Origin of the sequence: Leucobacter sp. USHLN153 (genome assembly GCF_037145615.1) — a bacterium.
Lineage (GTDB): Bacteria > Actinomycetota > Actinomycetes > Actinomycetales > Microbacteriaceae > Leucobacter.
In genome coordinates this window covers 1-229,126 of record NZ_JBBCXE010000004.1, presented here as the reverse complement: position 1 = coordinate 229,126, position 229,126 = coordinate 1, and the positions used below count along the sequence as shown (strand labels likewise).

The following is a 229,126-nucleotide window of genomic DNA, read 5'->3' as shown; positions in this document are numbered from 1 at the left end:
CGAATGTCGTGCAGGATCAGCTCGAGGCCGGTGACTCCCCAGACGTAGCGAGCCCGGTGAAACTCACCACGGTGCAGACCGCACTCGTTCCCCGTGACCCTTTCAGCCCGCGTCTCGAGCTGAACCTCGCGGTCGGCCTCCTCCTCGGCATGATCGCCGGCATCACCATCGCCGCCCTGCGCACTCTGCTCGACACTCGGGTGCGGACGCTGCAAGACATCGAGCAGATCACCGACGCACCGATGCTCGGTGGCATTCCCTTCGATGACACCGTCAAGTCGCGGCCGCTGATCGTGCAAGCCGATTCGCGTCACCCTCGCGCCGAATCGTTCCGTAAGCTCCGCACGAATCTGAGCTTCATCGCCGCGAACGAGAACAGCGACTCGCGCGGTCGCAGCTTCGTCATCTCCTCCGCTACCCCCGGCGAGGGCAAGAGCACCACGACATCGAACCTCGCGATCGCACTTGCCGAGACCGGTGCGCGAGTCGCCCTCATCGACGCCGACCTCCGTCTTCCGAAGATCGCCGAATACATGGGCATCGAAGGCGGGGCCGGGCTCAGCGAGGTACTTATCGGCCGCGCCAGCGCGTCAGACGTGCTGCAGCGCTGGGGCGCCAACCAGCTCTTCGTGATGCCGGCCGGGCGCATACCCCCGAACCCCAGCGAGCTCCTCGGATCCGGTGCAATGGCCGCCCTCCTCGACCTGCTGCATACGCACTTCGACTATGTTCTGATCGACACACCTCCGCTCCTACTCGTCACGGACGCCACCGTCGCGGCTCAGCACACGAACGGCGTGATCCTCGTGGTCGCTTCAGGCGCTACTCGCAGACCTGAGTTCGACATGGCCGTGAAGACGTTGAACGCCGCTGGCGGCGCACTGCGCGGCTTCATCGTGACGAAACTGCCGACCAAGGGGCCCGACAGCGAAGCGTACGGCTTCGGGCACGGCACCTACTACGGCGCCGCCTCTTCTCGGCCCGATGCAGCTCCGACCGCGGACCCTGTCGCGACCAGGCGAGCGCGCCGTGCTGAAGACAGGAGGCATAGACCCAGGCGCCAGAGGGAAACGCAGGATCCGCACCCCCTCGATACGCCTGCTCCCTCATACTCCGAACCTGCCATGCCCCCGCACGATGACGCGACGACTACCGCTGCACTCACGCTGCGCGACCCCGCCGCTGACACCCCGGCCCGCACGCCACGAGAGCAAGTATCAGACACCGTTGCTCCCACGCTGCTCGATCAGGTGACGGTCACCGCACCATCCACTCAGTCCGTGCAGATCGCCCTGCCGGCGCAGCTGAAGCCGCTGCAGCGACGTGAACTGCGACGAGAAAATCGCGAACGATCCCGTGATCATCGCGAGCAGCCCCTGACGCAGGCCCCGAAGCAGCGCCCGAGGGCCTCGGATCGGCGCGGCGGCTCACGACACGGACGCGCAATGGCCGAAATTGAGGCTCCACAGTGACCTCATCAGGGCTCTTCGAGGACTCTGTACCCGGCGGGCCACTTCGTGTGCTCTTCGTGTGCACCGGCAACGTGAGTAGGTCCCCGCTCGCAGAGGTACTGCTCCGATACTCGCTCAGTGGGCTCCCCGTCGCGATAGCGAGCGCCGGCACCGCCGCGCTGGTTCACGAGTCGATGGCGTCCGAGAGTCAGCAGATCGCCCGGGACCTGGGCGTCCCGTTCATCTCCGACCGCCGCGGCCAGCAGCTGACGAGCTCCATGCTCGAGGAGGCGGATCTCGTGCTCGCCCTCGCCCGTGCACATCGACGCACGGTTGCGGAGCTCCATCCGCGCGCGGCCAGAAAGGCGTTCACGCTCCGCGAATTCGCGCGTCTCGCCGAGATCCGGGAATCACTCTCCGTCTCACGCCCTGCGGCGGACCTCAGCACTGCCATGCGCGAGGCGGTCGCTGAAGTGAGCGCGCTGCGCGGCACCTTGCCACCGCCGATCGACCCCGCTGATGACGACGTCATCGACCCCTACCAGCAGTCGAAAGAGGTCTATCGTGCGGCGCGAGCTCAGATTGTTCCTGCGGTCGCAGCAACAGCCGCCGCGTTGCGCCGAGCAGCCTCGCTTTACGTCGCCGCGCCGCAATGAACCGGCCGCTCCACCCCGCATATAGTCGTGCGCCTCAGCTCCTCAATGCGCCCGCGCCTCAGGGAGCCGCTGAAGCCTCCCTCCGAGTGACGCCCGCACGCCCGAACGACCGCGCCATCGGTGCTCGCACATGGGTCGCCCGGTACCGACGCCGGCTCGTCGCGGGCGACGCAGTCGTCGTTATCGTGAGCGTGTTCATGGCCCAATTCGCGCAATTCGGGTTCACCGAGCAGGAGCTCTTGATTGCCCTGGCCAGCGGCCTCGGCTTCACCGTGCCCTACACGGTGGTCTCGGTACTGCTCGTCGCCGCGTGGCTGTTCGCCCTCGCCGTCGGTGACTCCCGCGACCCGCGAATTCTCGGCGCCGGCCCTCTCGAGTATCGGCGCATCGTCAATCTCACGTTCCTCACCTTCGGGTTCTGCGCGATCGGTGCGTACGTCACCCGCGCTGAGCTCGGGCGCGGGTACCTCATCGTCGCGCTCCCCCTCGGGCTCGCGCTGCTCCTCATTTCGCGCTGGTTCGGGCGGGCGCGGCTGCGGCGCGAGCGAGCCCGTGGCAAGCACCTGTATCGCACGCTCATCGTCGGCGATCGGCAGAAAACGGCGCACGTCGCCAGGCAGATCATTCGGGATCAGCACACCGGGTTTCAGTTGGTCGGGGCGGTCACTTCGTGCGCGGGCTTCACGGACCCCGTTCCCGGGCTCGCGTTCGTTGCCGGGTACGAGGATCTACTCGATGCCGTCGACCGTATGCGGATCGACGCGGTCATCATGACGAGCGCTGACGAGATCGACCCGGCCAGGAAGCGAGAGATCGGTTGGGCTCTCGAGTCCCGATCCGTCGACCTCGTCGTCGCCGCGGCACTCACCGACGTCGCCGGTCCCCGCATGCATGTTCGCCCGGTCGCCGGCCTCCCGCTTCTGCACATCGATCACCCGAAGTTCGCAGGAGGCCACCTCTTCGCGAAACGTCTCTTCGACATCGTCGTCGCGACCGCACTCCTCGTCGTGACGTTCCCGCTGTTTCTCGCGACCGCGCTCGCGGTCAAGCTTTCGAGCCCGGGGCCCGTCTTCTACGCGCAGGAGCGCATCGGCCGCGGCGGCCAGGCGTTCCCTATGTTCAAGTTTCGCTCGATGGTGCAGGGCGCGGATGATCAACTGGAATCCCTCCTTGATCTCCAGGGAACCGCTCACGAGCCGCTCCACAAGATCGCGAACGATCCGCGCATCACCCCCGTCGGCAGGTTCATCCGCCGGTACTCGATCGACGAGCTCCCCCAGTTGGTCAACGTATTGCTCGGCACGATGAGCCTGGTCGGGCCGCGACCTCACCGAGAAGCAGAGGTCGCGCTGTACACCGAACACGAACTCCGTCGGCTGCTGGTGCGGCCCGGCATGTCCGGCCTCTGGCAGGTGAGCGGTCGCAGCAACCTCAATTGGGCTGACGCGGTTCGGCTCGACCTCGCATACGTCGAGAACTGGTCGATGGTCGGCGATCTCATCCTGCTGATGCGCACAGTGAGAGCCGTGGTCCGACCCGATGGCGCCCGCTGAGCATGCGGATCCTGCACGTCACCGAGTGCTTCGAGGGCGGAGTGAGCCGCGCCATCACCTCCCGCGTCGAAGCTTCCCCCGCCCACGAACACCACCTGCTCTACGCGGGTCCGGATGAACCGCACGAACGCCTCTGGGCGAGCACCACCCCAATGAGGAAGCACCCCCTGAGGGCGTTCCGTGATCTGCGACGAGCGGCGGCGGCAGCGCGGCCGCATGTCATACACGCGCATTCCAGTTGGGCCGGTGTGCTCACCCGGCTGTGGCCGAGGCCGCCCGCCCCGATCGTGTACGAGCCCCACTGCTTCAAGTTCGATGACCCCGCACTGTCGCCCGCGGGCCACTTCATGGTCCGCTCGGCGGAGGCGATCCTGGCGCGGCGCACCGCGGTGTTCGGCGTGCTGTCGTCGCACGAGGGCCACCTCGCTCGCTCCCTGCGCAGTTCCGCGCGCACGGTCTTCATTCCCAACCTCCCCACCGTCACACGATCGAACGCTCAGCCACCGCCCGAAGCAGGCGCGGCGCTCAGCAAGATCGTGATGGTCGGGCGCCTCAGCCCCGAGAAGGAACCCGCATTCTTCATGGACGTGGTGAACGCGCTTCGCCAGCGCGGTGTGCCCCTCGAGGCCGTGTGGGCGGGTGATGGTGATGCCGCGCTCCGCGACGTTCTCGTGAGCGGCGGGGTCCGCGTCACCGGCTGGCTCTCCCCCGCCGAGCTTGCGGAGTTGTTGCGGGGCGCCGTCTACGTGCACTCCTCGAGATACGAGGGGATGCCGCTGAGCTTGCTCGATGCCGCCGCGTGCGATTGCCCGATCGTGGCGCGGCGGATCCCGGCGCTGCAGGGGCTCCCGGTCTTGCAGTCTGCCGACGCCGACCGCATTGCGGAGCACATCGAACGCCTCACGAAGAGTGCTGAGATGCGGCAGGAGGCAAGCGAGAGCAACGCGGCACTACTGCGCCGATTCGCGCCGGCACGGCTGAGTGAGCAGCTCGAGGTGCTCTACCGAAGTGCGCTCACGGCGGATCGCGGTCGCGGGCGGCGCGGCTGAGGTCGAAGCGGGCACTGAGGTCTGAGTTGGCACTGAGGTCGAAGCGGGCGCGGTTCACTCCCTGCGGGCGGACACTGCGAGCAGCCCCGTGCGCAGCAGCGCGCCGACGAGCGCGACGATCGCTCCGGCGAGGGTCGCCGCGAGGTTCGGCGCCCAGTGCAGTACCAGAGCGCACCCGAACGCCCCGATCACAGCCGTCGCCGAGACCAGCGCCTGCCTCACATATCGGTTCATCACGAGGAGCCCCGCGGCCGCGACGAACCCGAGCGCGCCCACCACGGCGGCGAGCGCGACCCCGACGAGCACGGCGCGCGACACCGCGAACGCCGGCCCGAACACCGCCGCGAGCACCTCCGAACCCCACGCTCCGACGAGCAGCACGCCAACGGTCCCGCCCACGAGCAGCACCACCGTCGGGCGCCAAAGGGCGGCGCGAAGGCCCGCTGAACCGTGCGCCTGGAACGCGCCGCGGATCCGTACGATCTCAAGGTTCGCGATCGCCGAGCCCACGAGGTTGCCGAAGGTCAGCAGATAGGCGGCGGCCGCGAACGCCCCCGCCTCAGCCGACGTTCCGAGCGCCGAAACCACGAGCACCGGCGCGTTGAAGAGCACCGAACTGAGCAGCTGCGCGCCCGAGAGCGGCAGGCCGCGCCGCGCCAGCAGCAGCACGGCACGGCGGCTGACCGGCTCTGACGCTTCGAGGGGGGCGGATCGGCGGCAGCGCAGCAGGGCGACGGCCGCACAGGCGAGTGACACCCCGCCCGACACCGCGAGCATCAAGCCCAGCCCACCACCCAGCACGGCGACGACGAGCACGCCTCCCACGCTGAGGACCGAGTTCGCGACGGAGAGACCGCCCCAGGCGAGCCAATCCTCGGCGAGCTGCAGCCGGCCGTAGACGAGGTCGCAAGCGCTGTCGGCGCACTTGAGCAGGGTCAGCGCGAGCAGCACCTCGCGCGGCCAGCCGAGGAGGAGGCCGACCACCGCGAAGCAGAGAGCGCTCGCCGCGAGGCCCAGCACCCGGGTGCGCACGAATGCCGCCCACGCGGGGCGGTCGCTGAGCGAGACGAAGAGCTCGCGCAGGGCGAGGGATCCCGCGACGAAGAGGGGCGTCGCCGTCGCCAGGGCCTCCGCGTACACCCCTACCTCGCCCGCCCCGAGAGTGCGCGCGATGATCAGCACGGTGACCCACTGCGCGATCGCACCGCCGAAGGTGCCCGCGGCCACGAGCGCCTTGCCGAGCTTCATCGCTTGTCTGTCTCTGGTGCGCGCTTGCGGGCGGAGCGTGCGGTCTGCGGTGCTGGTGGCAGTGCTGGTGCTGGTATGCGCAGCTTGCTGATCGCGCGCGTTGCACGGTGCGCGTAATGCTTCGCGAGCCGGCGCGAGCCGCGGAGCGTCAGCACCGCCCACGCGAACATCGTCTGCCGAGCCGTGAGCACTCCCGCTCGGCGCAGGCGCTCGAAGATCGAGAACTCAGACGCGAGCATGCGCCAGACGTGGCCCGACAGCCCCGACTCCCCCACGGGTCGCTTGAACCCCGCCGCCACCGGTGCCTCCACCCACGCGATCGCGCCCTCCCGCGAAAGCTCCAGCCACAGGTGGTGGTCCTCGGCGAAGCGCACGCGTTCCGGAAACCGGCTCCTAGCCCGCGCCCGCACGAGCACCGTCGGCGTCGCCATCGAGTTGCGGATCAGCAGGTGCGACGTCGGCACGTCCCGGTGCGCGGCGCGCGCCGGGAGATCCGCCATCGCCTCACCCGTTTGCAGCCGCCCGTACGCGCCAGACACCGCGATCAGCTCGGGACGCTCCCGCAGCAATTGCAGTTGTCGCTCGGTCTTCTCGCGCTGCCACACGTCGTCGGAGTCGAGAAACGCGACGAGCTCCCCCGTCGCCGCCTCCCAGCCGACATTGCGACAGCGGGCCGGGCCCGAGTTGGACGGACGTTCGATCAGCCGAGCGCCGGGTACGCCGCGCAGCAGGCAGCGCGCTCGGTCGAGGTGCGCCGGTTCTGACGCATCGTCGACGACGATGATCTCGTGCGGGGCGACGGTCTGCGCGAGCGCGCTTTCCACCGCGCGCTCCAGCGAACTCGAGTCGTTGAAGTGGGGAATGACGACCGACACGCGCTCGCCGCCGCGCGTCTCGAAGCCGCCGCTCTGCGTAGCCTCACCCGGCCACACGGAGGTACCGCTCTTTCGTCTGTCGCGCGTAGAGTTCCGGGTCGACCGTCCATCCGCGGAACCCGCGCAACGTCTCACGGGCCGCGCTCACGTGGTGAGCTCGCGGCTCAACCCCGGCGAGCACGAACTCATCGCGCAAACCGATGTCAGCCGAGAAGTCGTCGAGCTTCGCGTGGTGCGTCATGACGAACACCGGCACATCGCAGAGGTACGCCGCGATCAGGCCGTGCAGGCGCTGCGACCACACCGCGCGCGAATGGGCGATACGGCGGAGCACTTGCTCGATCGTCGTGAAGTGTTCCACCCTCGACACGATGCCCGAAGCGGCGAGCGCGCGGCGCACCTCCTCGCAGAAGCGCACATCACCGCCGTTCCGTCGCGAGTTCAGCGCGAGGAGCGTGATCGACCCCGCATGCCGCTCGGGCAAGAGGGTGCGGATCGCGCTCGCCACCTCATTCGGGCTCTCGCCGGCGTCGACCGACGGGCAGATCGTGAGGCCCGCGCGTTGCGACTCCTCGATTCGCGGCATCGGGTGCAGCGCCGCGAGATCGCCTGCCAGGTGCACCGGCACGGGGCTGCGCTCGACCGACTTCGCGTCGCGCACGACGACGCTGCGCATCGAGCCCAGCAGGGCAGCGACCTCGTGAGCCGCGTCACCATCGCGGAACGGGCCGACCGAGACGCCCCAGGCCTCAAGGGCGTCGCGTTTGCCGAACCAGCGGAGGCGCAGGGCCGCAGTACCCGACACCGCCGAGAGCACGGAACCCCCGCAGAAGGCAACGCGATCCGCCCACAACCCGCCGATGATCGCCTCGCCGGCCCGCACCGCCCTGCCCACGATGCCCGCGCTCGTGCGGAGCGCGATCGAAGGGAAGACGAACGTGCGCACGATGGCGCCCTCGCCCCAGAACCGCTCGGCGTGCGACGTGACGACCGCGCGAAACAGCTCGTCACCGAAGTTGCCCCAGCCGTAGTACCCCACCGCGTTGACACGCACGCGCGCCGTGTTACTCATGATCACCCCTCACTCGGCATCGTCGAAGTCGTCGCTGCTGCAAGCCCTGCCGTCGCTGCAGAACCGGCGGCCGCTGCAAGACCTGCCGCCGCTCATCCCGGAACGTGAATTCTCACGTCGCTCCGGTCGAAGAGTCCGAACACATCGGCGTACGGAATGAGGCCTCCGTAGTTCAGCAGGTAGACCAAGCAGTACAGATATCCGAAGCACATGGTGAGCACGGCCACGCGTCGCCACCTGAGCTTCGGCGCATGAAGCAGCGCGGGAACGAGCAGAATCAGCGCCCACGAGAAGAAATTCGCCATGCGCGACAGCTCGACAGCTGCGGTGCCGATCACCATGAAGGGCACCGCGAGCGCGTACACCTTCACCAACCAGGCGTACTGCGGAGCGTCGCGTAGGGCGGCGATGCTCACGGCGACCAACACCGCGTGCACCGTCAGCACGAGGTACGAACCGAGGCCCGCGCTCGTCGACGCGGCGATGTACTCCGCGTACCGCGGGTTAATGCGCGACGCCAGATCGCTGACGAGCGGCATCGACATCGCAAATCTCGCGGCGAAGGAGACCGGCAGGATGCCGAGCGCGTACGCGCGAAGCGTGAGCGGCCGGCGACGGAGCAGCAGGAATGCCACGGCGATCGCGAGCGCCACGAACGCGCTGGAGTGCATGAGACCGGCGAGCACCGCGGCGAGCGCGGTCAGCACGCGATGCGACCGCCGCCACAGGCCGACCGCGAGAAACACGATGGCGATCGCGAGGCCCTGCCGCACCGCGTTGAACGCGAAGAAATACTGCGCGAAGAGCACGAACACGAGCAGCGAGACCGTCGCGTTCTCGGAGAGCAGGCGGATCGCGGCGTACGTGATGGCGATCGTCAGCGCGCTGACCGTGGCGAACAGCCAGGCGGGGTTGTCGGTCGCGGTCTTCACGAGGAGCGACAGGATCGTGAAGCCGGCCTCGTGCGGGGAGCTCGCGAACGTGGCGGACCAATCGCGCGCGTCCACCTGCTCGAAGACCAGCGAGTAGAGGAGGTAATCCGTGCCGACGAACCAACGCGCCCCCGAGAAGAGGCAGAGGATCCCGACGATGAGGAGGTCGAAAAGGGTGCGCGCTGCGCGGATGCCGCGGACGTTCGCGGCGGGTGCGGTCGTGCGGGACGCGACCGCTGGGGATCCGCTCGTGCGGCGCAGGAGTGCGAGCGCCACGAGAAACGCGACGATCAGAAGCAGCAGTGCGTAGGGAGCCATCAGCCGGTTTGCGGTGCTCAGCGCGGGATCAGATCGAACACGACGCCCGAGACGTTGAACACCGCGTGAATGGCGAACGCCGGCCCCACGCGGCCCGCCACCAGGGCCGCATCCCCGCAGACCAGGCTAACGAGCACGAGCACGACCACGGACGCGGCGCCCCCAGACGAGTTCAGCAGGAGATGGCATGCAACAAAGCACACCGTCGTGACGCTGATACCGATCACGTTCGCCGCACGCGGTTTCCCACCGAGCGACTCAGCCAGTCGAATGCACGCCGGTTGTATCAGCCCGCGAAAAAGAGACTCCTCGAGCGCCGCAGCCCCGAGCGTGATCGCGATCGGCATGATCCAGTAAGTCAGCGGCAGCGAGCCGCTCGACACCGAGAATCCCGCGCCACCGAAGGGCGATCGCCCCGAGATCAACGAGGTAAGCGCGATGCCGAGCACGGCGAGCGCGACCCCGCAGCACAGGCCCGTTACCGCATCGACCGCCTTCCAACGCAACCCGAGGTCATGCACGAAGCTGCCACTCCCCTCGCGGCGCACCGACCAGACGAGGGCGACGAGGATCGCCACCCAGATCGGCAGCACCGACCACAGTGGCGAATTCGCGCCGGGAACCATGCGAACCGCCCACACCGCTACGCCAATTCCCGCCGCAATGATGCAGACGCTGCGCGCAATTACCCATTCGTTCCATGACGGGGATTCTCGCGTTTCAGCCTCGCTAATCTTTTCTGGCGCCATAGCGCAACTGTAGATCGACTATGAGAGAAAAATAGGGAGACCGATGCGCGAGCGCCACGGACGCCGACCAACTCAGCGACAACGCGCACTCCGTGCAGTGCTGTTCGGCGCAACCGCACTGGTTGCGGTGGTGCTTATTGCGGGGGCATGGGTCGGAAGCCGCGCCTGGTTGGCGTACGGTGAGCTGCAGGAGGCGCGCAGCGGGGCTACGAAACTGCAGGAGAAGTTCGCCGAGAACCCCGCAAGCATCATCGGCGACATTGAGGACCTCGGAGAGCACACCGCCCGGGCGGCCGACCTCACCTCCGATCCCATCTGGCGCGCCGCCGAGATCATCCCCTGGGCGGGCCCCAATCTCGAAGCCTTCCGAGTCACCGCAGACTCCCTCGATACGGTCGTGCGAGCCGTGGGCGCACCGCTCGTCGAGCACGTCGATGCAATGCAGTCCTCACTCGCTCTCACCGACGGGCGCGTAGCTCTCGAGCCGCTGGTCGAGATGCGGAGCGCGAGCGCGAACGCGAACACGCAGATGAAGAAGGTCGTCGCTGACATGCACGGCATCAAGCGCGAGAAGCTCGTGCCGCAGCTCGCTGACGCCGTCGCCGAATTCACCGAGCTCCTGCAACCGGTCTCAGTCGGCGTCTCCGCCGTGAGCGACACCACCGCCCTATTGCCCGGCATGCTCGGCCTCGGCGGATCCCGCGACACTCTGCTGCTCTTTCTCAACAACGCCGAAGTTAGATCCACCATGGGCATTCCCGGCGCGCTTGCACTGCTCAACGCGAACGACGGCCGCATCGCGCTCACGCAGCAGGCGTCGACACTCGACTTCCCGGTATACCCGGAACCCGTGGCACGCCTCTCCCCGGATCTCCGCGGCACCTACGGTGACAAGCCCGCTCTCTGGGTGCAAAACGTCACGATGCTCCCCGAGTTCCCGCTCACGGGCGAACTCGCCGTCACCATGTGGGAGCGCAATTTCGGCGTGCGGCCGCAGGCGGTCGTCGCCGTCGATCCGGTGACGCTCTCCTACATCCTCGAGGCGACCGGGCCCATCTCGCTCGAGAGCGGCGAATCACTGTCGAGCGACAACGCGGTCGACCTGCTCATGCACGAGGTCTATGTGCGTTACGAAGATCCTGCGGACCAGGATGCTTTCTTCGCCGACGCTTCCGCTCGCGTCTTCACCGCTGTCAGCAGCGGCGATTTCGAAGTGCAGAAGTTCGTGAAGGCGCTGACCCGCGGGGCTGCAGAGGATCGCATCAAGCTGTGGAGCAGTGTGAGCGATGAGCAGTCCGTGATCGACGGCACCTCGCTCGCCGGCACACTTACGACCGCGCGGTCGACCACGCCGAAGTTCACCATGCAACTCAACGACGGCACGGGCGCGAAAATGGATTACTTCCTTACTACCAAAGCGACGCTGACGGGGGACCTCGGGCCCAATTCGGAATCCGACGAGATCGTCGTGAGGTACACGATGTCGAACACCGCGCCCGCTGACGCAGGGATTTCACTTCCCGGCTACATCACCGGGGGCGGCAACTATGGGGTGGAGCCCGGGAGCATTGCCACCGTCGCTCGGCTCTTCGCACCCGGAGGCTTCAACCTGCTGAGTCAGCAGGTTGACGGCTCCTCGGAGAACGCCGGCGAATCGCTGCAGCTCCTCGACCGATCGGTCGCGCAGTGGAACCCGACGCTCGCCCCCGGGGAGTCGCGCACCATCGAACTGCGGTACCGCGTAGAGATCCCGAACGTTCACGCGGTCGAATGGCGGCAAACCCCCACGTTTAGCAATGACATTTCGAATGCTATTACCTACTAACTCTATGGAGTTGCTATGTTGAACTCTGGACTTCGGCGCTTCGTGCTTCGAAGCCCATTTGTCATGACAACGAACGAAAAGGAACACTTCTCATGAAGAGCACCTTCACGAAGATCTCCGCTGGCGCAGCACTCGCGTGCGCGGCTCTCCTCACCATGCCTGCGCTTGCTCAAGCAACTGAGGTCTACCCCGACCAGCCGACCTCGTCGGTCTCGAAGACTGCTGAGCTCGCCGGTGGCGACAGCGTCACCTTCTCGGTGGACGGTCTCGTCGCGAACGGCGACGTCGAGGTTGCCTTCACCGGTTCGAACGCGCAGGACGGTGCGATCACCCAGGCGAAGCTCGGTGCAAACTCGAACACCCTCACCAAGACGCTCAAGGCTGACGCCAACGGCAAGCTCTCGTTCAGCGTCACGCTGCCCGAGAACGCTGCGTGCGACTACACCGTTTCGGGCGCACAGGGCGACTGGGCCAAGACCTGGACCCTGAGCACCCCCTGCGCCGACGGTGCAGGCAGCGCTGCTGCTGCTGGCGCGAAGGGCCTCGCGAACACCGGTGGCGCGAGCCTCGCGTGGGCGGGCGCTGGCGCGGGTGCGCTCGTGCTCGTCGGCGGCGCCGTTGCTGCTGCTGCGGTTGCACGCAAGAAGCGGGCGACGGCCTAAGCTTCTCGCTCACGTTCGAACGGCCCCTGCGGCGCCTCTCCGGAGCAGCGGGGGCCGTTCCGCGCTTCCACGCGCCCCATTGCACGCCTGGGGAGCCGCCGCATCCCCTTGTCAGAGTGCGCAAACCCGGTACACCATGGGGACATGCGGAAAAACATTGACGACCCCATGTCCGGCGATGACACCGTAGCGGCAGGGGGGCTCGATCCGCTTGCCGCGCTCGACAGCACTGGCGACGATCTCAGCGACGGCACCGCACCCTTCTCTCTCCTCGCGGCGTTCCGCGTGAGCTCCTCGCACCCGGTGACGCTCGACGGACGGGATGTGCCGGGCTCAGTGCGCGAGCTCGAAGACGTCACGCTTGAGGTCCTCGACGAGGGTGTGCGCGTGCGGGGCTGGTACGACGTCAGCGGCTTCCGCGCCGACGCCGACCTGCTCGTCTGGCTGCAGGGCGAAGCCGCTGAGGATCTGCAGTGGTCGTTGCGGCAGCTGCGCCGCACCGCGCTAATGCTCCCCCTGATTCGCACCTGGAGCGTGCTCGGCGTTGCCCAGGAAGCAGTGGTCGGCGAAGGCGATCCGAAGCTTTGGGCGAGCGTCGCGTCCGCGTCTCCCGTGGGTGTGAGCTCGGCGGGTGCCGGCCTCGGCCTCGCTGAGAGCAGCCTCGGCGTCACGTCGACGTCGCTCCTGCTCGCGGGCGATCAGGCGGTGCGGGTGAGCGAGGCCGATGACCTCGAGCTACTGCTCGAGCCGGGCGGTTTCACCCCGTCCTCCCCCGACTTCGCGCCCTTCACGGGCCGCTCGATCACGACCGCCGAAATTATCGAGGTGCTCCAGTAACCATCCGCGGGGCCGCACCGCGGGCGCGGGCGACGCGGAGCGCGACGACCGCGAGGGCGGCGCCGATCCACCCGCCGATACTGTTCGCGACGACGTCATCGAAAGTCGCGAAGCGCCCGGGAAGCAGCATCAGCTGCGCTCCTTCGATGAGCAACGATGCGAGCGGCATGAGCAGTAGGGTGAGCGGCCGCCACCGGCGGGAAAGTAGCAGCGCGACGCAGAAGCCGAGCGGCATGAACATGACAACGTTCGCGAGCGATTCCAACTCGTGGTAACCGAACCACGTCGCGATCCCGCGCTCGTGCAGGTCGTCGAATGCGGCATGCAACGCATCACGCACGTTGCGGTCGACCGGCGTCGGCCACATCGTGATGATGAGCGTCGCCGCACCGCAGAGCCCGAGCCCCCAGAGCGCGACGCGCGCCCTCAGCGGCATCGCCGTGCGCGCCACCGACTTACAGCCCCGAGTACGCGTGCAGTCCCTTGAAGAAGACGTTCACGATGGTGAAGTTGAAGATGACCGCGGTGTAGGCGATGATCGACAGCCAAGCCGAACGGGTGCCGCGCCAGCCGCGAGTCGCGCGCGCGTGGATGTAACCGGCGTAGAGCACCCAGATCACGAAGGTCCAGACCTCCTTCGTGTCCCAGCCCCAGTAGCGGCTCCAAGCGGCCTCGGCCCAGATGGAGCCCGCGATGAGCGTGAAGGTCCAGAACACGAAGCCGATGATCGCGAGGCGGTACGACAGGTCCTCGAGGCGCACGGCCTTCGGGAACGTCGCGAGGAAGCGCATCGTCGGCTCGCCGCCCTGCATCTCGCGCTGCTCGCGGCGGGTCTGCAGCAGCTGCAGCACCGACAGGCCGAACGAGAGCGTCAGGAAGCCGACGCCCATGACCGCCACGAGAATGTGGATGACGAGCCAGTAGGAGTCGAGGGCCGGCTGCAGCGGCACGATCGCGACGTAGAAGTTGACCTTGGTGACCCCGAGGAAGAGGATCGTCATGCCCGTCACGAGCGCGCCGAGGAAGCGCAGATCGACGAAGAACTGCGTCACCAGGAAGATCAGGATGATCGCGCACGTCGCCGTGAGCGCGAATTCGTACATGTTGGCCCACGGCACGCGCTCGGCCCCGATGCCCCGGAGCACGGTCGCGCCGAGGTGCAGCACGAACGCGAGCACGGTGAGCGAGAAACCGATGCGGAGGGAGCGGGATCGACGCGGCTTCGCCGCGGATCCACCGTCGCTACCTGCGGTGCTCGCTGCCGGGCGTGCCAGGGTCGCGACGGAGCCGGTGGCGCCGGCTGCGGTCGATGTGCTCGCGGACGCTGCGGTCGCGGCTGCGCTTGCGCTTGTTGCTGCCGCGGCGCCGCGCGCCTCTCGCTCAGCCAGCGCGGCATCGCCGCTGCGGTTCGCAAGATCGACCGCGTAGAACACGAAGGCGATCGCGTAGACGATCATCGCTGAGTACAGGGCGATCGTTGAATAGTGTTCCAGCTCGGGGGTCAGCACAGTCCCTCAGGGTAGCCGATCATGCTGTGAAACCGGGGGTCAGCGATCCGCAACCACCGCATCAATCTGCCCCATCGCGAGCTGCATCCCCTGCTCCATCCCCATCTGCTGCAGTTGCTCGAGTTCCTCGCGCGAATTGAAGTGGGTGGTCGTCGTGAGGCGCGATCCGCCCCCCGTCTCCTCGAACTCGAACACCATGCGCATGCTCGGCAGCTCGGTGTTCGGGGTGCCGTCTTCGCTCGCGAAGCCGTCGCGCACCTCGAAGGATCGCGGGGCGTCGACCGACTGCCACTCCCAGTAGCCAGCACTCCGGTCACCATCCGGGCCGACCATCACGTAGTTGCTGACGCCGCCCGGCTCGGCGTCGTGACGGGTGAAGGTCGCGGGGTATTCGGGCGGGCCCCAGAAACGCTCGATCTGGCGCGCGTCCGTGTAGGCGTCCCAGAGGCGCTGCACCGGGACGTTGAAATCAGCGACGACGGTCAGCGTGAGCTGCTCGGGGTCGGTGTTGACGGAGGTGATCGACATGGGCCCGGCCTTTCCTCGGGCGCGGTCGGCGACGGTGCCGGCTGCGCGGTGCACGGTGATGAGTTGCACCGTGATGCTGCTCGAGCAAAGCGCTCTTGCATCGATGGTGCGCTCAGCGGCGCGAGGCGTCAAGACCTCTCGTTCAGGACGCGCGCTTGCGCCGCGCGTTCCGCACGAGTCGCGCGACCACGAACCACAGCAGCAGCGCGATCACGATCACGATGATCGCGTCGGAGAGCACGTCGCTCCATTGCTCAAGCACCGGGCGGATCGCGGGGCCGAAGGCGAAGCCGAGGCCGATCCAGATCGCGTTCCAGACGCCGGAACCGAGCAGCGTGTAGAGCGTGAACTTCACGAAGGACATGCGCTCGATACCCGCGGGAATCGAGATGAAGGAGCGCACGAGCGGCACGCACCTGCCGAGCAGCACTGCGGCACCGCCCCAGCGGCCGAAGAACGCCTCGGCCCGGTCGAAGTCCTCGTGCTCCATCAGCGGGATCTTGCCGACCACCCACCGCGTGCGGTCTCGGCCGAACGCCGCGCCGATCGCGTACCAGAGCCACGCGCCGGCGAGCGCGCCGAGCGTCGCCATGAGCCACGCGAGCCAAAAGTTCAGGCGCCCCTCGTAGGCGAGAAAGCCAGCGCCCGGGAGGAGCGCTTCGGAGGGGATCGGCGGGATGAACGTCTCGAGCAGCACAGCGATGCCCACACCGAGCTCGCCGATCTGCTCCATCAAGTTCAGAACCCAGCCAACAAGGCCCTCGTATTCGGCGGCAGAGTGCATGATCATCCGGAGCAGACTAGCAGCCGGAGGCATGACCCAGCTGAAGCGCTCAGGCGCGCTCCGCCATCTCCACGACGTTCTGCAGCAGCAGCGCGCGCGTCATCGGGCCGACCCCGCCGGGGTTCGGCGAGATCCACCCCGCGATCGCGGCCACGTCGGGGTCGACATCGCCGACCACGCGGCTCTTGCCGGTCTCGGGGTCGACCGTGCGCGATACCCCGACGTCGAGCACGATCGCGCCGGGGCGCACGTGCTCCGCGCGCACGATCCCGGCGACACCGGCCGCGGCGACGATCACGTCAGCCTGGCTCAGCAGCGTCGGCAGGTCGCGGGTTCCGGTGTGCGTCAGCGTCACCGTCGCGTTGATCGCGCGGCGCGTGAGCAGCGGCCCGATCGGGCGACCGACCGTCACACCGCGACCGATGACCACCACGTGCTTACCGGCCCAGGAGATCCCGTTGCGCTCGACCAGCTCGATCACGCCGCGCGGCGTGCAGGGCAGGGGCGACTCGATCGGGCCGTTGGCCTTGAGCACGAGGCGACCGAGGTTCGTCGGGTGCAGCCCGTCGGCATCCTTGTCGGGGTCGATCCGCTCGAGGATCCGGTCGGTGTCGATCTGCTCGGGCAGCGGAAGCTGCACGATGTAGCCGGTGCACTCCGGGTTCGCATTGAGCTCGTCGATCACCGCCTCGAGTTCCTCCTGCGTCACCGTCTCCGGCAGCTCGCGCTTGATCGACGCGATGCCGACCTCCGCGCAGTCGCGGTGCTTGCCCGCGACGTACCACTGCGAACCCGGATCGGAACCGACGAGCACCGTCGCGAGGCCGGGCACGATCCCGCGCTCACGCAGCGCCGCGACTCGCACCGCAAGCTCCTGCTTAATCGCTGATGCGGCGGCCTTACCGTCGAGCAGCTGTGCGCCCAAGGCTTACCACTCCTCGAGGCCGGGGTACAGCGGGAACGCGTCGGCGAGAGCCACGACGCGCGCCTTGAGCGCCTCGACGTCGTTCGCCTGCTGCAGCGTCTGCGCGATAATGTCGGCGACCTCGGCAAACTCGGCGTCGCCGAACCCGCGCGTTGCGAGAGCGGGCGTGCCGATCCGCAGCCCCGAAGTAACCATCGGGGGGCGCGGATCGAACGGAACCGAGTTGCGGTTCACGGTGATGCCGACTGCGTGCAGTGCGTCCTCGGCCTGCTGACCGTCGAGCGCCGAGTTGCGGAGGTCCGCGAGCACGAGGTGCACGTCGGTGCCGCCGGTGAGCACGTCGACGCCTGCCGCCTTCGAGGCGTCAGTGGTCAGCGCATCGGCGAGCAGCTTCGCGCCGGAGAGCGTGCGCACCTGGCGCTCCTTGAACTCGTCGGTCGCGGCGAGCTTGAAGGCGGTCGCCTTCGCAGCGATGACGTGCATGAGCGGGCCGCCCTGGTGGCCGGGGAAGACGTTCGAGTTCAGCCGCTTGTGCATCTCGAGGTCGTTGGTGAGGATGAAGCCCGAGCGGGGGCCGCCGATGGTTTTGTGCACCGTCGACGAGACGACGTGGGCGTGGGGCACCGGGTTCGGGTGGAGTCCCGCAGCGACGAGGCCCGCGAAGTGCGCCATATCGACCCAGAGCGTCGCGCCCACCTCGTCGGCGATCTCGCGGAACTTCGCGAAGTCGAGCGTGCGCGGGTATGCCGACCAGCCGGCGATGATGACCTTCGGCTTGTGCTCGAGCGCCTGCTTGCGCACGACGTCCATGTCGATGAGGAAGGTCTCGGGGTCCACGCCGTACGACACGACGTTGTAGAGCTTGCCCGAGAAGTTGAGCTTCATGCCGTGGGTGAGGTGCCCGCCGTGCGCGAGCTCGAGGCCGAGGATCGTGTCGCCCGGCTCCGCGATTGCGCTGAGCACCGCCGCGTTGCCGCTAGCGCCGGAGTGGGGCTGCACGTTCGCGTACTTCGCGCCGAAGAGCGACTTGGCGCGCTCGCGGGCGAGCTCCTCAGCGACGTCGACGAACTCGCAGCCGCCGTAGTAACGACGGCCGGGGTAACCCTCGGCGTACTTGTTGGTGAGCACGGAACCCTGGGCCTCGAGCACAGCGCGGGGCACGAAGTTCTCGCTGGCGATCATCTCGAGCGTCGAGCGCTGGCGGCCGAGCTCGTTCTTGAGGACCTCGGCGATCTCGGGGTCGACGACCTCGAGCGGCTCGTTGAAGAAAGCGGACTGGGTGGACATGCAGGCTCCTCGGTAGTCATCGGCGCGCTCGCGCACCGTCGTTCTCCGGATACGACCCAGGCGAGCGGCCGTCCCTTGCAAGCAGTGTGTCGTTTCCCGATGGTGACCATCTGTACGCCAGTCACGACCTCACCAGCTTACCAAGCGGGGGCGACACTCACAGCGGCGATTCCGCGAACGCGAACCCAGTACCCTAAAGACCGTGACTACGAACCTCGACACCGCCGCGACCGCCGAGACTCAGTGGGTGCTCACCCTCTCCTGCATCGACGGACCGGGCATCGTGCACGCGATCAGCGGGGCGATCGTCGCCGCCGGCGGCAACATTGCGGAGAGCCAGCAGTTCGCCTCCGCCGACACGGGTCGCTTCTTCATGCGGCTCCAGGTCGAGGCCGTCGCGCAGCCGGAGACCTTCGACGGTCGGTTCGCCGACGCACTCGCCCCCGTGACCGAGCGCTACCACATGACGTGGCGCTTGGAGCGTGCGGATCGGCCGGTGCGCACGCTGATCCTCGCCTCGACCGCGACGCACTGTATCAACGACCTGCTCTACCGCCGACGTGCCGGGCAGCTCGCGATCGACGTGCCGCTCGTGCTGTCGAACCACGAGACCGTGCGCGACATCGCCGAGTTCTACGACGTGCCGTTCGAGCACCGAGCGATCGCGGAGCCCGCGGACAAGGCCGCGTTCGAGGCGCGCGTGCTCGAGGTCGTCGAGGAGCTCGACATCGAACTCGTGGTGCTCGCGCGCTACATGCAGATCCTTTCGCCCGAGCTCTGCGCCGCGCTCGAGGGCCGCGCGATCAACATCCACCACTCGTTCCTGCCGGGCTTCAAGGGCGCGAACCCATACAAGCAGGCGCATCAGCGCGGCGTGAAGCTGATCGGCGCGACCGCGCACTTCGTGACGACCGACCTCGACGAGGGACCGATCATCGAGCAGGACACGGTGCGCGTCGACCACGGGTACACGGTGCGAGGCCTGACGCAGCTCGGGCAGGACGTGGAGGCGCGCGTGCTGCGGCAGGCCGTGCGCTCGTACACCGAGAACCGCATCCTCGTCGACGGGGACCGCACGATCATTTTCTGAGTGCGGCGTTTTCGCGGGGATCGGCCTCTCCCGCGCGTCCCCGCGTCAGGTGCATTCATTCAGCACCTGATTCGGCATCAACAGCCCTGTTCGGGTGCGGATCGGTGTGCTGACGGCGGATACGCTGCTGACGGAAGACGGAATGGGTGCAGTAAGCGAAACCGGTGGAGCAACAGTCAGGTGAGCGCAGCGAATTCCGCGCGGAGTCCCACGAGGATCGCTCGGAGCCCGAGCTCGAACGCGTCATCGGCGTTGCGTCGGCCAGCGGCGGCGAGCGCGCGAGCGCGGGCCCGGAAGACGCCCGAGAAACTCGGCACGTCGCTGCGCGGCCCGGGATCGAGCATGTCGTTGTCCGCAGCGAGGTCGAGGGCTGCCCCCAGCACGAAGCACTCGACGGCAACGATCAGCGAGAGCGCGCGCTCCTCCGGCCAACCGGCCGACACGAGGGCGGCGGCGACTGCGTCGTACATGCGCGCGGTGCCCGAGTCCGAGGCGAGCGACTGAGTCGCAAGGAGCGCGATCGTGGGCGGGTGCGAGGCGAAGGCGAGCCGATACCCGAGCGCCCACTGTTCGAGCGCGGCGTCCCACGGGAGCGTCTCGAACGGCTCGACCGGGATCCGCTCGCTGATCAAGTCACGGATTCCGGCGATGAGTTCCGTCTGCCCGCCCACGTGGTTGTAGAGCGACGACGGGCGCACGCCGAGCTCCTTCGCGATTGCCCGCATGCCGGCGCCTTCAACGCCGTGCTCGTCGATGAGCGCGAGTGCGGTCTCGAGGATCAGGCGCCGCGAGAGTATTCGCTGTTTCGGGCGACCGGCTCGTCGATTCCCACTGCGGGCACGCGCCGAAGCGGAAGCCACAGCCGAAACAGCGCCCGAAGCAGCGCCCGAAGCAGCGTCGCTCGCAGCAATCGTCGCGTCGTTCGCTTTCATGGCACTCCTTCGTAAGCCTCGCGCCGTCACAGAATGACATTTTTCGGCCGAACGGGGGTGCTCGCTCGCGTCCAGAGCCAATCCGTACTATTCTCAACCCGCCGGTAAACGAACCCCGTTCGTTTACAAGGGTAACCGCAATCCGTTTTCGGAGCCCAGCCCCGTAAGACACACGAGTCAGCCCAGACACACGAGTCAGCATCGAGCAGCAAGGACGCAGCATGAGCGACAGCACCCCCTCCCCCATCACGATCTTCGTGAATGGCACCGTGATCGTCGAGCCGGACGGGCCCTCGGGCACCGTCGCGAGCACCGCGCTCGCCGTTTCCGACGGGCGGGTCACGGCGCTGGGCGAGGACGCTGAGCAGTTGGCGGCGGATCGCGCGGAAGGCACCACCATCATCGACCTCCAGGGCGGCTCGCTCGCCCCCGGCATCGGCGACGGTCACGCGCACCCCGTGCTCGGCGGGTCGGAGGCGCTGGGTCCCCAGGTGCGCGCGGCGAGTGACCTGCAGGGGATCCTGACCGCCGTTGCCGAGTGGAAAGCGGCGAACCCCGATGCGGAGTGGATCGTGGGCGCGAGCTACGACGCGACCTTCGCCGAGGGCGGCCTCTTCGACGCGCGCTGGCTCGACGAGGTGACGGGCGACACCCCGACAATCCTCCGAGCCTGGGACTACCACACGGCGTGGGTCAACAGCGCGGCGCTCGCGGCCGCCGGCATCACCGCGGACACCCCGGACCCCGCGCTCGGCCGCATCGTGCGGCGCGCCGACGGCTCACCAATGGGCACGCTGCAGGAGGCAGCGGCGAACGACTTCCTCGCCGACGTCGCCCCGGCGTTCACCGAAGACCGACGGCTCGAGGCCATCGAGCGGGCGACGCGAGGCTACGCCGAGCTCGGCACCACGTGGATTCAGGACGCGTGGGTCGAGCCCGCCGACCTCGAGCTCTACCTGCGCGCAGCGAGCGAGGAGCGCCTCCACACGCGCGTCAATCTCGCGTTCCGTGCCGACCCCGCGCGCTGGCGCGAGCAACTCGACGAGTTCATCGCCGGCCGCGAGCGCGTCCGCACCCTGGCGAAGCCGCGCCTCACCGCCGAGACCGTCAAGTTCTTCGTCGACGGCGTCATCGAGAATCACACGGCGGCGCTCATCGATCCCTACGCGGATCGCGCCGACGACCGAGGCCTGCCCAACTGGAGCGACGCCGAACTCACGGAGGCCGTGCAGCGGTTCGAGGCCGCCGGGTTCCAGCTCCACCTCCACGCGATCGGCGACGCCGCGAACCGCAGTGCCCTCAACGCGCTCGAGGCGGCGCGCGCCACGAACGGCCCGCAGCAGCGCCCGCACGTGATCGCGCACGTCGCCGTGCTCGATCCTGCCGACATCGCCCGCTTCGCCGAGCTCGACGTGATCGCGAACTTCGAGCCGTACTGGGCGCAGTGCGACGCCGTGATGCAGGCCCTCACGATCCCGCACATCGGCCACCCGCGGGAGGACTGGCAGTACCTCATCGGCTCGGTGCATCGCAGCGGCGCCACCGTCACCTTCGGCAGCGATTGGCCCGTCACCACCCGCGACTGGCGCCCCGCGCTCTCGACTGCCGTGACCCGCCACAGCCACCTCGAGCCGGGCGCCGAATCATGGCTCCCCGACGAGCGCATCAGCGCCAGCGCGGCACTCGCGGCGTACACGACCGGCATCGCGCGCCAGGCGCTCGCGGCGGATCGCGGCACGCTCGAAGTGGGGCAAGTCGCAGACGCCGTGTGGCTCTCTGCCGATCCGCTCGCCGTCGCACCGGAGGCGATCGCGGATATCGCGGTTCGGGGCACCTGGATCGCCGGGGAACCGACGTACTCCGGAGCGTCGAACGCCGACGCGGTCGCCGGCGCGGCTCGATCCGCCGCCAACTCAACCGCCTGATACCCGCAAGCGCCGTGCCCGCAAGCATGCGGCCTGCCCGGCCCCAACACCACACTTCCCCCGCTCCACATCACGACTCAAAGGAGACCCCGTGAGCGACACGACCCAACGCCCCCACCTCAAGAGGGAGCTCGGCCTCACCGGCCTGACCCTGTTCGGGGTGACCTACATGACGGTCATCACCGTCTTCACCACCTACGGCATCGTCAACCAGGTCACTGACGGCCACCTGCCCGCGAGCTACATCGTCGCGGTCATTACCATGCTGTTCACCGCGGCGAGCTACGGCGCGATGGTGAAGCGCTACCCCGTCGCGGGATCCGCCTATACGTACACGCAGCAGTCGTTCGGCGGCGCGGCCGGCTTCTTGACCGGCTGGGTGATGCTGCTCGACTACCTCTTCATCCCGATGATCAACTTCATGCTCATCGGCATCTACCTCAACACCCAGTTCCCCGCGGTGCCCGTGTGGGTGTTCACCCTCGTCGCGCTGCTGCTCGTACTGGTCTTCAACATCCTCGGCATCAACCTGGTGAACAAGGTCAACTTCGTCATCATCGCGCTGTCGGTGGTGCTCGTCGTGGTCTTCGTCGCGCTCGCGTTCAAGGAGTACCTGGGCGGCGACCAGACCGTCGGCATCATCGAGCCATTCACGTTCGGTGAGGGCGGCATCGGCGCGATCGCGTCGGGTGCGGCGATCCTCGCCCTCTCGTTCCTCGGCTTCGATGCGGTCTCGACCCTCTCCGAGGAAGCGAAGAAGCCGCGCCGCGATATTCCGCGCGCGATCATCCTCTCCACGCTCGTCGGCGGGTTCTTCTTCATCCTCGTGTCGTGGGCTGGTGGCCTCGCCTTCAACCCCGACTGGAGCACCCTCAGCGCCGAGCAGATCGACGCCGCCGGCACGACGGTCATGGACACGTTCGGCGTCGACTGGATCACCTCGTTCTTCGTCGCGGTGTATGTCGTGGGCGCGTTCGGCTCGGGCATGACCGGGCAGGTCTCGGTCTCGCGCATTCTCTACGCGATGGGCCGCGACGGCATGCTGCCCCGGCCGCTCTCGCGCCTGCACCACCGCTTCGGCACGCCGATCGTCGCGGCGATCGTGGTGTCGGTCTTCGCGCTCTCCTCACTGTTCCTGTCGCTCGACACAGTCGCGTTCATGATCAGCTTCGGCGCGCTCGCGGCGTTCGCGATGGTGAACCTCTCGGTGATCCGTACGTACCTGTTCCCGAAGGACGGGCGTCGACCTGAGGGCGCCGGCGCGTGGATCCGCTACGGGCTCGTGCCGCTTATCGGGTTCGCGTTGACGATCTGGCTGTGGACCTCGCTCCAGGCGCTCACCTGGCTCGTCGGCGCGATCTGGCTCGTCGTGGGCGTCATCATCATCGCGATCGTGACCGGCGGGTTCCGCCGCCCCGTGCCGAAGATGGACTTCTCCGAGCGCGATCCGAGCACCGAGCAGATCGATCAGCTCGCCGAGGAGTACCCGCTCGAGGGCGGGCGCGCGTAACTCGCTGCGCTTGTACCTCGAGAAGGGCCCCAGTCGCTTGATGGCGCTGGGGCCCTTTTTCTGTGCGGATCGCGGGGCGCTGGGGGAGGGTCCACGTTTCCCGGCGGTGCTCTGCCGGTTCCGGATGCGCGCGATTCACAGATACGCGCAGTGCTCCTTTGCGTCCGTCAGACAGTGGATCACCCGCCGTTCGGGCCGACACGCCGAGAGCGGGTCCGCGCGATCAGCTTTCCACTGCCTGATGGGCACGGCCAGAGAGCTGCGTGCGCTGCCCGAGGCCGCCCTCGCGATCGCGCTGTTCGGAGCGAAGCCCCCGCAGCAGCAGCTCGAGACCGGCCGCGAACGCCTGGTCTGCTGGTGAATCGCCAGTACTTGCTTCGCGCTGCCGGCGATCCTCGTACGCAGCAGTGAAGTTCGGGACATCGTCGCGCTCGCGCGCGTCCATCATGTCGGGAGCAGCGGCCGCGTCGAGCGCGGAGCCGAGAATGAAGGATTCGAGCGCGACAAGGATGTTGAGGGCGTCAGCTCGTCTCCACCCTTCAGCGACGAGCAGACTCACGATGCGTTCGTAAACCGCGAATACGCGTGAGCTCGGGTCGAACGGCATGACAGCGAGCAGGGCGATCGTCGGCGGGTGCGCCGCGAACGCAGCTCGGTAGGAGCGCGCCCAGGCGGCGAGCGCCGAATCCCAGGGCTCGGCGTCAAGTTCTCGCGTCGAAACTCTCCCAGCGATCAGCTCGCGAATACCGCGGAATACGTCTTCCTTGTTTTCGACGTGGTTGTACAGCGCGGATGGTCGCACCCCGAGCTCGCGTGCCAGGTCGCGCATGCCGAACGCCTCGCCGTGTTCGTCGAGGAGGTCGAGTGCGGTCTCCACGATTCGCTCCCGCGTGAGCACTCCTTCGCTCGGCCGGCCCACGCGCCGCGATCCTCGTTCACCCACCAGCATCACTCCCTTGTTGAAACCGATCAGGGACGATTCGCGCGACTGAACTCGCGAACCCGACGATCTGCGTCTAGTCTAATCGTGTCAAAAAGAACGTTGTTCATTTTGGTCGCCGTTCCGCAGACGGAACCGGCGCGAGACACCGGCACCAGCCGCCACATCACAGGAGATTCAGTGAGCGAAGCATCCGGGGCGCACCTCAAGCGCACTCTTGGCCCCATTACACTCACGCTATTCGGGCTGTCGTACATGGCCATCGGCACGGTGTTCACGACGTACGGAATCGTGAACCAGCTGACCGAGGGGCACCTCGTCGACTCGTACATCGTCGCGCTCGTCGTCATGCTGTTCACCGCGGCAAGCTATGCAGCAATGGTGCGCCGCTACCCCGTAGCGGGATCGGCGTACACCTACTCGCAGCAGGCCTTCGGCGGTGCCACCGGTTTCCTCACCGGCTGGGTGCTCATGCTCGATTACCTCTTCATTCCGATGATCAACTTCCTGATCCTCGGGCTCTACGTCGGCACCCAGTTCCCGAGCGTTCCGAGCTGGATCTTCACGTTCGCGGCACTGCTCGCCGTGTTCATCTTCAACGTCCTCGGCATCTCGCTCGTCGGCAAGATCAACACCGTGATCGTCGTCGTGTCTCTCGCCGCCGTCATCGTTTTCGCGATCCTCGCGGTCAAGGCCACGATCAACGACCCTAACGCCCCCTCGCTCCTCGATCCCTTTATCCCGGGTTCTGTCGGGTACAGCCCGATCTTCACGGGTGCTGCGGTGCTCGCGCTCTCGTTCCTCGGGTTCGATGCGGTCTCGACGCTCTCTGAAGAGGCGAAGAACCCCCGTCGCGACATCCCTCGCGCCATCATGCTCACCACCATCATCGGCGGGTTCATCTTCATCGCGATTGCGTACGTCGGCGCGCGCGCCTACTACCTCAGCGATTGGAGCACCGCGTCCGACGATCTACTCAATGCGGCGGGCGCGGTGCTGTTCAGCCACGTCGGCGGTGATCTGCTCGCAGCCATCTTCGTGATCATCACCGTCGCGGGCTGCTTTGGTTCGGGTTTGGCGGGACAGGTCGCGGTCTCGCGCATCCTCTACTCGATGGGACGCGACGGCATTCTGCCGAGGCCGCTCGGCATCCTCTCGAAGCGGTTCGGCACCCCGATCGTCGCCGCGACCACCGTCTCGGTCGTCGCCCTCGCGAGCCTCTTCGTGAGCCTCGACCAGGCGGCGTTCATGATCAGCTTCGGTGCGCTCGCGGCGTTCGCGATGGTCAATCTCTCCGTCATCCGCACATACCTCTTCCCGAAGGGCGGCCGCACCCAAACCGTCTCGGCGTGGGGTTGGTTCCGGTACGGCGTGATCCCTCTGATCGGCTTCGTGCTCACGATCTGGCTGTGGACCTCGCTCGAGGGCATTACCTGGGTCATCGGCGGTATTTGGATCGTGATCGGCGTCGCGATCCTCGCGATGAAAACCGGGTTCTTCCGCAAGCCGGTGCCGAAGCTCAATTTCTCAGAGGAAGTCCCGTCGACTGAGGCGATCGATGCGCTCTCGGCGGAGCACCCACTTAACGCCTCGGAGTCCCGCTCAGCACGATAGTTCCTTCCCCGGGGGCGCCGAATCACGGTGTCCCCGTACGCCCCCACCGCCCCGCGCCCCACCCTCGGAGATCACAATGACGACCACCCTGTACCGCAATGCCGTCGTATTCACGGCCGACGCAATGCCCGAGCAGCCGAGCCCCATCGCTGAGGCTTTCGCTGTCGAGCACGGTCGGTTCATTGCCGTCGGTTCAATCGAAGAGGTACGCGCGGCCGTGGGTGGGGTTTCGAGCGGGGCAGGATCGCGAGAGGTCGTCGAGCTCGACCTCAAGGGGCGGTTCGTTGCGCCCGGTTTCATCGACTCGCACACGCACCTTGTCGGCTTCGGAGAGTCGCTCGGACGGGTGCAGCTCCGCGACTGCGCCTCGCTCGCCGAAATGCAGGAGCGCCTCGTCGCGGCGCGCGGTGCCGACCCGGAGGCCGCACGTGTGCTCGGGAGCGGTTGGCTCTTCGACGCGGTCGGGGGTGCGCAGCCGACTGCGGCGATGCTCGACGAGGTTTTGCCCGACGTGCCCGTGTACCTCGACGCGAACGACTTCCACTCGACCTGGGTGAACAGCGCCGCGCTACGGGAACTCGGCATCAACCGAGACACCCCCGATCCAGTCGGCGGCGAGGTTGTTCGCGACGCCGACGGCAACGCGACCGGCCTGCTGCTCGAGACCGCTGGAACCCAGTACGCGTGGGCGTTCCTCCGCTCGCAGAGCACCGAAGAAGACGTCATCGCCGCGCTCGATCGGGCGTTCGCGACTTACCTCGAGGCCGGGGTGACCGGCGCAACTGAGATGTCGCTCAACAGCGCCGAGGTCGAAGGGCTGCGCGCGATCGTCGCCCGCGACGGGCGGCTTCCATTTCCGATCACGGCGCACTGGATTCTCGAGCCGACTGGCGACACGGCTCGCGATGTCGAAGGCGCCGAGGGCATCGCCGAGCTGCGCGAGGAGATCGCTGCGGGCCCGGCAGCTGACTGGCTGCGCATCGCGGGAGTGAAGTTCATCATGGACGGCGTCATCGACGCATGCACGGCCACGATGATCGAGCCGTACGCGAACGGGAGCAACGCCGAACCGATCTGGACGTTCGAGCGGCTCCTTCCCGTCGCCGAGACTGCTGACCATGCCGGCTTGCAGATCGCAATGCATGCGATCGGCGACCGCACGAGCCAGATCGCCCTCGACGTCATCGAGCACTGCGTGCGGGTCAACGGACCGCGCAACCGTCGCCACCGTATCGAACATTTGGAGAGCGTTGCCGACGACACCATCATCCGCATGGCGGAACTCGGCGTGATCGCCTCGATGCAGCCCGTCCACTGCGATCCCGCCGTGCTCGACAATTGGAAGGCGCAGCTCGGCGACGAGCGACAGGAGCTCGGGTTCCCCTGGCACAAGTTCCGCGACGCGGGCGTCGCAGTGACGCTCGGCACCGACGCTCCGACCGCGCCGCACGAGGCCATACCGAACCTCTACATCGCGCTGACCGGAGCTTCCGTGCTCGCCCCCGAACGCGCCCCCTATCACCCCGAGCGCGCGTTCACGCCCGCCGAGGCACTCGCCGCGCTCACCGCCGGTGGGGCGTTCGCCGGGGAAATGGACGGTACGACGGGCCGAATTCGAGCGGGTCTCAACGCCAACTTCGTCGTGCTCGACGTGAACCCGCTCGAAACCGCCCCCGCGGCGCTGCTGGAGACGCGCGTGCACAGTACGACCGTGCTGGGCGAGGAACTGCACCGGGCGCGGTGATCGCGCAGGTCGACTAGCGGAGGTGCTCGATGTCTCCCGCTGAGACAGTGAGATCGCCGCCGGTCGGCAGGTCGACGACGAGGGATCCGTCCTCCGCGAGACGTGCCGCGCGCCCGTCCACGATCTCGTCGCCGGGGAGGTGCACACGCACCTCCGTGCCCAGCGTGAGCGAGTGCCGGGCCACCCGCGCCCGAGCAGCGGCAGGGTTGGCGGCGGCGAGCGCAGCGAGGCGCAAGAGCTCGGCGACGTAGTCGGCGAGCACGCGATCCGCCAGCTCCTGCCCCACAGGGTCCGCAAGAGTCTCAGCCCCGCCGACGTCGGCGCCTTCGGAGAGCAGCGAACCTGCCCGCTCGGTCGGCAGATCCCACTCCGGGATGAGGAGGTTGATGCCCGCGCCCACGATGATGGTGCGGCCGGCTTCGGCAGCAGCGCCGGCAGCCGCGCCGGTGCTTACATGCGCGGCACCGCTTGCGCGTACGCCATCGCTCGGCAGCATCTCGCACAGCAGACCGCACAGCTTCTTCCCGGGACGCCCGGCGATCGCGTCCTCCTCGTCGCGGACGTGCACGTCGTTCGGCCATTTCACGCCGACCCGCTTCGCTTCGCCCGCCATCGCGCTGTCACCGAACTCGGCGCCCGCCGATCCGCCGCCGGACTCGCTGATGGCGCCAGCAGCCGCCGTGAAGTGCGGTTGCAGTGCTGTCGCGAGTGCGGACCCCGCGAGCAACGGCAACCAGCTCGGAGCGAGCCCGCCCGCGCCGAATCCACGCACGAGCACCGATGTCGCGAGCGAAGTGTCGGGCGGCATGGCCCAGCCGCGGTCGAGGCGGCCCCTGCCGGCGGTCTGGTCGCTCGTCACGAGGAGCGTGCCGTTCGGCAGGTCGGGGCGCGACCGCACGAGCTCGCGGAGCTCTGCGTTCGTGGAGGGCGAGGAGTCGCGCCAAATCACCTCGGGGAGGCGCGCGCGGGAGCGGGGCAGGTGCATGCGGATCACGCTACCGCGTGCCTCCGACACTGATGCCTCGCAGCGAGGCACCAGCCCGAGGCGATCCGCGCAAGCCGTGGACCGTGTCGGTGGTGCGCAATACACTCCGAGTGTGGATCACACGACTTTCGGACTCCGTCGTCTCGGCTCGGGCCGGGGCTCCCGCCGCGCCAGAGCGCTGATCGCGGCTGCGTGCATCGCGATCCTGACCGCTGCTTGGTTTCTTGCGAACGCGGCGGTCGCATCGGGGCCGCTGGGGGCAACTCCCGCGCTCGCTGCCGGCCCGCGTCAGGCTACCGCAACCGCACTCGCTCCCGCCGTCGCGCCGGTCACGCTCAGCGACACCTTCGTGACCGATGATTCGGACGCGCTCACCGACGCCGAGGAGAACGACGCGAACGCGCGTCTGGCGGCAGCGAGCGAGGAGACCGGCCTCGACCTGTATGTGGTGTTCGTCGACGAGTTCACGAACCCGAACGACCGCATCGCCTGGGCGAACCAGACGGCCGACTTGAATGGCCTGGGCGATTCGCAGTACCTGCTCGCGGTCTCGACCGAGGGGCGGCAGTACTACATCTCGTCGCCGCTCAGCGGCACGCTGAGTGATAACGCGCTCGGGCGCATCGAGGAGCGGGTGCTCCCGGGCTTGCGAGAAGGCGACTACGCCGACGCGATCACCGCAGCGGCTGAGGGGCTCGAGGAGGAGCAGGCTGCTCCCGGGCGCAACACCGCGATCGGGGTCGGCATCGGGGCGGGTGTGCTCGGGATCGGCGCGGCCGCCTTCGGGCTCACGCGTGCCGCTCGGAAACGCCGTGAGAAGCAGGCGGTCGAGCAGGATCTCGCCGAGCTCTCGCGCACCGCGGGTTCCGCGCTCGTCGCCGCCGACGACGCCGTGAAGTCGAGCTCACAGGAGCTCGAGTTCGCGCGGGCGGAGTTCGGGGACGACGCGGTGAGCGAGTTCGCAGATGCGCTTGAGAAAGCCCGGGCGCAGTTGCTCGAGGCGTTCTCGCTGCAGCAGCAGCTCGACGACGCGGTTCCCGACACGGAGGCGCAAAGTCGCGAATGGCTGCAGCGGATCATCGAGCTTTGCGGTGGTGTCGACGAGACACTCGACGCCCAAGCCGAAGCGTTCGTGCAGTTGCGAGCGATCGAGCAGAACGCTCCGGCTGCGCTCGCGACGCTGAGCCAGCGCCGAGGCCGTGCCGACACCGCGCGGGCCGCGTCCGAGGCCGAGGTCACTCGGCTCTCGTCGAGCTATGCGCCGGAAGAACTCGCAGCGCTCGCAGGCGCAACGGAGCAGGCCGCATCGCTCCTCTCGTTCGCCGCCGAGCGCGAGACCGCGGCCTCTGCGGCACTTGGCGCAACGCCTCCCGACAATGGTGCGGCCGCTCTCGCGATCCGCGAGGCCGAGGCGTCGGTCGCGAGCGCCGAATCGCTCCAGCAGTCCATCACGACGCTCGGCACCGAGCTCGTGGGCCTCGAAACGCGGTGCCAAGAGCTCATCGCAGAACTCGAGTCCGACATCGCGTCCGCACGCTCTCTCCCGGATCCGGACGGGTCCGTTGCCGCAGCGATCGCCGAAACCGAGCAGCAGGTGGCCCGCGCGCGCGAAAACCTCTCGAGCGCCGCGCGCCGCCCCTCGCAAGCGGTGCAAGCGCTCGATGCCGCCAACACTCGCATAGACGGGGTCGTGCACGCGGCGCAGGAGACCGCGCGGGCGCGCGGTCTCCTCGAAGCCCAGTTCGCGCAGGCGGCCGAGCAGGTGCGGCAGGCCGAGACCTTCATCGACGCGCGGCGAGGGGCCATTGGCGCGACCGCGCGCACCCGGGCAAGCGAGGCGCGCGCCGCGCTCTCGCGGGCGGATGCGGCACGCGTCGCAGACCCTCGGGGTGCCCTCGGCGAAGCCCAGCGTGCTTCCGCCCTCGCGGCCGAATCGCTTTCGTACGCGCAGGCCGACCTATCCGGCTACGGCGGGTACGGAGGCGGCTACGGCAGCGGCTACAACGGAGGCTATCGCCAGGGCGGTCCGTCGGGCGGCGACCTCGGAGCGGTGCTCGGAGGCATCCTCGGCAGCGGCGGCTTCGGCGGATACGGCGGGTCCGGCGGCGGCTTCTGGGGCAGCGGCTCGGGAGGCTCGTGGGGTGGCGGATCCGCCCGCCGCTCTGGGGGCTCTTCGTGGGGCGGCTCGTCACGCCGGTCCGGTGGCTCGTCGCGCCGCTCGAGCGGCCGCTCGAGTCGCCGTGGGGGTGGTCGGTTCTAGCCTGATGATGATCGCCTCCCGCTGAACTCGCATTCGCCATCAAGGCTCGGTGCTTCCCCAGCACTTTTCCCTACACTCGATCCAAACCGCTCCGTCTTTACCTCGATCCACATCGCTCCGCCGAAAGGAATCTCTCATGTCGAAGCAGTCCATCCTCGGGCGCATCACTACGCTCGTTCGCGCAAACATCAACTCGATCCTCGACTCCGCCGAGGATCCGCAGAAGATGATTGACCAGCTCGTGCGCGACTACTCGAACAACATCTCTGATGCGGAGCAGGCGATCGCGGAGACGATCGGCAACCTGCGCCTGCTCGAGCAGGACTATGAGGAGGACGTGCGCACCGCCGCCGAGTGGAACCGCAAGGCGATCGCGGCGAGCGCGAAGGCTGACGAGATGCGAGCAGCGGGCAACACCGTCGACGCCGACAAGTTCGACAACCTGGCGAAGGTCGCGCTGCAGCGCCAGATCACCGAGGAGAACGAGGCACGCGCCGCCGAGCCCACGATCGCGTCGCAGCGCGAGGTCACCGAGAAGCTCAAGGCCGGGCTCAACGGCATGAAGGAGAAGCTGCAGCAGTTGCAGTCGAAGCGCGCGGAACTCATCGCGCGCGCCAAGACCGCCGAGGCTCAGAATCGCGTGGCCGATGCGGTGAAGTCGATCGACGTGCTCGATCCGACGAGCGACCTCGGCCGCTTCGAGGAGAAGATTCGTCGGCAGGAGGCGCTCGCGCGGGGCAAGCAGGAGATCGCCGCATCGACGCTCGATTCGCAGTTCAACGAGCTCGAGAATTTCGAGGCCGTCACCGAGGTCGAGGCGCGGCTCGCCGCGCTCAAGGCGGGCAACCCGCAGCAGGCGATCGGGCAGTAGCGGACGCTGAGGTCGCCGAGGCAGCAGCGGCCTCGGTAACCGCTCGGGCGACGGGGCTGAGGGCTCCGTCGCCCACGACGTATCAGTGCAGTACGAAGGAGCACCGTGGGATTCTGGGGACGCCGCGATCGCGAGGCGCAGGCGCAGCAGAGCGCGAATGACGAGAACCAGTCGCGCCGAGCGCGCAGCGCGCTTGTCGCCGCTGACGAGCGGATCCGCGCGACGAGCGACGAGCTCGCCTTTGCGACGGCCGAGTTAGGCGACGAGGCCACGACCGAGCTCCGCGTCGGGCTGGAATCCGTGCGTGAACACCTCGGCGAGGCGTTCCAGCTGCACCAGCTGAACCACGACCACATCCCCGACACCCCGGAAGAGCTCCGCACCCGCAATGCTCGCATCCTGCAGCTCTGCGAGTGGGCGGAGTCCGTGCTCGACGAGCGCACCGCGGCACTGCAGGCCCGCGTCGAGCGTGCGCGCCGTGCGCCCGAGATGGTGCAGCGCGTGCGCCAAGACGTCGCGGCGCTCCAGGCCCGGGTACCCGAGGCCCAAGAGGCGACCGCTCGCCTCGCCGCACGCTACAGCCCGTCCGCACTCCAGCGCGTGCGGCTCAGTTCCGAGGATGTTGAGCAGCTCCTGGACTTCGCGCTGCACTCGGCCGACCTCTCGGATCGGCGCCGCGCCGCCGGGGCGCTCGCCGATGCGAACCTCGCGCTCGAGACCGCCATCGAGACGGTGCGACGCGCAACATCGATCCTCGACAGCGTCGACACCTTCGAAATCGAGGCGCTGCGCGCGCAGAACACGCTCGCCGACGTCATCGAGGACTCGCGCGGCGACATCTCGGAAGCCCGAACCGAACCGCGCAATAACGCCGTCGAAGCGGCCGTGGAACGGCTCGAGGCGGCGCTCGCGGAGGTGAGCTCGGGCCGCCAGCGCGATCCGTTCGCGGATCTCGCGCTCGTCTCGAACGCGAACGCGGCGCTCGACGCAGCCCGGGCACGCGCCGCAAAGCCGATCCCGAGCGCGGAGCAGGTGCAGCACAGCATTTCTGCCGCGGATCACGCGATCGGTGTGGCCTCGAGCCTCATCGAGGGACACCGCGGATGGATCGGTGCCGATGCACGCACGCGCCTTGCCGAGGCGCGGCGGATCCGCACCGAAATCGCCGGAACTCCGGCGACCGAGGACAGCCGCGAAGAGGTCATGCGCCTCTCCCGCCGCTCGTCAGAGCTCGCCGACGAGGCGCTTCGGCTCGCCCAGCGCGACATCGATTCGTCCCGCCCCGACGGAGACGATTGGGGCGGCATGGGCGGAGGCGGCGGCTGGGGCGGACCCGGCGGCATGGGCGGCGGCTGGGGCGGTTCGCGCGGCGGGCAGGGCGGCGCGGGCGGCGTGCTCGGGCCGGTGATCGGGGGCGTGTTGCTCGGCGGTCTCCTCGGCGACATCTTCGATTAGAACGCCGCGGATCCCCTTCGTAGACATCCGACCAAGGAATCTTGATTCCGTTGGAGAGGTTGTTGGGGTTCACGGGAACCCCCCGCGCTAGGCTGGCATGCGTGACTGCAGAGAACATCGCGCCCGCGACGACCGCCGACCGCATCGCCGATCATCGCCGCAAGTATCAGGAGGCCGTGGGCGATCGCGACGCCTCCGCCGCCGCGAAGCAGCACCCGCGCGGAAAGATGACCGCGCGCGAGCGCATCGCGGCCCTCCTCGACGCCGGCTCCTTCGTCGAGTTCGACAAGTACGTCAAGCACCGCTCGCACGGCTTCGGCATGGAGAAGAGCCACCCCTTCGGCGACTCGGTCGTCACGGGTGCCGGCACGATCCACGGCCGCCAGGTGGTCGTGTACGCGCAGGACTTCACCACGTTCGGCGGCTCGCTCGGCGAGGTCGCGGGCGAGAAGATCGTGAAGGCGATGGAGTTCGCGCTGAAGACCGGCGCGCCCGTGCTCGGCATCCTCGACTCCGGCGGAGCGCGCATCCAGGAGGGCGTGGTCGCGCTCTCGAAGTACGCGAACATCTTCCGACTCAACACGATGTGCTCGGGTGTGATCCCCCAGATCTCGATCGTGATGGGCCCGTCCGCTGGCGGCGCCGTGTACTCCCCCGCGCTCACCGACTTCGTGATCATGGTCGACAAGACCAGCCACATGTTCGTCACCGGCCCGGACGTCATCAAGACGGTCACGGGCGAGGAGGTCGGCTTCGAGGAGCTCGGCGGCGCGCTCACGCACAATAAGACGAGCGGCGTTTCGCACTACCTCGCGAGCGACGAGCTCGACGCGCTCGACTACGCCCGCGCGCTCATCAGCTACCTCCCGGACAACAACCTTGCCGAGGCGCCGATCTACGACACGGACACCGCGCTCGAGATCACGGATGCCGACCGCCGGCTCAACACGCTGATCCCGGACAGCCCGAATCAGCCGTACGACATGCAGACGGTCATCGAGGCGATCCTCGACGGCGGCGACTTCCTCGAGGTGCAGCCGCTCTTCGCGCCGAACATGCTCATCGGCTTCGGCCGGGTCGAGGGCCGCACCGTCGGCATCGTCGCGAATCAGCCGAACCAAATGGCGGGCACGCTCAACATCGACGCCAGCGAGAAGGCCGCGCGCTTCGTGCGGTTCTGCGACGCGTTCTCGATCCCGATCCTCACCCTCGTCGACGTGCCCGGCTACCTGCCCGGCACCGACCAGGAGTTCCAGGGCGTGATCCGCCGCGGCGCGAAGCTGCTCTACGCATACGCCGAGGCCACCGTGCCGCTCGTCACGATCATCACGCGCAAGGCCTACGGCGGAGCGTACATCGTGATGGGCTCGAAGCAGATGGGCGCCGACTTCAACATCGCCTGGCCGACCGCCGAGATCGCGGTGATGGGCGGCGCGGGCGCCGTTAACATCTTGTACCGCAAGGAACTGGCCGCCGCTGCCGAGCGCGGGGACGACGTCGAGGCGCTGCGCGCAGAGCTCACGGCGAAGTACACCGCAGACGTCACCTCACCGTTCCTCGCGGCGGAGCGCGGCGAGCTCGATAACGTGCTCGAGCCGGCAGGATCGCGCCTCGCCGTGATCAAGGCCCTCCGTGGTCTCCGCGGCAAGCGCACCGAGCAGCCCGCCAAGAAGCACGGGAACATCCCCCTCTAGGGGCCGAGCATGGCGAAGCACGCAGCACAGAACGGCGACACCGGCGCAGAGCTGTCGAAGAGCGCAGCGGCCGCAGAGGTCGCAGCGCCCGACAGCTCGGCGATCCCGACCGCGCCGAACGATGCCCAGAGCGCCCTGCCGCCCGATGCCGCGGCCCGAGACGCCGCCAAGCGCGACGAGCTCGCGACCGACGAGGTGCTGCACGGCTCCGACATCCGCTTCATCACGCGCAACGTGAGCGATGCCGAGCGCGCTGCGGTCGTCGCCGTGCTCACCCAGGTGCGCGCGGAGGAGTCGCAGCAGGTGAAGCGCGTCGCCCGGCGCGATCGGGAGCCATGGGCGCGGTCGCAGCGGGTGCCCGAGGGCATCTTCGATCTGCTCGCGGAGGGCTAGTCGGCCGGTTGTAGGGTGACCGTATGCCCCGAACAGCCGCAGATGCCGAGCGCGAACTGCGCGAACTGCTCCGTCGATGCACCCGGGTCGCGTACCAGCCGCAGGGCGTGGAGGGTGCGAGGAGTCTCCGGCGAGCGGCGGTGCTGATCCTCTTCGGTGCGCTCGATCGCAGGCCAGCCGTGCAGGGCGTCGACACAGTCGCGCCCGAGCTGGACGTGCTGCTCACGCGGCGCGCGGACAGCATGCGGCATCACGCCGGTCAGATCGCGTTCCCGGGTGGGGGTGCAGAGGCGCAGGATCGCGACGCCGCCGACACAGCCCTGCGCGAGGCCGCCGAGGAGACCGGGGTCGACCCGGAGGGCGTCGAAGTGCTCGGCGAGCTGCCGCCGGTGCACATCCCGGTCAGCAACAACCTGGTCACCCCCGTGATCGGGTGGTGGTGCCGCCCGAGCGCGGTCGCCGCCGACCACGCGGAATCGGTGGAGGTGTTCCGCGCGCCCGTCGCGGAACTGCTCGACCCGGCCGCCCGCGGCACCTCCGTGTTGCGCGCCGGCGCCATGACCTACCGCGGGGCGGCATTCACGCTCGGCCCGCACCTGGGCGGCCACCTCGTGTGGGGCTTCACCGGCATGACGCTCGCGAGCCTCTTCGACGAGCTCGGCTGGGCCGTCCCCTGGGACACGTCACGCGAGCTCCCCGTCACGCGCTAGCCGCGCCTCTGGAAGGCTCCGATGCTCCCTCGCACCAAGCCCGTCAGACAGTGGATAACCCGTCAAGCGGGGCGACACGCCGCGAATCGACCCGCGCGAGCAGTTATCCACTGTCTGACGAGCGTGTGGCAGCGCAACGCAACGCAGCGTCCAGCAGAGCCCAGCCCCTACGCGTGGGTCGCGGCGTCGTCGGGGAAGACCGTAGTCGCGTCCCCGAGCTGCAGCGCCAGCGCGGTCGCCTGCGCGGCGTCCTCGAGGTTCAGCGCGCGGCGATACGCCATCTCCACGTTCCCCGCGACCACCGAGCAGCCGTGGTGCTGCATCACCACGCAGTCGTGGTCGCGCAGCGCCTCCGCGGCGGAGTCCGCGAGCTCGTCGGTGCCGTTGTGATAGAACGGCGTCACCGCGATCTCGCCGAGATAATACGCATGGTCGAGCGTGAGCCGGCGGATCGGCTTCCCGAGGCTCGCGAGCACCACGGCCGTGCGCGGGTGCAGGTGCAGCACGCATTCCGCGTCGGGTCGCGCGCGGTAGGCACGGTGGTGCAGTCGCCACTCGCTCGACGGCACCGGGCCCACGTCCACCGGGTCGCCGGTCTCATCAGCGTCCAGCGTGAGCAGCGCGAAGTCGTCGGGGGTGAGGCGATCCAGCCAGGTGCCCTTCGCCGTCACCAAGAACTCGCGCTCCGACACCCGCACGGAGAAATTACCGGCGCTCGCGAGCACGAGCCCACGCCCCACGGCGTCGCGCCCCACCTCGATCAGCTCGGCGACCAGACGCTCCCGGTCGCGGTGGTTCTCAGTCATGGGTCACTCCTCAGTTCGGGTACGGCGGCACATCAGGCCGATCAGGCGGCGGATCGCGGCCGCTCGACACTCCGCGCGCCCTGGGCCTCGCGGCGCACACTCACTGCACGGCTCCACCCTACGCTCGCAGTCATTGCTCGACGCCCGTCAGTGCGCGGTGCGTGGTCACGGCCTGCTGGTCGCTGAGCGAGGCGACATAGTCGAGGATCGCGCGCGTTCGGCCCTGTCGGCGCATGCCCGCCTCGCTCGTGTCACCCATCAGGAGTTCCGGGCGTTCGCGTCGCACGGCGAAGCCTTCCTCGGTCGCGGACTCGGCCCACTCGAGCAGGCGTCGCGGCGCGCGTCCTGCGTCATCGGGGTCCGCGAGCCACGCGTCGAAGCCGAGCACCAGCTCCTCCACCACTCGGGCCCGACCTCGCTGCGGCTGCCCGAGCTCCGGCCGCTCGAGCACGAAGTGGGCGTGCACGAACTTCAGCACCATCACCTCGTGCCACGCCTGCGTTCCGAGACGCACGTAACCGCTACGCACGTGCGGGCGCTCCTCGACGACGATCGAGGTGCGGAGATGATCGATCCAGCGGCGGGTGAAGTCGGAGACGCGGCGCTCACTCTCAATGCCGCCGTCATAAGGTGCGGCAAGCAGCGCCTCCCCCACTTCTTCGCTGACCCGGCTCACTGCGGCGCGGAAGGCGTCACGATCCGCGATCCACCCGTCTTTCGCATGCAGTCGGCGCCACAGCAGCTCGAGTGAGCGACCCGGCGTGCGCCACGTGGCCTCGAGCGCCTCGTCGGGCTCGGTGGCGAGCGCCCCGGAGCGGTCGAGCCAGGCGCGGAACTCGCCCGCGACCGAGGACTGCTGCAGCACCCCGGCGCGGGTGAAGTCGTCGAGGTCGTGCACGGCGTACGCGATGTCGTCGGCGAGGTCCATGACCGCGCACTCGACCGTCTGCATTCCCTGCGCGACGGCCGCGAACGGCGCGAGCGCGCTCTCCATCTCGGCGTAGTCGAGCGCGTAGACGGAGAACTTCTCGGCGCCGGCGTCCGCGTCGATGCCCACACCCCGCGGGCGATCGGGCGCGGGCACTGCTGCCTCCGAGACGCCCACCCAGGCTCCTCGCGTCCACGGATACTTGAGCGTCGCGGCTCGCGTGGCCGCCGTGAGGTTGAGCCCCGGGAAGTCGCGCCCGAGCGTGTCCAGCTGCGTGAGAATGCGGAAGCTCTGGGCGTTGCCCTCGAAGCCCTCGGCGAGCCCCAGCTGCTCGCGCGCGACCCGGTCGAGCACGCGCTCACCGAGGTGGCCGAACGGCGGGTGCCCGAGGTCGTGCGCGTGCGCGGCGGCCTGCGCGACGATCGTGTCGCAGCCCCCGAGTCGCGTGATGCTCGCCCCGACGGCGTCGTCCTCGACACGCTCTCCGCGCGCGAACGCCGCGTGCTGGGCCGCGCGCCCCGCCAGTTGCGCCGCGATCACGCGCGCGACCGCGCTCACCTTGAGCGAGTGGGTCAGGCGGTTGTGCATGACGGGCCCGACGCCCGACTGCGGCACGACCTGCGTCACGTCGGAGAGGCGCGCGAAGTACGAGGAGAAGCGGATCCGCTCGAGATCGACGCGGTACTCCTGCGGCTCGACCGCGGTCGCCGCGCCGGGGAGACCCTCGATCTCCGCGGGCCACTGCGAGTCGGAGATACCAGCAGGCCGGTGCTGCGACGAGACATGCTCGACGAAGCTCCGAGCCTCCCGGCCCGCGGCCGATCCGCCGGCGACGCCTGTATCTCGCGCGCCGCCACCGCGCTCGCTCGCGCGCGCGACGCCCAGCGCCTCACCGACCTCGGCCCCGACCCCAACCCCGGCGTCAACCTCGGCCTCGAGCCCACCCTCCCTGACCTGCATGCCCCTTATTCAAGCACGGGCCGCGCCGGTACACTGAGCGCAACGGTCAGAGGAGGGGCGATGAGCGGAAACCGCACGCGTGCTGAGAACGTACCGGCCATCGAGCGCGCAACCGGCCGGGAGTGGGAGGCCTGGGTCGCCCTCTTCGAGGCGCAGGGCGCCGCGACCCTCCCCCACGCGGAGATCGCGAAGATCGCTCGCGCGGCGGTGCCCGACGACCTCTACAACCCCGACTGGTGGGCGCAGGCCGTCGCGATCGCGTACGAACAGCACGCGGGCCTCCGCGTGCCAGGCCAGTCGTCCAGCGGAACCTTCCGCGTCAGCGCGAGCCGCACCCTCACGCTCGACCGCGACACCGCGATCGAAGCGTGGGTAACGGCTCACGGTGGCATCGCCGAACACCTCGGGCACGCGGCGGGCGATCCGCGACCCTCTCGCACCGAGAAGCGGAGCTTCTGGCGGTTCTCGCTCGACGGCGCCGGTCGGGTCGAGATTTCGGCGACGCCGAAGGACGCGCAGAAGACGATCCTCGCGGTGAGTCAGGACGGCCTCGCAGACGGCGACCGCATCGAGGAGTGGCGCGAGCACTGGAAATCGCTGCTGAGCGCGCTGTGATCCGCCCGCCAGCCCGCTCCCACTCCTTCTCAACCATCATTCCCGCGCAGCCCGCACTCTCGCCGCAGCGCACCCCCGACCGAAAGCAGGCCGCATGACCGCCGAACGCATCGGCATCGTCTGGAACCCATCGAAGGTGTCCGAGCGCGAGCTGCGCTCCGAGTGGGAGGCCGCGGCCTCTCGCGTGCCCGGCCCCGCCCCCGAGGTGCTCTGGTTCGAGACGTCGGCGGAGGACGCCGGGCTCAGCGCGACCGCCGAGGCCGTCACGCGAGGCTGCGACGTCGTCGTGGCCGCGGGCGGAGACGGCACGATCCGCGCGGTGGCCGAGGCGCTGGGCGATTCGGGATCACCCGCCGCCGAGCTCGGCGTTGCGCCCCTGGGAACCGGAAACCTCTTGGCCCGCAATGTCGGCATCCCGATCGGCAACCCGCGCGCCGCCTTCGCTCGCGTGCTCACCCAGCACGCGACGCCGCTCGACCTCGGGCGCGTGCGGTTCCGGCGCGCCGACGGCACGGAGCAGCAGCACGGCTTCGTCGTGATGGTGGGCTTCGGCATCGATGCCCAGATGATCATCGAAACCGACGATGACCTCAAGGCCCGGGCCGGCTGGCTCGCATACGTCGAGTCGCTCGGGCGCGCGGCGGCGAGCGCAGAGGTCGTGAAGTTCGCCATGACGCTCGACGACCAGGAGACCGTGACGGAGGAGGCGCACACGGTGCTCATCGCGAACTGCGGTGATATTCAGGGCGGGATCACCCTGGTGCCGGACGCCACCCCCGACGACGGGGAGCTCGACCTCCTCGTGCTCCGCGCAAACGACGCGGCGGCTTGGCTCGACACGATGCGCAACTTCGTCTGGCAGAACGGGCTGAAGCGCATGATTACGCGCGCGGACACCGCGGAGAGCACGGAGTCGACGGATCACCTGCGCGCGACGAAGGTCTCGTTCGAGCTTCCGACGCCGACCGTGTTCGAGATCGACGGCGACGAGGTCGGCGAGGTGACCGCGTTCACGGTCGAGGTGCTGCCCGGGGCGTTGCGGTTGCGCTGACGCCGGCATCCGGCGCGGTCACGCGGACGCTGCCACGCCGACGCCGCGGCCCCGACGACCCCGCTCAGGCCCGGCTCGATCCGCTACCCGTCCGCGAGCTCCTGAGCGGCCTTCGACAGCTTGCGCACCCGGGCCCGCCTGCGCCTGCGCGCTGGAATCATCGACCGCATCTCCTCGAGCTTCCCGAAGCAGAGTAGGCGGTCGTCGGCCTCGAGCACGATGTTCTTCCGCGGGTTCGGGATCACCTGGACGCCGCGATGCAGCGTGAGCACGGTGACGTCGCGATCCCACAGCCCGAGTTCGCCGAGGGTCTGTCCGACATATTCCGATCCGTGCATAGTGAGCTCGGCGACGCCGTACGCGGTCGAGACGCTGAGCCGCTGCCGTACGTCGATCTCGGGGAAGTTCACCTGATTGCCGATGAAGTCGATGATCGCGCCCGCGATATCGAGGCCCGTCGCGCTCTCGATGCCCTGCAGGCCCGGGGAGGAATTGACCTCCATGACGAGCGGTCCCTCATCGCCCTCGAGCATGTCGACGCCGGCGACCCGCAGCCCCATGATCTGCGCCGCCCGCACCGCCGTCTGCTCGTAGACGGGGTCGAGCTGCACCGCCTCGACGGTGCCGCCCCGGTGCACGTTCGAACGGAACTCGTCGCCCGCCGCCGTGCGCCGCATCGCCGCCACCACGCGATCACCGATGACGAGCGCGCGCACGTCGCGCCCGCGGCTCTCCGAGACGAAGCGCTGGATCAGCACGTTCTGCCGCGTCGAGTGCAGCGTCTCGATGATCGCCTCGGCGACCTTCACCTGCGGGGCGAGGATCACGCCGATGCCCTGCGTGCCCTCGAGCAGCTTGATGACGACCGGGGCCCCGCCGACGCTCTCGATCGCCGGCCGCACGTCCGCACGATTGCGCACGAACGCTGTCGCAGGCATGTCGATGTTGTGGCGGGAGAGGATCTGGATCGCGCGCAGCTTGTCGCGTGCGTTCGCGATGCCGTTCGACGTGTTGGGCGTGTAGACGTCCATCTGCTCGAACTGGCGCACGACCGCGGTACCGAAATAACTGATGGAACTGCCGATTCGCGGCAGGATCGCGTCGTAATCGCTCAGCGGTTTGCCACGGTAGAGCAGGTCGGGCTCATCCCCCGCGAGGTCGATCGCGAATCGCAGCGTGTTGAGCACGCGCACCGTGTGTCCGCGCTCGAGCGCCGCAGCCTCGAGCCGCTGCGTGGAATACGCGTGTGGAGCGCGCGAAAGAATCGCCAGTTTCACTGTGATTTCCTGCCAAGATAGGAGCCGTGAGCGTACCCGACCATTCAAGCACCCTGACGGGGTGGCGTGAATGGGTTCGCCTGACCGGAATCGGCGTGCCGTGGATCAAAGCGAAGATCGACACCGGCGCGCAGACCTCGGCGCTGCACGCGACCGAGATCGAGGAGTTCGATCGCTCGGGCGAGCCCTGGGTGCGTTTCCTCGTGCAGCCGTGGCAGGTCGACGACGAAGACGCGGTCGCGGTCGAGCTTCCCGTGCACGACCGCCGCACCGTGCGCAGCTCGTCGGGGCACGCGCAGCTCCGGCCGGTGGTGATGATGCGGATCGGGCTCGCGGGCCGGGGGATCACCGCCGAGGTCACGCTGACGGATCGCGAGGAGATGGGGTTCCGCATGCTCATCGGCCGCGAGGCGTTGCGACAGGGCTTCGTGGTCGATCCCGCAGCGTCGTACGTCGGGGGCAAGCCCGTGCGGCAGATCCGCCGCCGCAACCGGGGTATTGCCTGAGCCGCGGCTCGCTCCACCACAACTGACGCCGCCGCGCCACCGTCTATTTGCACCTCGAACGCACTACTACTCTGTTGCCATGAGCGCGAGCAACATCGATCTGATTCCGGCAGGCACGGTTTTCAGCGCAGTGGACATCATTCACTACGCCGATCCCGACATGCGCGACCTCGACCAGGCGATCGCCGAGGCGGATCTGCTGGTCACCGTGCCGCACGCGACCGCAGCGATCCCGGAGGAGCTCGCTGAGTTTCTTGCTCCCGAGCTCACGCGCCGCATGCAGTTCGATTTCTCCGACGCGGGTGCGGCTTCGGTGGCGATTCGCTGGGCGCAGATCGACCCCCGCGTCGTCGTCGTGGTGAACCCCCATTCCCGGCTCGTTCGTGACCCGAACCGGCCGATGCCCGTGGACCTGCGCGGCGACCTGGGGCGCGCGTTCGAGCGCGTGCGGGCAGCGGGAGCTTCGGGAGGCTCAGACTCACAACCCGTCGACCTCTCCGGGGTCGACGCCGTGCGCCCCGTGTCGTTCTCGAATGTGCCGATCCTGCGGGCGCCCGAGAGCGACGAGCAACTCGACCGGCTCGCGCACGCGCTGCTCTCCGTCGCGGAGGGTGGTGTCGATATCTATGAGGCGACGTGCGTCGAGCTCACCCGCCGCTTCATTGAGCACGCCAAGCAGGAGGGCGGAGCCTTCACCCGCCTCTCCTTCCACGACTCCGCGAACGCTCGGCTCACGCCCGCCGGTGCGATCGAGGAGATTCGAGACGACGAACACCTCATGCCCGCCGTGGTCACGCTCTCGAATCGCGGCGATGCGCACGGAGAGCAGCGCGATCCCTCCAAGCCTCTGACGATGCCGGCCGAAGCTCTCCGTCGGCTCGCTGCGGCCCACCGGGCCGGATTCGAGGTGAGCGCTCCCGAGGCCGTGCTGCTGAACCAGCCCTACCGGGGAGGCGATGAGATCGTCGCAGCGGCTGCGCACTTCCATTCGGTGGCGGATCGGGCCGCGGAGGCGGGCGAGCGGCTCGTTCTGGGGGCCGTGCAGGCCGAATTCTCGCGGGACTACGTGCTCGGGCCCGGGGCGCTCGAGGAGCTGCGAGCGGCGGGCACGTCGTGGGTCGACGAGGATCGCGAGCGGATCGACATCATCGCGTACGCGTCCAAGCGCGCGTGGGACGAGTTCCGCGACGAGGCGTAGGCGAGGATCGACGGACGAGAAGGTGTAGAGCATCGAGCGCTCAGAGTAGGGTTCGGCGCTCGAGGCGTCACTGCCCCAAGCCCCTAGCAAGCCACGCTACTTCTCCTCCGCGCTACTCCTCGTCTGCTGCCTTGTGCAGGGTGCCGACGGACTGACCGTCTCCGTTGATCACCGAGAGCGCGTCGCCGCTGAATTCCAGCTCTCGGACTCCGCGCAGCCAGTCATCGACGCCCGGGCACGCCCTGAGGGTCGATACGAATGGTTCGAGCGCGACCCTATCCCCATCGATCTTGTAGGTCGTCGAGATGCCATTGCATCCGTCGCTCCCTTGCACCTTGCCATCTTCGGTGAAGGTGAGATGCGGGTTCCCCTTCTCGTCGGACTTCCACGTCCCGATGAGATCCGCCTGTCCTATCGACACCGTTCCACCCTTCTCGCTCTCGCTCGCGCTCTTCCCCGAGCCCGCTTCTCCGACTTCGCCAGCAGCGGAGCACCCGCTCAGCAGCATCGCCGCCCCCAGCAGGGCTACCGCCGCGAACCTTCGTCCCCTCGCGTCACTCATCACGCTCCCTCCCCTTCGGATACCGGCATCGTATCCTTCGTCGGTGAGAGGGCATCCAGCGCGTACCGCACGTGAGACGGCGTAATACTGCACTGCGTCGCACTTCACAGCTCCCTCACCTCTTGCGTGCGGTCAACATTCAGGTTAGGTTTGCCGAGGCCCCGTTGTGTCGGACAGGGAAGCTCACGCAGGGGACGCGCGAGCACCCGACAGGAACCATCCGAATGTTCGATTCGTCGGTTGGCCACTGTCAATTCACGAGTCCACGGGGGAAAACACGTGACACAACGTCGTCCGATCGCGCTTGGCGCGGCAATCACCATAGGCTTCGGCAGCCTCTTCATCTCAGCTCCTGCATTCGCAGATGACGAAACGCCGACTACTGATCAGCAGGAGGTGCTCGAGGCGCCCGCTGAGGAAACCTCGGTGCCCGAAGAGGCTCCCGACGAAGCTGCGGAAGCACTCGAAGACGCTGGCGTTGAGGTCGTCGCTCTCGGTGTTGATGGCGACGGAGTCCCCGTGGTCGTTCAGACGGAGGGGAGCGAAACCGGTGCAGAAGTAGATGCTGCGATTGAGGCATATGCCGCCCAACTCGGAGCGCCCAGTGCCAACGTACAGACCGTCTCGTCGGCACCCGTCGCGTACGCAGCGACCGACGTAGTTGGCGGCGCTGGCTACCTCGCATTTGAGGGCGAAGAAGGTGTGAGCTTTTGCTCCATCGGATTCTCAGCTTGGAGTCCCGAGGGCGAGCCCGCACTGCTGAGCGCTGGTCACTGCACGGACGACGGGGCATACAGCGGGACGGCTCTCGTCAAGCCCTCTGTTCAGCCTGCGGTGACCGGAGACCTGCCGGGAACGGGTAACGAGCAGAACGGTACCGGCATGCTCGGTGAGTTCGGGTTCTCTCAGTTCGGTGGAACCAATAATTCCGACGCGGACCTCAGTGTTAGCGAACCTGTGCCTGACCCTGAGGGCACTGACGTCTCGATTATCGAGAACATCGGATCGCAGTTTGATCTTCGCCCGGAAATTACCGATTGGTCGACAGCAGAGGACGATGACCTCGCTGCAAAGACCATTGCTATCAAGAGTGTCAAGACGACCGACCCGACGGAGGGCTCGGCGGTATCGAAGAGCGGTCGCACTACCGGATACACCAGCGGCACCGTTGGAGCGCTCGTTGATGGCTGGTCCATCATCACGACACCGGACGGAGATCCGCGGTGGGTTCGCGGATTCCAAAGCGACGTTCTTGCCGCGCCTGGCGACTCGGGTGGAGCAGTGTTCCAGGGAAACAGCGCTATCGGCGTAATTAGCGGCGGTAGCCCCGCTTCGGGCGACATCCCCCAGTTCACCTGGACGGCTTCGCTGAAGCACATCTTGCCTCACATTCCGGGCTACGAAGTCGCGCTCGACATCGATGAGCCGACGGTCGACACCGACCTCAGCGAGGCAATCGACGGCGGCAGCGAGATCGTCGTGAGCGCGCCGAGCAACGCGACCCGCCTCTCGGTCGGTACCCAGAACTCAGGTGACTCGGTACCGGTGGAAAACGGTAAGGCAACGTTCAAGGTCTCTGACATTCCCGGTCAGCACACGCTCTACTTGACCGCAACCAATAGCTTGAGCCACTCCGAAACTGTCGAGGTCGACTTCACGGTCCAGCTCGGTGCTCCGAAGGTCAAGGACGTCGACACGACAGATAGTGATGTCACCCTCACCGGAACCGGCGTTGCCGGCGCAGACATCACCGCCGAGTTCAATGGCGACACCTTTACCGCGATGGTCGGCCAGGACAGCAAGTGGGAGATCGAGCTCTCCGATGTCGAGATCGGCGAGTACGACGTCAGCGTTCGCCAGGAGTTCGAGGGCAACACCTCGGATGCGGCGACGGGCAAGGTCATCGTGCGCCCCACGCCGGTCACCGATCTCTCGATCGAGAACGGCACCACCTACGAGGCTGAGAAGGCCCCGTCGGAGCTCTCGGGACGCGGCCTGAATGGTGCGGACGTCACGGTTCTGCTGAACGGCGAGGACATTACGGCTCAGGCCGGGGGCGCGAGCGACAACATCGGTGCGCTCGCGGTCGCGGTGGAGGACGAGGCTTGGACCGCAAGCTTCGGGGCTCAGCTCGGTGCGGGCTCCTATGCACTCGAGGTCACGCAGGCCGTCAACGGCATTAGCTCCGCTCCGGTGAGCATCGTCTTCAATGTCGCGGTTCCCACTGTGGATCCGGTCGCTCCCGTGACTCCGACGGACCCGGGCGCGGGTGCTGATCCGACGCAGCCTGCAGCCCCGGGTGACGCAGGCGCGGGCGGAGCGGATCTTCCCGTAACGGGCTTTGACGCCGGCCTGATGCTGCCGCTTGGTCTCTCGGCTCTGGCCATGCTGATCATCGGCGGGGCTGCGATTCTCGTCGCCCAGCGTCGATTCGGCACCAACCACTCCGAGTAACCTCGGCAGCGCTCATCCAGCGCGTTCAGCACGATGGGCCTCGATCCTCGGATCGGGGCCCATCGTCGTGTGTGGCCCGACACGAGAGAAACCATTCGCAGCCTCTCGCACGATCTACTGCTTTTCGTAGCCGATTCCCGTACGTGAGTGATGTCCGTCGAACGCTTTACGACGTGCACGCTCTAATTCAGAGTTGCCGTACCGTGTCCTGACTTGAAACCCGCTCGCCTCTCCTGAGCGCACCTACGTTTGACGAGGCCCCTGGTGTCGGACCAGGGTGCTCGCGCGGGGGAACGCGCAAGCATCCGTCGTTCATTCGTCCGTGTCTCACGGTGGCCAACGATGACCACCTACGAATACTCGGGAGAAGACACGTGACGAAATCTCGTCCCGTCGCGCTCGGCGCGGCAGCGATTCTCGGGCTCGGCAGTCTCTTCGTCGCCACACCGGCGATGGCGGAGGACACGAGCGCGCAAGATCCGACCATTCAAGACGTGCAAGATCTGGGCCTCACCGCAGACGACGCGATTGCCATTGCGGCCGAGTCGCTCGAAACGACGCCCGAGGGCGTCGAGCAGCAGATTGCGGCGGAAGAGATCCTCGTCGCATCCACAGGGCACGTCGCCTTCATCGACCCGGCACCGGCTCATGTGCAGGAGGAGGCCGGCAGTTCGTTCACCGCCAGCGAAGCACTCTCCGGTAAGACGCCGACTGGTGGATCCCTTCCGGGCGCTCCCGTCACGCTCTACATTGACTTCGACGGCGAGACCGTCGAGCGATCGGGCTGGAACTTCGACAGCTTCGGTTTCGGTCAGGTCGTCGAAGCGAGCTACTCGCTCGACGGCGCCCCGAGCGTCGACCAGGAGGAGGTATGGGCACGCGTCGCGGAAGACTACGCGCCCTTCAACGTCAACGTGACGACAGCGGATCCGGGCGCGGACGCGCTCTTCAAGACGTCCGCCTCTGATAAGACCTATGGTTCCCATGTGGTCGTCACGGACAGCACCCCGGCGTTCGGCGCGGGATCGGGCGGCATCGCGTTTCTCGGCGGCACCGGCTCCGAGTACCTCTCCCCCGCCTTCGCCTTTACGCAGGGCGTCGGCGACGGCGCGGAACAGATCGCCGACGTCGTGTCGCACGAGGCCGGCCACAACTTCGGGCTCGACCACGATGGTTACGGGAGCAACGAGTACTACGCGCCGAACGGCGGACTGTGGGGCCCGATCATGGGTGCACCCTATAGCTCCCCGCTCTCACAGTGGTCGATCGGCGATTACGCGAGCTCGACCAACACCGAGGATGATCTCGCAATCATTACCGATCGTGATGCCGCGGAAGAAACGTTTATCGGCTTGCGCTTCGACAATGGCGAGTTCTTCATGGGATCGTCGGTCTGCAATCCGAACGGGGTAGACCTCACGAACCCGAAAGATGGCGACGTCGTGTACGAGCCCACCGGCATCGATTGCGACACGTACGGCGATCGGCTCACCATCGACTACGACTTCCTCGACCGCGCCGACTTCATCGCCGACGACCACGGTGATGACGCGGCAAAGGCAAGCGAGCTGGACAACTCGAACGACACCTTCTCGCTCGACGGCACTGTCAGCACCACCGCCGACGCCGACGTCTTCGCGCTGAAAACGCTCGGCGGCACGCTCGAAGCGACCGTCGATGTCGCCGAGATCGGTCCGAACCTCGACACGAAACTCACGCTTACCGACGCGTCGGGCACGGAGCTCGCCGCAGATGCTCCCACGACCACGGTCGTCGCGGGCATTGCAGAGGGACTCGACTCTTCCATCACGGTTCAGGTCGATGCCGGCATCTATTACCTCGCGGTCGAAGGCGTCGGCCTCGGCGATCCGAGCAGCGCGACCGCAACTGAGGCGAACGAGTACAGCGACTACGGCAGCCTCGGTAACTACACGATCTGGGGCCAGGCACCGGCATTCGACCCGGCTCCCATCGCGATCGATTCCCCGTCAGACGGCGCGGAGATCGCAGCGGGCGGCGCGAGCGTCGAGGTGACCGGCACGGCCGAGGCGGACGCCAAGGTCACCGTCAAGGCGAACGGCCAGACCGTCACCACCACTGCTTCTGCAACGGGCGAGTGGACCGTCACCATCACGGCAGCTGACGCGGGCGAGACTGAGATCGTCGCGTCGGAGACGGTCGCCGGGATCACGGTCGAGGCCACCGATTCAGTGACCGTGGTTGCCCCGGTGAATGCTCCCGAAATCACGCAGCCTTCGTCCGAAGCAGAGACCGCGGCTACGCCGACGTTCTCGGGCACCGGCCTCGTGGGTGCCGAGGTGGCAGTAACCGTCGTCGACGCCTCCGGCAAGGAGGTCGTCATCACCACGACGGTTGATGCCGATGGCACGTGGTCCATCGCGTTGACCGACGCACTCGTCGCGGGAGACTACACGGCGACCGCCGAGCAGACCATCAACGGTGTCACTTCACAATCATCCGCGCAGACCACGTTCTCGGTCGTCGTTCCTGAAGAGCCCGTTGCCGACGCGGAGGGCACCTCGGGTTCGGATAGCAACGGCGCAGCGCGCAGCGGCGGCAACGGCACCGCAGGTACGGGCGGCAACAGCACCGCAGGCGGCAACAGCACCGCAGCCGGCAACAGCACCGCAGGCGGCAACGGCTCAGGCGGCTCGGGCGACAACGGCACCGCGAGCTCCAGTGCCGCGGGCCACGTGAATGCCGGGGCAGTCACCACCGGAGACACGGGCGCGAAGAACGCGACCCCGGATGAGGGGGGTCTGCTCGCTTCGACCGGTCTCGGCTCCGACTTCGCGCCGATGATTGTGCTGACCTCGCTCGCGCTCGTCATCGCGGGTGGCGTGTATGCTGCCGGAACGGTCCGCCAGCGCAAGCGCACGGAGGCCTAAGCGGCCGGACCGATTACATGGTTACGCACAGATGGGGCGGGGTTCACTACGAACCCCGCCCCATCTGTGTTTTCACCCGCACGACCTGCAAGGAAGCGTAGCTCGCGCTGTGACGACGAGGCGACTCTTCTCGCCCGCTACCTCCGTGCAAGCTCCGCGCGGGCCGCGGCGAGTGCCTCCTCGGTCGCCGCGTAACAGTGCTCGGCCGCGGGGAAGGCGCCCGAGCGCACCTCCTCGGCGTAGGCGCTGACCGCTTCGGCCGCAGCGTCGGCTAGCGCGGCGTACCGCTTCACGAACTTCGCCGTATGCCCCTCCGTGATGCCCAACAGGTCGTTGAGCACGAGCACCTGACCGCTCGCGGCTCCCGCGCCGATCCCGATGGTCGGAATGTGCAGCTCTTGCCGAAGCAACTGCGTGATCTCCGTAGGCACCGCCTCGATCACCACGCAGAAGGCGCCCGCCTCCTGCACGCCGCGCGCCTCGCGCACGAGGCGAGCGGCCGTCTCGGCGGTGCGACCCTGGGCGCGGAACCCTCCGAGCGCGGTCGCCGTCTGCGGCGTCAGCCCGAGGTGCGCCACCACGGGCACACCGGCCGCGACGATCGCGCGTATGCGACTGAGACGGGGTGCGGATCCGCCCTCGAGCTTCACCGCGTCAGCGCCTGCCTCCTTGACGAAGCGAATCGCGGTCTCCACCGCCTGCGCGTCGGACAACTCGGTGCTGCCGAACGGCACATCGCACACGAGGAACGCGGTCTCAGTGCCACGCCGCACCGCGCGGGCCAGCACGAGCATCTCGTCGGTCGAGACGGGAACGGTCGAGTCGTAGCCGAGCACCACCTGCGCGCCGGAGTCTCCGACGAGCACCATGTCGACGCCGGCGCGCTCGGCAGCGCGCGCCCCCGGGTAGTCGTACGCCGTCACCATGACGATGGGATCTCCCGCGGCGTGCTTCTCGGCGAGCGCCGGGATCGAAATCTTCGACATGTCACTTCTCCTCGGGGTCGAGCTGCGCTTCAGCGCCGGGCAGGGTCAGCAGCGTGTTGTCGATCAGCCGCACTTCGCCCACGCGCGCGGCAATCGCGAGCAAGACCGGTTGATCGACGACGTCGACGGGTTCGAGGGCGTGCGTGTCGACGCAGGCGACGTACTCGGGTTCGATGCCCGCCGCCGAGAGTACGGCCGCGGCGCGGGCGTGCAGGGCCGCGGTGCTCGTCTCCCCCAGCGCCAGCGCCGCTTCGGCAGCCTCGAGTGCGCGCGGGATCGCGAGAGCCCGCGCGCGATCCGCATCGCTCAATCGCACGTTGCGACTCGACTTCGCGAGGCCGTCGGAATCGCGCACCGTGGGGCATGAGACGATCTCGACCGGCAGACCGAGATCGGTGACCATGCGGCGCACCACGAGGAGCTGTTGCGCATCCTTCTGACCGAAGTACGCGGCGTCGGGATCGGCGGCGATGAGCAGCTTGGAGACCACCGTCGCGACGCCGTCGAAGTGCTGCGGGCCGCGCCCGGCTGCCTCGAGCGTCTCGGTGAGCGAGCCGCCGACGTGCACGTTCGTCGCGAAGCCCTCGGGATACAGTTCGCTCGCTGCGGGGGCGAAGATGACGTCGACGCCCGCCGACTCGGCGAGCGCGGCGTCGGCTTCCTCCTGGCGCGGGTACCCGTCGAGGTCGGAGGCCTCGGTGAACTGCTTCGGGTTGACGAAGATCGACATCACGACGAAATCGACATCGCGCTGCGCGGCCCGCACGAGCGAAATGTGCCCCTCGTGCAGCGCGCCCATCGTCGGCACCAGCCCGACACGAGCCGAACCGCCTGCGCGGGCGCCTCGCACCTGCTCGCGCAGCTCGCGCACCGTGCGCACGATCTTCATGTCGACTCCTCCGTGGCCGGTGAACCGGTCTGCCCCGACTCACTCGGGAGCGCTGTGCTCCCGCCTCGCGCGGCCAGGTCACGACTGGCCGCCACCATCGCATCGTACAGCGAGAGCGACGACGGTATCCGCTCAGCCACCGCTTTACGTTGGCGCGCGATCGTGGCCTCGTCGCCCCGTGCCACGGGGCCGGTCAGGGCGCGCTCCGCGCCGAGCCGCTCCCAGTTGGCGAGCGCCCCCGCGGCGAGTGGAGCCAGGGCCTCGCGGGGCACGCCGGCCGTCGCCGCGAGCTGCTCCGCGGCACCCTCGAGCACAACGAGGAAGTTCGCCGCTATGGATGCCGCAGCGTGGTACGCCGCGCGATCCGCATCGTTCACACGGAACGTGCGGAGGCCGAGGAGCGCCGCAAGGCCTTCGGCCGCTTCGCGCGCTCGGTCGCTCGTTCCGTCGACGGCCGCCCACGCGCCCTCGAAGCGCGTGCCCGGCCCGGTCGCGGAGAGCAGCGGGTGCAGGCTGAAGGCCTCGTGCGGCTCCAGGGGCGCGAGCGGGGTCGCGCCCGAGAGGTGGCCGACGAGGGGGCCGCCGGCGCTGGCCGGCTTGGCCGGGATGCGCGCGGCGGCTTCGGCGATTGCGGCGTCGGGAACGGCGAGGAGCACGACGTCCGGGGATCCGCCCCCGTCACCGACCGACCCTGCGCCGCCAGCCTCGCGACCCGCAAGCGGCAGCACCTCGGCCCCGGCGGCACGCAGCGCGTGGTCGAGCGCGGTGCCCATGCGGCCCTTGCCGACGATCTGGACCCGCATGGCGCCGCTACAGCTCGAGCCCGTACAGATTCGGTTCGGGAGCGAGCACGAGGCCGAACTCCTGCTGCACCCGCTGCACGACGAAGCGCGCGAGCTCAGCGACGTCCCCAGCGGACGCGCCGCCGCGGTTCGTGATCGCGAGCGTGTGCTTCGACGAGATCGCGGCGCCGGAGCCCGGCAGACGGAAGCCGCGCTGCACGCCCGAGTGCTCGATGAGCCAAGCCGCGGAGAGCTTCACGCGGCCCTCGGAAGCGGGGTTCGGCACGCGCAGCGGATACCCCGCCGCAATCTCCTCGAACGTCGTGACCTCGGGCTCAGGCTCGACGACCTCCATCGGAAAGCGCGGCGCGTTCTCGGGGAGGCTTCGCGCAAAGCTCTCGGACACGATGGGGTTGGTGAAGAACGATCCCGAGCTCCAGCTGTCGCGGTCGTCGGGATCGAGCACCATGCCCTTCGATGCACGCAGCCGCAGCACCGAATCGCGCACCTGGCGTATCGGCACACGGTCCCCCAGCTCCACGTCGAGGGCCCGCGCGAGCTGTGCGTAGGCTATGGGCTCGGAGAGCGCATCGGGTGCCGCGTGTGCGCGCTGCGCCCGCACCTCCTCGCCCGCCGTGAGCACGAGATCGATCGATACAACGACGCCCTCGAGGCCGCGCTTGATGGCGGAGTCGCGGTACCCGAGCTCGAGCTCCTCCGCGGAGATCCGCCGCAGTTCGCCGCTCGCCGCGTCGAGAAATTCGATCGAGTGCAGCACGTCCGAGAGCTCCTGGCCGTACGCGCCGATGTTCTGCACCGGCGCCGCGCCCGCCGCACCCGGGATGCCCGAGAGCGCCTCGATGCCCGACCAGCCCTGCTCCACGGCCGCAGCGACGAGGTCGTCCCAATCGTGGCCGGCCTGCACACGGAGGCGGATCCGCCCCGCGGGCAGCGAGTCGTCGTCAACCGGGGTCATCCCCGTCGACCGCACGAGCAGAACCGTGCCGGGGAAGCCCTCGTCACTCATCACCGTGTTCGATCCGCCGCCGAGGAGCAGCCACGGTTCGCCCTCGCTCCAGAGCTCCCGAGCCAGCGACACGAGTTCGTCGGCGTCGTGCGCGACGAGCAAGCGCTCAGCCGGGCCGCCGACGCGCATGGTGGTGAGCCGTGAGATCGGCGTGCCGTCGCCCGTCTGGTCGGGTTCGATGCTGGGCAGGGTCACGCGAAGGCCGCCACGAGCTGGGCCTTTCCGAGCACGGTCGCCCCGTCGAAGACCACCTTGAGATCGATGCGTGCCGTGCGGGCCTCCGCGTCGAGAGCGCCGATCGTCGCGGTGACCGAGACGCGGGCGCCCTCGGCGGCGTCGACGGGAACCGGCCGGGTGAAGCGCGACTGGAAATCTCGCACGCTGCCTGCGGTGCCGAGCCAGTCGGTCGCGACCGAGCCCGCCACGCCCATCGTGAGCATCCCGTGCGCGAGCACGCCCGGGAGCCCCACCGAGGCCGCGATGTCGTCGCGATAGTGAATCGGGTTGAAGTCGCCCGAGGCGCCTGCGTATCGCACGAGACGATCGCGGGTGAGGGTGAGCTCGCGCTCCGCGACGACATCGCCGACGGTGAGCTCTGCAAAGTTCGGGGCGGTCATGCCTGGTCCTCCTCTTCCGCGGCGCGCACCACGAGCGTCGAGATCGCGGTGACGACGTGCTCGCCTGCAACGTCGACGATCGCGCTCGACGCGGTCACCATGGAGTGGCCGCCGAGCTGCTTCACGGCGGCGATCGTCAGGGTCGCCGTGAGCTCGTCTCCCGCGACGATCGGGCGCGTGTAGGTGAAGCGCTGATCGCCGTGCACCACGCGAGAGAAGTCGACACCCGCCTCCGGGTCGGCGAGCAGCTGGGCGAGGGTCGCCTCCTGCACCACGACAGCGAAGGTCGGAGGCGCAACGACGTCGGCGAAGCCGGCAGCGCGGGCCGCGTCGGGATCGAGGTGGAGCGGCGACTCGCTCAGCACCGCGCGAGCGAACTCGCGCACCTTCTCACGACCGACGAGGTACGGCGCGGTCGACGGATATACCCGGCCTTGGATCTCTGCATTCACCACCCTGCCAGTGTACCGACGGCCTTTCCGGGCGCGGTCAGAGAAGTCGGGCCGGTCTGTGTTGTTACAAAGCCTGACGAGCTGTGGCGCACGAGGCTCAGGGGACGATGCCGCTGCGGATGCCGCCGCTGTGGCCATCGGTAACGTTTCCGAAAAAGGTTTGTGCGATATATCCAAGGGATGACGCGGCCGCTCCAATAGGCTGTACCTCATGTCGCGCATTCGTAAAGTGCTCATCGCCAACCGCGGTGAGATCGCCGTCCGCATTATCCGAGCTGCAGCAGACAGCGGAATCGCTTCGGTCGCGGTGTACGCCGATCAGGATCGCGATGCGCTTCACGCGCAGCTCGCCGACGAGGCCTACGCGCTGAACGGCACCACGAGCGCCGACACCTACCTCGTCATCGAGAAGATCCTCGCGGTCGCCCGTCGCTCGGGCGCCGACGCGGTGCACCCCGGCTATGGCTTCCTCGCCGAGAACGCAGAGTTCGCCCGCGCCGTGATGGCGGCCGGCCTCATCTGGATCGGCCCCGGCCCCGACGCGATCGAGCGTCTCGGCGACAAGGTCTCCGCGCGCCACGTCGCAGAGAAGGTCGGCGCCCCGCTGGCCGCCGGCACGAGCGACCCGGTGCAGAACGCAGACGAGGTGCTCGAGTTCGCCGATGAGGTCGGTCTCCCGATCGCCATCAAGGCGGCATTCGGCGGCGGCGGTCGTGGCCTGAAGGTCGCGTACGAGCGCGAGGAGGTCGCTGAGCTCTTCGAGTCCGCGACCCGTGAGGCCGTTGCAGCGTTCGGCCGCGGTGAGTGCTTCGTCGAGAAGTACCTCGAAAAGCCGCGTCACGTCGAGACGCAGTGCCTCGCCGATCAGCACGGCAATGTCGTCGTCGTTTCGACCCGCGACTGCTCGCTGCAGCGTCGGCACCAGAAGCTCGTTGAGGAGGCCCCCGCGCCGTTCCTCACCGACGAGCAGAACGAAAAGCTCTACGCCGCGTCGAAGGCGATCCTCAAGGAGGTCGGCTACGTCGGCGCCGGCACCTGCGAGTTCCTCGTGGCGAAGGACGGCACCGTGTCGTTCCTCGAGGTCAACACGCGACTCCAGGTCGAGCACCCCGTGTCCGAGGAGGTCACGGGCATCGACCTCGTCCGCGAGCAGTTTCGCATCGCCGAGGGCGGCGTGATCGAATACGGCGATCCCAAGCCGCGCGGGCACTCGTTCGAGTTCCGACTGAACGGTGAGGATCCGGGCAACGGCTTCCTCCCCGCGCCCGGGCCGGTCTCGCTCTTCAAGCCCGCTGCCGGGCCGGGCGTGCGCGTCGACACGGGTGTGGCGTCGGGCGACGTGGTCTCCGGCTCGTTCGACTCGATGCTCGGAAAGCTGATCGTCACCGGGTCCTCCCGCGAGGAAGCGCTCGAGCGCTCGCGCCGCGCCCTCGACGAGTTCGAGATCCAGGGGCTGCCGACCGTGCTGCCGTTCCACCGCAAGATCGTGCGCGACCCCGCGTTCACCGCGCCCGACGGCCACTTCGGCGTCTACACCCTGTGGATCGAGAGCGAGTTCGAGAACGACATCGAGCCCTGGGAGGGCGAGGTGCCCCCGATCGCGCAGGATCCGAAGCGCCGCACCGTGACCGTCGAGGTCGAGGGCCGTCGCGTCGAGGTGACGATGCCCGCGACGCTGCTGCCGCTCGTCGACCAGGAGGTCACGCGAGGCCCCGCGCCGCGCCGTGCGAAGGGCGCGGGCATCACGGGCGCCGCGGGAGACAGTGTCAGCGCGCCCATGCAGGCGACGGTCGTCAAGCTCGCGGTCGAGGAGGGCCAGGAGGTCGCCGAGGGCGAGCTGCTCGTCGTGCTCGAGGCCATGAAGATGGAGCAGTCCATTTACGCGCACCGCTCGGGCGTCGTCGCTGGCGTCGATGCGCCGGTCGGGCAGACCGTGCCGAGCGGGCACCTGCTGCTCTCGATCGTCGACGCGGAGTAGTCGCCACGGGCGACCCGCGCCCCCTCCCCGCCGAGATCGACTCCGATCGCTGAGTTCGACTCCGAATGCTCGCATTTCGTGGTCGAACTCGGTAACGGGAGTCGATCCCGGTGCGGGTAGGATCGGCGCGGCACGCGCACGGGCAGGATCAGCGCGGGAGCGCCTCCACGCGCAGCGCCGCCTGCTCGGCGTCCGTGAGCGCGGCACCCGTCTCGAACGCGAGATACCCCTGCGGTCGCCCCTGCACCGCCCGGATGTCGCTCTTGAGCACGCGGAAATCAGGGGCGACATCGGCGACCGCCGCGATCCCCGTCGCGGAGGTGCCGTCAAGGCGCGCCACGTACCGGTGCGCGCCGATCCACTCCATGTCATCGACCGCGGCGGCGATGTCGGCGAGCCGGTCGCGCCGCGCCGCGCGCACGAAGTCGGCGGTGATCGCGTGGCGAGGCTCGCTGAAAAGGCGCCACGTCGGGCCCTCCTCGACCACGCGTCCACCGTCCACGATCGCGACCGCGTCGGCGATCTCCTCGACCACTGACATCTCATGCGTGATGAGCACCACGGTGACGCCGCGCTCCCGGTTGATGCGGCGGATGAGCGCGAGAATCGACCGGGTCGTCTCGGGGTCGAGCGCTGAAGTGGCCTCATCGGAGAGCAGGATCTCGGGGTCGTGTACCAGGGCCCGCGCGATGGCGACCCGCTGCTTCTGACCGCCGGACAGGCTGGCCGGGAAGGCGTGCGCGTGATCCTCAAGCCCGACGAGCGTCACGAGCTCGGCGACGCGACGATCGATCTCCGCCTCCGCGACCCCCGCAAGCCGGAGCGGCAGCGCCGCGTTCTGCCACACCGACTTCGACGCCATGAGGCTGAAGTGCTGGAAGATCATTCCGGTCTTGCGGCGATGCGCCGCAAGGGCCGATCCGGTTGAGCCGTCCACGCGCAGCCCGTCGATGAGCACCTCGCCGGCGTCGGGCTCGGCGAGGAGGTTGATCGTGCGCAGCAGCGTGGACTTTCCCGCGCCGCTTCGACCGATGACGCCGAAGATCGAGCCACCGGGTATCTCGAGGTCGACGCCATCGAGCGCGTGAAAATCTTCTCTGCCGCGGCGTCGGTACGTCTTCCGCACGCCGCGCAGCGAGATGGTCCCGCGGGCGGGTTCCACGCCCCCGGCACCCTCCGCAGAACCCGCGGATCCCGTAGATCCCTGAGAAGCCGCCGAACCCGCAGAAGCCGCCGGAGCCTCAGAAGGCGACATCGATGGAACCCTCGTACTCGCTCTCGATGAAGTCCCGCACGGTGTCGGACTGCAGCGCCTCGTCGAGCGCCTTGATCCGCGGATCGTCCACGAGCTCCGGTCGGGTCACGAGGTACTCCGCGTACTTCTCGTTGCCCGCGTCGGTGAAGATCGCACTGAGCGGATCGAGCCCCACGTCGAGCGCGTAGTTCGAGAAGACGAAGGCGACGTCGACCTGGTCGATCGAGCGCGCGAGCGACGCACCCTCGAGCTCGACGATGTCGAGATTGCGCGGGTTCTCGGCGATGTCGCCCACCGTCGATGCGGTGTCGCCGGGGTTCGCGAGCGTGATGAGCCCCTCCTGCTCAAGCAGGGTGAGCGCTCGGCCCACGTTCACCGGGTCGTTCGGAATCGCGACCTTCGACCCTTCGGTGACCTCGTCGAGGCTGTCGAACTTCTCGGAGAACGCGCCGAAGGGCTCGATGTGCACGGGAACGGTCGGCTGAAGGTCGGCGCCGCTCTCCTCGTTGTAGTTGTCGAGGAACGGAAGGTACTGGTAGTAATTCGCGTCGAGCTCGCCTTCCGTGAGCTGCGCATTCGGCTGAATGAAGTCCTGGAAGACCACGATGTCGAGGTCGATCCCCTGCTCGGCGAGCAGGGGCTTCACCTGCTCGAGAATCTCGGCGTGCGGCACGGGAGTCGCACCCACCACGAGCTTCTGGCGCTCCGAGGCGGCCCCGCCGCGCTGGGCGAAGATCGTCACGATCACGATCGCCACCACCGCGACGGCAGCAATGGCTGCCGCGATGATGATGCCGCGCTTCTTCGTCGCGCCTCTGCGGGCCGCCGCGTCCGCGATCAGCGACTGCGCGGCGCTGCTGCCAGGGCCTGGGGTGTTGCTCGTCATGTCGGTGTCTCCTCGAAGTCTCGGTCGGGCTCCGGTGCCCGGGGTGCGCCACGAGAAGGCTCTCGGTCGCGTGCACTGCATGCATCGTACGAGCGACGATCCCGGCACCGCACCGCCCGCGGTAATGCTGCGCAACAAAGGCGGCGGGCGCTGATCGATTCGTGAAGATGGACACCATGGATCGCTACCTTCCGAACGTTTCGTGGCCCGAGGTCGCCTCGGCGCTCGGCGAGACCGTCACGATGCTGGTCGTCTCACTCGCCTGCACCGTTGTGCTCGCCCTCCCGCTCGGGATCCTCATGTATCTCAGTGGCCGGGGCCACATCCGTAGCAACGCCCTCGTGCACGGCGTCCTCTCTACCGTCGTGAACATCGTGCGATCCGTCCCGTTCATCATCGTGATGATCGCGGTGCTGCCGCTCACGGCGCTCATCACCGGCACGACCCTCGGCGTCGCGGGCGCGATCCCACCGATGGTGATCGCGGCGACCCCGTTTCTCGCCCGCCTCGTCGAGCTCGCGCTGCGGGAGGTGGATCACAGTCTGATCGAGTGCGGTCAGTCGATGGCCGCGTCCACCCGCCAGATCGTGCAGCACATCCTGCTCCCCGAGGCGCGCCCCGCACTCCTCGCGGGCGTCACCGTCACTGCGATCGCGCTCATCGACTACACGGCGATGTCGGGCGTGCTCGGCGGCGGTGGCCTCGGCGACCTCGCGATCCGCTACGGCTATCAGCGCTTCCAGACCGACGTCATGATCGTCACGGTCGTGCTGCAGATCATCCTCGTTCAGGGCATCCAGCTGCTCGGAGATTGGTCGGTGCGTCGCTTCAGCCGCAGCCGAGTGACATAAGGGCGGCGGATCGCGCGGGAGGTCTGTCGGCCCAGCGTTTCACGCGCGGGCATGGCACACCGCCGCGCCGTCGAGCCGGGGCGGATCGGGCGGCCCCGGCAAGCGGCCCCGCGATCAGGCGCCCGGAATACGCACCTGCGCGGCAGGGTGGTCGGTCGCGGGACGCGGGGCCGATCCGCCCAGCTTCTCGCGAAGGGTGCCCGGCGCATATTCCCGCTTGAAGCGACCGCGCGACTGCAGCTCGGGCACCAGGTGCTCGACGATGCCGCGCAGCGTCTCGGGCTGGGAAACCGCGGCGAGGTTGAAGCCCGAGACCCCCGTCTCCTCGACGATCTCCTCGATGGCGTCGGCCACCGTCGAAGCGGACCCGACGATCGCCGGGCCGTCGCCGCCGATGCGGGCGTAGTCCGCGATCTCCCTCGGCGTCCACGCCCGGGAAGGGTCAGCGTCCGTGAATGCGGCGAGCGCGGACTGGATCGCGTTGCTGCTGTGCCCGGTGAGCGGTGCATCGGGGTCCAGCTGGGAGAAGTCGACGCCCGTCCACCCCGACATGAGCGTGAGCGCTCCCTCGGGCGAGGCGACGTCGAGGTACTCCTCGAAGAGCTGCTGCGCGTGCGCGTCGGTGTCGGAGACGATGACCGTGAGCTGGTTGAGCACCGGGGGCGTCCGGTCCCGACCGGCCTCTGCAGCCGCATCGCGCACCGCCTGCACCTGCTTCCGCAGCACCGTTCGGGTCGGCGCCGCCACGAAGACGTGCTCCGCGTGGCGCGCGGCAAAGCGCACGCCGCGAGACGAGGCGCCCGCCTGGTAAATGACGGGTGTGCGCTGCGGAGACGGCTCCGCGAGGTGGAAACCGGGCACGGAGAAGAACTCCCCCTGGTGCGCGATGGGATGCACGCGTTCGGGATCCGCAAACACGCCCGTGGCCGCGTCAGCGACGATCGCGTCGTCATCCCAGCTCCGCTGCCACAGTTTGTAGCAGACCTCGAGGTACTCCTCGGCGATGTCGTAGCGACGGTCGTGCGACACCTGCGCCTCGAGCCCGACGTTGCGCGCCCCCGATCCGAGGTACGAGGTGACGACGTTCCATCCGACGCGGCCACCGGTCAGATGGTCGAGCGTCGACATGCGCCGCGCGAACGGGAACGGATGCTCGAACGACGTCGAGGCCGTCACCCCGAAGCCGATGTTCTCGGTGACGGAGGCGAGCGCGGGTACGAGCTGCAGCGGATCGTTCACCGGCACCTGCACCCCACCGCGGAGGGCCGCTTCGGGGTTGCCACCGTAGACGTCGTAGGTGCCGAGGACGTCGGCGAAAAAGATCGCGTCGAGCAGCCCGGCCTCGGCCGTGCGTGCAATGTCGAGCCAGTACGGCAGCTCGGTGTAGCGGCGGCTCTGGTCGCTCGGGTGCCGCCACAGCCCGGGCGAGAGATGCCCCACCGTGTTCATGGTGAAGAGGTTCAAGTGGATGCGCTGCGCGTCATCGCGCGTGGGTTCGGTGCTCATGCTGGTCGCTTCCGTCGGTGTGTGGATCGGGCCGTCCGGTCAGATCCAGGAGTGGCGCGCGGGCAGCGTGCCGTTCAGCGCGTAATCGCCGATCGCGTAGGGCTTCCAGCGCACGGGATCGTGCAGCGTGTGCACTCGCGCGTTGCGCCAGAAGCGGTCGAGCCCCTTCGCGCCGAGCGTCGACCGTGCCCCGCCCAGCTCGAGCAGACGCGATGACGCCTCGAGCGAGACCTCGGTGGTGAGCACCTTCGCGCGGGCGACCGAGATGGAGGCCGCCGCGACGTTCTGCTCGTCGGGCGCGGGCTTCGCCGCGTCGATCGCGTGAGCCGACTCGCGGGTGAGGGCCTCGGCCGCGCGGATGTCGATGTCGAGTCGCCCGATGATGTTCAGGGTGAGCGGATCCTTCGTCGCCGAATCGACGCCGGAGTCAATCCAGGGTCGCGCCGCCCGGGTCGCCTCGAGCGTTTCGCGGAACGCGCCGCGCGCGATCCCGAGATCGATGGCGGCCGTCGTGATCTGCGCGAGCGGGCCGGCGATGGTCGGCTCGTCGTACTCGCGGTACATCGGGAACACGCGATCGGCGGGAAGTCGCAGGTCTTCGAGCACGACCGACCCGCTCGACGTGGCGCGCTGCCCGAAACTCGACCAGTCGTCGACGACGGTCAGCCCCGAAGCGTCGCGCTCGGCGAAGACGAGCAGCTCGCGGCCGTCCTCATCGACGGCGAGCACGGGGATCCAGTGCGCGTACTTCGAGCCAGTCGAGTAGAACTTGCGGCCGTTGACCACGACCTCGTCGCCGTCGTGCACGAGCTTCGTCTGCAGATCGCCCACGTTCTTGCCGCCGAGCTCGCTGAACGCGTTCGCGAAGCGCTTGCCCTCGAGCACGAGGCCGAAGAAGAAGTCGTGCTGCGCGGGGGTGCCGCTGAGGCGGATGTCCTCTACGAGACAGAAGTGGTTTTGCGGAATCTGCGCGAGCGATCCATCGGCCTCCGCGACGATGGCGATGACCTCAGCGAGGGTCTCCGTCGACACCTCAGCGCCACCGTGGCTCTGCGGAATCGTAATCGCCCAGAGTCCGCGCTGCGAGAACTCATCGACGATGTCCTGCGGAATGACGCGCTCCGCGTCGATCGCGGCCGCGCGTTCGAGCACCGAGTCCCTGAACTCCACGGCCTGCTGGATGGCCTCCTCGTCCGTGCGGATCACGTGGGCGGGTGACGTCATCATTACTCTCTTTCGGGGTCTGCGAGCGGTTCAGGTGTGCGGTCGGTTCAGGTGTGCGGTCCCGTGGATGCGGGGGCGGGGGCGCGGTCGTCCCCACTCTAGGTTTGGAGCGGCCAGGCGCTCTGGTCGCAGCGGTGTTTGTTACGCACTGTGTCTGGCCGGCCGCGCTCTCTGGCCCCGGGAATAGCGCGGGATCGGGGGAGGTTGCACTCCGCATGACTGCCACCCCGCTCTCGATCCTGGACCTGGCCACCGTCGAAGCGAACGGCACCATAGCTGACGCGTTCCATCACTCCGTGGAGATGGCGCAGCTCGCGGAGACCGGCGGGTACACCCGCATCTGGTACGCCGAGCATCACAACATGCCCTCGATCGCGTCGAGCGCAACTTCGGTGCTCATTGCGCACATCGCGGCCCACACGCAGACCATCGGCCTCGGCTCGGGCGGCGTCATGCTGCCGAACCACTCGCCGCTCGTCATCGCGGAGCAGTTCGGCACCCTCGCGGAGCTGCACCCCGGCCGGATCCACCTCGGCCTCGGGCGCGCGCCCGGCACCGACGGCGCGACGTTCCGCGCGCTGCGCCGCACTTATGAGGCCGCCGACAACTTCCCGGCCGATGTCGCCGAGCTGCAGAAGTACCTCTCCGACGAGCTGCCGCGGAAGGCTGTCAACGCGTACCCGGGGCGCGGCACGCGCGTGCCGATTACGATCCTCGGCTCGAGCCTCTTCGGGGCGAGCCTCGCCGCGCAGTACGGCCTGCCCTACTCCTTCGCCTCGCACTTCGCACCGCAGGCACTGAAGTCGGCGATCCAGCACTACCGCAGCCACTACGTGCCGAGCGAGGCGCACCCCGAGCCCTACGCGAGCGCGGGCGTCAATGTCGCGGCCGCCGACACCGACGCCGAGGCGGAGGCGCTGTTCGCGCGGACCGAGGTTAACCGCGTCCGCCAGTTCCTGTCGCGGGGGCGCGAGGAAGAGCTCAACTTCGACGAGGCGTCGCAGCTCGTCGACACCCCGGCCGGCCGCGAGATCCGCGGAATGATGCAGTACACCGCGATCGGCGGGCCGACGCGGGTGCGCGAGGAGCTCGAGGCGTTCGCGAAATTCGCGGACGTCGACGAGCTGGTCACGGTGCACGCGGCGCCCACGCGCGCCGAGCAGCTCGAGTCCGTGCGGCTCACCGCGCAGGCGTAGCCGCCGCCGCGCGGCTTTTTCTGCGCCGAGATCGACTCCCATTCACCAGGTCGACCCCGAAATCCCGCGCACGGCAGTCGATCTCGCTGCGAGGGCGCGGTCTCGGCGAGAGGCGCGGGCGCGGGACGGCGGATCGCGGTCAGTACGTCGCAGCCGCGCGTGCGACGCGCTCCCGCAGCTCCACCGCGTCGGTCTCGACGGCCCACGCGGTCACGTCACTGATGTAATTGGTGAACACCGGGTGCGAGAAGTCGGACGGGTTGTTGATGTACACGCCCACCCCGTCAATTGCAACGAAGATGCGGATGCAGGCCGCGAGCGTATCGGCGCAGGCGAACTCCCCCGCCTCGACCCCGCTGTTCAGCAGGTCCACGAGGAGCTGCCGGTCGAGGCTTTCCTGATACGCGAGCGAGAGCGCGAGCTGCGTGTTGAAACGCGCGAAGTTGCGGGCGTTGAGCCACAAGCGCGTCAGGGCGACCCCGTCGGCATTTTCGACGCGAGCAATGAATGATGCGAGCCGGTCGAGCGGGGCCCCGTCGCCGGCGAAGAGCCGGGCCCGCTCACGCGTCATCGCCGAGTCGAACGCACTCACGATCAGCGCATCGACCGACGGAAAGTAGTGATTGATCAGGCTCGGCCGCACCCCGAGCGGCTCTGCGACCGAGCGGAGCGTCACCCGCTCGAGACCCTCCGAGAGCGCGATCCGCGCGGCCTGCGCGAGAATCTCTTCTCGCCGCTCGGCCGGTAATTTCCGCTCGCGCTTCTGCGCAACCATGGTCATCCTCCGTCTTGTTGTATGCTCAAACAATAAGCTATTGACTACGAAGTCAATAGCGCAGATACTGGGCACATCGGCACTGAGTTCGTCGCCGATCGAAAGGAATTTCAATGTCGAAATCACTCCGCGGAGGGGAAGCGCCGCCGCTTGAAGCCACACGGGTCGAAACCCGCGGCATCGACCTCGTCGGTGACGAGGAGCGCCATGGCCGCGCACGCGACCTCTTCTCCGTCTGGGCGGCGCCGAACGTCAGCGTCCTGAACTTCACGGTGGGCGCGACGCTCACCCTGCTTCTCGGCCTCGAGATCTGGCAGGCGCTGCTCGTCATCGTTGCCTCCCAACTCCTCTGGATCTTTCCGGGCATCATCGCGGTGAGCGGCCCGGCCGCCGGTACTTCAGGCTCGGTCATTCAGCGCGCTATCTACGGTATCCGTGGAAATAGGATCGTGATCGCGTTTTTCGGTTGGTTCATCTCCGGCGTCTTCCTCGCCCTCAACTGGGTCGCGTCCTCCTTCATGGGCGCCGAGCTCATGGTGCGGTGGGGCTTCCCGAACCACACCGCCGCCCTGGTGATCGTCTCCATCGTCGTCTCCGCGATCACCGTGCTCGTCGCGGTCTACGGGCACGGCATGATCATCCGCGCCTACGGCTACATCACCATCGCGCTCGCGATCGTCTTCATCCTCGTGACGCTGTTCGTCGGCCCCTCGCTCGACTGGGGCTTCACGCAGCCCGAGCCGCTCTCTGGTCTCCCGCTCTGGTCGAGCATTACGATCGGCTTCGCGATCCTCGCCTCGACGCCCCTCTCCTACTCGAACAGCGCGGACCTCGCGCGGTACCTCCCCCGCTCCACGAAGCCGAGCAGCATCATCCTCGCGACTTCGCTGGGTGGCGCGATTCCGAGCATTCTGTTCGTCGGTGTGGGCGCGCTCCTGGGCAGCGCGGTGTCGGCCGACGACGTCTCGCTCGGCATCGAGTACGTGCTGCTCGACATGCTTCCCGTGTGGCTCGGGCCCCTCTTCGTGCTCGCGGTTATCGTGAACACCGTCGCGCTGAACGGCATGACGACTTACACCGCGAGCATGGCGCTGCAGTCGATCGGCATCCCGATCAAGCGCGTGCCCTCAGCCGTGGTCATCGGCGTGCTCGGCACTATCTTCACCATGGTGCTGGTGCTGTCGACGAGCCTCCTCGGCGCGGTCAATCTCATGCTGCAATTCCTCCTCATCATTTCGGCTCCGACGATGGCGGTCTACGCTGCCGACATCATCTTGCGTCGGAACCGCTACGACGGGATCGAGCTCTTCGACGAGCGCCCCGGAGCTCCGTTCTGGTACCACGCCGGCTACGGGTGGACGGGCCTCACGGCCGCAGTCGCGGGCGGGATCGCCTCGGCGCTCTTCATCTCGACCGACCTGTGGACCGGACCGCTCGCCGTGAGCGTCGGTCACCTCGACCTCTCCGCGCCCGCAGGCATGCTCGTGAGCGCGATCTGGTACGTCATCGGCTTCCGCATCACCCGACGCAGCGTCGCTTCGTGAACGATCCCGCGCTCGATCCCTTTTCCGATCCGCAAGCAGCGGTTGCGTCCCCGACGAGGGCTCCGTCGCAGACCGCCTCATGGCGCCCGCTGCCGGGGCGACTTCCCGCGCTCGACGACTGGCAGGATCCACCCGTCAACCGATGGGCCTTTACCCATCTGAGCGAGATCGTGGCGACGGCGACCATCTCGCGGGAGCTGAGCCCGCATCGGGCTACGACGAATCTCGGTGCCCTCGCAGAGCGGATCCCCGACCTCGAGGCACGACTTGAAGCGACGTACACCGACGCTTTCCTGGTCGTGCAGCAGGATCACGTGGTCGCCGAATACCGCCGAGCCGGAGTGCGAGCGACCGACCGGCATCTACTCATGAGCGTCTCGAAGTCGCTCTGCGGTCTCGTCGCCGGCACCCTGGTCGGTGAGGGGCGGATCGACCCCACCGCCCAAGTGGTGACGTACCTGCCCGAGCTCAGCGGGAGCGCCTACGACGGCCCGACCGTGCAGCAGCTGCTCAACATGGAGATCGAGGTCGAGTACTCCGAGAACTACGTCGACCCGACCTCGGAAGTGCAGACGCACGATCGCTCCTCGGGATGGCGCACACCGCTGCCGGGAGACCCCGCAAACGATTACGCGTTCCTTCCGACGCTCCGGGGAAGCGGTGCGACCGGGCGCTTCCAGTACTGCTCCGCGAACACTGACGTGCTCGCATGGATCATCGAGCGCGTGAGCGGGCTGCGCTATGTCGACGCGCTCTCGGAGCACCTGTGGTCGAGGCTCGGCGCTGATCACGATGCGACGATCACGATCGACCGCACGGGGTTTGGTTACGCGAACGCCGGCGTCTCGTGCACCGCGCGGGATCTGGCGCGTATCGGCCAGGCGATGCTGCGCGACGGCGAAGCGCCCGGGGGCAGGATCGCCCCGCCTGAATGGGTCGCAGCGATCTTGGCGGGTGGGAGCCGTGACGCCATGCAGTACGCAGGGTGGATCGGCCAGTTCCCGAACGGCAGCTACACCCGGCAGTGGTGGTGCACGGGGAACGAGCGCGGCAATGTGAGCGCGATCGGCATCCACGGGCAGAACCTGTGGCTCGATCCCGCATCCGACTCGGTGATCGTGAAGCTCTCATCCTGGCCGCTGCCAGATGAGAACGCCTCGCACAGGGAGCAGAACGAGCTGCTGCTCGACATCTCGCGCACTCTATCGGCACCCGGCAGCTAGACGCGCGGGCTTTCGCTGCGCGAAAGCCCGCGTAGCCCGACTTCTGCGCGCCCGAGGCCCAGCAAGAATCGAGCTCTCGCTCGATCTCGGGCCTCGGGTCCGAGGGCCCCAGTGCCCCAGTGCCCCAGTGCCCGAGACGAGAGGCGCGAGGCCCGAGGCCCGGGACGCGAGGAACGAGACCCGAGGCACGGGACGCGAGACTATTGCGAAGTCGCCGATCTGCAGCTCGTCAGCCTTCGTCAGAGGGAGACGCGCACCGCGAGAGCGCCCGCGCGAAGCGGCGATCAGCGCTCAGCTTCTGCGGCGCCGAGCCGATCGGCCAGACGCTCGTCAAGCCGTCCGAGCGCCGCACGCAGCGCGAACACGATGGTACCGAAGCCCGATTGCCCAGAGTTCTGCTCGAACAGCTCCGCGACCTCCTCGACCGCGGCCGCATACTCCTCGCGCGCAGTGTCGAGCTCAACGCCCGTATTCCAGGCGCGGATGTACTCCGCGAGTGCGGACAGCGCCCGACTCAGCGAATCGAGTGCGTCGGCCGGAATCTCCACCGCGACGGGTTCCTGCCAGATCGCGCCCCCGAGCGCATCCGAGATGTCGGCGAGCCGCAATCCGATGTACCGCAGCACCCCGACATCGGCGTCATCGTCGCTCGCGTCGTAGCGCCGCCACATGGCTCGCGGGTTCGCTCGCCCGCTCTCCCGCGCCTCCTGCACCATCGCCTCCGCCTCATCGACGAAGCGCTGCCGACGGCGCGAATCGTCGAGCCAGTCCGCGCGATCCGGAGGCCATTCGGCCTGCAGCACGGACGCGAGACCGTCGGCGGCCTCAGCGAAATCTCCCTTGAGATCAGCGACTCGAGCCCGGGCATACCCGTACGCGAGCGGAGGAACGAATACCAGGTTCACGAAGGTCCCGACCGCGAGACCGATGCCGAACTGCACGACGTAGCCCAGCACGTACGATTCGGGGTCACCAGCACCCAGGATCACCACGAACACGCCCGCGATCGCGACGTACACGCGACCCTCGCCAAGGCGGCGGATCCCCCCGATGATTACTCCGAGCCCGGCGGCAATCGGGGCCCGCGCGTACCACGGCCACTCCAGCGCGACCAGCGACCATCCGATCACGAGGCCGATCGCGATTCCTGAGATGAGTTCCGCGCTCGTTCGGATCGAGCTCACGACCGTGGGGGCGACACCGAGGAGCGCCCCAAGCGGCGCGTAGTACGCGTAGTCCTCGATCGGCGCCGGGAGCAGGCGCCCGAGGAGCCAGGCCGCGGTAACGCCGATCGCGGCCTTCAGCGCGAGGAGCAGACGATAGCGGGTGAGGATCGGCCGCAACAGGTTCCACACCCGGCGCGTGCCTCTCGTCAGGGTGCGCTCTCGCTCCCCATCTCGTTCCTCAGTCTGGCTCACAGCGTCGAGTCTGGGGCGCGCGAGCAGCGTGCACCAGGGGTTTGGTGCGCGGGTAGCAGAAGTGCTAGCGCTTCAGTTCAGCTTGCGGAGCCGCTCTAGGCGGTCCTCGGCGCGGGCGATGCGCTCGGCTTCCTCCATCTCCCACCAGGCGGTGCCGCGCTCGCCGAGCCCCTCCTTCGCAAGCTGCACGCGATCTCGCAGCCCTCGACGCTCTCGCTCTTCTGAGGTGTGGCCGATCCGCGATCGCGCGCTCCCGAGTTCCGACCGGAGCGCGGCCGCAAGCTCTTCGGGGAGTACGGGATCGCTCGCGCGCCACTTGCGGCCGTTCACGATGATGAATCGGCCGTCCGGGGTGCGCTCGGGTGCGGTCATGCCGTGAGCGCTAGGAGCGAGAGTCGGGGCCTGGATCGGGTTCCTGAGCCGGCCGCGTAGACCCCTCGGTACGCCCGGATTGCCCGGACTCTCCCTCCTGCTGAGCCCGCTGCTCGGCTCGCTGCTCCGCTCGCTCGGGGAAGAGCTCGTCGAGAATGATGTGCGGGTTCGTGTCCTGCGTTTCGACGAGCCGGACAGCCTCCGTGTCGGTCATCACGCTCGGCATCGCTCCCGGGAGCGGCTTGCGCGCCGACTCCTTCAGCACGACCACCGCGATAAACCCTGCAACCGACGTGCCGATGACGTAGAACGCGGGGGCGAGCGAGGATCCGCTCGCCTGCACGAGCGACTCCATAATGACGGGCGCAGTGCCCGCGAAGAGCGCGACAGCGAGGTTGTACGAGATGCCCATGCCGCCGTAGCGCGAGGACGTCGGGAAGAGCGCGGGAAGTGAGGAAGCGAGGTTCGCCACGTAGAACGTCACCGGGATCGCGAGAAGCGCGAGACCGACGAGTGTCGACCACACCTCGCCGTGCATCATGAACAGGAACGACGGCACCGCGAGCACGATCGCGCTCCCCGCCCCGATGAAGAGCACCGCTCGACGCCCGATGCGATCGGAGAGGCGGCCAGTGAGGGGGATGCAGAGCGCCATCAGCACGAGCACCGGGAGCGTGAGGAGCGTGCCGTGCGTCTCGTCGTATCCGAGAGTCTGAGTGAGGTACGTCGGCATGTAGGAGGTGAGGGCGTAGCTCACGGTGTTGGCCGCGGCGACAAGCACGAACGCGGTCAGAAGCTCACGCCAGTATGCGCGGATCAGCGCGAAGACACCCTTCGGTGCGTCTGCCGCGGCCTGCGCCTCGTCGCTCGCGTGCTCGGCCGCATCCTGCGCAGCCTGGAAGGTCGGGGTGTCCTCGATCTTGAGGCGGAAGTAGACCGCGATGAGGCCGAGCGGCAGTGCGACGAGGAAGGGAATGCGCCAGCCGAAGCCCTCCATACCCGTCTCCGAGACGGTGAGCTGCAGGATCGACACGAACGCCGCGCCGATCGCGAAACCGAAGTATGAGCCCATGTCGAGGAGCGAGGCGTAGAACCCCCGCTTGCGGTCGGGCGCGTACTCCGTGATGAAGGTTGTCGCTCCTGCGTACTCGCCACCGGTGGAGAAGCCCTGCGCGAGCTTCAGCACGATGAGCAGGATCGGGGCGAACGCTCCGATCACCGAGTAATCGGGCAGCACGCCGATCAAGAAGGTGGCCGACGCCATCATGATGAGCGTGAAGGCGAGCACCTTCTGCCGCCCCAGTCGGTCCCCGAGCTGGCCCAGGATCACGCCGCCGAGCGGTCGAGCGATGAACGTCACCGCGAAGACGCCGAGCGAAAAGAGCGACTGCGCCGCATCGGAGGCGTCCGGGAGGAATACGCGGCCGATGATGACGGCCAGGTACCCGTAGATACCGATGTCGTACCACTCCATGATGTTGCCGACGACGGCCCCACCCACGGCCCGTCGAAGCATCGGCCGGTCGACCACGGTGACGTCATCGACGGTGAGGCGGCGGGGCTCGCGGCGACGCCCCGCAATCCGATCGATCCAGGAGCGCCATGGTGCTGGCGGTCGTTGCGAGGAGGACATTGCTCACGACTCCGATCTCGTCAGTTACGTTGTTCACGATGGCGAGCGGCGATCCGTCTCCCCGTACCCCAATTAGTACAACAACTGTACTACTTATGAAGTGAGTGTGTTTTGGGACGAGGAGTCGGCTCGACCGCGCGCGTGCTTCTCGCCTCCGCCAGCGGGTGCCGCCGGATGACCACGGGGCTCCGCCACGGCGGCGCCCGTCTCGGCGAGCTCGAGGATCCGACTCTGCATCCCACTGAAGATGAAACCGTGGAAGGGAAGCAGGGAGAGCCAGTAGAGCCGACCCGCGAGCCCGCGCGGAAAGAACACTGCGCGCTGCCGATAGTGCGAGCCTGAGCCGTTCGGGCCCGGCTCGACCGAGAATTCCAGCCACGCGAGCCCCGGCACCCGCATCTCGGCTCGCAATCGGAGTAGCTTCCCCGGCTCGATCGCCTCGACCCGCCACACGTCGAGGGCGTCGCCCACGAGCAGGCGGGAGCGCGAGCGCCGACCGCGCCGAAGGCCGACGCCGCCGGTGACGCGGTCGTACCAACCGCGCAGCGCCCACAGTCGAGGCGACGAGTACCAGCCGGTCTCCCCGCCGATCTGCGTGATCACCGACCACACGGCGTCGGGCAGCGCAGACGACTCGCGTTCGCGCTCATCGGTGAACACGGTGCGTCCCGCCCAGTCCGGGTCGCTCGGCAGCGGCTCGCTCGGGGCCGCCACGCGCGCGTCCACCCAGCTCGTCTCGATGGCGTCGAGCTCGATGCGACCGAGCGCCAACCGCACGGCCTCGCGGTACGGCGTCAGGCCGCCCTCGGGACGCGGCAGCACCTTGTCGACGTCGCGGTTCTGCACGATGCAGGGGTACTGCAGCGACTCCACGAGGGGTCGCGCGATGCTCGCGGGCACGGGTGTGACGAGCGAGACCCACAGCGATGCGAGTTTGGGCGTCAACACCGGGAGCGACGCGATACGGCGCTGCGGCAGGCCGGCCTCGACGGCGTATCCGTTCATCATCTGCCCGTACCGCAGCACGTCCGGGCCGCCGATGTCGAACGACCTGTTGACCTCGCCCTCGACCCGCACCGCCGCTAGCAAATAGTGCAGAACATCGCGCACCGCGATCGGCTGAATGAAGTTGCGCACCCACTTCGGCGCTGGCATGTACGGCAGCACCTCAGTCAGGTGCCGCACCATTTCGAACGAAGCGGATCCCGAACCGATCACGACCCCCGCCTGCAGCACGAGCGTCGGGACTCCCGAGCGCAGCAGCACCTCCCCGACCTCCGCGCGCGACGCGAGGTGCGGAGACAGCTCACCGGAGCTCGGGTGCAGGCCCCCGAGGTAGACGATTCGCCGCACGCCAGCAGCGCGCGCAGCAGCGGCGACGTTCTCGGCGATCGCGCGATCCCGCGCCGCGAAGTCCTGGCCGCCCGTCATCGAGTGCACGAGATACACGACCACATCGACATCGCTCATCGCGCGTTCCACCGCGTCCGCGTCGCCGGCGTCGCCGACCTCGACCTCGATGTCGTCGGACCAGGGGTAGGCGCGGATCCGCTGCGCCGACCGAGACAGCGTGCGCGCGCGATAGCCAGCGTTCAGGAGCCTCGGCACCAGGCGCCCGCCGAGGTAGCCGGTGGCTCCGAGCACGAGCACGCGCGGCTTCGTGCCGTCTGGCTTCGGGATCGCGCGCAGCACTCCCTCCGCACCGGTCGGGGCGCTGAGCTCGCCGTTTCCCCACGTCGAATTCGCCACATCGCCTCCCCGTTGATTGGCCCCGTTGACCGGCCCCCGCGTACTGCCGCCGTTCACGCACAGGGTACGCGGGACCGCGCGGGTCGACAGAGATTCCACCGAAGGGTTGCGCGGCGCCGCGGACCTCACGTATGGGCGTGGCGCCCGGTAACGGACTCCCCGCGCTTACTCCCCCGTCGAGCCGCTCAGGTCATACCGGCCCGAGGCCACTCCACACACGACGTCGATCGTCTCGGGGTGCGCGAGGATCCTGAAATGACCGCCCGTGCGCACTCGCACATTCAGCGCCCCCAGCAGCTCGCTGCCCTCGGGAATGTGCGGATCGAATTCCGGGAACAGCGACACGATGCGCGCGTTCACCTCCGGGGCCTCCGCGAGCAGGCGGATCGTGGGGTCCACGGGCGAGAACGCTCGGAGCGTGCGACCGGGGAGGTAGCGCGCGTATCGCGACCCTCCGAACGGGGCCGCGACCGCGACCATCGCGCGCACCCGCTCGGCATGCGATCCGAACGTCATCACGTGCTTGCCTACGAGACCACCTTTACTGTGCGCAAGGATCGTCACGCCGGTGAGACCAGAGCTTTCGAGGTAGGCGTCGACGAGCCGGGAGCCGACGGTGACGGGAACCCGGTTGTTGCGCAGCGGATCGAGCACGTGGACTGGATGGCCGCACCGGTGGAGCTCGCGCACCAGGGGAAGCATGAAGCGCCACGGTTCGTAGACGCCGGGGATGATGAGGACCGGGCTTCCCGCGCCAGGGAGGAACTCTTCGGCCCGCGAGCGCGACAGCGTTGCTTCCGCCTGCCAACGCACGGCGTAGGCGTAATCGCGCGTCCACCACCACAGTCGGTGGAGCAGAGTTCCGGCGCGAGCTGGCAGGGTCGCCACGATTCCTCTCAGTTTCCCCGGCCCGCGTTGATGCACCCGAACACTCCCATCGCCCTCTGTGCGAGTGAGGCTAGCGCGGCGGCGAGGCGCGTCACAAGGGGATGCGCGCCACGATGCCCGCGTGCGACGAGCTCAAATCGCAGATACACCGATACGATAAAAGTGATTATCGTACCGGAAGCCGTCGTCTCCGAGCCCCGCGCTGTGTGAGTTGATGGAGAAGGGCTCGTAAATGAGTGGCGGCAGTACTTCTCAGCAGGGTGAGATCACCTGGGCGAGAATCGAGGACGACTTCTTCGTGGGAAGTCGCGACGGCGACTTCCTCGGCTTCATCGATCGCGAAGAACCGGGAGCGTACGTCGTCTGCGACCAGTTCTCGAACCGCATCGGACAGTTCGGGGAACTCGAGTCCGCCATGGAAGCCCTTCGCGAGGCCTCCTCGGACGCGCCCAGTGACGCTCTCGAAGAGACGGGAGCTCTCTGAAATGCAGCAACAACATCATTCGGTGGAGCGGGACGAAGCACTCAAGTCGCTCGTGTACGCCAGCACCGCGACGCGGCAGTTCAGCGATGCAGAGCTCGACGAACTGCTGCGTCAGGCCCGCGAGCGCAATGAGCAGCTCGACATCACGGGGATGCTCACCTTCCGCGATGGCAAGTTCGTGCAGTTCCTCGAGGGCACGCCCGAACACATCGACGAGCTCATGCGCTCGATACGCGCCGACGAGCGCCACCGCGACGTCAGCGTGCTGATCGAGGAACCACTTGCGGAGCGCCAGTTCACGAGCTGGACGATGGGGTACGAGCGCATGCGCGATATCCAGTCAGCTCCTCCCGCTGGTTTCCGCGACACTTACGCGGATCTCGATTCGCATGCGGACTCCGCGACGACCGCCCGCGCGGCCCGCGAACTCGCGCTGTGGTTCAAGGTGCGCTCGGGTCGGCGCTGAGTAGCGCGTTCCTGATTGCTCAATTTCGGTTTATCTCGCCTTTTAGTTAAGAATCTGTCCTAAAATAGGCGCTAGTTACGTGAGCAGATTCGTCAGGGGACCCGTGAAGGACATCGTCAGCAGCGCAGAGGAGCAGTTGTACTCTGCTGACCCCATCAGCGAGTCGGCGCGCGAACTCATCTCAGCGATGCAGCAGCTCCGCGCCGCGCAGCAACGGCAAGAGGCGCGGTCGCTCGATCAGTCGGGGCTGCACAGCCAGGATCTTCGCGCGCTCCGCTATATCGTGCAGGCCGACCGCAATGGGCAGCCGATCAGCCCCAAGGACCTGATCTCGATGTTGAAGACCTCCAGCGCGAACGTCACGAACGTGATCGACCGCCTCGTGAAGAAGTCGCTGGTCACACGGGATCCGCATCCGACCGATCGGCGCGCGCGGTATCTCAAGCCGACCGGCGTTGCGATCAACGAGGTCGACGCGGCCTTTGAAGAGCATCACGCGGCGCTCATCGCCGTCGCGAACGAGGTTTCCGCGGAGGACGCGGAGACAACCATTCACGTCCTTCGTCAGCTCGCGACCGCGCTCGACCGCGTCGGATAGGCGCCCCGACGTCTCCCGTTGGAGAGCGCCGCTTACCTCAAACGGATCGTCAGCCGATCACCGAAAAATCCGCGAATAGTCGGCGGGATCGGCGGAGCCACAGACGCTCGGCCGATCCCGCCCTGCAGTGATTCGCCCCCTTAGGCGATCAGTGGATTCCGCTTCGCGTACTTCGCAGCCTCGGTTTCAGAAATGACGGTCAGCCCTCGCGCCGAGTGAGACAGCGCCGCCAGCACGTGCAACCATTCCGGGTTCAGCTCCGGAGCCTTCGCCCCATGGAACCGGAAAGCGAGCGTCGAGTGCTCCGAAATCCACAGCGAATAGCGACCGCTCCCCTCCTCCGGCGCCTGCGTCCAACTCAGGAAGAATCCCTCGTGCTTCCCGAGCTTCTGCGCCATCACCACCTTGAGGTGGGCAAGCGTTCTGTCCTCGAATTGATATTCTCGTTCCCCATGCAACATGTACCCCATGAGCGCAGCTTGACACGTTTATGCCGAAATTGATAGTCAATATGTTGCATAACGTCTAGGCGTGTCGCATGCGGTCATAAACGGCTGAGTGTCGGCGCCCTGGCGTGTCATTCCAGGGCTCCTCCCCGGTGCTGCGCTCTAGGGCTGCAGCCCGGCGATCGCCGGCTTGAAGCCGAGTCGCGGGTTCTCGCAGCAGCCCGGACGGCACACGTCGAACCACGGCCCGATCGTCGTCACGTTCGCGCGCTGGTCGGCCGGGCGACCCTCGATGCGCTCCTGCACGAGATCGACGAGCGCGCCGACAAATGCGGGGTGCACGCCAGGAGTCGGGGCCCGGTGCACCCAGAGCCCACGCTCAGTCGCCGTCTCTGTCGCTTCCTCGTCGAGGTCCCACATCACTTCCATGTGATCGCTGACGAAGCCGAGGGGCACAATGATGACGGCCTTGCGACCCTCCAACTCTTCAATCGCGTCATTGATGTCGGGCTCGAGCCAGGGCTGCGAGGGAGGGCCCGATCGTGACTGATACACAAGCTGCCAGGAGACCTCGGGGGCTGCCTGCGCAATGATCTCCTCGGCGGCCGCGAGGTGCTGCGCCGCATACCCGCCACCCTCGACATCCGGGAAGAGTCCCGCTCCCGAGCGAGCCGCGTCGGCGGTCGGAATGCTGTGCGTTGCGAACATGATCTCGACATCAGCGAGTTGATTCCCAGCTTTAAGCGCCGCCGCGACCGCATCGCGCACGCCCTCGATGAACGGCTGCAGGAAGCCGGGGTGGGAGAAGAACTGGCGCACCTTGTCGATGCGGAGCGTCTCCTGCAGCCCGGAGGTCTCGAGCGCATCGGCCCAGTCCTCGCGGTACTGACGGCACGAGGAGTACGAGGAGTACGCGCTCGTCGGGATCGCGAGCATGGTTCGCACGCCGTCGGCGGCCGCCTGTTGAAGAGCCTCATCGAGATACGGAGCCCAGTTGCGGTTGCCCCAGTAGACGGGGAGATCGATGCCCGCGCTGTCCAGCGCCGTTCGCAGTGCCGTGAGCAACTGACGATTGTGGTCATTAATCGGGCTCACACCGCCGAAATGGCGGTAATGATGCGCTACCTCCTCGAGGCGCTCATCCGGGATGCCGCGACCCCGAGTCACGTTCCGGAGAAACGGGATGACGTCGTCCTGCCCCTCCGGACCGCCAAATCCGGAGAGCAGAATCGCGTCGTACTGGAAGGGCACCGTCGAGTGCTCCGCACCGTCAGCGGAAGCGGGGGTCGCGTTCGGCACCGCGGCGCCGGAATCGAAGTGCACCCCGGTGGCCGGCGCCGGCTTGGTATCGCGCTTGCCAGTCTTTCGGTAACCGGGCTCGGCCCCGCCCGTCGCCCGCGCCGTATTGTCGCCGGCGGCGGAAACCGCCGCCTCTCCCTCGTGCATGCACCCTCCCAGGTTTCCGCAACAGATGCTTCAGATAGTTTCTATCTTAGATTGTTTCGTTGTTGCCTCGTGACCTGAGACCACCGCGGGAGCGGGCCTACTCCGATGGGATCGGCTCGAGGTGCACTACCTTGGTCGTTGTCATTTCGTCGAGCAGTTCCGGACCGTATCCGAAACCGGCGCCGCTGCGCTTTCGAGGCTGCGCCGCACCGCCCGGCGCGCCGCCGAACACGTGATTGATCTTGACCGTGCCCACCGCCAACGTATCGATCGCGCGGTGCGCGTGCTCGGGATTCGGGGTAAGCACCGATGCCGAGAGCCCGTACTCATCGGCAGCAGCGTGTTCGAGTGCTTCCTCGAAGCTGTTGACGACCATGATCGGCGCGACAGGCCCGAACGTTTCTTCGGTAAGCACCTGCATTTCGGGAGTGCAATCGATCAGCACGGTGGCGGGGTAGCGCGCCCCCGGCCCCTCGGGCAGCACCGCACCCGCGCGCGCCTGCGCCCCGGCGGCGAGCGCCAGCACCACCTGCTCGTGTACCGCGTCCCGCATTCGCTCGTCGACGAGGGGCGGAACCTCCCCCGCCGCATTGCGCCGCTCCGCTTCAGCGGAGAGCGCTCGAATGAAGTCGTCGGCGACCTCCCGGTGCACGTAGATCCGTTCGACGGAGGTGCAGATCTGGCCGCTATTCGTGAACGCGCCGAGCGCTGCCTGCTGCGCTGCCCACTCCACCGGCACTCCGGCGTCGACGACCAGCGCGTCGTTGCCCCCGTTCTCGCGCACCAGGTGCGCACCGGTGAGCGCGACAGCGCGCGCGATGCGCTCCCCCGCGTGCGTGGAGCCGACGTGCGCGACGAGGTTCACCTCCGGGGAGCTCACGAGCAGCTCCCCTTCGCGCGCCGCTCCGGTGACGGTCGAGAAGACGCCCGGCGGGAAGTGCTCCGTGAGGATGTCGCCGAGGAGCACGCCCAGGTGCGGGCAACGCTCGCTCGGCTTGTGGACCACCGTGTTCCCCGTGCTGAGCGCCGCGCCGATCAACCCGGCCGCGACGGGAACCGGGTCGTTCCAGGGGGTGACGATCGCGGCAACGCCTCGCGGCTCAGGCCGCATGAGATCGATCGAGGTCGCCGCCCCGAGCAGGCTCCGCCCGCGATGGAGCGGCGCGAGCTCCGAGTACTGGAGGAGCGTATCAACGGCCGCAGCCACCCCGCCCAGCGCTTCGTCCATCCGACGGCCGGTCTCGCGGTGCTGCAGCTCCGCGATCTCCTCGGCGCGGGCCTCCAGCGCTCGCGCAGTTGCCCGGAGCGCCTTCCCCCGGTCCGCCGCCGGGGTAGCTCGCCAGGCCGGGAATGCTTCGCGCGCGCGCAAAATCGCGTGTCGGATATCCTCCTCCGCGGTGAGCGCGATGCGCCCCACCTGCGACCCGTCGCTCGGGTCCGTGATGAGCAGCTCGGATCCCGTGTTCTGCTGCGCACTGGTTCGCATGCACCCTCCTCCACATCGGTCTGTTCTGGGCTCTTCTATATCTACTGCCAGCCTCCGACGTTGCGCAGGAGGGTTGCGCCGAATCCGGCTGGCTGCCATGCGGAGTCGCGCGGCGGGGCCGGTTACGGGTGCGCGGCGGATCGCGCCAGCCCCATCACAGGGCACGGATCGAGGGCGCAGCATGGAGTTTCACGAGTTCACTTGCTCACCAGAGGAGGACGCTATGTCGACCAACCTGCAGAACCCCGACCCCGAAGATCTCGGAGCCGCGGGAAACAATCCGCTGATCGACCCGCAGGACGCGCCCGAGCAGCCGCGCATCGACGAGCACACGGAGGGCGAGGAACTCGACGCGCCGAGCGCTCCTGCGCCACCTGACACGGCCGAGTCGACAAACCTTCCCGATCAGCAGGATCCGGGCGCGGGAACCGAGGGACTCGCGCCGTAGCTCCTCGTATTGCGGGTTACGCGGCGCTCACTCGATGTCGTCCTCGGGAAGCTGCGTTGCCGGCTCATCGCCGTCGGCGCGGTCGCGATCCTCATCGTCATGCACCGCGATGAGCTGTTCGAGTACATCTGCGGGGTCGGCGTCGATGCGGTCGCCGATACTCCCGCTGATCTCCTCACCGGAGGCGAAGGCGGTATCGACAGCCGACGCGTCATCGGCTTCCGCTACGACCGGAATGCCCTGCTCATGCGCGTCTGCTTCCGGAATCTCGCTTGAAGCACCTGGTTCCATCACGTGCTGATCCTCTCGCTCGGAATCGGACGAATTGCGTTCCGCCATCGTACGCAGGTGGCTCACCGGCAGACGAGGGGCTTGCGAACGCGGAGGGGGATCCGCCACCCGCGTAGCGAGAAGCGTGGAGCGACGCTACCGCTTCCGCTGGCCCGGCGCCGGATAAAACACGCGTTCCCGGAGCTCCGGCTGAAACACGTCGGGCACGCCATCGGCGTTCGCGTCCACCGCGTCGCGCTGCTCGATCCTGCGATAGCGGCGGTTGCGCGAGCCGAGAATGATCGACGCGAGAATCGCGGCCATCACCGACGCGGCGAGTACTGCGACCTTCGCGATGTCGTGCTCTCGCGTCCCCGCATCGAAGGTCAGCTCGGCGACGAGCAGTGAGACCGTGAAGCCGATGCCGGCGAGCACTCCGACGCCGAAGAGGTCGATCCACCGCAGCTCGGGATCGAGCCTCGCCCGCAGCACCTTCGTCGTGAAGAACGTGGCGGCAAGGATGCCGATCGGCTTGCCGAGCACGAGCGCGAGCACGATCGCGTACGTGAGGGGGTGCGTCAGCGCGTCGCGCACCCCGTCGAGTCCGCCCAGCGAGACGCCCGCGGCGAGGAACGCGAACACCGGAACGGCGATGCCCGCGGAGAGCGGCCGGAAGCGGTGCTCGAATTGCTCCGCGAGACCAGGATCGGCCGCGGAGTCCGCGGCCTTCTGTCCGCGCCGCAGCACCGGTACCGCGAACCCGAGGAGCACTCCGGCGATCGTCGCGTGGATTCCCGAGGCGTGCATGAAGCCCCAGGCCACGAGGCCCACCGGCAGCAGCACCGCCCACGCCGCGAACGCGTAGCGCTCGAAGAATCGGGGGAACAGGCGCACGATCACGCCGTACGCCACAATCACCGCGACCGAGATGATGAGGGGCACCGCCTCAATGTGGTCGCTGTAGAAGGTCGCGATGATGGTGATCGCGATGAGGTCATCGACGACGGCGAGCGTGAGCAGGAAGATGCGCAGCGCCGAAGGCAGATGCGAACCGATGATCGCGAGGACCGCCACGGCGAACGCGATGTCGGTCGCGGTCGGGATCGCCCAGCCGTGATGCAGCTCAGGGCTCCGGCTCGCGACCACCGTGTAGACGAGCGCTGGAACGAGCACGCCTCCGGCTGCGGCCATGATGGGCACGATCGCGGATCGCACGCGCCGCAGGTCGCCCGCGACGAATTCGCGCTTCAACTCGAGCCCCACGAGGAAGAAGAAGACTGCCAGCAGTCCGTCGGCTGCCCACGTGCCGAGGCTGAGGCGGAGGTGCCACGGCTCGTAACCGATCTCGAAATCGCGCAGCGCGAAATAGGCACCGGACCAGGGCGAGTTCGCCCAGAGAATGGCGATGAGGGCCGCGACGACGAGCAAGATGCCACCGACGGTTTCTTTTCGCAGCAGCGCTGATATGCGCCCCGACTCGCGGAAACTGCCGTACGCGGGGAAGGTCTCGCCAGCGCCCTGCGTGGTCGGGCCCGCTTCGCCGGCTGCGCGAGCTGCGTCGGCTGCGCTGGCTGCTCGGGCTCCATCGGCTGGGCTGTCGCTGCCAGCTGCGTTGTCGCAGCCGTTGGCGGGGGTGTCGTCGCGGTGTGTCACGTGGTCCTCTTCCGGTTCGCCTGTTGTACCTCGCCGACCAGACTTCCCGGCACACCATCGCTCGAACTCGCGAGCGACCTCCAGCGTACCGAACTCGATAGCTCTCGCGCACGCGAAAGGGCGCGGACCGCGGCCCGCGCCCTGCGCGCTTTCGGAGCGAAGTGCTCCAGCAACATTGGCCTACTGCGTCAGATCACCGCGAGCCTCGTCCGCACGCTCCTTGACGGTCGCGGTGGCATCGCTTGCCTCGCCCTTGACCTCCTCGACGCCCTCGGTGGCGCGATCCTTCACGGCGGTCATCGCTTCTTTAGCCGGATCCTCGAGGCGCGACGCGAAGCCCTTCGCAACATCCTTGGCCTCGTCGACGAGTGGCTCGGCCTGGTGCTTGATCGCCTCGCTCAGGTCCTTCTCCTTCTCGGAGACGGGAATCAGCGAAGCGGCCACGAGGCCGACGCCGAACGCGATGAGCCCGACCGCGAGCGGGTTGCCCTCGGCCTTCGCCTTGGCCTGGTGCGCGAGATCGTGGGCGTGCTCGGAGACGTCGGAGGCCGCTCCGGAGACCCCGCCCGAGACCGAACTGCTCGCGTGATCCGCAGCACCCATCACGCGCTCGCTTACCGAACCGAACGCGCGGCGCACCTTGCTCTTCTGCCGGTCGACGATCTTCGACGGCGTCACCTTGTCGGCGAGGGCGTCGACATCGGACCCCAGGCCACGGCGGGTCCGCTCGATCTCGGCACGAATTTCGTCTGGTGATTGACTCATTTGTTTTCCTCGTTTCGCTTCAACGTCGGGATGAATTCCTGGAGCGTCTCCATCGTCTGCGGCGCGCCCTTGACCTTCTTCAGCTGTGCGCGACCGACGGCGAAGAGTATCGCCGCGATGATCGCCCAGATCACTGCGACCACGAGGCCGGACCAGCCGGCTCCGATCAGGTTCGCGAGCCCCGCCCACAGGGCGATCGAGAGGAAGAGTATGACCATGCTTGCGGCGTAGACGGCGCCGCCGAGCATGCCCGCGCCCTTCCCGGTGGTCTTCGCGGACTCGCGCAGCTCCGCTTTCGCGAGCGCGAGCTCCTGCCGCATCAGGGTCGAGAGATCCTCGGTGACCTCACCGAGCAGATCGCCGAGAGACTCGTTCGCGGCTCGCTGTTCAGAGGGTGTTGGATCGGTCATCGGTCACCCCCTTACCCGGGATGGCGCCCGGGGTTCCGGACGTTCCCGAGCTGCCCGGAGTACCGGCGCTGCCGGGCGTGCGACCTTCTCCCGCGGCGCCCGCGAGGTCCGAATCACCAGCCGCGAGACCGGGGGTGGCGCCTGGCCCGGCCGTGCCGAGCGTTCCCGAGGATCCCGGAGCGGCGGGCACCTGAGCACCGTCCACACCGACGCCCGCGATTCCGGCTTCGCCGTGGAGGCCTGTCGACGAGCGATCACCGCGCACCGGCGTCACCCTACTCGCTCCGGAGCCCGACTCGCCGCCGGCTGGCGGGAACGCGCCCGCTCCAGACGTTCCTGCGGCACCAACACCTCCGGTGGTCCCGGTAGCTCCCGCGCTCGTTCCTGCTCCGGCTCCTGGAAGCGACGTCGGCACCGCTCGACTCGTGCTGTGCTCCGGTGCAACACGGCTCGGCTGCGTTCCAGTGACAGAGGTCGAGGCTCCGCTGGGGCCGGCGGATCCGCCTGCGGCGTGATCCTTCGCCTCCTCCGCGAGGGAACGCGTCAAGCGGCCCGCGACGACTCCCGCGATCGCGGCAACTCCGATGAAGACACCGGGCTTCCGTCGCGCGAAGGACTTGACTTCGTCCATGACCTCCTGCGGTTCGCGATCCGAGAACCACGCCGCGAGGCGCGACACCCGCTGAGACGCCTGTTGCACCACGTCACGGGCGACACCCGACTGATCGCTCTGGGAGACCATGGAGTCGAGATCCTCACCCACCCGATGCAGTCCGCTCGCGAGCCGCTGCTGCTGCTTGCCGGCCTCGGTGCTGAGTTCGTCACGCGTCTGCGCGTACAGTTCGTGCAGTTGGAGCTTCGCCTCCTGGGCGACCGCTCCGGCTTCGTCCTTCGCCACGTGCGCAACGTTCGAGGCAGCATCCGCGGACTCGTGTGCGAGACCCGAGGCCTGCTCCTTCACCGCGTCGACACTCACACCCTGACCGGACGGCTGGCGTGAGTCATCGGGCACGAGGGATGGGTTACTGTCTGACATGTTTCCTCCTCCTGTTGTCCCGGCTTCCACCGGCGTCATCCATTCCTAATCGACTCAGCCCAGGTGCGAACGGGCCTTGTGCTCTGGGCATTCGTGTGGGAGACGCGCGGCGCCCGGGGGCATAACTGTGGCGGGCACGGCCCTTTAGCACTGATGCGGCTGCGTATTCCAGGGCGTGCAAAAAGTTGGATTGCTGCGAGAAAATCGAAGTGCTCGACAACGATCACGGCGTAAGCCGAGAGAGGAGCGTCACGATGAGTGAAGAGCAGGACCAGCGCGAGGACGTGCAGGAGTCGGTGGCCGATACCGCGCCGGAGGGTGGCGTCACGGCTGACGAGGATGTTGCTGAGCGACCGGGATCGGCCGACGTGCCGCACGATCACGCCGATGAGCTGGCCGACGAGTGGGGCGAGGAATCGTTCCCGGGCAGCGATCCGCCAGCGCACTACTGAGCTCGGCGAGAACCAGAAAGCCCCCGGCGCTTCCGCGACCGGGGGCTTTGCTGTGACTCTGGTAGCTGAGGCGGGGCTCGATCCCGCGACCTCACGATTATGAGTCGTGCGCTCTAACCAGCTGAGCTACTCAGCCAAACTCTGGCTCGCACGAGTGCGGTCCAGCAGAGTCAGAGCCCCGAGCCAGGATTGAACTGGCGACCCCTTCCTTACCATGGAAGTGCTCTACCACTGAGCTATCGGGGCGCGGTCACCGTGCGATGACAACCGTTAGAGAATAGCACTCACCCGCGGTCAATGCGAAATCTGCGGACCGAGTAGCGTGGTTCCGGGCGGGTCTCGCGTGAGACACCGCTTCGCAGTTGCCGATCGAGCAGAAGGAGTGGGCGTGGGAAGCCGCGTTGTCGCAATCATCGGAGTGGTGCTCGCGCTGTGGATGGCCGTGGGCCGCTGGCCGTTCGGCATCGGCGGGTCGCTGACCTGGTGGTACGTGCCGACGATCGGGTTGCTCTTCGCCGTGCTGCATCTGTGGTTAGCGCGGCGGTTGCGGGTGACGGCGCGGAAGGGGCGGCGCACGAGCCGGAGCACGATCGTCTCGCTGATCCTGGCGTGGCTCTGCGCGATCGGCTTCGGGCTGACGGTGCCGGATCGCGTGGGCGACGACCTCATCTCCATTCTGAGCCTGGCAGCCGGGTCCTCCTTCTCCGCCGAAATGTCGCTCGCGCTCTGCAACCCCTTCGGCATCCTCGCGTTCGCGCTCCTGATCGCCGCGATCGCCTTCAGCTTCGCCGATGCTCGGGATCCGAAGCCGGAGGAAGACGAGTACCTCGACGACGCCGGCCCGTCCGCGCCGCTACCGCACCCGCTCGCCTAGAACCACCCCCTTGGGCCGTGAACTCCCCGAGCGCAGACTGGAGCAACTGACGCTGGAGGAGGACCACATGTCGATGAACAACACGAGCGCCAACCCCGACGGCCCGGAGCAGGGGCGGTCGCATCTGCCGGAAGCCGACGAGAAGGGCGAGACCTCGCTCGAGCGCGACTTCGAGGAGGCCGAGTTCGGCGAGGGACGCCCGGGCGACGACGATCCGGATCCGGTCGCGAATCTCGAGTAGCCGCGGTCGCGGCGGTCGCTGGCGCCGCGACCACCGGCGCCGTCCGCGCCGCAGTCACCGCGACCAACGCGAGATCGACCCCTATTCCTGAGATCAACCCCGAGGCATGCACTTTCGGAGCCGGTGTCGAGAATGGGGGTCGATTTCGCGTGGGGCCCGGCGCGGGGCGCGAGGTTACGCCGTGGCGATCCGCCCCCGCCCGCGCCGCGCGCCGCGCCTGAAGAGGCGCGTCTCGTTGAAGAGCAGGTTGAGTAGCACCGCGGTGATCGCGGCGGCGCTGATGCCCGAGTGGAAGATGGTGCTGAACCACGCCGGGAACTGGTCGAAGAAGTCGGGCTGCACCACGGGCACGGCGCCCACGGCGAGCGACGCCGCGACGATGAGCACGTTAGAGGTGCCCTCGTACTGCACCTGACTCAGCGTGCGAAGCCCGGAAGCAGCAACGGTGCCGAAGAGCAGAATGCCCGCGCCACCGAGCACGGCCGGCGGCAGCGCGGCGACGACCCGGCCGAGCACCGGAAGCAGGCCGAGCACCACCAGGATTCCGCCGCCGGTCGCCACGACGAAGCGGCTCTTCACGCCGGTGATCGCGACGAGACCGACGTTCTGCGCGAAAGCGCTCTGCGTGAAGGTGTTGAAGACCGGAGCGAGCACGCTCGAGAGCATGTCGGCGCGGAGTCCGTCCGCGATGCGCCGGGAGTCGACCTTCGATCCGGTGACCTGACCGACCGCGAGCATGTCGGCGGTCGTCTCGGTCAGGATCACGAGTACGACGACGAACATGGAGATGATGCCGCCGATCTCGAATGTCGGCCACCCGAACGCGAACGGCTGCGGCAGGGCGAAGACCGGGCCGCTGGCGACGCCGGAGAAATCAGCGCGTCCGAGAGCGAAGGCGACGCTGGTACCGATCACGAGCGCGAGGAGGATCGCGACCCGGGAGACGCCAAACTTGCGCACGCGCGACAGCAGCAGCGCAATGACCAGCGTGCCGGCGGCGAGCGCAATGTTCGCGACGCTCCCGTATCCGGGCTGCGCGGGCGTACCGCCCATCGCCCAGCGCGCGGCGACGGGCACGAGGGAGAAGCCGATCATCGTGATCACGACGCCCGTGACGACAGGCGGGAAGAAGCGCACGATGCGGGCGAAGAACGGAGCGATCACGAGCCCCGCGACCGCCGCCACGAGCACCGCACCGAATACCGCGGGCATCCCGCCCCCCTCAGCGACCGCGACGAGCGTGGCGACCGACGCGAACGACGTACCCTGCACGAGCGGAAGCTGGCTCCCGAAGAACGGCAGACCCAGAGTCTGCAGGAGCGTGGCGATGCCGCCGACGAACAGGCAACTCGCGATGAGCACCCCGATCTCGGCTCCCCCGAGACCCGCGGCCGTGCCGATGATCAGGGGCGGGGCGATGATCCCGCCGTACATGCTCAGCACGTGCTGCATGCCGTAGGCGAGGTTCTTGCTCAGGGACACGCGCTCGTCTTCAGGCCGGATTTCGACCGATCGACGCTCTTCGGTTCTGCTCACGGGTACTCACTTCTCGCTCGGGCCAATCGGGAAATTGCGGAGACCGGAACTCTTCTGGGGCTAGTCCAGCCGCTGCCGGTAGGTTATCTTAGAATCTATGTAAATAGAAGAATTAGTTACCTCGCGTTGCGTTTCTGATGTGCGGCGGCTAATCGGGAGAGAAAGGCCGCAGCATGCACCCAGCAGCCCTGCTCGCGGAGATACGCGAGGAGCCGCGACTCACACGAGTGCTCGCCCTCGCGCACAAACTCGGCGACGCGATCGAGGCGGGCGCCGAGGTCGGGCCGGGCGCGGCCGGCGGGTCCGAGGTGCCCGCGGTAGAGGAGGAGCTTGCGATACTCCTTGCGTCCGATGACGACGCACTCGCAATTGCCGCGGTGCATGCGATCGCGAGGATCCCGGGGAGCGCCATGGACATCGTGCTCGAGGCCGCGCTTCGGGATCGCCGCACCTTCATCCGTTCTCACGCCGCGTGGGCGTGGGCGCGTCGCCCCTACCGCGAGAGCGTGCTCGCCGACCTGATCGGATTCGTGGGACGCGGCGGCCTCCCCGGCATGCTCGCGCAACTCACCCTCGAGACCTGGGCACCCGTCGCGGGCGACCGCATCGGGCGGCGGATCAGCGAGGCGCTCACGGCCTCAGCGCCCGGCGCCCGCGCGCCCCGAGCAAGCCCGACAGGGTCGGCGGCCTGGGCAGACGCGGATGTGGCACCTGGCGTCGCGGCGGCCCCGGCTTCCGACCCCACGATCCGCCGCCGCCTCGTCGAGGCCCTCGGACTCTTGGGCACGGAGGCCGCCCGCGACGCCGCACTCCGCATCGCAGAGGACCCACGGGAACCGCTTGCCGTGCGCGACGCCGCTATCTCAGCGCTCGGTGACGGTGACGCGAACCCGCAACATATCTGCGCACTGAAAGCGCTGCGGGAGTCGGCGGTCGGCCAGCTCCGCGTGAGCGCGGATCTTGCGCTCGCCGACCTCGATGGCCGCGCGTCGCGGTCACGGGCACCTCATGAAGCCGCCGCGGCCGATAGCGGCATAGCGGTCGCGCAGGTGTTCCTAGGAGCGGATATCGACCCACAGCTCAGGAGGGTCGGCAGCGGCAACAACGGCGGCATCGCCACCCTGTTAGTGCGGCTCGGGGACGCGCTCGTGCACCCCTCCCTGCATGCGCAGAGAGTCGGCACGGACGCCGCCGGGGTCGAGCGCGTGCTCACCATTTCCCGCGCCAGCGACACGACGAGCGGCCCCGTCAGAGGCGGCAACAGCGGAGCGTTCGCGAGCGCGGGCGCACGTGGCGAGGCTGCGCCACCCCACGAGTACGCTCAAGTTCGGCTCGCGGTCGACGCCCCGAGCAGCGAGGACTCCTGGTCGAACTACGTGTCCGCGCGCCGTGCCATCGAGCGAGCACTGCGGCAGCACGCGCCGTTTGACGCGATCCATCTCCGCATGGCTGACGTCGGCACACTCGCCGGATGGCACGCGGCGCGGCGCCTCGGCATCCGAGTCGTGTTCACGGCTGCGCCCGATCCGCACGCTCTCATCGAGTCGATGGATCAGGCGGGTTCCCTCACTCGGCGGAACTTCGGGGAGCGCGACGAGGCGGAGCGGCTGTGGTTCCGGGCATGGCTCGTGCGGGAGCTCGCGCAGCGCGCCGACCACGCGGTGCTCATGCCTCGTGAACGTCTTGCGAGTGACCTGGAGCGCCTCGTCGGCGTCGATATCGAGGCGCGGCCGAGCCAGTTCAGCCCCATCGCTGAGGGCATCGACCTCACCGTCGTGAACGATGCGCTCGCGGAGGGACGCCGAGCGGCGGGCCGAGGTCAGCTCTCGGAGGAGATCGCCGAACTCCGTGAGCTCCTCTCGCGCCTCCCGGCCGAGCGCCGGGGTCTGCCTCTCCTCATCACCATCGGGCGCGTGCACCGTGTAAAGGGCACGGCGGCGCTCGTCGAGGCGTGGTCCGCCCCCGAGGTCCGCGAGCGCTGCAACCTTCTGATCGTGGGCGGGGGCCTCTCGCGCCCCTCCCCCGAAGAGGCCGAGCAACTCGACGCGATCGACCGGATCATCCCTCGGGAGCAACAAGCGTCCGCGGGTCTGCTGCTCGCGGGCCACCGCCCGCACTCGACCGCTGCGCGGTGGCTCGCCGTCGCGCGCTACGGGCTCCCGGGTTTCGCGACACCGCGCGGCGCGTACGTCTGCGCGAGCGCCAAGGAGGAATTCGGGCTCGCGATCCTCGAGGCCTCGGCGACGGGGCTGTTCGTCATCGCCCCGCAGCGCGGCGGCCCCGCGACGTACCTCGAGCACGGTCGCACCGGCCTGCTCGTCGACACGTCGAGCAGCGCAGAGCTCCGGCGGTCGCTCGGTGAGGCGCTCGACGCGGCGGCTCAACCCGCATCAGAAGAGCGGGCGGATCACGCATACACCGTCGTCAGCGAGCGCTTCTCGATCGCGACGATGGCTTCGCGCCTCGCCCACGTCTATGCGTCACTCGCGACGGGCCGTGAGCGCGGGGTCGCCCACGCCAGCCGATCCGCCGCCCCTGCCGCGAGTGAGCACTCGCGCCTCGATCCGAGCGCGCCGGTCGCGTCCCTTTTCCCGACGCTGCGCGCGTCCCCAAGCGCTCCCGAAAGCGCCCCCGCACCCCGAACGCAGGAAAGCCTCGCATGACCCTCCTCATCATCAGCCCCGACTACGCCTCGCACCTCTCCCCCCTCGCCTCGCTCGGCCGCGCGTGGATCGATCGCGGCGAGCGGGTGGTCGTGGCCACCGGATCCGCCACCCGCCCCATCGTGGAGTCCTTCGGCTATGGGCACGAACCGCTGCAGCTCAGCCAGGGCTCGAACCCGGGCACGATCCGCGCGGAGGAGCAGCCGCGAGGCGAGGACGACATGCTGCGCGGCTTCTTCGACGCGACCCGGGCCGGCATGATCGAAACGCTCGCCTTCCAGGCCCGCGCGCGCCTGCACGACCTGATGTGGGAGCCCGTGGCGACGGGCCGGAGGGTCATTGAAATCGTCGAGCGGGTTGCTCCCGACACTGTGATGGTGGATCACCTCGCGTTCAGCGCGCGACTCGCACTGACGGCCGCGGGCGTCCCCCACATCGACGTCGTGCTCGGCCACCCGACCGCGCTGCCGATTCCCGCCGCGGGTGAGCTGTACGGGTTCCCGACCGCGTGGCCGCGCGCGTTCTCGCCGTCGGCCGAGGAGCTCAGCGATCTTCGTCGACTCTGCGCCGAGGTGAGCGACCGCTTCACCGCGGAGTGGAACCGCGCACTGCACGAGCTGGCGCCGAGCGCCGCGCCCTCGGAGCATGCCTTCGCCGAGCACGGTGACTCGCTCGTATTCAACTACCCGAGCGAATTGATGTCGCCCGAGCGCAGCGCGCTGCTCCCGCCGCACGTCTGCATCGGATCATCCCTGCGGCCCGAGACGCCCGACGCCGAGGTGCAGGAGTGGCTCTCGCAGAGCGACGAGCCGTTCGTGTACGTGAGCTTCGGCAGCTTTCTCTCGGCCCGCGGTGACGTGCTCGCTCGGGTGGCCGAGGCGCTCCGCTCGCGGGGGATGCGGGCCGCGATCGCGCACGGATCGACGCGGGTCGAGCAGCTCGGTCCCATCCCCGACGCGTGGCTCGTGCGCGAGTTCCTTCCGCAGGTGACGCTCCTCGAGCACGCTGCCGCGGCCGTGACGCACGGCGGCAACAACAGCATCACCGAGGCGCTCGCGTTCGACGTGCCGCTCGTCGTGCTGCCGTTCTCCACGGACCAGTTCGCGGGTGCGCACGCGCTCGAGGAGGCCGGGCTGGCCGCCGCGCTCACGCCGAACGAAGCGACGCCCGCCGAGCTCGCTGAGGCGGTGGACGCCTTGCTCGCTCGTGCGCGCTCGCCGCGCGCGGGCGGATTCGCCGCCGTGACCGGCGCCGAGCTCGTCTACGAGCACCTCGCGACCGCCCGCGCCTGACCGAGCACGAAAAAGGCCCCGGCGCGTGAACACCGGGGCCTGTGGCGGAGGGTAGGGGATTTGAACCCCTGACTGGGGGTTACCCAGTGCTTGTTTTCAAGACAAGTTCCTTCGGCCGCTCGGACAACCCTCCGCGAACGAGCTTAGCAGCGCGGATCGCGGGGCTGCGTCAGCACCCGGCGCACGGCCGCTCTCGGCCTTCAACAGAACCGGGCGTCCCGGCGCTCCCAGCCAGCACCGCGCCCCGAAAGCAGCTCAGCCGCGCAACAGCACCGCCAGCCTTCAGCGGCGCGCCAATACCGCGAGCGCGGGGAACCGATCCCGCAGCGCAGCGAGCAGCCCGACCTCCTCGATCGTACCGGTGACGCGGCTCGCGACCGCCTGGACCTCGGCCACCGCCTGCCCCATCGCGACCGCGTCGCCGCGCCGCGCCGCCCAGCGCAGCATGTCGATGTCGTTCCGCCCGTCGCCAGCCGCGAAGACGCGCGAGCCGTCGATGCCGAGGTGCGAAGCGATGACCTCGAGCGAGCTCGCCTTCGTAACCCCGTCGGGCGCGATGTCGAGCCAAGACGTGCTGCCGACCGCGTACGACACGTGCGTGAGCCCCATCGTGTTCACGGCGTCGAGGAACTCCTCGAGGCGGTGATCCGGCGACACCACGACGACGCGCGTCGCCTGCACCCCGAGCAACTCCTCGAACGGCACGCGCCGCTGATTCGAAGGCAGCGTGCCACCGGGGATCTCCTCCGTGTAGAGGAATCCGCCCTCGGCGAGCTCCACCGCGAAGCGCGCGGTCACGAGCGCGGTGCGGAGCTTCCGCAGGGCATCGCTCGGATCGAAGGCCTCAACGAACTCGTGACGGTACGCGCGGGGCGCGAGCGGATCGCGTCGAAGCGTCACGGCGCCATTGGCGGCGACCACCCACTCGGGGCGGATCCGCAGCCGTTCAACAATGGGGAGCGTCGCATCGACGGAGCGCCCCGTCGCGATGACCACCTCGTGCCCCGCCTCGTGCAGCGCGCGGATCGCCTCGGAGAGGTCAGGATCGATGTGCCCGCCCGCGGGGTCATCACCGGCACCAGCCCCGAACCCGTGGTTCAGCACTGTCCCGTCGAGATCGAGCGCAATGAGGTGTCGCTCGCCCTTCGCGACACGCGGAAGCTGCAGAGCTGACCCCGTCATCGGGTCACCGCGGTCGGCGTCAGCACTTCGAGGCCGCCGAGGTAGGGGCGCAGCACCTCGGGCACGCGCACGCTCCCGTCGGCCTGCTGGTGCGTCTCGAGGATCGCGACGATCCAGCGCGTCGTCGCCAGCGTGCCGTTCAGCGTCGCCACCGGCGCCGTCTTACCGCTCTCGGTGCGGTAGCGGGTCGACAGCCGCCGCGACTGGTACGTCGTGCAGTTGCTCGTCGACGTGAGCTCGCGGTATGCGTCCTGCGTCGGCACCCAGGCCTCGATGTCGAATTTGCGCGCGGCACTCGAACCGAGATCACCCGCGGCCACATCGATGACGCGGTAGTGGAGCCCGAGCGACTGCAGCATCTCCTCCTGCCAGGCGACCAGGCGATCGTGCTCGGCCTCAGCCTCAGCGGGGTCCGTGTAGACGAACATCTCGAGCTTGTTGAACTGGTGCACGCGCAGAATCCCGCGCGTATCCTTGCCGTGCGAACCCGCCTCGCTGCGGTAGCACGTCGACCACCCGGCGTAGCGCAGGGGCCCGTCCGAGAGGTCCAAGATCTCGTCCGAGTGGTACCCCGCGAGCGCCACCTCGCTGGTGCCCGTGAGATACAGATCCTGCGCCGGCAGGTGATAGACCTCGTCGGCGTGCTCGCCCAGGAAGCCCGTGCCCTGCATGATCTCCGGCTTCACGAGCGTCGGCGTGATGAGCGGCGTGAAGCCGTGCTCGAGGGCCCGATTCAGCGCGTGGTTCATGAGCGCGAGCTCGAGGCGCGCGCCGACGCCGCGCAGGAAGTAGAACCGCGCGCCCGACACCTTCGCGCCGCGCTCCATGTCGATCGCACCGAGCATCTCACCGAGCTCCAGGTGATCGCGCGGCTCGAAGTCGAAGCTCGGCCGTACGCCGACGGTGCGCAGCGTGACGAAGTTCTCCTCGCCGCCCGCTGGCACGCCGTCGATGACGAGGTTCTCGATGCGGCGCGCGAGATCCTCGAAGACGATCTCCGCTTCCTTCGCGCGAGCGTCCGCTGCCTTCACGTTCGCCGCGAGCTGCTGCGCTTCGGCGATGAGCGCCGGCTTCTCGTCCTTCGGTGCCGACTTCACGCGCTTGCCGAACTCGTTCTGCTGGGCACGGAGCGTCTCGAACTCGCCGAGGGCCGCCCGGCGCACTGCGTCTGCGGCGAGCGCCTGATCCACCACCGCCTCGTCGTTACCTCGTGCGCGCTGCGAACGCTTGACGGCCTCGGGATCGTTGCGGAGCAGTACTGGATCGATCACGCGCACCAGCTTACCGGGGCGGGCTCGGGATCGGCCGGGCGCCGTTACGCTGGAGGCATGGCCGCCAGTTCCGCGCATCACCTCCCGAATGCCGCGGTCGTCTACCACCCGCTCAAGACGGATCTCGCGGCGCTGCGGGCCGCGGTTGCGCACCAGGAGCAGGCGGCGGGTTGGGGCGCGACGCGCTGGTACGAGACGCACGCCGAGGACGCAGGCGTGGGGGCGACGCGGCGCGCGATCTCCGACGGCGCGAACGTGGTGCTCGCCAGCGGTGGCGACGGCACGATCCGGGCAGCGGCCGAGGCGCTCAGAGGCTCGGGGATCCCGCTCACCGTCGTGCCGCAGGGCACCGGCAACCTGCTCGCCCGAAACCTGGGCGCCCCGCTGAACCGGGTCGACGAGGTGGTTCGCGCGGCCTTCACCGGTCAGAACCGCGCGATCGATCTCGGTCTCGTGCGCATCGTTCGCGCCGACGAGTCCGAGGACGAGCACGTCTTCCTCGTGCTCGCCGGCATGGGCCTCGATGCTCGCGCGATCTCCGCGACCAAGTCGACGCTGAAGAAGAGACTGGGCTGGCTCGCGTACGTCGACGCCGGGGTGCGCACGATGATCAAGGACCGGCCGCTGCACGTGCACTACTCCGTCGATCGCTCGCCGATCAAGCCGATGTCGGTCTATACCGTGATGATCGGCAACTGCGGATACATGCCGGGCGGGGTGCTGCTCATTCCCGACGCGAAGCTCGACGACGGCAAGCTCGACGTCGTCGCCCTGCACCCGCTCGGCGCGTTCTCGTGGCTGCGGATCTGGCGCAAGATCGGGTGGGAGAACGGGGTGCTGCGGCGGACGCGCGCGGGGCGGCGGATCATCGACCTCGTCCACGATACCCGGAGCGTCAGCTATCTCCGTGCCGAGCGTTACGCCCTCGCGGTCCCGCAGCCTGAGCCGGTGCAGCTCGACGGCGACGACTTCGGGCTCGCACTGTCGGTGAGCGGCGAGGTGGATCCGGGCGCCCTCACCGTGCGCGTGCTGCCCGAGTGGCGCGAACGAACGATCGCGGCGTCACGCTCTACGCGTCGCCGTCGGGAGTCCCCTCAATAACGCCGTGCAGCCAGTCCCGCGCGTCGCGGAAGGTGTCGTCGTCGTGCAGGTCGCGCACGGTCGCGGCCACCCGATCCGCCCGCGGGTACGAGCCGAGGAAGATCACGTTCGGGCTGAACCGCTTCACACCGAGCAGCGCATCGGCGACCCGCTCGTCTTTCACGTGGCCCTCCGCGTCGATGACGAAGCGGTAGCGGCCCATGCGATCACCGATGGGGCGCGAGGCGATGAGCAACAGGTTGACCCCGCGCGTCGAGAACTGCTCGAGCAGGTCAAGCAGGGCGCCAGCGCGATCCTGCGGAAGTTCGACGATCAGTGATGTTTTGTCGGCGCCCGTGGGCTCCCCCACGGGCTGACTGCGGCTCACGAGAACGAAGCGCGTCACGGCGTCTGGGTTCTCTGCGATGCCCTCGGCGAGCACCTCGACGTCGTAGTGATCCTCGATGCCGGGGGGCGCGATCGCCGCGTCGATGCCTTTTGCGGTGTCGAAGAGGTCTGCCGCGGCCTGCACGTTCGAGGTCGCAAGCAGGTGCCGATGGGCCGGGCGAGCCTCGTCGAGCCATGCGCGGCACTGCGCGTAGGCGACGGGGTGACCCGACACCACGTTGACATCTTCGAGCGCCGTGCCGGGCCGCGCGACGAGCACGAAGCGCACCGGCACGAGATACTCGCCGATGATGCGCAGCCCCGGGATCGTCGCGAGCGCGTCCTGCGCCACCGTGACGCCCCCGTCGATCGAATTTTCGATCGCGATCATCGCGGCGTCGCTCGCACCGCTCACCACATCGTTCAGCGCCTCACCGAGATTCTCGACCGGACGCCACTCCTGCCCCGCTGCCTCTGGCACCTGCTTGAGCGCGGCCTCCGTGAACGTGCCCGCGGGTCCCAGGTAGGAGTAGCGACGTGGGGCATCAGCGGCGTGCGACATGCTCCTTAGCGTACCGGCGCGCGCCCCCATCACTCGCCGCGCGCGCGCTCCACCAGCTCCTGCGCGGCGGTCTGCACCTCGGCGAGATGCTCGGGACCGCGGAACGACTCGGCGTAGATCTTCATGACGTCCTCGGTGCCCGAGGGGCGCGCCGCGAACCAGGCGTGCTCGGTCGCGACCTTGACCCCGCCGATCGGCGCGCCATTGCCGGGAGCGGTGGTGAGCACAGCGGTGATGCGATCCCCCGCCAGCTCCGTGTCGGTGACATCGTCGCTCGACAGCGCCCCGAGGCGCGCCTTCTGCTCGGGCGTCGCCGCCGCATCGATGCGGGCGTAAGCCGGGTCCCCGAAGCGGGTCGTGAGATCGCGGTATCGCTCCGAGGGCGACTGACCGGTCACAGCCTGGATCTCGGCCGCGAGCAGCGCGAGCAGGATCCCGTCTTTGTCGGTGCTCCAGGCGCTGCCGTCGAAGCAGAGGAACGACGCCCCCGCGCTCTCCTCGCCGCCGAACACGACCGACCCGTCCGAGAGCCCCGGCACGAACCACTTGAAGCCGACCGGCACCTCGAGCAGCTCGCGCCCGTGCGCGGCGACCACGCGGTCGATGATGCCCGAGGAGACGAGCGTTTTGCCGATGCCGGCCTGGGGCGACCAGTCGGGCCGGTGCGCAAGCAGGTAGTCGATCGCGACGGCGAGGTAGTGGTTCGGGTTCATGAGGCCGTCGCGCGTGACGATGCCGTGGCGGTCGGCGTCGGCGTCGTTGCCCGTGACGATCGCGAAGTCACCGCGGTGCTCGTCGACCGTCGACATGACGTGCGCTGACGACGGATCCATGCGGATCTTGCCGTCCCAGTCGAGGTGCATGAACGCCCAGCGCGGGTCAACGCCGGGCCCGAGCACGGTGAGGTCAATCCCGAGCCGATCGCGGATCGCCTCCCAGTACGCGACACTCGCCCCTCCGAGGGGGTGCACGGCGAGCGGCACCCCGGCGCGACGGAGCGCTTCGAGATCGATCGCCTCGCCCAGCGTGTCGACGTAGCCGCCGAGGAAGTCGTAACGTTCGACGCCGGCGACCGCTGCACCGCTCGCCCGCGGGATCTCGGTGCGCGCCTCGAGCAGCTCGTTGGCGCGGGCCGCGATCCGCTTCGTCGCGTCGGTGTCGGCGGGGCCGCCGTGCGGCGGGTTGTACTTGAAGCCGCCGTCGCGGGGCGGGTTGTGGCTCGGCGTCACGACGATGCCGTCGGCGCGGCCCGGGTCGTCGGCCGCGCGGCCGCGGTTGTAGCGCAGGATCGCGTGGCTCAGTGCCGGCGTCGGCACGAAGGCAGCGTCGCCCTCTCCGGCGGCCGCGAGCACCCGCACGCCGGCCGCGAGCAGTACCTCGATCGCGGTGCGCTCCGCCGGAGCCGACAGCGCGTGAGTATCGGCGCCGAAGAACAACGGCCCCTCGATCCCCTGCTCAGCGCGGTACTCGGCGATCGCCGCGCTGATCGCCGCGATGTGCGCCTCGTTGAACGACGCGCTGAGCGCCGAGCCCCGGTGCCCCGAAGTGCCGAACACCACGCGCTGCGGGGCCACCGACGGGTCGGGCTCGATCTCGGCGTAGGCTCGCAGCAGTTCGTCGACGTCGATCAGGTCTTCGGGGCGCGCAGGAGTGCCGGCTCGTTCGTGCATGGGTCTAGTCTGCCAGCCGCCCGGTTGGCGCGGGGCGGGCTTTACGCGCGCCCGCCCCGCAGTGTCAGGCCGGCGGCACTGCAGCGATGGCGGTGAGCTCGACCAGCATGGTCGGCCTGGCGAGCTCCGCCACGCCGACAGCGCAGCGCACCGGCACTCGGGAGCCGAAACGCCGAGCGTATACATCGTTGAACGCCGCCCTGTTCTCGGCCAGATCGCGCAGGTAGATGGTCAGGTGCGCGATGTCGCCCAGGCCGGCGCCGACTTCGCCGAGGTCGGCTTCGAGCGCGTCGATCACTGCCTCCGACTGAGCGGTGATGCCCTCGACGAGCTCCCCCGACGCGTCGAGAGGAATGACGGTCGTGTACGCCGTATCGCCGATCACGGTGACGCTCGACGAGAGCGAACCGTTCGATTCGGCTGGGACGCGCCGCACGCTCGCGCTCACGCGAGTGCTCCGGCCGGCGCGAATCCGTCGTCGTAGAGCCGCTTCCAGTTGCCGAAGAACACCTGCCCGGCTTCTTCGGCAGTGAGCAGGCCGCGCTCGACGAGGCGATCGCGCACCTCCCCAAACTTGTGGAAATCGAAGTTGTCGATCCACGCCGGTGGCGGGGGGGCGATGTCGGGCCGGGATGCACCGTGCTGCACCTTGCGGCTCCATCGGCCGTTGCGCATCCAGGTGAGGTTGTCGGCGGGCGAGTTCGGGTCGAGGTCCGATCCGTACGCGACGTGGTCGATGCCGAGCATCTCCACGTGCTTCGCGACGAGTTCTGCGGAGCCGTCGAGCGTCGCCGCGTACTCGCCCGCGATGTTGTTGTAGGTGCAGACGCCTAGCACGCCCCCGTTCGCGACGAGCGCGCGCAGCACGTCGTCCCCCTTGTTGCGCGGGTGATCGTAGACCGAACGCGCGTTCGCGTGATTGATCGCAACCGGCCGCTGCGACGCCTCCGTGGCTTCGAGCGAGGTGCGCTCCCCCACGTGCGAGAGGTCGACGATCATGCCCACCCGGTTCATTTCCTCCACGACCTCGTGCCCGAAGCGCGAGAGCCCGGTGTCGACGGGTTCGTAGCAGGAGGAGCCGATCGCGTTCTGAATGTTGTACGTCAACTGCACCACGCGCACGCCGAGGTTCCAGAAGTGCTCGATGAAACCTATGCGGTCGTTGAAGAGCGATGAGTTCTGAGTCCCGAACACGATCGCCACGCGATCCGACGTCACCGCCTCGTCGATGTCGGCACCGGTCCGAGCGATGAGCGCGACGTCGCCGTGCTCGCGCACGGTGTCGTTCCAGCCGGTGAGCACGTCCATCGTCTCGAGCGCGTCCTCCCAGAACGAGGCGGTGATCGTGACCGCCCGCACCCCACCATCGCGGAGTTGCTCGAGCACGTCACGGTCGTACCGCCCGCACTGCAATCCGTCGATCACTGGCGCGCCGATCATGCGAGCACCGCCCGCTCGGGGTCGTTCTCGTCGCGGCGCAGGTGCAGATAGGTCTCCTCGCTGACCTCGCCGAGCAGATTGCCGTCCTCGTCGTACAGTTGCGATCCCGCGTGCCGTCGCGACAGCTCGGAATCGGGGGTGAGCGCCTCGTTCGACTCGTGGAAGAGCCGCCAGAACTGGTCGGCGTCCATGACGTACCCCTCGAGCAGAATCCGACGCATCGCCGGCCCCGCCGCTGATTCTGCGGGGCGCACCGGTGTCCTGGGCGTGTGGGTCGGGGTGAGGATCGCAGTATCTCCACCGGCGTCTGCGCCACCAGCGGACTGCTCGATCTCGAACGCCACGCCGCGCACGGCGGCGTACTCCCCGAGGGCCGCCGCGATCCCGATGCCGGGGGTGCTGACGACCCGCACGCACTTCGCGCCCGCGATGACTGCCAGTGAGAGCTCGTCGATGAGCGCCGGCGCGAGGAGGATCGCGGGCGTTCCGCGCCCGTCGAGCACGACGGTGTCCCCGTCGCGGCTCACGTCGAAGCTCGTGCGCGCGCCGTCGTAGTGGTTGCGCACCCGCTCCATCTCGGAGACCGCGTCGACCCCTTCGGCTTGAGCGGCCATGATGGCATCGCGGATGGCATTGACCGCGTGCCCTGGGCAGGATCGGGCGTGCAGGTAGCGCCCGACCATGTGGCGCATCTCTCGTGCGGAGGCCCGCATCTCGGTCGTCATCGTGCAGCTCCGATCGTGGTCACAGGCATCTGGGGGTAGCGGGTCTCGAGTTCGAGGCCCTCGTTGAGGTCGGCGGCGGTCGGGGCGCCGAGGTAGATGAGGCCGAGCACGTTGCGGTCGTCGCCCTCGTCGACGGTCCGCAGCAGGCCGTGCACGGCCGAGTTCATGAAGCGCACGATCGACACCGGCACGAAGTCGTCGCCCAGCATGTTCATGTGGGGTGAGTGGTAGCGGAAGTCGCGGAGCGACTGGATGCGCTCGATCGTGGCGCGGAGCTCCGGCTGTTCGCGCAGCAGTCCTCCGACGTTCGCGTGATCGGTCGCGCGCATCGCCGCATCGAGCGCCTGCACGTCGCTCGGAAGATCCAGCGCCCAGTTGCGGCCGCCGCTCACCTCGGAGGCGGGTCCGCGCCGCGGCTCCTCCGCGTCCGCGGACTTGTACCATACGTACTCGCGCGCCCCGGGCGCCTCCATGTCGATCTGCAGCGCCCAGGAGTAGTCGCGTTCGATGATCGCGCGCAGCTCGGTGAGGGGCATATCCGCCTCGGCCACGAATTGCTCGGAGCGGATGCCGCCCTCGATCGCCTCGACAATCCGCTCGTACGGAAGCAGTTCGAGCAGATTGGCGGCGACCAGCTCCCACGCTTCATCGCCGATGACGCCGTCGAGCCGGCCCAGCAGTTCGGCGCCGGACGTCGCGCCGCGGGCCAGGAGTTCGTCGAGCACTTCGATGGCCCGGTCGAGCTGCTCGGAGACCCGGTGCGGGTCGTCGAACCGCGCGTAGACGTAGGGATCGACGCGGGTGAACTCGGACGCGCGCTCCAGCAGTTCGCGATACTGCACTGTCGTCTCGGCGTGCTGCACCAGTGGCAGCTGCGTAGCCTCGGCGAGCAGCGTCTGCCGCTGCTCGAGCCACGTGCCGATGAGCATCGGATGCGTGTTCACGAAGAAGAGCAGCCCGAGCGCCGAGCCGTTGCCGATGCCGATCATGCGACGCACTTCGCGGTCGAGCACCACGGCCTGCTCATTCCGGTGCTTGGCCATCGTCTCTACGAGATCCGACGCGAATTCGCGCATGATGAACGCGGACAGCAGTTGCGCGTGCAACGGCAATCGCAGCGGGTGGTCGGCCTCGAGTGTGAGGAAGGAGCGCGTGAGGAACGTGCCGTTGCCGTCCAGGCCCGTGTTGCGCATAAGGTACCCGACCTCCCAGAGTGCCCGGGTGTCGGGCTGCCGCCCCTCGGCGAGCGCCTGCACCGCGTGGTCGAACGCGCGGAAGCTCCGGTTCGAGCGGGCCCAGGTCAGGGTTCCCGGCACGGCTCGCCCCGCGTAGAGCTTCGGGAGCTCGGTGCGGGTAATGGCCCGATCCTCAGCGGTCGTGGGCCCCTCGATGAGGGCTCCCATCATGTCCCAGTTCTGGCCCGTGATCCGGCCCGTGCGGCCCTCGAGCGTGGGCTCGAAGCTGAAGATGACGAAGTCGAAGATCTTCCCGTCACCAGCGTGCACGCGATATAATGCCTCGCCGTTCGCGTGTGCGTCGATGTCGAAGTGCACGAGCTCGAACGTCCACGCCTCGCGCTGCATCTTCTCCAGCAGGCTGCGCCCCGCCGAGATTCGACTCGCAGGTAACGACTGCAGCCGGGTCGGCTGCAGAAGCAGATCTGGGTCGAGGATCCGGCGGGGAACCTCGGCGATCGGTGGCGTGGTGGACATCGGCACTCCTTCGTGATGGGGATGAGTCAGGTGAGCAGGATTCCCGCGCTCTGCACGGTCAGGTCTTCGATTGCACGTGCTCCCGCCTCGAGGGTCGAGAGCACGTGGTCGGGCTTGGTACGGCCGTGCGGCCAGTGCGCGGAGAGCGCGAAGCGCACTCGACCGGGCGTGCGACCCACGGGCACTGCGACGACCTCGATCGGATCGAACTCGTCGTCGACGAGCATCGAGTAGCCTGCGCTGCGCACCTTCGCGCGCTCTGCCGGCGCGGGGAGCTCCACGTGCGCGCGCCGGTACCGCTCGACCTCCTCGTCGAGCAGGTAGCTCGCGAGCACCGATCCGAGCGCGCTGCCGGCGATGCCGAAGCGCTGCCCGTGCTCGAGCGACACGTGCACGTTGCGCGGAGGCAGGCCGCGCCCGACGATGGTGACCGAGTCGCCGTCGAGGGTGCCGAGCGATGTGCCCTCGCCGAGTTCGCTCGCGATGCGCGTGAGTTCCTCGGCGATGCGCTGGTCGACGCTGGCGTGCCGCAGCGCCGCCTGGGCCACGCGCACCGGTGAGAAAGTCAGCGAGTAGGCTCCCTGCGAATCGGTCTGCAGCCAGCCCGCTGCCACCAACGTGACGAGCTGACGGTGCACCATCGAACGCGATCCGCCGACTCGGCGCGCGATCTCTGAGACACCGAAGGGGGCGCTCGTCTTCGCGATCTCCTCGAGCAGGCGCAGCAGCTTGAGATTCGAGGTCAGCGGTGCCGTACCGCTGGTTCCTCTGTCACTCTCAGTCATCGTTTCTCCATTCGTCTGTCAACTTATTTATGACAGATCCGCGCACTGAATGACATGAAACTAGCCAGTCACGCGGGATTCGTCAACTTACTTTTTTGCGGCCCCTGCTCGCCCTATACCCTGCCATCCGAGGTTACGATTCAGAGTTTTCTCTTGACGACGCAGTCTCGACCGGTAATATCGCTCTCACTGCCTCGCAAAATCGAAGCAGTTGTCACGATATGGTTGACACTAGTTTGGACGACGAGGTCTGGCAAGTCCTCGCGTCGAATGGGTGCATCTCGAGGCAACCCCGACACTGAAAGGAATCGCGTCATGGCATCGAAGCCAATGCGAAAAGCAGTGGGGGCGTGCGCTCTCCTGCTGACCGGAGCCCTCGCCGTCACCGGCTGCTCGAGCAGCGCCGAAGGGGGTGGAGGTGCTTCGACGGAGAAGTCCGGAACGCTCGTGATCGACCAGGCGTTCACCGCCCAGTCGATCGACCCCGCCACGATCTTCCAGGTCACCGATGCGATCACCGCGAGCGGACTGTATCAGACTCTGTTCACCTACATCGACAACGTCGCCGAGCCCGAACCACTTCTCGCTGAGTCCCTCACCGCGAACGACGCCGCCACCGAGTTCACGATCACACTGCGCGACGATGCGACATTCGCGAACGGCAACCCGGTGACGGCCGCCGATGTCGTCTTCTCGCTGAACCGCCTCAAGTACCTCGCGGCAAGCCCCGCCTACCGCATGGAAGGCATCACCGTCTCCGAAGTCGACGAGCGCACCGTGAAGCTGACCACCGAGAACCCCGCACCCTACATCGAGCACACCCTCACCGCGCCGCCGCTCGCGATCGTCGATGACGAAGCCGTGCGGGCCGCGGGAGGCACCGACGCCGAAGACGCCGCGGACACCGACACCGCGGGTCAGTTCTTCACGCAGCCCGCCAACGGCGCGGGCAGCGGACCGTACGCGCTCGAGAGCTACGACACGAACGCACAGATCGTGCTCGTGAAGAACGAGAACTACTGGGGTGAGGCTCCCGCGTACGACCGCATCGTGATCCGCAACGTCAACAACGCCCAGCAGCAGAAGGCGAACATCGAGGGCGGCGACAGCCAGATCGCGCTCGACATCCCGGGGCGCATCGCCGAGGGCATGGAGTCCGACGCGCTGCAGGTGCAATCGTCCTCGTCGCCGGAAGTGCTCTACCTCGCACTTTCGCAGAAGGACGGCGCGGCCACCGACGACCCCGACATCGTCGAAGCGATCAAGACCGGCATCGACTACGAGGCGCTGCGCACGCTCGTCGGAGCAGGTGCGAAAGAGGCGACCGGCATCATCCCGTCGATGATGATCGGAGCACTGCCCGAGGGTGAAGGCCCCCAGTCGGACCCCGAGGCGGCCAAGAAGCTGCTCGCCGACGCCGGGAAGACGGGCACCGAGATCTCGCTCGACTACGCGAACGACTACACCCGCCTCGCGGGAATCGACTACAACACGCTCGCCCAGGGTCTGCAGACGCAGCTCGAAGGCATCGGCCTGAAGGTGACGCTGAACCCGACGCCGACCTCGACCTCGCTGCAGCGCTACGTCGACGGCGAGACCGAGATGGCCCTGTGGTCCTGGCCTCCGGACACGGCCGACGCATCGGACGAGCTCGTCTTCGCACCGGGCGGCCTCATCGGCGAGCGCGTGCACTGGCCGGCGGACGCCGCGCCCGAAACGGCCGAACTCGCCGAGGCGGCACGCGTCGCCACGGGCGACGACCGCGAAGCCGCGTTCACCGCGTGGAACGAATCGATGAACGAAGCGGCTCCGTTCGCCTTCCTGCTCGAGCCGTCGTTCTTCCTGGTGGCTTCGAGCAGCGTCGGACACGTCAGCCACGATCCGCTCGCCGCCATTAACCTCTCGCAGATCAACTAGCCGCACGAGGATTCCCATCGTGACTCACACCCTTTCCGAGACCGGGGCGGACGTTCAGACGCCCGCCCCGGCGTCGGGCGGCGGAGGCGGATACTTCCGCTTCGTGCTCCGGCGCATCGGCACTTCGATCATCACCCTGTTCGGCATCACGCTCGTTTCCTTCGGGCTGGGCGTACTCGTGCCGCTCCGCCCCGAGACTGCGAACCTCAGCCAGCAGGCGCTCTCCAACCCTGCGGCGGTGGCCGCCTTCCGCGAGAAGTTCGGACTCGACCTCCCCGTCTGGGAGCAGTACCTGCGCTACCTCGGCGGGCTCTTCCGAGGCGACCTCGGAATCTCGCAGCAGACCGGGCAGCCGATCGCCGCCGACCTCGCCAAGTATGCCCCCGCGACACTCGAGCTCGTGCTCTGGGCCACCGTGCTCTCTGTACTCATCGGCGTCTCGCTCGGCATCGTCGCCGCCTACGCGCGCAACCGCTGGCCCGATCACCTCGCCCGCGTCGTTTCGCTCGTCGGCGTCAGCCTCCCCACCTACTGGCTCGCGCTCATCGGTTCGACCTTCTTCTTCCGCCAGCTCGGCTGGCTCCCGGGCAGCGGCAGGCTCGACGCCTCCGACACCCCGCCGCCGCGCGTCACCGGCTTCATGACGATCGACACGCTCCTCGCAGGCGATATGAGCGCGTGGGGGTCGGCAGTCGCCCACCTCATCCTGCCAGCGACGATCCTCGCCCTCTCGAACCTCGGCATGGTGCTCCGCTTCACCCGGAGCGCCGTACTCGACGGGCTTAACACCGACGCCGTCAAGGCGGCCCGCGTGAAGGGCCTCCCCGGCCGTCGTGTGCTCATGCGCTACGCCGTGCGCAGCGCCTCCAGCCCGATCATCACCGTCACGGCGCTCTCCTTCGGGTTCCTGCTCGCCGCCACCGTCTACGTGGAGCAGATCTTCGCCTGGGGTGGGCTCGGCCAATACGCCTACCGCTCGGCGACGAACCTCGACGTCACCGCCATCACCGGCATCTCCGTCGTGATCGCAGTGATCTTCCTCGCCGTGAACTTCACCGCCGACCTGCTCGCGTCGGCCTTCGACCCGAGGATCCGACTCCAATGACCCGCACCGACGTCATCTCCATGATCGCCATGCCCGAACGGTCTCGGCGACGCGTTCCGGCATGGCTCCGCACGCCCTCGATGATCGCCGCGGGCGCCGTGCTGGTCGCCTGGCTCGCCGCGATCCTCATCCCCGCGCTCACCCCACAGGACCCGCTCGCAACGGTCGGGCCCGCCCTCGCTCCGCCTGACTCGACCGCGCTGCTCGGCACCGACGCGCTCGGGCGCGACAACCTCAGCAGAACCCTCGCAGCCGCGCGCACCTCGATCCCGAACGGCCTCATGATCGTCGCTGCGGCCGCCCTCATCGGCACCGCGATCGGCCTCATCGCCGGGTTCTTCGGCGGGTGGATCGACGAGATCCTGATGCGCGTCGCCGATCTGGTCTTCGCATTCCCCGGCATCATCCTCGCGATGGCTATCGCCGCAGCGCTCGGACCGAGCGTGCAGAACGCTGTGATCGCCGCCGCGATCAGCTGGTGGCCGGCCTACGCCCGCGCGGTCCGATCCATCGTGCTCGCACTGCGCGAGTCTGAGTTCGTGCTCTCAAACCGCCTCTCTGGCGTAGGCCCCTTCCGCTCGATCATCGTCGACCTGCTGCCCGCGGTGAGCGGCTCCGTGCTCGTCCTCGCGATGCTCGACATCGGCTCCGCGATCCTCTTCCTCGCCGGGCTCTCCTTCCTGGGGCTCGGCGCGGTACCGCCGACACCCGAATGGGGCTCGATGATCTCGGGCGCCGTGCAGTACTTCGATCAGTGGTGGCTCGCCGTCGCACCCGGTCTCGCGATCGTCTCGGTCGTGCTGGCCTTCAACGTCATCGGCGATGCGATCCGCGACAATCTCGAACCGCGTTTGAGCGAGAACGGAGCCGGGTCATGACCCTCCTACACGTGGACCGCCTCACGGTCCAGCGCGCCAGTGGCGCGGGGTCGCCGCTCGTCGACGAGGTCTCTTTCACCGTCGAGGCCGGCGAGGTCGTCGGTGTCGTCGGTGAGAGCGGGTCGGGCAAGACACTGACCGGGCTCGCACTGCTCGGGCTGCTGCCCGACGGACTCGTCGCCGACGGCTCCATCCGATTCGACGGGCGCGAGCTCCTCACGCAGACGAAGCACGAATGGGAGCGCACGCGCGGCACCAACATCGCGATGGTGCTGCAGGATCCCTCGTCGAGTCTGCATCCCATGCTGAAACTGGGGGAACAACTCACCGACCACGTCCGGCTGCATCTCGGCCTCTCGCGAGCCGCGGCCGAGGCCCGGGCGATCGAGCTGATGGAGCGGGTTCACCTGCGCGAACCGAAACGCCTGCTCAGCCAGTATCCGCACCAGCTCTCCGGAGGGATGAAGCAGCGCGTCTCCATCGCGATCGCACTCGCGTGCGACCCGAAGCTGCTCATCGCCGATGAGCCCACCACCGCGCTCGACGCGAACATTCGCACCGGCATCATCGCACTCCTCGACGAACTGCGACGCGAATCCGGGATGGGCATCATCTTCGTCACACACGACCTCGCGATGCTCAGCACGATCGCAGATCGCCTCAACGTTTTCCGCACCGGCGAGATCGTCGAGGCGGGCGACTCCGATCGAATCTTCCGCTCTCCGCAGCACCCCTACACGCGAGTGCTGCTCGATGCGGTGCCGCAGGTGCCGTGGCCCCTTCCCGAGGAGGTAGTCTCATGACCGAACGCTCGCTGACCCCAGAGCCGCCGATCGCAGAGCCGGTGATCGCCGAACCGCTGATCGAGGTGACGGACGCGGTCGTCAGCTACCGGGTGAAGGGCAAGGGGCGCTTCGTCGCCGTGCACGGCGTCGACCTCGACGTGCACCCCGGCGAGATCGTCGGTATCGTCGGCGAGAGCGGCTGCGGCAAGTCGTCGCTCGCGCGAGCGCTCGTCGGCATCAACAGGCTCTCAGGTGGCAGCATCCGCTTCCTGGGCGAGGACGTGACGCCGCTGCCGATCCGCCGCCGCCCCGCACGACTCGTCCCGCTGCAGATGGTCTTCCAAGATCCCTACGCCTCGCTCAACCCGCGACGCCGCATCGTGCAGCAACTCGAAGAGGTGTGGAACTCGGCGGCCCGCGCTCGGGGCGACGCACTCGGGATGGAGGAGCGCCTCGCCGACATCACCGATGTGCTCGAACGAGTCGGGCTCGACCCGGAACTGCGCAACCGCTACCCGCACGCTCTCTCCGGCGGCCAACGGCAGCGCATCGCGATCGCGAAGGCGCTCCTCGCCAAGCCGAAGGTGATCGTGGCCGACGAACCGATCTCCGCGCTCGACGCCTCATCGCAGAAGCACGTCGGTGAACTGCTGCGCCGCCTCGTCGACGACCTGCAGATCGGCATGGTCATCATCTCGCACGATCTGGCCGTGGTCGCGACGATCGCAGACCGCACGGCAGTGATGCGGGCGGGCGTCTTCGTCGAGCAGGGACAGACCGAGCGGGTCTGGACGGCACCGGAGCACCCCTACACGCGCGAACTACTCGGTGCGGTGCCGGCACTCGTCGGACGGGAGGGGTAGCGGGCTGCGATCCGCCGCCGCGCAGCGAAAACACGCGTTGACACGTTCGGACTATCGGCGTTCTGAAGCAGTAACTGCCCGGAGGCTCGGCGTTCGTGATGGGCGAGGCTGGGGATCCTGACCACCATGCACGATGCAGCGTAACGACCGAGTCGGACCCCGACTTTATGGTCGCCGGGGAGACCCGCAACTACTCGTTCGAGACGATCACGAAGGCGATCCAGATCGTCGTCGAGGGGGCGAGGTTCATCTTGGCCAACGCCGACGCGACGGGTCCGAACCACGAGGGTCCGCTCCCGGCGACTGGTGCAATCGCAGTGACAGATCGCTCCCCCGGCACGCAGAGGTCGCGATCGAGATTTCCGAAAAGCTGAGTCTTGCGGTGGCGTGCGAGGACTTCGCCCGCGTCATCTATGAACCACGCCGCGTTCGCGATCGGCGTCTGCGCGCCCGCATTCGCGCCGTTCGCGACTCGTGCTCTATCGGCAGCGTCAATGAGCGCTTCAAGGTTGGCCCCGAGGTCGCGATCACACTCGTGCGCAAAGGATCACCTACTGAGCCCTCCGTGCGCGCGCACCCGCCCCCTACGCGGCCTTCTTGCGGAGCTTGCGGAAGAGCATCTGCCCGAGGATGAAGACGAGGTAGAGCGAGAACGCCACATTGCCCCAGAACGGATCGATCCACACCGCGAAGATCGACCCGATCGGCACGCAGATGCAGGCGGCGAGACCGACGAAGGCCGCGGCGCGCAGGTCCACGTTCTTCCGACGAAGATTGCCGAGCGTGCCAGAGATCGAGCCCGGGATCATCATGAGGAGCGACGTGCCCTTCGCGATGAGGTCGCTCGACCCGAAGAAGAACATGAGCACCGGCACCACGACGACGCCGCCGCCCACGCCGAGCACGCCGGAGAGGATGCCCGTGATGAAACCGGTCACGATCAACCCGATCACGCTCAGCACGCCGAGCTCGATCGAGTCATCGCGCTCGGGCACCACGAACCAGAGGCTCACGATGACAACCGCCAAGAAGGCCATGAAAGCCCACTGAACGAACCCGACGGGGAGCTTCTGCAGCAGGTGGCTACCGAGCTGCGCACCACCGATGATGCCGACCGCGAGGCAGATCGCTGCGATCCAGTCCACATGGCCCTGAATGGCGTAGGTCGTAGCTCCCACGATCGCGGTGGGCAGGATCGCCGCGACCGACGTGCCTGCCGAGAGCTTCTGGGGCATGCTGAGCCACAGCGCCAGTGCCGGCACGATGATCGTGCCGCCGCCGATCCCAAAGAGGCCCGACAGCAGTCCGCCGGCGATGCCGACGAGGAGCAGCGGGAAGATGCTGGGGCGGACGGTCTCTGGGTTCATTATCTCTTGTACTTTCGTCATGCTGCGTGGAACTCCAGTCGTTGCGTTAGGCGGGGACGACGATTGCGGATCCGTCGGATCGCGGGTCGCTCGCTGCCTCGTAGCCATCGGGGAGCACACGAATGAGGTTCGAGTGCCCGAGATCTTCGGTGTACCGGGGCACGACGTTCACTTCGAAACCGGCGGCGGCGATTGACTCGTGCGCGGCGGCGTCCACGTTTTCCTCGATCATCACCGACACTCCATTCTCCGGGCTCAGCTCGTTCACCATCCAGCGCGGTGCGTGCGTGGCCTGCTCCGGGGTGGCGCCCGCGAGCGCATGCAGCAGGAGCTGCGCGTGGATCTGCGGCTGTGCGGATCCGCCCATCGTCGCGGGTACCCAGGCGAGTTCATCTCCGCGCATGATGAGCACGGGCATGAGCGTGTGGCGCGGCCGCTTGCCACCTGCGAAGCGGTTCGGCGCCTCGGGGTCGAGCGAGAACGAGGTGCCTCGGTTCTGGAAGACGATGCCGGTATCGGGCTCGAGAATGTGGGCTCCGAAGCTCCAGTACACGGAGTTGATGAACGAAACCGCCCAGCCGTCCGCGCTGATCGCCGCGAAACCAACAGTGTCGCCGCTCGCCTTCGCCTCACCGATAACCGGGAAGTGCGGATCCGGCAGCTGCACCAGTTCCTCGCCACTCAAGCCACCGAAATCGGAGTCCGCAAGGGCGGCCGCGCGCACCGAGTTCGCCGCGTGGAACGCCTTCGCGAGCTCGCCCGCCCCGGCGCCCAGCGGATCCTCGATGCCGGCGCCACCGTCGGCGCCCGAGATCGCGTTGAGCGCGCGGAGCAGCATGAAGCCGGAGGTGTTCGGCGGCCCGGTGAGCACGCGAAGCCCATCGAAGCTGCCCTCGAGCGGCTCGCCCCAGAAGGCGCTGAAGTTCGCGGCGTCCTCGGCGGTGATCTTCGAGCCGAGGCGCTGGAGGCCCGCGATCCACTTCTGCGCGGTCTCCCCCTCGTAGAATTCAGCGGATCCGCCCGCCGCGATGCGCCGCAGTGTTTCAGCGAGCGCGGGCTGCTTCACGGTCTCCCCTTCGCCGAGGGGCTCGCCGCCGGGGTAGAAGATGGCACGCGCGCCCGGATCCTGCTCGAGCGTCTCGCGATCATCGATAAGTGCGGCCGCGATGGAACGAGCCGCGGGGTGCTCTTCGGCGTGCTTGATGGCTGCGGTGAAGTGATCCGCCCAACTCAGCTTCGCCCCGTACTCATGCAGCGAATTCCAACCGCAAATGCCACCCGGGACGGTCACCGTGTCGATGCCGCGGAGCGGAAGCGCGTCGCCGTGCTTCTCGCGAAGCGCCTCGAGCGTCTGCCCGGCGGGGGCCACGCCGGTCGCGTTGAGAAAGCGCACCTCGCCCTCTGGGCTTCGCACCAGCGCGACGAGGTCGCCGCCGAGCGCCACGTTATTCGGGTAGACCACGCAGAGTGTTGCGGCAGCGGCGAGGGCAGCGTCGATCGCGTTGCCTCCCGCTTCGAGTGCGGCTGCGCCCGCCTCCGTCGCGAGGTGGTGGGAGGTCGAGATGGCGCCCTTCGCGCCGAATGCTGCGGTCACTGCTGCTTCGTTCCCTTCGTTGTCGCCGCCTCGGCGATCTGATTGCTGATATCGAGCACGTGCGCTCGCGCTTCCTGCTCGGCAAGCTCGGCATTGCCGTCTGCGATCGCCTCGAAGATGCGGCGGTGCGCGGCGCTTGACGCCTGTCGACGAGCCTTCGTCTGGTACCGGCCCGCGCGGCTCGGCGCGATCTGGCTCGCAATGTGCTCGTTGATGAGCGCGAGCAGGGGGTTGTGGGCGTACTGCGCGATCGCCTGGTGGAACGCTCGGTCGAGGTCGGCGTAGCGTTCCTTCGACACGTCGCTTTCCATCGACTCGACGAGTTCCCGGAGCTGCGCGACGTCGCGCGGGGTGGCGCGCGATGCGGTGATGCGTGCAATGGGCGGCTCGATGATGGCGCGCAGTTCCATGATCTCGTGAAGCTCCGGGTTCAGCGTGGCAGCGATCCCGATCGCGCTCTCGAGCGTCGTCGCGCGCTCACCCGGCTTCAGCACGATCGTGCCGCGACCGGGCTTCCGATCGATGAAGCCTCGGTTCTCCAGTTCTCGCAGTGCTTCTCTCACCGACACTCGAGAGATTCCGAAGTGCTGGGCGAGTTCGCGCTCCGCGGGCAACTTCTCTCCCGGGGCAAGTTCCCCTTCGAGGATCAGGCGTTCAAGATCAACCGAGATGCGGTCCGGGAGGGAGAGCGTCACTGCGTGACCCACCGAGTTCCAATCCATCTTCGACTCCGTTCGTTCGTTTTCAGCTCCGCGACAGTGCGGAATATCTCCGTCCCGTCACGATCATGGGTCCGCGTTGACGCGCTGACCGAATCGGGAGTATCGTACGTATTCAGGTTCGGTAGATGGTCCTACCAACTGATGATTGCAGCATACACCTCAAGCCGCTCATCACCACGAACTCGTTCAAAGAAGAAAGAGACACCATGACATTCACTACCTCACGCGCGGGACGCTTCGCGAAGCTCGGCGCCCTCGTCGCGGTCGCCGGACTTTCCCTGTCCCTCGCCGCGTGCAGCGGCGGATCCTCCGACTCGGAGGATTCCGGCGACGCATCCTCCTCGAGCAGCTCGGAAGCAAAGCTCTCGACTCCGACCATCATCAAGGAGGGCAACCTCACCGTCTGCACCGGTGACTCGCCGCCCAACATCTACTACGACGAGAACAACGAGCTCATCGGTGTCGAGATCGACCTCGCAAAGGCATTCGCCGAGCGTCTCGGGCTCAAGACCGTACTCGAGGAGTACAACTTCTCTGGCCTGATCCCCGCTCTGCAGGCCAAGCAGTGCGACGTCATCATGGGCTCGCTCTACATCAAGCCGGAGCGCGAGGAGATCGCGAACTTCGTGCCGTACCTGTACTCGGGCACCGGAGTCGGCGTTAGCAAGGAGAACCCTGCGGATGTGACCGGGTTCGATGAGAGCCTCTGCGGCGTCAAGGTGGTCGCGATCACCGGAGCCACCGGCGGCAGCGGCGCCGAAGAGCTGTCGAAGAAGTGCGAGGCAGACGGCAAGGAGCCGCTCGACATCACGCTCGTCGACGAGGGTGTCAACGCAGTGCAGCAGGTGATCGCCGGGCAGGTCGAGGCGTTCGTCGACACGTCCGAGATCATGGGCTTCTACCAGAAGCAGACCGACGGCGACATCAGCATGGTGGGTGAGCCCTCCGACAAGATCCGTATTGGGGCCGCAACGCTCAAGGACAACTCGGAACTGAACAAGGCGCTCGACGAGACCTTCCAGTCGATGATCGACGACGGCAGCTACCTCGAGATCCTCGAGAAGTGGGACGTCGAGTCGAACGACATCACGAAGGCCGAATAGACCCCGGTTCGGTGGGGGCGCTCGCCCTCACCGAACCCCTTCCGCACAGGGACACATAACGCATGAAATTCGACTGGACATATTTCTGGGACGCTCTGTTCACTCCGAACGAGAGCTTCCTGAATGGCCTCTGGCTCACCATCAGCATCTCCGTCATCGCGATGGCGCTCGCTCTGATCCTGGGTCTCATCATCGCCCTGATGGGCCGCAGCCGCTTCATCGTGCTGCGCATCATCGCGAGCCTCTACATCTGGATCATCCGCGGCACCCCGGTGCTCGTCCAGCTCGTCATTCTTTACACCGGCCTCGCAGCGGCCAACATCTTCCGCTTCGAAGACATCACCGTCGGGATCCTCGTGAAGGGCGCGGTTCAGGCCGCCATCATCGGTCTCATGCTCAATGAGAGCGCTTACATCTCCGAGATCGTTCGCGGCGGTCTCGAGTCGATCGAGAAGGGCCAGACCGAGGCGGCGCTTTCGCTCGGCATGACGGGGCTCGGCGCGATGCGCTGGATCATCGTGCCGCAGGCGATCCGCGTGATGGTTCCTCCGCTGGGCAACTCGTTCAACGGGCTCATGAAGAGCACCTCGATTCTTTCCATCATCGGCGTCGCGGAGATGTTCCAGGTCGGCAGCACCATGGCCGCTTCGACGTTCAAGGCGTTCGAGATCTTCATCGTTATTGCGCTCTACTACTTGGCGCTCACCACGATCTGGACCGTGATCCAGACCTGGATCGAGAACTGGCTCAACGCGAAGGCGGGGCTGCCCAAGGCCGAGTCGATCTGGAAGCGACTCTTCGGCGCGCGCAGCAAGCGTGATCGCATCGCCCCGAAGAACCCGCTCTCCGAGCTTGAAGGAGTCTCCGCATGAGCGCGACCGAGTACACCACGCCCGTTTCCGTCACAGACGGCCCGATCGTTCGCACGGTCGACGTGAACAAGTGGTTCGACGACCGGCACATTCTCACGGACGTCTCCCTCGAGATCGCTCGCGGCGAGGTGGTCGTGCTCGTCGGACCGTCGGGTGCGGGCAAGACGACGTTCCTGCGCACGCTCAATCGACTCGAGCAGATCGAAAGCGGCGAGATCTACATCAACGGCGAGCGGATCGGCGAGACCGTGCGCGAGAACGGGCGTTCAGTGCCGATCTCGGAGAAGGCACTCGCGAAGCAGCGTTCGAACATCGGCTTCGTCTTCCAGCACTTCAATCTCTTCCCGCACATGACGGTGCTCGAGAACATCTGGCATTCGCCCGTGCGGGTGAAGGGTGAGAAGAAGACGGTCGCTGTCGCCTACGCCAAGGAGTTACTGGAGCGCGTTGGGCTCTCCGACAAGGCAGACGCCCGTCCCCGCTCACTCTCGGGCGGCCAGCAGCAGCGCGTTGCGATCGCACGCGCGCTCGCAATGCGCCCGGCGCTGATGCTCTTCGACGAGCCGACTTCGGCACTCGATCCCGAGATGGTCGGCGAGGTGCTCCAGGTCATGAAGGATCTGGCCGCGGCCGGAATGACGATGATCGTCGTCAGCCACGAGATGGGCTTCACCCGCGAGGTGGCGGATCGGGTCGTGGTGATGGACGCCGGAACGATCATCGAGCAGGGCGACCCGGAGCTCGTCTTCACGAACCCGAGTCACGATCGGACGCGGCAGTTCCTCTCGAAGATCCTCTGAAACGGGAGTAGTGATGAGCACGGTCTTTCGCCGCCCTTCCGGCACCCTGTTCAATGCCCCGCACGCGACTTCGGCCGCTGGCGCGCGAGCAGCAGTGCTCGGAGTCCCGTTCGACATGGGCTCGCACCCCAATCGCATCGGCGGGAGAGGAGGCCCCTCCCATGTGCGGGCCTCCTCCCTGCTGGTCGCCGAGGCCGCCGAGGATCTCGGCGTCAACCCCATCGAGCACCTCGGTCTCGTCGATCTCGGCGACGTCGATGTGACGCCGGGTCAGGTGTCGCAGGCATTCGAGCGCATCGCAGCGGAGGTCGGGCGAATCCTCGATGAAGGCGCACTCCCGATCACGCTGGGTGGTGACGGGGCGGTCACGCTGCCCCAGCTCCGTGAGACGCATCGTCGGCACGAAGACCTCGTTCTCGTGCACTTCGATGCTCACACTGATGCCTACGATCTCTTCGAACCCGAAGAGTTCAATAACGCCAACTCCTTCGTGCACGCGGCTCGAGAAGGAGTCGTCGATGTGGCGCGGTCATTCCACGTCGGCATCCGAGACACGGCGCTCGGAGGCGAAGCCGGGGTGATCGGTTTTGCCGAAGAGCTGGGTTACCACGTGCGACCCATGAGCGACGTACGCGAGCGGGGCATTGCAGACGTGCTGCGCGAGATCAACGACGTCGTCGGTGCGCGTCCGGTGTACCTGTGCTGGGACATGGATGTCTTCGACCCCTCGGTCGCGCCCGGCGTTGTTACTCCCGCTTGGGGTGGCCTCTCCACCGCCGAGGGGCTCGAACTGTTGCGAGGTGTCTCTCGGTTGAATGTCGTGGTCTGCGATGTCAACACGGTATCGCCGCCCCACGACGTCGCGGGCCAGACGGGAAGCCTTGCCGCGCATGTCATTCTCGAGTTTCTCAAGGCGGTCGTCGAGCGTTAGGCGCGCTCACCTCACGAGACCGACTTCTTCACGAATTTCCCGCTCCTCACGGGGGTGCAGGATCAGCGGTGCCGAGCGTGAAATGCGCCCGGCACCGCTTTTGTCGTTTCTCCGCAAGGTACTCTCGACGCCGCTTTTGACACTCATCGTCGACCTCGATACGCTGTGATTCGTTCATCAGTTGGTCCGACCAACTTGCCGCGTCACTGGCGGGGCAGCCCGGCACGGGACCAACCGCGACTGTGCACCGCATCGCAGCGGGCACTCACCCCTGGAGTACCAATGGCGAAATCCTCCCCTACCGAGACCTCGGCAGCGCACACGAAACTTGCGACCGAGAACATCGGGGTCACCGACGCGCTCGGCGTCGTCACCGACGAAGCGAAGCCCAGCGGCCTGCTCACCCTTTCCTCCGCCGAGATGTGGGAGCGCTTCAGCTTCTACGGGCTCCAGGTGCTGCTCGCCTACTACCTGTACTACTCGCTCTCCGACGGCGGCCTCGGCCTACCGCAACCCGTCGCACTCGGCATCGCCGGCGCGTACGGCGGCCTGGTCTACATCGCGCAGATCGTTGGCGCGTGGATCGCCGACCGCGTGCTTGCGCCGCGATACGTCGTGCTGATCGGAGGAAGCGCGATCCTCGCCGGTCACATCATGCTCGCCGTCGTGCCGGGACTCATCGGACTCGTAATCGGTCTCGCGCTCATCGTCGTGGGCACGGGCGGCTTGAAGGTCAACACCACGATGATGGTCGGCGCGCTGTACCCGAAGGGCGGCGCGAAGCGCGACGCAGGCTATGCCATCTACTACATGGGCATCACGATCGGCGCGTTCTTCGGACCGCTCCTCACGGGCTGGCTGCACCAGGAGTGGGGATTCCACGTCGCATTCGGTGCGGCCGCAGTCGGCATGGCCGCGGGCTTGATCCAGTACGCCATCGGCATGGGCAAGCTCCCCGCGAGCACCGCCGTCGTACCGAACCCCCTGCCCGCTCAGCAGCGCGTCAAGTGGATGCTGATCTCGCTCGTCGCCATCGCGATCATCGCGGTTGCGATCGCAACCGGTGTGGTGCGCGCGGAGAACATCAGCAATGCGGTGGCGCTCATCGTGCTCCTCGCCGCAATCGCCTTCTTCACCATGCTGCTGACGAACAAGCAGGTCACGGCAGGCGAGCGTTGTTCGGTGGTCCGTTACATTCCGGTCTTCCTGATGAGCCTGGTCTTCTGGACGCTGTTGTTCCAGCTGTTCACGGCTTTCGCCGTCTACGCGGACACGAAGATTCAGCTCTCGGCCGGCGCCCTCACCATTCCGCCTACCCTGATCGTCACGCTCGAGAGCCTCGCGGTCGCCGGCATCACTGCGCTGCTCGCGGTTCTCTGGACCAAGAGCCGGGCCGCGCGCATGCAGCCCGTCCCGAAGCTCATTATCGGCGTTGTCGCTATGGCGTTCGGCGCCGCGCTCATCGTGCCGTTCAGCCTGAGCTCCGGTCAGTCGATGCCGCTCCTCGCAACCATTCCCGTCATGCTGCTCTTCGCATTCGGCGAGGCCATGTTCGCACCATCGGCGCTGTCGTTCACCGCCGAGCTCGCGCCGCGCGCGGCGAACGCGCAGATGACCGCGCTGTACTTCCTCACGATGGCCGGCGGATCGACGCTTTCGGGGTGGATCTCGGGCCTCTACCAGCCGGGAGCCGAGGGCCAGTACTTCAGCGTCGTCGCGATCACCTCGTTCGTCACGATCGCCGTGCTCGGTCTCGCCTACCGCGTGGTCGACACGCGCCTCCGCACCGCGTAGCGCCGCGCGCCTACACCCCGAAGTGCGACGCGACGCCTTCCAGCACCCCTGGCTCACGCCATCGCGGTGACGGAACGCTGTCGCGGAGCACGCGGGTGTACGCCACGTGAGGGTTGGAGAGCACCGACGCGGTTGTACCGCTTTCCACGAACTTGCCTCGGTGCGTGCCCCGAATGGCGCTTATTTGTCGCCCGCGTTGATCGTCGCCTCCATGCGAGCGCCCGATTCGAGGACCGCGGACCCAAGAATTTCCCCGTAGGTGCCATCCTTGATCAGAGAATCCAGTCCCGCCTGGATCGCCTCAGTCATGCTGCTTCCCTTCGCGGTGGCCGGTGTAATTTCCATCGGTGTAGAGGTAGTCGTTGGGAGGATACGCAAGAGAGCTCCCGATCGTCAGCTCTCCAGACTTCTCGACCTCCGCGGGTAGCAGATCCGCGGCCTTCTGATCGACCTCAATCCCATCGAGCGCACTCGCGTCGCTCGCCTCGTTCGCCCCTTCGGTGTTGGTGCACCCTGTCAGTGACAGAACTGCGGCGGCGAAAAGCGCAGGGACCGCGTACTACAACTTCATCGATTTGATCTCAATCGGTGCGGCGGCTACTGCGGGTCGAGGCCGAGGTCGTCGAGGCCGATCGCGTAGCGGTACTCGTATCCAGCCTCTTCGATGCGGGCCTTGGCCGGGGCCTGGCGATCGACCACGACTGCGACCGCCGCAATCTCAGCACCGACCTTCTTGAGTGCCTCGATCGCCTTCAGCGGCGAGCCGCCCGTCGTCGACGTGTCCTCCACGACGACCACGCGCTTGCCGGCGAGGTCCGGTCCCTCGACCTGACGGCCGCGTCCGTGATCCTTGGGCTCCTTGCGCACGACGAACGAGTCGTACACCTTGCCCTGCGCGACGCCCTGATGCATGATCGCCGACGCGATCGGATCCGCACCCATGGTGAGCCCGCCGACCGCGACCACACCGTCGATGTCATCGATCAGATCGAGCATGACCTGACCGATGAGGGGAGCAGCGCGATGGTCGAGGCTCAACTTACGCAGGTCGATGTAGTACGTCGCCTTCTTGCCGCTCGTCAGCGTGAAATCTCCGTGGAAGACAGCCTCGCTCGTAATGAGATCGATGAGCTGTTCGCGCGCAGTGGTCATGGCGTCGATTCTAGCGGCGCGTCGAGCAGCTCAGGCGAGCGAGCAGCTCGACGCGCGTGCTCATCTCACGCTCTCGAGGAAGTTACGCGTACGCTGCCTGCGCGGTCGATCGATAACCTCTTCCGCAGGCCCCGCCTCGACGATCACGCCGCCGTCCATGAATGCCACCTGATCGGCGACCCCTCGCGCGAACCCGATCTCATGAGTCACCACGATCATCGTCATGCCATCATCGGCGAGCGCGCGCATCACGTCGAGAACGTCACCCACCAATTCGGGATCGAGGGCGCTCGTCGGCTCATCGAACAACATCAGCTTTGGGTCCATGGCCAGCGCCCGCGCGATCGCCACCCGCTGCTGCTGCCCTCCGGAAAGCTGCGCCGGATAGTGCCCGGCGAAATCGGCGAGCCCCACACGGCCGAGCAGCTCCCGTGCTCGTTCCCTCGCCCGAGCCTTCGAACGGCCGGCCACCCCGATCGGCGCCTCGCACACGTTGTCGAGTGCTGTCATGTGCGGGAACAAGTTGAAGCGCTGAAACACCATGCCGATATTGCGCCGCTGCTTCGCGATCTGCCGAGGGCTCATCTCATGAGTCTTCGAGCCCACCTGTCGATAGCCGATGAGGTCGCCGTCGACGAGGATCCGCCCCCCGTCGATCGTCTCGAGGTGATTCACGCAGCGCAACAGGGTCGACTTGCCAGAGCCCGACGGCCCCAGCAGAACAGTGACCGTGCCCGCCGGCACCGCGAGCGATACGTCCCGAAGTACCTGGTGAGCGCCGAAGCTCTTGCGCACACGCCGGATCTCGACAAGCGCATCCCGCGCCGGGCGTGCCGACCCCACTCCCGTGGTCTCAGCAGTTGTATCTTGCAGGGTCATTTCTCGACTACCTCCACCTTCGTCGTCGCGGGTGCTGGTTCCGGCCCCGGCCTGCGTGAGTCGACCATGGCCCGCACGCGCTGGAACGGGGTCGGGGGAAGCGCGCGCGAGGCTCCGCGGCCGTAGCGGCGCTCGAGGTAGTACTGAGGGATCGAGAGCACGCTCGTCATGAAGAGGTACCACGCACTCACCACGATGAGGAGCTCGACCTGCTTGAGGTTGGACGATGAAATCACCGATGCCTGGGTGTAGAGCTCCATCACTGCGATCACCGAGAGCAGTGACGTATTCTTCAGCATCGAGATGAGTTCATTGCCCATGGGCGGAATGATGACGCGCATCGCCTGCGGCAGGAGCACCCGTCGGAACGTGTATAGGGGAGCCATTCCGAGTGAGTACGCGGCCTCGCGCTGACCATCGTCGACGGACATCATGCCGGCACGTACGATCTCGGACGAGTACGCCGCCTGGTTGAGCGTCAACGCGAGCAAACCGGCGATGAACGGCGTCACCAGCGAGTTCGTTTCGACGGACCAGAAGACCACCTCGGTGAATGGGACGCCGAGCACGATCCGGTCGAACAGCAGCCCGAGGTATCCCCACAGCACGATTTGCACGAGCACTGGGGTACCGCGGAACGCCCAGACATACAGCCAGGCGACACTCGAGAGGACGGGATTCGAGGCGAGACGCATTGCTGCGATCACAATCGCCAGCAAGGTCGAGACCGCCATTGAGATCACCGTGATCACGATCGTCAGCCAAACTCCCTCGAGAATCCGCTGGTCGAACAGGAAGTGACCCACGGTGCCGAAGTCGAGATTCGGGTTGGTGGCGATCACGTAGACAACAGCGGCGAGGACGAGGAGCACGACGACCGCACTGATCCAGCGCCACGGCCGCCGGAGCGGGATCGCCTCGACGTCGTCCTCATTGGAGAGCGCAGGGATCGCCGCTCCCTCGAGGGCCGAAACCGGAGCGCTCATGATGCGTCGGCTCCCTGATTGACCTCGGCGGACTCTACGGCGTAAGCGTCGATGTTATTTCGCTCGAGCACCTCCTGATAGGTGCCCTCATCGATGAGCGCCTGCAGCGCCTGCTGGACGGCCTCGATGAGTTCGGTGTCGTCTTTCAGTATGCCGATACCGCTGTAGACGGGGTTGAAGCCGGCGGGGTTCTCGGGGTCGCGCACGATCTCGAACGCCTGACCATCGTCCGTCGTCGCAACAACGTACTCAGCGACAACTGCGTCGGCGGTGTAGGCCTGGCTCTTCCCCGCACGCAGTGCGGTCTGCGCGTCGAGGTCGCTCGGCAGTTCCATGACGTTCACATCACAGTCCATTGCGCGGAGCAGGTCGCCCTGAACGGTCGCTTTCTGCACCGACACCGTCTTACCGCACAGATCGCGTTGGGTACTGATTCCCTCGGGGTTCCCCCGCTTTACGGCGATCGCGAATCCACCGTGTGTGTAATCGACGAAGCTCAGGGTCTTCTGCCGCTCCGGGGTGTCGTTCATTCCGCTCATAATGATGTCGTTCTTGTTCGCTTGCAGCGACGGGATCACGGAGTCGAACGCCTGCTTGTTCAAAGAAACATCGATGCCGAGCTTCTGACCGAGCAGACGTCCGAGCTCGGGATCGAAGCCGATCTCGCGGTTATTCTCGTCGTACATCGCCATCGGCGGGAATGGGATGTCCACCGCGATGTTGATGACCCCCGCTTCGACGACGTCGTCGGGAAGCAGTTCGGCCAGCGAGTCGTCCGCGGTGGTGCTGATCTCGTCACCGGCGGGCAGACCCGAGGACGCCGATTCGGCGTGTTCGTCGGCAGAACCCGATCCTGAACATCCGGACAGCGCAAGCGCCGCGGCAGCGGCGGCGGCGAGCAGGGTGAGGGGCAACTTCGTCATGTTCAGTTCCTTCGTCATTGAGAGGTGTCGTGAATGTTTCGGTTTTGCTGGTCGGCACCGGGTGCTACTACACCGCGGGAGAATGCAGCGCGAGCATGTCGTCGTAGGTCTCGCGACGAGCGACAAGGCGTGCCTCACCCTCGCGCACGAAGACGATGGCGGGCTTGAGCGCCCCGTTGTAGTTGTTGGACATCGTGTAGGAGTACGCGCCGGTGGTCGCCATCGCGACGAGATCTCCCACCTGCGCCTCGGGGAAGTCGGCGCCGTCGATGAGCAGATCTCCCGACTCGCACTGCCGCCCGACGAGCTGTACGCGCTCCGTCCACGGTTCATGGATTCGGTTGGCGATCACTGCTTCGTACCGCTGCCCGGTGAGCGCGATATCGAGTTGATCGGCCATGCCCCCGTCGACGGCGACGAACACGTCTCCCGTGCGCTTGACCGAGACGACGCGGTAGAGCGTGATTCCGGCGCGTGCAACGACGGAACGCCCTGGTTCGATCATGAGCCGCGCGGAATGGGGCAAGTGGTCGGCGGCAGCCGCTACGACTGCGTCGAGATACGCGTCGACGCTGGGCGCGTCTTCGTCGTACGTGTATTTCACACCGAGGCCGCCGCCGACATCGTAGGTGTCGAAGGTTCCCGCGGAGGAGATGTTCTCGACCGCTTCGGCGAACTGACGGGTGTTGAGGATCTGGGAGCCGATATGGAGGTGCACACCTTCAAACACCATGAGCGGGTGCGCGCGCATACGCTCGATCGCTGCGGTCGCCTGGTCCATCGGGAGACCGAACTTCGAACGATCTCCGCCGGTGGCTTGGGAAGCGTGAGTCTCAGCTTCAACACCCGGGATCACTCGCAGCAGGAGCTTCTGCGGGCGCGTGAGCAGCCGCTCCAACCGATCGAGCTCGTCATCGTTGTCGACGATGATAGTGCCGATGCCGGCGTCGAGCGCCATCTGCAGTTCGTCATCGGTCTTCGCATTGCCATGGAAGTGCAACCGCTCGGGCGCGACGCCCGCAGCGAGAGCGAGCCGCAGCTCGCCGCCCCCCGCGACATCGACCGACATTCCTTCTTCCTGTGCCACGCGATACATCCCGACGACCGGAAGCGATTTCGATGCGAAGAGCACCTCCGAGTTCGGCCAGCGGCCCCGCAAGCCGTCGACGAATCGGCGGATCTGCCGTCGGAGGCCCGTCTCATCAATGACGTGGAGCGGGGTACCGTAGCGCTCGGCGAGCGTGGCGACGGGCACTCCCCCAACTTCGAGCACTCCGTCTGCCGACGCGGAGGATTCTTCCGGGAACACCTCCCAGAGTTCACCCAATCGGGTGCCCTCGGGAGCGGGTCGGGTCTCGTGCATGTGTGCCTCCATCTGCGTCGTTGCGTGACCACACTATGCGGGGCACGCGCAGCATATTTTGTGGTTTTCGCATATCTTTATGGGATGGATATGCCTTCTTCTCCAATTGGGTTTTCGGACGGCATTCCAATCGACGAATTGCTCGACCTCCTCGAACCCGGGATCGCAACTCCGATCGGCTCCTCCCGCCCCAGCCGCCTGGTGCGCGGCGCCGAGTTTTACGATGCGCGAGATGCGATCCCGGACGAAGCGGACCTACTGCTCCTCATTCCCTCTCCGCGCGTACTGCCCGTGGAGCAGATCGAGGAACTTGCGCTCCTCGCTGCGCGTCACGCAGCGGTCGGTCTCGTCGTCAAGTGCGGCGATAACGACGTCGCCTCCCTCGAACAGATCGCGGAGCGCATCGGCATCCCATTCATTCGCATCGCTGACCATGTGAGTTGGCGGCTCTTCGATTCTCTGCTCGCGCAGGCCCTGGGTGAGCGACGCCACCGCGACGACGCGCACCGCGATCGAGGTCTCGAGCCTTTATTCGCGCTCGCCAACGAGCTTGCTGAGCATTTCGGAGGTTCGGTAGCGATTGAGGATCTCGGTAGGCGCGTCATCGCGTACTCGTCAGTGCCCGGCCAGCTCATCGACCGTCTCCGCACCCAGGGGATCCTCACCCGCGAGGTCCCCGATTCCCCGTTCAATGACGACCAGTACCGCACAGTGCTGCGCTCGGATGCTCCGATCAAGTACCCGCGGCTCGGTGATGAGGAGCCGCGAGTGGCGTTCGCGGTGCGCGCAGGAGCGTTGCCTCTCGGCACCATCTGGGCGATCGACGCGAGCGGGGAGTCGGAACTCACCGACGAACAGGACGCGAGGATCCGCGCGGCCGCATCCGTCGCGGCCGCGCACCTGCTCGGCGATATCCATGCGCGGCGCACCACGCATATTCCGCGCGAGGCCCGCCTTCGTACGCTGCTCGACGGCAGCGAGGTCACGGGCTCAGAACTGGCGGAGCTCGGTCACCGCGAGGAGCGCGGCAGCGAACTCCTCGTCTTCTCGCCGGAACCAGACGCCCCGAATACCACGCTCGCGCAATTGCGATCGACTGTGCAGAGGCACCTCGCGCTGCACCGCCCCGAATCCGTGACCGTGGTTCGAGGCGACCGCGTCTATGCGCTCGTCGCGCATCAGCCCATGCTGCCGATATCGGGACTTATTGAACCTCTGCTTCCCGTCATCGACCGGCTCGTGGGGCCCGGGACCCTGCTCGCCCTCCCTGGGACTGCTCACCGGTCGGGAGAGGTCTCGGCGCTGCGGCAGCTCGGCGACCGCCTGCTCGACACGGCGGAGCGCCATCAGGGAAGCATCCCCGAACGCGTCGTCACGATCGACGCCGCCCGCACCCTGCTCCTGCTCGAGCGCGCCGAGGCGATGTTTACTGCCGAACCCGAACTGCTCGCACCCGCGCTCGTCGCACTCGAAACGCACGAGGGCGCCCTCGCCGAGACGCTCGAAGCGTGGTGCGCGAACCTCGGTAACGTCGCACGCACGGCACGCGCGGTCGCGGTCCACGAGAATACGGTGCGGTACCGTATGCGTCACATCGAGGACAAGTTCGGCGTCGACCTCTCGACACCTGACCTGCTCCTCACGACGTGGCTCCAGCTTCGCGCACTGCGAATCGCCGGGAAGAAGAACCCCAGATGAACGCTCGCCTTTCAGACGATGCCCCAGAAGAGTCGCCCCGTCGCAAACCGGACGCCGGGGGCGGTAGGTCGCAGCTCGAGCGACTCGCGGCGCTGTTCCACGCGGCGCCCCTCGCGGTGCTCACGGGTGCCGGGATCAGCACGGACTCGGGCATCCCCGACTACCGGGGCGAGGGCACTCCCCCGCGCACCCCGATGAGCATCTCCCAGTTCATGGACGACCCGGCGTACCGTCGTCGCTTCTGGGCCGGCGCCCGCGTGAACGCCCTGCACACCGGCCACGTCGCGCCCAACTCAGGCCACCTCGCGCTCGCGCGCTTCGAGGCGGCCGGACTCACGAACGGGGTGATCACGCAGAACGTCGACAACCTCCATCGGCGGGCAGGATCCCGGAGCGTCGTCGAGCTGCACGGCAACGGGAGTGCGATCCGCTGCACCGAGAACGGACACCGCTTCACGCGCGACGAGGTGCTCGGGTGGTTCGACCGGGCCAACCCCGGATTCGCCGAGCGCAATGCCGACGCGGAGATCGCGCCCGATGGGGATGCGCGCGTGACGGGTACCGAGACGGTGACTGAGCCGCGCTGCCCGGCGTGCGGCTCGATCCTGCGCCCCGACGTGGTCTACTTCGGCGAGTTCGTGCCGAAGCCGGTCTTCGAGGCCGCCGAGGGGCTCGTCGCTGAGGCGGGTGGGCTGCTGCTCATCGGCACGTCGCTCGCGGTGAACACCGGGATCCGCCTTGTGCATCGGGCGCAGCTGCGCCGTATCCCGATCGCGGTGATCAACCGCGGGCCGACCGCCGTGGACGAGCGCGAATCGGTGACCGTCCGCATCGAGGGCGGCGCCGCAGAGGTGCTCGAGGATCTGGAGCGCCTGCTGCGCTGAGCGGCGCCCGTAGTCCTCGCCCAGCCCTACTCCCCGCGCGCGATCCGCGTCATTTCGTCGCGCGGCACCACCTTGATGCGCTCGCGCCCGTGCGGCTCGCCGAGGCCGAGCTCGTGAGCGTCGAGGCGGTGCCACCCCTCGATCGTCGTGTAGGGCACATCGCGCTGCTCGAGCAGAGCCGGGATCGCCTCGAGCTCGGGCGCCTCGGGCTCCCAGAGCCCGTCCCGGTCCTCGAGCAGGCACTCGAGCGTCTCCATCGCGTCGGACTTGGTATGCCCGATGAGTCCGATGGGGCCGCGCTTAATCCACCCGGTCGCATACACGCCGGGGATCTGCTGACCGTCGAGGTCGACGACGCGCCCCTGCGTGTTCGGGATCACGCCCCGGGCGTCATCGAACGGGATCTCATCGAGCGGCGAGCCGAAGTAGCCCACCGCGCGATAGAGCGACTGGATCGGCACGATCTCGAACTCGCCCGTCTCGACGATGCCGCCCTGCCCGTCGGGCGCGGTGCGCTCCACCTTCAGCCCGGCGACGCGACCCTCCTCGACAACGACCTCGACCGGCTTCGACCAGAAGTGCAGGTGCAGCCGCCGCGTTGCGGGAGCAACCTCGCCTGCCTCGCGCGCGCGCTGCTCGTCGCGCCACTTGTCCATGATGCGGGTCATCACGACGACCTGCTTGTTCTTCGCCAGCACCTCGTCGGCATACGCGTCGTCGTGCGCGAAGTCGCGTTCGTCGATCACCATGTCGACGTCGCGCACCTCCCCGAGCTCCCGCAGCTCGAGCGGCGTGAACTTCACGTACTTCGGCCCGCGCCGTCCGAAGAGGTGCAACTCCTCGATCGGGTTCGCCTCCAATCCCTCGTGCACGTTCTGCGGAATCTCGGTGGGCAGCAGATCCTCGGGGTGCTTGATGAGCATGCGCGAGACGTCGAGAGCGACGTTGCCGTTGCCGACGACGCCGACCGAGCGCGCCTCGAGCGGCCAGGTGCGCGGCACGTCGGGGTGCCCGTCGAACCAGCTCACGAAGTCCGCGGCGCCGTACGAGCCCTCAGCATCGATGCCGGGAATCTCGAGCGCGGCATCGCGGATCGCCCCGGTCGAGAAGATCACCGCGTGGTAGTGGCGCTTGAGGTCGTCGAGCGTGATGTCCTGCCCGTACCGTACATTCCCGAAGTAGCGGATCCGGTCCTCCCCCGTCTCTCCGGACTCCGCGCGGTCGAGCACATCGCGTAGCGCGGTGATGATGCCCTTGATGCGCGGGTGATCGGGCGAGACACCGTAGCGCACGAGACCGTAGGGTGCCGGCAGCTGCTCAAACAGGTCGATCTCGACGGTGAAATCGCGATCCGCCTTCAACAGCAGATCGGCGGCGTAGATACCCGCCGGGCCCGCTCCCACAATCGCCAGTCGCATCTTGCTCATCGCTCGAAAATTCCTTCCAGGTCCGAGGATCGCCACGGCGTCCTCGGGGTTCGACGGGGGTGGGTGGCGCTCAGCCTTCGCGGTTGACGATCGAGTCCGCCATACGCTCGAGCGCGCGCTTCACCGACGACTTCGGCAGCGCGTCGAGCGCCCGCACGGCGTCCTCGGCCCAGCGGTGCGCGGTCGCCTCGGTCTCGCGCGTCACCTCGTGCGTTTGCAGCGCCGCGACCTCGGGATCGAGCAGCGAGGGGTCAGCGCCGTTCTCGATCTCGGCGACTCCCGCCCTGATCCGCTCGAGCAGCGCCGCATCGTCCGCGTTACCCGCTGCGGCGCGATCCTGCAGCAGCAAGTACGGCAGCGTGACGACGCCCGCGCGCAGGTCGGTGCCCGCGCGCTTGCCCGTCTGCTCCTTCTTGGGCGACAGGTCGATCACGTCGTCGATGAGCTGGAACGCCACGCCGATCCGCTCGCCGTACTCGGTCACCGGGTCGAGGTACTCCGCGGGCGCGTCGCCGAACATGGCACCCATGCGGGCGGCCGTCGCGATCAGCGCGCCCGTCTTATCGGCGAGCACCTGAATGTAGTGCGCCTTCGGGTCATCACTCTCTTGCGGGCCGACGGTCTCGTGCAGCTGGCCGAGGCACAGACGCTCGAAGGTGCGGGCCTGCAGCAGAATCGCATCCTCACCCATGCCCGACACGAGGGACGATGCTCGAGCAAAGAGGAGGTCGCCGGCGAGGATCGCCACCGAGTTCGACCACACGGTCTGCGCTGCGGGCACTCCGCGGCGCAGCTTCGCGTCGTCCATGACGTCGTCGTGGTACAGCGACGCGAGGTGGGTCATCTCCACGGCCTCGGCCGCGCGGCGCACGAACTCGTTCGGGCCGGTTCCGAGCTCGCTCGAAAGCAGGGTGAGCACCGGGCGGATCCGCTTCCCGCCTGCACCCATCAGGTACCGGGCGGGCGCATCGGCGACCGGCGACGCGAATCGCAGGTGTTCCGTGAGCTCCGACTCGATGAGCTCGAGCTGATCCTGAATCTGCTTCGCCTGTCGGCGATCGGCGGCGCCGCGGAACAGGCGCATCGGCAGTGCCTGCGTCGCCGTGTCGGCGGCCTCGAGACGGCTCACTGCGCGTCTCCGTTCGGCACCGCCGGCTTCGGTGCAGCAGGCTTCGGTGCGTTTGACTTTGGGGCGTCTGGCTTGGGCGAAGCGGGCTTCGGCGCAGCGGGCTTCGGTGCGGCGGGCTTCGGTGCGGCAGGCATGGACGCAGCAGGCTTCGCGGCAGGCTTGGACGCAGCAGGCTTCGCGGCAGCAGGCTTCGGGGAAACCGGCTTCTTCGGGGCAGCAGGATCCTTCGCCGCCGCAGGCTTCGGGGAAACCGGCTTCTTCGGGGCAGCAGGATCCTTCGCCGCCGCAGGCTTCGTCGCTGCAGCTGGCTTCATACCTGCCTCCGGCTGCTTCACCGCTGCGGACTTCGTCGCCGAGGTCTTCGACGCTGCCGGCTTCTCGCCCGAGGGCTTCGACACGGCGGCGGACCCCGCGGACGCGGGCTTCTTCGCTGCGGCGGGCTTCTTCACTGCGGCGGGCTTCGCGGGCTCCGCAGTGACGGGCTTCGGCGCCTCGCGCGGCACGAATCCGCGGTGCAGCGCGACGATTCCGAAGGTCAGGTTGCGGTACGCCACGCGCTCGAGTCCTGCCTCGCGCATCCACGCGGCGAGTTCAGTCTGATTCGGCCACGCCTCGATCGACTCGTTGAGGTAGCGGTAGGCCTGGGCCGCCTCGCGGTTGATCGCGCCCGCAACCCGCGGCAGCACGTGACGCCCGTAGAACGCGTACGGCCCGCGCACGAAACCCGAGGGCGGGGTGGAGAACTCGGCGATGACGACGCGCCCGCCCGGCTTCACGACGCGTCGCATCTCCGCGAGCGCCGCCTTCGGGTCGTTGACGTTGCGCAGCCCGTACGAGATGGTCGCGGCGTCGAAGCTGTCGTCCTCGAACGGCAGCTGGGTCGCATCGGCCCACTGGAACTCGATGAGCTTGTTGCCGGCGTGACGCTTCCGCCCCTCGGCGAGCATGCCCTCCGAGAAGTCGGCGGCGACGACGTGCGCTCCGTGGGCGGCGAGCGCCGCCGAGGAGGTGCCGGTGCCCGCAGCGAGGTCGAGAATGCGCATGCCCGGGCGAGGCGCGACGGCCTTCGTCGTCGCCACGCGCCACAGACGATCGTTTCCGACGGTCAACACGTCGTTGATCAGGTCATAACGCGGGGAGACCTCATCGAACATGGCGGAAACATCGGAGGCATGCTTGGTCGCGGTATCGGGACGAGTCACCCCACCATCGTATCCCGTGCGTCTCCACAACTCATGGGTTGATCTGGCGCCGCGCGATCGTCGAGGAGTACCTCTCCCACGGGGCACCTCAGGCGGGAGGGGTAGATTGGCAGGGTGACGAGCTCCCCTTCGGCCGCTGCTCCGGCTCCCCGCCTACGCGCGATCACTCGGCCGCTCGACCAGGTTCCCGAGCTCGTCGGGCTCGCCGACCCCGAGCACCCCCTGATCTGGACTCGCGGCGACCGCGGTTGCGTCGGCGTCGGGGAGGCGCTGCGACTGACGTTCACTGGGCCTCGCCGGTTTACTGAAGCCGCTGAGGAGTGGCGCCGGATCGCGCGCACCGCGATCATCGACGACCCCGTGGGAATGCCCGGCTCGGGCCTCGTTGCACTCGGAACGTTCGCCTTCGCCGACTCCAGCGCCGCCGAGAGCGTGCTCATCGTGCCGCGGGTGCTTATCGCGCGACACCGCGGACGCGCCTGGATCACCGAGATCACGAACCTCGACACCGGCGCCGGCACCGGGCAGCAGACCGAGATCGCCGCCCCCGAACCGCAGCCGCGAGGCTTTTGGGAGGGCGTCGCCATGCACGATCGCACCCTCGAAAGTGGCGACGACTCGGTTTCGGCGTATATCGCCGGCGTTCGCGAGGCGGGGCGGCGGATCGCGCGGAGCGAGTTCGAAAAAATCGTCATTGCGCGCCAGCTCGAGGGCGAGCTTCCGGTCGGCTCCGACCTGCGTATCCCGCTCGAGCGGCTCGCGCGTCAATACCTCGACTGCTGGACCTTTGCGGTTGACGGCTTCATCGGTGCGAGCCCGGAGACGCTCGTGCGCTCGACCGGCGGAGCCGTGTCGGCGCGCGTGCTCGCCGGAACACGCGGACGGCACGCTGAGAACGAGGCCCGAGATCTCCGCGCGCGCGACGAGTTGCTCACGAGCGCGAAAGAACAGCACGAGCACGCATTCGCGGTGCAGAGTGTGGTGACCGCGCTGTCGCCGCTCGTTCGCGACCTGCACACCAGCGAGGAGCCATTCCCACTGCGGCTCCCGAACGTCTGGCACCTCGCCACGGATCTCGGCGCCGCGCTCGGCGAGGAGAGCTCGTCGATCGAGCTCGTCGATGCGCTGCATCCGACCGCTGCGGTCGCGGGGACGCCGACCTCGGCCGCGGTCGCCGCCATCGCCGAACTCGAACCGTTCGATCGGGGGCGCTACTCGGGCGCCGTGGGTTGGATCGACGCGGCGGGCGACGGCGAGTGGGTCATTGGCCTGCGCTGCGCTCAGGTCGACACGGCGACTCCGGCGTCCGGCGAGCGGCGCGTGATCGCGAGCGCGGGCGGTGGCATCGTCGCCGGTTCAGACCCCGAGCACGAACTCGGGGAGACCGTGTCGAAGTTCCGGCCGATCTCCGAGGCGTTCGCGCGCTGACTCGCGATAGCCCCCGGCTACGGCCAACGAAGATCCTGCGAGTCGACGACCCGCTGCCGCTCCGCCGCCACGTCGAAATCCGGCTCGGGCCAGTGCGGGCTGAGCTTCGCGAGCTCGTCGATCACGATGCGCTGCACCGCCACCCGCGCGTACCACTTCGCATTCGCGGGAACGACGTACCAGGGCGCCTCCGGTGAGTCTGTGCGGTCGATCGCCGTCTGAAACGCCTCCATGTACGCGGGCCAGAGCAGGCGTTCGTCGACGTCACCCGGGTTGTATTTCCAGTACTTCTCGGGATCGTCGAGTCGAGAGAGCAGTCGCTCCGCCTGCTCCTCCGGAGAGATGTGCAGCATGATCTTGACGACACGCACTCCTTCGGCCGTGATCCGCCGCTCGAAATCGACGATCGCGCCGTAGCGTCGTTCGATCTCCTCGGGCGGAGCGTAGCCGCGTACCTTCTGCACGAGCACGTCCTCGTAGTGCGAGCGGTCGAAGACGCCGATGATGCCAGGCCCCGGCACTCGCGGCTCCACGCGCCAGAGGAAGTCGTGCGACCGTTCCTCCTCGGTGGGCGCCTTGAACGCCGTGAGCGCGAGCCCGTACGGCTCGGTCTGCGCGAAGACGTGGTTGACGATGCCGCCCTTGCCCGCCGCGTCCATCGCCTGCAGCACGACGAGCAATCGCCGCTGGTCACCGAGACGGCTCTGGGCGAAGAGCTTCTCCTGCAGCACTCGTAGCTCAGGGGTCGCGCGCACGAGTTCGCGCTCGCCCTCGTGTTTGCGGGCCTCCGTGCCCGGCCGCGCGTCGGGGTCGATCTCGCGGAGATCGAAACCCTCTCGTACGCGCAGCAGCGCGCTGACATCATCGGTCCAGAACTGTTGCGCCATCACCGTCGTCCCTTCGTGCTCGTGCGCTCCACTGTAGAGGGAAGCACCGACATTCACTCGGGGCCGGCGGTTCCCGTCGCGACATCGGCAGCAGCACTGGCATCACCAGCAGCACGGGCATCACCAGCAGCACTGGCATCATCAGCAGCACTGGCATCATCAGCAGCGGCATCACCCGCGAGACCGACCGCGCCAGCCGCACCATCCGCGCCGGGCGCCGCCTCGTCGCTCGCACCGAGCGGCACCTCGACGAGGCTCGGCCCTGTCACCGGCTCCGTGAGCAGACGCTCGAGTTCGCTCCGGGTCGAAACGCGCCGGTACTCCCAGCCATAGGCCGCGGCGAGCGCGGCGAAGTCGGCGCGCTGCGGCGTGCGCATCACGCGCGAGAACGCATCGGGATTGGCCGTGCCTGCGACCTCAAGGCCGTCGAAGATCGTGCCGCCTCCGTCGTTCCCGACGAAGAGCTGCACCCGCGGTCGGCGCTCGCCCTCGAGCAGCAGCAAGGAGGAGGCGTCGTGCAGGGTCGCGAGGTCACCGATCAGCACACGCGTGGTGCCGGCGCCGCGCGCCGGATCCTCGACGTCCTGACTCGCCGTCGCGATGCCGAGCGCCGTCGCGATCGTGCCGTCGATCCCCGCAAGACCTCGGTTCGCGTGCACGCTCACGCGCCGCGCGGGGGCCAGCGCGTCGAGCACCCGCACGAGCCTCGACGCCGCGACGACGAGCCGATCATGCGGCCAAGTGCCGCGCCACACGCTCTCCACGAGGAGTTCCCGCGAGATCGGCTCGCGCATCGCCGCAACCTCAGCCCGCGCGTACGCGTTGCGTTCCTTGTAGCCCGCGGCGGTCGCGGCGTCGAGATCGGGCTCGTGCACCGTGCTCCGCTTGCGTTGGAGGGCGCGGTCCGCGACCACCCAGGCACCCAGCCAGCGTCGCAGCGCGCGCGGGTCGTGCTCGGGCGAAACCCGGGCCGAGCGCACCACCCGAGCGCTGCGTCCGGCGACGTGCTCGACCCCCGGGCCCGCGTGCGGATCCACGACGACGACTTCAACGTCATCGCGCCTGAACAGGGCGGGCACCTGGCGGGTGAGGGTCGGATGCCCGAAGACGATCGCGCGCTCGACGAGCCCTCCGATCTCTGGGTCGTCGATGAGCGACGCGTACGCGGTGATCGTCTCTCGCCCGAATCGCGCGCCACTCACCGCCTCGGCGAGGAGCGGAAGCCCAGCCTCGTGCGCGAACGCTTCGGCCTCGACACCCGCTCCGGCACCAGCGATCACGACCGCGAGCGCGTCGCCCTCGTGCAGGTACGCTCCGCCGAGATCCGCCGTGGCGGGCTCGGCGCGATCCGCCGCCTGCCCCGCAGTGGGCTCGAGCTCCTTCCGCTCCTCCGCCGCAGCAACGAACCCGGCTGCGATCATGCGATCGAAACCGCTCGTGCCCGAGAGCGGTTCGCGGAAGGCGAGGTTCAGCTGGACGGGCCCGGCCGGAGCGCCACCGGGAATGCCGAGCGCGGCGGCGAGCGCCCGCGAAGCCAGCGCCTCGGGATCGCGGTCGCCCTCGCGCAGCAGGTCGCCGCCGTTCCACTCCGGCGCCGGAGCGTCGATGGACCAGCGGGCGACCGCGTCGAACAGCCCGGCCTGGCGCGTCGTCTGGTTGCTCCGGGTTCCGCGGAGTTCCCTCGGCCTGTCGGCGGTGAGCAGGATCATCGGCACGCGTGCCTCGTGCGCCTCGAGGGCGGCGGGCACCAGGTTCGCGACCGCGGTGCCGCTCGTCACGATCACGGGCGCGGGAATGCCGGTTTCACGCGCAACGCCGAGGGCGAAGAATGCCGCGGATCGCTCGTCGAGCTTGACGTGCACGCGGAGTGCGCCCGCCTCTTCGGCCGCTGCCGCCGCGAGCGCGAGCGCCTGCGAACGCGACCCGGGGCACACCACCACGTCACGCACGCCGCGCCGCACGAACGCGGCGAGCAACTCGACCGCGAAGACCGATGACGCTGCCGGCCCGGGTCCTGTCACGGTTTCGTGTCGCCGTCGGGGCGCGCGTCACCCGCGCTCTTGCCGAGCTCGGGATCCGCGCTCGGCGTCGAGCCGTGTTCCGCTTCGCGATCCCGCGACTTCGCGTCGCCGCGCTCACCCGCGTCCGCAGCCGTCGCACCGCCCCGTCGCTCCTCGCCCGGGAACGTTTCTTCATCGAGCTCTCGAAGGCGCGCCTCGAGATCGCGCATGTGCGCTTCGAGATCGTCGCCCGAGAGCCGCGTTCCCGTAAACCGCGGATCATCGTCGGGTCGCCGCGCCGGTGCCTCGCGCGGCCTCGGCGCGCCCTTGCCGATCAGGAACCACAGCGCGGCCCCGATCACGGGAAGCACGATGATCAGCACGATCCACACCGGTTTACCGACGCCACGAGCACGCGTCGCATCGGTCATCGCCGCATCGACGAGCGCGTACAGCGTGAACGCCACAGCAATGACGATTCCGATAATCACGAACCGCACCATACGGCAATCGTACCCGCCGCGGCTGGGGCCTTACGGGGGCTTGCGCCCAGCGTTGCCACGGGCGTCGCCGCTACACTCGACCGGGTGAAGAACCCCCGCACCGCCTGGATCGTGTACATCGTGCTCCGTCTGCTCTTCTTCGCGGTGCCGTTCGCGATCCTGTACCTGCTCGGCCTGCAGCCGTGGCTCGCGGCCGTGTTCGCTGCGCTCATCGGGGTCGCACTCTCGGTCATCTTCCTCGCGCGTTCGCGCTCCGCCGCATCGCAGAGCATTTACGACTGGCGCAACCGCGAGCGCACCGCGGATGACATCGTCGAGGATGAGGCGGTCGATGCGAGCGAGCCCCACGCGGGCCCGGCCGCACCGCAAGCTCCGGAGACCAGCGCGACCGGTGCAGTCGACGCACCTGACGCAGCGGATGCAGCCGCCGACCGCTCAAAACGCGAAGGCGATCCCGAGTAGCACGCCGTACGCGAGCGCCGCGAAGCTCGTGAGCTGCAGCACGATGATGAGCTCCCGCGGAGTCTTCGCCGTGAGCGTGATGATGATCGCGGGGATCACGAGCAGCAGCACGAACCACACGAGAACCATGCCGGGCACCGCGAGCGCGTAGAACGCCGGGATAATGAACGGCAGGATGACGCAGACGACGTAGAGGATCCGCGAGGCGCGATCCCCCATGCGCACCGCGAGGGTCCGCTTGCCTGCGAGCCGATCGGTCGGGATGTCTCGCAGGTTGTTCACGACGAGCACCGCGACGGCGAAGAGACCGACCCCGGTTCCCGCGATCCAGGGCTCCTGCACATCGATGTCCGTCTGCAGCCATACCGTCCCGACGGTCGCGACGAGCCCGAAGAAGATGAACACGACGACCTCGCCGAGGCCCGCGTACCCATACGGACGCTTGCCACCCGTGTAGAACCAGGCTGCGACGATCGCGACCGCGCCGAGCGCGAGGAACCACCAGCGTCCGCTGATGATGACGGCGGCAAGGCCCGCGACCGCGGCGAGCGCGAAGAAAATGAGCGCCAGCGTGAGCACGCGCTTTGGATTGACGAGCCCTGAGCCGGTGAGGCGCGCGGGGCCGACGCGGTACTCGTCCGTGCCGCGGATGCCGTCGGAGTAGTCGTTCGCGTAGTTCACGCCGATCTGCAGGAACACCGAGACGGCGAGCGCGAGCAGCGCGAGGGGCCATGAGAAATCGCGCACCATGTGGGCGATGCCCGATCCCGCCGCGACGGGGGCGACGGCGAGCGGCAGCGTGCGCAGGCGCGCCCCGCCGACCCAGTTCCGCCAGGTGATGCGCGGTGGCGCGCCGGCCGCGGCCGCTCGCTGCGCCGCGGAACGAACCGCCGGATTCCCCGACTTTCGCGCGTCTCTCGCCCTGCTCACGATTGTTCCTCTCGCCGTCGTACCTCGGTAAAACTCGCCCGCAATCGATCGAGCCATTCGCGGATCGCGCGGTGGTCGGGCTTCCCGCCCGCCAGGCGCGGCAGCGCGTCGATCTCGGTGACCCACTCGGGAACGGCGGCGGGCCCGAGTGCGGCGCGAAGCGCCTCGCGGACCCCTTCGAACCCGGATGGTTCTGTGGGTTCAGCGGCAACGTCAGGGTGGGCGGCATGAGCCAGCCCAACGGGTTGTGGCGGATCGGCGAGCGCTGATCCACCCGCCCCCGTCTGCGCCGTCTCGCGCACGAGCGCCACCCGCTCCCCCCACTCCGGGTGCGGCGTGCTCAGCGCGACCGCGCTCTCCCAGCCCGCCTGCTCGCGCACGACCCGCTCCACCTCGTCGAGCGACACGTTGATGCCGCCGGAGATGATGACGCGGTCGAGTCGACCGGTGACCGTGAGCATGCCGCCAAGCAACTCGCCCGCGTCTCCGGTGCGGTACCAGCGCGTCGGCACACCGTCGCGCCCCACCTCGGTGATGAAGTTGCGGGCGGTGAGCTCTGGGTCGTTCACGTAGCCGAGCGCGAGCGACGAGCCAGCGATCTGCACCTCGCCACCGCGGATCCGCACGCGCGTATCGCCGATCTCCACGCCGTCGTAGACGCACCCGCCCGACGTCTCCGTCATGCCGTAACTGCGCTTCAGGCTCACGCCGAGCGCGTGAGCGCGGCTGCGGAGCTGGAGGCTCACGGCCTGGCCGCCCACGAGCACGGCGTCGAAACGCCGGAGCAACTCGGCCGCCTCGCGATCCTGCTCGGCCACATCGAGTAGCCGCGCGAGCTGCACCGGCACGAGCGAGACGTAGCGCCGCGGGGCCTCAAGCAGCTCCGCGCGCTCGAAAAATGTGGCAGCGTCGAAGTGCCCGTCGAAGAACACCGGCTGCGTGCCCGCGAGTTCGCTGCGCACGAGCATCTGGAGGCCGGAAATCAGGTGCGGCGGGAGGGTGATCAACCACTGGCCGTGCCCGCCGAAGCGCTCCGCGGTCGCCTCGGCGCTGGCCCGGAGTGCCGCGGCCGAGAGCGCGACGGACTTCGGCGTGCCGCTCGATCCCGAGGTCCGCACCACCACCGCCGTGCCACCGGGAAGCTCCTGCTGCTGCAGCGCCGCGATCGCGTCGGCGTCGGAGCCGGGGGCGACCGGAACCACCGGCGCCCCGCCCTGCAGTGCGTCGGCGAGCCCGGCCATGAGCCAGGCGCGGTCCTCGGTGGGGATGGCGCGGAGTCCGTGGTGCGCAGTCACCCGACCAGGGTACTCCGCTGCCGCTGGGTGCGTGCGCCTGCCCGCGGGCCGTGAACGTGGGATCGGGGTAACTTGCCGCGGATGTCGAGGGACGACACCCGCGCTTTCTTACCCCGCACGGGCGAGCCGCTGCGCGCTCAGTAGTAGTAGGGGTACGGACTCCAGTCGGGGTCGCGCTTCTCGAGGAACGAGTCGCGCCCCTCGACCGCCTCGTCGGTGCCGTACGCGAGGCGGGTGGTCTCGCCCGCGAAGAGCTGCTGCCCGACGATCCCGTCGTCGACCGCGTTCATCGCGTACTTCAGCATGCGAATGGCAGTTGGCGACTTCCCGAGGATCGTGCGCGCCCATTCGATGCCCGTGCGTTCGAGCTCAGCGTGCGGCACGACCGCGTTCACGGCGCCGATCTCGCGCGCGCGGTCGGCCGAGTACTCCTCCGCAAGGAAAAAGATCTCGCGAGCGAACTTCTGCCCGACCTGCTTCGCGAAGTAGGCGCTGCCGTAGCCCGCATCGAAGGATCCGACATCCGCGTCCGTCTGCTTGAAGCGGGCGTGCTCGCGGCTCGCGATCGTGAGGTCGCAGACGACGTTCAGGGAGTGCCCCCCACCCGCGGCCCAGCCGGGAACCAGCGCAATGACGACCTTCGGCATGAAGCGGATCAGCCGCTGCACCTCGAGGATGTGCAGCCGGCCGGCGCGCGCAGACGCCTCGGGGCCCACCGCGGTCTCGTCATCGGAGTACTTGTAGCCGTCGCGCCCGCGGATGCGCTGGTCGCCGCCCGAGCAGAACGCCCACCCGCCGTCGCGGGGTGAGGGGCCGTTGCCGGTGAGCAGCACCACGCCGACCTTGGGGTTCACTCGCGCGCGCTCGAGGGCGTCTGCAAGCTCGTCGACGGTGCGGGGGCGGAAGGCGTTGCGTACCTCCGGGCGGTCGAACGCGATGCGCGCGATGCGGCCGTCGAGGCTCAGGTGCGAGGTGATGTCGGTGTAGTGCTCGGCGCCGGGCGCGGTCGCCCACTCGGCGGCGTCGAAGATCTCCGATACGTGCTGCGTCATGCTTCTACACTAGGCGGCTTCACGGGCGGCGCGGCGAGGGTCGGTCGCGCTGAGGTGGACCCGGTACAGGCTCGCCCACGCGGAGAGTCGGCAAGATCCGCAGCCAGGATCAAGTGGGAGGATCAAAGCATGACCGACCCGGCGCCACCCGACTCAGTGCTCCCCCCGCTCGATGCGGTGCTGGAGGCCGCCCACGTCGTCGCGATCCCGACCCGCACGCGCTTCCGCGGGATTACGGTGCGCGAGGCGATGGTGTTCGATGCGCCGCAGGGCGCCAGCGAGTTCTCCCCGTTCGTCGAGTACGACGACGCCGAGGCTGCACCGTGGCTCGCGGCGGCGCTCGACTTCGGGTGGGCGCCGCAGCCCGAGCTGCTCCGTGACCGCATCTCGGTGAACGCGACGGTACCGGCAGTCCCCGCGGCCGATGTCCCCGCGATCCTCGCCCGGTTTCCCGGGTGCACGACGGCCAAGGTGAAGGTCGCCGAGCGCGGACAGTCGCTCGCTGACGACGTCGGTCGCGTAAGCGCTGTGCGAGAGGCGCTCGGGCCGGATGGGTCCGTGCGCGTCGACGCCAACGGCGGGTGGACGGTCGACGAGGCGGTCACGGCGCTGACGCGGCTCGCCGAGTTCGATCTCGACTACGCCGAGCAACCGTGCGCGCGTGTCGGCGAGCTCGCAGAGGCGCGGCGTCGACTGCGGGCGGTGGGTGCCCCCGTGCGCGTCGCGGCGGATGAGAGCGTGAGGAAGGCGGAGGATCCGCTCGCGGTCGCTCGCGCCGGTGCCGCGGACCTGCTCATCATCAAGGCGCAACCGCTCGGCGGAGTGCGTCGCGCGTTGTCGATCGTGCGCGAGGCGGGGCTGCCGGTCGTCGTGTCGAGCGCGCTCGATACGTCCGCGGGCATCGCGATGGGTCTGCACCTGGCTGCCGCGCTCCCCGAGGGGGCGCTCGCCGGAGCGTGCGGGCTCGGCACCGTTGCGCTGCTGAACGGTGATGTCACCGAGTCGCCGCTTCTGCCCGAGGGCGGCTCGATCCCGGTCGAGCGCCCCGCTCTCGACGTGAGCTTGCTCGAGCGCTTTCGCGCGGCTCCGGATCGCGAGGCGTGGTGGCGGCAGCGCGTCGAGCGCACGTACGCGCGGCTCTGATCCGCCGCCTTCACCCCGTGCGGCGGCCGAACGACAGCATGGTGCGGCGCCGTCCGAGAGACCGCAGGGCCGCTCAGCCCTTCAGACCGGGAAAGTCCTCCTCGCGCCACTCGCTCGCGATCCGTTCCCCGGCGGCGTGCGCCGCCTCCTCGCGCTGCCGAAGCTCGACGCGGCGGATCTTGCCCGAGGTCGTCTTCGGGAGTTCGAAGAACTCGACGCGCCGCACGCGCATGTAGGGAGGGAGCGCGACTCGGGCGTGAGCCAGGATCTCTCGTGCGGCCGTCTCGTTGGCTTCCACGCCTGCGGCGAGAGCGACGTACGCCTTGGTCACGTTCAACCGGGTGTCGTCCGGCGCTCCCACCACGGCCGCTTCGGTAACGAACGCGTGCTCGATGAGCGCGCTTTCGACCTCGAACGGCGAGACCTTATAATCGCTCGACTTGAAGATGTCGTCAGTGCGCCCGACGAACGTGAGCACTCCGCGGTCGTCGCGCTGTGCGACGTCGCCCGTGTGAAAGAGCCCGCCGCGAGTCGCCCGCGCCGTCGCCTCGGGATCGCCGTAGTAGCCGGGCATGAGGTTCACCGGGCGGTTCGGCTCGAGCCGCAGGCAGATCTCGCCCTCCTCCGCTTCGGCCCCCGTCAGGGGATCGATGAGCACCGCGTCGACGCCGGGCAGCGGCTGGCCCATCGCGCCCGGGACGATCGGGTCACCGGGCAGGTTGCCGATGAGCGCGGTCGTCTCCGTCTGGCCGTAGCCGTCGCGGATCTCGAGGCCCCACCACTCACGGATGCGCGCAATGACCTCGGGGTTGAGCGGCTCACCCGCCGACACGATCTCTCGCAGGCCCCGGGGCTTCTGCTCGAGCTTGCTCTGGATGAGCATGCGCCACACCGTGGGCGGCGCGCAGAACGTACTGACGCCCACGCGATCGAGCTCAGACACCAGGAACTCAGCATCGAAGCGCGCGTAGTTCGCGACGAAGATCGTGGCCCCCACGTGCCAGGGGCCGAAGAAGCTCGACCAGGCGTGCTTGGCCCAGCCGGGCGCGCTGATCACGAGATGCGTGTCACCCGGCCGCACTCCGAGCCACGACAGGGTCGTCAGGTGTCCGAGCGGGTAGCTCGTGTGGGAGTGCACGACGATCTTCGGCAGGCTCGTCGTGCCCGAGGTGAAGTAGAGGAGCGCCGGATCACCGCTCGTCGTCGACTTCGCGATCGGGGCGAGCGACGCCGCGGAAGACTCCTCGTACCGCTCCCAGTCGAACAGGCTTGCTCGCTGATCATCGGTCGCGGCGTCGAATCCCACGCCGATGCCGCGGTAGTCCCCCGGCACCTCACGGAACTTCACCGCGTCCTCGGCCGCCGCGAACACCCAGCGCACGGTGCCGCGCTCGACGCGATCGACCAGCTCCTGCGAGCCGAGCACGACCGACGTGGGGAGCAGAACCACGCCGATCTTCATCGCGGCGAGCATGATCTCCCACAGCTCGACGCGGTTGCCGAGCATGAGCATCGCCACGTCGCCGCGCTTCGCTCCAATGCTCGTCATCCAATTCGCGACCTGATCGGACCGCTGCTTGAGCTGCGCGAAGGTGCGCTTCAGTTCGCTGCCGTCTTCCTCCGCGATCCAGAGCGCCGGGGTGTGATTACCCGCGGCGATGACGTCGAACACATCATGCGCCCAGTTGAAGGTCGGCCCGACGTCGGGCCACGAGAAATCTTCGCGCTGCCGCTGGGGCTCACCGGCGCGGGCCAGCAGCTCGTCTCGAGCGGAGAAGAAAACGGCGGACGGGTCGATCTCGGTCATGCCTCTATTCTGGGGCCCACCGCCGACATTCATTGAACGCGAGGACGAGAAAACCCCCGCCGCATTCGCGACGAGGGTTTTGCAGTGGTGCGCCCCGAGGGATTCGAACCCCCGACCTTCTGATCCGTAGTCAGATGCTCTATCCAGCTGAGCTAGGGGCGCATGTTGGTGACCCAACTCGAAAGACTCTACACGAGCGCCGAGAGAAACGAAAATCGGGCCACCGCGCCATACGCGCCGCGCGTGTCGTTCGCTCGCGGTACCCTGGATGCCGTGTCACAGACCCCTGAGCTCGCACGCGCCGAGTCCCTGATCCGCGAGATCCCGAATTACCCGTCGCCGGGCATCCTCTTCCGCGACATCACCCCGCTCCTTGCGGATCCTCGCGCGTTCCCCACGACCGTCGACGCCCTCATCGAGCCGTTCCATGGCACGTTCGATGTCGTTGCTGGGCTCGAAGCGCGCGGCTTTCTCCTCGCGAGCGCCGCGTCGTACGCCAGCGAAACCGGCCTGATGCCGATCCGCAAGGCTGGAAAGCTGCCCCGACCGGCCGCGAGCGTCGGCTACTCGCTTGAGTACGGCACCGCGGAGGTCGAAGCGCACGATGACTTCGCCCCCGGCACGCGCGTGCTGCTCATCGACGATGTACTGGCAACCGGTGGCACGCTGGCCGCAGCCCACCAGCTCATCGAGCAGCTGGGCTACGTCGCAGCGGGCACCTCGGTGCTGTTCGAGATCGACGGCCTGGGCGGCCGCGAAGCGGTCGCCGATCCCTCGCTGCACACGGTCTTCCGCAGCTAGCCGCTACGCGTCCCTGCCGATCCGCCGCCGAAGCGCGAGAAGCACGCCGCCCGCGAGCACCAGAACCGCCGCCGTCCCCAGGCTGGCTCCGAGCGCCCGCCCGCCCGTGATGGAGAGGTTCGCGGGCGACATGGGGGGCGGCGATACGCCGGGGACGCCGGGCACGGGTGTCACCGGGCCAGGAACGACGGGTGTCGCCGGGTTCGGTGTGAGGACCACTGTCGAGGGCTCCGAGGTCAACGGCTCGTGGGGAACGGCAGGGACCGTCACCGTTGCGGTCGCCGTGTTGCTCACCTTCGGCGCACCCGACACGAGATCCGCGGCCACAACGGTGTAGCTCGCGGCGCACGTGATGCTCTCGCCGGGCAACAACCTCGAAGGTTCTGCCGGGCAATCGACCTCGGACAGCTCGCCTTGACCCGTGAACTCGAGCTCGTTCACTCTGGGCTCCGTGACGGACACGTTGCCGGTGTTCGTAACCTCGAAGGAGTACGTCACGATCTGCCCCGCCTCGGAGATCGTTGAGACGTCGGCGGTCTTCACAAACGACAGCCCGGGAGCAGGCTCAGTCACGAGCACCGCAGTCGAGGGATCGGACGGTGCCGTCGGGTCGCCGCCGAGCGTCGTGCCGGTCACGGTCGCCGTGTTGGTCACTCCACCCGCGTCGATATCCTCCTGCATCACCGTGTAGGTCGCGGAACAGGTGACGTCATCACCCGGCGCGAGCGGCTCGAGTGCCGGGCACTCGATCCCGGACAGTTCCCCGGCGCCCGAGAACTCCGTCTCGTCGATCACAAAGTCAGCGAGCGTCACGTTCCCGCTGTTCGTGATGCGGAATGCATAGTCGACGACCTGCCCGACTTCGACGGAGTCCGAGTTCACGTCCTTCACGATCGAAATGGCCGGGGTCTGGACAACAGGGATCTCCACCGTCGACGGGTCTGACACAATCGGTGTCTCTGGAATCGACGGAATGCCCGTCGCCGTCGCTGTGTTGACCAGCATTCCCCCTGCGTCGATGTCTGCTTGCGTGAGCGCGTAGGAAGCCGAGCAGGTCGTGTACTGCCCCGGGTAGAGAGTCGTGTCAGGGCAGTCGACTTCCGAGGGTTCAGCGGAGCCGGAGAACGCAACCTCGTCGACCCCGATGTCGGTGAGTGTCACGTTCCCCGAGTTGGTCACTTGGAACTCGTAATTCACCAGCTGTCCGGCCGCAGAGACCGACGCGGTGTCAGCCGTTTTCTCGAGGACGATTCCCGGGGCCGGCGTCACCGGAATCACGTAGGACGAGGGGTCGGAGGTGATGGGTTCGTCGGCACCTGGCGGTGTACCGATCGCCGTCGCCGAGTTGTTCACCTGGCCCGCTTCGACGTCCGCCTGGGTCAGCGTGTACGTTGCAGAGCACAGAGCCTGGTCTTCCGGCGCAAGCACGGTCTCATCGCAGGTGATCTCGGAGAGCTCGCCTGTTCCGGAGAACTCCCCTTCAACGACGGATACATCAGCGAGCGCGACATTTCCGGTATTGGTCACGACGAAGTGGTAGGTGTACTCCTGTCCCGCCGCGATCACGTCGTCGACCGGTCCGTCTGCGGACTTCACGATCGAAAGGCCGGGGCTCGGCGCTTCCGCGGGATTCGACGTCAATGAAGGATTCGACACGATTTCGGCGCCGCTCGGAACGACGCCGGTCGCGGTCGCCGTATTCTCGACGGCTCCCGCCACCACGTCGTCTGCCGTGATGACGTACGGCTGATCCGCCTCGCACGACGTGCCCTCACCCGCAGCGAGTTCCGTCACCTCGCACGTCACCGCACCCGCCTTGGGGTCGTCGATCGCGAGACCGGTCACCGTAACGTCACCCGCGTTTTCCACATCGAAGGAGTACTGGATCGTATCCCCCGCGTCCGTAATTCCGTTCCCGTTGACATCGACGGGGTCTCCCGCTCGCTTCACGAGATCGAGCGCCGGGCTCTCGAACGTCACCGTTGCGGTGCCCGGTTCATTCAGCCCCACCACGCTCACGTCGTTCGGACCGTTCGTGTAGGCGCCCGCGGTGTCGGAGGTGACCTGCACTGTCACGGAGCAGGAGGCCTCTCCGGCGTCGAGATTTCCAGACACCTCGATGCGGCTCCCCCCATCGGGCGCGGTCACCACGCCCTCCGAGCAGGTCGTCTCGGCAGTTGCTGACCCCGCAATTGTGAGGCCATCCGGGAGATCGTCTGCGAACGACCATTCTGCCTTCGCCGCAAGCTCCGAAGTATTCGTGATCGTGAAGGTCAGGTCAGCGGGTTCGCCCGTTGTCACGAGCGACGGGCTGAAGGTCTTATCGAGTTGCGGTGTGACGTCGATGATCCCGAGATTGTCGAATGATGCGTCGTTTCCCAAACCTGAACCGTTGCCGTTCGTGAGGCGGATCCCCACCGACCCGCCGCCGAAGAGGAACGCTTCGTCCGGCGTGTAGGTTCCGACGTTCACCGCGATGGCGGCCACCGTTCCTACGGCGGGGACCGTCAAGGTGCTCCCTGTCGCGCAGGTGTCGATCACGTCACCCACGGGTTCCGCGGCGCCGCCGTCATCGAGGATCCAGAACTGGAAGAGCGGGCCTGAGCGGAAGCAGTTCATGGCCGCCGTGTCCACCGTGAACGTCAAGAAGCGACCCGATGCGGTGGCCAGCGGAATATTCGTCACCGTCTCGATCTGCTTGCGATCCGGACCCGGATCGCCGCCGTCAGAGTACGACGACACCGCGTAATTGCCGTTCGGACTTGCCGCTCCCGCGTGCTGGCCGAGCGCGTACGCGAGCTGCCGGACCCGGCTGATCGCGATGTCCTGCTGACCGCTGCCCAAGTGACGCGGGCAGTTTGTCCATCCAGCGCCGGGACCCATACTGAACCGCCCCACCAGGCCATTGCAGTTGGTGAGCCACTGAGGGTCAGCGGCGTACCTCTGGCCGGTCGCCCCGACATAGTTCGAAACGAGCACGGGTGAGTCCGAAGCGCCCGCCTCGAAGTCCTCCATGAACACCTCGGTGCCCGGTTGCGGGTCGCCGGGGGTGCCGGGCACCGCGGTCGCAAGCGTCGGCGCGGCCAGCGATCCGCCACCTGCGGCGACGACGGCGAGCGCGATCGCTATCGCGCTCAGTTGAGAGAGGAAGCCGAGACGTCGGCGACGAGCGGGGTGTTTCTCCGACCGGGCTACACCACTCGCGATGCCGAACCGTCTCGTACGCATTTGCGACCCCCTTGCTTCATGCGCGGCCTTGCGCATGTGCTGGAAAACTCCTGCAAATCCATTCGATAGTAAGCACAAGATCGTCGGAATGGGTATGCCGCAAGAGCAAGCGGTCTTGAAGATCGCATGCCGACCGGGATCCCGTCGGAACCGAGGCTCAGGACTACCGGTTGCCCTCTGACTGGTGATCGCGGGCGGATCCCCCCACCTCGTCCGGCAATTGGTCAATCGGCACCAGCACGATGTCCTGGATCTTCCAGTCGAGTTCAACGCAACCGTCTCGCGCCGCGACGAGCTCATCCAGGGAGGGCACCGCCCCGGAGGCAGGGACGATGAACGACTCGACGTGGAAGACGTGACCCTGATCCCTCACGCGCGACCCGACTTCGCTCGCCCACGGGAGCGCACGCAAGTAGTCGTCGACCTTGCACGCAACCGGGTGCGGCTTGCCGTCATCGAACGTGGTGGCGCGCGTATCCATGAGGTCGGTGATCGCGGCGCGCATGTTCTTGAAGCCGTCCCAAACGATGCCCGCCGCGATGAAGAGTGCGGCAGCGGCGTCAGCCCACCACAGCCCGAAACCGATTCCCACGACTCCGACGATCGAACCCGCGGCCGTGGTCCAGTCCGCCTTATTCATGTCGGCGTCCGCATAGAGCACCTTGTCGTGCAGATCCTTCGCGAGACGCATCTTCACGCGGCCGAAGTAGATCGGCAGCGGGATGGTCAGGGCCATCACGAGGATCATGAGCCAGCCAAGCCATACTTGGTGCCCGAAGAGCACGACTGAGCCGATCGGCGGGTGCTCAGCACTGACGAGCCCGCTCACCGAGTCGACGATCAGAAACACACCCATCGCGAACAGTGCGACACCCGCCACCAGGTGCGCGACACCCACCGCACGGTGAAAGCCGTAAGGATACTTTTCGGTCGGTCGCTTGTTGACCACCTTTACCGCGATGAGAAACGCGATCGGCGGAGCGAGCGAGAGCATGTCCTCGATCCAGGCCGCCTTCATCGCCTGGGAGTTCCCCATCACGATGTACACGAGCGCGATCGTCACAACGAGGAAGAGCAGACTGAACCATTCGAGGCGGATCGCCCGGCGCAAAGCCGCCGCTTGTTTCGCGGGCAGTTCCGTGTGCCCGAACCTCGCCGTCACTGCGTGCCACCCTGTTCCATCAAGAACCGCTCGAGTTCGACCAGAAACGCGTTCTCCCCCATTCGTACGACCATGACGTGCTTCCGCACTTTTCCATCGCGCTTCTCTTCGGTGTACGGGCGAGTGACCGCGCCGAACTCCTCCCAGGGCGTCTGGTCGGTGAAGCCGCCGATGACGACGTCGAGGTCGCCCCGTTCAAGGGCCTCCATGAGCTGCTCTTCGCCGCTTTCCGTCCACTCGATATCCGAGTCCAGATCTTTCGCGAACCCTCGGATCAGTTTCGGCTCGATGCCCTCAGGGTCACCGGTGTCGGAGGTCTCCACCCACGGCGTGTGCTGCGAAACTCCGACTCGCATGGTGCCTCCTGAGACCCGCTCGAGCGTGCCATCTGGATCAACCGGAAACGTCGAAGAACATCCCGTGAGCAGCGCCAACACGGTAATCACGACGACCACGCGAATTCTCCCCATATCCAGACGATACGAAGGAACGCGGTACCGCTCAACTCGCACGCCAAACGATGCCCGGGCCTGGCTTTTCTGTCGGCGCAGTGCTACGTGGGCGTGACTTACTCTTCAGCCATCTCCACCAGCGCGCTCTGCATCGAGGGAGCAAACGGGGTCGCGACCGCAAGCCCCTCGCGCAGCGAGGTGAGCCGCGACAGGCTGCCTAGAGACACGAACAATTCACGAAGGAGAGACCCAATGAGCATGCTCGATGACGCTGCGGATCAGACCAAAGACGCAGTAAAGCAGAAGCGCCAGGAAGCCGCGGAGGAGCGCAAGTCGGACCAGGACGCAGCGTCCGGCGAACCCGCCAGCGACCCGGAATCCGACACGACAACTGACTAGCCTCGTTGCGTCCCGCGCGGAAAACCCGGTCGGTTGCGCAGCATGGTGAGTGAAAGAGGTCTGAGGACTGGGTGCGCTACTGCGCGTGCTGGCTGAATCACTCAAGGAGAGAGCGCCGCATGCGGAAACGCTCGCCCGCAGCGGCTCCGCGTCATGAGGTGGCGCAGGATTGTGAACTGTAGCAAGGCGGCGCTGGTTCGATGGTTCAGGTTCTTGCTACACACAGAAACTTTTCTGTGGCCCCAGTGTCCCGGCGTATCTCGTGCTCCCCACCCCCCTTTTTTCACGAGATGCGGCCGGGCCACTGTTGTTTCGGCTGGGTTTCGCGGTCAGGATCTCGTGCCGTCGTTCCGCGGCAGCACGGAGCGGCTCCTTACGTGCAACGGCGAACTGACTCGCGCTGCGAGCGCGTCTCACCGTCACTCCGGTCGTAGCTCCAACGAGCCTCTTGCACGGCGCACCGCGTCCGTACTCCGCCTCATTGAGCCCGCGTAGGCCCCGCTTACGTGAAGAGGCCCGCGGGTGCTCTTTCGAACAGCCACGGGCCTCTTCGCGCATCGCTTGCGTCAGATCGCCTGCGCGTCGTCGAACTTGTCGTGCAGTGCGTCGCGGCTCGAGACGCCGAGCTTCCGCATGATGCGATACATATGGCTATCGACTGTACGCACACTCACGATCAGCCGTCCCGCGATCTCCTGATTGCTCAGGCCAGCGACCGCGAGGCGCGCCACTTCTTTTTCGCGCTTCGAGAGCGTGCCGCCGAGCCCGACGAATCGTGTCTTGTTCAGCGACCGCGAACCGTTATTCATGCGGAGGCGGTGTTCGCGCTGCTGCGCCTGCTCAAGCAGCTCCGCGTTGCGGTCGTCACCGGCGAGCTTCGCGGCTCGTGCGTACGCGGCGAGCGCGAGCCCGAGGCGCCCGTACTTCTCGATCTCACAGGCCGAAGCGAAGACCGCCTCCGCATCACCCCTCGCGCTCGCTGCCCAATAGCGTGCCTGCTCGCCGTGCACCGCGGTGTCGGGGAAGGTCTCAATGAGGCGCAACGTCTCCACCAGCCGCTCATCGTCCATCTGGATCTCGATCGACGCCAACATATTGAGTTGGGCAGCGAAGATCGCTCCGCGTTCTCTCAGCGCAATCGCTGCCGCCCAGAGTCGATTCGCGGCCGCTTCAAAGTCTCCGTCCAGCACCTCGACCTGCGTGTCAGCCCAGCTGGCACTCTGTCCAGGGAGGGCAAGTTCGAGGGCTCCGGCTTCTCGAAGCATTTCGGAATACTTTCTGGTGAGCGAAACCTGCCCCCGCGCCGCAGCAAGAAGTGAGGCCGAGACGAGGGTGATCTCACGTGTGCCGATCGGAAGCGGAGAGAGCTCTCCGGTTGAAAGCACGACATCGACCAACTCCCCAAGGGCCTGGGTGTCGCCGGAGTAGAGATGTGCGTACGCATTGGCTGCAGCGAACACACGGAACGCAAAAACATCGAGATTCCCTCGCGCCTCCTCGAGCCCGTTAACCAGGTCGCGAAAGCCGAGTTCGTAGTCTCCCTGCGCGAGCATGCTCACGCCCTGCAGGGCCCGAGCGTAGGCATTCTTTCCCTGCGGGTCGAGGCGCCTGAGCTCGTCGTAGACCCGATTCCCGTCCCTCAGTCGGCCAGAGATCACCATCACTCGAAGCTGTGCCTCGAGAAGTGCAATCTGCACGGCAGACGGGAGATCATCAGTGACCTCGAGCACTACGGCATACCCCTCGGGGACAGCGCGCAAATCAGCGAGAATCGTAATGCGACGGGCGTCGAGCATTCTTCCATAGCTTGCGAGCTCGGGGGCATGTTCCGAGAGGAGCGCCAACGCGTCGTCAACGCGCTCGCCGTTGTACGCGAGCCATTCCGCATGACGCAAGAAATATTCGGCGCGGGCGGGGATGTCTCCGCTTTGTGAATTCGTTTTCTCGAATACCCTCTCGATGATCGGTGCCGTCGTGCTGGGGCCCATCTGCATCAGCACCTCGACGTAGGCATTCGCAGTGTAGACGGTGGGGTTCTTTTCCCACTCGTAGCCCGCCACGACATGCTGTGTCCGCAGGTTTTCTCGCAGCATGCCTGCGAAAAGCGCATCTTGGGTTTCTCCGGCCAGGTCGATGCCGGCCCAGCTCTGGTCGAATTCAAAGCTCGATGCCGCTGAGCCGAGAATGGCGACGATGTTCTCCCCGAGCCGAATACGACGAGCTGACAGCGGATCATGTCGGAAGTAACTCGTGAACAGGGGAGGCACGACGGAGACATAGCTTCGTGAAGCGCCCTGCACGAAGGCGATCATCGATCGCTCTTCCAAGACCTCAAGCGTGTTCCACTCGACGAGAGTCTTCACGGTTTCCACATCTGCGAGCCCCAGCATGGCAATGGTCTCGAGTGCGTCCCGCGCGTCCGACTCCAAGCTCTCGAGGTGCATCTCCATGATTCCTCGAAGCGCCGAACTCCACAGCTCACCCGTGGCTGTCCACATTTGTCCGTCGACCTGCGCCAGCCGCCCCTCGCGAACCGTGACGTCAATGAGCGCGAGCGCTAACCCGATATTGCCGCCGCTCTTCGCATAAATACGCCGCGAGGTGCCGGAGTCGATCACGCCGCCGATGTACTCGCAGATGGCCGCGTCCAGCTCCTCGAAGCGCAGCGGAAGCATGTCGATCACGTAGGTGGGTTCGAGTGTCGACGCTGGCAGCCCGCTCGGAGTGTGCCGGGCGCGAAGCCCCTGCAGTCGCGACAGGACAATGGGCACGCCCGTGGTACGTCGCACATACTCGATCACGCCCCAGGAGGCCTCATCGAGGTCGTCCCAGTCGTCGAGGAAGAACACGCACTGCGACTTCTCGACGATTTCAGTGAGCTGGCGCCCGACGTCTTCGATCACGCCGTCGAAGCGGCGCGCGGGCGTGAGCTCGGCAATCCCGGCAAGCGCGATCGCGGCGAACGGGTTCTGCTTCAGTGACGCAACGCCGCGCACCGAGAAGATCGTCCAATCGAGATCCTCCAGGCGCGTAGCCAGCGCCTGCATGAAGGCGGATCGGCCGCTTCCGCGGCTTCCCACCACGTCGACACTCAGACCAGCCTCGACGAGGCTCTGCGCCTTCGTCAAGCTCCGATCTCGACCCTTCACGGAAGGTGCCCCCCTCCTCATCGACCGCACCGTCCTTCGCTCACAGTAACACGCAAGCTTGCCGCTGCGGCAGGGGCCGTTGCGAACTTGTCGCCCGACGAAAACTCACTCGCGCTTCGATGAGTACGGAGCTGAACGTGGGAACGGATTCGTCCCTGAATTGCACCAACGTTGTGCGTCATTTTTCCGTGCCCTCCCTTCGACCAAACTGCAGCGTAAGTTCGGCCTGGCGCACTCGGCGTCGATGATGCTGCGATGCAGCGCTTGGCACACCGGGAGTGCGCCCGCATCTACGCAGCGTTGCGTACCGGTCTCGCTGGACTCAGCATTCGCGGCGCAGAACAAGCTCCGATGTCAGAAATTTTGCGGCACGTCAAGCCACACGACTGGCGTTCTCGGGTGTCACTGCTCGGGGTAGCGCACTACGCCGTCATCGCCGATCACACCACCGGGGGTCAGACTTGCCGGGCTGATCCGCCCGTTTGGCATGACGTGCGCAACCTCGATCTCGCGCGCGATCAGATGATCCGCGACGAGGCGCCGATGACATCGCCACCAGACCGCCTCCGCGCACATCAGCGCCGGCGTCGCGGACCCCTCGGCCTCGGCGATCACGCGATCCAGCCCCGCGCGGAACTCCGCACTGAGCGCGTAGTCGGCATAGCGGTGGAAACTCTGGTTTCGCCAGTTTCCGTTCGTTTCTCGAGGCACGTCGGGTGAGGAACCTCGCAAGCCCGCGAGTCGCTCCTCGCGGGCGTACTGCAGGCCGGCGGACTCGAGCGACGCCGCGAGCGGATCAGCGTCGAAGTGCGGAAACTTTCGCGATCCCGGAAGCTTCCGAATGTCGATGACACCGGTCGCACCCGCGCCTTTCAGCAGCGCGATGAACTCTTCGATCGAGTGCGTCGAGTGCCCGATGGTCAGCACCCCGCTCATGCGACTCGCTCCATTTCGGAACGATCAGTCACAGCAGCGTCCGCCGCCTCACACCTGCGCATCGTCCCACCCCTCCTGCGGCGTGCTGCACGTCTCCCGGAACACGAACTGAGACGGCGGGCGGCGCTCGCGGCTCGACCAGTCGATCTTCGGCCGGCGCTGCTCCTTGGGCACGTACCCGAGGCGGTAGAGAGCCATGAGCTCGAGATCGTCGGGCACCTCGAGCATGTCGACGAGCCGATCCCACTGGCCAGGCGCCTCCATCGGGAAAGAAATGAACTGCATTCCCATGCCGAGCTCGACCGTCGTCAGCCAGATGTTCTCCATCGCGGCGCCCAAGCTGAACTGGCAGTAGAAGTCGGCGAGCGGGTGCGCCTCGCGTTCCCGCCGATCGAGCATCACCCCGAACACGAGCGGGGATCCCGCGACCAACTTGCGGTTCTCCTTGCCGAGCGTCTGCGGCACCCGGAGCATGCGCATCATTGCGAGCCCGGAAGCGGTGAAGACCGCCCGCGTGAAGGGCCGCAGCGCCGACGGCAGCTTGTCGAAGTACATTCCCGACCGGTGCTCCGCCATTTCCTCCGGGCTGAATCGGAAGTGCCGCTTGTACCGATCGAAGAACGAGCCCTCGCCGATCACCTGGGTCATGGACGCGCCGCTGATACTCGCGATCGCGTTGATGCGCTCGCGATCCTCGATCACGACGAATCGCCACGGCTGACTGTTGAACTGCGACGGAGCGGACGCGGCCGCGGCAATGAGCAACCGCTGGTGCTCCTCCGACACGGCATTGGGCAGGAAGGGGCCATTCGTGGTGCGCCTGCCAAACAGCACGTCTTGAAACTCCATACGAGGTCCTTTCGAATTTAACCGGTCAGGCACCGACCATCAACGCCAGCGCCACTGCATAGAACGGAGCCGCCGAAACACTCAAACCGATATGCAGCCGAGGATCGCGCCGCACCGGGCGCCCGAACCAGGGCAGCAGGGCGAGCGGCACCAGTGCGAGGGCGAGGGCCGAGCCGCGCCACGGGTGTTCGGGAAACGACAGCGCCGCGGCGAGCGCGGTCGCGAGCACCGCGCAGATGAAGACACGACCGTGCCACACGCGCGGCACGCGCCGCCCGCGCAGACTGAGCGAGCCAATCAGCAGGTTCGCGGCGTAGAACGCTGCGGCCAGCGCGGCCCAGGGCAGCTCGTGCACCACGCTCCCCCTCCTCCGCGCTCGGCACCGCGAGGATACGGCGCGCGCCTGTTCTGCCTTCTACTATGGAGAAACTCGCGGCGCGGCAACAGCCCTTGCGCCGGGGCGTCCGCCGTTCCTACCCAGTCGCGTGCCGAAGCACAACCACCTGCCGCGAGTCTTCTTGCGCTGCCACAGTGTTGCCATGAGAAGCATCACGTACGCAGGCGAAACCGTCACGACCACCGATGACGTCGCGGAAGCGCTGGTGGCACTCACCGCTGCGATCGCGCGGACCGGGCGAGCAGAGGCGGTGAAAATCCCGATCGTGACCGGCGATCACCAGAACGTCGGCACGGCCGAACTCGTCATCGGCATTGGCAACGACGTCCTCTCGGTTCCCGCGGCCTGGGACGGCAACGAGGAACCCGATTTCTCCGAGCAGGCCCAGGAGCTGCGGACTCACGCGGGCTATGCGCACCCCGTGAGTGGCGGCAGCCTCGGCGACGACTTCGCCACGCCGCTCGACTGGGATCTTGAGCTGGGCGGAGACAGCCGGAGCTAACGCCGCGAGCTGATCGAGACGACGATCAGCGGGGCGCCCTCCGTCCGCGCCCCGGTCACCGCGCGGGAAACGGCGGGCTGAGCGCGGAGCACCGCGCCGCCCGTCGCAACCTCTCGAGCATGGGTCGAGACCGCAGCCCTACGGCGTCGGCATGCCACCGTTCACGTTCAGCGTCTCCCCCGCGACGTAGCTCGACTCGGGCGACGCGAGGAACACGTAAGCAGGGGCGAGTTCAGCCGGCTGCCCCATCCGCCCGAGCGGGGTCTCCTCCCCGAACTGATCCAGCTTTTCCTGCGGCTGCCCGTCGCTCGGCTGGAGCGGCGTCCAGATCGGCCCGGGCGCGACCGAGTTCACCCGAATGCCCTTCGGCGCCAATTGCTGGGCCAGCCCCTTCGTGAATGCGTTGATCGTGGCCTTGGTCGAGGCATAGTCGACGAGCGTTTCGGAGGGCGAGTAGGCCTGGATCGACGTCGTGTTGATGATCGTCGACCCCGGCGTCAAGTGCGGGAGCGCGGCCTTCGTGATCCAGAACATCGCGTATACATTCGTTTTGAAGGTGTCGTCGAACTGCTCGTCACTGAGGTCGGCGAGGGACTCCTGGAAGACCTGCTTGCCCCCATTGTTGACGAGAATGTCGAGCCCGCCGAGCTCCGTAACCGCGCGCTGCACGAGTTCGCGGCAGTAGCCCGCGTCGCGCAGGTCTCCCGGAAGCGTGACCACCCTGACCCCGGCATCCTGTGCGATGCCCGCGATGCGCTGCGCGTCCGTCTCCTCCTCCGGGAGGTACGAGATGGCGACGTCTGCTCCCTCTCGCGCGAACGCGATGACGGTCGCTGCGCCGATGCCGGAGTCGCCGCCGGTCACGAGTGCCTTGCGCCCCTGCAGCCGACCGGTTCCCCGATAGCTCTCTTCACCGAGGTCGGCCTTCGGCGTGAGCTTCGCATCAAGTCCCGGTTCAGGCATGTGCTGACGCTGGGGTTCGATGTCGGCGTAGAGCTCGGCAGGGTTGACGAACGTGTACTGGTCTCGTGACATGGTGTGTCCTTTCGTTCCTGTTCCTGGTCCTGGTCCTTGATGAGGAGGTGCGGCGTGCTCCGAGCGACGGGCGGGGCGGCGGATCGGCCAGCAGTCGCGCAACTCAGCGTTCGCGCAGCAGCTCCGGCGGTACGACGTCGCGGATCGTCATCACCGCGCCGAGAAACGCGAGATGACTCAGCGCCTGCGGGGTGTTGCCCCAGGCCGAGCCGTCGTCGGCGTCGATCATTTCCGAAAAGATCCCGACGTCATTCGACCGCTCGACGAGTTCGTCCAGGAGCTCGAGCGCCTCCTCGTGGCGCCCGACGCACGCGAGCGCCTCGACGCGCCAGAACGCGCTCGCGACGAAAGTGTGCTCCTCGCCCGGCATGCCGCTGTATCGATAGAGCAGCGGCCCCGCCCCGAGCTCGTCACCGAGCGCATCGATGGTCGACGACATGCGCTCGCCGCGGTCGAAGCCGCTCGGTGCGTGCAGCAGCACAGAGGTGTCGAGTTCCTCCCCGCCCGCGTAGAAGAGATACGAGCCGCGCTCCTCCGACCACCCGTGCTTGTCGATCCACTCCCGAATGCGTCGCTGCTCCGCACGCCACCGAACCGCACTCCCCGGGATCGCGCCGGAGTCTGCGAGCGCACACGCGTCTTCGAGCGCCTTCCAGCACCCCATTTTCGAGGAGATGTAGTGCCGCTCGTCGGGCAACTCCCACATGCCCGAGTCTGGATTGCGCCAGAGGTCGCAGGTGCGGTCGGCGACCCCGGCGAGCATGCGCGCAGTGCCGATATCGAGCACGTTGCCCGCGTCGACGTAGGTGCGGCAGATCGCGATCAGGTCACCGTAGACCCCGAGCTGCAGCTGCTCATGCGCCGGGTTCCCTATGACAACAGGGCCGATTCCTCGCCAGCCCGGGACGTGGTGGCGCGTCGGCGCCGGCACGAGTTCACCGTCGAGCGTGTACATCACGTGCAGTTCCGGGCCGTGCTTCCGGATCGTCTGCAGCATCCAGGACAGCGCGGCCTGCGTTTCCTCTCGCAGCCCGAAGCGCACGAGTGCGTGCGCGGTGTACGCGAGGTCTCGGACCCATGCGAAGCGATAGTCCCAGTTCTTGCCACCGCTTCGATTCTCCGGGAGCGAGGTCGTCGCGGCCGCGGCGATGGCGCCGGAGGGGCTGTAGATGAGCAGTTTCAATGCGAGCGCATTCCGCTGCATCCGCTCTGCGTACGGACCCTCGTAGGAGAAGACTTCCGACCAGTGCCGCCAGTTGTCGATCGTGCGATCGATGCCGGAATCGACGTTGTGCGGATCCGGAAAGTGCAGCGGCTCCTCGTGTGTGGCGGCGAGCGCGATCACGTGGCGCGATCCGCCCGACGTCACGAACGAGCCGACGAGCTCGGGGCCGGTCTCACCGTCAGGGTCGGGATCGGCCGCACCGTGATCGAGGCCCACGATCGTGAAGGCGGTGGCGCCACTTCGCACCACGTAACCGTGCGGTGTCTCGTCGATCCACGGCGCGGCCGTTCGCAGTGAGGTGCCCGGGTGCACCCGCCACCGCACACGCACCTCGCCGTCGACTCCCTCGACCCGTCTCGCGAGTTCCGCCCAGGGCAATCGACCAGCAACGCCCGAGACGAGCGCATCGGTGACGCGGATCGTTCCCCTCGAAGTCTCGAACGTCGTCTCGAGCACATTCGTATCCGGCACATACCGGCGATGCACCGTGATTTCGCTCGCGGGCAGATCTGGCGTGAGCTCGAAGCAGCCGCCCGTCTTTTCGTCGAGGAGCCGCGCGAAGACGGGGTCGTTCGTAAGATTCGGTACGGGAAGCCAGTCGATGCGCCCATCCACTCCGACAAGCGCAACCGTACGGCCGTCGCCGATCGGGGCGTACGACTCAACGCTGCGAGACACCGGCACGAGCTCCGGTCGACGCGATCCTGCCTGCCATGCCCACCATCGTTGCGCCGACCGTCTCGAGCCGTCAGTGCCTTGCGCCCACCACCGGGCCACGATATGAGTGAGACATGCCAACGCAACTGCTGCTCATCGCCGACACACACCTGCCCAAGCGGGCGAAGCGGCTGCCGAGTGCCGTGCTGGCGGCCGCCGAAGCGGTCGACCTGGTGGTGCACGCCGGCGACTGGGTCGATGTCACGACGCTCGATCTGTTGCAGGATCGGGCGCGCGCTATCGAGGGCGTCTGGGGGAACAACGACGGGCGCGATCTGCGCGCACGACTTCCCGAGGTGGCTCGATTTCGCGTGGAGCAGTTGGAGTTCGCGGTGGTGCACGAGACTGGCGCCGCCGCGGGACGGGAGCGCAGAGCCGATGCCGGATACCCGGGGGTCGATGTGCTCGTCTTCGGTCACTCCCACATTCCGTGGGACTCGGTAACGCCGGGCGGCATGCGACTGCTCAACCCCGGATCACCGACTGATCGGCGCCGGCAGCCCGAGTGCACCATGATGCTCGTCTCGGTCGACGGCGGATCGCTCGACGTCGAGACCGTAGTGGTAGATCGGGCGGCATAGGGAGCATCTCACCTGGCGCGCCGAGGGGCGATTTTACCCCTTCCGAGGTGATTCTCGACGCATTTTTGCATCACGGATTGGGCAAATTTGCTGTGAGCGGGTAAAATAAGTAGGCAGTGCAAGTTCGCCGAGCCCGGGGGCCGCTCGCAGCAGTGGCCTGAGACGCGAACGCACCCGCCGAGACCGGGGCACACTGCCCGCGCGTCCGCACACGACAGCTTCTGAGGAGATCACTATGCAGCAGTCTCACGTCGTGGGACACACCCTCGTCTACCCGCACCACGGTGCGGTGAAGATCACTGCGATCGAGGTGAAGAAGATTGGTGGCGTGGAGCGCACATGGCTCACGCTGCAGCCGCTGCTCAACGAACTGTCCATCCAGATCCCGGCTGACCAGCTCAGCGAGATCGGCGTGCGCGAGCTCATCGACCAGGATGGCATCGCGGAGCTCATCGACATCCTCCAGGAGGAGTTCACTGAGGAGCCCGGCAACTGGTCGCGGCGCTTCAAGGCGAACGGCGAGAAGCTCGCCTCGGGCAGCGTGCACCGCGTCGGCGAAGTGGTGCGCGATCTGTGGCGCCGCAGCCAGGGCGCGAAGCTCTCGACCGGCGAGAAGGCGATGTTCCAGCGCGCAAGCGGAATCCTCGTGACGGAGTTCGCGCTGGCGCGCGGGATCTCCGAGGAGGACGCGCAGCAGGAGGTCGAGCGGATCCTCGCCGGGGAGAAGATCGCCGTCTGAGACTGCACCCAGCTCATGGCTGAGGGGCCGTTCCGCATCAGCGGGCGGCCCCTCAGTTCGTTCAGGTGTGAATCATCGCTTTCGTGAGCGGATCACGCGAAGCGCCGCGAACCACGATCCGTTACAGCTCCTCGCGAGTTGCGGGGTCGGCCGCAAACAGTCTGCCCTCGGCGCGCCCGAGTCCGGTGATCGCGGCGACCTCCGCGTCGTCGAGCACGATGTCGGCGGCGGCAAGATTCTCCCGTTGGCGCTGCGCGCTCTGCGAGCGGGGAATCGCTACGACGCCGCGAGCGACGTGCCATGCCAGCACGACCTGCGCGGGCGTCGCGTCGTGAGCCACTGCGATCTCCCGAATCACCGGCTCGTCAAAAATCTCGCCCGCGCGACCGATCGGGCTCCAAGCCTCGGTGATGATTCCGAGCTCCCGGTGCAGCGCAACCGCGTCCTCCTGCGGGAAGTACGGGTGCACCTCGAGCTGATTCACGACAGGTCGCACGCCGGTCGCCGCCTCAATACGTTCGAGGTGCTCCGGCAAGAAGTTCGAGACGCCGATCTGCTGCACGGCGCCCCGCTCTTGCGCATCGACAAGACCCTGCCAAGCTTCGACGTAGTGGTCGCGGACGGGGTTCGGCCAGTGGATCAGGTGCAGACCGATCGCGTCGACTCCGAGCCTCGCCCGGCTCTCCTCGATACTGTGCCGATTCGCGGGCGCTTCGTGGTGCCGGCCCGGCAGCTTCGAGGTGACGATCACGGGCGCCCCGGTCGCGGAAGCAAGCCGGACGCCGCGTCCGACAGCGCCCTCGTTCTCGTAGTTGAAGGCGGTATCGATGAGCCGATAGCCAGCCTCGATTGCTGCGCTCACCGCATCTGCACCGGCATCGCCGTTGAGCCGGTACGTTCCGAAGCCGATCGGCGGGAGAGAGAAGCCGTTGTGCGCCGTGAACCCTGCGTGATCTGCCATGTGCGGAATCTCCTTCGCCTCACCCTGGCGCACCGTTCGACGCGCGCAGTTGACCCCCTGTTTAGCACACGAGCAGCGGCGCCCGCGCGCTATTCGGCGCCCGAGCGGACGTACGAACGCGGCACCCGCGCGCCGATGCTCGTCAGGATCTCCCACGGGATGGTTCCCGCTGCGGCTGCCCACTCGCGGGCGTCGGGACGCCATCCGAGCGTCGGCCCGAAGAGCACCACCTCGTCACCTTCGGCGACGTCCGACGGGAGGTCCGGGCCGAAGTCGATCACGAACTGGTCCATGCACACGCGACCGACGTTCGGGAAACGGCCTGCGCCGACCGCGGCGTCGAACTTCCCCGACATAATGCGGGGCACCCCATCGGCGTATCCGAGCGGCACGAGGCCGAGATAGGTGTCGCGCGGCGCGATCCACGTGTGTCCGTAAGAGACCCCGTCACCCGCGTGCACCCGCTTGATCAGTGTCAGCGGCGCCTTCAGCGTCATCGCAGGCGTCAGCAGCTCCGACGCGCGCTCGAAGGGCGAGTACCCGTACATCGCGAGGCCCGGGCGCAGCACGTCGAGGTGCAGATCGGGCCGGGCGAGCGCCGCTCCCGAGTTGCCGAGGTGCATTTGCGGCACCGTGATCCCGTGCCGCTCGAACTCCGCGCGAGCCGCAAGCAGGCGATCGCGCTGCAGCGTGTTCTGCGGGTGCTCGGGCTCGTCCGCGTGCGAGAGGTGGCTGAAGAGGCTCACGAGGCGCACGGCTCCCTCGGCGATCAGCGCGGCCAGCTCTCGAAGCACCTCCGGGAGATCCGCGTCGGACACACCGTTGCGACTCAGACCCGTGTCGACTTTGACGTCGATCTCGGCCGTAATTCCCGTCTCACGCGCCGCCGCGGCAACCGCTGCGAGTTGGCGCGGCGAGTTCACACCGAGCCGCACATCGGCGCGCAGTGCGGCCTCGTACTGGCTCGTCGACAGCCAGCTGAGAATGGGAGCGGTGATGCCGGCGGCGCGAAGCTCCAGTGCCTCGGCGATGGTCGCGACGCCCAGCGATGTTGCTCCGGCCTCGATCGCCGCGCGCGCCGACTCTATAGCCCCGTGGCCGTAGCCGTTCGCCTTGACGACGGCCATGAGTTCGGCATCGGGGGCGAACTCCCCGAGCACGCGGATGTTGCGCGCGATGGCGTCGAGGTCCACTTCGGCGACGGGTTCGGTCGTCATGTAATCCGTTCCCCTCCCCTGAGACAACCGCTCCCCCACTGCTACGGTCGCGGGACACGGGTCGCTGCCGGTGCAGCGCGCCCTCCAGTCTAGGCGTCGTGCGCTGAGCGGCGGGTTATCGGCCCGGTTCGGCCTCGTTCGCCCAGTCGACGTCGCTGATGTCGATCTCCTCCATCATGTCCCGGAGAAAGCGTTCGACGACGGCGCGCTCGTCGGAGGTCAGACGGGCGGCGGCATTGAAGCGCTTCGCCTGCTGCTGCCCCACCGTGCGTTTCGCGGCCTCCCGCGTCTCGGGCGTGATCTTGATGACGAGCGCTCGGCGATCCTCCGGATGCCGCTCGCGAGAAATGTGCCCTCCGCGTTCGAGACGGTCGAGCAGCTTCGTGGTCGATGCGCTCGAGATGCCGAGGTGGCTCGCGATCGCGCCCGGGGTCGGCAACTCGTCGGAGTTCTCGGCCACGATAAGAAAGTGGAGCGCGCGCATGTCGACTTTGCTGAGCTTCATGTATTGGAGTGACGCCGCTGACAGCCGCTCCTCCGCCTCGCGCAGCTGGCGCAGGGCGTCCATGAGATTGGCGATCTCCGCGAGCCCCCGAGCGTCGACGCCGGAGCGATCGACCAGTTCTGATCCCGGGTCGGTGAGGTCGAGACGATAGAGCCCTGCCGTTGCAGCGCTGGTCTCGCGCACTGCGTCATCGCGCTTGTTTTTCCTCACAAGAGAATATTATCCTGAAGTTGGTCACTTTCTAAGTAATCAAAATTACTACACGAGCGGGGAGCGGCGTGACAGAGCAGCACCAAGCGACGGCACTGCGCCCCACCGAGGCCGTCGAATTCAGCATCGATCGGGTGCAGGCTCGGCTTGAGGAGTTCTTCGCGAACCGCATCCGGGAGGCCGAGGCCTACCATCCGGCCTACGCGCACCTGTGGAAGCTGTGCAGTGAGCGCACGCTCGGCGGCAAGCGCATCCGACCCCGACTGCTGCTCGACTTCGCCGCCGCCCTCGGGGCAGAAACCGAGAGCAATGAGACCCTGGCAGCTTCGGTTGAGGCGATCGTCGACATCGCGACCGCCGTCGAGCTGCTCCACGCATCCTTCCTGCTCCATGACGACGTCTTCGACGGCGACCTCGTGCGTCGCGGCACTCCGAACCTCATCGGGGCGCTCGTGAACGAGGGCGCGGGGCCGCTTGAACAGGCCGCAGTCGGTCCGGGCGGAGCACACGACAGCGCAGGCACGCCTTCCGGATCCGCCGCCCCGAACCGCCTGCACTGGGCGCGCACCTGCGGCATTCTCATGGGCGACCTGCTGCTCGCGGAGGTGCACCAGCTCTTCGCCCGGACGCACGTCGCCGACGCGCAGCGTACGCAGTTGCTCGATCTGCTCGCGCACGCGATCACCGAGTCCGTGGTGGGCGAGCAGCTCGACGTCGGCCTCGAGGACGGAACGGTGGCCGCCGACACGGCGACGGTGCTCGAGATGTGTCGCCTCAAGACCGCGACCTACACCTTCGAGCTCCCCCTCCGCGCGGCCGCGATTCTTGCGGGATCGAGCTCCCCCGCGATAGACGCCGCGCTCGCCGCCGCGGGCGCTCACCTGGGGTTGGCCTTCCAGCTGCAAGACGACCTTCTCTCGACCTTCGGCGATCCCGAGGTGCACGGTAAAGACGCGTACTCAGATCTCCGTGAGGGCAAGGAGACCGCGGTGATCGCGGCGGCCCGCATGACTGCAGCGTGGCCGCAGATCGAGCCGAGCTTCGGATCGGGCCGCCTCGACGCCGCGGAGGGGGCGCGCGTGCAGGAGCTCCTTCGAGAGTGCGGGGCCGAGCGCTTCGTCCGCGGCCTCATCGACGATCAGATGCGCGCGCTTCACGAGACGCTGGCAGACGCGACGAGCGGGCTTCCCGACCGCGCGCGCCAAACCTTGCTCGCGCTCGCGGATCGCCTCGACGGGCGGCGCTCGTGACCGCCCGCACCCCGCTCGAGCGGTACTCGAAGTCGGCGGCGCGGGCCTCTGCGGTGGTGATCCGCAGCTATTCGACCTCGTTCGGCGCCGCGACTCGCCTGCTCGGCCCGAAGCATCGCTCGCACGTCCGCAATATCTACGCACTCGTGCGCGTGGCTGACGAGCTCGTCGACGGAGTCACCGACGGCGCGGGCCTCAGCGAGCAGCAACAGCGAGAGGCGCTGGATCGGCTGGAGGCCGAGGTGGAGCGCGCCATCGACTGCGGCTACTCGAGCGACCTGATCGTGCACGCCTTCGCCCAAACCGCGCGCGAGGCGCACATCGACCAGGGGCTGATCTCGCCGTTCTTCGCCTCGATGCGAGCCGACCTGGCTCCGGTCTCGGGGACCGCCGGCGAGGGTGGCGATGCCGGAGCGTCGGGCGACGCCGGCAGCGCCGCCAGTGCAGGCGACGCTGCCCGGATCCGCGCCTTCGATGCCGAGCAGCACGGCGCTTACGTGTACGGTTCTGCCGAGGTCGTCGGCCTCATGTGCTTGCGAATCTTCACTCGCGATCGACGCCTCAACGCGCTCGAGCAGCACCGACTGGAGCGCGGCGCACGGAGCCTCGGCGCCGCCTTTCAGAACGTCAACTTTCTGCGCGACCTCGCCGACGACACGGCGCGGCTCGGCCGCAACTACCTCGGCTCGGCCGCGCGCCTCACCGACACCGATCGCATCGACTGGGTGCGTCGGATCGAGGCGGAACTCGCAGACGCCCGCGACGTGCTGCCGCTGCTCCCCAAAGACGCAAGGTCCGCAGTGCGCAGCGCTCTGAACCTCTTCGCCGAGCTGAATCGCAGGATCGCGCGGACGTCGATCGACGAGCTCTACTCGCGTCGGGTTCGCGTGCCCGACTGGCAGAAGAGCCAGATCATCGCGCGATCCGTCGCTCGAACCGCATGGGAGAAGCGATGAAGCGCAGTTCCGGATCGCGCAGTGCTCCCGGGGCGACAACGCCCACGCGCCCCCGGACCGTCGTCATCGGCGCCGGCATCGCCGGGCTCGCGACCGCGGCGCTGCTCGCACGCGAAGGGCACGACGTGACCGTGCTCGAACGCGGCGCACGCGTGGGCGGCCGGGCGGGCACGCTCTCACGCAACGGCTTCCGCTTCGACACCGGTCCCTCGTGGTACCTCATGCCCCGCGTCTTCGACCACTTCTTCGAGATGCTGGGCACGTCGACCGAGGAGCAGCTCGACCTGCGTCTCCTCGACCCGGGATACCGCGTGTTCAGTGAGCCCGAGGGGCGGGGTGCGGATCGGCCCGAGCCCGTCACCGTTCCCGCTGGCCGCAGCTCGACCCGCGCACTCTTCGAGCTGCTGGAGCCGGGGAGCGGCGCCGCCTTCGACGCCTACCTCGACTCCGCGACCGAGACGACCGAGATGGCGGAGCGCTACTTCCTCTACAACCCGTTCACGAGCTGGCGCAGTCTCGCGGCCCCGGCGGTGCTGCGTGCGCTGCCCAGGCTGGCGCAGCTGCTGCTCACGCCACTGCGATCCTTCGCCGCGAAGCGCTTCCAGCACCCGGTGCTCCGGCAGGTGCTCGGGTACCCGGCGGTCTTTCTCGGCACGAACCCGAAGGACGCGCCGGCGATGTACCACCTGATGAGCGCGCTCGACCTCGACGAGGGCGTGCGATACCCCATGGGCGGCTTCCACCACCTGGTCGAGCGGCTCGCGGCGCTTGCGCGCGAGGCGGGCGCGGAGATCGTGTTGGGTGCGGACGTCACGGAGATCGAGACCGGCCGTTCCGAGGCAGAGCGGGGCGGATCGCCCAACGGCGAGCGCCGTCGCACCCAGGGCGGGCGCCCCTTCACCGCCCGCGCCGTGCGCTGGCGGGATCGCGACGGCGTCGAGCAGCGCTCGTCGGCCGACGTCGTCGTCTCCACCGCCGACCTCCACCACACCGAAACCCGACTTCTCCCCGAGGCCGCCCGAAGCTACCCCGAGCGGTCGTGGGAGCGTCAGGTCAGCGGGCCCGGCGCCGTACTCGTGCTCCTCGGGGTGCGCGGCGAGCTGCCGGAGCTGCCGCACCATTCGCTGTTCTTCACCCGCGACTGGGATCGGAACTTCGACGACATCTTCGGTGCGACGCCGAGGATCCCGGATCCCGCGTCCTCCTACGTCTGCAAACCGAGCACGACGGACCCGGGCGTCGCGCCCGAGGGCCACGAGAACCTCTTCGTGCTGGTCCCCATTCCCGCGGATCCCGCCGCTGGGCGCGGAGGCGCGGACGGCAGCGGCGATCCTGCGGTGGAGCGCGTGGCTGACGCCGCGATCGACCAGATCTCCGAGTGGGCCGGAATCCCGGCCCTGCGCGAGCGCATCGTCGTGCGCCACACGATCGGGCCGCAGGACTTCGTCGACGACTACCACTCCTGGAGCGGCGGGATGCTCGGGCCGGCACACGTGCTGCGACAGAGCGCGATGTTCCGCGCGCAGAATCGCTCGAAGCGCGTCGACAATCTCTTCTACGCAGGCGCGACGACCGCGCCGGGCGTCGGGATCCCCATGTGCCTCATCAGCGCTGAGCTCGTCGTGAAGCATCTCCGCGGCGATCGCAGCGCGGGTCCGCTCCCGGCACCTGCGGGCCGGCGGAGCAAGCACCTCGACGAGTCGGCCTCGCTCGAGGCGCGCGCCTGATCGTGGGAATCATCTACCTCGCGGCGCTGCTCGTCTCGAGCGGCTGCATGTTGCTGCTCGATGCGCGCTTCCGCCTCTTCTTCTGGCGCGACTGGCGGGTTGCGACGCTGGTGATGATGCTCGGAGTCGCCTTTCTCCTCGCGTGGGACCTGGTCGGCATCGCGACCGGAATCTTCCGCATGGGAGGGAGCGCGGCAATGACCGGAATCCTCATCGCGGACGAGCTCCCGATCGAGGAGCCCGTTTTCCTCGCGTTCCTCGTGCTCTGCACCATGGTGGCCTGCACGGGTGCAGCGCACATCCTCGAGCGCCGGGGTGCGAGCCACCGCGGCGACGAGAGCGAGGCGCCGTGACCTACGCGCTCATCAGCATCCCGTTCCTGCTGCTCGCGCTCGCCGTCGCGCTGGCGCTGACCCCGTGGCGACGACGGAGAGCCGCTCTGCAGCAGTGGACCGCGATCGGTCTCGCCGTGGTCGCCCTCGCGATCCTCACCGCGGTTTTCGACTCGGTGATGATCGCCTCCGATCTTTTCAGCTACGGGCACGGACACACGCTCGGAGTCACCATCGGCATCGTGCCCGTGGAAGACTTCAGCTATCCGATCGCGACCGCACTCCTCGCGCCGTCGATCTGGTTCCGCCTCACCGAACGACGGGAGCCACGCATTGCCGACGACTGAGACCTCGGGTTGGAACGCGCAGCTGCTGCGCCAGGCCTTCGTCGCCTCGCGGCCCGTCAGCTGGATCAACACGGCCTACCCGTTCGCCGCCGCGATGCTGCTCACCACCCGCGAGGTCGACTGGGTGCTCATCGTCGGGGCGATCTACTACCTCATCCCCTACAACCTTGCGATGTACGGGATCAACGACGTGTTCGACTACGCCTCCGACATCAACAATCCGCGCAAGGGCGGGATCGAGGGCGCCCTGCTCGCTCCCCGCTTCCACCGGCCGATGCTCTGGCTCGCGGTGATCACCAACGTGCCGTTCCTGGTGGTCCTCGCGGTCGCAGGCGGGCCAGCGACGTGGGTTCCCCTCGCAATCAGCACTTTCGCGGTCGTCGCGTACTCGGCGCCCGTGCTTCGCTTCAAGGAGCGACCATTCCTCGATTCGGCGACGAGCAGCACGCACTTCGTGAGCCCAGCCGTGGTCGGTCTCACGGCGGCAGGGGCGCACTTCACGTCGGCGCTATGGCTGATCCTCATCGCCTTCTTCTGCTGGGGCATGGCGGCGCACGCCTTCGGTGCCGTGCAGGACGTCGTGCCGGATCGCGAAGGCGGAATCGGATCGATCGCCACCGTGCTCGGAGCCGCCCCGACCGTGCGACTCGCGCTCGGTCTGTGGGCGCTCGCGGGCGCGCTCATGCTGTTCACGCCGTTCCCGGGGCCGCTGGCGGCGCTCGTCGCGGCCCCCTACATCGTCAATTGCGCGCCGTACTGGAACGCCAGTGACGCCGATTCCGGGCGCACGAATCGTGCCTGGCGGCGGTTCATCTGGCTGAATTACGGGTGCGGGGCGCTCGTCACGATGATTCTCATTCTGGGCTGGGCGCAGAGCGCCTGATCCGCATCCTCGCGACCACCGCAGCGCCGGTTCAGCACTAGGGCTTCACAAACCCGAAGTCAAGGGAGTGCCAGCATTCTTGGAGGTTCCCTACTCTGAAGATGCGGTCATCCCCCGGGGCGATGACCCGGGGGAACGGAGACCGCGGAAGCCGAACGGCGGCCGCAAGATCGTTCCGCAATCGGAGGCGATTGCGGGAGATGCGCGGAAGCGCGACTGCCGCTGTAAGGAGAAGGGAAGCGGCATGTACGACCCGTCAATGGCACGCTCACCACGGCCCTTCGATCACGAGGGCGCCCGCACGATGGGCATCGAGGAGGAGCTGCTGCTCGTCGATCCCCGCACCGGCCGCACGGCGCCGGCGGTTGAACTCGTGCTCGCAGCGGCCGCCTCGTGCGACGTTGTCGCCCAGGTACCCGAAGCTTCCCGCCTCATCAAGCTCGAACGGGAATCGAAGCGCGAGCAGATCGAGGTCATCACGAAGCCTCAGAGCACGCTCGAGGACCTCGCGCGGTGCGTGACTTCCGGGCGACAGCTCGCAGACGTCGCGGCTCAGCAGCTGGGTCTGCGAGCCGTGGCGATGGGCACGAGCGCGAGCGCTTCGCGCACGCAGCTCACCGCGTCGACGCGCTACTCCGAGATGGAAGAGCGCTTCCAGTCGACGATGCGTGAGCAGCTCACCTGCGGCCTGCACGTGCACGTCGGAGTCGCTGACGACGAAGAGGGCGTGGCGGTGCTCGACCGGATCCGCCCCTGGCTGCCCCTCGTTCTCGCACTGAGTGCGAACTCGCCCATGTGGAACGGGGAGGACAGCGGATACGCGAGCCAGCGCTACCAGGCGTGGAGCCGGTGGCCGACCGCCGGGCCCACCGACATCTTCGGTTCGGCGCGCGCGTACCACCGCACCGTCGAGGACCTCCTCGCGACCGGCGTGCTCGTCGACGACGGCATGGTCTACTTCGACGCACGTTTGAGCGCACGGTACCCGACCGTCGAGATCCGCGTCGCTGACGTGTGCCTCGAGGCAGCGCACTCCGTAGCGATCGCAGGCATCGTGCGGGCACTCGTCTCGACGGCTGCGCACGAGTGGCGCTCCGGGTTCTCCCCCGACTCGCTCCCGACGCCGGTGCTGCGCCTCGCGATGTGGTCAGCCAGCCGCCACGGCGTCTCGGGCCCGCTGCTCAACCCGCTGCTCGGCCAGCCGTGCGAGCCCCGCGTCGCGATCGACGCCTTGCTCGCGCACGTAGCGCCGGCTCTCGCGGCCACCAACGACCTGCACCGCGTCACCGCGATGATCGATGACGTCTTCGAGGGAGGTACCGGCGCCGAGCGCCAGCGCCGAACCCTGCGGGAAGAGCGCAGCACGCGCGCGATGGTCGCCCAGGCGATCGAACGCACCCATCGGCCCATCGCGCCGTCATCCTCAGTGCTCGACGTGCTGCCGATCTGAGTGAGGCGCTAGACATGCTCGACGTCGTTGCTGGTTCCCCGAAGGAGTTCATCATGAAGCACCGGTCTGACGTGCACGCCGCACCCACTCAGTCGCTTGCGCTCTCAGCGGTGCCGCCACAGCCCGCTTCGCCCCGCGCTGTGCCGTCCCAGCGTGTTTCTGCGCGCGACGCTGTGTCCGCGGGAGTTCCGACAGGGATCACTCCGATCGGCGGGAGTAGCGAGGTCGCGGGTGCCAGTGGTGCTTCGGGGCGCCAGCGCGTGCCAGGAGGACTGTCGGGTTCAGCCGCCGTCTCGCCGCAATCGCTGCGCCTCGCCGGAATGGCGGCCTTCTTCGGGCTCCAGCGCCGACGCCGCGCGCAAGCGGAGGCCGAGGTGCCCCACGATGACCCCTACGCGGCCTACCTGCGCTGGTCCGGCCGCGAGTCTGATCCAAAATCCGATCGCCACAACCCGGCCGCGTAACTGCGGGCGACAAGGAGGGCACACGATGACCACTGAGCATGATCCCGTGACCGAGGGTCGCACCACGCCTGAGACGGCGGATCGCACGGCGCCGAGCGATCCCGCGCAGCCCACGGCCACTTCGCCGGATTCCGTTCCCGAGTCCGTCCCCGAGGCGGAGCAGAAGGTGGGGCAGACCGGACCGGACGCCGCGGACCCGCCGAACGCGGGCGCGGACAGTCCATTGGACAGCACGAATGGCCTGAAAGACAGCGACGCCGAGCTTGACCCCGACGAGGGAGCGGACGCTTTCGAGACGGATCGTCAGGCCGACGACAACGCTCGTGAGGAGGGCGCGGATCGGGACGAGAACCTCCCGCACATCTCAGTCGACACGCCAGACTGAGTTCGGGGCGGCCGAGTCCGCCGGCCCTCGGGAATCTGAGCCCGTACTGCGCCGGATCACCCAGTGGGGCAGCACGCTCCACACGCTGACCACGACAACCACTCCGGTGATGAGGGAGATCAGGCCGGCGGTTCGGCTCACGGCAAAGTCGAACACGAGACCTGTCACGCCGGCCGCGAGGAGCGCGAGCACCACGAGGTCGGCGGCGAGCAGGCGGCCGCCGAGTCGCACGATAGCGGGCTTGCGGCCCTGGCCGAAGAACGTGCGGTGGAGGGTGACTGGCGCGAGCCCGAGCACAGCGGCGACGCCAGCGAGCCCGACCAGAATCAGATAGAGCGTGAGCTGAAACTGGTCGAGATCCTGAAAGCGCGGTTGGAAGGCGACGGCCAGCAGGAAGCCCCCGAGGATCTGCGTGCCGGTTTGGGCAACGCGAAGTTCCTGGAGAATCTCGTTCCAGTTTCGATCGGCGCGCTGGTTCTCGCTCTCGAAGCGGCCGTCGCCATTTACGTCCTGCTGCTGGCCGGCATCGTTCAGGTGTTCCATGCAGAGAATGTAGCGCGGATCGCCCGCTCCGGGAGCGGGCTTGACCTGCGTCACTGCCGTCGGGCATCCCGCGTTCTCAACGCGACCTCGCTTCCGCCTCGCCGTAGACTCGGTACACCGGCGAGAGGGGCGGCATGTCACGAGTAGCAGCGTTGCAGCAGTGGGCGGCGGACCGCACGGAGGAGCTCCCCGGCGCATATCTCGATCACCCCTTCGGGCCGGAAGCCGACATATTCAAGATCCGTGGCAAGGTATTCATGCTGCACTCGCAGCTCGACGGAACTCCGATCGTGACCCTGAAGGCCGCACCGTCCGACAGCGAGGCACTGCGGGAAGCTTTCCCGGAGATCGCGCCCGGCTACCACATGAACAAGCGGCATTGGATCACGTTGCGGCCCGGGGCCTCACTGACGAGACAGCTTGTCGAGGATCTCGTCACCGAGTCGTATCTGCTCGTCATTGAGAAGGCGCTCCCGAAACGGGAGTGGCCGGTCGACCCGCAGACCTTCGGCCGCGCGCCGTAGCCCCGCTGACCACGACGGCTGCTGCGGCAGTCGATCTGCGGGGGCTCCTACTCGCAGCCGATCCCATCGCCGTCTCGATCCAGGTGCCGACCGTAGCCGGGACCACCGGCATATACGGGTGCTGCGCCCGCTTCGCGAGCCGCGGTGCAGTTCTGGTAGTAGACATCGGCCGGTGCGGGTGCCGGCGCTGGCGCGGGCGCCGGAGCGGGAGCCGGAGCAGGTTCGGGAGCAGGAGCCGGCTCGGGTGCCGGGGCCGGTTCAGGGGCAGGAGCAGGTTCAGGGCTGGGTTCAGGCTCAGGCGCTGGCGGTGCGGGCGGCTCAGGGGCGAACTGCGATGTGAACGCCTGCTGATCCGCACACGACGCCAGCACCCCGCTCATCGCGTCCTTTTCCGCCTGCGTCACCCACAGTTCATACGTCGCTTTCACCGAGATCTGCCGCGCGACGTACTCGCACCGAAAAGCTCGGTTCTTCGGCAGCCAGGTGGCCGCGTCCCCGTCGCCCTTCGAAGCGTTCGTGGGGCCATCGACGGCCATGAGGTTGAGCGGATCATTCGCGAGGGTGATGCGCTGCTGCTGGGTGAGCGACTGGGCGCCCTTCTGCCAGGCATCCGAGAGAGCCACGACGTGGTCGATCTGCACGAGAGACGACGTCTGGTTTCCCCGAACGAAGTGGATCGTCTTGCCCGTGTACTCGTCGGCGAGCGTGCCAGTCATCACCTTGCAGGGGCCTGACAATTCAGCATCCGCGAGATCCCGCTGGAGGATGTCGTTTCGAGTGTCGCAGCCGTTGTGGTCAATGTCCGTCCAGGGCGTCCCGAACTTCGCTTTGCGGTCGTACCCCGTTTTCGGGGCTCGTCCCTTCACCTTGAGCGATTCGAGAAGCTCGACGGCGGGCACCGCGGTCACCGACGAATCCTCGACCAGAACTTCTGCGTCTTTTTTCGCAACCGGTGTCGTCGAGGGGTCGAGCGGAGCAAGGTCGTCGGGCACTTCGAGTTCAGGCTCGACCTTCTCCACCGGAGTCGGCGCGGGCTGGTCAACGACCTTGGAGGCGGTGGCCGGGCTGGCCGGCGGATCCATCATCAGGCCGCCGGAGAACAGCGCGACGATGCTCACTCCCGCGATGATTCCCGCGATGCGACGGGAGCGGATCCGCAGCCACGACGGGCGCTTCGTAATCAGCGCATACAGCGCCGAGAGCAGCACGGCGAGTGCGAGAAAGCTCAGCGCGGCTCCGACACCACGGGATCCGAACCCGGCGACTACGAACACGAGCGTGAGCGCCCCGACGATGTAGGTAGATGGGCCGAACGTCGGCACGGACTTGCGAGGCGACCCCGCTCGCGTGCCCTCGTGCGGCTGCTCCGGTGCCTGACCGACCTGCTGCCGGGTGACCACGGCATCTGTCCACTGCGCGCCGTCCCACCAGCGCATGGTTCCCGAACCGTCGTCATACCAACCCGCGGGGGCGTTCGCCATGTACTTCCCGATCATCTCAGTGGCTCTGCGCCACGCCTCGCTGTCACCAGCACAAGCACTCAGCCTCGCAGGCGGGAGCGTGCGTCGCATACCGCGTCGGAGATTTTCACCCGGGATATCGCCTGTTCACCCAAGCGGAGCGCGGTAGACCATCCACTGTAGACAGGGGATCCCTCGGAACGTGTTCGAGAGATTCTGGTGTTGTTCGTCTGGCACAGACGAGGAAACTTGAGCCCGTGATCGAGTCTCGCTCCCACCCTTCATGAGCAAGTGATGTCCTTCGACCGCTCCGCCGCATGAAGATGAAGGGCTTCCTGCAGCGAGAAACGAAGTGTGAAGGATTACGCAGAACGCGAGATTCTCACGGGTCCCGGCACTGCACGCAGCGCGGTCTCCGCCACTCCGAGCAGAACAGCGTCAGTTCCGAGTGACGCAGTGCGAATCTCGGGAACGTACTGAATTCTGCCCTCCAACCGCTTCCGAAGACCGGGGATTACGACGTCAGCGCGTCCATCGAGCCCTTCGCCGAGTACGACAACGTCGGGATCGAGAATGCTCACGAGCGCGGCGACGCCTCGTGCGAGCATGTCCAGCACCATCGAAGCGACCGGTGCCGCTCGTTGATCCCCGTCGTATTCTCGAGCAACGATCTCGGCTGCGGTGAATTGATGCGCCGCGTCGATTCCCATTCCATGTGCGGCGGCAGTAACCGCCGCGGGATCGATCTTGCTCTCGAGCTCACCGCGACCCTGCGGTGGTGCCACTAGTGAATCCGAATCGATGAGCAGGTAACCGACCTCGCCCGCCGCGGACCGGGCGCCGCGAACGAGTTCACCATTGGCGACTATGCCAGATCCAAGTCCTCGGTCGAGCACCAACGCCACGAACTGCCGGCTGGAACGACCAACCCCCCGGTACAGTTCCCCCAGCGCGAGCGCATTTGCGTCATTCTCCACGATGACCGGAACATCGTGCTCGCCGACCAACTCGGTCAGAGTCGCTTCTGGCCAGTACCGCGGATCCAGACCTGTCACCGTGCCCAACGGACTCGGAATGCCTCCGACGGAGACGCCGACGACGTGAAGTGTTACGCCGTGCGCAGCACAACGTTCTGCCAGGTGAGCGATCATGCGGCGGAGTGCACGTGGGCCCGCATCCGACTCCGCACCGTCGAGTTCTCGCTCGAATCTCTCGATGATCACACCATCGAACCCTACGAGGGCTCCCGTGATCCCGTCGCGTCGCGCTTGCACGGCCCCCGAAACCAGCGAAGTCGGTACGACATCGAAAATCACGGGAGGCCGACCGCCCGTCGATTCTTCCGTGCCGGCCCGCGCGACAAACCCTTGCGCGATAAGCCCCTTCAAGACTCGGTTCACCGTCGCCGCGCTGAGCCCCGTGAACTCGCTCAGCTGCGTTTTCGACAGCGCTCCGCGAAGACGCAGCGCTTCAACAAGGGCTCCCTGATTCGCCGCCGCGATAGCACTGGTACTCGCCGGCCACGCGTGGGCGCCGCCCGGTTGGCTTGCGTGAGCGTCGTTCATGCGTGTCAGTCTATGGCTGCGCTCGTCCTGCGCTGCGGGGCTGGCAGGGTGCAATTGCATGTGATCTCCATGACTTGACGCTCCCGCGTCCTTCGAGGTAGATTCAAGAAAATCTTCTTTTCACTCTGACAGATAAGTAACTCTCATGCTAGCAATGAAGCTCATCGGTATCGACGTTGGGGGCACTAACACGCGGGTGCGAGTCGCGGACTCCGAATCGATGGAGGTTGCTGATGCGCGTCTTCGGACCAGAGATTGGTTGAGCCCCGCTGGACTCCACGACCAGGAAGGCGCCAAGGCGCTCCTTTCCCGCGCGTACGAACTGGGTGCGGACCGGCTCGCCGCGCTGACGGTGGGCGCGCATGGTTGTGATTCCGAAGCGCAGACGCGAGCTTTCAAGGAAGCGCTGCAAAGGCATCACGACGGCCCGCTCCTCGTGCTCAACGACGCACTGCTCGTCGGTCCGGCCGCCGGCTTCACGGACGCCGTCGGCATCATCGCCGGTACGGGCTCGAACGTGGTGGGCCGAACCCCGGAAGGCGATCCCGTGACTGCGGGAGGCTACGGATGGATGATTGGAGATCCCGGCAGTGCACCTGGAATCACTCGCGAATCGATCCGGGCCGTGCAACGCGAGCATGACAGGGGCCACCGGCCAGGTCTTCTTGCGGTTCGACTCATGGAGCACTTCGCGACGGACACAATTGACGATCTCTCTCTGATCTTCACTCACCGAGCGTCGATTCACCGGTGGGCCGAGGCCGCACCCGTGGTCTTTACCGCAGCAACTGACGGGTCGAGGCTGGCCCGCGAGGTGATACGCGCCGCAGCCGACGAATTGGCGATAAGTGTTGGAGATGTGCTCGCGCGCCGGGCGAAAGCGGACGCCGTCGTTGCTGCGGGGGGTGTCGTCACGGCTCAGTCGCTTCTGCAGGATGAACTCGCCCGAGCATTGGCAGACCAGGGAATTGATCTCCCGTTCGTGGTGCTACACGACGAACCCGTCGCCGGCGCGATCGCTCTCGCCCGAACTCTTATCTGACTCACACACCCACAATCAAAGGAGAAACTCATGGAAGGCAAGAACCTCAGGCGAGTGCAACGAAGCCTCATTGCAGGTGTCGCGGCAGCCGGTCTGATGCTGACCGGCTGCAGCGTCACCGGCGGCGGTGGCGGCGGCGAGGCCGGTGATGGAACCGGTGAAATCAATGCGCTGTTCATGAAGCAGGCCGGATATTCAGAGGATGACTACGCGCAGATCATCGCCGATTTCGAGGAGGAGAACGGCGGGGATATCACCGTTAATCCGACCTTCGTATCGTACGAGGCCCTGCACGACAAAATCGTCACCTCGGCCCCCGCCGGCACCTATGACGTTGTCTTGATCGACGTGATCTGGCCGGCGGAGTTCGCTTCGAAGGGAATCGTCGCGGACCTCGGCGACAAGTTCCCTGGCGCCTCGAAGGACGAGCTTCTCTCGGGCGTCATCCCGACAGCCGAGTACCAGGACAAGTTCTACGGAGTGCCGAATGGGCCGTCGACGAAGCTCTTCTTCTACAACGAAGACATGATCTCCGAGGTCGGCGCCACAGCGGAGGACCTGGACACTTGGGACGGCGTACTCGCGACGGCCAAGGAGATTAAAGAGGCCGGTATCAGTGAGTACCCGATTGCTTGGAGCTGGGCGCAAGCTGAGGCGCTCATCTGCGATTACGCACAGCTGCTCGGGGCGTTCGATGGGGAATTCACGAACGATGACGGGGAGCTGGTCATCAACAACGAACAGGGAGTCGCCGCCCTGGAGTGGATGAAGCAGACCATCGACGACGGACTCACGAACCCTGCATCGACCACGTTCCTTGAGGACGATGTATCGAAAGCGCTTGCCCAGGGAGAAACGGCGTTCGGTCTGAACTGGGACTCGACGATGCGCGACCTGCAGGATCCGGAGATCTCGACAATTGCCGATGCGGCGGGAGTCCTCGCGACGCCGAAGGGCCCGAACGGTGCTCGCCCCGGCGTGAATGGCGCAATGGCGTACTCAATTACGGCAACTTCGGTGAACCAAGATGCTGCTTGGCAGTTCATCGACTACATGACAAGCGAGGAGACGCAGGAGAAGTACGTCCAGTCATCGCAGCCGAGCTGGAAGGCAAGCTACGAGAAGCCGGAAGTAATCGACGTCAACCCTGAGGTTTTCGCCGTGTCCGAAGAGGCCTACGCCGACTCCATCCTCCGCCCCGCCGTGCCGAACTACTCGACCGTTTCCCAGATCATTCAGGTCGAGCTGCAGAACGCACTCCTCGGCAAGAAGACGCCTCAGGAGGCCCTCGACGACGCGGTCGAGGCCGCGAACGCAGAGTTGGAGGACTAAGACTCCATGGCCGTATCGACCGCATCGGCGCCGCGCAGGAAGCGACGCGACAGCGAAAGGCGACTGGCCTTTTGGTTGTTGCTCCCCGCAGTCCTCGCCGTCTTTGGCGTCATCTTGTACCCGCTGGCGCGCACACTCCTGATCTCGCTATTTGAGGTGAAGTCCGCCGTTGCGGTCGATACCCCGTTCGTCGGCCTCGGCAATTACGTCGAGGCCCTGAGTGCGAGCGGCTTCTGGGGCGCGCTCGGGCGCACACTGTATTTCACGCTCGTCTCGACTTCGATCGAGCTGGTGTTCGGACTCGGGATCGCATTTCTGCTCAACGCAAAAATTCGGGGTCGCTGGCTCCTCCGAGCACTGGTCGTGCTCCCGTGGGCCGTCCCTACGATCGTGAACGCTGCCATGTGGAAGGGCATCTACAACGCGCAGTACGGCGCACTGAACGGTGTACTCAGCCATCTCGGCCTGATCGACAGCTACCAGGCTTGGCTTTCCGACCCGATGACCGCGCTCAACCTCGTCATCATCGCCGACGCATGGAAGACGACACCGCTCGTGGCAATCTTCCTCCTCGCGGGCCTGACCGCGATTCCCAGTGAACTGACTGAGGCGGCGAAGGTCGACCGCGCGGGCGCTTTCCAGCGGTTCTTCTCCATCACGCTGCCGCTGCTGCTGCCCTCCATCGCCCTGGTCCTCGTGCTGCGCACCGTGGAAGCAGTGAAGGTCTTCGACATCATCTACGCGATGACCCGCGGAGGGCCCGCGAACGGTACCCAGACAATTTCCTACTACACGTACGTCACCGCGTTCTCCGAGCAGAACTACGGTCTGGGGTCCGCGATCTCCTTCATCGTCCTCCTCATCATCCTCGTGCTGACAACGGTTTACCTTCGGATGCTGCGCCGATCAGAAATGAGCACCCTGTGAAACAGCAACGTAATCGTCGAATACTCGGCAGCGCGCTGACGTATCTGGCTGCTCTCATCGTCGGGGTCGGCTGCATCGCTCCGCTCGGCTGGCTTGCAGTGGCGAGCATTTCGACCCAGGCAGATATTGTCGCGAAGCCCATGCGCTGGTGGCCCAGCGAGCTGCATCTCGACCGTTATCAAGAGATTCTCTTCGATCCCACTTCATCCGTGGGCGCCTCATTCCGAGCCGCCTTCGTGAACTCCATCGTCGTCGGCGTCGTTACGGTGCTTATCTCCATGGTCGTCGGAATCTTCGGCGCCTACGCTTTCGCACGACTGAAGTTCCCATTCCGCCGCGGGTTCCTCGTGCTGTTCTTAACGACGTACATGCTGCCGCAGATCTCGCTCCTGATCCCGCTGTACATGATTTTGAATTCTCTCAGGATGCTGGACTCGACGATCGGCCTGATTTTGGTCGACTGCTCGCTCGTCATCCCCTTCACACTGTGGATTCTGAGCAACTACTTCATGACCGTGCCGGCCGACCTCGAGGACGCCGCACGGATCGACGGCACCAGTCGACTCGGCGCGCTCTTCCGCATCATCCTGCCCTCCGCGAAGCCCGGCCTCTTCGCAGCTGTGATGTTTGCTTTCCTGCTCGCCTGGGACGAATTCATGTATGCGCTCATATTTACTTCGTCCGACGCATCGAAGACGATACCCGTCGCGATTTCGGAGTTCGCGGGCCGGTACACGACCGATTTCGGCCTAGTGGCGACCGGTGGAGTGATTGCCGCCATCCCGCCACTGATCATCGCACTGATTTTCCAGCGTCAGATCGTCAGTGGTCTGGCCGCGGGCGCAGTAAAGGGCTGACGTCCCGACCTCCGCTTTTCCTTCCCATCGTTTCACCTTCCACCTCAGGAGAACCCATGTCCGATCGCATACCCTTCCATCAGGCCATCCACCAGCAGCCGGAACTCCTCACCCTCGCCGCCTCGGCTATCGCGGCATCGCTGGATGCCGCAGAGCTTCCCCGCTGGAATGCCGGTGACACCGTCGCGGTACTCGCGATGGGCGCGTCGAGCAATTCCGGCCACGCTCTAGTGGCCGCCCTCGCGCAACAGGGTGTCCGCGGCGTGAATCTCACTGCGTCTGAGGTCGCTGCATACCCGACCAACTTCGAACCGGGCGACCATTACCTCGTCGTATCGGAATCCGGGCGCAGCCCTGAACCTATCGAAGCGGCACGCGGTCGTGGTGCTGGACGTCGCATCGCGATCACAAACTTCCCTGATGCCGCCATCTCTGAGGTGAGCGACTACTCGATCGGATACGGCGGCATCGATGATTCTCCCGTGTACACCTCGGGATATCTTTCGACACTTATGTCGTATTCGGCCATCATGCAGGCGGTCGGCCTCCAAGCCGACCTCGACGTCTCCGGTGCTCCGCAGCTGGTGGCCGACCTCCTCACCTATCACCAGGAGCACGTCGAGACGCTCGCTCCGATCTTCGACGGATTAGCAGCCGTCGACATCATCGGCCGTGGGCTGGGTATTTCCTCTGCCACGCAGGGCGCCCTCATGCTGCGCGAAGCCGTGCGTCTCCCCGCAACCGGTTGGGAGACGTACCAGTTCGTGCACGGCCCCCACGAAGTCATCGATACGAAGAATATGCTCATCACCATCGGCGACGGACGCGAGCTCGACGTCGTGCTCCAGATGGCCGATGCCGGAGCGCGCGTATTGGTGATCACAGGTGCGGGAGACGACAAGGTCGCCGCCCTCGCGCATGAGAACGTGTCGGTCGTGCGGGTGCAGCACACCGCCGTCGGCCTCACACGTGTGCTCGAGGAGACCGTCATCCTGCAGCTCATCGTCGATGCCGTCGCACGTCGTCAAGGAATCCCTGTTGAAGGCACGCGCTACCAGCAAGACGATACGAAGCTTCCGATCGCCGAATAACCACCAAAGGAACCGCGCCATGGCAAACGTTACCTACGACAACGTCACGCTGTCTTACCCCGGCACCGACCGTCCCGCGGTGCAGAACTTGAACCTCGAGATCGCCGATGGCGAGTTCCTCGTGCTCGTCGGCCCCTCCGGATGCGGGAAATCCACAGCGCTCCGCATGCTTGCCGGCCTTGAGGAAATTTCCGACGGACGACTCATCATCGGCGAAGCCGAGGTCACACACCTGTCGCCGAAAGACCGGGACATCGCCATGGTGTTTCAAAACTATGCGCTCTATCCCCACATGACCGTCGCGGAGAACATGGGATTCGCGCTCAAGATCGCGAAAGTCGGAAAGGAGGAGCGCCGACAGCGCGTGGAGGCGGTCGCCGAACAACTCGATCTCACCGAATATCTCGACCGTAAGCCAAAAGCTCTCTCCGGCGGCCAGCGCCAACGGGTCGCGATGGGACGAGCCATCGTCCGCGAGCCTCAGGTCTTCCTCATGGATGAGCCCCTTTCGAACCTCGACGCGAAGCTGCGGGTGCAGACCCGCACGCGCATCGCTGCTCTGCAGCGCGAACTCGGAGTCACCACGGTCTACGTGACGCATGATCAGACGGAAGCTCTCACCATGGGCGACCGCATCGCTGTGATGAAGCTCGGGGTGCTGCAGCAGGTGGGCACACCGCGAGAACTACTGGACACTCCCGTGAACACCTTCGTCGCGGGGTTCATAGGCTCGCCCGCTATGAACCTGTTCAATGCGACCGTAGACGCTGATGGGGTGAAGCTCGGTGACCTCACCGTCCCCGTCTCTCGTGCGGAAGGCTCTCCCCTCTCGGCAGACACGGTTACCGTCGGCGTACGACCTGAGGACTTCACGGTCTCCGTGACGGGAGCTCCCGGGCTCTCGGTGCGCGCAAAGCTCGTCGAGGAACTCGGCGCCGACGGCTACCTGTACGGGGAGACGATCATCAATGGTGAGAGCATCGAACTCGTCGTCCGCGTCGATGGGCGGGATCACCCGCAGATCGGTGATGAGGTAACCGTCGCTCCGGTCACGCCGGCTCGCGTCCATCTGTTCGACCCCGTGACAGGCGATCGGATCGGCTCAGCCGGAATACCAGCGCGCGAACTCTGACCGTTGTCGTCTCGAGAGGTGCGCTCGGGCCTCTTCGAGGGCGACCTCGAAGAGCTCACTCAGCGCCTCGACGACAATCGCTTCGCAAGGCGCCACCGGTGAGTTGCCAGGCGCAGCCGACTCAGCCCAAAGAACCCCCGAACTCCGTTGATTTCTCAACGATGTTCGGGGGTTCTGGTGTTATTCGTCTGGCGGAGACGGGGGGATTTGAACCCCCGGTCGAGTTTAACCCCGACCCTTCATTAGCAGTGAAGTCCGTTCGGCCGCTCCGGCACGTCTCCATACGCGAACAACGTCACCCATTCTAACCGGACGACGCTGCCCTGCGGAAATCGGACCGACCGACGCGAGCGGCGCGTCCGGCCGCCATCGCAAACGCACGATCACCGCGCCGGCAGCGCCACCGGCTCAATAGACGGTGCGACCGGCCGAACACACTGCCTGATCCGCCGAGACGCCGGTCACATTGTCCGGAACTCCGCCCTCCGCTGCATCGGCGTCACCCGCCGCGGTGGAATCGTCGGAGGGCGAAGCGCCGTCCGCCGCCGCGGACGAATCATCGACGGGAAGGCCCGTGCTCGGATCAGTCGGGAGTCCGGTGTTGAGGTCGATCGGGAACCCGGATTCCGGGTCGAAGGGATTGCCCGTCGCGGGGTCGATCGGGTATCCGGTGTTCGGGTCGATCGGATAGCCCGTCTCCGGGTCGATCGGATAGCCCGTATTCGGATCGATCTCCGCACCCGATGCATCGCCAGCAGCATCGGCGGTCGCGTCCGCACCCGCGGCGCCCGTCTCATCTTCGGCCTGCACGCCCTCGCCGAGACTCGAGACTTCGAACGGCTGCCCGCTCTTGATCAGCTCGAACAGCGCGTCTCCGCTCGCGTAGTCGGGTGTCAGACGGCCTTCCTGGTACGGATGGCCGAACGACGGGTACTGCACGAAGTTGATGCGGTTCAGGTCGATGTCCTTCACCGTGTTGGCAACTTGCTGCATGAACTCGACACTCGCCATGCCCTTCGACAGGGTCATGTTCTCGACGCCCGCCTTCGCGAGGCTGTACACCTTGACCGGGTTGGAGAGCGTCTCTGCGCTCTTCAGCTGCCGCACCAGCGACGACATGAAGACCTGCTGGTTGCTGATGCGGCTCGTGTCTCCACCGTTGCCGACGCCATGACGCGTGCGCAAGAACTGCAGCGCTTCAAGGCCGACGAGCGTGTTCTCACCCGCGGGCAGATCGAGGTCCGTGTATTCATCCTGAATCGGCTGCGTGAGGCAGACGTCAACGCCACCGATCGCGTTCGAGACCCCGATAACGCCATCGAAGGTGATGAGAGCGGCGTTCGGCACTTCCATGCCGGTCAGCTCGCTAATGGTCTTCGCGACGCAGGGCAATCCGCCGTTCGAGAGCGTCGAGTTCAGCTGCTGCTCGCTCATCGCGGAGTAGTAATCGGGCTCACCGTTCGGGCCGGGGCAGCTCGGGATGGGCAACATCAAGTCACGTGGAAAGCTCACGACGGTCGCGTTCTGGTGATCCGCCGACACGTGCAGCAGCATCGTCACGTCGTTGAGTTCGCCCTCTTCGCCATCGTCGATGGCCTGTCCCGCTCGAGAGTCTGAGCCGACGAGCAGCACCGTGAGTGCGCCATCGACCGTCTCGTCGCCGACCCCGACTCCAACGCCCTCAGCCTCGGTGCCGAGTTCGACCGTGTCGATGCCCTGCACCAAGCCCCACACCGCGTACGCCGCTGTCGCGACGCCGCTCAGACCCACCACGATCACGGCCGTGAGCAGCACGCGCAACGCGTTGCCCCACGAACTCGAACGACGGAGCTTGCCATGCCGCACGAACGTCTGGCGTTCGAGCGTGTCAGCAGGTTTCTTGGTCATTCAGCATCCCAGGATCGCGCGGGCAACCGGAATCGCGCCCGACAGTAACGATTCAATGTACTTGATCGGACTGTACAGGCGCTGGAGAGGAACGAAAGTGCTCGCTCCGTGATTTACCCGGGCGGCGGCGGATCGGCGAGACGTTGCCCGGCAGCAAGAACCCGCGAGGCCCTCGCTCGAGCACCCCGCGGGTTCAGACTTGCGGTTTACGACCTTCGACCGCGTGCCCCACCTCTCACTCGGGCCGTGAGGATCATAAGTCCTCCGGCGAGCAGCAGGCCCAGAGCCGCCAGCGCCGCGCCATCCGCGCCGCCGTCAGTGCCGGTTACTGCGAGCATCGGGGAGGCCTGCTCTACCTGGGGCGGTGCAGAGACCCGCATCGGCGAGCTATACAGGCGCACGATCTGCTTCGCCACTGGCGGACCCGCCTGCGGCTCAGGAGCGGGTGGCTCGGGTGCCGGCGGATTCGGCCCCGCGGGGCAGTCGGCGACCGTGAACGTTGCGCTCGACGATGCCTCGCCAAGCGTCGCCATCACGCTGTACTTGCCGGCACCGGAGAGCGCCATATCAACGGACGCCGATGCGCCTGTGGCCGTGAGCGTCTGGCTCGTATCCTCACCGTTCGGGCTCGTGAGCGAGAGCGTCACTTCGTCGCCCTCGACGAGGCCACCGACCATCACGTGCGCAACGCTCGGGAGTTCGCCGTTCGGTATCGTGCACGCTGCGACGACCACGTCAACGGTGAAATCGCCGGTCGGCGTCGGTCGCGGGCAGTGGGCGAGGGTGACAGTCGAAGAATCGATCACTTCGTCTCCGTGCATCAGCGAGATCGTGTACTCGCCCTCGCCCGCGAGCGGCAGCGAGTACGTTCCATTGCCGTTCACCGAGACGCTCGAGGTCCCGCCCGATTCTCCAGCGATCTCGAGTGAGTAGCCGGCCCCGTCATCCATGAGTGCTGAAGCGTCGAGGAAGCCCGTCACTTCAACGTCGAGGGTCATGGGCAACGGATGATCGAACGGCACGCACGCGAGCTCAGGTACTGACATCGCAGGCTGATCGTGGGGCTCATCGCATCGCTCGATCGTGAAACCAGCGGTGTCGGTGACTTCTCCTCCGGAACTGATAGTGACGGTGTATTCGCCGACCCCGTTTGTCGGTACCGCGTAGGTACCGCTATCCAGAACCTCGACCGTGGCAGTACCGTGCTCCGAGGAGACCGTGAGCGTCCAACTGCCAGATTGTGAAATGCCGCTCACTGTGACCGGGACAGACTCTGGCAGCGGGGCATCGTCGGCGATACACGCGACTGCGTCGATCGCGATTTCCGGAGTGTCCGGATCCGGATCGGGCGTCACAGGATTGCAGCCATTCGCGTAGATCGCCTGCCCTTCGGCATCCCAGTTCTGACCCGGGTAGCTCGCCTCCGAGCCGTGGTGGTTGTAGGTGAACGGGGGAATGATGTCGCGACCATCCTGGTGTCCGATGTGACCGCTCGCGGTACCGTTGGCATTGACGGTTTGCGTAACGTACGGATTCTTCTCGGATCCCGTGGCGTGGCAGAGCGTCACCTTGTTGTGGGGGTTCTCGCTCCCGCCACCTTTTCCGCTCGTCGTGCTCTCGGAGGCTCCGACCGAACGGAGGTCGGACGAGTCTGGCGTGTCCTGAGGCGTCGCCTGACTCGACTCTGCCTGTGCTGCGTTCTGCGCCTCAGCTGCAGCGGCTTCCGCTGCCGCTTGGGCCTCAGCGGCAGCCTGTGCTTCCGCGGCCGCTTGAGCCTCAGCGGCAGCCTGTGTTTCCGCGGCGGCTTGAGCCTCAGCCGCGGCTTGAGCCTCAGCGGCGGCCTGAGCCTCAGCGGCGGCCTGAGCCTCAGCGGCGGCCTGAGCCTCTGCAGCCGCTTGAGCCTCTGCAGCAGCGTCAGCCGCGCTCGTCTCCGACTCACTTGAAGCGGCGACAACGCTCGCTGCGCCGACTCCGTCCGGTTCGGTCGCCGACGCGGCCCCTATGCCGGAACCGAGCGTCAGCGCTACCGCGCCGACGAGTGCAATCGCGAAGCGACTGCGGTTCATTCGAGACGGGGCCCCCTCGCCCGCGACTCGATTTTTTGGATGCATGATTTTCCCGCTTCTCAGGTGCGCGCGGCGCCTGTGAAACCCCTCAGCCGTGCGACTTTGGTCAACCTGATCGGAGGTTAAGCGCGCACTTCTCGGAGCGGATCCGGGGAAATTACGTATCTCTGGGTGACGGCGAAATATTGCCGACTGTTAGACCGCAGGTCGGTCGCCCACTGCACGATTCCGGGTGACCCAGTCGTGCAATTCTTCGCGATTCTCGACGCCGATCTTGCCGAACGCGTGCGAGAGGTGGGTTTCAACGGTGCGGGCGGAAATGCCGAGCCGCGCAGCGATGAAGCGGCTCGTGTGCCCCAGCGCGGCGAGCAGCACGATCTCCCTCTCCCGAGGCGTGAGCCCGGATCCCCGAGGCAGCGGCAACCACACGCCGAGGTCGGCCAGCAATCGGATCTCCGGCTCGTCGGTGACCCGCGGTTCCGCGCCGACTCCCGCACGCAACCGCTCTAAGTGACCGAGGAACGCGGCGGAAACTGCCTCGTCGATGTGGCCGGAAAGCTCGCGCGCGCGTGCGAGATCCGCCGCCGCCACCGCGCCCTGTTCGACCGCGCGGAGGTGCAACGCCATTAGTTCAATGAGTGGAAGATCCTGCTCAGCCGCCCAAGCGGCGAGGTCCGACGCCTCTTCGATAACGCTGGGATCGTGCAGCCACTGACGAGCTCGGAGCGCCAGTACCCTGCGGTGCCCACTGAGCGCCATCGCGATCCCTCGCCCCGGCGATTCCGAGGCCGCGAGCGCCTTCAGCGCCTCATCTCGCTCGCCCATCACGGCAGACGCGAGCGCGAGTGCGGCGTACACGAGCGGCGCGAGCGTGTAGGGGTCGCTCACCTCGAGGTGGTCCACGAGGCGCTCAGCGCTCAGCGCGGCCTCCGCCCAGCGTCCCTCCTGCACGGCGAGCAACACCGCTCCGCTCTCGAGCAGCCCGGAATAGTTCGCCTCCGCATGGACCTCGGCAGAGGCCTCCCGGGCGAGGTCGTCATACACCCGCCTGGCGCTCTCGCGGCTACCGCTCACCCAGTACCCGAGCAACCAGCAGAAGCCCTGCACGTCGATGAGGTCGGCTCGAGCGCGCGGCCCGAGCCTGCTGAGCAGGCGCGCGTACTCCGCGTTTGAAACGGCATCGTGCAGGGCGCCGCGTTGCTCCAGCACCAGCGTGGCGAACGCCCGGCCCGGAGACCGCGCCCACTCGATCCGCATATCGTCGGAGAGTTCGAGGGGCGGGCAGGCGTCAGCGGCTTCGCGCAGTCGTCCCGCGTAGGCGAGAGCCTGCACCCGGGCACTCCGCACCATCTCGAGCCCCGCCGCGTCATCAGTTCGCGCCTCGATGTCGTCCAATGTACGGAGCGACGCGTCGATGTCGCCTCCGTCGCGCACCTCCTCGCGCACGAGCTTGAGTTCGAGCCCGATCCGGAGGGTCAGTGGGATCTCCTCGCTGCGTGTGGGGTCGGCGAGCAGCTCACCCACCCGCGCGAGGGCGGCTCGGCGAGACGCATGGTCTCCGAGCAATCGTGACAGCCGCGCTGCTCGGAGCGCCGCCGTACCGGCCTGGGCACCGGTCGCGTCAGGGTGCCCGGACACCTCGCGGGCGAGCCGCAGCATCACGTGCGGGTCGCCGCCGTGCGACATGGCCTCGAAGGCGCTCCACAACCACCGGAGGGGCAGACGGCGCCCGGCGGCGATCCCGAACATGACCAACCGGAGCAGTCGCTCGGTATCCAGGGTCGGGTCCCGATCTCCTTGATCGGCGTGGAGCAGACTGAATATAGAGTCGTCGAGCTCGATGCGCCGCATAGGCGACATTGACGAGCGGAGCGAAGCGGCGAGGAGCGGGTGCGCAATAGTGATCGCCTGAACGCTGCCGCGGGCCTGCGGAACGATCAGTGCGCGCTCGAATAGTGACGCGAAGACGGCCGTCTCGAAGCTGCGCAGCAACGCGGTCTCAGTAACGGGCTCGGCTTGGGCGATGAACTCGAGCGCGCGCCACTCCTCAGGGCTGCAGGTCGCAGCGAGCAACTGCGCGTACTCACCGGTGACCGCGGCATCCCGTCCGACCTCCCATGCGGTGCCGCGGCTGCGCCGCACGCGTCCCTCGCGATCCGCACCGATAGCGAGCACCGCAAGCGCGTACCCGTTGCCCTGGGACGCATGATGCCAGCGTCGCAACGTCGCGGGCTCGATTCGGTCGACGCCGAGGAGGGCGCACAGCATTCCGCCGCTCTCGTCAAGGTCGAGCGGCCCCACCCCGATCCGGCGCACGTGCGGGCCCCCGCCGATGTGCTCGATTGCGCTCGAAAGCTGCCGCGCCGTGGCGATCACTCGGTATCGACCCGAGCGCACGAGCTGACCGAGCACGTGGAGGTCATGCGGGGAGTATGCATCGATATCAGGGGCAACGAGGATCACCGGAACTCCGCCGAACCGCTCGTCCAGGGCCTCGGCAACACTTGCGGCCTGCGTCAGAAACCCGTCGTCCGGCGTTTGCGGGGAAAGCACCGGCAAAGACGCCGTCTCGGGGAGCACCGTGTCAGCAACTGGCAGCGCCCCGATGTCGCCCGAACCCGCGTCGGTCGTCGGAGGCGCGAGCGGAAACACCGAGGCGACCCCGCTCCCCGCTCGCGGTGGCCTCGGAAACGCGCACACGACCAATCGCGAGCCGGCCTTATCCGCCAGCTCATGCGCGGCCTGCTCCGCGATGTACGCCTTGCCGTTGCCGGCTTCTCCGTAGAGGATCGTCATCGAGCCCTCAGGTCGTACCGCCTCGACGACATCCTGAAGCCGATGGCGCGGCGCGACGATCGAGCTGATGCTCAATCCGTCGTTCCGGCGCTGCGCCTTCATGACGCTCCCTTCGGCACTCGGGGGTCCGAGGCACGTGCCCAGATTCTCGCCCGCACCCCCGACTTTGGCAACCCTCTCGTCGGTAGGCTGGACAGTATGCGCATCGCCACTTGGAACGTGAACTCGATTCGTACTCGATTCGGACGCGTCGTCGATTGGCTCGTGCGAGAAGACGTCGACGTGCTCGCGATGCAGGAGATCAAGTGCAAACCAGAGCAATTCCCGCTCGCCGCCTTCGAGCAGGCGGGGTACTCGGTCGAGATCCACGGCCTCAATCAGTGGAATGGTGTCGCGATCGCGAGTCGCCACGAGATGACCGACGTCGCCCGCGAGTTCAGCGGTATGCCGGGGTTCGGCAAGCCGGTGAAAGGCCAGGAGGCGGTTCAGGGCACAGGACCGAACGGGCTGCCCCTGGAGGCCCGCGCGCTCGGCGTGAACGTCGGCGATCTTCGTCTCTGGAGCTTGTACGTTCCGAACGGGCGTTCACTCGAGGATCCGCACTTCGCCTATAAGCTCGAGTGGCTCCAAGCGCTGCGTGAAGATGCACGCGGCTGGCTCGAGGAGGATCCGCACCTCCCGCTCGCGCTGATGGGTGACTGGAACATTGCGCCGCTCGAGGGCGACATGGGCGACCCCGCCTTCCGCGTCGGCGTCTCGACGCACGTGTCCCCCGCAGAACGCTCGATGTTCGCGTCGTTCGAGGAGGTGGTGAGCGACGTGGTGCGCCCGATCGTGCCTGAGGGCTTCACATTCTGGGATTACCAGGCCGGCAAGTTCCCGAAGAACCAGGGCATGCGGATCGACTTCATCATGGGTTCCCCCGCCTTTGCCGATGCGGTGACCGGTGCCTCAATCGCGCGCGAAGAGCGCAAGGGCGACGCTCCGAGCGACCACGTGCCGGTCGTCTGCGACATCGATCTCGACCTGCTCGGCGGCACCTTCGACGACGACTACGATCGTCCGATGGTGTTCTGAGCTGAGCAAATCTGCGCCCCAGAACGCTCGAAGTAGACTGGCGGGCATGGCTGAAACCTTGCGTCTTGCTTCCGTCAACGTCAACGGCATTCGCGCCGCATTCCGCAAGGGCATGGGGGAATGGCTCGAATCCCGCGACGTCGATGTGCTGGCGTTGCAGGAGGTACGGGCCGATGACGCGCACCTCACCGAACTGCTCGGCGATGGGTGGCACTTCCTGCACGACCCCTGCCAGATCAAAGGTCGCGCCGGCGTCGCGATCGCGAGCCGGATCCCGGCGACCGCGCACCGCGTGGGCCTCGGCGCCCTCGACTCGCAGGAGGAGATCCAGTCGTCCGGTCGCTGGCTCGAAGCAGACTTCGATCTGGGCGGCACCCCCCTCACCGTCGTGAGCAACTACACGCACTCCGGTGAGGTCGATACGCCGCGGCAGGAAGCCAAGTGGGCCTTCCTCGAGGCGATGGGTGAGCGCATGCACGAGCTGGCCGACGACCGCGAACTCGTCGCGATCGTCGGTGACTTCAACGTCGGGCACCGCGAGCTCGACATCAAGAACTGGAAGGGCAACGTGAAGCGTGCCGGGTTCCTCCCTCGCGAGCGCGCCTACTTCGATCGCTTCTTCGGAACCGCGGGCGAAGCCGTCACCGGCGTCGACGGCAGCGACGGCACGGGCTTCGGCTGGGTCGATGTGGGGCGCCGCTTCCACGGCGAGGTCGACGGTCCCTACACGTGGTGGTCGAACCGTGGCCAGGCGTTCGACAACGACACCGGTTGGCGCATCGACTACCAGGTCGTCACGCCCGCACTCGCGGAGCGCGTCGTGAACTACACAGTGGATCGCGCGCCCTCGTACGATACCCGCTGGTCCGACCACGCCCCGGTGGTCGTCGACTACCGCGTCTGAGCGTCCGAGCATGCGGCGCCCCGTGATCCGCCGCCGAAATCAGCAACTCTTCACACCGCAAGGAATTTCCATGAGCACCACCACCAAACCCGTGCTGTTCTCGGGCATGCAGCCCTCGAGCGACTCGCTGCAGCTCGGCAATTACATCGGCGCACTCAGCCAGTGGACGCAGATGCAGGAGGACTTCGACGCGTTCTTCTGCGTCGTGAACCTGCACGCGATCACCGTGCCGCAGGATCCCGCGGAGCTCGCTGCGCGCACCCGCCGCACGGCCGCGCAGTACATCGCCGCCGGCATCGACCCCGAGAAGTCGACCCTCTTCGTGCAGTCGCAGGTACCGGCGCACGCCGAGCTCGCGTGGGTGCTCAACACCGTCACCGGCTTCGGCGAGGCGAGCCGCATGACGCAGTTCAAGGACAAGTCGCAGAAGAACGGTGCGGATGCAGCTTCGGTCGGCCTCTTCACCTACCCGATCCTCATGGCGGCCGACATTCTGCTGTACCAGGCGGCAAGCGTGCCCGTCGGTGAGGATCAGCGCCAGCACGTCGAGCTCACCCGCGACCTCGCCGCTCGCTTCAACTCTCGCTACGGCGACACCTTCATGGTGCCCGAGGCGCAGATTCCGAAGGGCACGGCGAAGATCTACGACCTGCAGGAGCCGACCGCGAAGATGTCGAAGTCTGCCGAGACCGAGGCCGGGCTCATCAAAGTGCTCGACCCCGCGAACGTCACCAAGAAGAAGATCATGCGCGCTGTGACCGATGCTGACGGTGAGATCCGCTTCGACCGCGAGGCGAAGCCGGGTGTCTCGAACCTGCTGACGATCTACTCAGTGCTCAGCGGTCGTTCGATCGCGTCGATCGAGGAAGAATACAGCGGCCGCGGCTACGGCGACCTGAAGAAGGGGCTCGTCGAGGTGGTCGAGGGGAGCCTCGCTCCGGTGCGCGAGCGCACGGAAGAGCTGCTGGCGGATCCGGCTGAGCTCGACCGCCTCCTCGGTCGGGCCGCCGATCGCGCGAACGAGGTGGCGAACCGCACCCTCGACCTCGTCTACGAGCGGATGGGCCTGATCCGCTAACTCGACGGCGCCGCAGGCGCTCCGAGCGCTTACGGCACGAGCACCGCGCGACCCCGCACCTTCCCGTGGTGCAGGTCGTCGAATGCCCGAAGCGCTTCTTCGAGCGGGTAGCGCACGACCTCCACGCCGATCCGGCCCGCCCGCGCAAGCGCGACGGCCTCGCGCATATCCGAGCGCGTGCCGCCGTACGCGCGCTCGATGTTCACGCCCCACGGCAGTGGGGTCGCGCTCCCCGCGAGGTAGGTGAACGCGCCGTCGCCGAGCCCCACGAAGCGGATCGCCCCGCCGCCGCGCACCACCGCGACTGCCAGGTCCACGGTGGGCTGCACCCCGACGAAGTCGAGTACGACGTCGGCGCCCACACCGCGGGTTTCGGCGAGGATCCGCGCGGCCGCGTCACCGTCGCTCGGGATGGCGAGATCCGCCCCGTGCGCCTCGGCGAACGCGAGCTTTTCCGGGTCGGTGTCGAGCGCGATGATGCGCGCCCCGGTGGTCGCTGTGAGGATCTGCAGCGCCATGTGCCCGAGCCCGCCGAGCCCGATCGTGACGACCGTTGCGTCACCCGTGAGACGGTCGCGGACCGTGTTAATGGCGTGCATGGGCGTGAGTGCCGCGTCCGCCAAGGGCGCCGCCGCGACCAGGTCGAGATCTCCGATCGGATCGAGGTGGTGCGCCCGGACCGCGATGTAGTCCGCCATCCCGCCGGGGCTGCCGATGCCGGGCGACAGCGGCGCGAGGGCCCCCCGCGGGTAGACGGTTTCGCACTGGTTGTCGCGTCCGGCGAGGCACTCGCGGCACTGCCCGCAGGCGAGGATCAGAGCGACGAGCGCGCGATCCCCCGCCTGCCAGCCCCGCACGCCGTCACCGACACGCTCGACCGTGCCCGCAACCTCGTGTCCGAGCGTGCCACCGATCAACGGATTGTCGTCGCCCATGCCGATGATCGCCAGGTCCGAGTGGCAGAGGCCCGCGCCGCCCACCTTCAACAGCACCTCGTCGGAACCGATCTCGGGGATCGGCTTGTCGAGGATCTCGACGGTGTCGTTCCTCATATAGGTAACCGCGCGCATCGTCGCTCCCATCCGGCCGCGCGCGAACTGATCGTCGCAGCCTGGCGTCCAGGCGAGGGTTCCCACCTGCCGCCCACGCTAGCCGTCCCCGAGGCCGATCTCTAGACTGTGCCCATGACTCGCTCTGAGGCTGGCCAGACGGAGCACGGGGTGCGACGGTGGCTCCCATTGGTGCTGCGCCGCCTGCCGTTCACCGCGGCGTTCGTTCTCGCGATTCTAATTGTGGGTGTGGCCAGCGAGGCGCTGTGGCGACCCGCCGCCTCGCAGCCCTGGTATTCCGAGGTCGCGACCGGGCTCCCGGCATTCAGCGAAGGGCGCTGGTGGAGCGTCTTCACCTCGCCGTTCTTCGTCGAACCTCCGCTGGTGTACTTCACTCTGCTCCCGCTCGTCGCCGTGGGCATAGGAGGAGCCGAGTGGCGCTTCGGTGCGCTGCGCACAGCGGCACTCGCTCTCGGCGGGCACATCGTCGGCGTGCTGGGTGCCGCGGGCATCCTGCTACTCGTATCTCAGACCGGGTGGGCATGGGCGGTTCGCCTCGCGCACGATTACGACGTCGGGCCCTCGTGCGCGGCGTACACCGCACTCGTCTTCGCCATCGCGGCGCTCCCCGCACCATGGCGCCTCCGTGGGCGGATCGCGGTCGGACTCTGGGCCGGCATCTCAGTGCTGTACCTCGGCCAGCTCTACGATCTCGAGCACGCCGTCGCCATCACTGCAGCGCTGGTGGTGAGCGGCGCGCTGCCCGCATTTCGGCATCGGGCCGGACGACCCACGGAGCGAGAGTGGCGGCTCATCGGCCTCTCCGGCCTCATCGCGATCGGCGTGATCCAGATCCTCGATCTCCTCGTCCCCTATGATGGCCCGCTCGGTGCGAACCAACCCGCGGCCTCTCTCGTCGACGTGTCGATCGACGTCGTCATAATCGCGCTCATCGCGAACGGCATCCGTAGGGGTTACCGGATCGCCTGGATCGCGGCTCTCGCGCTCGGTGCGTTCAACCTCGTGACCGCCGCGCTCGGCTTCTCACTGATCCCGATTGCTGTACAGATCGGCGCCGTTGACCGGCCGCGCGAGGTGTTCGCGCTGCTTCTCGCCCCCGCACTCCTTTGGGCCGCCATCATCGCCGCGCTCATCATCGGCCGCAGCGCATTCGGGGTGCGGTTGCGTCAGGCGCACCGCGCGCTCCCCTCCGAACCACTGACGCGAGAACAGCTCATTGACCGTCTTGTGCGCCACGGCGGGGGCACGATCTCATGGATGACCTCCTGGGAGGCGAACCAGCGCGTCGCTGCGGGAACCGGAGGGATCGCGTTTCAATCCCATGCCGACGTCGCGATCATGCTCGGCGATCCGATTGTTCCTCGCGGCGAGCGCGCCGCAGCGCTCGAAGAGTTCGCGCGCACGGCGCAGCGGGCCGGGTTGATCCCATGCGCCTTCTCGGCCAGCGAGGCCACCGCCGCAGCGAAGCCGGAGGGGTGGCGCTCCGTCGTGATCGCCGAGGACACGATCGTCGATCTACCCGGCCTGGCATTTACGGGGAAGGCGTGGGGGCCGGTACGCACCGCGATCAACCGCGCAGCGCGGGAGGACATCTCATTCAAGATGGTGCGGCTCGCCGCGGAACCCTGGAACGTGCTCGCGCAGGTCCGCGCGATCTCGGAGCAGTGGGCCGGCGACAAGGGTCTTCCCGAGATGAAATTCACGCTCGGTACGGTCGAAGAGGCGCTGGATCCCGAGGTGCTCGTCGGGCTCGCCGTCGACGGGGGAGGTAACTTGCACGGCGTGACGTCGTGGTTGCCGGTCCACGCCCCGGCCGGGGAGGGCGACGCACCCCGTGTGGTCGGCTGGACGCTGGACCTCATGCGGCGGCGCGACGGCGGTTTCGGCCCCGTCATGGAGTTCCTGATCGCTTCAGCCGCGCTGCACTTCTCGGAAGCCGGTTACGAGTTCGTCTCACTCTCGGGCGCGCCGCTCGTCCGACCGAACAGCGCTGAGGCGGGTCCCGTGGACCAGGTGCTCGACCAGCTTGCGCGGGTGCTCGAGCCGCTCTACGGTTTCAGCTCGCTCCACCGCTTCAAGCAAAAGTTCAATCCGCGCTCGGAGCCGCTGCACCTGCTCTTCCGCGACGAGGGCGACCTCCCGCGGATCGGCATCGCGCTGACGCGTGCGTACCTTCCTGATGCATCCGTGCGCGACCTCGTTTCGTCGGCGACCGCCCCGAAAGCGCAGACTCGCGGAGAGTGAGGCGGCTCATGATCTGGAGCGCGAGCGCGTCCATTTCGCCGGCGACGCGATGCTCTCGCGCCCGCGTGCTCGCCGGGTTCTTCTGCTGAGCCTTGAGTTGTCATTGGAGTTCACAGTCGCGCGAAACGCGACGCGAAGGACTACGATGAAGAACGTGTTCCGGGGTCGGTGTGATTCCGAACCGGCGGTGACAGTCCGCGAGCGTCGTACCCACGATGCCGAATCGGTGAAATTCCGGTACCGACGGTGATGGGCGCTCAGGCGCTCGAGTCCGGATGAGAGGAACGCGCGGGTCACGGACGTCCGGAGACCTCGCGCACCCGGCGCGCAGGAGAACGGCGGACCGGAATGCTCGATCGGGGCCTCATCGAGGACGCGATGCGACGTGCTTTGTCGCTCGCTCTCCGCGGGCCCGCGGATACCCCGAACCCGCAGGTCGGCTGCGTACTGCTCGACCCGGAGGGGCGCATCGTCGCCGAGGGGTGGCACCGCGGCGCCGGCACGCCGCACGCCGAGGTCGACGCGATCGCGCACCTGCCCGAGGAGTGGCGATCCCGAGCTTCTGAAATCACCGCCGTCGTCACGCTCGAACCGTGCAATCACACCGGCCGCACCGGGCCGTGCGCCGCTGAGCTCGTACGGCTGGGCGTCGGTGCGGTGGCCTATGCGCTCGCCGACCCGGGCGCGGAGTCCTCGGGCGGCGCTGAGACACTGCGGGCCGCCGGAATCGACGTGACCGGGGGCGTGCTGGCGGGCGAGGCGCGGGTGCTTCTCGGAGAGTGGCTGGCGCGGCAGGGGGCGTCGGAGGTTTCTGAGTCTTCCGCACAGTTGGCGCCGAGGGCCGATGCTGAAACGATCGCCTTTCCGGGCCGGCCGCGGCCGCACGTGACTGTGAAGTGGGCTCAGACTCTGGACGGTCGGGCCGCCGCAGCCGACGGCTCGAGCCAGTGGATCACGGGCCCCGAGGCCCGAGCCGACGTCCATCGCCGCCGCGCCGAGGCGGGCGCGATCCTCATCGGAACCGGCACCCTGCTCGCCGATGACCCGAGCCTGACCGCGCGCGATTCCGACGGTGGTCTGCTCGTACCGGCCGAGGAACAGCCGATCCCGGTCGTGCTGGGGCGGCGCGAGATTCCCGCCGGTGCCCGCCTCGCTCAGCATCCGTCACTCGCTGCCCACCGCTTCGATGCCCCCGTTCAGTTCGCGGGGGACGACCTTGCGGGCCACCTCGACGCGCTGACCGAGCTCGGGGTGCGGAGCGTCTTTGTCGAGGGCGGGCCCACCGTGGCCTCCGCATTCATCGCGGCCGGGCTGGCCGACGAAGTGCTCGTGTACGTCGCACCGGCACTGCTCGGGGGCCCGCGGCTCGCGATCGGCGACCTCGGTATTGCGGGCATGGCGGGAATCGCGCGGCTCCGCGAGGTGCGGATCTCGCTGCTCGGCGAAGACCTGCTCGTGAACGCGCGTTTACACGATCCGCCCGCCGCCGAAAGTCCTGCCGCGCGCAAGGCTACTTCTCCAAATGACGCTCTCGGCGCCGTCAATCTCGGCACTGTCGCTCCCACCGCCGCTCGCGGCTCCGCACCGGAAGGATCTTGATGTTCACTGGGCTCATCGAAGAAATCGGCGAGATCGTGTCGGTCGAACCGGTCGACGATTCGCTGCGGCTTACCATCGCGGGGCCGACCGTCACGAGCGACGCCGAACACGGCGCCTCGATCGCGGTGTCGGGCGTGTGCCTCACCGTCATCGACCGGGGCGCGGTGCCCGACGGCCGCCCGACGTTCACGGCGGACGTCATGGCGCAGACCATCAAGATGTCGACGGTCGGCGAGCTTGCTCCCGGCTCGAGCGTGAACCTCGAGCGGGCGGTTCGGGTCGACACTCGGCTCGGCGGCCATATCGTGCAGGGGCACGTCGACGGCACGGCAACGCTGATGTCGGCGACGCCGCACGAGGCCTGGCGGGTGCTGCGGTTCTCGCTCGACCCCGCGCTCGCCCCGCTCCTCGTCGACAAGGGCTCGGTGACGCTCTCAGGTGTTTCACTCACCGTCTCGGCGATCGCGCCCGAGAACGAGGCCGAGCAGTGGTTCGAGGTCTCGCTGATCCCGGAGACCCTCAGCGCGACGACGCTCGGCAGCTTGGAGCCCGGTGACCGCGTCAACGTCGAAACCGACATCCTCGCCCGTCACGTCGCCCGCATGCTGCGCCTCGAGGCGGCCGGCATTTCCACCCGTACCAGCACCGAAGGAACCCACGCATGAGCACCACCGAAAGCGGCGTGGCCGCAGCGCGCACCCCGGGCATCTCGACCATCGAGGAGGCGATCGAGGCTGTCGCGAGCGGGCGACCCGTCATCGTCGCAGACAATGAGGATCGCGAGAACGAGGGCGACATCATCATCTCGGCGGAGCTCGCGACCCCCGAGTGGATCGCGTGGACCGTGCGATGGTCGTCCGGCCTGCTCTGCGCGCCGATGACGAACGAGATCGCGGACGACCTCGAGCTGCCGATGATGGTGTCGCGCAATGAGGACGTGCGGGGCACCGCCTACACCGTCACGGTCGACGCTGCGCACGGCGTGACCACGGGCATCAGCGCTCGCGACCGCACTACGACGCTGCGCGCTCTCGCGAACCCGCACGCCGTGCCCGGCGACGTGCGCCGGCCCGGCCACGTTCTGCCGCTCCGCGCCGTTGACGGTGGCGTGCGTGCCCGCGACGGGCACACGGAGGCGGCCGTTGAACTCATGCGGCTCGCGGGCCTGCGCCCCGTCGCGGCGATCGCGGAGATCGTCGCCGAAGACGGCGAGATGATGCGCCTGCCCGAGCTCGTGAAGCTCGGCGCTCGCGAAGGGGTGCACGTCATCACGATCGAGCAGCTCATCGCGTACCTGAATGAGCACCATCCCGAGAGCGGCCCGGCTGCGGGCGCCGGCACCCGCCGCGGTGTAAGCCTCCGCGCCGACACGCTCCTGCCCACCGAGCACGGTGCGTTCCGCGCGCTCGCATACCGCGACCGCCGCGCCGGCGTCGACCACATCGCGCTCGTCGCGCCGCTCCCCGACGGGTCGCTCCCCTCGGGCGAGGCGCTCGTTCGCGTGCACTCCGAGTGCATCACCGGGGAAGCCTTCGGGTCGCTCAAGTGCGAGTGCGGACCGCAACTCGACGCGGCGCTCGACCGGGTGCACGAGGTCGGCGGCGTGGTCGTCTACCTCCGCGGGCACGAGGGCCGCGGGATCGGCCTCGCGAACAAGCTGCGCGCGTATCAGCTGCAGGAGCAGGGCCTCGACACGCTCGACGCGAATCTGCAGCTCGGCTTCCCCGGGGATTCACGTGACTACACGGCGGCCGCCGAGATCCTGAACGATCTGGGCATCGAGCGCGTGCGCCTGCTGACCAACAACCCCGAGAAGGTGTCGCAGCTCGAGGATCACGGGATCACGGTGACCGAGCGCGTGCCCCTGCTCGTCGGCGTCACCGAGGAGAACCTGAACTACCTCGCGGTGAAGCGCGACCGTATGGGCCACCAGCTGCCCGAAAACGTGCGCGATAGCCAGTAGGCCTGGCGATCCCGAACCAACCGCACCACACCGAACCGTAAGGAGCACCTCATGAGCGGAGCCGGAGCCCCGGACCTCACCGTCGATGCGAGCGGGCTGCGCGTCGCGATTATCGCCGGCAGCTGGCACGCGGAGATCATGCAGCACCTCGTCGCGGGCGCGAAGGAGGCGGTTTCGGCCGCGGGCGCCGATTTCGCATCGTTCACGGTCGCCGGTGGATTCGAGTTGCCGCTCGCGGCGCAGGTCGCGCTGTCTCCTCGCGAGTCGGGCGGGGGCGGTTTCGACGCGGCAGTGTGCCTGGGCATCGTGATCCGGGGCGGCACCCCGCACTTCGAGTACATCAGCTCCGCGGTCACTGACGGGCTCGCGCGAGTGCAGCTCGACAGCGGCAAACCGGTGGGGTTCGGCGTGCTGACCACGGACACGGAGCAGCAGGCGATCGACCGCTCGGGGCGCCCCGGGGCTCCGGAGTCGAAGGGGCGCGAGGCCGCGGAGGCTGCGCTGCACCTCGCCGTCACGGCGCGCCGCATCGCTGGCTGAGCCTGCCGCACCCCGGCCACCGCGCTTCACGCTCCCGCACTTTTTGGGCTGCGCGCTACCACTTCCCCCAGCAAGTGATAGTTCCGCGCTCAAAAGGTGCCGCTAGCTCACGCTCACGCCTCGCACAGGCGGGCGTCCAGGCAGCGCGGCGTAGGCTGGCGGAGTGACCGGGTCAGCAGCACCATTAGAGCAGTCCTCCTCGAACAGTCTTCCCTCGGAGCGGGGCGTTCCGGCATCCGAATCCGGGGAGACGAAGCTGACTGCCTCCGCGCAACCTCGCGGCCCCCGCGCGTCGGTGAAGCAGCTGATCCCGTACCTCTTCGAGCAGCGCAAGCTCCTCGTCGTCGCACTCGTGCTCGGCCTCGTCGCGGCCGTCGCGTCGCTCGTGCAGCCGCCGATGCTCGGCCAGATCATCACCCGCGTGCAGCAGGGTCTGCCGCTCGGTGCCCTGCTCACCGCCCTCACCGCGATCGTCATCGTCGGCGCCGTGCTGAGCGGCCTGCAGCACTACGTGCTTCAGCGCATGGGCGAGGGCGTCGTGCTCACGAGCCGCAAGCGCCTCATCGCGAAGATTCTGCACCTGCCGATCTCGCAGTTCGACCGCCGCCGCACCGGCGACCTCGTCTCCCGCGTCGGCAGCGACACGACGCTGCTCCGCGCGGTGCTCACGCAGGGTCTCGTCGAAGCGATCAGCGGCATGCTCATCTTTGTCGGTGCGCTCATCGGCATGCTCGTCATCGATCCCGCTTTGTTCGGGATCACCTTCAGCGTCATCGCCGCAGCGCTCGTGGTGGTGGTGCTGGTCTCGTCCCGCATCCGCCCGGCGGTGGCGCGCGCTCAGGAGAAGGTCGGCGACCTCGCCGCGCAGGTCGATCGGTCGATCACGTCGATCCGCACGATCCGCGCCGCGGGCGCAGCGCACCGCGAGCAGGCCTCGACCGAGCGTGACGCGACCGAGGCATACCTGCTCGGCATCAAGGTCGCCCGAATCTCCGCGTTCATCGTGCCGGTGTCGTTCCTCGCGCTGCAGCTCTCGTTCCTCGTCGTGCTCGGCCTCGGCGGCTATCGCGTCGCGACCGGAGCGATCACCATCGCGCAGCTCGTGACGTTCATCATCTTCCTGTTCTTGATGGTGACGCCGCTGGGCCAGGCGTTCGGCGCGATCTCGGCGGTGAACCAGGCGCTTGGAGCCTTGGGCCGCATCCAAGAGATCGCGAACCTGGAGACCGAGAGTGAGCGCGACGCCGAGCGTTCCCCCGCTGGTCGCCTGATGCCGCTCGACGAGGTGCGCGACGACGCCGCCTCGGCAATCGAACTGCGCGATGTGACGTTCACCTACCGCTCGGCGGCGCCGGAGCGCGCCGACGCTCGAGAGCTCGTGCGCGGCGGCCGCGGATCCCGTCGCGACATCGAGGCGGCGCCCGCCGACCTCATCGAGACCGAGGTGCTGCGCGGCGTGAGTTTCACGGTGCCCCGTGGATCTCGCGTCGCCCTGGTGGGACCCTCCGGTGCCGGAAAGTCGACGATCCTGGGCCTCATCGAGCGCTTCTACGATCCCGAATCCGGCTCGGTGCACCTCCATGGCGCCGACATCCGCACGCTCGATCGCGCCGAGCTTCGCCGTCAGTTCGGCTACGTCGAGCAGGATGCGCCCGTGCTCGCCGGCACGCTGCGCGAGAACCTCCTCCTCGCCGCGCCCGAGGCGAGCGATGCCGCCTGCGAACGCGTGCTGCGCGCGGTCAACCTCGGCAGCCTGCTCGAGCGTGGAGGCGCTTGGAAGCCCGGCGGTGCGAGCACCGGCCTCGCGAGCGCGCTCGACCTGCCCGTTGGCGAGAACGGCGTCATGCTCTCCGGTGGGGAGAAGCAGCGGCTCGCCATTGCGCGGGCACTACTCACGGCTCCGCCGATCCTGCTGCTCGATGAATCGACCGCGAGCCTCGACGGCGTCAACGAGCGCCTGATGCGTGACGCCCTCGACGCGGTGTCGACGGGGCGCACCCTAATCGTGATCGCGCACCGGCTCTCGACCGTCGTCGACTCCGACAAGATCGTCGTGCTCGACGGCGGCCGCGTCATCGGCGAGGGCACGCACGAGCAACTCATCGAGAGCACGCCGCTATACCGCGAGCTGGCTCAGCACCAGCTCCTCGTGCCCGACGCCGGCTGAGCGACGCGGGGCGGCAAGCGCTGGTCCGCCCTTCGAGCAGCGCGTATTCTGGCCGCATGTGCGCGTCATACGGACTCGGCGGGTCGCTTCCGCTCGACCTCGAACCGCTGAGCGAGCCCGAGTACGCGACGCTGATCCGCGACTGGATCGGCGAGCAGGACGCCGGAGCGAAGATCACGGGGAAGAACGCCCGTAACCTCAATCCGATCGTTCGGGCGAAACCGTCAGGCGAACGATACGCGCAGCTTGCCTGGTGGTGGTTGTGGCTCGATGCGGGCGGTCCAGTGAAGTTCTCAGCGTTCAACTCCCGCGACGACCGCCTGCTGCGCTCGTGGAAGCGACCGTTCCAGGCTCGCGCCATCCTGCCAGCAACCTGGTACGTCGAAAAGCAGGGGCGTTTCCATCTGCCGAGCGACGACGCGTTCGGCATCGCGGCGCTCACCTCGACCGTGACGCTCGAGGACGGCTCCGAGCTGGTCTCGTACTCGATGGTGACCCGCGACGCTGTCGGGGAGGCCGCCGAGGTGTGGCCGCGCATGCCACTGGTGCTGCCCCGCGACTTCCACGACGAGTGGCTCGACCCGGAGCGTGCAGGCGACGCGGACCTCGTGGCGGAATCGCGGCTCGCGTCCGAGTCCATCTCTCACGAGCTCACGCGTATGTATTCGTAAGTCGGGAGGCACGCCGCGCCGGGCTCGTGACTGACAGGCTCGGACCGCGAAACGACGAAGTCCCGATCTCCACGGTGCTGTGTGGGAGAACGGGACTTCGGAGTGGAGCCGACTTCGGGATTTGAACCCGAGACCTGTTCTTTACGAGGGAACTGCTCTACCCCTGAGCTAAGTCGGCGGAGTGCGAGAACGTCCTCGCACACGAGAAGTTACTTTAGCAGGTCTCGCGGTGTCTTCGCACATCGGCGGGAGCACCCGGACGTGGCGCGTACGCCGCGGCACGCGGCGCCCAGCACAACAAGCGCCAACGCGGTCACCTGCACTGCGGATCGGCGCTCGGCACCTCACCCGTCAACAGGTAGTCGTCCACCACCTCATTCACGCAGGCGTTCTCGCCATACGCCGTGTGCCCCTCGCCGTGATACGTCACGAGCACCCCGCTCTCGAGCTGATCAGCGAGCGACTCGGCCCACTGATACGGCGTTGCCGGGTCGCCCGTCGTACCCACGACCAGGATCGGATCGGCCCCCTCACCGGCGACCGGCCCGCGCTTCGTCACAGGCTCCTCGGGCCACGCAGCGCATGCGAGCTCACCGAAGCCCTGGAACCGGCCAATTGTCGGGGCGATCCGTGCGAGTTCATCGGCCTCAGCACGCATCGCCTTCGGGTCGGTGTCGCTCGGGGGATAGTCGAGGCAATTGATTGCAGCGAATGCCTCGGTCGAGTTGCTCAGGTACTGACCGTCCTCGCGATCGAAGTAGATGTCGGCAAGCCTGAAGGCCACGTCGGCGTCACCCTTTGCCACGGATGCGAAGAGCTGGTCGAGGAGGCCCCAGTTGCTCTGCGAGTAGAGCGGCGTGATGATGGCGGTGAGCATCGTGCCGGCGGAGAGCATGCGGCCGTCCGACGCTTCGATCGGTTTCGCCTCGACCTGGTCGAGTTGCGCACTGATCTGCGCCATCGCAACGTCCACCGGGCCGTTGAGCGGGCATGCCTGTCGAGTGAGGCAGTCGGTGACGTACGCGCGCAGCGCCTGTTCGAAGCCGCGAGTCTGTTCCCGCACAACGTCACTCAGAGACGCGGCAGGGTCCATCGCACCGTCGAGCACGAGACGTCCGACCTTCTTCGGAAAGGCGTCGACGTATCGCGCCCCGATGTAGGTGCCGTACGAGTAGCCGAGGTAGTTGAGCTTCGGGTCGCCGACGATGGCGCGCAGCATGTCGAGGTCATTGACCGTCGACGCGGTGTCGACGTGCGCAAGCGCTGCACCCGTGCGTTGCTGGCACGCCTCACCGAAGGCGCGCTCCTGAGCGAGGCTCTCCTCGATCCACGCATCGCTTCCCGTCTCGAGCGCGTCGGCACTGGTGCCGAAGAGGTATTCATCCATCGCATCGGGCTCGAGACACTCGACCGGGGTCGAGGCTCCCACCCCGCGCGGATCCCAGGCGATCACGTCGTACTTCTGCTGCACGCTCTGCTGCACCGCGCCACCGACGCCCTGGCTCAAGTATCCGATGCCGGATGCGCCGGGCCCGCCCGGGTTCACGAACAGCGTGCCGATCGCGTCACCACCGATCGCTGGCTGCTTCACCATGCTGAGCTCGATCGTGTCGCCTGCGGGCTCGTCCCAGTCGAGCGGGGCGTGCACGCGCGCGCACTCCATCCCGTCGAAGCAGCTCTCCCACTGCGGCTGCTGTGCGCCGAAGCCTTCGACGGTGCCCTCGGGCTTCGGGGGGAGCTCGGGAGTCTGCTCCGTCGCGCCCTGCACCAGTGCGGCGATGGATGAACACCCGCTCAGGGCGAGGGCGGCGACCACCAGCGTCGAGGCTGCGGCCGCGAAGCCGCCGCGCCGACGCCCGAGCCCGCCTGCAAGCCCAGTAGCACGCCGACGCCGTGGCAAACCTCCCGCCACGCCTCGCACCTCGCTCATCGAGCGACCTCCACCGGAAGCGCGTCGGCCGCGCTCTGCGTCGCGAAGAGCGCTTCGAGCACCAGACCCGGAGTGATGCCTCGCCCGAGCCGCTCCCGCGCCGTCTCCACCGCGCCCACGACCGTCAGCGAGCGAGCGGCACCCCAGCGCTCGGCGAGTGCGTTGATCTCCGCCTTGCGCTCTCGGTTCACGAGCTCCGGCCCGGCGTCGAGCGCGGTAAGCACGACGTCGCGGAACAGCGACAGCAGGTCGGTGAGAATACGATCGATCCCGTCACGCAGGCTTCGAGTAGCGCGGCGTTTCTGGTCTTCCTCGAGTGCTCGCATTTGCGATCGCATCTGCGGCGGGATTGCGGCTCCTGGGGCGAGCCCGAGGTTGCGCATGGCCTCGGCCCGTTCACGAGCGTCGATCTCTTCAGTGAGCGCCGCCGCGTCCGCCTCCGCGACCTTCACCAACGACGCCGCGGCCCGCATTGCATCGCCGAGCGTCTCGATGCCGAGGGCGATGTCGATCGTGCGTTCCCGTCGCTGCATCGAGTCCTCATCGCTCGCCAACCGCCGCGCCATACCGATATGGCTCTGCGCCAGACGCGCCGCCCGCTCGGCGACGGCCGCGTCGATCCCGTCGCGCTCGTGCAGCAGCCGCGCGATCTCCGAGGCCCCCGGGGTCACGAGACGCAGCGAGCGCGTGCGAGAACGGATCGTGGGCAGCAGATCGGCCTCGCTCGGCGCACACAGAATCCAGACGGTGCGCTCCGGCGGCTCCTCGAGCGCTTTCAGCAGTACGTTCGAGGTGCGCTCGGGCATGCGGTCCGCATCCTCGATCACAATCACACGGAAGCGCCCCTCGGCCGGAGCGTAGTGCGCCGTCGTCACGATCTCGCGAGCCGCCTTGATGTCGATCAAGAGCTTCTGCGTGGTGAGCACCCCCAGGTCGGGATGAGTTCGGGCGCGCACCTGTTCGAACACCGCATCGCGATCGGGCCCGCGCGCGATCAGCGCCGCCGCGAAGCGGAATGCGAGGTTGGATCGGCCGGACCCGGGAGGCCCCGTGAACAGCCACGCATGGGCGGGCACGACATCGAGCGAGGCCGCCGCCTCAAGCGTTTGCACCGCTTCCGGTTGCCCCACGATTTCTGCCCAGTACTCCACGCGAAAAGCGTATCGTGAGGCTCCGACATCGAGCTGGGGCGGGGCACTGTCCCCGCATTTCGTGACGTCGCCCGAGAACTGAGGATGAATGCGCGTGCATCAAAGGGTGAATCCGCGGGTGAAAGCCGCCGATTTCACTCCCGTCGCAGCATCGCGCGCCATATGCTCATCTGTGGTTGAAGATTCGTTCCCCCGAGTTCAAACCAATTCTCGCGGCGGTAAGTCCCCTACAGCCCGAGAGGCAGCCCCCGCATCTGTACCCCAGGTGATCGGGGGCTTTTGTCATGCGGCAGGGAGGTCGACGAACGCTGCAGCACCGGTTTCGGGCTGTGCGGATCCCCCGCTGAGCTCTGCGACGAGCGCCGCGAATGGCCTGAGTTCGTTCTCAGCGAGGAGATACCGCTGCGTCACCCGTTCTCCATAGTCGGCACCGTCCAGCGCGTATCCGCGTCGCCGCGCTTCAGCTTCGATCTGCGGCGCCACGTCGTACGCGCTGGTCACAGCAACGCCCACTCTCAGCCCTCTGCGCTGCCTCGTCGCGAGGCGCGTGGCCTCGGCGACACTCGAGCGATACGCGCGGGTGAGACCGCCGGCCCCGAGCAGCACTCCCCCGAAGTAGCGCGTCACCACCGCGACGACATCGCTCAGACCGGCCGACACGAGCGCATCGAGCATGGGAGCACCGGCCGTACCGCTCGGCTCCCCGTCGTCGTTCGAGCGCTGTACTCGAGCACCGGGCTCCAGCACGAACGCGGAGCAATGGTGACGGGCTCGCGGATGCTCGGCGCGCACTCGCGCGATCACCGACCGGGCCGCCCCCTCATCGCTCACTCGCTCGAGCCGTGTGAGAAATCGCGAGCGCGAGATCTCCTGCTCGGCATCCACCGCGGCGGCGATCGTCTCGTACTCCATGCACCCTCACCTACCCGACGTCGGCCGACCAACACTCACCACCCGCCGACTACCATCGAGTCTATGGGCGGCGACAGCGTGCGGGTGGACACCTGGATCTGGGGCGTGCGGCTCGCGAAGACACGCAGCCAGGCGACAACGGCCTGCCGCGCCGGCCACGTGCGCGTGAACGGCACCACGGCGAAGGCGGCGCAACCGGTGCGCATCGGCGACGAGGTGCGGGTGCGCCAGCACGGCTTCGACACCATCTACCGCGCGACCGGTCTTCCCGTGCGACGTGGCAGCGCCGCCGAGGCCGCGAAGCACTACGAGGATCTCACCCCGCCCCCACTCCCGCGCGTCGAGCGACCTGCCGACATCATTCGTGATCGCGGCGCCGGCCGACCGACCAAGCGCGAGCGGCGCGAGATCGACCGGCTTCGCGGCCGCGATGCGCTCCACGACGAGTAATCGCGCCGCTACGGTGTGCTCGGACAGTTCCCGCCCGATCCGCCGTCACCTCTCCATCAGCAGAAGATTCGCCGCCAGCAGCGCCGACAGCGTCCGATCCACGGTGATCACGCTCGATCAGCTGCTCAGCAAGAGCGCCCCGCGAATTCGCGTTACACTCGCGGGGTGCCGCACGACCCGCTCCTTCCCGCCGCCGACTGGCGCGCTCGGGCCGCGGCGCACGCAGAGCGGGCCGACGCGTTCAGCGCCGCACATCGCGCCCGACGCTCCCGGCACGAGCCGCACCCTGTCGAGGACTTCCTCTGGACCTACTACTCGGTCACGCCCGCTGAGCTCCGTCGCTGGCATCCCGGCGCCGGGGTGATTCTCGATGAGGCGGCGGATCGCGAGGCGTGGAAGCACTATCGCGCAGTGAGCGGCGACGGGACGGGCGCCCGATCAGCTGTGGTTGTCGACGTCGAGCATTTCTTCGCGCGGCGCAGCGGCACGGTCGACTACGTCGAGCGCCTACTCACCGCGACGCTCGAGCGGCCGCCGCGCTACGGCTGCTTCGGGCTGCATGAGTGGGCGATGGTCTACCGCATGACGTCCGAGCAGCTGCGGCACACGGCGCTCCCCCTCCGCATCGGGCACGCCGCGACCGACGCCGTCGTCGAGAGCAATCCCATCGGGTGCTCCCACTTCGACGCGTACCGCTTTTTCACACCCGAGGCGCGGCCGCTCAACACCCTCGAACCGACCCGGGAGACGCAGGTGGATACCGAGCAATCGGGCTGCCTGCACGCCGGCATGGACGTCTACAAGTGGGCGGCAAAACTCGGCCCGATCGTGCCGGGCGAGGTGCTGCTCGACGCGTTCGAACTCGCGCGCGACATCCGGGAGGTCGATATGCGCGCCTCTCCCTACGATGTGAGCGCGTTCACCGGCACCAACGGCGCGCCGCTCGCGCCCGTCGCTATCGAGACGCCCGAGGGCAAGCGCGAGTACGCGCACCTGCAGCGCGGCTTCGCGGCACGCGGCGACGAGCTTCGCCGACGCGTGCTCGACGCGATCGCGGCGGCCCGCGCTGCTCTTGCTGCGACGCAGGAACGTACTGCCCTCGCGGCCGATGAGGCAGGCGCCGAGCAGCCCGCCTGCGGCGATCCCGCGCCCGCCCCCGCATCCGCCTTCGAACCCAACAGAGCTACCGCCTAAAACAGCGTCGGCGCGGGCGCTCCCGGCGGCGGCACCGCCTCCGACTGCTTCGCGAGCGTCCGAGTGCGCGAGCTCCCGCTCCGCTCGAGCCCGAAGCGCGAGATGAGCGGGCGCACGCGGCCCGCGAGCTCCATGCGGTACGCCTGCGGCGCGCTGCTCGCGGAGCCCGGATACAGCGAGCGGTAGAGCGGCAGGAGCTCGGCGTGTTCACGCTCGAGCCACTCCATGAACCACGGTTTCACGTGCGAGCGCAGGTGCAGCGCACCGTACACCACCGAACGGGCTCCCGCCTCCCGAATATCGCGCAGCAGCGAGGTGAGATGCTCCACGCCATCAGTGAGCCCGGGCAGCAGCGGCATCAGAAACACGTCGGGTTCGAGCCCCGCTTCCCGTGCGGCCGCGATCGTCTCGAGCCGCGCTCGCGTGCTCGGCGTTCCCGGCTCGATCGACCGCTGCAGTTCGGCGTCGCCCACTGCGATCGACATCGCCAGCTCCACGGGCACTCGCAGACTCGCCTCCGCAAGCGCCGGAATGTCCCGCCGCAGTAGCGTGCCCTTCGTGAGGATCGACATCGGGGTACCGCTGCGGGCGAGCGCCGCAATGATCCCGGGCATGAGCCGGTAGCGCCCCTCGGCCCGCTGGTAGGGGTCGGTGTTCGTGCCGAGTGCCACGCACTCGCGCGTCCAACTCGGCCGCGACAGCTCGCGCCCCAGCACCTCGGCGACGTTGACCTTCACCACGATCTGCGCGTCGAAATCGCGGCCGGTGTCGAAGTCGAGGTAGCGATGCGAGCCCCGCGCGAAGCAGTACACGCAGGCGTGCGAGCACCCGCGATACGGATTGACCGTCCAAGCGAACGGCATCGACGACGCTCCGGGCACACGGTTGAGCGCGCTCTTCGCGAGCACCTCGTGGAACACGGCACCCGCGAACTCCGGCGAACGCACGGTGCGCAAGTGGCCGGGCAACGCTGCGATCTCCGAGGTCGCGAGGCCCGGCAGGGCGCCGTCGTCCGTCGCCCCGCTTACCGCCTGCCCACTCCATCGCATGCGGCAATTCGAACATATGTTCGAACAAACCGCAAGCCGCACGTCAACGCGCCCCCCAGCGAGCGAGCCGAGCTCACAAGCACAGCGTCAGCTCGCCTTGTGCTCGTCGGCGATCTGCGTGTGGTGCTGAATCACCTCAGCGACGACGAAGTTGAACCACTTCTCGGCGAACTCGGGGTCGAGGTGCGCATCCTCGGCCAGCGCGCGGAGTCGCCCGATCTGCCGCGACTCGCGGGCAGGATCGGCGGCGGGCATCTCGAACTCGGCCTTCAGCCGCCCGACCTCCTGCGTGCACCGAAAGCGCTCCGCAAGCATGTGGATCAGCGCTGCGTCGATATTGTCGATGCTCGAGCGCAGCAGCTCCAGCCGCTCGGCGGGGGTCCGATCCGTCATCTCGCTCTCTCCAGTCAGCTCAGCAAATCGTGGAGCACCACGACCTGCTCGCGCTCGGGGCCGACACCGATGGCGGAGATGCGCGATCCGCTCATCTCCTCAAGCGCGCGAATGTAGCTCTGCGCGTTCTGCGGCAGATCCTCGAAGCGGCGTGCGCCCGAGATGTCTTCCTTCCAGCCCGGGAACTCCTCGTAGATCGGCTTCGCGTGGTGGAAGTCGCTCTGGTTCACCGGCATCTCGTCGTGCCGCACGCCATTCACGTCGTAGGCCACGCACACTGGAATCGTCTCGAGCCCGGAGAGCACGTCGAGCTTCGTCAGCACGAAGTCGGTGACCCCGTTGATGCGTGCGGCGTATCGCGCGATCGGAGCGTCGTACCAGCCGCAGCGGCGCGGACGCCCGGTCGTCGTGCCGAACTCGAATCCCTGCTTGCGCAGGTAGTCGCCCGACTCGTCGAAGAGCTCGGTGGGGAAAGGCCCCGCGCCGACGCGCGTCGTGTACGCCTTGATCACCGAGATGACACGGTCGATCGAGTGCGGCGGCAGGCCCGATCCGGTGCTGGCCCCGCCCGCGGTCGCGTTCGATGAGGTCACGAACGGGTAGGTGCCGTGATCGATGTCGAGCATCGTCGCCTGGCCGGCCTCGAAGAGCACCGTCTTGTCATCCTGCATCGCCTCGTGCAGGAGCAGCCCGGTGTCGCACACCATCGGCTCGAGCATTTCGCGGTAGCTCAGCAGGTCCTCGACGACCTCGTCGGCCGAGATCGCGCGACGGTTGTAGATCTTGACGAGCACCTGGTTCTTGAATTCGAGCGCCGCCTCGACCTTCTGCCGCAGAATGCCCTCGTCGAAGATGTCTTGAATGCGGATGCCGACGCGATTGATCTTGTCGGCATAGGCCGGGCCGATCCCTCGCCCCGTCGTGCCGATCTGGCGCTTGCCGAGGAATCGCTCCGTCACCTTGTCGAGCGTGCGGTGGTAGGCCGTGATGACGTGCGCGTTCGCGCTCACCTTCAAGCGCGATACGTCGACGCCGCGGCCGCCCAGTGCCTCGAGCTCGGCCCGCAGCACCTCGAGGTCGACGACGACGCCGTTTGAGATGACGGGGATCACACCGGGGGTCAGAATGCCGGAGGGCAGCAGGTGCAGCGCGTACTTCTCCTCGCCGACGACGACCGTGTGGCCGGCGTTGTTGCCGCCGTTGAACTTGACGACGTAGTCGACTCGGCTGCCGAGGAGGTCGGTCGCGCGACCCTTGCCCTCGTCGCCCCACTGGGCACCGGTGATGAGCACTGCGGGCATTTCAGCCCCTTCCTTCGGCGTCGGCAGTTACCGAGCCAGTCTACCGAAGCGGGTGTCGCGGGGTCTCGTGGGCGCGGAGTCGGCAGGTTTCGGCGCTAGTACCGGGGGTGGCGAGGGCGGCGGATCACCCCCGCGCAGCACCAGCTAGCGGCCTGCCTCGATCTCGACGATCGCCTCCGCGTCAGCGCCCGTGAGGAACTCGGTGAGGCGCTCCACCTCGCTGGTCTCGCCGATGCTGGCCGCGGCCCTCCGGAGCGCGTACAGCGCGCGGAGCACGCCCCGATTCGGCTCGTGCGACCACGGTACCGGGCCCGCGCCGCGCCACCCCGCCTTACGGAGCTTGTCGAGCCCGCGGTGGTACCCGACCCGTGCGAAGGCGTAGGCCTCGATCTCGCTCCCCTCGGCGTCAGCGGCGTCGGCGAGCAGCGCCCAGGCGAGCGGCGACTCGGGGTGCGCGCGCACCACGGTCTCGAGGTTCTCGTCTGCGGCGAGCGCCGCCTCGACCGCAGTGTCAGCCGCGAGGAGCGTGGGCTCGGGCCCGAGCAGATTCGTGCCGATCATAATCAGCGGAAGTTCACGAACTGCAGAGCAGTGTCGATGTCGGCGCCCTTGAGGAGCGCGATGGTCTCCTGCAGGTCATCACGGCTCTTCGACGACACCCGCAGCTCGTCACCCTGGATCTGCGACTTCACGCCCTTCGGGCCCTCATCGCGGATGAGCTTGTTCAGCTTCTTAGCGGTCGCCTGGTCGATGCCCTCCTTCAGCTGAGCATCGATGCGGTACTCCTTCCCGCTCGCATAGGGCTCGCCCGTGTCGAGCGCCTTCAGCGACAGTCCGCGCTTGATGAACTTGGAGTGCAGCACGTCGAGCACCGCGTTCGCGCGCTCCTCCGTGTTCGCCTTGATCTGGATCTTCTCGCCCGAAAGCGACACGTCGGCCCCGACTCCCTTGAAGTCGTAGCGCTGCTCGACCTCCTTGCGGGCCTGGTTCACCGCGTTCTCGACCTCCATCGAGTCGATCTTGCTCACCACGTCAAATGAAGAATCAGCCATGTGCCCAGAGTAATCGAAAGCCGCTCGCACCGACGATGCTGTCGCTCAAGTAATGAGAGCTATAAATATTGCGAATGATTTGCTACAGTGGTCCGGTTGGTTCAACGGAGCCCGGCGATGTGATCTCGCGCTGCGTGTGCGACCTCTGATCGCCCGCGCCCATGTCTCGCTTACGCATCCGAAAGGACTCATTCGTGTCCACCACCTCAGTCGCTCCGAAGCGGCGCCTGCCCCGCTGGATGACCTCCTTCGGCTGGCAGATCCTCGCCGGCCTGGTGCTCGGCCTCGTGCTCGGCGGCATCGCGATGTCGCTCGGCCCCGATGCCGAGGGCAACCCCAATGGGCTGCACGCCACCCTCTCCACGATCGGCAACAGCTACGTCTCGCTGCTGCGCGCCGCGGTGATCCCGCTGGTGTTCACTGCGATCGTGTCGAGTATCGTCGGCCTCCGCCAGGTGACGAACGCCGCCCGCCTCGCCGGCCAGACCCTGCTGTGGTTCGGCATTACTGCGCTCATCGCCGTGACGATCGGTATCGCGCTCGGCGTCACGTTCCAGCCCGGCGCTTCGGCGTCGCAGGACGGCCTCACCCCTGAGGCGCCGCACTCCGTCGGCACCTGGTGGAACTTCCTCACCGGCCTCGTCCCGTCGAACTTCCTCGGCCTCGGTGTGAGCGGTTCGGTCGACCCGGAGTCGCTCTCCTTCACGGGCGGCGCGAGCTTCAACGTGCTCCAGATCATCGTCATCTCGGTCGCCGTCGGCATCGCCGCGCTCAAGATCGGCGAAAAGGCCGAGCCCTTCGTCGCGATCACCGAGTCGGCGCTCGCGATCATCCAGAAGGTGCTCTGGTGGATCATTCGCGTCGCGCCCCTCGGCACCATCGGCCTCATCGGCAATGCGGTCGCCGAGTACGGCTGGAACAAGATGGGCTCGCTCACCTGGTTCGTCGCAGTGCTCTACGTCGGTCTCGCACTCGTGCTCTTCGTGGTCTACCCGATCCTCGTCAAGTCGCACGGCCTCTCGGTCAAGCAGTACTTCTCCGGCGTGTGGCCTGCCGTGCAGCTCGGCTTCGTGAGCCGCTCCTCGATCGGCACGCTGCCCCTCACCCAGCGCGTGACCGAGCGCAACTTCGGTGTCCCCCGCGGCTACGCGTCCTTTGCCGTGCCGCTCGGCGCGACCACCAAGATGGACGGCTGCGCTGCGGTCTACCCCGCCGTTGCGGCGATCTTCATCGCGCAGTTCTTCGGGATCGACCTCACCATCGTGCAGTACCTCCTCATCGTCATTGTCTCCGTGGTCGGCTCGGCGGCAACTGCCGGCACCACGGGCGCCACGGTCATGCTGACGCTCACGCTGTCGACGCTCGGCCTGCCGCTTGAGGGCGTCGGCCTGCTGCTCGCGGTCGACCCGATCATCGACATGGGCCGCACCGCGGTGAACGTCGCCGGCCAGGCGCTCGTGCCGACGATCGTGGCGAAGCGCGAGGGGATCCTCGATCTCGACCTGTACAACGCGCCCCGCAAGGGAGTCGCGTTCGACAACAGCGACGTCGAGACCCGCACCACGGAGACCGTCGCGGTCTAACCGTTCGCGCGCGCTCCGAGCCGGCTTGCAGGCCCTCCGAATCACCGGATTCGGGGGGCCTGGGGCGTGTATCGGGTCCCAAGCCTCGCGCGACGCAAGTGGCCGCTTCCGACCCCGGATAGCGGCCATTCGCGTCTCATGGGTGAGATCGCGCCGCATACGATAGGCAGGTGACACCGACTCCAGTAGCCCAGCGCGAACCAGGTGCTCCCGCCGTGAGTATTCGCGGCGCCGTCAAGCAGTTCCGCACCGGCGGCACCGCGTTTCGAGCCGTCGACGGTCTCGACCTCGAGATCGCCCAGGGTTCGATCGTCGCGCTGCTCGGCCCGAACGGCGCAGGCAAGACCACAACGCTCGACTTGGTGCTGGGGCTCACTCGGCCCGACGCGGGCGAGGTCGCCGTGTTCGGGGACGCACCACGCCGAGCCGTACAGCGCGGCCACGTTTCCGCGGTGCTGCAGTCGGGCGGATTGCTGCGCGACCTTTCCGTGCGCGAGACCGTCACCCTCATCGCCTCAACGTTCGAAGACCCGCTTCCCGTTGGCGAGGCGATGGAGCGCGCGGGCATCACCGGCATCTCGAAGCGCAAGGTCTCGAAGTGCTCGGGCGGCGAGCAACAGCGCCTCCGCTTCGCGCTCGCCCTGTTGCCGGATCCTGACCTGCTCATTCTCGACGAACCGACCGCGGGCATGGATGTCTCTGCGCGCCGCGAGTTCTGGGACACGATGCGAGCTGACGCACGGTCCGGCCGCACCGTGATCTTCGCAACGCACTATCTCGAGGAGGCCGACGATTTCGCGCAGCGGATCGTGATGATGGCGGCCGGGCGCGTGGTCGCGGATGGCACGACCGCGGAGATCCGCGCCCGCGCAACCGGGCGCCGCGTGCAGGCGTACATCGACCCTGCGCGTGAGGCCGACACCCTTGCGACGCTCCGCGCGCTCCCCGGCGTCACCGACGCGACGGCCGACGCAGGCAGGCTCGACGTTCGCACCTCCGACTCGGACGCAGTCGCGCGACTCCTCCTCACGGAGCTCGGCGCGCGCGACCTAGAAATCGCGGCCGGCAGCATGGACGACGCCTTCCGGATGCTCACCGAAAGGACCGCCTCGTGAACCTCACCTACTTCCGCATCGAACTCGCGCGGGTCACACGCAACTTCAGCTCGATGTTCTTCGTGGCGGTGCTCCCGGCCTTCCTCTACATCGTCTTCGGCGCGGCGCAGAGCTACGGATCCACCGACATCGGCAACGGGAACGTGTCGGCCTACATCATGATCGGCATGGCCGCCTACGGAGCGGTCACCGCGACGGTCTCGATCGGCGGCAGCGCCTCGGTCGAGCAGATGCAAGGATGGGGCCGGCAGCTCGGGCTCACCCCGATGAGCGACACACAGCGGGTGGTGACGAAGGCCGCGGTGGGCCTGTGCATCGCGATCATCCCCGTCACGGTCATCTACATCATCGGCGCGAGCACCGGGGCGGAGGCGACACCGAAGGTGTGGATCCTGAGCGCACTCGCCGTGCTGCTCGGCGCGGCGATCTTCTCGTTCTTCGGGCTGTTCGCGGGCCTGCTCTTCCGCAGCGAGAGCGCGGTCGGCGCGGCGAGCGGGTCGCTCGTCATCCTCGCGTTCCTCGGCAACCTCTTCTTCCCGCTCTCCGGAGTGCTGCTCGATATCGCACGGTTCACGCCGCTCTACGGCGTCGTCGCGCTGGCCCGCTACCCCCTCACCGAGGGCTATCTCGCCTCCACGGGTGCAGCGCCCACCGAGCACGACGAGCTGTGGGTGCCGATCCTGAACGTGGTCGTGTGGGCCGCGATCCTCGTCGTCGCGACCATCTGGGTGTCGCGACGGGGCCGAGCCCGCCAGTAGCGGCACTCTGCCCGCCCCCACTTTTCAACGGCGGCGGATCGCGGCGGTTCCCGCCGCCGATCCCGCTCGTCATGCAGTGGAAAACCCGTCGTCCGGGCCGCTTCCCGGCGTGTCGATCCGCGTGACGGGTGATCCACTGTCTGATGAGCTTGGTCCAAGAGGGGGGCGGATCCGCCCCGAGCGTCTTGCGCGACCCGGGCCGCGAGCCCCTACCGCACGGAGGCCCGGCGCATTGCGAGCCACGTGCCTGCGAGGCCGAGCACCACGATGATCGCCGCCGCTACGGCGAGGCCGCTGTACGTGATCGACGCGAAGATCTCGCCGAGCCGCGGGGCCACCGCGAGCAACGTGAGTGCGAGGCCGAGGCCGAGCACGATCGCCACCACCGTCGGCCCCTTGGCTCCGAAGCGCACCCACACCGCGCCGAAAAATCCGCCGATCGTCAGGCACAGCATCACGCCGACGAACGCGGTCGCGAAAAGCGTCCATGCGTTCCCTGAGCCCACCGCATAGACATCGAGCACGTACGCGTTCATGAACCAGTGCCCGGTCGCGAGCTCAATCCCCAGCAGCACCACGAGCATCACGGCGATGTAGAGCGCCTGGAGCGCGTTCGCGAGCATCGTCCCGAGGATGAAGTTGCGTCGCGTGGTACCGAGCGCCAGCGCGAAGGGGTAGCTCGTCGCCACCGCCTGGACGCCGTAGTAGATGAGGAAGCCCGGCAGCGACCAGACGATTGCGCTGTTGCTCCTCGCGCCGTCGACATAGGCCGCATCGATCGCACCGTCGGAAGCGCGCTGGATCACGAGGGCAATGATGATCGACACGATAAGCACGAAGCCGACGATCTGCGGCGGCACCAGCGCGAACGTGCTGATTTTGTTGAGGTGCAATTTCGTCACCTTCATGATGCGGTTCATGCTGCGCTCCTTTCACGCGTGCGCGTTCCGGGCGCGCTGGGTCCGGGATCTGCCCCGCCGTCGCCGAGGTCGGCGTCTTCCACGCCGAGACCGTAGGCCGCCACGAGATCCTGAAGAGAGACCGGGGTGATATCGAGACCGGCGTCTTGCGCGAGCTCACGATCTTCGGCAGTCACGGCCCCATTCACAACCGCCGTGCCGAGCCCGCCGATGCTACGGCGAGACAGCACCGCTCGTCCGCGAAGATGCTCCTCGAGCGCCGTCGCTCGCCCGGCCACCTGATAGGCGGCCCCTCGCAGCTCGTCGACCCCCTCGTGCCGCACGACGCGCCCGCGGTCGAGAATGATCACGCGCTCGAGCAGCTGATCCATCTCATCGATGAGGTGCGTCGACAGGATGATGGTGCGCGGGTGCTCCGCGTACTCGCGCAGCAGTTCGTCGTAGAAAATGTTGCGCGCAGTCGCGTCGAGGCCGAGGTAGGGCTCGTCGAAGAACGTGATCGGCGACCGCGAGGCGAGGCCGAGCACGATCCCGAGCGCCGAGAGCTGGCCGCGAGAAAACTTCTTCACGATCGGCTTCGTCGGAATGCGGAAGAGCCGGATCAGGCGGTCGGCGACCTCCTGAGACCAGTTCGGGTAGCAGATGCGCGCCGCGCGGATCGCGTGCTTCAGCTTGTAGTCGTCGGGGTAGCGCTGGTTGTCGCGGACGAAGCACATGCGCTCGATGACGTCTGCGTGCTCGAACGGTTCGCGCCCGGCCACGCGAATGCTGCCCGACGTCGGGCGATCCTGCGCCGTAATCAGCGACATGAGCGTGGTCTTGCCGGCCCCGTTGCGGCCGAGCAGCCCCGTGATCACGCCTTCATGAATGTCGAGGTTGACATCCGCGATCGCCGGCTGGCCGCGGTAGCTGCGAGTCAGGCCGCGCGTCTCAATGGCTGTGGTGGTCATGATGTCGCTTCCTTCACTGATGCTGCCGCCTCGGTCTCAACGAGGCGGACGAGGTCTGAGGTGTCGAGGCCGAGCTTTCTCGCCTCCGCGACGAGCGGCGCGATGTACCGCTCGGCAAAATCGCGCTGCCGCTCCTCGGCGATGAGAGCGCGAGCCCCGGGGGCGACGAACATTCCGATGCCCCGGCGTTTGTAGAGGACGCCCTGGTCGACCAGCCGCGCAAGCCCTTTGCCGGCGGTGGCTGGATTGATGCGAAGGTGCGCCGCGAGTTCGTTCGTTGACGGCACCTGCTCCTCCTCGTTGTAAATACCGCGCAGTACGTCGTCCGCAATGCGGTCGGCGAGCTGGAGGAAGATCGGGCGCGTGTCGTCGAACACGGGCAGCCTCCGTTCTCGGAGAAGCCGGAGCGGTGCGGGATCCGCGCATCGCTGCAACCTCATTGGTTAGTTACTCCACTAATGAACCTAGGCACCGTGCAAGCGAATGTCAATGCGCACGCACCGAATTACATCGATGTAGTTCTCCACAGGCCGCGCCGAGACTGTGTGAAACTCATCGAACGCGGCGCGCCCTCTCTGCTCACTCGCCCCTGGACACACCGAATTCGGGCTCTAAACGGGGTAATTACACGGTTGTAGTTATCCACAAGCGCCTGATTTGCGGCCTCCGCGACCGCGCCCGGGGCGCCCGTCGTGCAGTGGGAAACCGGTCGCACGGGCCGAATCCCGGCGTGTCACTCCGTTCCAGAGGTGATCCACTGCATGACGGGCTTAGGCACGCGGTGCCGGGAGCCGGGTGCGAGCATGCGCGCGGCATCTCCCACGGAGCAGCGGCGGGTCCCGTGTCGTGCGCCAACCCGGGCGTAACCTGGAGCGATGAGCCAACACGCCGCCCGCCACCCCGAAGCCTCTGAGTCCCACGTCTCGTTCCCGGCGCCCCGCGCCTTCGCGTCGGACAACTGGTCGGGGGCCCACCCCGAGGTGCTCGAGGCGATCGCGGCGGCGAACACCGGGCACGTGGCCGCGTACGGCGGCGACCCCTACACCGAGCGGTTCCGTGAGCTCGCGCGCCGCCTCTTCGGCGAGGAGTCCGAGGCGTTCCCCGTGTTCAACGGCACGGGCGCGAACGTACTCGCGCTGCAGGCCGCACTCCCCCGCTGGGGCGCAGTCATCTGTGCACGCACCGCCCACATCAACACTGACGAAGCCGGCGCCCCCGAGAAGACGGGCGGCCTCAAGCTCTTCGGCATCGACACCCCCGACGGCAAGCTCACCCCCGAGCTCGTCGCCCACGAGGCCTGGGGATACGGAAGCGAGCACCGTTCGCAGCCGCTCGCCGTCTCGATCTCGCAGGTCACCGAGCTCGGCACTGTCTACACCCCGTCCGAGATCCGCGCGCTCTCTGAGCAGGCGCACGAGCTCGGCATGGTGCTGCACGTCGACGGATCCCGCATTGCAAACGCGGCCGCGCACCTCGGAGTCTCGCTCGCCGAGGCCGCTGCCGGGGCCGACCTGCTGAGCCTCGGCGGCACGAAGAACGGCCTGCTCGGCGCTGAAGCGGTCATCGTGCTGCGCGACGGAGCCGCCGCGGGCATCCCGTTCCTGCGCAAGATCGACCTGCAGCTCGCATCGAAGATGCGCTTCATCTCGGCGCAGCTCGTCGCGCTCTACGATGGTGACCTCTGGCTGCGCTCGGCGTCGCGCGCGAACGAACTCGCGCAGCGACTCGCTTCGGGAATCCGCTCGCTCGAGAGCGAGATCGAGGGGGTGCGGATCGCCCAGCCCGTCGAATCCAACGCCGTCTTCGTGGAGCTCCCGCCCGAGGTAGCTGAGCGGGCGCGAGCCGCCTTCACGTTCGGCGCTTGGCCGACTCAGCCCGGGCTCTACCGCCTCATGTGCTCGTTCGACACCGCCGAGGCCGATATCGAGGGGCTGCTCGCGGCGATCTCGGGCAGCCCCGCCACCACGGCAGCCGAATAGCCTAACGAGCGCGCGGAGCGGCGCGGAGCTCGCGCCCCCACCGGCCGCGAGACGGCAGAAGCCCCGGCCGGATCGCCCTCGCGAGCGCCCGACCGGGGTCGATGGAATTACTCCGCTGAGGCGATCCGCCGCGGCGACAGCCGTGCAAGAGCGAACGACAGCACGAGGGCCACGAGCACACCGATCACTGGCGGGATCCCGATCCCGAACTCACCCGCCACCCAGGCGAGCACACACGCGACCGCGTACACACCGAGGTTGATCCAGTTCGCCTTCGGCAGCGGCTCGCCCTCGGGCATCTGCGTGCGCCGCCAGCGCGCGAGATAATCGCCGATGATGACGCCGCCGAGCGGCGGAATGAACGTGCCGAGCAGCCCGAGGTACTGCGGCAGGTGCTCGTGCACGCCGACCAGGGCGAGCACGGTGCCGATGACGGAACCGATGATCACGAAGCGCGTCTTGCTCGGTTTCTCGAAGAGTTCTGCGCCCGCGACGCCGAAGGAGTACGCGGCGTCGGCGTTCGACTTCCACAGGTTGCCGAACAGTAGGAAGAGGCCCCAGCCCACGAGACCGAGGTTGAAGAGCACGAGCACGAAGTCGCCCTCGCCGAAGGTGATCGCGCCGACCGCGCCAAGGAAGATCATGAGGCCGTTGCCGATGAGGAAGCCGATGACGCATGCGAGCACGGCCTGGCGCCCGGTGCGGGCGAAGCGCGTCCAGTTGGGAGCCTGCGTACCCGCCGAGACGAAGGTACCGACGACAGCTGTAACCGCGACCGCGATGGGCATGGTCGCGTCGGGCTGCACGGCGGCAAGGCCGACCCAACCGCCGACCTCCTCGAGTGAGCGGAACATCACCCAGAGGGCGAGGATCAGGATCAGCGGAGTCGAGACCAGCGACACCCAATACATGCCGCGATACCCGTAGACCGCCGTAGCGCACATGAGAGCGCTGACCACGATCATGACGACCGCCTGGGCACCGAAGCCCTCCCAGCCGAAGGCCTGCGCCGTGAGTTCGCCGATCGTGCCGACGACCACGCCGTACCAACCGATCTGCGTGCCACCGAGCAGGATCGAGGCGAGCTTCGAGCCGCGCGTGCCCAGCGTGTAACGCGCCATGACGACGGTGGTGAGGCCGGTGCGCGCGCCGATCCACCCGAGCACCGCGACATACGCGCCGAGCACGCTCGAGCCGAGCAGGATCACGAGGAGTAGATCGCGCAGCGCGAACGACTCCCCGAGCGCGGCGCCCGCGAGCATCGTCGGCGTGAAGATCGTGAAGCCGAGCAGCACCACGACGAGCGAGAAGAAACCCTTACGCGCGTGCCCGGGCACCGGGGTCACCGGGTAGTCGCGGTCGACGACCTCCACGGTGAAGTTTCCGGCGGCGGATCGCGGGGCGCCGTGCGACGCGGCGCCGACCGCAGGTGCGGTGGGAGCAGCCGGTGCAGCGGACTCTGCGGCGAGCGCGTCAGGCTCCGTGTGGCCCGCGCTCACGCCTCCGACCCGCTCGCGCCCGCCCCGACCTCGCTGGTCTCGACGCCGATGTCCTCGGCCCAGATCTCGGGGCGCTCGGCCATCATGCGCTCCATGAGCCCGATGCAGGTCTCATCGTCAGCGATCACGAGCTCGGTCCCGTTGCTCTCAAGCCACGGCTCCGATACCGAGAAGTTGCGGTTCTCACCGATGACGATGCGGGGAATGTCGTACAGGATCGCCGTGCCGGCGCACATCGTGCAGGGCGAGAGCGTCGTGTAGAGCGTGCACTCGCGGTAGACGCTCGCGGGCAGCCGGCCGGCGTTCTCGAGGCAGTCGGTCTCACCGTGGCGGATCGCGCTGTCCATCTGTACGCGACGGTTGCGGCCAACGGCGATCACCTCGGGCCCATCGGCGCCGTGGCGCACGAGCGCGGCGCCGATCGGCACACCGCCTTCGCTCCACCCGATCTGCGCCTGTTCGATGGCGAGGTTCAAGAACTTCTGGTCTTCAGCGGAAAGCGGCATGACGTCAATCGTATCTCGCGGCCGCGATCCGCCCCCGACCTCAACCCGCGATGCTGCCGAAGGCGAGCCGAGCCGCGATGACGAGCATGGTCGCGGCGACCACGCCGTCCAAGATGCGCCAGGAGCGCGGGCTCGCGAAGAACCGGGTGAGCAGTCGCGCGCCGTAGCCGAGCACGGCGAACCAGCACAGGCTCGCGATCGCGCCGCCCAGCACGAACCACCAGCGATCCGGATCTCCCTGAGCGTTCCCGATCGTGCCCATGAGCACCATCGTGTCGAGGTAGACGTGCGGGTTCAGCAGCGTGATGGCCAGGCACGCGAGCACCGTGCGCCGTAGCGGGGCAGGCTCGCCGTCGCCCGCGATGAGCGCTTCGGGGCGAATCGCCCGCCGCGCTGCCGACCACGCGTACCAGAGCAGGAAGGCGACGCCGGCCCAGCGCACAATTTCGAGCAGGATCGGCACGCGCTGCACGACGAACCCGATGCCGGCCACTCCGAGCGTCTCGAGCACCGCGTCGGCCAGACCGCAGATGAGCACGACCGGGAGCACGTGCTCGCGCCGGATGCCCTGCCGCAGTACGAAGGCGTTCTGCGCGCCGATGGCGATGATGAGGGAGAGGCCGCTGCCGATGCCGACGAGAAAGGGAATGATCACTCTCTGAACGTAGGGGCTTGATCGACGCCTCAACCACTTCAGAGTGCCTACAGATTCTTCACGTGCATAAATTCTCCTTAATATAATCGTGTGGAGTTTCCGATGGAGCATCTCGCGACCTTCGCTGCCGTCATCGACGAGGGGAGCTTCGAGGGCGCAGCGCGGCGCCTGCACGTGACGCCCTCCGCGATCAGTCAGCGCGTGCGCGCCATGGAGGAGCGAGTCGGCACCGTGCTGGTGCAGCGGTCCCGCCCGGTTGCCGTGACGGAGGCCGGTGCGATCGTGCTGCGGGCCGCCCGGCAGGTCGCCCGGGTAGCCGCGGACATGGCGATCGAACTCGGGCCCGGCGACGCCGATGGCAGTCCCGCCCTGGTGCCCATCGTGGTGAACGCCGACTCTCTCGCCACGTGGTTCACACCCGCGCTCGCTCGGGCGGCGAGAGAAACGGGCGCAACCTTCGAGGTGCTGCGCGCCGACGAGACGATCTCCACCGAGCGGCTGCGCAGCGGCTCCGCGATGGCGGCGCTCACGGCGACGGCGGAGGCCGTGCCGGGTTGCACGTCCACACGGGTCGGCGTGGACCGCTACTGGGCGGTCGCGAGCCCCGGGTTCGTCGCGCAGCACTTCTCCGACGGCGTCACGGCACGCGCTTTGGCGACCGCACCGATGCTCGAGTTCGACCGCCACGACGCCTTCCAGCGCCGCTTTCTCCGCCGCGTTTCACGCGCGCGCATCGAGCCGCCGCGACACTACGTCCCCTCGTCGGCCGAGTTCGCGAACGCGATCGAGCTCGGCATGGGCTGGGGGATGCTGCCGGCACTGCAGTGCGCACAAGGACTCGCGGAGGAGACGCTCATTCGGCTCGGCGAGCAGCCGATCCTCATGCCGCTCTACTGGCAGCGCTGGAAGCTGAGTTCTCCCGTGCTCGACACGCTCTCTCGCGTCATCACCGAGGAGGCCGCTCTCGCGCTCGGTAGATCGGACGATTCAGCGGGTTCGCCTGGCCCGGCGGGATCGGCAGGCGCGGCTGGCACAGCAGGCCGGTCCAGCACGGCTGGCTCAGCTAGCTCGCGATCGAGCCGCCCCTAGGATGAAAGGGGCCGGAAGGAGCTGAATGTACGGGGTGCTGCAGGGATTCACCCTCATTCTGGTCGTGATGGGCGCCGGGTATCTCACCGCTCGCTTCGGCGTCGTGCGGGGTGAGCAACGTCGAGTGCTCAACAACGTCGCGTTCTTCGTGGCGACGCCCGCCCTCCTCTTCAGCGTGCTGCGCGAGAGCGACCCGAGCATCATCTTCTCACCGGTGATCGCGGTGACGAGCGTGTCCGCGATCATCGTGGCGGCGTGCTTCGTCGTGGCTTCGCGGCTCTGGTTCAAGCGCGACCTTGCGAGCACGACGTTGGGGGCTACTGCGTCGGGATACGTCAACTCGAACAATCTCGGCCTGCCGGTCGCCGTGTATATCCTCGGAGATGCCGCCTATGTCGCGCCGCTCATTCTCGTACAGCTGATCTTTTTCTCACCGGTGGTGCTCTCGCTGCTCGAAACGACGCGACGCGATCGGCTCGCGGCGACGGCGACGGCGACGGGGACGGAGACGGGGACAACGACGGCCGCTCGGGCCGGCGGCGGCGCGGAACCGAAGGTCGGCGCGATGCGGGGCGCTCTCAGTGCCCTCGGCCGTGCGGCATCCAACCCGATCATCATCGCGTCGCTGCTCGGCCTCATCGTCGCGCTCGTCGGAGTGCGGATTCCTGAGATCGTCACCGCACCGCTCGACATGCTCGGCGATGCCGCGATCCCCATGGTGCTGCTCAGCTTCGGCGTCTCACTGCACGGGCAGCGCGCCCTGCAGCCGGGGTCAGGGCGGGCAGCGGTCTTCGCGGCGTCCGCGCTCAAGCTCCTCATCATGCCGTTGCTCGCCTGGGCGCTCGCCAGCGCCATCGGGATGAGTGCTCACGAGGTGTTCGTCGCCACCACAATCGCCGCACTCCCAACTGCTCAGAACGTCTACAACTACGCGGCCACCTATCAGCGCGGGGAGACCCTCGTCCGCGACACAGTGTTCCTCACCACCTTCGCATCGCTCCCGATCATCGCGGCGATCGCCTGGCTCCTCGGGTGATTCGGTCTACGCCAACACCAGTGTCGCGGCCCGGGTACCGCGCGGGAATAGACGGCGAGCAGGGCGTGTTGTGCTCATGCGGAACTATTCGCACGACCTGAGGAGCATTTGTGAGCCCCCGCACCGCGCAGACCAGCGCCCCCGTTATCGAGTCGCTCGCCGAGCGCTGGAGCCCCCGCGCCTTCGACCTGAGTCACGAGCTTCCCGAGGGCGCGCTGCGCGGCCTGCTCGAGGCCGCGCGATGGGCGCCGAGCGCGAACAACACCCAGCCTTGGCGCTTCATCGTCGCCCGCCGCGGAGGCGAGAGCTTCGCTCGAATCGTCGACACGCTCGTGGGCTTCAACCAGGTGTGGGCGGTCAACGCGGGCGCACTCATCGTGAACCTCGCCGAAACAACGGACGCCGGCGGTAACGCACTTCCGTGGGCGGAGTACGACCTCGGCCAGGCAGTTGCGCACTTCAGCGTGCAGGCCACCGCCGAAGGTTTCCATGTTCACCAGCTGGGCGGCTTCGACCGCGATGGCGTGCGCGCGGCCTTTGATCTCGAGGATCGCCTGGTGCCGGTCTCCATCTCCGCAGTGGGCAAGATCGGGTCTGCCGACGACCTGCCCGAGGTGCTCCGCGAACGCGAGCTCGCACCCCGCACGCGACTCGACCTCGAGTCGCTCGTGCTCGTGCGCGACTGACGCACCACGACTGATGCACCGCGACTGATTCGCGAAAGGGAGAGGCGCTTACCCGAGGGTCGGCGCCTCTTCCGTGTCAGGTTCCGGCGTCGACCTCGGTCGCTCCCCCATCGAGGCGCAGCGCCTGAATCAGCTCGCCCGAGTGCTTCGTGGAGACGATGACCCTGGAGAAGTGATCGAACTCACCGCGCCAGCCGAGGTCTTCGTCAGCGTGCTCCGGCACTTCGAAGTCGATGACCACAGCAGGGCGGCCCTTACGCACGAGCACGAAGTCTCGGCCCGTGAAGTTTCGCCACGTACCCGCTGCGAACTTGCCTGGAAGTGCGGCTCCCGGCACGCGCACGCCGCGTACCCAGACCCACGGGTCTTCGGTCACGATCGCCGATGTGATGGCCGAGCGATCGAGAACGATGTCGCTGCGCCGCATCGACGCAAGCTTCTCCGCAGTCGTGAGACGGATGACCACGCGGTCAGGGTGCACCTCAACTCTTGCCATCGCGTCAGTCCAGCATGTCGCTCTGGTCGATGACCGACTCGACCGTTTCGATGAGCGCCCGCTTCTGGGCGTAGATCGGGTGCGACGGATCATCGGCTTCCGTGGGCAACCCCAGCGCCGCGGCCGCTTCAAGCGTGTTCACTCCGACACAGGCGACGATCGTGTTCTCAGGGATGTCGGGGAACTGCGCCGCGACCTCTTCAGCGATCTTCGCCGAAGCGACGAGCAACGCGTTGATCCGCCCGGACTCGATGTCTTCGCGAATGTGAACCGAAGCCGGCACTCCCACCGTGCGGAAGGCGAGCACCTGAGTAACGTCGTGGCCTCGCTCCATGAGACCCGAAGTGAGCACGGGGATCGCGACGTCCGATCGAAGCGTCAGGACTTTGAGCACCTCGCCGGTGTCGATCTCGCTCCACTCGTCGAGGAGCGCGTATGTGCTGTTCTCTTCGCTCGGCGTCCGGGTAATGTGGTAGCCCGCTTCTGTGAAGGCCACCGCCGTCGCCTCGCCAACGATCGCGACTTTGGTCTCGGGTGGAATGACTGCGTTGTGATGCTTCAGCACGTCGGCGACGGTAGAGCTCGTCGCGGTCATCCAATCGAACTTGCCTGCTTCGAGGTCTTTCAGCGCCTCGACGAGCTGTTCTTCTTCGCTCGTGTGAGCGAAATCGACCAGCGGAGCGATCACCGTGTGGGCACCCTGCGCACGAAGCGCTCTCGAGACCAGTTCGCCCCAGGTACCGCCCCGAGGAACAAGCACCCGAAGGCCACTGAGCGGCTTCGTCTCGGCAGACATACACCCCACTCACTCGACACCAATAAAAATGGCCGCGGCAACAGCTCTTGCTGAGGCCAGGCCGATCACGGAAATCCGTTGACCCTATTCTTACCCTGCCGCCCCGGGGAAGCAAAACGACGGCGTTCGGAGGCGCGAACGCAACCGAACTGTGATCTAGCTGTGGTCCGAGGACATGCGACGAACCCCTGAACGGTAACCCTAGCGGAGTCGATCCGCGATGCGGGCGGCGACGCCCCAGACCGCGAGCCCGGCAAGGGCTGCGACCCCTGCGACTCCCGCAGCGAAAGCGACGGGGTTCCGTCGGTGCTCCTGCGCGAGACGCAGCTTCGCCTCTTCGAGGGCATTGTCGATACGCTGCGCGTAATTCAACTGCACCTTGAGCTGCGAGAGCGTGGTGTAGAGCTCGGCTCGCGCGTGCGCCGCATCCGCGATCCCCTCGCGCTGACTGTCTTGACCGCTCATCTCCAGTTCCCCTCTTCTCCGACGCGTGGCATCCCCTGGGTGCTATACCGCTGCGGCGGCACCGTCGGGTCGGCGTTCACCCGCACCTCGCCGATCGCTGAGAGATCATTACCCACCCGCTCGAGCGTTTCTTCGGGCACCGGGTTACCGCGCTTGATGAGCATGATTCCCGCTAGCACCGCAAGCGCGGCGAGAATCAGGAGTGCAGCCGCCACGACGAGCGCGGCAAGCCACCAGGGCCAGACGAGCGCAAGAGCAGCGATGGCCGCAATGACCAGCGCTTCGAGCATGAAGAACAGGAAGAAGAGTGCGATGACCACGGCGCCTGCGCCGATGCCCGCTTTCTTCGCCTTTGAGATCGCCTCTCGCTTCGCGTTCTGGTATTCGATCTTCGCGAGCGTGACGATCTGGTGGGGCAGCCGGCTCAGGAGCTCGAAGGTACCCGCTTCATGGGATTTTTTGCGGATCATGCTCCAGCTCCGTCAGCACCCTGATCTGTGCTGTGAGCCGAACCGGCGGGTTTCGCTCCCCCGAGCGAGGTCGCTTCGGTACCGCGCGGATTCGCCGTGGTTCCCGTCGCTTCATCGACGCTCACGCTTCCCGACTGCCGAGATGCGCCGGCGCCTGACGTACCGGCGTTCCCGCGCTGTTCGTAGTGGCCGCTCGTCGCGCGATCCTGCTGACCGATCAGCGAGGCGAAGGCTGACTTGCCCGCGCGCAGTGCGGAGTCCTTCAGGTTATCGACCGTGCCGCGGGTCGCGTCGCGCACCGCATCAGCACCGCGCTGCACCGGCGCAGTGTTCCAGAGCTGCTCAGCGCCGCGCTTGATCTGCTCGTAGCGTTCGCGACCTGCCCGACTGCCCAGTACATAGCCTGCCGCAGCGCCGAGAACGAATGCGATCTTGCCCTTCATGATGCCTCCAGTTCGTGGCGGTTCCTGGTTCTCGCCCAGCCTACTCTCGCTGACGGCCCGACGCATGCGCCTGGGGTTATATATCGCCCCCAGCTGCGCTACTCGGCGATTCCCGTGAGGCGTTTCCGCAATCGAGCGGAGACCTCACGGGCATCCGTTACTGCCGAAGCAAGGTCTCCACTATGCCGCGAGGCCCCCACCCGGAGGCAAGTACGTTCCGTTTCGCGCAGCGAAGTGGTATGCGCGGCGGCAAGCTCACGCGCCTCACGCGAGGAATAGAGCGCCGGGACGGCGCGAGCCGCCACTCCCGCGGGGCGCTCCGTCAGTTCGAGGGCCGCAAGTATCGACTCCGCCGCGTCAGCTGCGCTCCCGAGATGCCCCTCGTGCGCTGGCCCCGAGCAGTGGACGCTCCATGCGTCGGGCACGGAGCCCGCGCTCCCGCCCTGAGGCGCGATCCACCGCACCACCCAGAGCGATCCATCGACAGAGCGCTCGACCGTAAGCGCATCCAGGGTCTCATCGTCGCACACCTCGGGCGGGGGCGCCACGGTCGCCGACACGATCCAACGCTGTTGATCAACTGCCCTGGGAGTCGAGCCTTCTCGCAGCGCCTCCGCGGGATCGTGCCCCTCGCCGAGCACGATCGCCCGTGCCTCGATGGTCTCTGTTTCTCCGGCCTCGGCGCGTTCGGTCACCGTCCACACGGCATCGCTCTCATGCTCACCGGGCTCGACATTGACCGCCTGCTCGGCAGGCACCGAACCGGGCGCGATCGCGGCAACCTCCGCCTCGATCACCTCAACCGAGAAGAGGGAGAGGCGTTCGAGCAGTGCTCGCTGGAGCTCGCTCCACCCCCCAGCCGGTCGCACGATAGTTTCACGTGCAACATAACGCTCTGCATACGGCAGCACCGCCCCGCAGAGCGACGCGGCGGTCGTCACGTCCTCGTTGAGTCCCGGCGCCGCGACCGCCACGTCGACGCGGTCAGGGTCTACACCGTACTTCTCCCACACGAGTGGCAGCAGTAACCGCTCAGCTACCTTGCGACCGAGGCGCCCGCGCACGAGCGCGCCCAGTGTCCGCGTTTTACCGATGGTGAGCAGCGGGAGCACTCGGTCGAGAAACGCGCGCGTCGCACCGGCGCCGCCGAGCACTCGCTGGCTTGCTTCTGAAAGCGGCACAGCGGGGATGCCGAAGACCGCGGGCCACGGCTGCGAAGTGAGACCGCCCGAGCGAGTCCGAACCCGTGCGGGACGCGGGACGAAGCGCTCCAGCGTCAGGGGCGCGGAAGCCACCGGGCTTCGGGGATCCAGCGGGGCACTGACGTGCTCGACAAGGGCGTGCAGCGCCCCATCGGGGTCGGTCACGCGATCCGGATCGAACCCCCGCTCCCTCGCGGCGGACTTCCCAGGCGCGTTCCGTTCGCCAATTCCCTTGCGACCACCCAGGGCGCGAGAAATCTCCACCCGCGCATCCCGATCGGCGAGAGGTCGCACGATTCTCACCGTGAGTCCGAGCTCGGCGAACTCCAGCGCGGCTGAGAGCTCGACAATGCCGTCACCGACGACGTAAACGTCAACCATGCGTCGGGGACTGCGCTGAAAGTTGAACAGGCATCTGAACCTGCACGAAATCGATTCGCGTGCGGCCGTACCCGTGCTTCTGGAATACGCGCAGCACGAGCCAGATGAACACCGCATAGCCGATGAGCGAACCGATGAGCGAACCGAGACCGCCGGTCTGCTCCACCTGCGCGGTTTCACCACCGACGGCGAAAGACATGAGCCCGAACGCAATGATGTTATTCACGATGTGGATCGCGATGGCCGCCTCAAGGCCACCAGTGCGCCAGGTCAGCCACGCCGAGACGACTCCGAGCAGGCCGACCGCGAGCAGCCCCCAAGCGTCGTAAATGTGAGAGAGCGCGAACCCGACGGAGGGGATGAGGATCGCGAACCACGGGTTCTTCAACCACGAGCCCAGCACCTGCATGAATAATCCGCGGAAGACGACCTCTTCAGCGGTCGCTTGCGCTGGCACCAGAAGCACCACGAGCGCGAGCGACGTCCATGCGGCGACCCAGTCGAAGTCGTCCGGCAGGGCGGGCGCCGTCTCGGTGGCGGAGCCCGGATCCATCGCGAGCTCGAGCGCGATCCCCGTGACGTTCATCACGACCACGGCGATCAGCGCCACCCCGAGGAGGCGTCCGAGGAGCCCCCAGCGAAGACGACCGGCGACTGACCAGACCCGCCCGATGGGGCGCATGCCCAAGGTCAGCATCGCCAGAATGACTGCCGGGATCATGATGATGATGGAGACCAGGCTCAGAAGCACAGAGACTGGCACTTGCGTGTCCAGCACCTCGCCGGTGCCCGAGGCAATAGACCCGAGGTAGTCCGGGTTCGCCATCAGGAGCGGAATGAAGGCGACACTCACGATGACAGTAAAAATGCCGAAGTAGACCCCGGCGACGAGCAGCAGGAGCAGCGGCTTCCACCAACGGTAACTCGCTGTGCCGCGGAGCAGCCGGTGGTACTCCAGGGGTTCCGTCTCAACCATCTGCATCTGCTGGGCTTGCTGCGCCCACGCCCACTGCGCGGGAGCGCCCGGAGCTCCCGCCGGTAACGCCCCGGCGCCATTCACCCAGCCATCGACGCCGGCCGTCGGCGCCGCGCTCGGGTCGGGCTGCTCGGTCGGCACCGAGACGGGACGCTCGGCGTCCTCGGATCCGCTGCTCGTCATCAGAACCTCACGCGCCTCGCAGTCTCTCGGCGAGGAAGGCATGGAGTTCGGCACGCGGAACGCGCACCTGCTCCATCGTGTCCCGCTCGCGGACGGTCACGGCGTTATCGTCGAGCGAATCGAAGTCGACGGTGACGCAGAAGGGGGTGCCGATCTCGTCCTGGCGCCGGTACCGGCGGCCGATCGCACCCGAATCGTCGAAGTCGACGTTCCAATCATCGCGCAGCTCAGCGGCGATCTCGCGCGCGAGGGGCGACAACGCCTCGTTCCGGCTGAGCGGCAGCACGGCGGCCTTGATCGGCGCGAGCCGCGGATCGAGCGCGAGCAGGGTGCGCTTGTCGGTGCCGCCCTTGGCGTTCGGCACCTCCTCCTCGCGATACGCATCGACGAGGAACGCCATGAGCGACCGAGTGAGGCCCGCCGCCGGCTCGATCACGTACGGCGTGTACCGCTCATTCTTCGTCTGGTCGAAGAAGTTCAAATCCTTACCCGAGTGCTTCGAGTGCGTCGACAGGTCGAAATCCGTGCGGTTCGCGATGCCCTCGAGCTCGCCCCACTCGCCGCCCGTGAAACCGAAGCGGTACTCGATATCAGCGGTGCGCTTCGAGTAGTGCGACAGCTTCTCCTGCGGGTGCTCGTAGAAGCGCAAGTTATCGGGGTTGATGCCGAGGCCGACGTACCACGCCATGCGCTCGTTCATCCAGTACTCCTGCCACTCCTCGTCCGTCCCCGGCTCGACGAAGAATTCCATCTCCATCTGTTCGAACTCGCGGGTGCGGAAGATGAAGTTGCCGGGCGTGATCTCGTTGCGGAAGCTCTTGCCGATCTGGCCGATCCCGAACGGGGGCTTCATGCGGGCCGCCTGCAGCACGTTCGCGAAGTTCACGAAGATGCCCTGCGCGGTCTCGGGGCGCAGGTAGTGCATTCCGGCCTCGTCGTCGACGGGACCGAGGAAGGTCTTGAGCAGACCGGAGAACGCACGAGGCTCGGTCCACTGACCGCGGGTGCCGCAGTTCGCGCAGACGATCTCGGCCATGCCGCCTTCGGGAGCGCGTCCCTTCTTCTCCTCGAACGCCTCGATCAGGTGGTCTTCGCGGTAGCGCTTGTGGCACTGCAGGCACTCGATGAGCGGGTCGCTGAACACCTCGACGTGACCCGACGCCTCCCACACCTGCTTGGGCAGAATCACGCTCGAGTCGATGCCCACGACGTCGTCGCGCTTCTGCACGACGGCCTTCCACCATTGCCGCTTGATGTTCTCCTTGAGGGCAGTACCGAGTGGGCCATAGTCCCACGCCGAGCGCGATCCGCCGTAGATCTCACCCGCCTGGAACACGAAACCGCGGTGGCGGGCAAGGGCGATGACCTTATCGAGACGGGACTGCTCAGCCATGTTCTGCATTCACTCCAAGGGGCAAGCGGGGATCTTGGCACCGGCGCACGACGCGCGTCGGCATAGGCGCCCAGTCTACCGCTTGGCTCCGTAGAGCCCCCTGACTTGCTCGCTCGCAGCGACTATGCGGTCAGCGCCTCGGTCCGGGTCTCCCGCCACCCATCGAGTTCCGTGATCACGGCGGCGCCAGCGCTCTCGATACCGCCGTCATTGGGGTGCGGATCGGCGGTGCCGAGACCCACGTTGACGCTCTGGGCCTCCCCCGCGCGATCCGCGTTCGCGGCACGCGGCAGCCACGGGAGGCTGATCGCCTCGGCCGCCGTGCAACTCGGGTCCCAGCGGTGCTCTGGAGTCGAAGGAAGCGGAAGCACTGCGGTCACGACCGGCACAGACTGAGTCAGTTCGGCGGACCGCGTGGCTCGCAGCGCGACGATGAGGCCGTACCCGCCCATGACCGCCCACACTACGTTCGAGACCATCGACGGCCACGCTCCGTATGCGAGCGCCCCGGCTGCCGCGAAGAGGCCACCCGCGGTGTTGAGCACGAGATAGCGCTTCATCGACGGCGTCCAGGTGCCGCGGAGCATCAGAACGTATGCGGCGAACGTGCCCGCGGTGCCGACCCACCCGAGTGCGCTCCCGACGAATTCCTGCACCGCTCGCTCCTCCCTGATTCCACTCCCTGGAGGCGTTCAAAGCCCCCGCGTCTCACGACATCTGCGAGACCACCGCATTTATCATCGGGCGACGCCGCGTCCAGCACAATCGAATCTTTTCTGATCCTGGATGTAGAATTTCTTAACATGAGAATCGCGGTTTCTCGCCTGCCGTTCCTGCTCCAAATCGCCCGTTCCGGCGGGGTTCTCGCGGCTGCGGAAGCGCTGAATCTGACCCCTTCAGCGGTGTCGCAGCAGCTCGCCCGCCTCGAGGACGAGGTCGGAGTGCCGCTCGTGATCCGCAACCCGCGCGGAGTGACGATGACCGCTGCCGGGCGCGAACTCGTCGAGCTGGCCGAGAGCGTCGAACGCGAGGTCAACGAGGCGGCGCTCCGCGTGGGCGCCGCGAGCGAGCTCCCGAGCGGTTCCGTGCGGCTCGGGAGCTTCCATAGCTTCATGAGCGGGGTGCTCGCGCCCGCGCTTCCCGCCTGGCGCACCGAACTCGCCGGTGTCCAGCTCGCGGTGCTCGAGGCGGATCGCGACGCGCTCCTCCGAGGCCTCCGCACCGCCTCGCTCGACCTTGTGGTGATCGAGCGCGACGAGTCAGTGCCGCCTCCCCCGCTCGGGCCCGGGGTGCGCGAGGTTACGCTGCTCGAGGACCCGTGGGTGTTGGTCACGCCGGCCGGCACCCAGGCGACGATGGGGCTTGTGGAGGTCGAGCGCCTTCGGCTGCCGTGGCTCGAGGTCGACGTGGGTTCAGGCGCGCACCATGCGGCTCAGCGGGTGCGCGCCTCAGCGCCGGCTTCGTTCACGACGCCGCACCGCTACGCGAGCCATCAGTTCGCACTCGCTCTCGTCGCCGCTGGTGAGGGCGTTACGGTGCTCCCACAGCTGTCGCTCCGCGAACTCTCGCTCGACGGCGTCGAAACGCACGAGCTCCCGGGCCTCGGTGTGCGCCACATCACGCTGCGCTACCGCGTGGGGCGCAAGCCGGATCCCGCGACGCTCGCGGCTGTGGAGTTCTTGCGTCGGCTGGCTACGCCGGGCGAGCCCAGTGGCGAACACTGACGCAGCTCGCGGCTATGCCCACTCCCCGATGACGAGGTTCTCAGGCGTCTCACCCCGCTTGAGATGCTCGATCTGCCGGTGAATCAATGCGGTCACGCGCGGCAGCATGGCGCTCGAGTCGCCGCCGACGTGCGGCGTGATGATGGTGTTCGGCGTCGTCCACAGTGGGTGCCCTTCGGGCAGCGGCTCCGGATCGGTGACGTCGAGCGCCGCGCGCACACGCCCCGCTACGAGTTCTGCAACGAGCGCTTCGGTGTTGACGACGGGCCCGCGCGCCACGTTGACCACCAGCGCCCCGTCAGGGAGCTGCGCGAGTGCGGCGGCGTCGAGCATGCCGCGGGTGTCGTCCGTCAGCGGCACCGCGAGAATCACGATCTCCGCCTTCGCAAGGCACTCGTGCAGGGTATCGAACCCGTGCACTTCCACCGTGTCGCCTGCGAGATTCTGCTCGGTGCGAGAGGTACGAGCGAGACGCGTGATATCGACCTCGAATCCCGCGAGGCGCGCCTCGACCGCCTTTGACACCCCGCCGTAGCCGATGAGGAGCACCTTCCGATCGGCGACGCTCGGGAACGACTGCAGGTTCCACCGCTCGGCGTCAGCGTCGTGAATGAACTGCTGCAGGCCTCGTTGGGCGGCGAGCGTCAACGCCACCGCGAGTTCGGCGGTCGACGTCTCATGCACCGTTGCCGCGTTCGCCAGGGGAATTCCTTCGGGGAGGTGCCGGTCCACTCCGTTGTAACCGATCGACTGCCACTGCACCAGACGGACCGGTATGCCGGCAAGGCCGCTCAAGCGCCGTGCGCTCTCCCAGTACGGCGGAATCACGATGTCGAAGTGGTCGCGCGGCGCGGGGCCCTCGAGGTTCCACTCAACGAACTCGACGCCCTCGACTTCTCCGAGAACGTCGCGCAATCCGGGATCACTGGGGCACGAAACGGTGAGGTTTGCCATGCGCACGAGTCTATCCGGGGCGAAGTCGGGGAGGGAGGGCACAGGCCTCACCCTCCCCGCCTTCCCGTTTACCTCAGAGCCACTCTGCCCGTACGGCGTCGAATTTCATCCGCTGTTTCTTTCGCGTCACCCTGTGGTGCGTTCGACTTCGCGTCCGGTCGCGCCGAGAACAGGTAGACGAGTCCGGTGACCAGCACGACCGCGAGCCCGATGAGCACGATGTAGTCCGTGAAGAAGGACCCGGACGATCCGGGCGTCGCGAGCAGCACGATCGCGAAGATCCCGTAGGCGAAGGCGAGCACATTGACGATGATCCCCACTGCGCCGAGGCTGAAGGGGCCAGCCGGCTTCCAGCCGCGGAGGCGCTGGCGGAGCGCAGCGAACACCACCATCTGGAAGGACAGGTAGATGCCCAGGATCGCGAAGGACGTGACCGCCACCAGAATGCCGTCGTTGAAGTAGATCAGAACGCAGATGAGCGCGGGCACCGTGCACGCAATGATGAGCGCATTCGTCGGAACCTTGCTCCGCTCCGAAACGTGGGACAGCCAGGTGTGTCCGGGCAGCATCCCGTCGCGGGCGAAGGAGTAGAGCAGTCGGCTTGCGGCCGCCTGCAGGCTCAGCACGCACGAGATGAAGGCCAGGATCGCTACGACCAGGAAGATCTTCGCGCCGACCTCGCCGAGTGTAGCCGTGAGGATGGCGGGGATCGGGTCTCCGACCTCTCCTGCGACGATCTCTTGCAAGTTCGGTGCTGCGAGCACGTAGCCTCCGAAGGAGAACAGAGCTGAAACTGCACCGACGACGATCGTCATGATCATGGCGCGGGGAATGCGACGCGCAGGATCAGAGACCTCTTCCGCCACGTCGCCGCACGCCTCGAAGCCGTAGAAGAGGAACAGTCCGGCAAGGGCTGATGCGATGAATGCTGGGAGGTAGGACCCGTCACCGGCGACCCCCATGGAGTCGAAGAACACGGAGAAGTCGTGCTTCCGTTGGAAGATCAGGAGATAGAGCCCGATCCCGATCACGCCGATCAGCTCGGCGAAGAGTCCGAGGCGGGCGATACGCGCCAGCCATTTCGTGCCGGTGAAGTTGATGGCGAGGGCGATGAGCAGGAGCGCCAGCGCCGTGATCAGCGTGGACTCACGCGTCAGTTCGATGCCGAAGAGCGCGGTGACGAAGCCCGCACCGAACTCGGCGACTGACGTGATTGTCACGATCATTGCCCAGATGTACACCCAGGCCGCCATCCACGCGTAGCGTCGGCCCCATAGCCGTCGAGCCCACGGGTACACCCCACCATGAATCGGGTACTGCGACACGACCTCGCCGAAGACGAGCGATACGAGCAGCTGTCCGCACGCGACGATCACGATCCACCAGATGGAGGGCGGACCTCCAGTTGAAAGCGCGACCGCGAAGAGCGAATAGACACCCACCAGCGGTGAAAGATAGGTGAAGCCGAGGGCGAAGTTCGCCCAGAGGCTCATCGACCGGTCGAACTTGTCCTCGTAGCCGAGCACTGCAAGGTGCTCGTTATCGGATAGATGCCCGCGGTTGGGTGCATCGCTCATGATGATTTCCTTTCGGATCGCCTGTGATCCCGGCAGCATCGTTGCTGCCACGTGCCGAGTATAGGACCGCACTCGCACCAGCGACGCTGACGCGGACGCCATGTTGCTTTTCGGCATAAAAAGGGCCCGTGACCGGCGTGCACACCATCTCTGGCGCGCCCACGGGCACGAGCCCAATAACTCCGTATATAGCGAAAGGGTCGTAGGGTGAGTGCCGTCTTCGGCTCTTACCCTACGACCCTTCCATAAAAGGTGTCCGGCGGTGTCCTACTCTCCCACAAGGTCCCCCTTGCAGTACCATCGG

Annotated in this window: 209 protein-coding genes, 6 tRNA genes, 1 pseudogene and 2 riboswitches (1 of these 218 cut by a window edge); of the genes and pseudogenes, 95 read left to right on the top strand and 121 right to left on the bottom strand. The window is 67.5% G+C overall.

The genetic code is table 11. The annotated features are described in order from the left end of the window. From WFH00_RS08995 to WFH00_RS08980, 4 genes are all read left to right on the top strand, one after another. A protein-coding gene (locus WFH00_RS08995) for a polysaccharide biosynthesis tyrosine autokinase (RefSeq protein ID WP_336660489.1) crosses the window boundary here: on the top strand, positions 1-1,472 show its 3' portion. 412 nt of this gene lie to the left of the window's left edge; the window shows 1,472 of its 1,884 coding nt (coding positions 413-1,884); its start codon lies beyond the left edge, outside the window; the stop codon is at positions 1,470-1,472. Further along, on the top strand, positions 1,469-2,107 hold the full coding sequence (locus WFH00_RS08990) for an arsenate reductase/protein-tyrosine-phosphatase family protein (protein ID WP_336660488.1): 639 nt from the start codon (positions 1,469-1,471) through the stop codon (positions 2,105-2,107). Before WFH00_RS08995 ends, WFH00_RS08990 begins: the two co-directional genes overlap by 4 nt. An 86-nt stretch (positions 2,108-2,193) precedes the next feature. Further along, on the top strand, positions 2,194-3,660 hold the full coding sequence (locus WFH00_RS08985) for a sugar transferase (protein ID WP_336660487.1): 1,467 nt from the start codon (positions 2,194-2,196) through the stop codon (positions 3,658-3,660). Positions 3,661-3,662: 2 nt separating this feature from the next. Continuing rightward, positions 3,663-4,709, top strand: coding sequence for a glycosyltransferase family 4 protein (locus tag WFH00_RS08980; RefSeq protein ID WP_336660486.1), 1,047 nt, complete (start codon positions 3,663-3,665; stop codon positions 4,707-4,709). A 54-nt stretch (positions 4,710-4,763) separates the two neighbouring features. On the opposite strand, the gene WFH00_RS08975 is transcribed toward WFH00_RS08980, so the two are convergent. From WFH00_RS08975 to WFH00_RS08955, 5 genes are all read right to left on the bottom strand, one after another. After that, on the bottom strand, positions 4,764-5,957 hold the full coding sequence (locus WFH00_RS08975) for a lipopolysaccharide biosynthesis protein (RefSeq protein ID WP_336660485.1): 1,194 nt from the start codon (positions 5,955-5,957) through the stop codon (positions 4,764-4,766). Further along, the gene (locus tag WFH00_RS08970; RefSeq protein ID WP_336660484.1) at positions 5,954-6,889 is read right to left on the bottom strand and encodes a glycosyltransferase family 2 protein; all 936 of its coding nucleotides are present in this window, start codon (positions 6,887-6,889) and stop codon (positions 5,954-5,956) included. The genes WFH00_RS08975 and WFH00_RS08970 overlap by 4 nt, the downstream gene beginning before the upstream one ends. Further along, positions 6,876-7,904, bottom strand: coding sequence for a polysaccharide pyruvyl transferase family protein (locus tag WFH00_RS08965; protein ID WP_336660483.1), 1,029 nt, complete (start codon positions 7,902-7,904; stop codon positions 6,876-6,878). The genes WFH00_RS08970 and WFH00_RS08965 overlap by 14 nt, the downstream gene beginning before the upstream one ends. A 92-nt stretch (positions 7,905-7,996) precedes the next feature. Further along, the gene (locus WFH00_RS08960; RefSeq protein ID WP_336660482.1) at positions 7,997-9,154 is read right to left on the bottom strand and encodes an EpsG family protein; all 1,158 of its coding nucleotides are present in this window, start codon (positions 9,152-9,154) and stop codon (positions 7,997-7,999) included. A 17-nt stretch (positions 9,155-9,171) separates the two neighbouring features. Further along, the gene (locus tag WFH00_RS08955) at positions 9,172-9,903 is read right to left on the bottom strand and encodes a CPBP family glutamic-type intramembrane protease (protein ID WP_336660481.1); all 732 of its coding nucleotides are present in this window, start codon (positions 9,901-9,903) and stop codon (positions 9,172-9,174) included. A 97-nt stretch (positions 9,904-10,000) separates the two neighbouring features. Here WFH00_RS08955 and WFH00_RS08950 point away from each other — a divergent pair, with 97 nt between their 5' ends. The 3 genes from WFH00_RS08950 to WFH00_RS08940 all read left to right on the top strand — a co-directional run bounded on the left by WFH00_RS08950 (position 10,001) and on the right by WFH00_RS08940 (position 13,227). Further along, positions 10,001-11,728 (top strand): DUF4012 domain-containing protein, encoded by a 1,728-nt coding sequence (locus WFH00_RS08950; protein ID WP_336660480.1) that lies wholly within the window; start codon positions 10,001-10,003, stop codon positions 11,726-11,728. A gap of 92 nt (positions 11,729-11,820) precedes the next feature. Then, positions 11,821-12,390 (top strand): hypothetical protein, encoded by a 570-nt coding sequence (locus tag WFH00_RS08945; protein ID WP_336660479.1) that lies wholly within the window; start codon positions 11,821-11,823, stop codon positions 12,388-12,390. 144 nt (positions 12,391-12,534) lie between these two features. Next, a complete protein-coding gene (locus WFH00_RS08940) occupies positions 12,535-13,227 on the top strand; it encodes a chlorite dismutase family protein (RefSeq protein ID WP_336660478.1) in 693 nt (230 codons plus the stop codon). On the opposite strand, the gene WFH00_RS08935 is transcribed toward WFH00_RS08940, so the two are convergent. From WFH00_RS08935 to glyA, 6 genes are all read right to left on the bottom strand, one after another. Continuing rightward, the gene (locus WFH00_RS08935; RefSeq protein ID WP_336660477.1) at positions 13,208-13,663 is read right to left on the bottom strand and encodes a VanZ family protein; all 456 of its coding nucleotides are present in this window, start codon (positions 13,661-13,663) and stop codon (positions 13,208-13,210) included. The genes WFH00_RS08940 and WFH00_RS08935 overlap by 20 nt on opposite strands. Positions 13,664-13,682: 19 nt before the next feature. Next, positions 13,683-14,732 carry a c-type cytochrome biogenesis protein CcsB gene (ccsB, locus tag WFH00_RS08930; RefSeq protein ID WP_442918831.1) on the bottom strand — a complete coding sequence of 350 codons (1,050 nt, stop codon included), beginning with the start codon at positions 14,730-14,732 and terminating at the stop codon, positions 13,683-13,685. Between the two features lie 42 nt (positions 14,733-14,774). Next, a complete protein-coding gene (locus tag WFH00_RS08925; protein ID WP_336660476.1) occupies positions 14,775-15,332 on the bottom strand; it encodes an SRPBCC family protein in 558 nt (185 codons plus the stop codon). Positions 15,333-15,405: 73 nt separating this feature from the next. After that, entirely contained in the window at positions 15,406-16,053 is a 648-nt protein-coding gene (locus WFH00_RS08920) for a DedA family protein (RefSeq protein WP_336660475.1), read from the bottom strand. Positions 16,054-16,096: 43 nt separating this feature from the next. Continuing rightward, complete coding sequence (locus WFH00_RS08915; protein ID WP_336660474.1) at positions 16,097-16,972, bottom strand: bifunctional methylenetetrahydrofolate dehydrogenase/methenyltetrahydrofolate cyclohydrolase; 876 nt, start codon at positions 16,970-16,972, stop codon at positions 16,097-16,099. Between the two features lie 3 nt (positions 16,973-16,975). Continuing rightward, positions 16,976-18,259 carry a serine hydroxymethyltransferase gene (glyA, locus tag WFH00_RS08910; protein WP_336660473.1) on the bottom strand — a complete coding sequence of 428 codons (1,284 nt, stop codon included), beginning with the start codon at positions 18,257-18,259 and terminating at the stop codon, positions 16,976-16,978. A 47-nt stretch (positions 18,260-18,306) separates the two neighbouring features. Beyond that, a riboswitch (ZMP/ZTP riboswitch) is annotated at positions 18,307-18,394 on the bottom strand. 67 nt (positions 18,395-18,461) lie between these two features. On the opposite strand from glyA, the gene purU reads away from it, so the two are divergent. Next, positions 18,462-19,349 (top strand): formyltetrahydrofolate deformylase, encoded by an 888-nt coding sequence (gene purU, locus WFH00_RS08905; RefSeq protein ID WP_336660472.1) that lies wholly within the window; start codon positions 18,462-18,464, stop codon positions 19,347-19,349. A gap of 176 nt (positions 19,350-19,525) precedes the next feature. On the opposite strand, the gene WFH00_RS08900 is transcribed toward purU, so the two are convergent. Continuing rightward, entirely contained in the window at positions 19,526-20,281 is a 756-nt protein-coding gene (locus WFH00_RS08900; RefSeq protein WP_336660471.1) for a TetR/AcrR family transcriptional regulator, read from the bottom strand. Between the two features lie 221 nt (positions 20,282-20,502). Here WFH00_RS08900 and WFH00_RS08895 point away from each other — a divergent pair, with 221 nt between their 5' ends. Beyond that, complete coding sequence (locus WFH00_RS08895) at positions 20,503-22,206, top strand: amidohydrolase (RefSeq protein WP_336660470.1); 1,704 nt, start codon at positions 20,503-20,505, stop codon at positions 22,204-22,206. A 91-nt stretch (positions 22,207-22,297) separates the two neighbouring features. Further along, positions 22,298-23,716: an APC family permease gene (locus WFH00_RS08890; RefSeq protein ID WP_336660469.1), complete on the top strand. Its 1,419-nt coding sequence runs from the start codon at positions 22,298-22,300 to the stop codon at positions 23,714-23,716. 223 nt (positions 23,717-23,939) lie between these two features. On the opposite strand, the gene WFH00_RS08885 is transcribed toward WFH00_RS08890, so the two are convergent. Further along, on the bottom strand, positions 23,940-24,659 hold the full coding sequence (locus WFH00_RS08885) for a TetR/AcrR family transcriptional regulator (protein ID WP_442918821.1): 720 nt from the start codon (positions 24,657-24,659) through the stop codon (positions 23,940-23,942). Positions 24,660-24,836: 177 nt separating this feature from the next. Between WFH00_RS08885 and WFH00_RS08880 the strand changes: the two genes are divergently transcribed. Next, on the top strand, positions 24,837-26,270 hold the full coding sequence (locus WFH00_RS08880) for an APC family permease (RefSeq protein WP_336660467.1): 1,434 nt from the start codon (positions 24,837-24,839) through the stop codon (positions 26,268-26,270). 76 nt (positions 26,271-26,346) lie between these two features. Beyond that, entirely contained in the window at positions 26,347-28,014 is a 1,668-nt protein-coding gene (locus WFH00_RS08875; protein WP_336660466.1) for an amidohydrolase, read from the top strand. A 13-nt stretch (positions 28,015-28,027) separates the two neighbouring features. Here WFH00_RS08875 and WFH00_RS08870 read toward each other — a convergent pair whose 3' ends face one another. Then, the gene (locus tag WFH00_RS08870) at positions 28,028-28,999 is read right to left on the bottom strand and encodes a biotin--[acetyl-CoA-carboxylase] ligase (protein WP_336660465.1); all 972 of its coding nucleotides are present in this window, start codon (positions 28,997-28,999) and stop codon (positions 28,028-28,030) included. Positions 29,000-29,111: 112 nt separating this feature from the next. Between WFH00_RS08870 and WFH00_RS08865 the strand changes: the two genes are divergently transcribed. The 6 genes from WFH00_RS08865 (at position 29,112) to WFH00_RS08840 (ending at position 36,382) form a co-directional block, all read left to right on the top strand. Further along, positions 29,112-31,259, top strand: coding sequence for a TPM domain-containing protein (locus tag WFH00_RS08865; protein WP_336660464.1), 2,148 nt, complete (start codon positions 29,112-29,114; stop codon positions 31,257-31,259). Positions 31,260-31,395: 136 nt separating this feature from the next. Beyond that, the gene (locus WFH00_RS08860) at positions 31,396-32,130 is read left to right on the top strand and encodes a PspA/IM30 family protein (RefSeq protein ID WP_336660463.1); all 735 of its coding nucleotides are present in this window, start codon (positions 31,396-31,398) and stop codon (positions 32,128-32,130) included. Between the two features lie 105 nt (positions 32,131-32,235). Then, complete coding sequence (locus tag WFH00_RS08855; protein ID WP_336660462.1) at positions 32,236-33,585, top strand: hypothetical protein; 1,350 nt, start codon at positions 32,236-32,238, stop codon at positions 33,583-33,585. 101 nt (positions 33,586-33,686) lie between these two features. Beyond that, on the top strand, positions 33,687-35,279 hold the full coding sequence (locus tag WFH00_RS08850; protein ID WP_336660461.1) for an acyl-CoA carboxylase subunit beta: 1,593 nt from the start codon (positions 33,687-33,689) through the stop codon (positions 35,277-35,279). 9 nt (positions 35,280-35,288) lie between these two features. Further along, on the top strand, positions 35,289-35,672 hold the full coding sequence (locus tag WFH00_RS08845; protein WP_336660460.1) for a hypothetical protein: 384 nt from the start codon (positions 35,289-35,291) through the stop codon (positions 35,670-35,672). Positions 35,673-35,695: 23 nt separating this feature from the next. Beyond that, a complete protein-coding gene (locus tag WFH00_RS08840; protein WP_336660459.1) occupies positions 35,696-36,382 on the top strand; it encodes an NUDIX hydrolase in 687 nt (228 codons plus the stop codon). 167 nt (positions 36,383-36,549) lie between these two features. Here the strand turns inward: WFH00_RS08840 and WFH00_RS08835 are convergent, their stop codons facing one another. Beyond that, positions 36,550-37,188 (bottom strand): class II aldolase/adducin family protein, encoded by a 639-nt coding sequence (locus tag WFH00_RS08835; protein WP_336660458.1) that lies wholly within the window; start codon positions 37,186-37,188, stop codon positions 36,550-36,552. 130 nt (positions 37,189-37,318) lie between these two features. Next, positions 37,319-39,076: a deoxyguanosinetriphosphate triphosphohydrolase family protein gene (locus WFH00_RS08830; RefSeq protein WP_336660457.1), complete on the bottom strand. Its 1,758-nt coding sequence runs from the start codon at positions 39,074-39,076 to the stop codon at positions 37,319-37,321. Between the two features lie 60 nt (positions 39,077-39,136). On the opposite strand from WFH00_RS08830, the gene WFH00_RS08825 reads away from it, so the two are divergent. Beyond that, positions 39,137-39,691 carry a hypothetical protein gene (locus WFH00_RS08825; RefSeq protein WP_336660456.1) on the top strand — a complete coding sequence of 185 codons (555 nt, stop codon included), beginning with the start codon at positions 39,137-39,139 and terminating at the stop codon, positions 39,689-39,691. A 94-nt stretch (positions 39,692-39,785) separates the two neighbouring features. Then, positions 39,786-40,742 carry a diacylglycerol/lipid kinase family protein gene (locus WFH00_RS08820; RefSeq protein WP_336660455.1) on the top strand — a complete coding sequence of 319 codons (957 nt, stop codon included), beginning with the start codon at positions 39,786-39,788 and terminating at the stop codon, positions 40,740-40,742. 83 nt (positions 40,743-40,825) lie between these two features. Here the strand turns inward: WFH00_RS08820 and WFH00_RS08815 are convergent, their stop codons facing one another. Further along, a complete protein-coding gene (locus tag WFH00_RS08815) occupies positions 40,826-42,019 on the bottom strand; it encodes a RimK family alpha-L-glutamate ligase (RefSeq protein ID WP_336660454.1) in 1,194 nt (397 codons plus the stop codon). A gap of 26 nt (positions 42,020-42,045) precedes the next feature. Between WFH00_RS08815 and WFH00_RS08810 the strand changes: the two genes are divergently transcribed. Beyond that, positions 42,046-42,525, top strand: a complete 480-nt coding sequence (locus tag WFH00_RS08810; protein ID WP_336660453.1) for an ATP-dependent zinc protease family protein — start codon at positions 42,046-42,048, stop codon at positions 42,523-42,525. A 79-nt stretch (positions 42,526-42,604) separates the two neighbouring features. Then, positions 42,605-43,723 (top strand): N-formylglutamate amidohydrolase, encoded by a 1,119-nt coding sequence (locus WFH00_RS08805; protein WP_336660452.1) that lies wholly within the window; start codon positions 42,605-42,607, stop codon positions 43,721-43,723. A 112-nt stretch (positions 43,724-43,835) separates the two neighbouring features. Here the strand turns inward: WFH00_RS08805 and WFH00_RS08800 are convergent, their stop codons facing one another. Then, the gene (locus WFH00_RS08800; RefSeq protein ID WP_336660451.1) at positions 43,836-44,285 is read right to left on the bottom strand and encodes an META domain-containing protein; all 450 of its coding nucleotides are present in this window, start codon (positions 44,283-44,285) and stop codon (positions 43,836-43,838) included. 279 nt (positions 44,286-44,564) lie between these two features. Here WFH00_RS08800 and WFH00_RS08795 point away from each other — a divergent pair, with 279 nt between their 5' ends. Together WFH00_RS08795 and WFH00_RS08790 are read left to right on the top strand one after the other, a co-directional pair. Beyond that, a complete protein-coding gene (locus WFH00_RS08795) occupies positions 44,565-46,739 on the top strand; it encodes a S1 family peptidase (RefSeq protein WP_336660450.1) in 2,175 nt (724 codons plus the stop codon). 374 nt (positions 46,740-47,113) lie between these two features. Further along, positions 47,114-49,648 carry an Ig-like domain-containing protein gene (locus tag WFH00_RS08790; RefSeq protein WP_336660449.1) on the top strand — a complete coding sequence of 845 codons (2,535 nt, stop codon included), beginning with the start codon at positions 47,114-47,116 and terminating at the stop codon, positions 49,646-49,648. A gap of 137 nt (positions 49,649-49,785) precedes the next feature. Here WFH00_RS08790 and panB read toward each other — a convergent pair whose 3' ends face one another. The 6 genes from panB to WFH00_RS08760 all read right to left on the bottom strand — a co-directional run bounded on the left by panB (position 49,786) and on the right by WFH00_RS08760 (position 54,404). Then, entirely contained in the window at positions 49,786-50,634 is an 849-nt protein-coding gene (panB, locus tag WFH00_RS08785) for a 3-methyl-2-oxobutanoate hydroxymethyltransferase (protein ID WP_336660448.1), read from the bottom strand. Between the two features lies 1 nt (position 50,635). Next, positions 50,636-51,523 carry a pantoate--beta-alanine ligase gene (gene panC, locus WFH00_RS08780; protein ID WP_336660447.1) on the bottom strand — a complete coding sequence of 296 codons (888 nt, stop codon included), beginning with the start codon at positions 51,521-51,523 and terminating at the stop codon, positions 50,636-50,638. After that, positions 51,520-52,326 carry a DUF2520 domain-containing protein gene (locus WFH00_RS08775; RefSeq protein ID WP_336660446.1) on the bottom strand — a complete coding sequence of 269 codons (807 nt, stop codon included), beginning with the start codon at positions 52,324-52,326 and terminating at the stop codon, positions 51,520-51,522. The genes panC and WFH00_RS08775 overlap by 4 nt, the downstream gene beginning before the upstream one ends. A 7-nt stretch (positions 52,327-52,333) precedes the next feature. Beyond that, a complete protein-coding gene (locus WFH00_RS08770) occupies positions 52,334-53,461 on the bottom strand; it encodes a UDP-N-acetylmuramate dehydrogenase (protein ID WP_336660666.1) in 1,128 nt (375 codons plus the stop codon). Between the two features lie 62 nt (positions 53,462-53,523). Continuing rightward, complete coding sequence (locus WFH00_RS08765) at positions 53,524-53,949, bottom strand: MaoC family dehydratase (RefSeq protein WP_336660445.1); 426 nt, start codon at positions 53,947-53,949, stop codon at positions 53,524-53,526. Beyond that, positions 53,946-54,404, bottom strand: a complete 459-nt coding sequence (locus tag WFH00_RS08760; RefSeq protein ID WP_336660444.1) for an FAS1-like dehydratase domain-containing protein — start codon at positions 54,402-54,404, stop codon at positions 53,946-53,948. Before WFH00_RS08760 ends, WFH00_RS08765 begins: the two co-directional genes overlap by 4 nt. A gap of 208 nt (positions 54,405-54,612) precedes the next feature. Here WFH00_RS08760 and WFH00_RS08755 point away from each other — a divergent pair, with 208 nt between their 5' ends. Continuing rightward, positions 54,613-56,379: an acetyl/propionyl/methylcrotonyl-CoA carboxylase subunit alpha gene (locus tag WFH00_RS08755; RefSeq protein WP_336660443.1), complete on the top strand. Its 1,767-nt coding sequence runs from the start codon at positions 54,613-54,615 to the stop codon at positions 56,377-56,379. A gap of 148 nt (positions 56,380-56,527) precedes the next feature. Here the strand turns inward: WFH00_RS08755 and WFH00_RS08750 are convergent, their stop codons facing one another. Beyond that, positions 56,528-57,541 carry a methionine ABC transporter ATP-binding protein gene (locus WFH00_RS08750; RefSeq protein WP_336660442.1) on the bottom strand — a complete coding sequence of 338 codons (1,014 nt, stop codon included), beginning with the start codon at positions 57,539-57,541 and terminating at the stop codon, positions 56,528-56,530. A 79-nt stretch (positions 57,542-57,620) separates the two neighbouring features. Next, on the bottom strand, positions 57,621-58,520 hold the full coding sequence (locus WFH00_RS08745; protein ID WP_336660441.1) for a MetQ/NlpA family ABC transporter substrate-binding protein: 900 nt from the start codon (positions 58,518-58,520) through the stop codon (positions 57,621-57,623). Between the two features lie 167 nt (positions 58,521-58,687). Between WFH00_RS08745 and WFH00_RS08740 the strand changes: the two genes are divergently transcribed. Next, entirely contained in the window at positions 58,688-59,371 is a 684-nt protein-coding gene (locus WFH00_RS08740; RefSeq protein ID WP_336660440.1) for a methionine ABC transporter permease, read from the top strand. A 114-nt stretch (positions 59,372-59,485) separates the two neighbouring features. Here WFH00_RS08740 and WFH00_RS08735 read toward each other — a convergent pair whose 3' ends face one another. Beyond that, positions 59,486-60,877: an LLM class flavin-dependent oxidoreductase gene (locus WFH00_RS08735; RefSeq protein WP_336660439.1), complete on the bottom strand. Its 1,392-nt coding sequence runs from the start codon at positions 60,875-60,877 to the stop codon at positions 59,486-59,488. A 39-nt stretch (positions 60,878-60,916) separates the two neighbouring features. Continuing rightward, positions 60,917-62,104: an SfnB family sulfur acquisition oxidoreductase gene (locus WFH00_RS08730; RefSeq protein WP_336660438.1), complete on the bottom strand. Its 1,188-nt coding sequence runs from the start codon at positions 62,102-62,104 to the stop codon at positions 60,917-60,919. A gap of 212 nt (positions 62,105-62,316) precedes the next feature. Here WFH00_RS08730 and WFH00_RS08725 point away from each other — a divergent pair, with 212 nt between their 5' ends. Continuing rightward, positions 62,317-63,297: an LLM class flavin-dependent oxidoreductase gene (locus tag WFH00_RS08725; protein WP_336660437.1), complete on the top strand. Its 981-nt coding sequence runs from the start codon at positions 62,317-62,319 to the stop codon at positions 63,295-63,297. Between the two features lie 139 nt (positions 63,298-63,436). Here the strand turns inward: WFH00_RS08725 and WFH00_RS08720 are convergent, their stop codons facing one another. Beyond that, positions 63,437-64,072 carry a TetR/AcrR family transcriptional regulator gene (locus tag WFH00_RS08720; RefSeq protein WP_336660436.1) on the bottom strand — a complete coding sequence of 212 codons (636 nt, stop codon included), beginning with the start codon at positions 64,070-64,072 and terminating at the stop codon, positions 63,437-63,439. Positions 64,073-64,185: 113 nt separating this feature from the next. Between WFH00_RS08720 and WFH00_RS08715 the strand changes: the two genes are divergently transcribed. Together WFH00_RS08715 and WFH00_RS08710 are read left to right on the top strand one after the other, a co-directional pair. Next, entirely contained in the window at positions 64,186-65,616 is a 1,431-nt protein-coding gene (locus WFH00_RS08715) for a purine-cytosine permease family protein (RefSeq protein WP_336660435.1), read from the top strand. Then, positions 65,613-66,839, top strand: a complete 1,227-nt coding sequence (locus tag WFH00_RS08710; RefSeq protein ID WP_336660434.1) for a serine hydrolase domain-containing protein — start codon at positions 65,613-65,615, stop codon at positions 66,837-66,839. Before WFH00_RS08715 ends, WFH00_RS08710 begins: the two co-directional genes overlap by 4 nt. A 284-nt stretch (positions 66,840-67,123) precedes the next feature. Here WFH00_RS08710 and WFH00_RS08705 read toward each other — a convergent pair whose 3' ends face one another. The 5 genes from WFH00_RS08705 to WFH00_RS08685 form a co-directional block, all read right to left on the bottom strand. Continuing rightward, the gene (locus WFH00_RS08705; RefSeq protein WP_336660432.1) at positions 67,124-68,257 is read right to left on the bottom strand and encodes an FUSC family protein; all 1,134 of its coding nucleotides are present in this window, start codon (positions 68,255-68,257) and stop codon (positions 67,124-67,126) included. A gap of 72 nt (positions 68,258-68,329) precedes the next feature. Beyond that, positions 68,330-68,629: a biopolymer transporter Tol gene (locus WFH00_RS08700; RefSeq protein WP_336660430.1), complete on the bottom strand. Its 300-nt coding sequence runs from the start codon at positions 68,627-68,629 to the stop codon at positions 68,330-68,332. A gap of 10 nt (positions 68,630-68,639) precedes the next feature. Next, the gene (locus WFH00_RS08695) at positions 68,640-70,262 is read right to left on the bottom strand and encodes an MFS transporter (RefSeq protein ID WP_336660428.1); all 1,623 of its coding nucleotides are present in this window, start codon (positions 70,260-70,262) and stop codon (positions 68,640-68,642) included. A 93-nt stretch (positions 70,263-70,355) separates the two neighbouring features. Next, positions 70,356-72,011 (bottom strand): SDR family oxidoreductase, encoded by a 1,656-nt coding sequence (locus WFH00_RS08690; RefSeq protein ID WP_336660426.1) that lies wholly within the window; start codon positions 72,009-72,011, stop codon positions 70,356-70,358. Positions 72,012-72,176: 165 nt separating this feature from the next. After that, positions 72,177-72,899: an esterase/lipase family protein gene (locus WFH00_RS08685; RefSeq protein ID WP_336660425.1), complete on the bottom strand. Its 723-nt coding sequence runs from the start codon at positions 72,897-72,899 to the stop codon at positions 72,177-72,179. A 232-nt stretch (positions 72,900-73,131) separates the two neighbouring features. Here WFH00_RS08685 and WFH00_RS08680 point away from each other — a divergent pair, with 232 nt between their 5' ends. The 3 genes from WFH00_RS08680 to WFH00_RS08670 all read left to right on the top strand — a co-directional run bounded on the left by WFH00_RS08680 (position 73,132) and on the right by WFH00_RS08670 (position 74,447). Then, positions 73,132-73,383 (top strand): hypothetical protein, encoded by a 252-nt coding sequence (locus tag WFH00_RS08680; RefSeq protein WP_336660424.1) that lies wholly within the window; start codon positions 73,132-73,134, stop codon positions 73,381-73,383. A gap of 1 nt (position 73,384) precedes the next feature. Next, on the top strand, positions 73,385-73,849 hold the full coding sequence (locus tag WFH00_RS08675; protein ID WP_336660423.1) for a BLUF domain-containing protein: 465 nt from the start codon (positions 73,385-73,387) through the stop codon (positions 73,847-73,849). Positions 73,850-73,928: 79 nt separating this feature from the next. Beyond that, entirely contained in the window at positions 73,929-74,447 is a 519-nt protein-coding gene (locus tag WFH00_RS08670) for a MarR family winged helix-turn-helix transcriptional regulator (protein ID WP_336660422.1), read from the top strand. Between the two features lie 140 nt (positions 74,448-74,587). Here WFH00_RS08670 and WFH00_RS08665 read toward each other — a convergent pair whose 3' ends face one another. The 3 genes from WFH00_RS08665 to WFH00_RS08655 all read right to left on the bottom strand — a co-directional run bounded on the left by WFH00_RS08665 (position 74,588) and on the right by WFH00_RS08655 (position 77,825). Further along, entirely contained in the window at positions 74,588-74,908 is a 321-nt protein-coding gene (locus tag WFH00_RS08665) for a DUF7882 family protein (protein WP_442918830.1), read from the bottom strand. Between the two features lie 147 nt (positions 74,909-75,055). Continuing rightward, positions 75,056-76,339 carry a ferrochelatase gene (locus WFH00_RS08660; RefSeq protein WP_336660420.1) on the bottom strand — a complete coding sequence of 428 codons (1,284 nt, stop codon included), beginning with the start codon at positions 76,337-76,339 and terminating at the stop codon, positions 75,056-75,058. A 97-nt stretch (positions 76,340-76,436) separates the two neighbouring features. After that, on the bottom strand, positions 76,437-77,825 hold the full coding sequence (locus WFH00_RS08655; protein WP_336660419.1) for an aldehyde dehydrogenase family protein: 1,389 nt from the start codon (positions 77,823-77,825) through the stop codon (positions 76,437-76,439). A gap of 223 nt (positions 77,826-78,048) precedes the next feature. On the opposite strand from WFH00_RS08655, the gene WFH00_RS08650 reads away from it, so the two are divergent. Next, the gene (locus WFH00_RS08650; RefSeq protein ID WP_336660418.1) at positions 78,049-78,273 is read left to right on the top strand and encodes a hypothetical protein; all 225 of its coding nucleotides are present in this window, start codon (positions 78,049-78,051) and stop codon (positions 78,271-78,273) included. A 27-nt stretch (positions 78,274-78,300) separates the two neighbouring features. Here the strand turns inward: WFH00_RS08650 and WFH00_RS08645 are convergent, their stop codons facing one another. The 5 genes from WFH00_RS08645 to WFH00_RS08625 all read right to left on the bottom strand — a co-directional run bounded on the left by WFH00_RS08645 (position 78,301) and on the right by WFH00_RS08625 (position 82,407). Next, the gene (locus WFH00_RS08645) at positions 78,301-78,567 is read right to left on the bottom strand and encodes a hypothetical protein (RefSeq protein WP_336660416.1); all 267 of its coding nucleotides are present in this window, start codon (positions 78,565-78,567) and stop codon (positions 78,301-78,303) included. A gap of 132 nt (positions 78,568-78,699) precedes the next feature. Next, positions 78,700-80,010, bottom strand: a complete 1,311-nt coding sequence (nhaA, locus tag WFH00_RS08640; protein WP_336660665.1) for a Na+/H+ antiporter NhaA — start codon at positions 80,008-80,010, stop codon at positions 78,700-78,702. A 366-nt stretch (positions 80,011-80,376) separates the two neighbouring features. Continuing rightward, a complete protein-coding gene (locus WFH00_RS08635; protein WP_336660414.1) occupies positions 80,377-80,961 on the bottom strand; it encodes a DUF3618 domain-containing protein in 585 nt (194 codons plus the stop codon). Then, positions 80,958-81,371: a phage holin family protein gene (locus tag WFH00_RS08630; protein ID WP_336660413.1), complete on the bottom strand. Its 414-nt coding sequence runs from the start codon at positions 81,369-81,371 to the stop codon at positions 80,958-80,960. The genes WFH00_RS08635 and WFH00_RS08630 overlap by 4 nt, the downstream gene beginning before the upstream one ends. After that, positions 81,349-82,407, bottom strand: coding sequence for a hypothetical protein (locus WFH00_RS08625; protein ID WP_336660411.1), 1,059 nt, complete (start codon positions 82,405-82,407; stop codon positions 81,349-81,351). The genes WFH00_RS08630 and WFH00_RS08625 overlap by 23 nt, the downstream gene beginning before the upstream one ends. 254 nt (positions 82,408-82,661) lie before the next feature. On the opposite strand from WFH00_RS08625, the gene WFH00_RS08620 reads away from it, so the two are divergent. Next, positions 82,662-82,859, top strand: coding sequence for a hypothetical protein (locus WFH00_RS08620; protein WP_336660409.1), 198 nt, complete (start codon positions 82,662-82,664; stop codon positions 82,857-82,859). Positions 82,860-82,918: 59 nt separating this feature from the next. On the opposite strand, the gene WFH00_RS08615 is transcribed toward WFH00_RS08620, so the two are convergent. Both WFH00_RS08615 and WFH00_RS08610 read right to left on the bottom strand, forming a co-directional pair. After that, a tRNA-Met gene (locus WFH00_RS08615) sits at positions 82,919-82,995 on the bottom strand. A gap of 38 nt (positions 82,996-83,033) precedes the next feature. Next, a tRNA-Thr gene (locus WFH00_RS08610) sits at positions 83,034-83,105 on the bottom strand. A 142-nt stretch (positions 83,106-83,247) separates the two neighbouring features. On the opposite strand from WFH00_RS08610, the gene WFH00_RS08605 reads away from it, so the two are divergent. Then, on the top strand, positions 83,248-83,733 hold the full coding sequence (locus WFH00_RS08605) for a hypothetical protein (protein ID WP_336660407.1): 486 nt from the start codon (positions 83,248-83,250) through the stop codon (positions 83,731-83,733). A 67-nt stretch (positions 83,734-83,800) separates the two neighbouring features. After that, a complete protein-coding gene (locus WFH00_RS08600) occupies positions 83,801-83,974 on the top strand; it encodes a hypothetical protein (RefSeq protein WP_336660404.1) in 174 nt (57 codons plus the stop codon). Positions 83,975-84,148: 174 nt separating this feature from the next. Here the strand turns inward: WFH00_RS08600 and WFH00_RS08595 are convergent, their stop codons facing one another. Continuing rightward, positions 84,149-85,510 carry a nucleobase:cation symporter-2 family protein gene (locus tag WFH00_RS08595; protein ID WP_336660402.1) on the bottom strand — a complete coding sequence of 454 codons (1,362 nt, stop codon included), beginning with the start codon at positions 85,508-85,510 and terminating at the stop codon, positions 84,149-84,151. A 173-nt stretch (positions 85,511-85,683) separates the two neighbouring features. Here WFH00_RS08595 and WFH00_RS08590 point away from each other — a divergent pair, with 173 nt between their 5' ends. Beyond that, the gene (locus tag WFH00_RS08590) at positions 85,684-88,173 is read left to right on the top strand and encodes a glycosyltransferase family 4 protein (RefSeq protein ID WP_336660400.1); all 2,490 of its coding nucleotides are present in this window, start codon (positions 85,684-85,686) and stop codon (positions 88,171-88,173) included. After that, positions 88,170-89,465: a glycosyltransferase gene (locus WFH00_RS08585; protein ID WP_336660398.1), complete on the top strand. Its 1,296-nt coding sequence runs from the start codon at positions 88,170-88,172 to the stop codon at positions 89,463-89,465. Before WFH00_RS08590 ends, WFH00_RS08585 begins: the two co-directional genes overlap by 4 nt. Positions 89,466-89,507: 42 nt before the next feature. On the opposite strand, the gene WFH00_RS08580 is transcribed toward WFH00_RS08585, so the two are convergent. The 3 genes from WFH00_RS08580 to serS all read right to left on the bottom strand — a co-directional run bounded on the left by WFH00_RS08580 (position 89,508) and on the right by serS (position 91,918). Next, positions 89,508-89,598 (bottom strand) — tRNA-Ser (locus WFH00_RS08580). A gap of 149 nt (positions 89,599-89,747) precedes the next feature. Next, positions 89,748-90,647: an HAD family hydrolase gene (locus WFH00_RS08575; RefSeq protein ID WP_336660396.1), complete on the bottom strand. Its 900-nt coding sequence runs from the start codon at positions 90,645-90,647 to the stop codon at positions 89,748-89,750. Continuing rightward, complete coding sequence (serS, locus tag WFH00_RS08570; RefSeq protein WP_336660394.1) at positions 90,644-91,918, bottom strand: serine--tRNA ligase; 1,275 nt, start codon at positions 91,916-91,918, stop codon at positions 90,644-90,646. Before serS ends, WFH00_RS08575 begins: the two co-directional genes overlap by 4 nt. Before the next feature lie 57 nt (positions 91,919-91,975). On the opposite strand from serS, the gene WFH00_RS08565 reads away from it, so the two are divergent. Next, the gene (locus tag WFH00_RS08565; protein WP_336660393.1) at positions 91,976-93,019 is read left to right on the top strand and encodes a diacylglycerol/lipid kinase family protein; all 1,044 of its coding nucleotides are present in this window, start codon (positions 91,976-91,978) and stop codon (positions 93,017-93,019) included. Here the strand turns inward: WFH00_RS08565 and pheA are convergent. The 7 genes from pheA to WFH00_RS08530 all read right to left on the bottom strand — a co-directional run bounded on the left by pheA (position 92,988) and on the right by WFH00_RS08530 (position 100,279). Continuing rightward, positions 92,988-93,947, bottom strand: coding sequence for a prephenate dehydratase (gene pheA, locus WFH00_RS08560; protein WP_336660392.1), 960 nt, complete (start codon positions 93,945-93,947; stop codon positions 92,988-92,990). The two genes, WFH00_RS08565 and pheA, sit on opposite strands and share 32 nt — an antisense overlap. Positions 93,948-93,976: 29 nt before the next feature. Beyond that, on the bottom strand, positions 93,977-95,617 hold the full coding sequence (gene pgm / locus WFH00_RS08555; protein ID WP_336660390.1) for a phosphoglucomutase (alpha-D-glucose-1,6-bisphosphate-dependent): 1,641 nt from the start codon (positions 95,615-95,617) through the stop codon (positions 93,977-93,979). Between the two features lie 64 nt (positions 95,618-95,681). Then, a complete protein-coding gene (locus WFH00_RS08550; protein ID WP_336660388.1) occupies positions 95,682-96,065 on the bottom strand; it encodes a RidA family protein in 384 nt (127 codons plus the stop codon). Further along, positions 96,062-97,057, bottom strand: coding sequence for a dipeptidase (locus WFH00_RS08545; protein ID WP_336660386.1), 996 nt, complete (start codon positions 97,055-97,057; stop codon positions 96,062-96,064). The genes WFH00_RS08550 and WFH00_RS08545 overlap by 4 nt, the downstream gene beginning before the upstream one ends. Further along, positions 97,054-97,782, bottom strand: coding sequence for a hypothetical protein (locus WFH00_RS08540; RefSeq protein WP_336660384.1), 729 nt, complete (start codon positions 97,780-97,782; stop codon positions 97,054-97,056). The genes WFH00_RS08545 and WFH00_RS08540 overlap by 4 nt, the downstream gene beginning before the upstream one ends. Next, positions 97,779-99,494, bottom strand: a complete 1,716-nt coding sequence (locus tag WFH00_RS08535) for a hypothetical protein (RefSeq protein WP_336660382.1) — start codon at positions 99,492-99,494, stop codon at positions 97,779-97,781. The genes WFH00_RS08540 and WFH00_RS08535 overlap by 4 nt, the downstream gene beginning before the upstream one ends. A gap of 26 nt (positions 99,495-99,520) precedes the next feature. Continuing rightward, on the bottom strand, positions 99,521-100,279 hold the full coding sequence (locus WFH00_RS08530) for an IclR family transcriptional regulator (RefSeq protein WP_336660381.1): 759 nt from the start codon (positions 100,277-100,279) through the stop codon (positions 99,521-99,523). A gap of 315 nt (positions 100,280-100,594) precedes the next feature. Here WFH00_RS08530 and WFH00_RS08525 point away from each other — a divergent pair, with 315 nt between their 5' ends. The 5 genes from WFH00_RS08525 to WFH00_RS08505 are packed head-to-tail and all read left to right on the top strand — an operon-like array spanning position 100,595 to position 105,827. Beyond that, the gene (locus WFH00_RS08525; RefSeq protein WP_336660380.1) at positions 100,595-102,196 is read left to right on the top strand and encodes an ABC transporter substrate-binding protein; all 1,602 of its coding nucleotides are present in this window, start codon (positions 100,595-100,597) and stop codon (positions 102,194-102,196) included. 19 nt (positions 102,197-102,215) lie between these two features. Next, the gene (locus tag WFH00_RS08520) at positions 102,216-103,301 is read left to right on the top strand and encodes an ABC transporter permease (RefSeq protein WP_336660378.1); all 1,086 of its coding nucleotides are present in this window, start codon (positions 102,216-102,218) and stop codon (positions 103,299-103,301) included. Beyond that, positions 103,298-104,179, top strand: coding sequence for an ABC transporter permease (locus tag WFH00_RS08515; protein ID WP_336660377.1), 882 nt, complete (start codon positions 103,298-103,300; stop codon positions 104,177-104,179). The genes WFH00_RS08520 and WFH00_RS08515 overlap by 4 nt, the downstream gene beginning before the upstream one ends. Beyond that, on the top strand, positions 104,176-104,982 hold the full coding sequence (locus WFH00_RS08510) for an ABC transporter ATP-binding protein (RefSeq protein ID WP_336660376.1): 807 nt from the start codon (positions 104,176-104,178) through the stop codon (positions 104,980-104,982). The genes WFH00_RS08515 and WFH00_RS08510 overlap by 4 nt, the downstream gene beginning before the upstream one ends. Then, positions 104,979-105,827 carry an ABC transporter ATP-binding protein gene (locus WFH00_RS08505; protein ID WP_336660375.1) on the top strand — a complete coding sequence of 283 codons (849 nt, stop codon included), beginning with the start codon at positions 104,979-104,981 and terminating at the stop codon, positions 105,825-105,827. Before WFH00_RS08510 ends, WFH00_RS08505 begins: the two co-directional genes overlap by 4 nt. A 584-nt stretch (positions 105,828-106,411) precedes the next feature. Here the strand turns inward: WFH00_RS08505 and WFH00_RS08500 are convergent. Genes WFH00_RS08500 through WFH00_RS08490 form a run of 3 tightly spaced genes read right to left on the bottom strand, consistent with a single transcriptional unit; the run spans position 106,412 to position 109,510 of the window. Beyond that, positions 106,412-107,194, bottom strand: a complete 783-nt coding sequence (locus WFH00_RS08500; protein ID WP_336660374.1) for a sulfite exporter TauE/SafE family protein — start codon at positions 107,192-107,194, stop codon at positions 106,412-106,414. A 46-nt stretch (positions 107,195-107,240) separates the two neighbouring features. Further along, a complete protein-coding gene (locus WFH00_RS08495) occupies positions 107,241-108,788 on the bottom strand; it encodes a gamma-glutamyltransferase family protein (RefSeq protein WP_336660372.1) in 1,548 nt (515 codons plus the stop codon). Continuing rightward, positions 108,785-109,510, bottom strand: coding sequence for a FadR/GntR family transcriptional regulator (locus tag WFH00_RS08490; protein WP_336660371.1), 726 nt, complete (start codon positions 109,508-109,510; stop codon positions 108,785-108,787). The genes WFH00_RS08495 and WFH00_RS08490 overlap by 4 nt, the downstream gene beginning before the upstream one ends. Before the next feature lie 206 nt (positions 109,511-109,716). On the opposite strand from WFH00_RS08490, the gene WFH00_RS08485 reads away from it, so the two are divergent. From WFH00_RS08485 to WFH00_RS08465, 5 genes are all read left to right on the top strand, one after another. After that, positions 109,717-110,613: an ABC transporter substrate-binding protein gene (locus WFH00_RS08485; RefSeq protein WP_336660370.1), complete on the top strand. Its 897-nt coding sequence runs from the start codon at positions 109,717-109,719 to the stop codon at positions 110,611-110,613. A 62-nt stretch (positions 110,614-110,675) separates the two neighbouring features. Next, the gene (locus WFH00_RS08480) at positions 110,676-111,485 is read left to right on the top strand and encodes an amino acid ABC transporter permease (RefSeq protein ID WP_336660369.1); all 810 of its coding nucleotides are present in this window, start codon (positions 110,676-110,678) and stop codon (positions 111,483-111,485) included. Beyond that, on the top strand, positions 111,482-112,285 hold the full coding sequence (locus tag WFH00_RS08475; protein WP_336660368.1) for an amino acid ABC transporter ATP-binding protein: 804 nt from the start codon (positions 111,482-111,484) through the stop codon (positions 112,283-112,285). Before WFH00_RS08480 ends, WFH00_RS08475 begins: the two co-directional genes overlap by 4 nt. A gap of 13 nt (positions 112,286-112,298) precedes the next feature. Continuing rightward, positions 112,299-113,216, top strand: coding sequence for an arginase family protein (locus tag WFH00_RS08470; protein ID WP_336660367.1), 918 nt, complete (start codon positions 112,299-112,301; stop codon positions 113,214-113,216). A gap of 282 nt (positions 113,217-113,498) precedes the next feature. Further along, the gene (locus tag WFH00_RS08465; protein ID WP_336660366.1) at positions 113,499-115,010 is read left to right on the top strand and encodes a peptide MFS transporter; all 1,512 of its coding nucleotides are present in this window, start codon (positions 113,499-113,501) and stop codon (positions 115,008-115,010) included. A 180-nt stretch (positions 115,011-115,190) separates the two neighbouring features. Here WFH00_RS08465 and WFH00_RS08460 read toward each other — a convergent pair whose 3' ends face one another. From WFH00_RS08460 to lysA, 6 genes are all read right to left on the bottom strand, one after another. After that, positions 115,191-115,319 (bottom strand): hypothetical protein, encoded by a 129-nt coding sequence (locus WFH00_RS08460; protein WP_336660365.1) that lies wholly within the window; start codon positions 115,317-115,319, stop codon positions 115,191-115,193. A 288-nt stretch (positions 115,320-115,607) separates the two neighbouring features. Further along, positions 115,608-116,162, bottom strand: coding sequence for an orotate phosphoribosyltransferase (gene pyrE / locus WFH00_RS08455; RefSeq protein ID WP_336660364.1), 555 nt, complete (start codon positions 116,160-116,162; stop codon positions 115,608-115,610). 60 nt (positions 116,163-116,222) lie between these two features. Further along, a complete protein-coding gene (locus WFH00_RS08450) occupies positions 116,223-117,041 on the bottom strand; it encodes an amino acid ABC transporter ATP-binding protein (protein WP_336660363.1) in 819 nt (272 codons plus the stop codon). Then, a complete protein-coding gene (locus tag WFH00_RS08445; RefSeq protein ID WP_336660362.1) occupies positions 117,038-118,027 on the bottom strand; it encodes an amino acid ABC transporter permease in 990 nt (329 codons plus the stop codon). The genes WFH00_RS08450 and WFH00_RS08445 overlap by 4 nt, the downstream gene beginning before the upstream one ends. After that, complete coding sequence (locus tag WFH00_RS08440) at positions 118,024-118,950, bottom strand: ABC transporter substrate-binding protein (protein WP_336660361.1); 927 nt, start codon at positions 118,948-118,950, stop codon at positions 118,024-118,026. Before WFH00_RS08440 ends, WFH00_RS08445 begins: the two co-directional genes overlap by 4 nt. Before the next feature lie 67 nt (positions 118,951-119,017). Beyond that, complete coding sequence (gene lysA / locus WFH00_RS08435) at positions 119,018-120,313, bottom strand: diaminopimelate decarboxylase (protein ID WP_336660360.1); 1,296 nt, start codon at positions 120,311-120,313, stop codon at positions 119,018-119,020. A 90-nt stretch (positions 120,314-120,403) separates the two neighbouring features. Between lysA and WFH00_RS08430 the strand changes: the two genes are divergently transcribed. Continuing rightward, positions 120,404-122,011 carry a PucR family transcriptional regulator gene (locus WFH00_RS08430; protein WP_336660359.1) on the top strand — a complete coding sequence of 536 codons (1,608 nt, stop codon included), beginning with the start codon at positions 120,404-120,406 and terminating at the stop codon, positions 122,009-122,011. Further along, the gene (locus tag WFH00_RS08425; RefSeq protein ID WP_336660358.1) at positions 122,008-122,895 is read left to right on the top strand and encodes a Sir2 family NAD-dependent protein deacetylase; all 888 of its coding nucleotides are present in this window, start codon (positions 122,008-122,010) and stop codon (positions 122,893-122,895) included. The genes WFH00_RS08430 and WFH00_RS08425 overlap by 4 nt, the downstream gene beginning before the upstream one ends. A 26-nt stretch (positions 122,896-122,921) precedes the next feature. Here WFH00_RS08425 and WFH00_RS08420 read toward each other — a convergent pair whose 3' ends face one another. The 3 genes from WFH00_RS08420 to WFH00_RS08410 form a co-directional block, all read right to left on the bottom strand. Then, positions 122,922-124,322 (bottom strand): FAD-dependent oxidoreductase, encoded by a 1,401-nt coding sequence (locus WFH00_RS08420; protein ID WP_336660356.1) that lies wholly within the window; start codon positions 124,320-124,322, stop codon positions 122,922-122,924. A gap of 70 nt (positions 124,323-124,392) precedes the next feature. Beyond that, positions 124,393-125,406, bottom strand: coding sequence for a polyprenyl synthetase family protein (locus WFH00_RS08415; RefSeq protein WP_336660664.1), 1,014 nt, complete (start codon positions 125,404-125,406; stop codon positions 124,393-124,395). A 41-nt stretch (positions 125,407-125,447) separates the two neighbouring features. Further along, positions 125,448-126,653, bottom strand: a complete 1,206-nt coding sequence (locus WFH00_RS08410; protein WP_336660355.1) for a class I SAM-dependent methyltransferase — start codon at positions 126,651-126,653, stop codon at positions 125,448-125,450. A gap of 114 nt (positions 126,654-126,767) precedes the next feature. Between WFH00_RS08410 and WFH00_RS08405 the strand changes: the two genes are divergently transcribed. Further along, on the top strand, positions 126,768-128,081 hold the full coding sequence (locus tag WFH00_RS08405) for an isochorismate synthase (protein WP_336660354.1): 1,314 nt from the start codon (positions 126,768-126,770) through the stop codon (positions 128,079-128,081). Between the two features lie 17 nt (positions 128,082-128,098). Here the strand turns inward: WFH00_RS08405 and WFH00_RS08400 are convergent, their stop codons facing one another. Genes WFH00_RS08400 through WFH00_RS08390 form a run of 3 tightly spaced genes read right to left on the bottom strand, consistent with a single transcriptional unit; the run spans position 128,099 to position 131,471 of the window. Further along, positions 128,099-128,968, bottom strand: a complete 870-nt coding sequence (locus WFH00_RS08400) for a PPK2 family polyphosphate kinase (protein WP_336660353.1) — start codon at positions 128,966-128,968, stop codon at positions 128,099-128,101. Positions 128,969-129,021: 53 nt separating this feature from the next. Next, positions 129,022-130,989 carry a 2-succinyl-5-enolpyruvyl-6-hydroxy-3-cyclohexene-1-carboxylic-acid synthase gene (gene menD / locus WFH00_RS08395; protein WP_336660352.1) on the bottom strand — a complete coding sequence of 656 codons (1,968 nt, stop codon included), beginning with the start codon at positions 130,987-130,989 and terminating at the stop codon, positions 129,022-129,024. Further along, on the bottom strand, positions 130,986-131,471 hold the full coding sequence (locus WFH00_RS08390) for a PLD nuclease N-terminal domain-containing protein (RefSeq protein ID WP_336660351.1): 486 nt from the start codon (positions 131,469-131,471) through the stop codon (positions 130,986-130,988). The genes menD and WFH00_RS08390 overlap by 4 nt, the downstream gene beginning before the upstream one ends. Before the next feature lie 84 nt (positions 131,472-131,555). Here WFH00_RS08390 and WFH00_RS08385 point away from each other — a divergent pair, with 84 nt between their 5' ends. After that, complete coding sequence (locus WFH00_RS08385; RefSeq protein WP_336660350.1) at positions 131,556-131,933, top strand: DUF4229 domain-containing protein; 378 nt, start codon at positions 131,556-131,558, stop codon at positions 131,931-131,933. Here WFH00_RS08385 and WFH00_RS08380 read toward each other — a convergent pair. The 3 genes from WFH00_RS08380 to WFH00_RS08370 form a co-directional block, all read right to left on the bottom strand. Next, on the bottom strand, positions 131,907-132,863 hold the full coding sequence (locus tag WFH00_RS08380; protein WP_336660349.1) for a 1,4-dihydroxy-2-naphthoate polyprenyltransferase: 957 nt from the start codon (positions 132,861-132,863) through the stop codon (positions 131,907-131,909). The two genes, WFH00_RS08385 and WFH00_RS08380, sit on opposite strands and share 27 nt — an antisense overlap. Continuing rightward, a complete protein-coding gene (locus WFH00_RS08375) occupies positions 132,860-134,158 on the bottom strand; it encodes an AMP-binding protein (protein ID WP_336660348.1) in 1,299 nt (432 codons plus the stop codon). Before WFH00_RS08375 ends, WFH00_RS08380 begins: the two co-directional genes overlap by 4 nt. 137 nt (positions 134,159-134,295) lie before the next feature. Next, positions 134,296-135,210 carry a 1,4-dihydroxy-2-naphthoyl-CoA synthase gene (locus WFH00_RS08370; protein WP_336660347.1) on the bottom strand — a complete coding sequence of 305 codons (915 nt, stop codon included), beginning with the start codon at positions 135,208-135,210 and terminating at the stop codon, positions 134,296-134,298. Between the two features lie 129 nt (positions 135,211-135,339). Here WFH00_RS08370 and WFH00_RS08365 point away from each other — a divergent pair, with 129 nt between their 5' ends. Beyond that, positions 135,340-136,353 carry an o-succinylbenzoate synthase gene (locus tag WFH00_RS08365; protein WP_336660346.1) on the top strand — a complete coding sequence of 338 codons (1,014 nt, stop codon included), beginning with the start codon at positions 135,340-135,342 and terminating at the stop codon, positions 136,351-136,353. Between the two features lie 73 nt (positions 136,354-136,426). On the opposite strand, the gene WFH00_RS08360 is transcribed toward WFH00_RS08365, so the two are convergent. Continuing rightward, the gene (locus tag WFH00_RS08360) at positions 136,427-138,160 is read right to left on the bottom strand and encodes an AMP-binding protein (protein WP_336660344.1); all 1,734 of its coding nucleotides are present in this window, start codon (positions 138,158-138,160) and stop codon (positions 136,427-136,429) included. Between the two features lie 85 nt (positions 138,161-138,245). Beyond that, a tRNA-Arg gene (locus WFH00_RS08355) sits at positions 138,246-138,322 on the bottom strand. A 102-nt stretch (positions 138,323-138,424) separates the two neighbouring features. Between WFH00_RS08355 and WFH00_RS08350 the strand changes: the two genes are divergently transcribed. Then, the gene (locus WFH00_RS08350) at positions 138,425-138,961 is read left to right on the top strand and encodes an adenine phosphoribosyltransferase (RefSeq protein WP_442918829.1); all 537 of its coding nucleotides are present in this window, start codon (positions 138,425-138,427) and stop codon (positions 138,959-138,961) included. 3 nt (positions 138,962-138,964) lie between these two features. Here WFH00_RS08350 and WFH00_RS08345 read toward each other — a convergent pair whose 3' ends face one another. The 3 genes from WFH00_RS08345 to WFH00_RS08335 form a co-directional block, all read right to left on the bottom strand. Continuing rightward, complete coding sequence (locus tag WFH00_RS08345; RefSeq protein ID WP_336660341.1) at positions 138,965-142,189, bottom strand: DUF7507 domain-containing protein; 3,225 nt, start codon at positions 142,187-142,189, stop codon at positions 138,965-138,967. A 163-nt stretch (positions 142,190-142,352) separates the two neighbouring features. Beyond that, a complete protein-coding gene (locus tag WFH00_RS08340; RefSeq protein ID WP_336660340.1) occupies positions 142,353-143,351 on the bottom strand; it encodes a cation transporter in 999 nt (332 codons plus the stop codon). Then, positions 143,348-143,821, bottom strand: coding sequence for a transporter substrate-binding domain-containing protein (locus WFH00_RS08335; protein ID WP_336660338.1), 474 nt, complete (start codon positions 143,819-143,821; stop codon positions 143,348-143,350). The genes WFH00_RS08340 and WFH00_RS08335 overlap by 4 nt, the downstream gene beginning before the upstream one ends. A gap of 234 nt (positions 143,822-144,055) precedes the next feature. Between WFH00_RS08335 and WFH00_RS08330 the strand changes: the two genes are divergently transcribed. Next, positions 144,056-144,202, top strand: coding sequence for a hypothetical protein (locus WFH00_RS08330; protein WP_336660336.1), 147 nt, complete (start codon positions 144,056-144,058; stop codon positions 144,200-144,202). Between the two features lie 566 nt (positions 144,203-144,768). Here WFH00_RS08330 and WFH00_RS08325 read toward each other — a convergent pair. The 4 genes from WFH00_RS08325 to WFH00_RS08310 all read right to left on the bottom strand — a co-directional run bounded on the left by WFH00_RS08325 (position 144,769) and on the right by WFH00_RS08310 (position 149,494). After that, positions 144,769-147,330, bottom strand: a complete 2,562-nt coding sequence (locus tag WFH00_RS08325; RefSeq protein ID WP_336660335.1) for a helix-turn-helix transcriptional regulator — start codon at positions 147,328-147,330, stop codon at positions 144,769-144,771. A gap of 423 nt (positions 147,331-147,753) precedes the next feature. After that, on the bottom strand, positions 147,754-148,287 hold the full coding sequence (locus WFH00_RS08320; RefSeq protein WP_336660334.1) for a DUF488 domain-containing protein: 534 nt from the start codon (positions 148,285-148,287) through the stop codon (positions 147,754-147,756). A 48-nt stretch (positions 148,288-148,335) separates the two neighbouring features. Beyond that, the gene (locus WFH00_RS08315; RefSeq protein ID WP_336660333.1) at positions 148,336-149,136 is read right to left on the bottom strand and encodes a nitroreductase family protein; all 801 of its coding nucleotides are present in this window, start codon (positions 149,134-149,136) and stop codon (positions 148,336-148,338) included. 25 nt (positions 149,137-149,161) lie between these two features. Then, positions 149,162-149,494, bottom strand: coding sequence for a hypothetical protein (locus tag WFH00_RS08310; RefSeq protein ID WP_336660332.1), 333 nt, complete (start codon positions 149,492-149,494; stop codon positions 149,162-149,164). 181 nt (positions 149,495-149,675) lie between these two features. Between WFH00_RS08310 and WFH00_RS08305 the strand changes: the two genes are divergently transcribed. Then, positions 149,676-150,035, top strand: a complete 360-nt coding sequence (locus WFH00_RS08305) for a hypothetical protein (protein ID WP_336660331.1) — start codon at positions 149,676-149,678, stop codon at positions 150,033-150,035. 138 nt (positions 150,036-150,173) lie between these two features. Here WFH00_RS08305 and WFH00_RS08300 read toward each other — a convergent pair whose 3' ends face one another. Together WFH00_RS08300 and WFH00_RS08295 are read right to left on the bottom strand one after the other, a co-directional pair. After that, positions 150,174-151,070: an SDR family oxidoreductase gene (locus WFH00_RS08300; RefSeq protein WP_336660330.1), complete on the bottom strand. Its 897-nt coding sequence runs from the start codon at positions 151,068-151,070 to the stop codon at positions 150,174-150,176. Positions 151,071-151,173: 103 nt separating this feature from the next. Further along, positions 151,174-152,973: a glycoside hydrolase family 15 protein gene (locus tag WFH00_RS08295; protein ID WP_336660329.1), complete on the bottom strand. Its 1,800-nt coding sequence runs from the start codon at positions 152,971-152,973 to the stop codon at positions 151,174-151,176. Positions 152,974-153,086: 113 nt separating this feature from the next. Between WFH00_RS08295 and WFH00_RS08290 the strand changes: the two genes are divergently transcribed. Together WFH00_RS08290 and WFH00_RS08285 are read left to right on the top strand one after the other, a co-directional pair. Continuing rightward, positions 153,087-153,593, top strand: coding sequence for a metallophosphoesterase family protein (locus tag WFH00_RS08290; RefSeq protein WP_336660328.1), 507 nt, complete (start codon positions 153,087-153,089; stop codon positions 153,591-153,593). A 235-nt stretch (positions 153,594-153,828) separates the two neighbouring features. Then, positions 153,829-154,332 (top strand): CarD family transcriptional regulator, encoded by a 504-nt coding sequence (locus tag WFH00_RS08285; protein ID WP_336660327.1) that lies wholly within the window; start codon positions 153,829-153,831, stop codon positions 154,330-154,332. Between the two features lie 121 nt (positions 154,333-154,453). On the opposite strand, the gene WFH00_RS08280 is transcribed toward WFH00_RS08285, so the two are convergent. The 3 genes from WFH00_RS08280 to WFH00_RS08270 form a co-directional block, all read right to left on the bottom strand. Beyond that, positions 154,454-155,293, bottom strand: coding sequence for an aldo/keto reductase (locus WFH00_RS08280; protein WP_336660326.1), 840 nt, complete (start codon positions 155,291-155,293; stop codon positions 154,454-154,456). A gap of 89 nt (positions 155,294-155,382) precedes the next feature. Beyond that, positions 155,383-156,510, bottom strand: a complete 1,128-nt coding sequence (gene alr, locus WFH00_RS08275; RefSeq protein WP_336660325.1) for an alanine racemase — start codon at positions 156,508-156,510, stop codon at positions 155,383-155,385. Positions 156,511-156,625: 115 nt separating this feature from the next. Then, a complete protein-coding gene (locus WFH00_RS08270; RefSeq protein WP_336660323.1) occupies positions 156,626-157,225 on the bottom strand; it encodes a MarR family winged helix-turn-helix transcriptional regulator in 600 nt (199 codons plus the stop codon). 68 nt (positions 157,226-157,293) lie between these two features. Here WFH00_RS08270 and WFH00_RS08265 point away from each other — a divergent pair, with 68 nt between their 5' ends. The 9 genes and pseudogenes from WFH00_RS08265 to WFH00_RS08225 all read left to right on the top strand — a co-directional run bounded on the left by WFH00_RS08265 (position 157,294) and on the right by WFH00_RS08225 (position 165,019). Beyond that, positions 157,294-158,475: a polyprenyl synthetase family protein gene (locus tag WFH00_RS08265; RefSeq protein ID WP_336660322.1), complete on the top strand. Its 1,182-nt coding sequence runs from the start codon at positions 157,294-157,296 to the stop codon at positions 158,473-158,475. After that, positions 158,472-159,098, top strand: a pseudogene (locus tag WFH00_RS08260) (phytoene/squalene synthase family protein); the annotation flags it as partial. The gene WFH00_RS08265 and the pseudogene WFH00_RS08260, both read left to right, overlap by 4 nt. Beyond that, entirely contained in the window at positions 159,005-161,158 is a 2,154-nt protein-coding gene (gene crtI, locus WFH00_RS08255; protein ID WP_336660321.1) for a phytoene desaturase family protein, read from the top strand. The pseudogene WFH00_RS08260 and the gene crtI, both read left to right, overlap by 94 nt. A 2-nt stretch (positions 161,159-161,160) precedes the next feature. Beyond that, the gene (locus WFH00_RS08250; RefSeq protein WP_336660320.1) at positions 161,161-161,511 is read left to right on the top strand and encodes a lycopene cyclase domain-containing protein; all 351 of its coding nucleotides are present in this window, start codon (positions 161,161-161,163) and stop codon (positions 161,509-161,511) included. Next, on the top strand, positions 161,508-161,837 hold the full coding sequence (locus WFH00_RS08245; protein ID WP_336660319.1) for a lycopene cyclase domain-containing protein: 330 nt from the start codon (positions 161,508-161,510) through the stop codon (positions 161,835-161,837). Before WFH00_RS08250 ends, WFH00_RS08245 begins: the two co-directional genes overlap by 4 nt. Beyond that, positions 161,824-162,720, top strand: coding sequence for a prenyltransferase (locus WFH00_RS08240; RefSeq protein WP_336660318.1), 897 nt, complete (start codon positions 161,824-161,826; stop codon positions 162,718-162,720). The genes WFH00_RS08245 and WFH00_RS08240 overlap by 14 nt, the downstream gene beginning before the upstream one ends. A 259-nt stretch (positions 162,721-162,979) precedes the next feature. After that, positions 162,980-164,170, top strand: a complete 1,191-nt coding sequence (locus WFH00_RS08235) for a carboxylate-amine ligase (RefSeq protein ID WP_336660317.1) — start codon at positions 162,980-162,982, stop codon at positions 164,168-164,170. Positions 164,171-164,223: 53 nt separating this feature from the next. Continuing rightward, complete coding sequence (locus tag WFH00_RS08230) at positions 164,224-164,634, top strand: hypothetical protein (RefSeq protein WP_336660316.1); 411 nt, start codon at positions 164,224-164,226, stop codon at positions 164,632-164,634. Positions 164,635-164,659: 25 nt separating this feature from the next. After that, positions 164,660-165,019: a hypothetical protein gene (locus WFH00_RS08225; protein WP_336660314.1), complete on the top strand. Its 360-nt coding sequence runs from the start codon at positions 164,660-164,662 to the stop codon at positions 165,017-165,019. Here WFH00_RS08225 and WFH00_RS08220 read toward each other — a convergent pair. Continuing rightward, the gene (locus WFH00_RS08220) at positions 164,999-165,562 is read right to left on the bottom strand and encodes a DUF6328 family protein (RefSeq protein ID WP_336660313.1); all 564 of its coding nucleotides are present in this window, start codon (positions 165,560-165,562) and stop codon (positions 164,999-165,001) included. The two genes, WFH00_RS08225 and WFH00_RS08220, sit on opposite strands and share 21 nt — an antisense overlap. A 134-nt stretch (positions 165,563-165,696) precedes the next feature. Here WFH00_RS08220 and WFH00_RS08215 point away from each other — a divergent pair, with 134 nt between their 5' ends. Further along, the gene (locus WFH00_RS08215) at positions 165,697-166,086 is read left to right on the top strand and encodes an MmcQ/YjbR family DNA-binding protein (protein WP_336660311.1); all 390 of its coding nucleotides are present in this window, start codon (positions 165,697-165,699) and stop codon (positions 166,084-166,086) included. A 47-nt stretch (positions 166,087-166,133) separates the two neighbouring features. Here the strand turns inward: WFH00_RS08215 and WFH00_RS08210 are convergent, their stop codons facing one another. Together WFH00_RS08210 and WFH00_RS08205 are read right to left on the bottom strand one after the other, a co-directional pair. Further along, positions 166,134-167,567, bottom strand: a complete 1,434-nt coding sequence (locus WFH00_RS08210; RefSeq protein ID WP_336660310.1) for a GmrSD restriction endonuclease domain-containing protein — start codon at positions 167,565-167,567, stop codon at positions 166,134-166,136. Between the two features lie 341 nt (positions 167,568-167,908). Continuing rightward, complete coding sequence (locus WFH00_RS08205; protein ID WP_336660309.1) at positions 167,909-169,111, bottom strand: ROK family transcriptional regulator; 1,203 nt, start codon at positions 169,109-169,111, stop codon at positions 167,909-167,911. 145 nt (positions 169,112-169,256) lie between these two features. On the opposite strand from WFH00_RS08205, the gene WFH00_RS08200 reads away from it, so the two are divergent. Genes WFH00_RS08200 through WFH00_RS08175 form a run of 6 tightly spaced genes read left to right on the top strand, consistent with a single transcriptional unit; the run spans position 169,257 to position 175,492 of the window. Further along, positions 169,257-170,153, top strand: coding sequence for a BadF/BadG/BcrA/BcrD ATPase family protein (locus tag WFH00_RS08200; RefSeq protein WP_336660307.1), 897 nt, complete (start codon positions 169,257-169,259; stop codon positions 170,151-170,153). Between the two features lie 30 nt (positions 170,154-170,183). Further along, positions 170,184-171,485 carry an extracellular solute-binding protein gene (locus tag WFH00_RS08195; protein ID WP_336660305.1) on the top strand — a complete coding sequence of 434 codons (1,302 nt, stop codon included), beginning with the start codon at positions 170,184-170,186 and terminating at the stop codon, positions 171,483-171,485. Positions 171,486-171,491: 6 nt separating this feature from the next. After that, a complete protein-coding gene (locus WFH00_RS08190) occupies positions 171,492-172,412 on the top strand; it encodes a carbohydrate ABC transporter permease (RefSeq protein WP_336660303.1) in 921 nt (306 codons plus the stop codon). Next, positions 172,409-173,269 (top strand): carbohydrate ABC transporter permease, encoded by an 861-nt coding sequence (locus WFH00_RS08185; RefSeq protein ID WP_336660301.1) that lies wholly within the window; start codon positions 172,409-172,411, stop codon positions 173,267-173,269. The genes WFH00_RS08190 and WFH00_RS08185 overlap by 4 nt, the downstream gene beginning before the upstream one ends. Positions 173,270-173,325: 56 nt before the next feature. Next, positions 173,326-174,360, top strand: coding sequence for an SIS domain-containing protein (locus tag WFH00_RS08180; protein WP_336660299.1), 1,035 nt, complete (start codon positions 173,326-173,328; stop codon positions 174,358-174,360). A gap of 19 nt (positions 174,361-174,379) precedes the next feature. Next, positions 174,380-175,492 (top strand): ABC transporter ATP-binding protein, encoded by a 1,113-nt coding sequence (locus tag WFH00_RS08175; protein ID WP_336660298.1) that lies wholly within the window; start codon positions 174,380-174,382, stop codon positions 175,490-175,492. A 189-nt stretch (positions 175,493-175,681) separates the two neighbouring features. Here the strand turns inward: WFH00_RS08175 and WFH00_RS08170 are convergent. The 4 genes from WFH00_RS08170 to WFH00_RS08155 all read right to left on the bottom strand — a co-directional run bounded on the left by WFH00_RS08170 (position 175,682) and on the right by WFH00_RS08155 (position 182,343). Continuing rightward, positions 175,682-175,773 (bottom strand) — tRNA-Ser (locus WFH00_RS08170). A 127-nt stretch (positions 175,774-175,900) separates the two neighbouring features. Beyond that, positions 175,901-177,379 carry an LCP family protein gene (locus WFH00_RS08165; RefSeq protein WP_336660297.1) on the bottom strand — a complete coding sequence of 493 codons (1,479 nt, stop codon included), beginning with the start codon at positions 177,377-177,379 and terminating at the stop codon, positions 175,901-175,903. 206 nt (positions 177,380-177,585) lie between these two features. Then, positions 177,586-179,445 (bottom strand): hypothetical protein, encoded by a 1,860-nt coding sequence (locus WFH00_RS08160; protein WP_336660296.1) that lies wholly within the window; start codon positions 179,443-179,445, stop codon positions 177,586-177,588. A gap of 195 nt (positions 179,446-179,640) precedes the next feature. Beyond that, positions 179,641-182,343, bottom strand: coding sequence for a LuxR C-terminal-related transcriptional regulator (locus tag WFH00_RS08155; RefSeq protein WP_336660295.1), 2,703 nt, complete (start codon positions 182,341-182,343; stop codon positions 179,641-179,643). A gap of 96 nt (positions 182,344-182,439) precedes the next feature. Between WFH00_RS08155 and WFH00_RS08150 the strand changes: the two genes are divergently transcribed. The 3 genes from WFH00_RS08150 to trpS all read left to right on the top strand — a co-directional run bounded on the left by WFH00_RS08150 (position 182,440) and on the right by trpS (position 185,300). Beyond that, on the top strand, positions 182,440-183,318 hold the full coding sequence (locus WFH00_RS08150; protein WP_336660294.1) for an exodeoxyribonuclease III: 879 nt from the start codon (positions 182,440-182,442) through the stop codon (positions 183,316-183,318). Positions 183,319-183,364: 46 nt separating this feature from the next. Further along, on the top strand, positions 183,365-184,222 hold the full coding sequence (locus WFH00_RS08145) for an exodeoxyribonuclease III (RefSeq protein ID WP_336660293.1): 858 nt from the start codon (positions 183,365-183,367) through the stop codon (positions 184,220-184,222). A 70-nt stretch (positions 184,223-184,292) separates the two neighbouring features. Then, the gene (gene trpS, locus WFH00_RS08140) at positions 184,293-185,300 is read left to right on the top strand and encodes a tryptophan--tRNA ligase (protein ID WP_336660292.1); all 1,008 of its coding nucleotides are present in this window, start codon (positions 184,293-184,295) and stop codon (positions 185,298-185,300) included. Between the two features lie 29 nt (positions 185,301-185,329). Here the strand turns inward: trpS and WFH00_RS08135 are convergent, their stop codons facing one another. Beyond that, on the bottom strand, positions 185,330-186,352 hold the full coding sequence (locus WFH00_RS08135; protein ID WP_336660291.1) for an alcohol dehydrogenase catalytic domain-containing protein: 1,023 nt from the start codon (positions 186,350-186,352) through the stop codon (positions 185,330-185,332). 132 nt (positions 186,353-186,484) lie between these two features. Between WFH00_RS08135 and WFH00_RS08130 the strand changes: the two genes are divergently transcribed. From WFH00_RS08130 to WFH00_RS08100, 7 genes are all read left to right on the top strand, one after another. Continuing rightward, positions 186,485-188,614: a bifunctional lysylphosphatidylglycerol flippase/synthetase MprF gene (locus tag WFH00_RS08130; RefSeq protein WP_336660290.1), complete on the top strand. Its 2,130-nt coding sequence runs from the start codon at positions 186,485-186,487 to the stop codon at positions 188,612-188,614. A 151-nt stretch (positions 188,615-188,765) separates the two neighbouring features. Continuing rightward, positions 188,766-188,905: riboswitch (FMN riboswitch) on the top strand. Positions 188,906-188,962: 57 nt separating this feature from the next. After that, entirely contained in the window at positions 188,963-190,213 is a 1,251-nt protein-coding gene (locus WFH00_RS08125; RefSeq protein WP_336660289.1) for a bifunctional diaminohydroxyphosphoribosylaminopyrimidine deaminase/5-amino-6-(5-phosphoribosylamino)uracil reductase RibD, read from the top strand. Beyond that, positions 190,213-190,878 (top strand): riboflavin synthase, encoded by a 666-nt coding sequence (locus WFH00_RS08120; protein ID WP_336660288.1) that lies wholly within the window; start codon positions 190,213-190,215, stop codon positions 190,876-190,878. Before WFH00_RS08125 ends, WFH00_RS08120 begins: the two co-directional genes overlap by 1 nt. After that, complete coding sequence (gene ribA, locus WFH00_RS08115; protein ID WP_336660287.1) at positions 190,875-192,176, top strand: GTP cyclohydrolase II; 1,302 nt, start codon at positions 190,875-190,877, stop codon at positions 192,174-192,176. Before WFH00_RS08120 ends, ribA begins: the two co-directional genes overlap by 4 nt. A 51-nt stretch (positions 192,177-192,227) precedes the next feature. Further along, positions 192,228-192,716 (top strand): 6,7-dimethyl-8-ribityllumazine synthase, encoded by a 489-nt coding sequence (gene ribH, locus WFH00_RS08110; RefSeq protein WP_336660286.1) that lies wholly within the window; start codon positions 192,228-192,230, stop codon positions 192,714-192,716. Positions 192,717-192,972: 256 nt separating this feature from the next. Further along, a complete protein-coding gene (locus tag WFH00_RS08105) occupies positions 192,973-194,883 on the top strand; it encodes an ABC transporter ATP-binding protein (RefSeq protein WP_336660663.1) in 1,911 nt (636 codons plus the stop codon). 56 nt (positions 194,884-194,939) lie between these two features. Further along, positions 194,940-195,554, top strand: coding sequence for an SOS response-associated peptidase family protein (locus WFH00_RS08100; protein ID WP_336660285.1), 615 nt, complete (start codon positions 194,940-194,942; stop codon positions 195,552-195,554). A 103-nt stretch (positions 195,555-195,657) separates the two neighbouring features. On the opposite strand, the gene WFH00_RS08095 is transcribed toward WFH00_RS08100, so the two are convergent. The 4 genes from WFH00_RS08095 to WFH00_RS08080 form a co-directional block, all read right to left on the bottom strand. Then, positions 195,658-195,732, bottom strand: a tRNA-Thr gene (locus tag WFH00_RS08095). Between the two features lie 135 nt (positions 195,733-195,867). Continuing rightward, positions 195,868-197,484, bottom strand: a complete 1,617-nt coding sequence (locus WFH00_RS08090) for an alpha/beta hydrolase (protein ID WP_336660284.1) — start codon at positions 197,482-197,484, stop codon at positions 195,868-195,870. After that, positions 197,481-198,635, bottom strand: a complete 1,155-nt coding sequence (locus tag WFH00_RS08085) for a DNA polymerase III subunit delta' (protein ID WP_336660283.1) — start codon at positions 198,633-198,635, stop codon at positions 197,481-197,483. The genes WFH00_RS08090 and WFH00_RS08085 overlap by 4 nt, the downstream gene beginning before the upstream one ends. Before the next feature lie 282 nt (positions 198,636-198,917). Then, positions 198,918-199,547 carry an IMPACT family protein gene (locus WFH00_RS08080; RefSeq protein ID WP_336660282.1) on the bottom strand — a complete coding sequence of 210 codons (630 nt, stop codon included), beginning with the start codon at positions 199,545-199,547 and terminating at the stop codon, positions 198,918-198,920. A gap of 63 nt (positions 199,548-199,610) precedes the next feature. Between WFH00_RS08080 and WFH00_RS08075 the strand changes: the two genes are divergently transcribed. Beyond that, a complete protein-coding gene (locus WFH00_RS08075) occupies positions 199,611-199,997 on the top strand; it encodes an RNA-binding S4 domain-containing protein (protein ID WP_336660280.1) in 387 nt (128 codons plus the stop codon). Positions 199,998-200,162: 165 nt separating this feature from the next. After that, the gene (locus WFH00_RS08070) at positions 200,163-201,191 is read left to right on the top strand and encodes a 3-methyladenine DNA glycosylase (RefSeq protein ID WP_336660279.1); all 1,029 of its coding nucleotides are present in this window, start codon (positions 200,163-200,165) and stop codon (positions 201,189-201,191) included. Here the strand turns inward: WFH00_RS08070 and WFH00_RS08065 are convergent. The 5 genes from WFH00_RS08065 to WFH00_RS08045 form a co-directional block, all read right to left on the bottom strand. Next, positions 201,188-202,240 (bottom strand): Rv2578c family radical SAM protein, encoded by a 1,053-nt coding sequence (locus tag WFH00_RS08065; protein ID WP_336660277.1) that lies wholly within the window; start codon positions 202,238-202,240, stop codon positions 201,188-201,190. The two genes, WFH00_RS08070 and WFH00_RS08065, sit on opposite strands and share 4 nt — an antisense overlap. An 87-nt stretch (positions 202,241-202,327) precedes the next feature. After that, positions 202,328-202,633: a chorismate mutase gene (locus tag WFH00_RS08060; protein ID WP_336660276.1), complete on the bottom strand. Its 306-nt coding sequence runs from the start codon at positions 202,631-202,633 to the stop codon at positions 202,328-202,330. A 14-nt stretch (positions 202,634-202,647) separates the two neighbouring features. After that, positions 202,648-203,934 (bottom strand): adenylosuccinate synthase, encoded by a 1,287-nt coding sequence (locus WFH00_RS08055; protein ID WP_336660275.1) that lies wholly within the window; start codon positions 203,932-203,934, stop codon positions 202,648-202,650. A 144-nt stretch (positions 203,935-204,078) separates the two neighbouring features. After that, on the bottom strand, positions 204,079-204,495 hold the full coding sequence (locus WFH00_RS08050) for a DUF3151 domain-containing protein (protein ID WP_336660274.1): 417 nt from the start codon (positions 204,493-204,495) through the stop codon (positions 204,079-204,081). A gap of 2 nt (positions 204,496-204,497) precedes the next feature. Then, positions 204,498-204,986: a YajQ family cyclic di-GMP-binding protein gene (locus WFH00_RS08045; protein ID WP_336660273.1), complete on the bottom strand. Its 489-nt coding sequence runs from the start codon at positions 204,984-204,986 to the stop codon at positions 204,498-204,500. A 239-nt stretch (positions 204,987-205,225) separates the two neighbouring features. Here WFH00_RS08045 and WFH00_RS08040 point away from each other — a divergent pair, with 239 nt between their 5' ends. The 3 genes from WFH00_RS08040 (at position 205,226) to WFH00_RS08030 (ending at position 208,442) form a co-directional block, all read left to right on the top strand. After that, the gene (locus WFH00_RS08040; protein ID WP_336660662.1) at positions 205,226-206,569 is read left to right on the top strand and encodes a dicarboxylate/amino acid:cation symporter; all 1,344 of its coding nucleotides are present in this window, start codon (positions 205,226-205,228) and stop codon (positions 206,567-206,569) included. A gap of 215 nt (positions 206,570-206,784) precedes the next feature. Next, complete coding sequence (locus WFH00_RS08035; protein ID WP_336660271.1) at positions 206,785-207,684, top strand: ABC transporter ATP-binding protein; 900 nt, start codon at positions 206,785-206,787, stop codon at positions 207,682-207,684. Then, the gene (locus tag WFH00_RS08030; protein ID WP_336660270.1) at positions 207,681-208,442 is read left to right on the top strand and encodes an ABC transporter permease; all 762 of its coding nucleotides are present in this window, start codon (positions 207,681-207,683) and stop codon (positions 208,440-208,442) included. The genes WFH00_RS08035 and WFH00_RS08030 overlap by 4 nt, the downstream gene beginning before the upstream one ends. 209 nt (positions 208,443-208,651) lie before the next feature. On the opposite strand, the gene WFH00_RS08025 is transcribed toward WFH00_RS08030, so the two are convergent. From WFH00_RS08025 to WFH00_RS08015, 3 genes are read right to left on the bottom strand one after another with little or no spacing between them, the layout of a single operon-like run. Further along, entirely contained in the window at positions 208,652-209,362 is a 711-nt protein-coding gene (locus WFH00_RS08025) for a hypothetical protein (RefSeq protein WP_336660269.1), read from the bottom strand. Beyond that, on the bottom strand, positions 209,359-210,312 hold the full coding sequence (locus WFH00_RS08020) for an ABC transporter ATP-binding protein (RefSeq protein WP_336660268.1): 954 nt from the start codon (positions 210,310-210,312) through the stop codon (positions 209,359-209,361). Before WFH00_RS08020 ends, WFH00_RS08025 begins: the two co-directional genes overlap by 4 nt. After that, positions 210,309-210,689, bottom strand: coding sequence for a GntR family transcriptional regulator (locus WFH00_RS08015; RefSeq protein ID WP_336660267.1), 381 nt, complete (start codon positions 210,687-210,689; stop codon positions 210,309-210,311). The genes WFH00_RS08020 and WFH00_RS08015 overlap by 4 nt, the downstream gene beginning before the upstream one ends. Positions 210,690-211,187: 498 nt before the next feature. Between WFH00_RS08015 and WFH00_RS08010 the strand changes: the two genes are divergently transcribed. Next, positions 211,188-212,291, top strand: coding sequence for a threonine aldolase family protein (locus tag WFH00_RS08010; RefSeq protein ID WP_336660266.1), 1,104 nt, complete (start codon positions 211,188-211,190; stop codon positions 212,289-212,291). Positions 212,292-212,398: 107 nt separating this feature from the next. Here the strand turns inward: WFH00_RS08010 and codB are convergent, their stop codons facing one another. The 3 genes from codB to WFH00_RS07995 are packed head-to-tail and all read right to left on the bottom strand — an operon-like array spanning position 212,399 to position 214,951. After that, positions 212,399-213,790, bottom strand: coding sequence for a cytosine permease (gene codB / locus WFH00_RS08005; RefSeq protein ID WP_336660265.1), 1,392 nt, complete (start codon positions 213,788-213,790; stop codon positions 212,399-212,401). Further along, on the bottom strand, positions 213,787-214,296 hold the full coding sequence (locus tag WFH00_RS08000; RefSeq protein ID WP_336660263.1) for a nucleoside deaminase: 510 nt from the start codon (positions 214,294-214,296) through the stop codon (positions 213,787-213,789). The genes codB and WFH00_RS08000 overlap by 4 nt, the downstream gene beginning before the upstream one ends. Before the next feature lie 40 nt (positions 214,297-214,336). Continuing rightward, a complete protein-coding gene (locus WFH00_RS07995) occupies positions 214,337-214,951 on the bottom strand; it encodes a LysE/ArgO family amino acid transporter (RefSeq protein WP_336660262.1) in 615 nt (204 codons plus the stop codon). 90 nt (positions 214,952-215,041) lie between these two features. Between WFH00_RS07995 and WFH00_RS07990 the strand changes: the two genes are divergently transcribed. The 3 genes from WFH00_RS07990 to WFH00_RS07980 all read left to right on the top strand — a co-directional run bounded on the left by WFH00_RS07990 (position 215,042) and on the right by WFH00_RS07980 (position 217,762). After that, positions 215,042-216,040 (top strand): LysR family transcriptional regulator ArgP, encoded by a 999-nt coding sequence (locus WFH00_RS07990; protein WP_336660260.1) that lies wholly within the window; start codon positions 215,042-215,044, stop codon positions 216,038-216,040. A 25-nt stretch (positions 216,041-216,065) separates the two neighbouring features. Beyond that, positions 216,066-217,076: an AEC family transporter gene (locus WFH00_RS07985; RefSeq protein WP_336660259.1), complete on the top strand. Its 1,011-nt coding sequence runs from the start codon at positions 216,066-216,068 to the stop codon at positions 217,074-217,076. Between the two features lie 110 nt (positions 217,077-217,186). Beyond that, positions 217,187-217,762 (top strand): nitroreductase family protein, encoded by a 576-nt coding sequence (locus tag WFH00_RS07980; RefSeq protein ID WP_336660258.1) that lies wholly within the window; start codon positions 217,187-217,189, stop codon positions 217,760-217,762. A 76-nt stretch (positions 217,763-217,838) separates the two neighbouring features. Here the strand turns inward: WFH00_RS07980 and WFH00_RS07975 are convergent, their stop codons facing one another. The 9 genes from WFH00_RS07975 to WFH00_RS07935 form a co-directional block, all read right to left on the bottom strand. Further along, the gene (locus tag WFH00_RS07975) at positions 217,839-218,258 is read right to left on the bottom strand and encodes a hypothetical protein (RefSeq protein WP_336660257.1); all 420 of its coding nucleotides are present in this window, start codon (positions 218,256-218,258) and stop codon (positions 217,839-217,841) included. A gap of 4 nt (positions 218,259-218,262) precedes the next feature. Next, positions 218,263-219,054, bottom strand: a complete 792-nt coding sequence (locus WFH00_RS07970; protein ID WP_336660254.1) for a uroporphyrinogen-III synthase — start codon at positions 219,052-219,054, stop codon at positions 218,263-218,265. Between the two features lie 201 nt (positions 219,055-219,255). Continuing rightward, the gene (locus WFH00_RS07965) at positions 219,256-219,519 is read right to left on the bottom strand and encodes a hypothetical protein (RefSeq protein WP_336660252.1); all 264 of its coding nucleotides are present in this window, start codon (positions 219,517-219,519) and stop codon (positions 219,256-219,258) included. Beyond that, positions 219,516-219,989, bottom strand: a complete 474-nt coding sequence (locus WFH00_RS07960) for a phage holin family protein (RefSeq protein WP_336660251.1) — start codon at positions 219,987-219,989, stop codon at positions 219,516-219,518. The genes WFH00_RS07965 and WFH00_RS07960 overlap by 4 nt, the downstream gene beginning before the upstream one ends. Further along, on the bottom strand, positions 219,986-220,432 hold the full coding sequence (locus WFH00_RS07955) for a YtxH domain-containing protein (protein WP_336660250.1): 447 nt from the start codon (positions 220,430-220,432) through the stop codon (positions 219,986-219,988). Before WFH00_RS07955 ends, WFH00_RS07960 begins: the two co-directional genes overlap by 4 nt. Positions 220,433-220,530: 98 nt before the next feature. Beyond that, positions 220,531-222,015, bottom strand: coding sequence for a hypothetical protein (locus WFH00_RS07950; RefSeq protein ID WP_336660249.1), 1,485 nt, complete (start codon positions 222,013-222,015; stop codon positions 220,531-220,533). Beyond that, the gene (locus WFH00_RS07945) at positions 222,008-223,174 is read right to left on the bottom strand and encodes a CPBP family intramembrane glutamic endopeptidase (protein ID WP_336660247.1); all 1,167 of its coding nucleotides are present in this window, start codon (positions 223,172-223,174) and stop codon (positions 222,008-222,010) included. The genes WFH00_RS07950 and WFH00_RS07945 overlap by 8 nt, the downstream gene beginning before the upstream one ends. 7 nt (positions 223,175-223,181) lie before the next feature. After that, positions 223,182-224,567 carry a glycine--tRNA ligase gene (locus WFH00_RS07940; RefSeq protein ID WP_336660245.1) on the bottom strand — a complete coding sequence of 462 codons (1,386 nt, stop codon included), beginning with the start codon at positions 224,565-224,567 and terminating at the stop codon, positions 223,182-223,184. A gap of 122 nt (positions 224,568-224,689) precedes the next feature. Continuing rightward, positions 224,690-225,223 (bottom strand): hypothetical protein, encoded by a 534-nt coding sequence (locus WFH00_RS07935; protein ID WP_336660244.1) that lies wholly within the window; start codon positions 225,221-225,223, stop codon positions 224,690-224,692. A gap of 147 nt (positions 225,224-225,370) precedes the next feature. Here WFH00_RS07935 and WFH00_RS07930 point away from each other — a divergent pair, with 147 nt between their 5' ends. Next, positions 225,371-226,291: a LysR family transcriptional regulator gene (locus tag WFH00_RS07930; protein ID WP_336660243.1), complete on the top strand. Its 921-nt coding sequence runs from the start codon at positions 225,371-225,373 to the stop codon at positions 226,289-226,291. A 12-nt stretch (positions 226,292-226,303) separates the two neighbouring features. Here WFH00_RS07930 and WFH00_RS07925 read toward each other — a convergent pair whose 3' ends face one another. Together WFH00_RS07925 and WFH00_RS07920 are read right to left on the bottom strand one after the other, a co-directional pair. Further along, the gene (locus WFH00_RS07925) at positions 226,304-227,245 is read right to left on the bottom strand and encodes a 2-hydroxyacid dehydrogenase (protein WP_336660242.1); all 942 of its coding nucleotides are present in this window, start codon (positions 227,243-227,245) and stop codon (positions 226,304-226,306) included. A gap of 68 nt (positions 227,246-227,313) precedes the next feature. Further along, positions 227,314-228,822, bottom strand: coding sequence for an APC family permease (locus tag WFH00_RS07920; RefSeq protein WP_336660241.1), 1,509 nt, complete (start codon positions 228,820-228,822; stop codon positions 227,314-227,316). Positions 228,823-229,126: the final 304 nt, after the last annotated feature.

Bases quoted from the DNA above. Each gene is read 5' to 3' on its own strand.
- WFH00_RS08535 (WP_336660382.1), bottom strand. From the start codon at position 99,494: ATGTCCACCACGCCACCGATCGCCGAGGTTCCCCGCCGGATCCTCGAC.
- WFH00_RS08430 (WP_336660359.1), top strand. From the start codon at position 120,404: ATGCCTTCTTCTCCAATTGGGTTTTCGGACGGCATTCCAATCGACGAA.
- WFH00_RS08725 (WP_336660437.1), top strand. From the start codon at position 62,317: ATGACTGCCACCCCGCTCTCGATCCTGGACCTGGCCACCGTCGAAGCG.
- WFH00_RS08345 (WP_336660341.1), bottom strand. From the start codon at position 142,189: ATGCGTACGAGACGGTTCGGCATCGCGAGTGGTGTAGCCCGGTCGGAG.
- WFH00_RS08360 (WP_336660344.1), bottom strand. From the start codon at position 138,160: ATGACCGAGATCGACCCGTCCGCCGTTTTCTTCTCCGCTCGAGACGAG.
- WFH00_RS08820 (WP_336660455.1), top strand. From the start codon at position 39,786: ATGACCGCCGAACGCATCGGCATCGTCTGGAACCCATCGAAGGTGTCC.
- WFH00_RS08075 (WP_336660280.1), top strand. From the start codon at position 199,611: ATGGGCGGCGACAGCGTGCGGGTGGACACCTGGATCTGGGGCGTGCGG.
- WFH00_RS07960 (WP_336660251.1), bottom strand. From the start codon at position 219,989: ATGATCCGCAAAAAATCCCATGAAGCGGGTACCTTCGAGCTCCTGAGC.
- WFH00_RS08620 (WP_336660409.1), top strand. From the start codon at position 82,662: ATGAGTGAAGAGCAGGACCAGCGCGAGGACGTGCAGGAGTCGGTGGCC.
- WFH00_RS08870 (WP_336660465.1), bottom strand. From the start codon at position 28,999: ATGCACCTGCCCCGCTCCCGCGCGCGCCTCCCCGAGGTGATTTGGCGC.
- WFH00_RS08720 (WP_336660436.1), bottom strand. From the start codon at position 64,072: ATGGTTGCGCAGAAGCGCGAGCGGAAATTACCGGCCGAGCGGCGAGAA.
- WFH00_RS08965 (WP_336660483.1), bottom strand. From the start codon at position 7,904: ATGAGTAACACGGCGCGCGTGCGTGTCAACGCGGTGGGGTACTACGGC.
- WFH00_RS08065 (WP_336660277.1), bottom strand. From the start codon at position 202,240: ATGCGATGGAGTGGGCAGGCGGTAAGCGGGGCGACGGACGACGGCGCC.
- WFH00_RS08895 (WP_336660470.1), top strand. From the start codon at position 20,503: ATGAGCGACAGCACCCCCTCCCCCATCACGATCTTCGTGAATGGCACC.
- WFH00_RS08775 (WP_336660446.1), bottom strand. From the start codon at position 52,326: ATGCGGGTCCAGATCGTCGGCAAGGGCCGCATGGGCACCGCGCTCGAC.
- WFH00_RS07940 (WP_336660245.1), bottom strand. From the start codon at position 224,567: ATGGCTGAGCAGTCCCGTCTCGATAAGGTCATCGCCCTTGCCCGCCAC.
- WFH00_RS08415 (WP_336660664.1), bottom strand. From the start codon at position 125,406: ATGCGCCTGTTCCGCGGCGCCGCCGATCGCCGACAGGCGAAGCAGATT.
- WFH00_RS08475 (WP_336660368.1), top strand. From the start codon at position 111,482: ATGAGCGCGACCGAGTACACCACGCCCGTTTCCGTCACAGACGGCCCG.
- WFH00_RS08420 (WP_336660356.1), bottom strand. From the start codon at position 124,322: ATGAGCAAGATGCGACTGGCGATTGTGGGAGCGGGCCCGGCGGGTATC.
- WFH00_RS08235 (WP_336660317.1), top strand. From the start codon at position 162,980: ATGGCACGCTCACCACGGCCCTTCGATCACGAGGGCGCCCGCACGATG.
- WFH00_RS08635 (WP_336660414.1), bottom strand. From the start codon at position 80,961: ATGAGTCAATCACCAGACGAAATTCGTGCCGAGATCGAGCGGACCCGC.
- WFH00_RS08770 (WP_336660666.1), bottom strand. From the start codon at position 53,461: ATGCGCGTCGGCGGCCCGGCTGAGCGCTTGCTCGTCGCGCACGACGCC.
- ribA (WP_336660287.1), top strand. From the start codon at position 190,875: ATGAGCACCACCGAAAGCGGCGTGGCCGCAGCGCGCACCCCGGGCATC.
- WFH00_RS08800 (WP_336660451.1), bottom strand. From the start codon at position 44,285: ATGAGTGACGCGAGGGGACGAAGGTTCGCGGCGGTAGCCCTGCTGGGG.
- WFH00_RS07945 (WP_336660247.1), bottom strand. From the start codon at position 223,174: ATGACGAGCAGCGGATCCGAGGACGCCGAGCGTCCCGTCTCGGTGCCG.
- WFH00_RS08470 (WP_336660367.1), top strand. From the start codon at position 112,299: ATGAGCACGGTCTTTCGCCGCCCTTCCGGCACCCTGTTCAATGCCCCG.
- WFH00_RS08565 (WP_336660393.1), top strand. From the start codon at position 91,976: ATGGCCGCCAGTTCCGCGCATCACCTCCCGAATGCCGCGGTCGTCTAC.
- WFH00_RS07950 (WP_336660249.1), bottom strand. From the start codon at position 222,015: ATGGTTGACGTTTACGTCGTCGGTGACGGCATTGTCGAGCTCTCAGCC.
- WFH00_RS08230 (WP_336660316.1), top strand. From the start codon at position 164,224: ATGAAGCACCGGTCTGACGTGCACGCCGCACCCACTCAGTCGCTTGCG.
- WFH00_RS08440 (WP_336660361.1), bottom strand. From the start codon at position 118,950: ATGACGAAGTTGCCCCTCACCCTGCTCGCCGCCGCCGCTGCCGCGGCG.
- WFH00_RS08290 (WP_336660328.1), top strand. From the start codon at position 153,087: ATGCCAACGCAACTGCTGCTCATCGCCGACACACACCTGCCCAAGCGG.
- WFH00_RS08050 (WP_336660274.1), bottom strand. From the start codon at position 204,495: ATGATCGGCACGAATCTGCTCGGGCCCGAGCCCACGCTCCTCGCGGCT.
- WFH00_RS08465 (WP_336660366.1), top strand. From the start codon at position 113,499: ATGGCGAAATCCTCCCCTACCGAGACCTCGGCAGCGCACACGAAACTT.
- WFH00_RS08045 (WP_336660273.1), bottom strand. From the start codon at position 204,986: ATGGCTGATTCTTCATTTGACGTGGTGAGCAAGATCGACTCGATGGAG.
- WFH00_RS08540 (WP_336660384.1), bottom strand. From the start codon at position 97,782: ATGACGACCGAGATGCGGGCCTCCGCACGAGAGATGCGCCACATGGTC.
- WFH00_RS08490 (WP_336660371.1), bottom strand. From the start codon at position 109,510: ATGGATTGGAACTCGGTGGGTCACGCAGTGACGCTCTCCCTCCCGGAC.
- WFH00_RS07920 (WP_336660241.1), bottom strand. From the start codon at position 228,822: ATGAGCGATGCACCCAACCGCGGGCATCTATCCGATAACGAGCACCTT.
- WFH00_RS08460 (WP_336660365.1), bottom strand. From the start codon at position 115,319: ATGACTGAGGCGATCCAGGCGGGACTGGATTCTCTGATCAAGGATGGC.
- WFH00_RS08665 (WP_442918830.1), bottom strand. From the start codon at position 74,908: ATGTTGCATGGGGAACGAGAATATCAATTCGAGGACAGAACGCTTGCC.
- WFH00_RS08425 (WP_336660358.1), top strand. From the start codon at position 122,008: ATGAACGCTCGCCTTTCAGACGATGCCCCAGAAGAGTCGCCCCGTCGC.
- WFH00_RS08755 (WP_336660443.1), top strand. From the start codon at position 54,613: ATGTCGCGCATTCGTAAAGTGCTCATCGCCAACCGCGGTGAGATCGCC.
- WFH00_RS08080 (WP_336660282.1), bottom strand. From the start codon at position 199,547: ATGGAGTACGAGACGATCGCCGCCGCGGTGGATGCCGAGCAGGAGATC.
- WFH00_RS07955 (WP_336660250.1), bottom strand. From the start codon at position 220,432: ATGAAGGGCAAGATCGCATTCGTTCTCGGCGCTGCGGCAGGCTATGTA.
- WFH00_RS08135 (WP_336660291.1), bottom strand. From the start codon at position 186,352: ATGAGGAACGACACCGTCGAGATCCTCGACAAGCCGATCCCCGAGATC.
- WFH00_RS07925 (WP_336660242.1), bottom strand. From the start codon at position 227,245: ATGGCAAACCTCACCGTTTCGTGCCCCAGTGATCCCGGATTGCGCGAC.
- WFH00_RS08715 (WP_336660435.1), top strand. From the start codon at position 64,186: ATGTCGAAATCACTCCGCGGAGGGGAAGCGCCGCCGCTTGAAGCCACA.
- WFH00_RS08150 (WP_336660294.1), top strand. From the start codon at position 182,440: ATGCGCATCGCCACTTGGAACGTGAACTCGATTCGTACTCGATTCGGA.
- WFH00_RS08975 (WP_336660485.1), bottom strand. From the start codon at position 5,957: ATGAAGCTCGGCAAGGCGCTCGTGGCCGCGGGCACCTTCGGCGGTGCG.
- WFH00_RS08200 (WP_336660307.1), top strand. From the start codon at position 169,257: ATGCTAGCAATGAAGCTCATCGGTATCGACGTTGGGGGCACTAACACG.
- WFH00_RS08180 (WP_336660299.1), top strand. From the start codon at position 173,326: ATGTCCGATCGCATACCCTTCCATCAGGCCATCCACCAGCAGCCGGAA.
- panC (WP_336660447.1), bottom strand. From the start codon at position 51,523: ATGAAGATCGTGCGCACGGTGCGCGAGCTGCGCGAGCAGGTGCGAGGC.
- WFH00_RS08945 (WP_336660479.1), top strand. From the start codon at position 11,821: ATGAAGAGCACCTTCACGAAGATCTCCGCTGGCGCAGCACTCGCGTGC.
- WFH00_RS08010 (WP_336660266.1), top strand. From the start codon at position 211,188: ATGAGCCAACACGCCGCCCGCCACCCCGAAGCCTCTGAGTCCCACGTC.
- WFH00_RS08935 (WP_336660477.1), bottom strand. From the start codon at position 13,663: ATGCCGCTGAGGGCGCGCGTCGCGCTCTGGGGGCTCGGGCTCTGCGGT.
- WFH00_RS08300 (WP_336660330.1), bottom strand. From the start codon at position 151,070: ATGTCACGAGACCAGTACACGTTCGTCAACCCTGCCGAGCTCTACGCC.
- WFH00_RS08840 (WP_336660459.1), top strand. From the start codon at position 35,696: ATGCCCCGAACAGCCGCAGATGCCGAGCGCGAACTGCGCGAACTGCTC.
- WFH00_RS08700 (WP_336660430.1), bottom strand. From the start codon at position 68,629: ATGACCGCACCCGAGCGCACCCCGGACGGCCGATTCATCATCGTGAAC.
- pyrE (WP_336660364.1), bottom strand. From the start codon at position 116,162: ATGACCACTGCGCGCGAACAGCTCATCGATCTCATTACGAGCGAGGCT.
- WFH00_RS07965 (WP_336660252.1), bottom strand. From the start codon at position 219,519: ATGAGCGGTCAAGACAGTCAGCGCGAGGGGATCGCGGATGCGGCGCAC.
- glyA (WP_336660473.1), bottom strand. From the start codon at position 18,259: ATGTCCACCCAGTCCGCTTTCTTCAACGAGCCGCTCGAGGTCGTCGAC.
- WFH00_RS08655 (WP_336660419.1), bottom strand. From the start codon at position 77,825: ATGCGAACCAGTGCGCAGCAGAACACGGGATCCGAGCTGCTCATCACG.
- WFH00_RS08155 (WP_336660295.1), bottom strand. From the start codon at position 182,343: ATGAAGGCGCAGCGCCGGAACGACGGATTGAGCATCAGCTCGATCGTC.
- WFH00_RS08215 (WP_336660311.1), top strand. From the start codon at position 165,697: ATGTCACGAGTAGCAGCGTTGCAGCAGTGGGCGGCGGACCGCACGGAG.
- WFH00_RS08190 (WP_336660303.1), top strand. From the start codon at position 171,492: ATGGCCGTATCGACCGCATCGGCGCCGCGCAGGAAGCGACGCGACAGC.
- WFH00_RS08575 (WP_336660396.1), bottom strand. From the start codon at position 90,647: ATGACGGGGTCAGCTCTGCAGCTTCCGCGTGTCGCGAAGGGCGAGCGA.
- WFH00_RS08480 (WP_336660369.1), top strand. From the start codon at position 110,676: ATGAAATTCGACTGGACATATTTCTGGGACGCTCTGTTCACTCCGAAC.
- WFH00_RS08485 (WP_336660370.1), top strand. From the start codon at position 109,717: ATGACATTCACTACCTCACGCGCGGGACGCTTCGCGAAGCTCGGCGCC.
- pgm (WP_336660390.1), bottom strand. From the start codon at position 95,617: ATGCACGAACGAGCCGGCACTCCTGCGCGCCCCGAAGACCTGATCGAC.
- alr (WP_336660325.1), bottom strand. From the start codon at position 156,510: ATGACGACCGAACCCGTCGCCGAAGTGGACCTCGACGCCATCGCGCGC.
- WFH00_RS08220 (WP_336660313.1), bottom strand. From the start codon at position 165,562: ATGGAACACCTGAACGATGCCGGCCAGCAGCAGGACGTAAATGGCGAC.
- lysA (WP_336660360.1), bottom strand. From the start codon at position 120,313: ATGCACGAGACCCGACCCGCTCCCGAGGGCACCCGATTGGGTGAACTC.
- WFH00_RS08835 (WP_336660458.1), bottom strand. From the start codon at position 37,188: ATGACTGAGAACCACCGCGACCGGGAGCGTCTGGTCGCCGAGCTGATC.
- WFH00_RS08765 (WP_336660445.1), bottom strand. From the start codon at position 53,949: ATGACCGCCCCGAACTTTGCAGAGCTCACCGTCGGCGATGTCGTCGCG.
- WFH00_RS08585 (WP_336660398.1), top strand. From the start codon at position 88,170: ATGACCCTCCTCATCATCAGCCCCGACTACGCCTCGCACCTCTCCCCC.
- trpS (WP_336660292.1), top strand. From the start codon at position 184,293: ATGAGCACCACCACCAAACCCGTGCTGTTCTCGGGCATGCAGCCCTCG.
- WFH00_RS08320 (WP_336660334.1), bottom strand. From the start codon at position 148,287: ATGAGCGGGGTGCTGACCATCGGGCACTCGACGCACTCGATCGAAGAG.
- WFH00_RS08530 (WP_336660381.1), bottom strand. From the start codon at position 100,279: ATGACTGAGAGTGACAGAGGAACCAGCGGTACGGCACCGCTGACCTCG.
- WFH00_RS08920 (WP_336660475.1), bottom strand. From the start codon at position 16,053: ATGATCATGCACTCTGCCGCCGAATACGAGGGCCTTGTTGGCTGGGTT.
- WFH00_RS08955 (WP_336660481.1), bottom strand. From the start codon at position 9,903: ATGGCGCCAGAAAAGATTAGCGAGGCTGAAACGCGAGAATCCCCGTCA.
- WFH00_RS07985 (WP_336660259.1), top strand. From the start codon at position 216,066: ATGTACGGGGTGCTGCAGGGATTCACCCTCATTCTGGTCGTGATGGGC.
- WFH00_RS07970 (WP_336660254.1), bottom strand. From the start codon at position 219,054: ATGTCTGCCGAGACGAAGCCGCTCAGTGGCCTTCGGGTGCTTGTTCCT.
- WFH00_RS08860 (WP_336660463.1), top strand. From the start codon at position 31,396: ATGTCGAAGCAGTCCATCCTCGGGCGCATCACTACGCTCGTTCGCGCA.
- WFH00_RS08730 (WP_336660438.1), bottom strand. From the start codon at position 62,104: ATGATGACGTCACCCGCCCACGTGATCCGCACGGACGAGGAGGCCATC.
- WFH00_RS08450 (WP_336660363.1), bottom strand. From the start codon at position 117,041: ATGACCCTGCAAGATACAACTGCTGAGACCACGGGAGTGGGGTCGGCA.
- WFH00_RS08120 (WP_336660288.1), top strand. From the start codon at position 190,213: ATGTTCACTGGGCTCATCGAAGAAATCGGCGAGATCGTGTCGGTCGAA.
- WFH00_RS08100 (WP_336660285.1), top strand. From the start codon at position 194,940: ATGTGCGCGTCATACGGACTCGGCGGGTCGCTTCCGCTCGACCTCGAA.
- WFH00_RS08630 (WP_336660413.1), bottom strand. From the start codon at position 81,371: ATGACCGATCCAACACCCTCTGAACAGCGAGCCGCGAACGAGTCTCTC.
- WFH00_RS08160 (WP_336660296.1), bottom strand. From the start codon at position 179,445: ATGAACCGCAGTCGCTTCGCGATTGCACTCGTCGGCGCGGTAGCGCTG.
- WFH00_RS08040 (WP_336660662.1), top strand. From the start codon at position 205,226: ATGACCTCCTTCGGCTGGCAGATCCTCGCCGGCCTGGTGCTCGGCCTC.
- WFH00_RS08280 (WP_336660326.1), bottom strand. From the start codon at position 155,293: ATGGCAGATCACGCAGGGTTCACGGCGCACAACGGCTTCTCTCTCCCG.
- WFH00_RS08365 (WP_336660346.1), top strand. From the start codon at position 135,340: ATGACCGACCCGGCGCCACCCGACTCAGTGCTCCCCCCGCTCGATGCG.
- WFH00_RS08205 (WP_336660309.1), bottom strand. From the start codon at position 169,111: ATGAACGACGCTCACGCAAGCCAACCGGGCGGCGCCCACGCGTGGCCG.
- ribH (WP_336660286.1), top strand. From the start codon at position 192,228: ATGAGCGGAGCCGGAGCCCCGGACCTCACCGTCGATGCGAGCGGGCTG.
- WFH00_RS08210 (WP_336660310.1), bottom strand. From the start codon at position 167,567: ATGGCGAACGCCCCCGCGGGTTGGTATGACGACGGTTCGGGAACCATG.
- WFH00_RS08335 (WP_336660338.1), bottom strand. From the start codon at position 143,821: ATGGGGAGAATTCGCGTGGTCGTCGTGATTACCGTGTTGGCGCTGCTC.
- WFH00_RS08165 (WP_336660297.1), bottom strand. From the start codon at position 177,379: ATGACCAAGAAACCTGCTGACACGCTCGAACGCCAGACGTTCGTGCGG.
- WFH00_RS08825 (WP_336660456.1), top strand. From the start codon at position 39,137: ATGAGCGGAAACCGCACGCGTGCTGAGAACGTACCGGCCATCGAGCGC.
- WFH00_RS08130 (WP_336660290.1), top strand. From the start codon at position 186,485: ATGACTCGCTCTGAGGCTGGCCAGACGGAGCACGGGGTGCGACGGTGG.
- WFH00_RS08305 (WP_336660331.1), top strand. From the start codon at position 149,676: ATGAGAAGCATCACGTACGCAGGCGAAACCGTCACGACCACCGATGAC.
- WFH00_RS07975 (WP_336660257.1), bottom strand. From the start codon at position 218,258: ATGGCAAGAGTTGAGGTGCACCCTGACCGCGTGGTCATCCGTCTCACG.
- panB (WP_336660448.1), bottom strand. From the start codon at position 50,634: ATGTCGAAGATTTCGATCCCGGCGCTCGCCGAGAAGCACGCCGCGGGA.
- WFH00_RS08660 (WP_336660420.1), bottom strand. From the start codon at position 76,339: ATGCACGAGGGAGAGGCGGCGGTTTCCGCCGCCGGCGACAATACGGCG.
- WFH00_RS08060 (WP_336660276.1), bottom strand. From the start codon at position 202,633: ATGACGGATCGGACCCCCGCCGAGCGGCTGGAGCTGCTGCGCTCGAGC.
- WFH00_RS08500 (WP_336660374.1), bottom strand. From the start codon at position 107,194: ATGAACCCAGAGACCGTCCGCCCCAGCATCTTCCCGCTGCTCCTCGTC.
- WFH00_RS08195 (WP_336660305.1), top strand. From the start codon at position 170,184: ATGGAAGGCAAGAACCTCAGGCGAGTGCAACGAAGCCTCATTGCAGGT.
- WFH00_RS08740 (WP_336660440.1), top strand. From the start codon at position 58,688: ATGGACACCATGGATCGCTACCTTCCGAACGTTTCGTGGCCCGAGGTC.
- WFH00_RS08875 (WP_336660466.1), top strand. From the start codon at position 26,347: ATGACGACCACCCTGTACCGCAATGCCGTCGTATTCACGGCCGACGCA.
- WFH00_RS08590 (WP_336660400.1), top strand. From the start codon at position 85,684: ATGCACCCAGCAGCCCTGCTCGCGGAGATACGCGAGGAGCCGCGACTC.
- WFH00_RS08830 (WP_336660457.1), bottom strand. From the start codon at position 39,076: ATGCAGGTCAGGGAGGGTGGGCTCGAGGCCGAGGTTGACGCCGGGGTT.
- WFH00_RS08735 (WP_336660439.1), bottom strand. From the start codon at position 60,877: ATGAGCACCGAACCCACGCGCGATGACGCGCAGCGCATCCACTTGAAC.
- WFH00_RS08695 (WP_336660428.1), bottom strand. From the start codon at position 70,262: ATGTCCTCCTCGCAACGACCGCCAGCACCATGGCGCTCCTGGATCGAT.
- WFH00_RS08090 (WP_336660284.1), bottom strand. From the start codon at position 197,484: ATGAGCGAGGTGCGAGGCGTGGCGGGAGGTTTGCCACGGCGTCGGCGT.
- WFH00_RS08745 (WP_336660441.1), bottom strand. From the start codon at position 58,520: ATGACGAGCAACACCCCAGGCCCTGGCAGCAGCGCCGCGCAGTCGCTG.
- WFH00_RS08900 (WP_336660471.1), bottom strand. From the start codon at position 20,281: ATGAAAGCGAACGACGCGACGATTGCTGCGAGCGACGCTGCTTCGGGC.
- WFH00_RS08940 (WP_336660478.1), top strand. From the start codon at position 12,535: ATGCGGAAAAACATTGACGACCCCATGTCCGGCGATGACACCGTAGCG.
- WFH00_RS08545 (WP_336660386.1), bottom strand. From the start codon at position 97,057: ATGATCGGCGCGCCAGTGATCGACGGATTGCAGTGCGGGCGGTACGAC.
- WFH00_RS08505 (WP_336660375.1), top strand. From the start codon at position 104,979: ATGACCGAACGCTCGCTGACCCCAGAGCCGCCGATCGCAGAGCCGGTG.
- WFH00_RS08845 (WP_336660460.1), top strand. From the start codon at position 35,289: ATGGCGAAGCACGCAGCACAGAACGGCGACACCGGCGCAGAGCTGTCG.
- WFH00_RS08025 (WP_336660269.1), bottom strand. From the start codon at position 209,362: ATGAACCGCATCATGAAGGTGACGAAATTGCACCTCAACAAAATCAGC.
- WFH00_RS08285 (WP_336660327.1), top strand. From the start codon at position 153,829: ATGCAGCAGTCTCACGTCGTGGGACACACCCTCGTCTACCCGCACCAC.
- WFH00_RS08650 (WP_336660418.1), top strand. From the start codon at position 78,049: ATGTCGACCAACCTGCAGAACCCCGACCCCGAAGATCTCGGAGCCGCG.
- WFH00_RS08055 (WP_336660275.1), bottom strand. From the start codon at position 203,934: ATGCCCGCAGTGCTCATCACCGGTGCCCAGTGGGGCGACGAGGGCAAG.
- WFH00_RS08145 (WP_336660293.1), top strand. From the start codon at position 183,365: ATGGCTGAAACCTTGCGTCTTGCTTCCGTCAACGTCAACGGCATTCGC.
- WFH00_RS08960 (WP_336660482.1), bottom strand. From the start codon at position 9,154: ATGGCTCCCTACGCACTGCTGCTTCTGATCGTCGCGTTTCTCGTGGCG.
- WFH00_RS08600 (WP_336660404.1), top strand. From the start codon at position 83,801: ATGTCGATGAACAACACGAGCGCCAACCCCGACGGCCCGGAGCAGGGG.
- WFH00_RS08175 (WP_336660298.1), top strand. From the start codon at position 174,380: ATGGCAAACGTTACCTACGACAACGTCACGCTGTCTTACCCCGGCACC.
- WFH00_RS08390 (WP_336660351.1), bottom strand. From the start codon at position 131,471: ATGGTGCGGTTCGTGATTATCGGAATCGTCATTGCTGTGGCGTTCACG.
- WFH00_RS08445 (WP_336660362.1), bottom strand. From the start codon at position 118,027: ATGAGCGCTCCGGTTTCGGCCCTCGAGGGAGCGGCGATCCCTGCGCTC.
- WFH00_RS08510 (WP_336660376.1), top strand. From the start codon at position 104,176: ATGACCCTCCTACACGTGGACCGCCTCACGGTCCAGCGCGCCAGTGGC.
- WFH00_RS08370 (WP_336660347.1), bottom strand. From the start codon at position 135,210: ATGACGCAGCACGTATCGGAGATCTTCGACGCCGCCGAGTGGGCGACC.
- WFH00_RS08625 (WP_336660411.1), bottom strand. From the start codon at position 82,407: ATGTCAGACAGTAACCCATCCCTCGTGCCCGATGACTCACGCCAGCCG.
- WFH00_RS08330 (WP_336660336.1), top strand. From the start codon at position 144,056: ATGAGCATGCTCGATGACGCTGCGGATCAGACCAAAGACGCAGTAAAG.
- WFH00_RS08525 (WP_336660380.1), top strand. From the start codon at position 100,595: ATGGCATCGAAGCCAATGCGAAAAGCAGTGGGGGCGTGCGCTCTCCTG.
- pheA (WP_336660392.1), bottom strand. From the start codon at position 93,947: ATGTCGCACGCCGCTGATGCCCCACGTCGCTACTCCTACCTGGGACCC.
- WFH00_RS08400 (WP_336660353.1), bottom strand. From the start codon at position 128,968: ATGGCGCAACAGTTCTGGACCGATGATGTCAGCGCGCTGCTGCGCGTA.
- WFH00_RS08675 (WP_336660423.1), top strand. From the start codon at position 73,385: ATGCAGCAACAACATCATTCGGTGGAGCGGGACGAAGCACTCAAGTCG.
- WFH00_RS08125 (WP_336660289.1), top strand. From the start codon at position 188,963: ATGCTCGATCGGGGCCTCATCGAGGACGCGATGCGACGTGCTTTGTCG.
- WFH00_RS08515 (WP_336660377.1), top strand. From the start codon at position 103,298: ATGACCCGCACCGACGTCATCTCCATGATCGCCATGCCCGAACGGTCT.
- WFH00_RS08020 (WP_336660268.1), bottom strand. From the start codon at position 210,312: ATGACCACCACAGCCATTGAGACGCGCGGCCTGACTCGCAGCTACCGC.
- WFH00_RS08315 (WP_336660333.1), bottom strand. From the start codon at position 149,136: ATGGAGTTTCAAGACGTGCTGTTTGGCAGGCGCACCACGAATGGCCCC.
- WFH00_RS08225 (WP_336660314.1), top strand. From the start codon at position 164,660: ATGACCACTGAGCATGATCCCGTGACCGAGGGTCGCACCACGCCTGAG.
- WFH00_RS08980 (WP_336660486.1), top strand. From the start codon at position 3,663: ATGCGGATCCTGCACGTCACCGAGTGCTTCGAGGGCGGAGTGAGCCGC.
- WFH00_RS07930 (WP_336660243.1), top strand. From the start codon at position 225,371: ATGAGAATCGCGGTTTCTCGCCTGCCGTTCCTGCTCCAAATCGCCCGT.
- WFH00_RS08000 (WP_336660263.1), bottom strand. From the start codon at position 214,296: ATGCCGCTTTCCGCTGAAGACCAGAAGTTCTTGAACCTCGCCATCGAA.
- WFH00_RS08680 (WP_336660424.1), top strand. From the start codon at position 73,132: ATGAGTGGCGGCAGTACTTCTCAGCAGGGTGAGATCACCTGGGCGAGA.
- WFH00_RS08805 (WP_336660452.1), top strand. From the start codon at position 42,605: ATGAGCGCGAGCAACATCGATCTGATTCCGGCAGGCACGGTTTTCAGC.